182 protein-coding genes, 1 tRNA gene, 1 pseudogene and 2 riboswitches (1 of these 186 only partly in view) are annotated in these 230,686 nt (G+C 67.4%); of the genes and pseudogenes, 79 read left to right on the forward strand and 105 right to left on the reverse strand.

Going from position 1 to position 230,686, the window contains the following annotated elements; genetic code table 11:
* The coding region (locus tag C1922_RS16365; protein ID WP_234413353.1) for a transposase at nt 1-459 on the forward strand (459 nt) is incomplete at its 5' end.
* A 283-nt stretch (nt 460-742) separates the two neighbouring features.
* A complete protein-coding gene (locus C1922_RS16370) occupies nt 743-2,704 on the forward strand; it encodes a M2 family metallopeptidase (protein WP_108750727.1) in 1,962 nt (653 codons plus the stop codon).
* A 120-nt stretch (nt 2,705-2,824) separates the two neighbouring features.
* On the opposite strand, the gene C1922_RS16375 is transcribed toward C1922_RS16370, so the two are convergent.
* Both C1922_RS16375 and C1922_RS16380 read right to left on the reverse strand, forming a co-directional pair.
* On the reverse strand, nt 2,825-3,214 hold the full coding sequence (locus tag C1922_RS16375; RefSeq protein WP_108750728.1) for a hypothetical protein: 390 nt from the start codon (nt 3,212-3,214) through the stop codon (nt 2,825-2,827).
* A gap of 60 nt (nt 3,215-3,274) precedes the next feature.
* On the reverse strand, nt 3,275-4,513 hold the full coding sequence (locus tag C1922_RS16380; RefSeq protein ID WP_108750729.1) for a multidrug effflux MFS transporter: 1,239 nt from the start codon (nt 4,511-4,513) through the stop codon (nt 3,275-3,277).
* 299 nt (nt 4,514-4,812) lie between these two features.
* A riboswitch (glycine riboswitch) is annotated at nt 4,813-4,915 on the forward strand.
* Nucleotides 4,916-4,977: 62 nt separating this feature from the next.
* Between C1922_RS16380 and gcvP the strand changes: the two genes are divergently transcribed.
* Nucleotides 4,978-7,845, forward strand: coding sequence for an aminomethyl-transferring glycine dehydrogenase (gene gcvP, locus C1922_RS16385; RefSeq protein WP_108750730.1), 2,868 nt, complete (start codon nt 4,978-4,980; stop codon nt 7,843-7,845).
* 95 nt (nt 7,846-7,940) lie between these two features.
* Here the strand turns inward: gcvP and C1922_RS16390 are convergent, their stop codons facing one another.
* The 3 genes from C1922_RS16390 to C1922_RS16400 form a co-directional block, all read right to left on the reverse strand.
* The gene (locus C1922_RS16390; RefSeq protein WP_108750731.1) at nt 7,941-8,351 is read right to left on the reverse strand and encodes a VOC family protein; all 411 of its coding nucleotides are present in this window, start codon (nt 8,349-8,351) and stop codon (nt 7,941-7,943) included.
* A 120-nt stretch (nt 8,352-8,471) separates the two neighbouring features.
* Complete coding sequence (locus C1922_RS16395; protein WP_108750732.1) at nt 8,472-9,842, reverse strand: amino acid permease; 1,371 nt, start codon at nt 9,840-9,842, stop codon at nt 8,472-8,474.
* A gap of 81 nt (nt 9,843-9,923) precedes the next feature.
* On the reverse strand, nt 9,924-10,634 hold the full coding sequence (locus tag C1922_RS16400) for an AraC family transcriptional regulator (RefSeq protein ID WP_108750733.1): 711 nt from the start codon (nt 10,632-10,634) through the stop codon (nt 9,924-9,926).
* A gap of 115 nt (nt 10,635-10,749) precedes the next feature.
* Between C1922_RS16400 and C1922_RS16405 the strand changes: the two genes are divergently transcribed.
* Both C1922_RS16405 and C1922_RS16410 read left to right on the forward strand, forming a co-directional pair.
* Nucleotides 10,750-12,849, forward strand: coding sequence for a catalase (locus C1922_RS16405; RefSeq protein ID WP_108750734.1), 2,100 nt, complete (start codon nt 10,750-10,752; stop codon nt 12,847-12,849).
* 23 nt (nt 12,850-12,872) lie between these two features.
* Nucleotides 12,873-13,055 (forward strand): hypothetical protein, encoded by a 183-nt coding sequence (locus C1922_RS16410; RefSeq protein ID WP_108750735.1) that lies wholly within the window; start codon nt 12,873-12,875, stop codon nt 13,053-13,055.
* Nucleotides 13,056-13,066: 11 nt separating this feature from the next.
* On the opposite strand, the gene C1922_RS16415 is transcribed toward C1922_RS16410, so the two are convergent.
* The 4 genes from C1922_RS16415 to C1922_RS16430 all read right to left on the reverse strand — a co-directional run bounded on the left by C1922_RS16415 (nt 13,067) and on the right by C1922_RS16430 (nt 17,272).
* Entirely contained in the window at nt 13,067-13,756 is a 690-nt protein-coding gene (locus C1922_RS16415) for an alpha/beta hydrolase (RefSeq protein WP_108751634.1), read from the reverse strand.
* A gap of 26 nt (nt 13,757-13,782) precedes the next feature.
* Complete coding sequence (locus C1922_RS16420; protein WP_108750736.1) at nt 13,783-14,586, reverse strand: hypothetical protein; 804 nt, start codon at nt 14,584-14,586, stop codon at nt 13,783-13,785.
* Between the two features lie 86 nt (nt 14,587-14,672).
* Nucleotides 14,673-16,799: a methyl-accepting chemotaxis protein gene (locus C1922_RS16425; protein ID WP_108750737.1), complete on the reverse strand. Its 2,127-nt coding sequence runs from the start codon at nt 16,797-16,799 to the stop codon at nt 14,673-14,675.
* Nucleotides 16,800-16,912: 113 nt separating this feature from the next.
* Nucleotides 16,913-17,272, reverse strand: a complete 360-nt coding sequence (locus C1922_RS16430) for a MerR family transcriptional regulator (protein WP_108750738.1) — start codon at nt 17,270-17,272, stop codon at nt 16,913-16,915.
* A 76-nt stretch (nt 17,273-17,348) separates the two neighbouring features.
* Between C1922_RS16430 and C1922_RS16435 the strand changes: the two genes are divergently transcribed.
* From C1922_RS16435 to C1922_RS16445, 3 genes are all read left to right on the forward strand, one after another.
* Nucleotides 17,349-17,768, forward strand: a complete 420-nt coding sequence (locus C1922_RS16435; RefSeq protein WP_108750739.1) for a hypothetical protein — start codon at nt 17,349-17,351, stop codon at nt 17,766-17,768.
* Between the two features lie 91 nt (nt 17,769-17,859).
* Nucleotides 17,860-18,816 carry a L,D-transpeptidase gene (locus C1922_RS16440; protein WP_108750740.1) on the forward strand — a complete coding sequence of 319 codons (957 nt, stop codon included), beginning with the start codon at nt 17,860-17,862 and terminating at the stop codon, nt 18,814-18,816.
* 4 nt (nt 18,817-18,820) lie between these two features.
* Nucleotides 18,821-19,453 carry a M23 family metallopeptidase gene (locus tag C1922_RS16445; protein ID WP_108750741.1) on the forward strand — a complete coding sequence of 211 codons (633 nt, stop codon included), beginning with the start codon at nt 18,821-18,823 and terminating at the stop codon, nt 19,451-19,453.
* Between the two features lie 26 nt (nt 19,454-19,479).
* Here C1922_RS16445 and C1922_RS16450 read toward each other — a convergent pair whose 3' ends face one another.
* The 7 genes from C1922_RS16450 to hflK all read right to left on the reverse strand — a co-directional run bounded on the left by C1922_RS16450 (nt 19,480) and on the right by hflK (nt 25,149).
* Nucleotides 19,480-19,887, reverse strand: coding sequence for a hypothetical protein (locus tag C1922_RS16450; RefSeq protein ID WP_108750742.1), 408 nt, complete (start codon nt 19,885-19,887; stop codon nt 19,480-19,482).
* Nucleotides 19,850-20,494, reverse strand: a complete 645-nt coding sequence (locus C1922_RS16455; protein ID WP_234413357.1) for a transcriptional regulator — start codon at nt 20,492-20,494, stop codon at nt 19,850-19,852. The genes C1922_RS16450 and C1922_RS16455 overlap by 38 nt, the downstream gene beginning before the upstream one ends.
* 58 nt (nt 20,495-20,552) lie before the next feature.
* Complete coding sequence (locus tag C1922_RS16460) at nt 20,553-21,197, reverse strand: hypothetical protein (protein WP_108750744.1); 645 nt, start codon at nt 21,195-21,197, stop codon at nt 20,553-20,555.
* A 124-nt stretch (nt 21,198-21,321) separates the two neighbouring features.
* On the reverse strand, nt 21,322-22,614 hold the full coding sequence (locus tag C1922_RS16465) for an adenylosuccinate synthase (RefSeq protein ID WP_108750745.1): 1,293 nt from the start codon (nt 22,612-22,614) through the stop codon (nt 21,322-21,324).
* A 284-nt stretch (nt 22,615-22,898) separates the two neighbouring features.
* Nucleotides 22,899-23,084, reverse strand: coding sequence for a DUF2065 family protein (locus tag C1922_RS16470; RefSeq protein ID WP_108750746.1), 186 nt, complete (start codon nt 23,082-23,084; stop codon nt 22,899-22,901).
* A gap of 68 nt (nt 23,085-23,152) precedes the next feature.
* Nucleotides 23,153-24,016, reverse strand: a complete 864-nt coding sequence (locus tag C1922_RS16475) for a protease modulator HflC (RefSeq protein ID WP_108750747.1) — start codon at nt 24,014-24,016, stop codon at nt 23,153-23,155.
* Nucleotides 24,013-25,149: an FtsH protease activity modulator HflK gene (hflK, locus tag C1922_RS16480; RefSeq protein WP_108750748.1), complete on the reverse strand. Its 1,137-nt coding sequence runs from the start codon at nt 25,147-25,149 to the stop codon at nt 24,013-24,015. The genes C1922_RS16475 and hflK overlap by 4 nt, the downstream gene beginning before the upstream one ends.
* Before the next feature lie 152 nt (nt 25,150-25,301).
* Here hflK and C1922_RS16485 point away from each other — a divergent pair, with 152 nt between their 5' ends.
* The gene (locus C1922_RS16485; RefSeq protein WP_108750749.1) at nt 25,302-26,297 is read left to right on the forward strand and encodes a YhdH/YhfP family quinone oxidoreductase; all 996 of its coding nucleotides are present in this window, start codon (nt 25,302-25,304) and stop codon (nt 26,295-26,297) included.
* An 89-nt stretch (nt 26,298-26,386) separates the two neighbouring features.
* Nucleotides 26,387-26,758, forward strand: a complete 372-nt coding sequence (pilH, locus tag C1922_RS16490; RefSeq protein WP_005410644.1) for a twitching motility response regulator PilH — start codon at nt 26,387-26,389, stop codon at nt 26,756-26,758.
* A 71-nt stretch (nt 26,759-26,829) separates the two neighbouring features.
* Here pilH and C1922_RS16495 read toward each other — a convergent pair whose 3' ends face one another.
* Complete coding sequence (locus C1922_RS16495) at nt 26,830-27,723, reverse strand: DnaJ C-terminal domain-containing protein (RefSeq protein WP_108750750.1); 894 nt, start codon at nt 27,721-27,723, stop codon at nt 26,830-26,832.
* A 260-nt stretch (nt 27,724-27,983) separates the two neighbouring features.
* Between C1922_RS16495 and C1922_RS16500 the strand changes: the two genes are divergently transcribed.
* Complete coding sequence (locus C1922_RS16500; RefSeq protein ID WP_108750751.1) at nt 27,984-28,466, forward strand: peroxiredoxin; 483 nt, start codon at nt 27,984-27,986, stop codon at nt 28,464-28,466.
* 26 nt (nt 28,467-28,492) lie between these two features.
* Nucleotides 28,493-29,068: a ferritin-like domain-containing protein gene (locus C1922_RS16505; protein WP_108750752.1), complete on the forward strand. Its 576-nt coding sequence runs from the start codon at nt 28,493-28,495 to the stop codon at nt 29,066-29,068.
* A 95-nt stretch (nt 29,069-29,163) separates the two neighbouring features.
* On the opposite strand, the gene pbpC is transcribed toward C1922_RS16505, so the two are convergent.
* The 8 genes from pbpC to prpB all read right to left on the reverse strand — a co-directional run bounded on the left by pbpC (nt 29,164) and on the right by prpB (nt 43,368).
* Complete coding sequence (pbpC, locus tag C1922_RS16510; protein WP_108750753.1) at nt 29,164-31,545, reverse strand: penicillin-binding protein 1C; 2,382 nt, start codon at nt 31,543-31,545, stop codon at nt 29,164-29,166.
* A 49-nt stretch (nt 31,546-31,594) separates the two neighbouring features.
* Complete coding sequence (locus tag C1922_RS16515) at nt 31,595-36,502, reverse strand: alpha-2-macroglobulin (protein WP_108750754.1); 4,908 nt, start codon at nt 36,500-36,502, stop codon at nt 31,595-31,597.
* A gap of 189 nt (nt 36,503-36,691) precedes the next feature.
* Entirely contained in the window at nt 36,692-37,870 is a 1,179-nt protein-coding gene (prpF, locus tag C1922_RS16520) for a 2-methylaconitate cis-trans isomerase PrpF (protein ID WP_108750755.1), read from the reverse strand.
* A 23-nt stretch (nt 37,871-37,893) separates the two neighbouring features.
* Complete coding sequence (locus tag C1922_RS16525) at nt 37,894-38,220, reverse strand: type II toxin-antitoxin system RelE/ParE family toxin (protein WP_108750756.1); 327 nt, start codon at nt 38,218-38,220, stop codon at nt 37,894-37,896.
* Nucleotides 38,207-38,464, reverse strand: coding sequence for a type II toxin-antitoxin system ParD family antitoxin (locus C1922_RS16530; protein WP_108750757.1), 258 nt, complete (start codon nt 38,462-38,464; stop codon nt 38,207-38,209). Before C1922_RS16530 ends, C1922_RS16525 begins: the two co-directional genes overlap by 14 nt.
* 100 nt (nt 38,465-38,564) lie before the next feature.
* The gene (gene acnD / locus C1922_RS16535; protein ID WP_108750758.1) at nt 38,565-41,183 is read right to left on the reverse strand and encodes a Fe/S-dependent 2-methylisocitrate dehydratase AcnD; all 2,619 of its coding nucleotides are present in this window, start codon (nt 41,181-41,183) and stop codon (nt 38,565-38,567) included.
* Between the two features lie 97 nt (nt 41,184-41,280).
* The gene (gene prpC, locus C1922_RS16540) at nt 41,281-42,438 is read right to left on the reverse strand and encodes a 2-methylcitrate synthase (protein WP_108750759.1); all 1,158 of its coding nucleotides are present in this window, start codon (nt 42,436-42,438) and stop codon (nt 41,281-41,283) included.
* A gap of 36 nt (nt 42,439-42,474) precedes the next feature.
* On the reverse strand, nt 42,475-43,368 hold the full coding sequence (gene prpB, locus C1922_RS16545; RefSeq protein WP_108750760.1) for a methylisocitrate lyase: 894 nt from the start codon (nt 43,366-43,368) through the stop codon (nt 42,475-42,477).
* Nucleotides 43,369-43,521: 153 nt separating this feature from the next.
* Between prpB and prpR the strand changes: the two genes are divergently transcribed.
* Complete coding sequence (prpR, locus tag C1922_RS16550; RefSeq protein WP_108750761.1) at nt 43,522-45,099, forward strand: propionate catabolism operon regulatory protein PrpR; 1,578 nt, start codon at nt 43,522-43,524, stop codon at nt 45,097-45,099.
* 119 nt (nt 45,100-45,218) lie between these two features.
* Complete coding sequence (locus C1922_RS16555) at nt 45,219-48,008, forward strand: HD domain-containing phosphohydrolase (RefSeq protein ID WP_108750762.1); 2,790 nt, start codon at nt 45,219-45,221, stop codon at nt 48,006-48,008.
* Between the two features lie 860 nt (nt 48,009-48,868).
* Here C1922_RS16555 and pdxH read toward each other — a convergent pair.
* Complete coding sequence (pdxH, locus tag C1922_RS16560) at nt 48,869-49,468, reverse strand: pyridoxamine 5'-phosphate oxidase (protein WP_108750763.1); 600 nt, start codon at nt 49,466-49,468, stop codon at nt 48,869-48,871.
* Between the two features lie 40 nt (nt 49,469-49,508).
* Between pdxH and C1922_RS16565 the strand changes: the two genes are divergently transcribed.
* From C1922_RS16565 to mdtD, 6 genes are all read left to right on the forward strand, one after another.
* Entirely contained in the window at nt 49,509-50,336 is an 828-nt protein-coding gene (locus C1922_RS16565) for a kinase (RefSeq protein ID WP_108750764.1), read from the forward strand.
* A gap of 74 nt (nt 50,337-50,410) precedes the next feature.
* Nucleotides 50,411-50,953, forward strand: coding sequence for a shikimate kinase (locus C1922_RS16570; RefSeq protein WP_108750765.1), 543 nt, complete (start codon nt 50,411-50,413; stop codon nt 50,951-50,953).
* Nucleotides 50,950-52,062, forward strand: a complete 1,113-nt coding sequence (gene aroB, locus C1922_RS16575; RefSeq protein WP_108750766.1) for a 3-dehydroquinate synthase — start codon at nt 50,950-50,952, stop codon at nt 52,060-52,062. Before C1922_RS16570 ends, aroB begins: the two co-directional genes overlap by 4 nt.
* Nucleotides 52,063-52,147: 85 nt before the next feature.
* Entirely contained in the window at nt 52,148-52,387 is a 240-nt protein-coding gene (locus C1922_RS16580) for a WGR domain-containing protein (RefSeq protein WP_108750767.1), read from the forward strand.
* A gap of 25 nt (nt 52,388-52,412) precedes the next feature.
* A complete protein-coding gene (hemE, locus tag C1922_RS16585; RefSeq protein WP_108750768.1) occupies nt 52,413-53,495 on the forward strand; it encodes a uroporphyrinogen decarboxylase in 1,083 nt (360 codons plus the stop codon).
* A 90-nt stretch (nt 53,496-53,585) separates the two neighbouring features.
* Nucleotides 53,586-55,010: a multidrug transporter subunit MdtD gene (gene mdtD, locus C1922_RS16590; protein ID WP_108750769.1), complete on the forward strand. Its 1,425-nt coding sequence runs from the start codon at nt 53,586-53,588 to the stop codon at nt 55,008-55,010.
* 278 nt (nt 55,011-55,288) lie between these two features.
* On the opposite strand, the gene C1922_RS16595 is transcribed toward mdtD, so the two are convergent.
* Both C1922_RS16595 and C1922_RS16600 read right to left on the reverse strand, forming a co-directional pair.
* Nucleotides 55,289-58,810, reverse strand: coding sequence for a hybrid sensor histidine kinase/response regulator (locus tag C1922_RS16595; RefSeq protein WP_108750770.1), 3,522 nt, complete (start codon nt 58,808-58,810; stop codon nt 55,289-55,291).
* 96 nt (nt 58,811-58,906) lie between these two features.
* Nucleotides 58,907-62,455: an ATP-binding protein gene (locus tag C1922_RS16600; protein ID WP_108750771.1), complete on the reverse strand. Its 3,549-nt coding sequence runs from the start codon at nt 62,453-62,455 to the stop codon at nt 58,907-58,909.
* 165 nt (nt 62,456-62,620) lie between these two features.
* On the opposite strand from C1922_RS16600, the gene C1922_RS16605 reads away from it, so the two are divergent.
* From C1922_RS16605 to C1922_RS16615, 3 genes are read left to right on the forward strand one after another with little or no spacing between them, the layout of a single operon-like run.
* Nucleotides 62,621-63,265 (forward strand): YceI family protein, encoded by a 645-nt coding sequence (locus C1922_RS16605; protein ID WP_108750772.1) that lies wholly within the window; start codon nt 62,621-62,623, stop codon nt 63,263-63,265.
* Nucleotides 63,262-63,834: a cytochrome b gene (locus C1922_RS16610; protein WP_108750773.1), complete on the forward strand. Its 573-nt coding sequence runs from the start codon at nt 63,262-63,264 to the stop codon at nt 63,832-63,834. Before C1922_RS16605 ends, C1922_RS16610 begins: the two co-directional genes overlap by 4 nt.
* A 3-nt stretch (nt 63,835-63,837) precedes the next feature.
* Nucleotides 63,838-64,410, forward strand: a complete 573-nt coding sequence (locus C1922_RS16615; RefSeq protein ID WP_108750774.1) for a YceI family protein — start codon at nt 63,838-63,840, stop codon at nt 64,408-64,410.
* A gap of 33 nt (nt 64,411-64,443) precedes the next feature.
* On the opposite strand, the gene C1922_RS16620 is transcribed toward C1922_RS16615, so the two are convergent.
* Nucleotides 64,444-64,671, reverse strand: coding sequence for a glutaredoxin family protein (locus C1922_RS16620; RefSeq protein WP_108750775.1), 228 nt, complete (start codon nt 64,669-64,671; stop codon nt 64,444-64,446).
* A 100-nt stretch (nt 64,672-64,771) separates the two neighbouring features.
* Between C1922_RS16620 and C1922_RS16625 the strand changes: the two genes are divergently transcribed.
* Together C1922_RS16625 and C1922_RS16630 are read left to right on the forward strand one after the other, a co-directional pair.
* The gene (locus C1922_RS16625; protein WP_108750776.1) at nt 64,772-66,154 is read left to right on the forward strand and encodes an L-serine ammonia-lyase; all 1,383 of its coding nucleotides are present in this window, start codon (nt 64,772-64,774) and stop codon (nt 66,152-66,154) included.
* 158 nt (nt 66,155-66,312) lie between these two features.
* The gene (locus C1922_RS16630; protein WP_108750777.1) at nt 66,313-67,314 is read left to right on the forward strand and encodes an alpha/beta hydrolase; all 1,002 of its coding nucleotides are present in this window, start codon (nt 66,313-66,315) and stop codon (nt 67,312-67,314) included.
* 75 nt (nt 67,315-67,389) lie between these two features.
* Here C1922_RS16630 and C1922_RS16635 read toward each other — a convergent pair whose 3' ends face one another.
* The 3 genes from C1922_RS16635 to C1922_RS16645 are packed head-to-tail and all read right to left on the reverse strand — an operon-like array spanning nt 67,390 to nt 70,717.
* Nucleotides 67,390-68,457, reverse strand: a complete 1,068-nt coding sequence (locus C1922_RS16635; protein WP_108750778.1) for a homoserine dehydrogenase — start codon at nt 68,455-68,457, stop codon at nt 67,390-67,392.
* Complete coding sequence (locus C1922_RS16640; protein WP_108750779.1) at nt 68,454-69,689, reverse strand: O-succinylhomoserine (thiol)-lyase; 1,236 nt, start codon at nt 69,687-69,689, stop codon at nt 68,454-68,456. The genes C1922_RS16635 and C1922_RS16640 overlap by 4 nt, the downstream gene beginning before the upstream one ends.
* On the reverse strand, nt 69,686-70,717 hold the full coding sequence (locus tag C1922_RS16645) for a homoserine O-succinyltransferase (protein WP_108751635.1): 1,032 nt from the start codon (nt 70,715-70,717) through the stop codon (nt 69,686-69,688). The genes C1922_RS16640 and C1922_RS16645 overlap by 4 nt, the downstream gene beginning before the upstream one ends.
* Nucleotides 70,718-70,792: 75 nt before the next feature.
* Nucleotides 70,793-70,911, reverse strand: a riboswitch (SAM riboswitch).
* A gap of 147 nt (nt 70,912-71,058) precedes the next feature.
* On the opposite strand from C1922_RS16645, the gene C1922_RS16650 reads away from it, so the two are divergent.
* The 4 genes from C1922_RS16650 (at nt 71,059) to C1922_RS16665 (ending at nt 76,489) form a co-directional block, all read left to right on the forward strand.
* Entirely contained in the window at nt 71,059-71,958 is a 900-nt protein-coding gene (locus tag C1922_RS16650; protein WP_108750780.1) for a M23 family metallopeptidase, read from the forward strand.
* Nucleotides 71,959-72,024: 66 nt separating this feature from the next.
* On the forward strand, nt 72,025-73,629 hold the full coding sequence (locus C1922_RS16655) for a peptide chain release factor 3 (RefSeq protein WP_108750781.1): 1,605 nt from the start codon (nt 72,025-72,027) through the stop codon (nt 73,627-73,629).
* Nucleotides 73,630-73,795: 166 nt separating this feature from the next.
* Nucleotides 73,796-74,434 (forward strand): hemolysin III family protein, encoded by a 639-nt coding sequence (locus C1922_RS16660; protein ID WP_108750782.1) that lies wholly within the window; start codon nt 73,796-73,798, stop codon nt 74,432-74,434.
* Nucleotides 74,435-74,515: 81 nt separating this feature from the next.
* Nucleotides 74,516-76,489 carry an AsmA family protein gene (locus C1922_RS16665; RefSeq protein WP_108750783.1) on the forward strand — a complete coding sequence of 658 codons (1,974 nt, stop codon included), beginning with the start codon at nt 74,516-74,518 and terminating at the stop codon, nt 76,487-76,489.
* 531 nt (nt 76,490-77,020) lie between these two features.
* Here the strand turns inward: C1922_RS16665 and C1922_RS16670 are convergent.
* The 3 genes from C1922_RS16670 to mtgA are packed head-to-tail and all read right to left on the reverse strand — an operon-like array spanning nt 77,021 to nt 79,219.
* Complete coding sequence (locus C1922_RS16670) at nt 77,021-77,452, reverse strand: CBS domain-containing protein (RefSeq protein WP_108750784.1); 432 nt, start codon at nt 77,450-77,452, stop codon at nt 77,021-77,023.
* Complete coding sequence (locus C1922_RS16675; RefSeq protein ID WP_108750785.1) at nt 77,412-78,431, reverse strand: glycosyltransferase family 2 protein; 1,020 nt, start codon at nt 78,429-78,431, stop codon at nt 77,412-77,414. The genes C1922_RS16670 and C1922_RS16675 overlap by 41 nt, the downstream gene beginning before the upstream one ends.
* A 44-nt stretch (nt 78,432-78,475) precedes the next feature.
* Complete coding sequence (mtgA, locus tag C1922_RS16680; RefSeq protein ID WP_108750786.1) at nt 78,476-79,219, reverse strand: monofunctional biosynthetic peptidoglycan transglycosylase; 744 nt, start codon at nt 79,217-79,219, stop codon at nt 78,476-78,478.
* A gap of 77 nt (nt 79,220-79,296) precedes the next feature.
* Between mtgA and C1922_RS16685 the strand changes: the two genes are divergently transcribed.
* From C1922_RS16685 to C1922_RS16695, 3 genes are all read left to right on the forward strand, one after another.
* A complete protein-coding gene (locus C1922_RS16685; RefSeq protein ID WP_108750787.1) occupies nt 79,297-80,190 on the forward strand; it encodes an Hsp33 family molecular chaperone HslO in 894 nt (297 codons plus the stop codon).
* Nucleotides 80,191-80,310: 120 nt separating this feature from the next.
* Nucleotides 80,311-81,168: a hypothetical protein gene (locus C1922_RS16690; RefSeq protein WP_108750788.1), complete on the forward strand. Its 858-nt coding sequence runs from the start codon at nt 80,311-80,313 to the stop codon at nt 81,166-81,168.
* Between the two features lie 377 nt (nt 81,169-81,545).
* Nucleotides 81,546-84,530, forward strand: coding sequence for a TonB-dependent receptor (locus tag C1922_RS16695; protein WP_108750789.1), 2,985 nt, complete (start codon nt 81,546-81,548; stop codon nt 84,528-84,530).
* Nucleotides 84,531-84,692: 162 nt separating this feature from the next.
* Here C1922_RS16695 and C1922_RS16700 read toward each other — a convergent pair whose 3' ends face one another.
* Nucleotides 84,693-85,295 carry a TetR/AcrR family transcriptional regulator gene (locus tag C1922_RS16700; protein WP_108750790.1) on the reverse strand — a complete coding sequence of 201 codons (603 nt, stop codon included), beginning with the start codon at nt 85,293-85,295 and terminating at the stop codon, nt 84,693-84,695.
* A 140-nt stretch (nt 85,296-85,435) separates the two neighbouring features.
* Between C1922_RS16700 and C1922_RS16705 the strand changes: the two genes are divergently transcribed.
* Nucleotides 85,436-86,353, forward strand: coding sequence for an alpha/beta hydrolase (locus C1922_RS16705; RefSeq protein ID WP_108750791.1), 918 nt, complete (start codon nt 85,436-85,438; stop codon nt 86,351-86,353).
* Nucleotides 86,350-88,827 (forward strand): acyl-CoA dehydrogenase, encoded by a 2,478-nt coding sequence (locus tag C1922_RS16710; RefSeq protein ID WP_108750792.1) that lies wholly within the window; start codon nt 86,350-86,352, stop codon nt 88,825-88,827. The genes C1922_RS16705 and C1922_RS16710 overlap by 4 nt, the downstream gene beginning before the upstream one ends.
* Nucleotides 88,828-88,964: 137 nt before the next feature.
* Here C1922_RS16710 and C1922_RS16715 read toward each other — a convergent pair whose 3' ends face one another.
* Together C1922_RS16715 and C1922_RS16720 are read right to left on the reverse strand one after the other, a co-directional pair.
* Nucleotides 88,965-89,321 carry a DUF1304 domain-containing protein gene (locus C1922_RS16715; protein ID WP_108750793.1) on the reverse strand — a complete coding sequence of 119 codons (357 nt, stop codon included), beginning with the start codon at nt 89,319-89,321 and terminating at the stop codon, nt 88,965-88,967.
* Between the two features lie 74 nt (nt 89,322-89,395).
* Entirely contained in the window at nt 89,396-90,724 is a 1,329-nt protein-coding gene (locus C1922_RS16720) for an MFS transporter (protein WP_108750794.1), read from the reverse strand.
* 284 nt (nt 90,725-91,008) lie between these two features.
* On the opposite strand from C1922_RS16720, the gene C1922_RS16725 reads away from it, so the two are divergent.
* On the forward strand, nt 91,009-92,397 hold the full coding sequence (locus C1922_RS16725; protein WP_108750795.1) for a serine hydrolase domain-containing protein: 1,389 nt from the start codon (nt 91,009-91,011) through the stop codon (nt 92,395-92,397).
* Nucleotides 92,398-92,605: 208 nt separating this feature from the next.
* Here the strand turns inward: C1922_RS16725 and C1922_RS16730 are convergent, their stop codons facing one another.
* The 5 genes from C1922_RS16730 to C1922_RS16750 all read right to left on the reverse strand — a co-directional run bounded on the left by C1922_RS16730 (nt 92,606) and on the right by C1922_RS16750 (nt 99,776).
* The gene (locus C1922_RS16730) at nt 92,606-93,388 is read right to left on the reverse strand and encodes a histone (protein ID WP_234413359.1); all 783 of its coding nucleotides are present in this window, start codon (nt 93,386-93,388) and stop codon (nt 92,606-92,608) included.
* Between the two features lie 505 nt (nt 93,389-93,893).
* Nucleotides 93,894-94,289: a glycine cleavage system protein GcvH gene (gene gcvH, locus C1922_RS16735; protein WP_108750797.1), complete on the reverse strand. Its 396-nt coding sequence runs from the start codon at nt 94,287-94,289 to the stop codon at nt 93,894-93,896.
* Nucleotides 94,290-94,382: 93 nt separating this feature from the next.
* On the reverse strand, nt 94,383-95,495 hold the full coding sequence (gene gcvT / locus C1922_RS16740) for a glycine cleavage system aminomethyltransferase GcvT (RefSeq protein WP_108750798.1): 1,113 nt from the start codon (nt 95,493-95,495) through the stop codon (nt 94,383-94,385).
* 549 nt (nt 95,496-96,044) lie between these two features.
* Nucleotides 96,045-96,788: a FadR/GntR family transcriptional regulator gene (locus C1922_RS16745; protein WP_108750799.1), complete on the reverse strand. Its 744-nt coding sequence runs from the start codon at nt 96,786-96,788 to the stop codon at nt 96,045-96,047.
* A 102-nt stretch (nt 96,789-96,890) separates the two neighbouring features.
* Complete coding sequence (locus C1922_RS16750; RefSeq protein WP_108750800.1) at nt 96,891-99,776, reverse strand: TonB-dependent receptor; 2,886 nt, start codon at nt 99,774-99,776, stop codon at nt 96,891-96,893.
* A 313-nt stretch (nt 99,777-100,089) separates the two neighbouring features.
* Between C1922_RS16750 and C1922_RS16755 the strand changes: the two genes are divergently transcribed.
* The 5 genes from C1922_RS16755 to C1922_RS16775 are packed head-to-tail and all read left to right on the forward strand — an operon-like array spanning nt 100,090 to nt 106,988.
* On the forward strand, nt 100,090-101,457 hold the full coding sequence (locus C1922_RS16755; protein WP_234413361.1) for a polysaccharide lyase 6 family protein: 1,368 nt from the start codon (nt 100,090-100,092) through the stop codon (nt 101,455-101,457).
* Nucleotides 101,454-103,682, forward strand: a complete 2,229-nt coding sequence (locus C1922_RS16760; RefSeq protein ID WP_108750802.1) for an oligoalginate lyase — start codon at nt 101,454-101,456, stop codon at nt 103,680-103,682. Before C1922_RS16755 ends, C1922_RS16760 begins: the two co-directional genes overlap by 4 nt.
* Nucleotides 103,679-104,983, forward strand: a complete 1,305-nt coding sequence (locus C1922_RS16765) for an MFS transporter (protein WP_108750803.1) — start codon at nt 103,679-103,681, stop codon at nt 104,981-104,983. The genes C1922_RS16760 and C1922_RS16765 overlap by 4 nt, the downstream gene beginning before the upstream one ends.
* 46 nt (nt 104,984-105,029) lie before the next feature.
* Nucleotides 105,030-105,782: a glucose 1-dehydrogenase gene (locus tag C1922_RS16770; RefSeq protein WP_108750804.1), complete on the forward strand. Its 753-nt coding sequence runs from the start codon at nt 105,030-105,032 to the stop codon at nt 105,780-105,782.
* Between the two features lie 18 nt (nt 105,783-105,800).
* Complete coding sequence (locus C1922_RS16775; protein ID WP_108750805.1) at nt 105,801-106,988, forward strand: GDSL-type esterase/lipase family protein; 1,188 nt, start codon at nt 105,801-105,803, stop codon at nt 106,986-106,988.
* A gap of 106 nt (nt 106,989-107,094) precedes the next feature.
* Here the strand turns inward: C1922_RS16775 and C1922_RS16780 are convergent, their stop codons facing one another.
* The 4 genes from C1922_RS16780 to nudE are packed head-to-tail and all read right to left on the reverse strand — an operon-like array spanning nt 107,095 to nt 109,631.
* A complete protein-coding gene (locus tag C1922_RS16780) occupies nt 107,095-107,424 on the reverse strand; it encodes a YnfA family protein (RefSeq protein ID WP_108750806.1) in 330 nt (109 codons plus the stop codon).
* The gene (gene mazG, locus C1922_RS16785) at nt 107,421-108,254 is read right to left on the reverse strand and encodes a nucleoside triphosphate pyrophosphohydrolase (RefSeq protein ID WP_108750807.1); all 834 of its coding nucleotides are present in this window, start codon (nt 108,252-108,254) and stop codon (nt 107,421-107,423) included. Before mazG ends, C1922_RS16780 begins: the two co-directional genes overlap by 4 nt.
* Before the next feature lie 13 nt (nt 108,255-108,267).
* On the reverse strand, nt 108,268-109,071 hold the full coding sequence (gene cysQ / locus C1922_RS16790; RefSeq protein WP_108750808.1) for a 3'(2'),5'-bisphosphate nucleotidase CysQ: 804 nt from the start codon (nt 109,069-109,071) through the stop codon (nt 108,268-108,270).
* Nucleotides 109,068-109,631: an ADP compounds hydrolase NudE gene (nudE, locus tag C1922_RS16795; RefSeq protein WP_108750809.1), complete on the reverse strand. Its 564-nt coding sequence runs from the start codon at nt 109,629-109,631 to the stop codon at nt 109,068-109,070. Before nudE ends, cysQ begins: the two co-directional genes overlap by 4 nt.
* Nucleotides 109,632-109,708: 77 nt before the next feature.
* On the opposite strand from nudE, the gene bioA reads away from it, so the two are divergent.
* Both bioA and C1922_RS16805 read left to right on the forward strand, forming a co-directional pair.
* Nucleotides 109,709-111,100 (forward strand): adenosylmethionine--8-amino-7-oxononanoate transaminase, encoded by a 1,392-nt coding sequence (gene bioA / locus C1922_RS16800; RefSeq protein ID WP_234413362.1) that lies wholly within the window; start codon nt 109,709-109,711, stop codon nt 111,098-111,100.
* Nucleotides 111,091-111,828 carry a 16S rRNA (uracil(1498)-N(3))-methyltransferase gene (locus C1922_RS16805; RefSeq protein WP_108750811.1) on the forward strand — a complete coding sequence of 246 codons (738 nt, stop codon included), beginning with the start codon at nt 111,091-111,093 and terminating at the stop codon, nt 111,826-111,828. Before bioA ends, C1922_RS16805 begins: the two co-directional genes overlap by 10 nt.
* A 106-nt stretch (nt 111,829-111,934) precedes the next feature.
* Here C1922_RS16805 and C1922_RS16810 read toward each other — a convergent pair whose 3' ends face one another.
* From C1922_RS16810 to pilG, 7 genes are all read right to left on the reverse strand, one after another.
* Nucleotides 111,935-112,399 (reverse strand): chemotaxis protein CheW, encoded by a 465-nt coding sequence (locus C1922_RS16810; RefSeq protein ID WP_108750812.1) that lies wholly within the window; start codon nt 112,397-112,399, stop codon nt 111,935-111,937.
* Entirely contained in the window at nt 112,396-113,739 is a 1,344-nt protein-coding gene (locus C1922_RS16815) for a chemotaxis protein CheB (RefSeq protein ID WP_108751636.1), read from the reverse strand. The genes C1922_RS16810 and C1922_RS16815 overlap by 4 nt, the downstream gene beginning before the upstream one ends.
* Nucleotides 113,726-120,358 carry an Hpt domain-containing protein gene (locus C1922_RS16820; protein ID WP_108750813.1) on the reverse strand — a complete coding sequence of 2,211 codons (6,633 nt, stop codon included), beginning with the start codon at nt 120,356-120,358 and terminating at the stop codon, nt 113,726-113,728. Before C1922_RS16820 ends, C1922_RS16815 begins: the two co-directional genes overlap by 14 nt.
* 100 nt (nt 120,359-120,458) lie before the next feature.
* Nucleotides 120,459-122,495: a methyl-accepting chemotaxis protein gene (locus tag C1922_RS16825; RefSeq protein ID WP_108750814.1), complete on the reverse strand. Its 2,037-nt coding sequence runs from the start codon at nt 122,493-122,495 to the stop codon at nt 120,459-120,461.
* A 41-nt stretch (nt 122,496-122,536) separates the two neighbouring features.
* Nucleotides 122,537-123,067: a chemotaxis protein CheW gene (locus C1922_RS16830; RefSeq protein WP_108750815.1), complete on the reverse strand. Its 531-nt coding sequence runs from the start codon at nt 123,065-123,067 to the stop codon at nt 122,537-122,539.
* Nucleotides 123,067-123,429, reverse strand: coding sequence for a response regulator (locus C1922_RS16835; RefSeq protein ID WP_108750816.1), 363 nt, complete (start codon nt 123,427-123,429; stop codon nt 123,067-123,069). The genes C1922_RS16830 and C1922_RS16835 overlap by 1 nt, the downstream gene beginning before the upstream one ends.
* An 18-nt stretch (nt 123,430-123,447) precedes the next feature.
* Complete coding sequence (gene pilG, locus C1922_RS16840) at nt 123,448-123,849, reverse strand: twitching motility response regulator PilG (RefSeq protein ID WP_042614342.1); 402 nt, start codon at nt 123,847-123,849, stop codon at nt 123,448-123,450.
* Between the two features lie 254 nt (nt 123,850-124,103).
* On the opposite strand from pilG, the gene gshB reads away from it, so the two are divergent.
* Together gshB and C1922_RS16850 are read left to right on the forward strand one after the other, a co-directional pair.
* On the forward strand, nt 124,104-125,051 hold the full coding sequence (gene gshB / locus C1922_RS16845) for a glutathione synthase (protein WP_108750817.1): 948 nt from the start codon (nt 124,104-124,106) through the stop codon (nt 125,049-125,051).
* Nucleotides 125,051-125,935, forward strand: a complete 885-nt coding sequence (locus C1922_RS16850; protein ID WP_108750818.1) for an energy transducer TonB — start codon at nt 125,051-125,053, stop codon at nt 125,933-125,935. Before gshB ends, C1922_RS16850 begins: the two co-directional genes overlap by 1 nt.
* 496 nt (nt 125,936-126,431) lie before the next feature.
* On the opposite strand, the gene tsaB is transcribed toward C1922_RS16850, so the two are convergent.
* The 4 genes from tsaB to mrcB form a co-directional block, all read right to left on the reverse strand.
* Nucleotides 126,432-127,145: a tRNA (adenosine(37)-N6)-threonylcarbamoyltransferase complex dimerization subunit type 1 TsaB gene (tsaB, locus tag C1922_RS16855; protein WP_108750819.1), complete on the reverse strand. Its 714-nt coding sequence runs from the start codon at nt 127,143-127,145 to the stop codon at nt 126,432-126,434.
* Between the two features lie 9 nt (nt 127,146-127,154).
* Nucleotides 127,155-129,221 (reverse strand): ATP-dependent DNA helicase, encoded by a 2,067-nt coding sequence (locus tag C1922_RS16860; RefSeq protein WP_108750820.1) that lies wholly within the window; start codon nt 129,219-129,221, stop codon nt 127,155-127,157.
* A 503-nt stretch (nt 129,222-129,724) separates the two neighbouring features.
* Entirely contained in the window at nt 129,725-130,258 is a 534-nt protein-coding gene (locus tag C1922_RS16865) for a hypothetical protein (RefSeq protein ID WP_108750821.1), read from the reverse strand.
* The gene (gene mrcB, locus C1922_RS16870; RefSeq protein WP_108750822.1) at nt 130,258-132,696 is read right to left on the reverse strand and encodes a penicillin-binding protein 1B; all 2,439 of its coding nucleotides are present in this window, start codon (nt 132,694-132,696) and stop codon (nt 130,258-130,260) included. The genes C1922_RS16865 and mrcB overlap by 1 nt, the downstream gene beginning before the upstream one ends.
* 95 nt (nt 132,697-132,791) lie before the next feature.
* On the opposite strand from mrcB, the gene C1922_RS16875 reads away from it, so the two are divergent.
* Nucleotides 132,792-134,891 carry a glycosyltransferase gene (locus tag C1922_RS16875; protein WP_108750823.1) on the forward strand — a complete coding sequence of 700 codons (2,100 nt, stop codon included), beginning with the start codon at nt 132,792-132,794 and terminating at the stop codon, nt 134,889-134,891.
* Here the strand turns inward: C1922_RS16875 and C1922_RS16880 are convergent.
* Both C1922_RS16880 and C1922_RS16885 read right to left on the reverse strand, forming a co-directional pair.
* Nucleotides 134,888-136,453 (reverse strand): hypothetical protein, encoded by a 1,566-nt coding sequence (locus tag C1922_RS16880; protein WP_108750824.1) that lies wholly within the window; start codon nt 136,451-136,453, stop codon nt 134,888-134,890. The two genes, C1922_RS16875 and C1922_RS16880, sit on opposite strands and share 4 nt — an antisense overlap.
* Nucleotides 136,454-136,483: 30 nt before the next feature.
* A complete protein-coding gene (locus C1922_RS16885; RefSeq protein WP_108750825.1) occupies nt 136,484-138,640 on the reverse strand; it encodes a bifunctional (p)ppGpp synthetase/guanosine-3',5'-bis(diphosphate) 3'-pyrophosphohydrolase in 2,157 nt (718 codons plus the stop codon).
* Nucleotides 138,641-138,772: 132 nt separating this feature from the next.
* Between C1922_RS16885 and C1922_RS16890 the strand changes: the two genes are divergently transcribed.
* On the forward strand, nt 138,773-139,312 hold the full coding sequence (locus C1922_RS16890; RefSeq protein ID WP_108750826.1) for a hypothetical protein: 540 nt from the start codon (nt 138,773-138,775) through the stop codon (nt 139,310-139,312).
* A gap of 31 nt (nt 139,313-139,343) precedes the next feature.
* On the opposite strand, the gene hrpA is transcribed toward C1922_RS16890, so the two are convergent.
* Nucleotides 139,344-143,426, reverse strand: a complete 4,083-nt coding sequence (hrpA, locus tag C1922_RS16895) for an ATP-dependent RNA helicase HrpA (RefSeq protein ID WP_108750827.1) — start codon at nt 143,424-143,426, stop codon at nt 139,344-139,346.
* A gap of 86 nt (nt 143,427-143,512) precedes the next feature.
* Here hrpA and C1922_RS16900 point away from each other — a divergent pair, with 86 nt between their 5' ends.
* The 6 genes from C1922_RS16900 to C1922_RS16925 all read left to right on the forward strand — a co-directional run bounded on the left by C1922_RS16900 (nt 143,513) and on the right by C1922_RS16925 (nt 150,262).
* Nucleotides 143,513-144,061 carry a Dps family protein gene (locus C1922_RS16900; protein WP_108750828.1) on the forward strand — a complete coding sequence of 183 codons (549 nt, stop codon included), beginning with the start codon at nt 143,513-143,515 and terminating at the stop codon, nt 144,059-144,061.
* A gap of 521 nt (nt 144,062-144,582) precedes the next feature.
* Entirely contained in the window at nt 144,583-146,388 is a 1,806-nt protein-coding gene (gene recQ / locus C1922_RS16905; protein WP_108750829.1) for a DNA helicase RecQ, read from the forward strand.
* Nucleotides 146,389-146,515: 127 nt separating this feature from the next.
* Nucleotides 146,516-146,896 carry a CopL family metal-binding regulatory protein gene (locus tag C1922_RS16910; RefSeq protein ID WP_108750830.1) on the forward strand — a complete coding sequence of 127 codons (381 nt, stop codon included), beginning with the start codon at nt 146,516-146,518 and terminating at the stop codon, nt 146,894-146,896.
* Nucleotides 146,897-146,970: 74 nt separating this feature from the next.
* Nucleotides 146,971-148,764 carry a copper resistance system multicopper oxidase gene (locus tag C1922_RS16915; protein ID WP_108750831.1) on the forward strand — a complete coding sequence of 598 codons (1,794 nt, stop codon included), beginning with the start codon at nt 146,971-146,973 and terminating at the stop codon, nt 148,762-148,764.
* Nucleotides 148,761-149,681 carry a copper resistance protein B gene (locus tag C1922_RS16920; RefSeq protein ID WP_108750832.1) on the forward strand — a complete coding sequence of 307 codons (921 nt, stop codon included), beginning with the start codon at nt 148,761-148,763 and terminating at the stop codon, nt 149,679-149,681. The genes C1922_RS16915 and C1922_RS16920 overlap by 4 nt, the downstream gene beginning before the upstream one ends.
* Before the next feature lie 68 nt (nt 149,682-149,749).
* The gene (locus C1922_RS16925) at nt 149,750-150,262 is read left to right on the forward strand and encodes a GNAT family N-acetyltransferase (RefSeq protein WP_108750833.1); all 513 of its coding nucleotides are present in this window, start codon (nt 149,750-149,752) and stop codon (nt 150,260-150,262) included.
* A gap of 113 nt (nt 150,263-150,375) precedes the next feature.
* Here C1922_RS16925 and C1922_RS16930 read toward each other — a convergent pair whose 3' ends face one another.
* A complete protein-coding gene (locus C1922_RS16930) occupies nt 150,376-150,684 on the reverse strand; it encodes a zf-TFIIB domain-containing protein (RefSeq protein ID WP_108750834.1) in 309 nt (102 codons plus the stop codon).
* Nucleotides 150,685-150,831: 147 nt separating this feature from the next.
* Between C1922_RS16930 and C1922_RS16935 the strand changes: the two genes are divergently transcribed.
* Together C1922_RS16935 and C1922_RS16940 are read left to right on the forward strand one after the other, a co-directional pair.
* The gene (locus C1922_RS16935) at nt 150,832-151,602 is read left to right on the forward strand and encodes a CPBP family glutamic-type intramembrane protease (protein WP_108750835.1); all 771 of its coding nucleotides are present in this window, start codon (nt 150,832-150,834) and stop codon (nt 151,600-151,602) included.
* A gap of 81 nt (nt 151,603-151,683) precedes the next feature.
* Nucleotides 151,684-152,106, forward strand: a complete 423-nt coding sequence (locus C1922_RS16940; protein WP_108750836.1) for a response regulator — start codon at nt 151,684-151,686, stop codon at nt 152,104-152,106.
* Between the two features lie 125 nt (nt 152,107-152,231).
* Here the strand turns inward: C1922_RS16940 and C1922_RS16945 are convergent, their stop codons facing one another.
* The 4 genes and pseudogenes from C1922_RS16945 to C1922_RS20725 all read right to left on the reverse strand — a co-directional run.
* Nucleotides 152,232-152,585, reverse strand: coding sequence for a DUF2750 domain-containing protein (locus C1922_RS16945; protein ID WP_199912193.1), 354 nt, complete (start codon nt 152,583-152,585; stop codon nt 152,232-152,234).
* Nucleotides 152,582-153,010, reverse strand: coding sequence for an SMI1/KNR4 family protein (locus C1922_RS16950; protein WP_108750837.1), 429 nt, complete (start codon nt 153,008-153,010; stop codon nt 152,582-152,584). Before C1922_RS16950 ends, C1922_RS16945 begins: the two co-directional genes overlap by 4 nt.
* A 23-nt stretch (nt 153,011-153,033) precedes the next feature.
* Nucleotides 153,034-153,900 (reverse strand): alpha/beta hydrolase-fold protein, encoded by an 867-nt coding sequence (locus C1922_RS16955; protein WP_234413524.1) that lies wholly within the window; start codon nt 153,898-153,900, stop codon nt 153,034-153,036.
* Nucleotides 153,901-154,728 (reverse strand): annotated as a pseudogene (locus C1922_RS20725) (alpha/beta hydrolase-fold protein); the annotation flags it as partial.
* 93 nt (nt 154,729-154,821) lie between these two features.
* On the opposite strand from C1922_RS20725, the gene yghX reads away from it, so the two are divergent.
* The 3 genes from yghX (at nt 154,822) to C1922_RS16970 (ending at nt 157,005) form a co-directional block, all read left to right on the forward strand.
* A complete protein-coding gene (gene yghX / locus C1922_RS16960; RefSeq protein ID WP_108750838.1) occupies nt 154,822-155,709 on the forward strand; it encodes a YghX family hydrolase in 888 nt (295 codons plus the stop codon).
* A 530-nt stretch (nt 155,710-156,239) separates the two neighbouring features.
* Nucleotides 156,240-156,599 carry a hypothetical protein gene (locus C1922_RS16965; protein ID WP_234413363.1) on the forward strand — a complete coding sequence of 120 codons (360 nt, stop codon included), beginning with the start codon at nt 156,240-156,242 and terminating at the stop codon, nt 156,597-156,599.
* Between the two features lie 76 nt (nt 156,600-156,675).
* On the forward strand, nt 156,676-157,005 hold the full coding sequence (locus C1922_RS16970; protein ID WP_108750840.1) for a hypothetical protein: 330 nt from the start codon (nt 156,676-156,678) through the stop codon (nt 157,003-157,005).
* Nucleotides 157,006-157,143: 138 nt separating this feature from the next.
* On the opposite strand, the gene C1922_RS16975 is transcribed toward C1922_RS16970, so the two are convergent.
* The 19 genes from C1922_RS16975 to aspS all read right to left on the reverse strand — a co-directional run bounded on the left by C1922_RS16975 (nt 157,144) and on the right by aspS (nt 173,573).
* Nucleotides 157,144-157,219 (reverse strand) — tRNA-Lys (locus C1922_RS16975).
* Nucleotides 157,220-157,572: 353 nt separating this feature from the next.
* The gene (gene queC / locus C1922_RS16980) at nt 157,573-158,238 is read right to left on the reverse strand and encodes a 7-cyano-7-deazaguanine synthase QueC (protein ID WP_108750841.1); all 666 of its coding nucleotides are present in this window, start codon (nt 158,236-158,238) and stop codon (nt 157,573-157,575) included.
* A gap of 78 nt (nt 158,239-158,316) precedes the next feature.
* The gene (queE, locus tag C1922_RS16985; RefSeq protein WP_108750842.1) at nt 158,317-159,018 is read right to left on the reverse strand and encodes a 7-carboxy-7-deazaguanine synthase QueE; all 702 of its coding nucleotides are present in this window, start codon (nt 159,016-159,018) and stop codon (nt 158,317-158,319) included.
* A gap of 156 nt (nt 159,019-159,174) precedes the next feature.
* Complete coding sequence (gene ybgF, locus C1922_RS16990; protein WP_108750843.1) at nt 159,175-160,002, reverse strand: tol-pal system protein YbgF; 828 nt, start codon at nt 160,000-160,002, stop codon at nt 159,175-159,177.
* 3 nt (nt 160,003-160,005) lie between these two features.
* A complete protein-coding gene (gene pal, locus C1922_RS16995) occupies nt 160,006-160,521 on the reverse strand; it encodes a peptidoglycan-associated lipoprotein Pal (RefSeq protein WP_108750844.1) in 516 nt (171 codons plus the stop codon).
* A 64-nt stretch (nt 160,522-160,585) separates the two neighbouring features.
* Nucleotides 160,586-161,905 (reverse strand): Tol-Pal system beta propeller repeat protein TolB, encoded by a 1,320-nt coding sequence (tolB, locus tag C1922_RS17000; protein WP_108750845.1) that lies wholly within the window; start codon nt 161,903-161,905, stop codon nt 160,586-160,588.
* A 178-nt stretch (nt 161,906-162,083) separates the two neighbouring features.
* On the reverse strand, nt 162,084-163,136 hold the full coding sequence (gene tolA / locus C1922_RS17005) for a cell envelope integrity protein TolA (protein ID WP_108750846.1): 1,053 nt from the start codon (nt 163,134-163,136) through the stop codon (nt 162,084-162,086).
* A complete protein-coding gene (gene tolR, locus C1922_RS17010) occupies nt 163,126-163,554 on the reverse strand; it encodes a protein TolR (RefSeq protein WP_108750847.1) in 429 nt (142 codons plus the stop codon). Before tolR ends, tolA begins: the two co-directional genes overlap by 11 nt.
* A 24-nt stretch (nt 163,555-163,578) precedes the next feature.
* Nucleotides 163,579-164,358, reverse strand: a complete 780-nt coding sequence (tolQ, locus tag C1922_RS17015) for a protein TolQ (RefSeq protein ID WP_108750848.1) — start codon at nt 164,356-164,358, stop codon at nt 163,579-163,581.
* A gap of 10 nt (nt 164,359-164,368) precedes the next feature.
* Entirely contained in the window at nt 164,369-164,800 is a 432-nt protein-coding gene (gene ybgC / locus C1922_RS17020) for a tol-pal system-associated acyl-CoA thioesterase (RefSeq protein ID WP_108750849.1), read from the reverse strand.
* Nucleotides 164,790-165,830 carry a Holliday junction branch migration DNA helicase RuvB gene (ruvB, locus tag C1922_RS17025; RefSeq protein WP_108750850.1) on the reverse strand — a complete coding sequence of 347 codons (1,041 nt, stop codon included), beginning with the start codon at nt 165,828-165,830 and terminating at the stop codon, nt 164,790-164,792. The genes ybgC and ruvB overlap by 11 nt, the downstream gene beginning before the upstream one ends.
* Before the next feature lie 281 nt (nt 165,831-166,111).
* The gene (locus C1922_RS17030; RefSeq protein ID WP_108750851.1) at nt 166,112-168,031 is read right to left on the reverse strand and encodes a potassium transporter Kup; all 1,920 of its coding nucleotides are present in this window, start codon (nt 168,029-168,031) and stop codon (nt 166,112-166,114) included.
* A 49-nt stretch (nt 168,032-168,080) separates the two neighbouring features.
* Nucleotides 168,081-168,674, reverse strand: coding sequence for a Holliday junction branch migration protein RuvA (gene ruvA, locus C1922_RS17035; RefSeq protein ID WP_108750852.1), 594 nt, complete (start codon nt 168,672-168,674; stop codon nt 168,081-168,083).
* Nucleotides 168,675-168,687: 13 nt separating this feature from the next.
* Nucleotides 168,688-169,209, reverse strand: a complete 522-nt coding sequence (gene ruvC / locus C1922_RS17040) for a crossover junction endodeoxyribonuclease RuvC (RefSeq protein ID WP_108750853.1) — start codon at nt 169,207-169,209, stop codon at nt 168,688-168,690.
* Nucleotides 169,210-169,314: 105 nt separating this feature from the next.
* Entirely contained in the window at nt 169,315-170,046 is a 732-nt protein-coding gene (locus C1922_RS17045; RefSeq protein WP_108750854.1) for a YebC/PmpR family DNA-binding transcriptional regulator, read from the reverse strand.
* A 170-nt stretch (nt 170,047-170,216) separates the two neighbouring features.
* Nucleotides 170,217-170,849, reverse strand: a complete 633-nt coding sequence (locus C1922_RS17050) for a cobalamin adenosyltransferase (RefSeq protein WP_108750855.1) — start codon at nt 170,847-170,849, stop codon at nt 170,217-170,219.
* A gap of 78 nt (nt 170,850-170,927) precedes the next feature.
* A complete protein-coding gene (locus tag C1922_RS17055) occupies nt 170,928-171,449 on the reverse strand; it encodes a GNAT family N-acetyltransferase (protein ID WP_108750856.1) in 522 nt (173 codons plus the stop codon).
* A 32-nt stretch (nt 171,450-171,481) separates the two neighbouring features.
* Nucleotides 171,482-171,805 (reverse strand): DNA primase, encoded by a 324-nt coding sequence (locus tag C1922_RS17060; protein ID WP_108750857.1) that lies wholly within the window; start codon nt 171,803-171,805, stop codon nt 171,482-171,484.
* Nucleotides 171,806-171,821: 16 nt separating this feature from the next.
* Nucleotides 171,822-173,573: an aspartate--tRNA ligase gene (gene aspS / locus C1922_RS17065; protein ID WP_108750858.1), complete on the reverse strand. Its 1,752-nt coding sequence runs from the start codon at nt 173,571-173,573 to the stop codon at nt 171,822-171,824.
* A gap of 159 nt (nt 173,574-173,732) precedes the next feature.
* On the opposite strand from aspS, the gene C1922_RS17070 reads away from it, so the two are divergent.
* Nucleotides 173,733-174,449: a DUF3011 domain-containing protein gene (locus C1922_RS17070; protein ID WP_108750859.1), complete on the forward strand. Its 717-nt coding sequence runs from the start codon at nt 173,733-173,735 to the stop codon at nt 174,447-174,449.
* Nucleotides 174,450-174,500: 51 nt separating this feature from the next.
* Here C1922_RS17070 and C1922_RS17075 read toward each other — a convergent pair whose 3' ends face one another.
* The 3 genes from C1922_RS17075 to C1922_RS17085 all read right to left on the reverse strand — a co-directional run bounded on the left by C1922_RS17075 (nt 174,501) and on the right by C1922_RS17085 (nt 178,079).
* Nucleotides 174,501-175,145 carry a hypothetical protein gene (locus C1922_RS17075; protein WP_108750860.1) on the reverse strand — a complete coding sequence of 215 codons (645 nt, stop codon included), beginning with the start codon at nt 175,143-175,145 and terminating at the stop codon, nt 174,501-174,503.
* 58 nt (nt 175,146-175,203) lie between these two features.
* Entirely contained in the window at nt 175,204-176,763 is a 1,560-nt protein-coding gene (locus tag C1922_RS17080; RefSeq protein ID WP_108750861.1) for a glycosyltransferase family 39 protein, read from the reverse strand.
* A 104-nt stretch (nt 176,764-176,867) separates the two neighbouring features.
* Nucleotides 176,868-178,079: a cation:proton antiporter gene (locus tag C1922_RS17085; protein WP_108750862.1), complete on the reverse strand. Its 1,212-nt coding sequence runs from the start codon at nt 178,077-178,079 to the stop codon at nt 176,868-176,870.
* Nucleotides 178,080-178,213: 134 nt separating this feature from the next.
* On the opposite strand from C1922_RS17085, the gene C1922_RS17090 reads away from it, so the two are divergent.
* Nucleotides 178,214-179,455 (forward strand): MFS transporter, encoded by a 1,242-nt coding sequence (locus tag C1922_RS17090; protein WP_108750863.1) that lies wholly within the window; start codon nt 178,214-178,216, stop codon nt 179,453-179,455.
* A gap of 65 nt (nt 179,456-179,520) precedes the next feature.
* A complete protein-coding gene (gene ggpS, locus C1922_RS17095) occupies nt 179,521-181,770 on the forward strand; it encodes a glucosylglycerol-phosphate synthase (protein ID WP_108751639.1) in 2,250 nt (749 codons plus the stop codon).
* A gap of 63 nt (nt 181,771-181,833) precedes the next feature.
* On the opposite strand, the gene blaL2 is transcribed toward ggpS, so the two are convergent.
* Nucleotides 181,834-182,748: a L2 family extended-spectrum class A beta-lactamase gene (gene blaL2 / locus C1922_RS17100; RefSeq protein WP_108750864.1), complete on the reverse strand. Its 915-nt coding sequence runs from the start codon at nt 182,746-182,748 to the stop codon at nt 181,834-181,836.
* 176 nt (nt 182,749-182,924) lie between these two features.
* Between blaL2 and ampR the strand changes: the two genes are divergently transcribed.
* Nucleotides 182,925-183,788, forward strand: coding sequence for a LysR family transcriptional regulator AmpR (gene ampR, locus C1922_RS17105; RefSeq protein ID WP_108750865.1), 864 nt, complete (start codon nt 182,925-182,927; stop codon nt 183,786-183,788).
* 90 nt (nt 183,789-183,878) lie between these two features.
* On the opposite strand, the gene C1922_RS17110 is transcribed toward ampR, so the two are convergent.
* Nucleotides 183,879-185,744 (reverse strand): ABC-F family ATP-binding cassette domain-containing protein, encoded by a 1,866-nt coding sequence (locus tag C1922_RS17110; RefSeq protein ID WP_108750866.1) that lies wholly within the window; start codon nt 185,742-185,744, stop codon nt 183,879-183,881.
* A 336-nt stretch (nt 185,745-186,080) separates the two neighbouring features.
* Here C1922_RS17110 and C1922_RS17115 point away from each other — a divergent pair, with 336 nt between their 5' ends.
* Both C1922_RS17115 and ybaL read left to right on the forward strand, forming a co-directional pair.
* Nucleotides 186,081-188,468 (forward strand): TonB-dependent receptor, encoded by a 2,388-nt coding sequence (locus C1922_RS17115; RefSeq protein WP_108750867.1) that lies wholly within the window; start codon nt 186,081-186,083, stop codon nt 188,466-188,468.
* Nucleotides 188,469-188,625: 157 nt separating this feature from the next.
* A complete protein-coding gene (ybaL, locus tag C1922_RS17120; RefSeq protein ID WP_108750868.1) occupies nt 188,626-190,323 on the forward strand; it encodes a YbaL family putative K(+) efflux transporter in 1,698 nt (565 codons plus the stop codon).
* A 194-nt stretch (nt 190,324-190,517) separates the two neighbouring features.
* Here the strand turns inward: ybaL and C1922_RS17125 are convergent, their stop codons facing one another.
* Together C1922_RS17125 and C1922_RS17130 are read right to left on the reverse strand one after the other, a co-directional pair.
* Nucleotides 190,518-191,804, reverse strand: a complete 1,287-nt coding sequence (locus C1922_RS17125) for an aminotransferase class V-fold PLP-dependent enzyme (RefSeq protein WP_108750869.1) — start codon at nt 191,802-191,804, stop codon at nt 190,518-190,520.
* Nucleotides 191,805-191,895: 91 nt separating this feature from the next.
* Nucleotides 191,896-192,492 (reverse strand): hypothetical protein, encoded by a 597-nt coding sequence (locus C1922_RS17130; RefSeq protein WP_234413365.1) that lies wholly within the window; start codon nt 192,490-192,492, stop codon nt 191,896-191,898.
* Between the two features lie 234 nt (nt 192,493-192,726).
* Here C1922_RS17130 and C1922_RS17135 point away from each other — a divergent pair, with 234 nt between their 5' ends.
* The 4 genes from C1922_RS17135 to C1922_RS17150 all read left to right on the forward strand — a co-directional run bounded on the left by C1922_RS17135 (nt 192,727) and on the right by C1922_RS17150 (nt 196,049).
* Nucleotides 192,727-193,371 (forward strand): hypothetical protein, encoded by a 645-nt coding sequence (locus C1922_RS17135; protein ID WP_159092007.1) that lies wholly within the window; start codon nt 192,727-192,729, stop codon nt 193,369-193,371.
* A 180-nt stretch (nt 193,372-193,551) separates the two neighbouring features.
* Nucleotides 193,552-194,211 (forward strand): hypothetical protein, encoded by a 660-nt coding sequence (locus C1922_RS17140; protein WP_159092009.1) that lies wholly within the window; start codon nt 193,552-193,554, stop codon nt 194,209-194,211.
* Entirely contained in the window at nt 194,208-195,455 is a 1,248-nt protein-coding gene (locus C1922_RS17145; RefSeq protein WP_108750872.1) for a hemolysin, read from the forward strand. The genes C1922_RS17140 and C1922_RS17145 overlap by 4 nt, the downstream gene beginning before the upstream one ends.
* Before the next feature lie 18 nt (nt 195,456-195,473).
* Nucleotides 195,474-196,049 carry a relaxation protein gene (locus tag C1922_RS17150; RefSeq protein WP_108750873.1) on the forward strand — a complete coding sequence of 192 codons (576 nt, stop codon included), beginning with the start codon at nt 195,474-195,476 and terminating at the stop codon, nt 196,047-196,049.
* A 21-nt stretch (nt 196,050-196,070) separates the two neighbouring features.
* On the opposite strand, the gene clpB is transcribed toward C1922_RS17150, so the two are convergent.
* Entirely contained in the window at nt 196,071-198,656 is a 2,586-nt protein-coding gene (clpB, locus tag C1922_RS17155; RefSeq protein ID WP_108750874.1) for an ATP-dependent chaperone ClpB, read from the reverse strand.
* A gap of 250 nt (nt 198,657-198,906) precedes the next feature.
* Here clpB and C1922_RS17160 point away from each other — a divergent pair, with 250 nt between their 5' ends.
* Genes C1922_RS17160 through C1922_RS17175 form a run of 4 tightly spaced genes read left to right on the forward strand, consistent with a single transcriptional unit; the run spans nt 198,907 to nt 204,351 of the window.
* Nucleotides 198,907-199,401: a sigma-70 family RNA polymerase sigma factor gene (locus C1922_RS17160; RefSeq protein WP_108750875.1), complete on the forward strand. Its 495-nt coding sequence runs from the start codon at nt 198,907-198,909 to the stop codon at nt 199,399-199,401.
* Nucleotides 199,391-200,362, forward strand: coding sequence for a FecR domain-containing protein (locus tag C1922_RS17165; RefSeq protein ID WP_108750876.1), 972 nt, complete (start codon nt 199,391-199,393; stop codon nt 200,360-200,362). The genes C1922_RS17160 and C1922_RS17165 overlap by 11 nt, the downstream gene beginning before the upstream one ends.
* Before the next feature lie 58 nt (nt 200,363-200,420).
* A complete protein-coding gene (locus C1922_RS17170) occupies nt 200,421-203,186 on the forward strand; it encodes a TonB-dependent receptor (RefSeq protein ID WP_108750877.1) in 2,766 nt (921 codons plus the stop codon).
* 37 nt (nt 203,187-203,223) lie between these two features.
* Nucleotides 203,224-204,351: a cytochrome c peroxidase gene (locus C1922_RS17175; RefSeq protein ID WP_108750878.1), complete on the forward strand. Its 1,128-nt coding sequence runs from the start codon at nt 203,224-203,226 to the stop codon at nt 204,349-204,351.
* Nucleotides 204,352-204,362: 11 nt separating this feature from the next.
* Here C1922_RS17175 and C1922_RS17180 read toward each other — a convergent pair whose 3' ends face one another.
* On the reverse strand, nt 204,363-205,682 hold the full coding sequence (locus tag C1922_RS17180) for a retroviral-like aspartic protease family protein (RefSeq protein WP_108750879.1): 1,320 nt from the start codon (nt 205,680-205,682) through the stop codon (nt 204,363-204,365).
* A 66-nt stretch (nt 205,683-205,748) separates the two neighbouring features.
* Nucleotides 205,749-206,576, reverse strand: coding sequence for a DUF3014 domain-containing protein (locus C1922_RS17185; RefSeq protein WP_108750880.1), 828 nt, complete (start codon nt 206,574-206,576; stop codon nt 205,749-205,751).
* 165 nt (nt 206,577-206,741) lie between these two features.
* On the opposite strand from C1922_RS17185, the gene C1922_RS17190 reads away from it, so the two are divergent.
* Nucleotides 206,742-207,452, forward strand: a complete 711-nt coding sequence (locus tag C1922_RS17190; protein ID WP_108750881.1) for a glutathione S-transferase — start codon at nt 206,742-206,744, stop codon at nt 207,450-207,452.
* 26 nt (nt 207,453-207,478) lie between these two features.
* On the opposite strand, the gene C1922_RS17195 is transcribed toward C1922_RS17190, so the two are convergent.
* The 4 genes from C1922_RS17195 to C1922_RS17210 form a co-directional block, all read right to left on the reverse strand.
* Nucleotides 207,479-209,086, reverse strand: a complete 1,608-nt coding sequence (locus C1922_RS17195; protein WP_108750882.1) for a hypothetical protein — start codon at nt 209,084-209,086, stop codon at nt 207,479-207,481.
* A gap of 671 nt (nt 209,087-209,757) precedes the next feature.
* Nucleotides 209,758-211,476 (reverse strand): thiamine pyrophosphate-dependent enzyme, encoded by a 1,719-nt coding sequence (locus C1922_RS17200; protein ID WP_108750883.1) that lies wholly within the window; start codon nt 211,474-211,476, stop codon nt 209,758-209,760.
* A 110-nt stretch (nt 211,477-211,586) separates the two neighbouring features.
* Entirely contained in the window at nt 211,587-212,444 is an 858-nt protein-coding gene (locus tag C1922_RS17205; RefSeq protein ID WP_108751641.1) for an SH3 domain-containing protein, read from the reverse strand.
* Between the two features lie 36 nt (nt 212,445-212,480).
* The gene (locus C1922_RS17210) at nt 212,481-212,957 is read right to left on the reverse strand and encodes a DUF3574 domain-containing protein (protein WP_199911969.1); all 477 of its coding nucleotides are present in this window, start codon (nt 212,955-212,957) and stop codon (nt 212,481-212,483) included.
* 240 nt (nt 212,958-213,197) lie between these two features.
* Between C1922_RS17210 and C1922_RS17215 the strand changes: the two genes are divergently transcribed.
* From C1922_RS17215 to otsA, 4 genes are all read left to right on the forward strand, one after another.
* Nucleotides 213,198-215,630, forward strand: coding sequence for a TonB-dependent receptor (locus C1922_RS17215; RefSeq protein ID WP_108750884.1), 2,433 nt, complete (start codon nt 213,198-213,200; stop codon nt 215,628-215,630).
* Between the two features lie 285 nt (nt 215,631-215,915).
* Entirely contained in the window at nt 215,916-216,674 is a 759-nt protein-coding gene (gene otsB / locus C1922_RS17220) for a trehalose-phosphatase (RefSeq protein ID WP_108750885.1), read from the forward strand.
* 39 nt (nt 216,675-216,713) lie between these two features.
* Complete coding sequence (locus C1922_RS17225; RefSeq protein ID WP_108750886.1) at nt 216,714-218,495, forward strand: glycoside hydrolase family 15 protein; 1,782 nt, start codon at nt 216,714-216,716, stop codon at nt 218,493-218,495.
* Complete coding sequence (otsA, locus tag C1922_RS17230; RefSeq protein ID WP_108750887.1) at nt 218,492-219,856, forward strand: alpha,alpha-trehalose-phosphate synthase (UDP-forming); 1,365 nt, start codon at nt 218,492-218,494, stop codon at nt 219,854-219,856. Before C1922_RS17225 ends, otsA begins: the two co-directional genes overlap by 4 nt.
* A gap of 90 nt (nt 219,857-219,946) precedes the next feature.
* On the opposite strand, the gene C1922_RS17235 is transcribed toward otsA, so the two are convergent.
* Genes C1922_RS17235 through rluD form a run of 3 tightly spaced genes read right to left on the reverse strand, consistent with a single transcriptional unit; the run spans nt 219,947 to nt 222,161 of the window.
* On the reverse strand, nt 219,947-220,408 hold the full coding sequence (locus tag C1922_RS17235; RefSeq protein ID WP_108750888.1) for a thiol-disulfide oxidoreductase DCC family protein: 462 nt from the start codon (nt 220,406-220,408) through the stop codon (nt 219,947-219,949).
* Nucleotides 220,405-221,172, reverse strand: a complete 768-nt coding sequence (gene pgeF / locus C1922_RS17240; protein WP_108750889.1) for a peptidoglycan editing factor PgeF — start codon at nt 221,170-221,172, stop codon at nt 220,405-220,407. Before pgeF ends, C1922_RS17235 begins: the two co-directional genes overlap by 4 nt.
* A complete protein-coding gene (rluD, locus tag C1922_RS17245) occupies nt 221,172-222,161 on the reverse strand; it encodes a 23S rRNA pseudouridine(1911/1915/1917) synthase RluD (RefSeq protein WP_108750890.1) in 990 nt (329 codons plus the stop codon). Before rluD ends, pgeF begins: the two co-directional genes overlap by 1 nt.
* Before the next feature lie 112 nt (nt 222,162-222,273).
* Here rluD and C1922_RS17250 point away from each other — a divergent pair, with 112 nt between their 5' ends.
* Both C1922_RS17250 and C1922_RS17255 read left to right on the forward strand, forming a co-directional pair.
* The gene (locus C1922_RS17250; protein ID WP_108750891.1) at nt 222,274-223,161 is read left to right on the forward strand and encodes an outer membrane protein assembly factor BamD; all 888 of its coding nucleotides are present in this window, start codon (nt 222,274-222,276) and stop codon (nt 223,159-223,161) included.
* A gap of 236 nt (nt 223,162-223,397) precedes the next feature.
* Complete coding sequence (locus C1922_RS17255) at nt 223,398-224,591, forward strand: lipase family protein (protein WP_108750892.1); 1,194 nt, start codon at nt 223,398-223,400, stop codon at nt 224,589-224,591.
* A gap of 93 nt (nt 224,592-224,684) precedes the next feature.
* Here the strand turns inward: C1922_RS17255 and C1922_RS17260 are convergent, their stop codons facing one another.
* From C1922_RS17260 to sucC, 3 genes are all read right to left on the reverse strand, one after another.
* Nucleotides 224,685-226,319 (reverse strand): NAD+ synthase, encoded by a 1,635-nt coding sequence (locus C1922_RS17260; RefSeq protein ID WP_108750893.1) that lies wholly within the window; start codon nt 226,317-226,319, stop codon nt 224,685-224,687.
* Nucleotides 226,320-226,531: 212 nt separating this feature from the next.
* The gene (gene sucD / locus C1922_RS17265; RefSeq protein WP_005410793.1) at nt 226,532-227,407 is read right to left on the reverse strand and encodes a succinate--CoA ligase subunit alpha; all 876 of its coding nucleotides are present in this window, start codon (nt 227,405-227,407) and stop codon (nt 226,532-226,534) included.
* Nucleotides 227,408-227,428: 21 nt separating this feature from the next.
* On the reverse strand, nt 227,429-228,598 hold the full coding sequence (sucC, locus tag C1922_RS17270) for an ADP-forming succinate--CoA ligase subunit beta (protein ID WP_108750894.1): 1,170 nt from the start codon (nt 228,596-228,598) through the stop codon (nt 227,429-227,431).
* 494 nt (nt 228,599-229,092) lie between these two features.
* Between sucC and C1922_RS17275 the strand changes: the two genes are divergently transcribed.
* Nucleotides 229,093-230,686, forward strand: partial view of an ATP-binding protein gene (locus tag C1922_RS17275; RefSeq protein ID WP_108750895.1) — the 5' portion only. The gene runs 20 nt beyond the window's last position; only the first 1,594 of its 1,614 coding nucleotides appear in the window; it begins with the start codon at nt 229,093-229,095; the stop codon falls past the right edge of the window.

Here is a 230,686-nt window from a genome sequence, read left to right on the forward strand (position 1 = left end):
CTGATGCAAGGCAACATCATCCGCCTGCAATCAATGGTCGAGCGGCTGGGCAAACAGATCGCCGAACAGGTCGCGCAGCAGCCTCAACTGGCAGTGCTGAAGTCGATGAAAGGGGTTGGCCCGGCACTGCAGGCGGTGCTGGCCAGCTACCTGCCTGAGTTGGGGCAGATCAGCGGAAAGGCCATTGCCAGCCTGGTCGGCGTAGCGCCGATCTCCCACGACAGCGGAACCATGCGAGGGAGACGAAGCATCCACGGCGGCAGGGCCGAGATCCGCCAGGTGCTTTACATGGCGGCCATGTCTGCCATGCGACATGAGCCGCGGTTGCGGGACTTTTACCGGTCGCTGCGGGCCCGCGGCAAGGAAGGGAAAGTGGCCATCGTGGCCGTGATGCGGAAGATGCTGGTCATTCTCAACGCCCGCGTGCGCGACGCCTCAAGCGGACCGATCCCCGCTTGAGGCACGCTCAGGGCGCACGGCAGCGGCTGCCGGCCGGCAGCCGGCTTTGCCGTGCCTGTCTGCCAGACGGCCAAAATCCCATCCCACAACACAGTTGCTACACGGACGTACTTGCGGCGTCCCCGCAATCCGACACCGCCCCGCCAACCCGCGGAATGCCCGCTCTTGACGTTGCCGTTGCATTGAGCGGGTGCAGGGCGCAGCCCTGCCGGACCTATGCCACTTGCGGTGGCTGCGGCCGCCCACTAGCCTTCGGCCGTCGTTCACCACCCAAGGACTACCCGTGAAACACCGCCATCTGCTGCTGGCCTCGGCAATCGCCGCCGCCACGCTGGCCCTGGTTGCCTGCAAGAAGGAAGCTACCCCCGGTTCTGAAGCCGCCGCCCCCAGCGCGCCGGCCGGGGAAACCGCCGACCAGTTCGTCGCCCGCATCAACGCTGAATACAAGGCCGCCTACCCCGAGATGACCTCGGCACAGTGGCTGTCGTCCACCTACATCAACAGCGATTCCGAACGCATCGCCGCCAAGGCCAACGAACGCTCGCTGACCCAGCTCAACAGCTGGATCGAACAGGCCGCCAAGTTCGAAGGCCAGCCGATGAGCGAGGACAGCAAGCGCGCCATCCACCTGCTGAAGCTGATGTCGTCGATGCCGGCGCCGCGCGATGCCGCCAAGCTGGCCCAGCTCACCCAGATCGCCACCCGCATGGAAGGCAGCTACGGCGCGGGCAAGTACTGCACCGATGCCAACGATCCGGCCTCCTGCCGCCAGCTGGGCGACCTGGAACAGGTGCTGTCGCGCAGCCGCGACTATGACAAGCAGCTGGACGCCTGGCAGGGCTGGCACAGCACCACCAAGGGCATGCGCGGCGACTACCAGCAGTTCGTCAGCCTGGTGAACGAAGGCGCCAAGGGCATGGGCTTCAGCGATGCCGGGCAGATGTGGCGCAGCGGCTACGACATGCCGCCGGAGCAGATCGGGCCGGAAACCGACCGTCTGTGGGAGCAGGTCAAGCCGATGTACGAGCAGCTGCACTGCTACACCCGCGGCAAGCTGGACAAGACCTATGGCAAGGACAAGGCCGAAGTGGGCAACGGCCTGATCGCCGCCCACCTGCTGGGCAACATGTGGCAGCAGGACTGGTCCAACCTGTGGGACCAGTTGGAGCCCTACCCCGGTGCCGGCAGCCTGGACATCACCGCCGCGCTGGAAAAGCAGTACCAGACCAACCTGAGCGCGGCGCTGGACAAGGCCGGCAAGGACGCCGATGTCACGGCGCGCTACAAGGCACAGCGTGAGGCCGAGCTGCGCACCGCACGGCAGATGACCGAACGCGCCCAGGACTTCTACGTCTCGCTGGGCATGCCTTCGCTGCCGCAGTCGTACTGGGACAAGACCCAGTTCATCAAGCCCGACGACCGCGACGTGGTCTGCCACGCCAGCGCCTGGGACATGAACATGGAAGGCGACGTGCGCACCAAGATGTGCATCAAGCCCAACGAAGAAAACTTCACCACCATCTACCACGAGCTGGGCCACATCTATTACGACCTGGCCTACAACCCGCTGCCGCCGCTGTTCCAGGGCGGTGCCAACGATGGCTTCCACGAAGCGATCGGCGACACCATCGTGCTGGCGATGACGCCCAAGTACCTCAGCTCGATCGGCCTGGTCGATGCCCCGACCGAAAGCCGCGAAGCGGTGATCAACAACCAGATGCGCATGGCGCTGTCGGGCGTTTCGTTCCTGCCGTTCGGCCTGATGATCGACCGCTGGCGCTGGGGTGTGTTCGACGGTTCCATCACCCCGGACAACTACAACAAGGCCTGGTGGGACCTGAAGGCCAAGTACCAGGGCGTGGCCCCGGCCAGCACGCGCGGCGAAGAGTTCTTCGACCCGGGTGCGAAGTACCACGTGCCGGGCAACACCCCGTACACCCGCTACTTCCTGGCCCGCATCCTGCAGTTCCAGTTCTACAAGGGCCTGTGCGATGCGGCTGGCTACAAGGGTCCGCTGCATGAGTGCACCTTCTACGGCAACAAGGAAGCCGGGCAGAAGTACTGGGCGATGCTGAGCAAGGGCGCCAGCCAGCCGTGGCAGGCCACGCTGAAGGAGCTGACCGGCAGCGACAAGCTCGACGCCGGCCCGATGATCGAGTACTTCACCCCGGTCAACGAGTGGCTGAAGCAGCAGAACGAAGGCCAGATGTGCGGCTGGCAGGCCAGCGCGGCACCGGCGAAGTAACCGGCCTGGCAGAACGGAAAGGGGCGGATCCGCGAGGATCCGCCCCTTTCATGAATTGTAGAGCCGAGCCATGCTCGGCTGGAACGCAATGCAGTCGAGCATGGCTCGACTCTACAGGCCTCAGCCCTTCTTCGCCGCCATTACCGCAGCCAGCTCGGCCTTGAACTCGTCGAAGGTCTGCCCCTTCTCCTGCACTTCGGCCTGCGCCGCATCGCGCAGCGCATCGGAATAGATCAGGCGCACCGGCGTGCCATTGCGCTCGTGCAGCTCACCGGCCTGCATGATCATGGCCAGCACGTGCGCAGCGCTGTGGGTCTGGCCGGCAATGCGGCCATCCATGCCCAGCACCCATTCGCCATCGCGGCGGACCACGCCGGCCAGCAACGCACGCTGCGGATCGCGCAGTTCGGCATGCGGTTCGACCGGCGAAGCGGTGGCCGCCGCCTTGTTGGCAGCCTGCTTTTCCTGGCGGCGACGCTGGTCGCGGCGGATCTTGGACGTGGTGGACATGGGGGTCGTATTGCACAGCAAGGGGGCGCAAGAATAACCCAGCCCGGCCGCCGCGCCGCTTCACGCCAGCGGCGGCAGCTCCTGGGCAGGCGCCTGCAGGGCGCGCTGGCGCAGGTGTTCCCAGTACCAGAACACAAAGCCGGCGGCGAAGAAGCCGGCCTGGCCCAGCGCCAGGTGCAGGGGGCTGGCACTGAGCAGCGGCGAGACTACGCCTGCCACCACGGTGCTGATCATCAGCTGCACGAAGGCCTGCAGCGACGAGGCCAGGCCACGCTGGTGCGGGTACATGTCCAGCACCGCCAGGGCCAGGATCGGGAAGATCAGCGCCATGCCGGTGCCGCCCAGGAAGATCGGCAGCACCGCCCAGGGCAGCGCCAGCTGCGGCGCCAGCGCCACGTAACCGATGTTCAGCAGCGCCGACAGCGCACACAGGGTGAAACCAATGCTGATCTGGCGGGTCGGCAGGGTGCGCCCGGCCATGCGCCCGGACAGGAACGAGCCCAGGGTCATGCCGCCGATGGTGGGAATGAACAGCCAGGCAAAGCCACCTTCGCCCAGGTGCAGGTGCTGCATCACGAACACCGGCGCCGAGGCGATGTACAGGAAGATGCCACCGAAGTTGATGCTGCCGGCCAGCGCAAGGCGCAGGAAGCGCGGGTTGAAACCGATGCGCACGTAGTCGCGCAGCAGGCCGCGTGGGGACAGCGGTACGCGGGCTTCCACGGGGTGGGTTTCGGGCAGGAAACGCGCCGTGGCCACCAGCAGCAGCAGCGAGAACACCACCAGGAACCAGAAGATCAGCGGCCAGCCGGCGCCGCTGAGCAGGATCCAGCCGCCGATGATCGGTGCGATGGCCGGGGCGATGCCGAACAGCATGGACACCTGGCTCATCAGCCGCTGCGCGTCGTGGCCGTGGTACAGATCGCGGATGACCGCGCGGCCGACGATCATGCCCACGCCGGCGGACAGGCCCTGCACGGCGCGGAACACCAGCAGCGTGCTCAGATCCGTGGACAGCGCGCAGCCCACCGAGGCACCGACGAACACCACCAGCCCGCTCAGGATCACCCGCTTGCGCCCCCAGGCGTCGGACAGCGGGCCGTGCGCCAGGCTCATCAGGCCGTAGAACAGCAGGTACACGCTGATGGTCTGCTGCACCGCCACTTCATCCACGGCCAGGCGCTGGGCCAGCTGCGGGAAGGCCGGGAAGATGGTGTCGATGGAGAACGGCCCGAACATGGCCAGGCCGGCCAGCAGCAGGGCCATGCGACGGGTGGAGGGTGCAACGGCGGCGGTCATCGGCGGGCGTCCGGCAGGGCCGTGCGCAGCATGCACGGCAGGCGCCGCTTCCCCGTGGCAGGGACGGCGCCAGATGAATACGAGAGTCCGCCCATGATAGGCGCCCCAGCCTGCGGGCGCCATGGAGAAACGCGGCCATGCAGGGTCCGGGCCATCCTCCATTCAGCCCCGTCAATGCGGCCGCGACCCGCTGCGCCGGCCCGGCAACCGGCTATAATCGGCGGGCAACACGGTGGGAGAAGCGGAACACCGCTGCCGAAGGCGCAACGCCCGTAATCGCTCAGGCCCGATACCACCCGTAACACAACTCTGGAGAGACCGGTTCGATCCGGCGCCGAAGGGGCACGAAGCTGCGGTTTTCCGCGCTTTTAAACTCTCAGGCAAAAGGACAGAGGGGCGCCCCGCAGACCGCCGACCGGCGGCTTGTGCCCGTGCGTGTGCCCTTCCCTGACGGATCCTTCGCCATGTCCCAGAACACCCCCTCCCTGCGTGAGCTCGAGCACCACAGCGCGTTCGTTGAACGCCACATCGGCCCCAACGACGCCGAGATCGCGCAGATGCTCGACGTGGTCGGCCACGCCACGCTGGATGCGATGACCGATGCCATCGTGCCGGCGAAGATCAAGTCGCCCGCGCCGCTGGCACTGCCCGAATCGATCACCGAAGTGCAGGCACTGGCCAAGATCCGTGCGATCGCCGACAAGAACACCGTGCTGCGCAGCTTCATCGGCCAGGGCTACTACGGCACCCACACGCCGAACGTGATCCTGCGCAACATCCTGGAAAACCCGGCCTGGTACACCGCCTACACCCCGTACCAGGCGGAAATCTCGCAGGGCCGCATGGAAGCGCTGATCAACTTCCAGACCCTGTGCGCCGACCTGACCGGCATGGAGATCGCCAACGCCTCGCTGCTGGACGAAGCCACCGCCGCCGCCGAAGCGATGACCCTGGCCAAGCGTTCGGTCAAGTCGAAGTCGGACACCTTCTTCGTGCACGACGCCGTGCACCCGCAGACCCTGGAACTGCTGCGCACGCGCGCCGAGCCGATGGGCATCGTGCTGCGCGTGGGCACGCCGGCCGAAGCGCTGGAAGCCGAAGCGTTCGGCCTGCTGCTGCAGTACCCGGATACTTTCGGCCAGGTGGGCGACTACAAGGCGCTGGTCGATGCCGTGCACGCGCGTGGCGGCCTGGTGGCCGTGGCCACCGACCTGCTGGCGCTGACCCTGCTGGCCGCCCCGGGCGAATGGGGCGCGGACATCGTGGTCGGCAACAGCCAGCGCTTCGGCGTGCCGTTCGGCTTCGGTGGCCCGCATGCGGCCTTCATGGCCTGCCGCGATGCCTACAAGCGCTCGATGCCGGGCCGCCTGATCGGCGTGTCGATCGACGCGCAGGGCAACCCGGCCTACCGCCTGACCCTGCAGACCCGCGAGCAGCACATCCGCCGCGAGAAGGCGACCTCCAACATCTGCACCGCGCAGGTGCTGCTGGCGGTGATGGCCTCGATGTATGCCGTCTACCACGGCCCGGAAGGCCTGACCCGCATCGCCCGCCGCACCCACCGCCTGGCCTCGATCCTGGCTGCAGCGCTGCGCACTGCCGGTGTGCAGGTCGGTGGCGACTTCTTCGACACCCTTCACATCACCGGCGTGCATGCCGATGAAATCCACGCCAAGGCGCGCGCCGCCGGTTACAACCTGCGTGCGATCGACAGCGACTCGGTCGGCATCAGCCTGGACGAGACCGCGACCCGCGCCGACATCGTCGCCCTGGCCGCCGTGTTCGGTGCGCAGGCCGATGTGGATGCGCTGGATGCCAGCACCGCCGACGAACTGCCGGCTGCCCTGCTGCGCCAGTCCGCGTTCCTGACCCACCCGGTGTTCAACACCCACCACAGCGAGCACGAGCTGCTGCGCTACCTGCGTTCGCTGGCCGACAAGGACCTGGCGATGGACCGCACGATGATCCCGCTGGGCTCGTGCACCATGAAGCTCAACGCTACCGCCGAGATGATCCCGGTCACCTGGCCGGAGTTCTCGCAGATCCATCCGCTGGTGCCGGCCGACCAGGCGCTGGGCTACAAGGAACTGATCGAATCGCTGGAAGCCATGCTGGTGGAATGCACCGGCTACGATGCGGTCAGCCTGCAGCCGAACTCCGGCGCGCAGGGTGAGTACGCCGGCCTGCTGGCGATCCGCGCCTACCACCGCTCGCGCGGCGAAGGCCACCGCGACATCTGCCTGATTCCGGATTCGGCGCACGGCACCAACCCGGCTTCGGCGCAGATGTGCGGCATGAAGGTCGTGGTGACCAAGACCGATGCCAACGGCAACGTCGATGTCGAAGACATCCGCGTCAACGCTGAGAAGTACAGCGACCGCTTGGCCGCGATCATGATCACCTACCCGTCCACGCATGGCGTGTTCGAGGAAGAAGTGGTCGAGATCTGCGAGATCATCCACCAGCACGGCGGACAGGTGTACACCGACGGCGCCAACATGAACGCCCTGGTGGGCGTGGCCAAGCCGGGCAAGTGGGGTTCGGACGTGTCCCACCTGAACCTGCACAAGACCTTCTGCATTCCGCACGGCGGCGGTGGCCCGGGCGTGGGCCCCTGTGCGGTGAAGGAACACCTGGCCCCGTTCCTGCCGGGCAAGCTGGGCGACAACGGCCCGGTCGGCATGGTCAGCGCGGCCAGCTTCGGCAGCGCCTCGATCCTGCCGATCAGCTGGATGTACATCGCCATGATGGGCACCGAAGGCCTGCGCAAGGCCACCCAGGTGGCCCAGCTCAACGCCAACTACATCGCCAAGCGCCTGGCCCCGCACTTCAAGACCCTGTACACCGGCCGCAACGGCCTGGTGGCACACGAGTGCATCCTGGACGTGCGCCCGCTGGAGAAGACCAGCGGCGTGGGTGCCGAGGACGTGGCCAAGCGCCTGATCGACTTCGGCTTCCATGCCCCCACCCTGAGCTTCCCGGTGGCCGGCACGCTGATGGTCGAACCGACCGAAAGCGAATCGCTGCATGAGCTGGACCGCTTCATCGACGCGATGATCCAGATCCGCGAGGAAATCCGCGCGATCGAGGACGGCCGCCTGGACCGCGAGGACAACCCGCTGAAAAACGCCCCGCACACCGCCACAGCGGTGACGGCCAGCGAGTGGACCCACGCCTACCCGCGCGAGCTGGCCGCCTTCCCGCTGCCCAGCCTGAAGCTGCAGAAGTACTGGCCGCCGGTGGCACGCGTGGACAACGTCTACGGCGACAAGAACGTGATGTGCGCCTGCATCCCGGTCGATGCCTACAAGGACGACGAAGTCGAAGCATGATCGACAAACGGCCCGCGCAAGCGGGCCGTTTTTTTCAAGGAGTGTGGACCAAGGCCCACACCCACATTGAAAGGTCCACACCCACAACAATCCGATCACGGATCCGGCATCTGCCCCAGGCTCAACTGCCACGACACGCCGAAGCGGTCCTGCACCCAGCCATAGCGGTTGCTGAAATCGTAGTCGCCCACCGGCATCAGCCAGTGCCCGCCCTCGCCCAGCACCCGCGCCGCGCGATCGAACTGCTCGGCGCCGGAACATTCCACGAACAGCGAAATCGACGGGCTGAAGGTGAAATCGTGCACGTCCAGGCTGTCGAAGCACAGATAGTGGGTGCCGCCCAGCAGGAAGATCGCCTGCCGCACCTGCCCCGGCACGCCTGCGCCAGCGCCTTCCGGGTGGCGCTGCAGGGCCAGCAGGCGGAAATCGGCGAAGGCTTCGGCGTACAGCGCCAGGGCGGCCTCGGCCTGGCCGGTGAACATCAGGAAGGGACGGCTGCGCAGCATGCGGTGCTCCTGTTCGACGGGTCGTTCAGGACCCAGGCCATCAGGATCGCACCGCAGATGTAGGCAGCATGTATCGATCGCGCCGGGCCACGCCCGCCGGCTTCGACCCGAACGCGCCGATCAGGCCTCGCGCAGGCGCCGCGCGATCGCGCTGCCGGCCGCGATGGTCGCCGTCAGCGCCACCATGGACAGGAACTGCAGTCGGGTCTGCGCTTCGCTGAGCAGCAGGCCGAAGATCAGCGCCAGGATGGCCAGCGCGCACACCGTCAGCCACGGGAAGCCGGCCATGCGGAACGGCAGGCGCGTGCCCAGGCGGTCGGCGCGGCGGCGCAGCACCAGCTGCGAGACCAGCGACAGCGTCCACACCAGCAGGCAGGTGGAGCCGACGATGTTCAACAGCACCGGCAGCACCTTGTCAGGGAACAGCAGTTCCATGATGGTGGCGGCAAACCCGAACAGCACGCTGGCCAGCACGGCGATCACCGGCACCTGGCGCGGGTCGGTCCAGCCCAGCACCGCCGGCGCTTCGCGGCGCTGGGCCAGCGAGAAGATCATGCGCGAGGCGCCGTACAGGTTGGCATTGAGCGCCGACAGCAGGGCGATCACCGCGATCAGGGTAATGGCCGTGGCCGCACCCGGAATGTTGGCGACCTGCAGCACGGCGGCAAACGGCGATTTCAGCGACTCGCTGTTCCACGGCACCACCGCGATGATGACGCTGAGCGAACCGATGTAGAACACCAGGATGCGCCAGGCCACGGTGCGGATGGCGCGGGCAATGCTGCGCTCGGGGTCTTCGGTTTCCGCGGCGGCCACCGCCACGATCTCGGTGCCGCCAAAGGCGAACACCACCACCAGCAAAGCCGCACCGATGCCGGCCAGGCCCTTGGGCGCGAAGCCCCCGTGCTGGGTGAAGTTGCTCAGCCCCGGCGAGGCGACCTGCGGCAGCCAGCCCATCAGCAGGGCGATGCCGATGGCGATGAAGGCCAGGATTGCGGCGACCTTCAGGATGGCGAACCAGAACTCGAACTCGCCGAAGTTCTTCACCCCCAGCAGGTTGATGGCGGTGAAAAACAGCATGAAGGCCAGCGCAGCCATCGGTACCGGTACCGCAGGCCAGACGGTGGCCAGCAGCCCGGCCGCACCCACCGCCTCGGCAGCGATCACGATCACCAGCTGCACCCACCACAGCCAGCCCACGGTGGCACCGGCAGTAGCACCCATGGCATCGGCGGCATACACCGAGAACGCGCCGCTGGTCGGCTTGGCCGCCGCCATCTCGCCCAGAGCGTTCATCACGATGATCACCAGCGCGCCGGCCACCAGGTAGGACACCAGTACCGCCGGCCCGGCCGCCTGCACGCCGACACCCGAGCCCAGGAACAGCCCGGCGCCGATCGCGCTGCCCAGGCCCATCATGATCAGCTGGCGCGGCTTGAGCGAATGGCCCAGGCGCGAGGTCGAAGCGGTCGAAGAAGGAGTGGCGGGCATCGGCAGGGCTGGCGGCGGCTACAGGGGCGACACCTTACATTGTCCCCCACCCGGCGGGATAGGCACAGTGCAGCAGGGCGCTCAGGCCGGCAGTGGTTCGCCGATGCGGGCCCGGTAGGCACGCGGCGAAAAGCCGGTTTCCGCCTTGAATTTGCGGGTGAAGGCGCTCTGGTCGCTGAACCCACAGGCCTGGCCGATGCAGGCGATGCTGTCCTGGCCGTGCAGCAGGTGCATGGCCATCTGGATGCGCAGGCGGGTCAGCACCTGCTGCGGGGTCATCTGGAACACCTTGCGGAAGCTGCGCTCGAGCTTGGACAGCGAGAAGCCGGTGATGTCCAGCAGGGTCTGCATGCGCACGTTTTCGGCGTAGTGCGCGTTCAGATGGGCCAGCGCCAGCCGCAGCTGTTCGTACTGCGCGCCCAGGCTGTCCTTCTGCCCCAGGTCGCGGGAGATGCCGATCAGCCCCTGGATCTGCCCATCCACCAGCAACGGTCGCTTGCAGGTCAGGCACCAGCCCGGCTCGCGGTTGGCGAACAGGTGCAGCTCCATCAGGTTCTCGATCACTTCACCGCCCAGCACGCGCGCGTCCTGGTCCACGTAGTCGGCGCTCAGGCCGGTGGGATAGATCTCGGCGGCCGTGCGCCCGATCACGTCCTTGCGCGCACGCAGGCCCAGCCGCCGCAGCATGGTCTGGTTGACGTGGGTGTAGCGCCCCTGCCGGTCCTTCATGAAGAACAGCACGTCCGGAATGGCGTCGAACAGGGCTTCGATGTCGGTGGGCTCGACTCGCATGCGGGAAGCATACCCGAGCCGGGTTTTGCCCGTACGTTCACCTGCGGCGGACCGTGGGTTAACGGACAGGGCGCGACTGTCATGCCCTGCCCCCTCGTACCCCGGAGACACCCTGATGGCCGCCAGCAAGCCCACCGGCAAGCGCGCACCCGCCCCGTCCGAATCCCCCCAGGCCCAACGGCGCGGCCGGGGTGACGAACTGCACCTGCAGGCCGGTGGCGCGCACCCTGCCCTGACCACTGCCCAGGGTATCCCGGTGGCCGACAACCAGAATTCGCTGCGCCAGGGACCGCGCGGCCCCACCCTGCTGGAGGATTTCATCCTCCGCGAGAAGATCACCCACTTCGACCACGAGCGCATTCCCGAACGCATCGTGCATGCACGCGGCAGCGCCGCCCATGGCTATTTCGAACTGACCACCTCACTGGCGAAGTACACCCGCGCCCGCGTGCTCACCGAGGTCGGAAAGAAGACGCCGGTGTTCACCCGCTTTTCCACCGTTGCCGGCGGTGCCGGCTCGGTCGATACCCCGCGCGATGTGCGCGGCTTCGCGGTGAAGTTCTACACGCCGGAAGGCAACTGGGACCTGGTTGGCAACAACATCCCGGTGTTCTTCATCCAGGACGCGATGAAATTCCCCGACCTTGTACACGCGGTGAAGATGGAACCGGACCGCGCCTTCCCCCAGGCGGCCAGCGCGCACGACACGTTCTGGGATTTCATTTCGCTGATGCCCGAATCGATGCACATGATCATGTGGGCGATGAGCGATCGCGCCATTCCGCGATCGCTGCGCATGATCGAAGGCTTCGGCGTGCACAGTTTCCGCCTGTTGAACGAGGCCGGTGATTCCACCTTCGTCAAGTTCCACTGGCGGCCGAAGCTGGGCATCCAGTCCACTGTATGGGACGAAGCGGTGAAGCTGCAGGCCGCCGACAATGATTTCCACCGCCGCGACCTGTTCGAGGCCATCCAGCGCGGCGACTTTCCCGAATGGGAACTGGCCGTGCAGCTGTTCAGCGAGGAAGACGCCGAAGCGTTCCCGTTCGACCACCTGGACCCCACCAAGATCATTCCCGAATCGCTGGTGCCGCTGCAGGTGATCGGCAGGATGGTGCTGGACCGCTGGCCGGACAATTTCTTCGCCGAAACCGAGCAGGTGGCGTTCTGCCCGGCCAACGTGCCGCCGGGCATCGACTTCAGCAACGACCCGCTGCTGCAGGGGCGGTTGTTCTCGTACCTGGATACGCAGCTGATCCGACTGGGCGGCCCGAACTTCCACCAGATTCCGGTCAACGCTCCCAAGTGCCCCTTCGCCAACCACCAACGCGACGGGCACATGCAGATGCAGGTGCCGAAGGGACGCGTGGCGTATGACCCGAGCTCGCTGGAGGACGATAGCCCGCGCGAAACGCAGGCCGGTTTCCGCAGCCATGCCACGGCTGATGACGGCCGCAAGGGGCGCACCCGCGCCGAAAGCTTTGCCGACCACTACAGCCAGGCGCGTGCGTTCTTCCGCAGCCTCGAAAAGCCCGAGCAGGCACACCTCGCTTCGGCTCTGGTATTTGAATTGTCGAAGGTGGAAACGCTGAAGGTGCGCGTGCGCACCGTCAGCCATCTGCGCAACATCGATGAGTCGTTGGCCAAGCGCGTGGCCGATGGACTGGCGCTGGCAGACCTGCCCGAACCCGCGCCGACCACAACGCCGGCACGCGACATGCCCGCAGTGCCCGAAGTGCGCATCATCGGCCGTACCAAGGACACGCTGCAGGGGCGCTGCATCGGCATCCTGTTCGACGAAGGCTCGGATGCGGGGTTGATCGCCAGCCTGCGCAAGGCCGCGCAGAAGGCCGGCGCCGAGGTGAAGCTGGTTGCGCCGAAGGTGGGCGGCGCGCGCCTGAGCGACGGCGTGGTGCAGGCCGCCGACGGCCAGTTGGCCGGCACGCCCTCGGTCGTGTTCGATGCGGTGGCGGTGGTGCTCAGTGCAGACGCCGCCAAGGCGCTGGTCAAGGAAGCGGCCGCAGTGGAGTTCGTCAGCCATGCCTGGGCCCATCTGAAGGCGATCGCCAGCGATACGGGTGGCCAGGCGCTGTTGAAGGCCGCGCGCGTGGGCAACGACGCCGGCATCGTCGAGGCCGAGGACGCCAAGGGCTTCCTGGCTGTCGCGGCCACCCGCCAATGGGCGCGCGAACCCAAGCTGCGCCTGCTGGCCTGAATATTCCTCACCGGAGAAACGACATGTCCCAAGGTGACAAATCCGCGTACACCGACAAGCAGAAGCGCCAGGCCGCGCACATCGAAGAAAGCGAACGCGAGCGTGGCGCCAGCAAGACCACGGCCGAGCGTATTGCCTGGGCCACCGTGAACAAGCAGGACGGCGGTGGCAAGCGCAGTGGCAGTGGCCGCAAGGACCACCGCTAGCGAACGGCGCGTCAGCCCGGCAGCGCCTTCACCCAGTTGGACACCACAGTGGTGGCTGCGTCGGTGCGCGCCTGCAACAGCAGGTGTGGCCCTTCCAGGGTGACATGCCGGGCGTCCGGCAGCAGCGCCTGCAGCTCAGCCACGCTGGGCGGCCAGAGCAGGCGATCCTGGCGGGCCTGCAGGCACAACGTGGGCACCGCGATGCGTGGCAGCGCCTGCCGCGCGTCCACGCGCAGGGTGGCGGCGGCGCGCTGGCGCAGCGTGGTTGCTGGCACCTGGGCAAGCGCCAGGCGCAGCTCACGCACGGTCTGCCGGCTGCGCCAGCGCCCCAGCAGCAGCCTCGACAGCAGCAGCAACGGTGGCATCGGCCACACCGGCAGTGGCCAGGCCGGCGCCAGCAGTGCGGCGCTGGCGGCCGGGACTGGCAATGGACGGCGCGCGAAGGTATTGCACAGCACCAGTCCGCGCAGGGCCGGCGGTGCCTCGGCGGCCAGCTGCATGGCCAATGGCCCGGCGAAGGATTCGCCCAGCAGCACGAACGGCTGAGTGGGCAGCTGCGGGCGCAGCAGATGCAGCAGGCTGGCGTAGTCCTGCGGCCCGGTGGCGGGCAGAGCCAGCGCGCGGGTGGGCACACCGCCAGCCCGCATGGCGGCCAGGAACGCGACCGACAGGTGGCCGGTGCCATCGAGCCCCGGCAACATCACCAGGCAGGGCGGCACCGGGCCGGTCAACGAGGCGCCCCCGGCGCGGGTGGGGTAGGTGCGGGCGTGCGCACCGCCACCGGCAGCGCCTGCAGCTTGCGCACGGCGGCGATCGGAATCGCTTCGGCGCGCCGCTGCTGCGGCCACCAGACGAACAGGAACGCACCGCTGGAACCGAGCAGACGCGCAGTACCCGGCAGCGGTGCCGCATCGCCATTGAGCTGCAGCTGCACGACTTCGCCGCGCCCGTGGTTGCGGATCTGTTCGCCGCGCACCATCACGTAGTTCGCTGCGCCGATGGCCATGAACGCCGCCACGGCCAGGGTCATCGCAGTGAGCGCACGCAGTCCCAATCCCTCCCAGCTGGTCAGCTTCGAGCGCGACAGCACCACCCGCCACAGCACGCTGCGCTGGCGCAGCGTCTGCAGCTTGGCCGCGTTGCGCGCGCGCAGGGTGTCGGGCCAGCTGACCAGCAGCACCAGCAGCACGCCCAGCAACAACAACAGCACGTAGACGGGGTCGCGCATGCCGGCCACCAGGAAGTCGCTGGGCTGCATGTAATCCAGGATGGAGAGTTCAAAGCCCTGGTAAAACCAGAAACTGCACCACAGGCCCAGCAGTGACACCAGCAGATAGGCCACGGTGAACAGCAGCGCCGGTTCGCGCCGCATGCGCCGCAGGGCCCGCATCACCAGGGAATCATCGTCGCCACGGGTCAGCGGCAGCATCGACCAGTCGGTCGGCGGCTCCCGCGCGGCAACGGCTACGACCTCGATATCCTGCAGCCGTGGCACATCGCCATAGGCCGGTTCTGGTTCCCTGCTGTCCATGCCCGATCCCCCTTTGCCCCGAGCATCGCCGAAAACGGCGCCCGGCGGTAGAGTCGAGCAAGCTCGACGCTACCTGTGGCGGCCGGTCAGGCCGCGCGCGCCACCGCGGCGCGGGCAGCAGTGCCCTGCTCCAGCTGGAATACCGCCACCGACGTGGCCAGCGCCTCGGCCTGCTCTTCCAGCGCGCGGCTGGCTGCGGTGGCTTCTTCCACCAGTGCCGCGTTCTGCTGGGTCACCTGGTCCATCTGCACCACCACTTGGTTGACCTGCTCGATACCGGCCGCCTGCTCCTTGCTGGCCGCGGCAATATCGCTCATCAGCTGGTTGGTGCGTGCGCTGGCCTGGGCCAGGCGGGCAATGGCAGCCTGCGACTCCACCGTCACGTCCAGGCCGCTGCGCACCTTGGCCGCCGAATCGTCGATCAGCTCCTTGATCTCCTTGGCGGCCACGCCGGCACGCTGGGCCAGGGTGCGCACTTCACTGGCCACCACGGCAAAGCCACGCCCCTGCTCGCCGGCACGCGCCGCTTCCACGGCGGCATTGAGCGCCAGGATGTTGGTCTGGAACGCGATGCCGTCGATGGTGGCGGAGATTTCCGAAATGCGTGCCGAGGACTGGTCGATCTCACCCATCACCGTTGCCATCTGCGCCATGGCCTGTTCGGTGGCACGCACCGCGGCACCGGCCGCATGGGCTTCGCTGTCGGCCTGGCGGGCCAGCTCGGCGTTCTGGCGCACGGTCGAGGTGAGTTCTTCCATCGAAGCTGCTGCTTCCTCCAGATTCGCTGCCTGCTGTTCGGTACGGCGCGACAGGTCACTGTTGCCGGCGGCCAGTTCCTGGGCCGCGTTGTTGATGCTGCCGGCGGCATCCTGGATGCCGCGCACGATGCCGGTCAGCTGCGCGGTAGTGGTGTTGGCATCATCGCGCATGCGCGCGAACACGCCCTGGTACTGGCCTTCCATGCGCGCGGTCAGGTCGCCCTGGGCAATGGCCTGCAGCACGTCGGACACATCGGAAATGCTGGACTGCGAGCTGGCCATCATCGCGTTCAGATGCTCGACCATGGCCTGGTACTGGAACTGGAACGCAGCGGCATCGCCACGCACGCTGAAATCGCCGGCGCCCGCTGCACGGGCCAGGCCGTCGATCTGCGCACTGACGGCCATCAGGCTCTGCTTCACCGCGGCCAGGGTGCGGGTGAATTCGCCCTTTTCGCCCGGGTATTGCGGCAGATCGCGGCTGAGATCGCCGATCGCGTAGCGCTGCATGACCTCGGCCATCAGCAGTTCCACCTGCACGTGCGATTCCACCAGCGTGTTGGTGGCCTGTACCATGCGGCCAAAATCCCCGGGGAAGGCGCTGGCGTCCATGCGGTAGCGGATCGCGCCGGCCTCGTGCTGCTCGGCCATCTGCAGCTGCGCGCCGATGGCCGCCTGCACGCTCTGCCGCACGCTGGCCATGGCCTCGCCCAGCTGGGTCAGCTCATCGCGGCCGCCCAGGCGGAATTCCTGGTCCAGTTCGCCCTTGGACAGGCGCTGGGCCAACTGCACGGCACGCGCCAGCGGCGCGGTCATGCTGCGGCCGATCATCACCGAGGCCGCAATGCCGACCAGCAGCGCAATGCCGCCCAGCACCAACAGCTGCAGCAGGCTGCGCTCGCCCAGGCGGATGGCTTCGGCGGCCGCTTCGCGGCTTTCCTGCTCCTCGTAGGCCACGCCATCGGCCAGGGCCTTGTTCCAGCCATTGGCTGCTTCCTGCACCGGGCCCAGGGTCAGGGCCACCGCGCCGGGGAAATCGCCCTGCGACATCAGCTCGCTGGTCTGCTTGTTGAGAGGCCGTGCGACGGCGCGCTTGGCCGCGATGGCCTCGCCAATCGCCTTGCCGTCGGCATCGCCGGGCAGCGCCTGGTAGGCGGTCCAGCTGGTTTCGTAGCGTTTGACCAGCTCGGCAATGCGCTGCTCGTCGGCCTCGCGCGCATCGCCCTGGCGGATCAGCATCTCGCGGCGCACGACCATCATCTGGTTGTTGGCATCCAGCATTTCCGACAGCAGCCGAACCTTGGCCACGCTCACCTCCACCACCTGCTGCATGGCGTGCTTCTGCACGGCAGTGGCGGTGGCACCGGTAGCGACCACGGCCGCGACCAGCAGCAACAGCAGGCCAAAGCCCAGGCCAAGACGCCAGGCGACCCTGACATTCCTCAAGTAGTTCATCGTTGCATCCAAAGACGTGGGGGGGTCCGACCTTATCGGCCTGCCCTCACGCCGCCTTGACGCGCACAGTATGAACGCTTCCGGTGCCGTTCACTTTGTGCGGCCGGTTCACTTCAGCCGGCACAGGGCTGAAGCGGGCAGGCACTGGCCAAGCGGTTGGCCAGGTCATGGCGCAGCGCGCTCAGCGCGTGGATGCGCGCATCGATGTCGGCCAGCTTCTGCTGCAGGGCGATGGCCAGCAGTGCGCCGGCGTCCTCCTGCTGCCACAGGGCGGGCAGGCGCTGGCCGATCTCGGCCAGGGTGAAGCCCAGTTGCTGCGCGGTGCGGATGTAGTGCACCAGCATCGCCGTTTCCGGCGGGTAGTCGCGGTAGCCGTTGCCCAGCCGGCGGGCGCCGATCAAGCCCTGCTTCTCGTAGAAGCGCAGTGCTTCGCGGGACAGCCCGCAGGCCTGTGCCAGTTCGCCAATACGCATGAAAGCTCCAAGCCTGCTTGACCTTGAAGTTCACTTCAGGCCTGACAGTGGCGCTCTTTCAGCGAACGAGTGCCCCATGCAGCTCCCCTCCTATCTGCGTATCGTCCGTGCCAGCGCCGCCTACGACCTGCTGGTCACCCTGCCCTTCGCCCTGCCCTGGGGCTTTTCCGCCGTGCACGCGGCCATGGCCGCACTGGCCGCCGCCTGGTCGCTGCCCGGCACGGTGCCGGCGCTGGACCCGCTGCACATGCTGCTGGCCAACCTGCTGGGATCGGTCGTGGTGGTGTGGTCACTGGCGCGCTGGTGGGCGCCCAGCGTGCTGATGGGACGCCTGGATGCCGTTGCCCGCGGCTTGTTTGCTGTCTGGCAGGTCTACGCCGTGGTGCACGGAGCCAGCAGCATCGTGCTGCTGTTCACCGCGGCCGAAGTGGTGTTCGGCGTGCTGCAGCTGCAACGGGTTGCGGGGCCTGCGGTCAAGAAGGCAGACACGCCCTGACCGTCCCGCTTCACAGACCCACGGCGGGGCGTTCACGCAGGCTGGCCGCGGGGCACAGGCATGGTGGCTGCGTACCCCGCAGGAGTTTTCCATGCTTTCACCCCGTGTAGCCGTCCTTGCGCTCTCGCTGTTGGCCAGCCCTGTGTTCGCACAGGCCCCGCCTGCCGGATTGCCTGCCCCCATTGCCGAGCAGGCCGGCCCGGACACCGCATTGCGCTCGCCGTTGCATGCACAGGTGCTGCTGGACCGCGCCAATTTTTCGCCCGGCCAGATCGATGGCGAAGTGGGCAGCAACCAGCGCCGCGCGGTGTCGGGTTTCCAGGCCGCGCACGGGCTGACGGTGACCGGTGAACTGGACGATGCCACCTGGAAGGCGCTGCAGGCCGATGCCACAGTGCCGCTGGCCAGCTATACGCTGACCGCCGAAGACGTGGCCGGGCCGTTCCAGCCGGTACCTAAGACACCGGCCGCGCAGGCCAAGCTGAAGGCTTTGGGCTATGCCAGTGTGGAAGAAGCGCTGGGTGAGCGCTTCCATGCATCGCCGGAACTGCTGAAAGCGTTGAACCCCGGCGTGGACCTGGGCAAGGCCGGCAGTCGCATCCAGGTACCCAACATCGCCCCGGCGCCGCTGGCGAAGGCGGCCAAGGTGCTGATCGACAAATCCGATTCCACCCTGCAACTGCTGGATGCGCAGGGCAAGGTGATCGCGCAGGTGCCGGTGTCGTCGGGCAGCGAGCACGATCCGCTGCCGATCGGCGAATGGAAGATCCTCGGCGTGTTCCGCGACCCGCCGTTCCACTACAACCCGAAGCTGTTCTGGGATGCCCGCAAGGGTGACAAGAAGGCGACGCTGCCGCCGGGCCCGAACAACCCGGTCGGCCGGGTCTGGATCGATCTGTCCAAACCCCACTATGGGCTGCATGGCACCCCCGAACCCGGGCACGTGGGCAAGACCGAATCGCATGGCTGCGTGCGCATGACCAACTGGGATGTGCTGCGCGTGGCCGATGCGGTGGACGAATCGGTGCCCGTGGTGATGCAGGAGTAGTGCCATGCGGCTTTCGCAGCTGATCGTGCTGGGGGTGGTGCTCGGTCTGGGCCTGGGCTGGTGGCTGCGGCGTGAGGCTGAGCCCCCGCGTGCGTCTGCGCCAGCGCAGGCCATGCTGCAGACTGCGCCAGCGGCCGTGGCCGCGCCCGCATCAGCAACTCCGACGGCGCCCGCGCCTGCTGTGATGCCAACCGCTGCAGCGGCCGCTGCGCAACCGATCGGCCTGCTGCTGCCGGTGCAGGGCGTGCAGCGCGCGCAGTTGCGCGACACCTTCACCGATGCGCGCAGCGAAGGCCGCGTGCACGATGCCATCGACATAATGGCGCCGGCCGGCACGCCGGTACTGGCAGTGGCCGACGGTACCGTGGAGAAACTGTTCGACAGCGAACGCGGTGGCCTGACCGTCTACCAGTTCGAACCCAGCGGGCAATGGTGCTACTACTACGCGCACCTGCAGCGCTACGCCGACGGCCTGGCGGAAAAGCAGTCGATCAAGCGCGGCGATGTGATCGGTTATGTGGGCAGCACCGGCAATGCCAGCGCCGAGGCCCCGCACCTGCATTTCGAGGTGCATGTATTGGGGCCGGAGAAGCAGTGGTGGAAGGGTGAATCGATCAATCCGTATCCGCTGTTCTAGAGCCCGCTGCTCTAGCGCCCACTGTTCTAGAGGCCCGAAGCAACCCGCACCGCCTCGCACGCGGCAATCAGGTCTTCGACCAGACGACCGCTGACATCCAGCTCGCCCTCGTACTCGGCCAGGTTGCGCTGCTGGTGGCACTTGTCCAGTACGCGCCAGACCTCCGGGCCCACGCCCAAGGTGTGCTTCAGTGACTGGAACACGATGTAGCGGTTGCTGGGCCGGTAGCCCTGCCCGCGCAGTGCCGCCAGGCTCAGCGCGTGGGCCGCGTTGTAGGCCAGGTCGAAGCGGCTTTCCAGCGAAAGCGTGGCATTGCGTGCATCGCGCAACCGCGCCAGGCCGGAACGCTGCAGTCCCTCGATCTCGCGCGCATCCGGCGGTTCCAGCGAAAGCGGCTTACCCGGCCCCACCAGGTTCTGCAAAGGCGAGGTCATCCTTTCCTCCAATCACCCACAGCTTGGGTTGTTCCAGCACCCGCTGCAGGAAGGCATTGCCCTTGCGCAGGCGCTCGCTCAGTTCGTCGTGCGTGTACAGCGTCGGGTTCACGGGCCGCCCCAGGCGTTCCTCCAGCGGGTCCAGCGCGGCCATCAGGTCAGCATAGCCCAAGGTGTTGGACACCAGCAGCAGATCGATGTCGCTGTGCGCGGTGTCGCTGCGCTTGGCCACTGATCCGTAGACGAATGCACAGGTGATCTGGTCCTGCAGTGGCTGCAACGCGTCACGCAGCGGACCGGCCAGGCCAACGGTCTTGTGCACCAGCGACACCAGTTCGGTGTGGATGGGCGACTGTGCGTTGGCCCGGTAGCGCTTCTGGTTGCCCACCTTGCGCTGGTTCACCAGGCCGCTGGCGACCAGCTTGGCCACTTCGCGCTGCACGGCGCCCGAGCCGGCGCCACTGCCGCTGATCAGTTCGGAAATACTGAAATCGCTGCGGTCCTGCCCGAACAGCAGGGCCAGCACCCGTTGCTGGGTCTGGGTGAACAGCGCGTCGGCCAGCCCGATGGGGCCGGATGAAGATGCATTGGCGGCGGAGATACCCATATTGGGCATTATTCTGCCCATATTGGGCATTTGGCAAGTGTCCAGACATGGCCCGGCCTTACCGGGCGGGTCCACGACGCTGCCAGCGGCGCAGGGCGATGCTGGCGATCATCAGCCCGGCGCCGGCGACCAGCAGGCCCAAGGCCAGCGCCTGCCAGAAGAAGAACGGCCACAACCAGACGTAATCCAGATCGGTCAGCTTCAGCACGTCCATTGGCGGCAACAGTTGCACCGTGGCCGGGCGCCCGGCCAATGCCGGCTCGACATCCAGCACGGTCACCCGCAGCCAGGAACGGCCGCGCGGCAGCGCATCGCCGCGGCCGTAACCGAAGTACGCGTCAAACAGTCCCCCGCCTTCGATGGTTTCCAGCCGGCGCACGATCTCCGTGGTTGCAGGGCCGGCACGCACGCTGGTGCGGAACTGCGCCTGCTGTGTGGGGGTTTCCACGCTGAACCGCACCGTGGGGTCCAGCGCCGGATCCGCTGCCTCGGGCAGATAGCGCAGGCGCAGTCGCAGGCGATCATCAATGAAGCGGTAGACCGTCACCTGTGCGGACGCACCCGGCTGCAACCGCAGCGGCAGCGTCTGCGTGCGCGACGCGAGATGGTTGGCGACCGCGCCCAGCAGCAGTACAACGCAGGCCAGCCCCCACAGGCTCCACAGCACCCACAGGGTGACCCGCGCGACCGTCTCGCCCTTCACCGTTGTCCTCGTCATTGCACTACGTCCCCGCAGGCATGGCTCACACAGTAACGAAAAAGCCCCGCATGCGCGGGGCTTCTCCTTGCAGCGACGCCGGGCATGCCCGGCGCTACCGGTCAATCGCTCAGGCGAACGGGTCCTGCAGCACCATGGTGTGGTCGCGGTCCGGGCCGGTGGAGACGATGCTGATCGGGCAGCCGGCCAGCTCTTCCAGCGAACGCAGGTAGGCGCGGGCGGCCGGCGGCAGGTCGTCCCAGTTGGTGATGCCGTGGGTGTTCTCGCTCCAGCCCGGGAACTCCAGGTACACCGGGGTGCAGTCTTCCCAGCCCTGCGCGTCCAGCGGCGCGTACTCGGTGCGCTTGCCGTTGTATTCGTAGGCAATGCAGACCTTCAGCTTTTCCATGCCGTCCAGCACGTCCAGCTTGGTGATGCACAGGCCGCTGATGCCATTGATGGCCACGGCGCGCTTCAGCGCGACGATGTCCATCCAGCCGCAGCGACGCGGGCGACCGGTGGAGGCACCGTATTCGGCGCCGCGGTCACGGATGCCCTGGCCGATTTCATCGTCCAGCTCGGTCGGGAACGGACCGCCGCCGACGCGGGTGGCGTAGGCCTTGGCGATGCCCAGCACGTAGTCGATCGAATCGGCGCCCACGCCGGTACCGGCCAGTGCGCCACCGACGGTGGTGTTGGAGCTGGTGACGTACGGGTAGGTGCCGTGGTCGATGTCCAGCAGGGCGCCCTGCGCGCCTTCGAACAGCACGCGCTTACCCTGCTTGCGCAGGTCGTGCAGGATGCCGGCCACGTCGGACTTCATCGGCTGCACGTATTCGCCGAAGGCCAGCGCTTCGTCGTAGGTCTTCTGGAAATCGACCGCTTCGGTGCCCAGGTACTTGGTCAGCACGAAGTTGTGGTAATCCAGCGCGGTGCGCAGCAGTTCTTCCAGCTGCTTGGGGTAGTGCAGGTCGGCGATGCGGATGCCGCGACGCGCCACCTTGTCTTCGTAGGCCGGGCCGATGCCGCGACCGGTGGTGCCGATCGCCTTGCCACCGGCAGCGCGCTCGCGCGCCTGGTCCAGGGCGATGTGGTACGGCATGATCAGCGGCGCAGCCGGGGAGATCTTCAGGCGCGAACGCACTTCCACGCCGGAGGCTTCCAGCTCGGCGATTTCCTTCTGCAGCGCGGCCGGCGAGATGACCACGCCGTTGCCGATCAGGCACAGCGCATCGTCACGCAGGATGCCCGACGGGATCAGGTGCAGGACGGTCTTCTTGCCATTGATGACCAGGGTGTGGCCGGCATTGTGGCCGCCCTGGAAGCGCACGACGGCGCCGATTTCCTCGGTGAGCAGATCGACGATCTTGCCCTTGCCTTCATCGCCCCACTGGGCACCCAACACTACGACAGACTGACCCATGACGGGCTCCTCGATTTTGTTGCGGCCATCGGGGCCGCGGACGGGTAAACCGTGGCGGGGCTGGCCAGCGCGTGGGTGGCGGCTCCAAACGGGGAGCAGCCGGCGATGGATGGCCCAGACACGGAAAAAGCCGAACGGGGAGGCCCGTCCGGCTTTTGTGCATTATCCGGGTTTCCGGGGTCCGCTGCCACCCTTCCGACGGACGGCTTCACCGGCCGGTCAGCCGCCTGGAAGGGGTCGGATCCCTTTCCGCAGGAAAGGGCTCTGACCCCGCCCCGCCGCCACTAGTGCCGTGCCCACCACAGCAGGCTCAGGCCGGCCAGCAGCACCAGCCCGCCGAAGCTGCGCAGGGCCGGGCTGGGCAGGTCCAGCAGGCGCTCGGCCATGCGCTTCCATGCCAGCGGTGCGGCAAACAGCAGCAGCCCTTCCAGCACGGCCACCAGGCAGAGGGCGGCGAACAGGTCTTTCATGGGGGGGGAACTCCGGAAAAAGCACGGGGCCCGGCAGTTGGCCGGGCCCCGTGGGTGATGCGTGAAACTCAGCGGTCGTTCTTCAGGTACTGTAGGAACGGATCGTTCTTGTCCAGCACGATCACGCCGTTACCGTCGGTCATGGAGCCACGATAGGCCTCCAGGCTGCGGTAGAACGCGTAGAACGACGGGTCGGCAGCGCCGGCCTGGCCGTAGATGCGTGCGGCATCGGCATCGCCTTCACCGCGCAGGCGCTGGGCATCACGCTCGGCCTCGGCGATCAGCACGGTGCTGTCGCGGTCCGCCTGGGCGCGGATGGTCAGCGACTGCTCTTCGCCTTCGGCGCGCAGCTTGGCCGCTTCCTGCTTGCGCTGGGCGCGCATGCGCTCGTACACGTCATTGATCACCTGGCTGTCGGTCGGCAGGTCCACCTGCTTGATGCGCAGGTCGATCATCTGCATGCCCAGCCCGGCCACCGCTTCGTTGATGCCCTTGAGCTGTTCGGCGATCAGTTCGCTGCGATCACCGGAGACCAGCTGCTGCAGGGTGCGCGAGTTGATCTGGTTGCGCAGCGAGTCGGTGATGATCGGCGCCAGGCGGGCATTGGCCACGCGCGGGTCGCCACCGGTGGCACGGAAGTAGTCGCCCACGTTGGAGATGTAACCGATGGCGAAGAAGTCGACGCTGACGTCCTTCTGTTCGGCGGTGAAGTAACGTGCCGGCGCGGTGTCCAGCACCTGGAAGCGGCGATCGAACACGCGCACCGTTTCCACCACCGGCAGCTTGAAGTGCAGGCCCGGCTTGATGTCCGAACGGACCACCTTGCCCAGGTTCAGCACCATCGCCGTCTGGTCTTCACGCACCACATAGACCGAGCCCAGCAGGCCCAGCAGGGCCGCCACGGCGACCGCAATCCACATCGAACTTCTCATCGGCTGCCCTCCTCACGGCCACTGGGTCGCCCGGTCGGGCGGCCGACCGGCCGGCCCGGGTCACGGGAAGCTTCCACCGCCGTGGCGCCCGGCAGCGACGGCATCACCACCTCCGGGTTCACCACCGGCGCCGGCGCCGCGGCGCTGGGGCGGGTATCGCCGGTCATCGGCACGTAGATCAGCTGGCGGCCATCGCCACCGATCACCTTGCGGTTCTCGCTCAGCACCTGCTGCACGGTTTCCAGCCACAGGCGCTTGCGGGTGACTTCCGGGGCGTTCTTGTACTGGGCCTGCAGCAGGCTGAAGCGCTGCGCGTCACCCTCGGCCTTGGACACCACGGCCTGCTTGTAGCCTTCGGCGGTGGTACGGGCACGCGAAGCCTGGCCGCGCGCTTCGGGCACCACCTTGGCGGCGTAGGCCTGCGCTTCGTTGATCAGGCGTTCCTTGACCTGCTGGGCGCCATTGACCTCGTCGAAGGCCGGCTTGACCTCTTCCGGCGGACGGGCGTCCTGCAGGGTCAGGCCGGTCACGGTCAGACCGGTCTTGAACGCCTTCAGCAGCGCCTGCAGGCGTTCTTCGGCGGCCACGGCCAGCGGACCGCGGTTGTTCAGCACGGCATTGAGGTCGGCACGGCCGACTTCCTCACGCACCGCGCTCTGCGCCGACTGCTCCAGCACCTGGTTGGCATCGACCGTGCCGAACAGGTACTGCTGCGGGTCGTCGATGCGGTACTGCACGTTCAACGAGACATTGACGATGTTCTCGTCGCGGGTCAGCACCGGTACCTGGATCGAGAAGGTCTTGATCTCGGTGGCGTTGACCTTGGTGACCGACTCGATCGGCCACGGCAGCTTGAAGTTCGGGCCAGGGGTCAGGATGCGCGAGAACTGGCCGAAGCGCAGCACCACGCCGCGCTGCTGTTCGCCGATCAGCTGGAAGCTGGAGAACAGCACCAGCAGCACCACGGCCGCCGCCACCCAACGCAGGATGCCCCCGTCGAACAGATCCTTCAGCGGCCCGGGCAGACCGCCCCAGCCACCGCCATTGCCACCGCCGCGCGACCGGAACGGCCCACGTCGATTGTCCTCGGGGCCTTGTCCGCCCTTGTTGCCGCCGGGTGTATTCCAGGCCATGCACGCTCCATCAAGATATGGGCTGCGACGCGGGCCCTTCCCGCAACGCCAGCCGTGAACCATCTCCGATCATACAAGATGGGGCGGACCGGCAGGATTGAAAGGGCGGTGACGCGGTAAGGTTGTGTTTTCCTCGAAGTCAGGCAGCGCCGATGGCCCCCACCCCTCCGTTCACCGCCTTCCGGATCGAAAACGACAGTGCCGGCTACCGCAGCGGCCTGACCCGGCTGGGCGTGGACGACCTCACCCCCGGCCAGGTGCTGATCCGCGCCCACTGGTCATCGGTGAACTACAAGGACGCCCTGGCCGGTACCGGCAAGGGCCGGATCCTGCGGCGCTTCCCGCTGGTGGGGGGCATCGACGTGGCCGGCACCGTTGTGGCTTCCAGCGACCCGGCTTGGCGCGAGGGCGATGCGGTGCTGGCCACCGGCTGCGGCCTGAGCGAGACCCGCGACGGCGGCTACAGCCAGTACGTGCGCCTGGAATCGAGCGCGGTGATCGCCCAGCCCAGCGGCCTGACCCCGCGCGAGGCCATGGTGCTGGGCACCGCCGGCTTCACCGCCGCGTTGGCCCTGCTGCGCTTGCAGGACAACCGGTTGACCCCGGGGCACGGCCCGCTGGCGGTTACCGGCGCCAGTGGCGGGGTGGGCGCGCTGGCCGTGGATATTTTCAGCCGCGCCGGCTACAGCGTGCACGCCATCAGCGGCAAGCCCGAACAGGCCGGATTCCTGCGCGAGATCGGCGCGGCCGAGGTACTGCCGCGCGAGGCTTTGGCCGATACCGCCCCGCTGCAGTCGGCCCGCTTCGGTGGCGGCCTGGACAACGCCGGTGGCCCGATGCTGGCCAGCCTGCTGGCGCAGACCGTGCCCTACGGCAGCGTGGTCAGCGCCGGCCTGGCGGCCAGCCCGGCGCTGGACATGACGGTCATGCCGTACATCCTGCGCGGCGTGTCGCTGCTGGGGGTGTCCTCGGCCAATGCCCCGCGCGATCTGCGCGAAGCGGTGTGGGCCAAGCTGGGCGATGCGTGGAAGCCGCAGCACCTGGACCGCATCTGCACCGCTGAAGTGGGCCTGGACGAACTGCCCGGCGTATTCGAACGGATGCTGGCCGGCGGGTCGCTGGGGCGCACAGTGGTGCGGATCGACTGAGCGTTGCAGGCAGGCGACGGACGGCAGGGCGCGGCCCTCCCGCCATCACGTTGCCCGCACTACACTGCGGGCAACACATGGGGAACAACATGGCACGCATTCTGATCGTCGACGATTCACCGTCGCAGCTGTTGGGGATACAGCGCATCGTCGAGAAGCTCGGGCACCAGATCCTGACCGCCACTGATGGCGCGGCCGGCGTGGAAACCGCCAAGGCCGAGCTGCCCGACCTGGTGCTGATGGACGTGGTGATGCCCAACCTCAATGGTTTCCAGGCCACCCGCACGCTGGCCCGCGACGAGGCCACCCGGCATATTCCGGTGATCCTGGTCACCACCAAGGACCAGGACACCGACCGCATGTGGGGCATGCGCCAGGGCGCCAAGGCCTATATCACCAAGCCGTTCTCGGAAGACGAACTGTCCGAAGTGCTGGAGCGTGTTTTCGCCGGCCAGGGCTGAACCATTGCGGTAGGTGCCAACCTTGGTTGGCACGCTGTGCGGACCAAGGTCCGCACCTACCACAACCGATCTCAGATCGCTTCGCCGAACGCCTTGGCCAGGTTGCGGTACGCCTTCTTCTGCGCATCGTCGGTCGCGGCCGGGGCCACGATCTCCAGCTCCACGATCTGGTCGCCGTCGGGGTTGCCCGGCAACCCACGGCCGCGCAGGCGCAGCTTGCGGCCGGCATCGGAATCGGCCGGGATCTTCAGCTCCACGCTACCGCCCAGCGTAGGCACGCTGATGCTGGTGCCCAGCGCCGCCTGCCAGGGCGTCACCTGCAGGGTGTAGAGGATGTTGCGCCCGTCGACCTCGAACTGCGGGTGCGCGGCATATTCCACTTCCAGCAACAGGTTGCCGCCGTGGTTGCCCTGCCCGGCCAGCCGGATCACCTGCCCCGGCCGGATGCCCTTGGGCACGCGCACGTCCAGCTGCCTGCCGTTGACCGTGATGCGCAGGCTGTCGCCCTTGTAGGCCGCTTCCAGCGGTACCGACAGCTTGGCCCGGGTATCGCGGTTGGGCGCGTGGCCCTGGCTGCTGAATCCCGGACCGGCGCCCGGCCCCTGGCCGCCGCGCTGGCGTGCGAACAGGCTTTCGAAGAAATCGCTGAAGCCGCCGCCGGCACCACCGCCGCCGCCGAACACTTCCTCGAAGTTGAAACCGCCGCCGCCGTAGTTGGGCGGAACGTTGAACTCCTCGCCCGGGCGGTAGCCCTGCGCGCGCAGCTGGTCATAGGCCGCGCGCTTCTCCGGGTCGCGCAGCGCCTCGTAGGCCTCGTTCACCGCCTTGAACTTGTCTTCCGCCCCGGCCTCCTTGCTGACGTCGGGGTGGTACTTGCGTGCCAAGCGGCGATAGGCGGTCTTGATTTCCGCATCGCCAGCGCTCGGCTCCACCCCCAGGGTGGCGTAGTAATCCTTGAATTCCATCCAGCTACCTCGATCTGCTTCGGCCACGCCGGTGGCGCCGCCCCGGGTTCATTCTACGCGCCGGCGATGCTACGCCGCGCACCGTGCGGCCCTGGTGAGGCCGACTGATCCTGCGCAATGCAGCCGCCATGCCGGTACGGCAGGCTGGGGCTGGCGGCCCCCGCCGCAGCGCTCCAAGATGGGGCGTGCACGTCGGTTTTCCAATGTCTTGACGCGATCATCCCACCCACCCTTCTAGCCTGCCCCCGCAAGGAGTTCCCATGACCATCCACGTCGGCGACCGCATTCCGGAAGTCACCCTCAAGCGCATCCGCGAAGGCGTCGAAACCCTCGATACCCACGCCCTGTTCGACGGCCGCAAGGTCGTGCTGTTCGCCGTGCCCGGTGCCTTCACTCCCACCTGTTCGGCGCGTCACCTGCCCGGCTACGTGGAGGCGTTCGATGCATTCCGCCAGCGCGGCATCGAGGTCTACTGCATGGCGGTGAACGATCCGTTCGTGATGAAGGCCTGGGCAGCCGACCAGCGCGTGCCCGACGGCCTGCTGATGCTGCCCGACGGCAATGCGGATCTGACCCGTGCGCTGGGCCTGGAGCTGGATGCCAGCGCCTCGGGCATGGGCATCCGCGCGCGCCGCTTCGCTCTGTACGCCGACGACGGCGTTGTGCAGGCGCTGTGGATCGAGGAACCCGGTCAATTTGAAGTGTCTTCGGCGCAGTACGTGCTGGAGCACCTGCCCACCTAGTCCCAAACCAGAGGAAACGGCCAGCCATGTCCACCAAGCCAGCCAAGACCAGCAAGCCCAGTGCCACCGTCACCGCCATCAGCGACCGCGAGGCGCTGCGTGAACGGGCACGCCGCAACATCGAAGACGGTGCCATCACAGACAGCTACAGCGCCGACCGCAAGGCGGTCATCAAGCTGCTCAACGATGCATTGGCCACCGAATATGTGTGCGTGCTGCGCTACTACCGCCACTACTTCATGGCCAAGGGCATGCTGGCCGATGCGGTGAAGGCCGAATTCCTGGAACACGCCCAGCAGGAACAGGCCCATGCCGGCAAGCTGGCCGAGCGCATCGTGCAGCTGGGCGGTGAACCCGACCTCAACCCGGACACGTTCTCGGCGCGCTCGCATGCCGAGTACAAGGAAGGCAGCGATCTGCGCGACATGGTGCGGGAAAACCTGGTGGCCGAGCGCATCGCGATCGACAGTTACCGCGAGATGATCAACTTCGTCGGCGACCGCGACACCACCACCAAGCGCATCCTGGAAGAGATCCTGGCGCAGGAAGAAGAACACGCCGATGAGTTCGCCGATCTGCTGGATGGCTGGATCGGGAAATAGCGGCCAGGCGCACGCCTTGGTAGCTGCCCACCTTGGTGGCAGTTGTTCCGACGTGTGCCAACCAAGGTTGGCACCTACCAAAGCAGGGTGCGGCGTCAACGGATGACGGTGAACCGCACCTGGGTCCAGGCGCCGTCGGACGCCAGGGCGGTCAAGGCATGCGCGCCGGGCTCGGCAAATTCGCGCTGCATCAACTGCGCTCCCTGCGTCTGCGCGATCCAGCGGCCATCCAGCAGCCAGTCCACGCGCTGTTCGCTGCCCAGCGCGCGCAGCTGCAGGCGCACGCCATGTTCGGCATTGGGCGCACGCGCCAGTGCGGCGCCGTCGTTCAGTCCATCAATGTGCAGGGCAACGCTGGCCTCGCGGCCATCGTCGCGACAATCCGGGGAGAGCGCGGGCAACTGCGAGGCATCGCGCGTGGCCTTGGCCAGCCACGGTGACAGCAACGCCGGCCAGCGCGCGATCTCGCTTGCCACTTCCACATGCGGCGCGCTGCAATCGGCGGACAGGCGCAAGCCGCTGCGCGCGTCGGCCACGTAGCGCTGCCGCCCCGGTTGCCAGCGCCGCGCGTCGCGTTCGGGGAACGTCAGCGGCGCCGCACCATCCAGCAGGAAGGCCGGCATGCGCCGCTGGCACAGCGCCGCTGGCAGCCCCTCGGCGCGCTCACCGGTGGGCCAGCAAACGTCCGCTTCGCTGACACTGGCCGGCATCGGCGCAGCCGCCGCATCACCGCGCTGGCGCGGCAGGCTGTCCACCACTTCGAACATCAGCGGCAAGGCGGTCACTGCACCGTACTGGCCGGGCAGCGGCGTGCCGTCGGGCCGCCCCACCCACACACCCACGGTGTAGTGGCGGGTGCTGCCGATCGCCCAGGCATCGCGGAAGCCGTAGCTGGTGCCGGTCTTCCACGCCACGCGTGGGCGCCCACCGACATCGAAGGTGCCCACGCCGTAGCCTGGGCGTGGATTGGACTCGAGCATCTCGCGCACGATCCACGCCGCGCCCGGCGACACCAGTCGGCGCTCCACCATCGGCTCGTCGGCGGTATAGCGCACACGACCAGCAATGCCATTGCGATTCAATGCGGCGAACGCGCCCACCAGATCTTCAAGGCGCGCGCCGGTGCCGCCGAGAATCAACGACAGATTGGGCTGCGCGCCCGGCGGGAAGCGCAGCTGGATGCCGGCGTGGGACAGGCGGGCGGCGAAGCGCGCGGCCCCCACCCGCTGCAGCAGGTCCACCGAAGGCACGTTCAACGAAAGGCGCAGCGCGGTGGCCGCACCTACCGGGCCATTGAAGGCCATGTCGAAATTGCCGGGGCGGTAGCTGCCAAAGCTCTGCGGTGCATCCACCAGCAGGCTTTCCGAATGGATCAGCCCGTCGTCCAGCGCCATGCCGTACAGGAAGGGCTTGAGGGTGGAACCGGGGGAGCGCCAGGCCTGCACCATGTCCACGTGCCCCAGCCGCTGCCGATCACCGAAGGACAGCGTGCCCACGTAGGCGCGCGCCTGCAGGGTCTGGTTGTCCACCACCAGCAGCGCGGCCGAGGTGCGCTCGGGCAGGCCGGAAAAATAGCTGGCCACGCGCTCTTCCAGGGTGCGCTGCAGGCCGATGTCGATGCCACTTTCAATGCGCGCCTGGCCGGGATAGGCCGCGTGCAGCCGCTGCGCCAGCAGGGCCGCATGCATCGGCGGCCGCAGCGAGCGCGCCACCACGTTTTCGATGCGCGCATCAGAAACCTCGTCGGCCGACCACACGCGCTGCTGGGCCATGCGCGCCAGCACCTTGTCACGTGCTTTCTGCGCCGCTTCCGGGTGCCGGTCCGGGCGCAGCCGGCTCGGTGCCTGCGGCAGCACCGCCAGCAGGGCCGCCTCGGCATGCGAAAGCTGCGCCGCCGACTTGCCCAGGTACGCCCAGCTGGCCGCCTCCACGCCTTCGATGGTGCCGCCGTAGGGCGCCCGTTCCAGGTACAAGGCCAGGATCTGCGCCTTGGACAGGTGTACTTCCAGCTGCACCGCGCGCAGCATCTGTTTCAGCTTGCCCCATGGCGTACGCGAGTGCGGGTCGAGGATGCGTGCCACCTGCATGGTCAGGGTGGAGCCCCCGGAGACGATGTGGCCGCCGCGCAGCAGCTGGCCACCGGCGCGCAGGATCGCCAGCGGATTGATGCCGGGGTGCTTCCAGAACCAGCGGTCTTCGTAGGTCAGCAGGGCCTGCAGGTACAGCGGCGACACGCTGTCCACCGTGGCCGGGTAGCGCCACACGCCTTCGGCATCGGCGAAGGCCCGCAGCGGACTGCCATCGGCGGCCACCACCAGCGTACTGGTGTCGCGCTGCTTCGGCAGCGGCGGCGGGAACGCCCAATCCAGTACCAGCAGCAGGGCCAGCAGCGCGGCGGTGCCCCAGCGCAGCCACGGCCACAGGGGCCGCAGCCGGCGGCGCAGGGCCGCCAGCCGCATTCTGATCGATCGCTTCATGGTGTGCGGTCAGCAGGACGGGCCGCGCCACCGCGGCCCGTCCGCGCAATCACGGCTGCACCACCGTGATCGTGGTCGGGTTGCTGCGACCAACGCCACGCAGCTGCGGGCGGTACATGTCTTCCACCAGCGGCGGCGGCACCGTATAGGTACCCGGAGTGACCGCGCGCACCAGATAGAAGACGTTCGCCTTGCTGCCACGGGACAGCTTCAGCGCCGCCACGTAGCGGTCGTCGCGGAACTCCTCATGCTTGGTATCGGCCGCTTCGCCACGGTCACTGATGGTGATGCCATCGACCACCACGTCGGCCCACTGCTTGGCATCGCCCAGGTTGAAGTTCTCGATCTCCAGACCGGCCGGCAACAGGTCGGTCAGCAGTGCATCGGGCATGGTGGTATCGGCGGTGACGGTGACGCGCACGATCAGTGCCTCGCCTTCCTTCAGCGGGCGCGGCGTCCACGGCTTGCCGTCGGTGCCGTAGTAGCTGCGCTCCACGCCCAGCACGCTGTTGTCCGGTGCCGGTGCCGTGCGCGGAATGCCGGCCACGTCGATGCTGGCGAACATCGGCGGCTGCCCCTGCGGGCTGAAGCGCACGCCGCTGGCCAGTTCGCCAGTGCTGAAGTTGCGGCCGAACAGCTTGCGCTCGCCAATCGCTTCGGTGTTGCCACCGATCACCAGCTCACCGGCGACCAGCGCCTTCTGGTTGGCCGACAGCGCCTTGCCCAGGCGCGCGATGGCGACCTGTTCCTGGGTGCTCAGCCACATCCAGCCGGCATTGCGGCGCGCATCCAGGCCGCGGCCCAGATCAACCGCGCGGGCATCCCAGGCCGGCTTGGCCAGCTTGTTTTCATGGGTCAGCGCGATCATCAGCGCGTCGTCACGGATCGCACTGCCGTAGTCGCCGAAGTACGACGGCCGTTCGCTGCTGGACTTGGCGAACGCCGCCGCCAGTGCCGCCTGGCCACGCTTGGCATCGCCCTGCAGCGACAGCGCCACGCCCAGGTGGACCAGCGACAGGCCACCGACCGCCTTGCTGCGTTCGTTGTCGTACAGCGTACGCAGGGTGCCCAGCGGGGCGCGGTTGACCCGCGCCAGCACGTAGCCCGAATAGGCCTGGTTGGCGAACTTCAGCTTTTCGCGTTCGTCCTGGCCATAGAACTGATTGCCGCCGGACAGCAGGTCCTCGCTCAACCGGTTCAGCGCCTTCTGCAGCACGTTGTCCGGCACGGCGAAGCCGGCGTCCTTGGCATCGAGCAGGAACTCGGTGACGTACGGGGTCAGCCACGGGTTCACGTAGCCATCGTCACCCCACATGGAGAAGTTGCCGTTGGCCACCTGCATCGACGCCAGTCGGCCGAACGCCCCTTCCATGCGCTCGCGACGGGTCTTGGCATCCAGGCCATCGGCCCCCAGCATCGACGAGGTGGCCTGGTCCAGGATCAACGCGGCGTAGCCCTTGCTGGTGGTCTGCTCGGCACAGCCATACGGGTAGTTCAACGCGCCCTGCAGCGCGCTGGCGAACGGAATGGGCGGCAGCGGGCTGACCAGCAGGCGCGCGTTCACCGATTCGGCCATCAGGCCCTCGGTCAGGCTGCCATCCAGGCTGACCGCGGCCAGCGGATCGAGCGTACGCACCTGCGAGCGCACGACCTGCGGCCACGCCGCGCGCACCGGCAGTTCATAGCGGCGGTCGGCCTTGAAGCCGTTGCCGTCCACCCGCACCCGCACCTTGGCCACGCTGTGCCCTTCGCGCGCCGACAGCGGGAAGCTGAGCGTGCTCTTGGCATCGGTATTCAACTGCACGCTGCGCGTGCCTTCGGCCAGCGACAGCGGACCTTCGGTTTCCACCCGCACGTTGAACGCGCCCGGCTTGCCGGTGAAGTTCTGCACATCCAGGGTGACCGTACTGCGGTCGCCCGGGGCGAGCACGCGCGGCATGCTGGCTTCGGCCAGGATCGGTGCGCGCACCACGGTTTCCACGTCGCGCTTGCCGTACTGGTCGTCGCTGTAGACCACCGCCGACACGCGCAGAGTGCCGTTGAAATCGGGCACCTTCAGGCGGATGCGGGCGATGCCCTTGGCATCCAGCTGCACCGGGCCGGAGAACAGATCCACGGTCTGCACGCGCGCGGTCGGCCGCTTGGCCTGCGGCAGCGCCTGCAGACCCATGTCGCCGCCGAACTTCAGCTTGCCACTGCCGCCATCGAAGCTTTCGATCACCCGGCTGTAGATGTCGTAGGCATCGATGCCCAGGCGGCGCTGGGCGAAGAAATGCGCGCCGGCATCAGGCACCGGGAAACGGGTGATGTTGAGGATGCCCACGTCGACAGCCGAGACCGTAACGTGCGCGGTCTTGCCGGCCAGCTGCGGTGCGCTGACCGTCACCGGCAGGTCCTGTTCCGGCCGCATCTGCTTGGGCGCGACCAGGCCCACGGCCACGGTGCGGCCCTTGCGGTCCATTGGCACGTGCACCACGCCCACCGCGCGCGCCGGGGTGATCTTGCTGGGCGCGGTACCGCCACGGAACACCAGCGCGGTGATGTAGACGTCGTGGCGCTCCCAGTCGGCCGTGACCGGAATCTTGAAGGTGGCGCCAGGCTTGGCGTCAATCTCCTGCACGTAGAGCATGCGATCGGATTCGACCATCAGCAGGCCCTTGCCGGCGTGCGGCGGGGTGACCGTCACCTGCAGGGTATCGCCGGCCTTGTAGCCGGTCTTGTCCAGGCCCAGCTTGACCTTGTCCGGGCGGGCGTCCAGGCCGCGGTTGTCATCGCCCCAGCTCCAGCCGGCGCGGAACGGATAGCGACTGGTCAGGCCGGTGGACGGATCGAACACGTCCACGCGGTACTCGCCCCACTCCACCGGGAAGTCGAAGGCGACCGCGCTGCTGCCGGCATCGACGGTGCGGGTTTCCTTGTTCTCGAAGCGGCGGGTGAAATCGTAGTCCCAGCGGTTGTCGTTGAAGGTCCAGTGGTAGTCGCGCAACTCGCGCACCAGGGTCACTTTCAGGCCCTTGGCCGGCTTCGGCGTGCCCGCTGCATCCACGCGCAGCAGCTCGAAGCGCGCATTGCCGTTGGAATCGGCACCATCATCGGGGTTGAACAGCGGGCGCACGCCGACCAGCGCGTCGGCCGGCCACATCACCCGCTTCAGGGTGCGGGTGACCGTGCGGCCACCGGTCTCGTACAGGCTGCCCGACAGCACCACGGCAATCGGCGCCTTGGCCTTGGCCGCCTCTTCGGGCAGTGCAACGTCCTGGCGCAGCTGGCCGTTGGCCGGCAGCGTGGTATCGATCACATCCTTGGCATCACGCGGCAGCTGCAGGGTCGGGTCACCGAAGAAGTAGCCCGGCAGGCCCTCCACGGGCTTCTGCTCGGCGGCCACGGCCATGCGCGCGGTGAAGCGGTTGCCATCGGCCGGCGCACCATACAGATAGGCGCCGTTGGCCTGCAGGCGCAGTTCCTCCCCCGGCTTCAGCGTCTTCTGCGCGCTGTCCAGGTCCAGCTTCATGCGCTCGGGCAGGAACTCCTCGATGCGCAGGGTCATGCCCTGGATCGCTTCCTTGCTGGCCGGATCGGTGCGGAACTCGACCTGCCAGCGCCCGGTCGGCGCCTCGGCGGGAATGACCTGTTCGAAGTCGATGTAGCCCTGCTCGCCCGGCTGCAGGCGGGTTTCGCGGAAGGTCTTGCCGTCGGGCTGCTTCAGGCGCAGGAACACCGGCTGCGGCTTGACCGGCTTGCCGTCGTTGTCGCGCAGCAGCGCCGACAGGCGCACGGTTTCGCCCGGGCGGTACAGATCGCGCCCGGACCAGGCGTAGACATCGAACCAGGCGTTGTCACGGCCGGCTACGGCGAATTCGCTCAGGTCCAGCGCGGGCTGGTTGAACGGCAGGAAGCTGGTGTCCTTGCCACTGCTGGCCACCAGCACATGGGCCGCGTCCAGGGTGTAGTTCAGCAGGGCGTTGCCGTTGCCATCCGTGCTGCCCTTCAGCACCACCTCGCCCTTGGCGTCCAGCACGCGCAGGTCCACGCTTTTCAGCGCGGCGCCATCCTTCAACGAGGCGGTGTGGACGAACAGCTTGTCCTTGTAGGCGCGGGTATGCAGGCCGATATCGCTGACCGAGAAGAACGCGGTGTCGAATTCGCCTTCGTAATCACCGGTGCGCTTGAGCAGGGCGAAGTACAGGCCCGGTTCCTGCAGTTCCTTGATGTCCTGGGTTGGCAGATACGTCAGAACGCGCTCGTTCTGCTTGCCGCCCAGGATGAAGCGGTTGACGTAGACCGGCTCGGCCAGTTTGTTGATCGGGCTGCGCTCGTAGTCGCTGCTCAGTTCCCAGCTGCCGCGACGGCCGCCACGCTGGTACTGGCTGAAGAAGGTCGGCAGGTCCTTCTCGCGCACGCGCAGGAATTCGACGTCCACTTCCGGCACGTTCACCGACACCACCGGCAAGCCACGGCTTTCCTTTGCCGGCAGCACGCTGCCCTGCGACGCGAACCCGGCCACCGGCTTCAGTTCGCCACTGAACACCTTCTGCTTCAGCTCCTTGCCCAGGCGATTACCATCGGCCGCCAGCAGGTCCGGCGACACGACCAGGCTGTATTCCTTGCCGGCCTCCACGAACGGGTAGCGCAGGGTCAGGCCGTCATCGGACAGGGTCCAGCTGCTGTCTTCGGTGCCGACCTTCTCTTCGAAGCGCACCAGCTTGTCGAAATCCTGGGTGCCGACCAGCGGGCGCGAGAACTCCAGCGCCAGCGACAGGCCCTCACTCTTCTGGTCCGGGTAGGCGCGCAGCAGGGTGAACTCCTTCACCTGCTCGGCCTTGGTGGCGATGGCTTCGCCGCTGGCCTTGGGCAGCTGCCCGCTGTCATTGCGACAGCCGGCCAAGCCCAGCAACAGGCCTCCTGCCAGCACAGCCGCCGCCCAACCCCACCGCTTCCGCCGTGCCGGACCGCTCATGTCGTCACTCCTTGATCGAGGCGGCCATTATAGGGCCGCCGCGTCAAGGTGTTGACGGCGGGTGGCCGGTAGTCGCCAACCTTGGTTGGCGCAGGACCTCACGCACGCGCTGGCGCGCGCCTGCCCACCAAGGTGGGCAGCTACCGGGGCTTCATGCAGCTACCGGGGCCCCGTGCAGCTGCCGGGGCCTTACTCGGCCGGCACCCGCACCCTGCCTTCCATCAGGACCCGGGCGCTGCGGCTCATGATCGCCTTGGTCACCGTCCACTGGCCGTCCACCTGCCCGGCCTGGGCGCCGACCCGCAGCGTGCCCGAGGGATGGCCGAAGGTGACTGCCTCACGCTCGCCGCCACCGGCTGCGCGGTTGACCAGGGTGCCCGGAATCGCCGCCGCGGTACCGATGGCCACAGCTGCCGTACCCATCATGGCGTGGTGCAGCTTGCCCATCGACAGCGCGCGCGCGTGCAGGTCGATGGCCGAGGCCGGGATGGCCTTGCCGCTGGACGATACGTAATCCTGCGCTGGCGCCACGAACGCCACCTTCGGCGTGTGCTGGCGGGTCGCCGCGTCTTCCAGCTTCGAAATCAGGCCCATGCGCAATGCGCCGTGGGCGCGGATGGTTTCGAACTTCTGCAGTGCCGCCCTGTCCTCGTTGATCGCCGGCTGCAGCTCGGTGCCGGTGTAGCCCAGGTCAGCAGCGTTGAGGAAGATGGTCGGAATGCCGGCGGTGATCATCGTCACCTCGAAGCTGCCCACACCCGGCACGTCCAGGGTGTCCACCAGGTTGCCGGTGGGGAACATCGCACCGGCATCGCCGTCGTCGGACGGATCGATGAATTCCAGCTGGATCTCGGCGGCCGGGAAGGTCACGCCGTCCAGCTCGAAATCACCGGTCTCCTGTACTTCGCCATCGCGCATCGGCACGTGGGCGATGATGGTCTTGCCAATGTTGGCCTGCCAGATGCGCACGGTGCACAGGCCATCGCGCGGCACCCGGGCCGGATCGACCAGGCCGTTGGCGATGGCGAACGGGCCAACGGCGGTGCTGAGGTTGCCGCAGTTGCCGCTCCAGTCGACGAAGGCGGTATCGATGGAGACCTGTCCATACAGGTAATCCACATCGTGATCCGGCACCGAGGCAGCGGAAATGATCACGCACTTGCTGGTGCTCGACGTTGCCCCGCCCATGCCATCGGTGTGCTTGCCATAGGGATCGGGCGAACCGATCACCCGCATCAGCAGCGCGTCACGCGCGGGGCCCGGCACCTGCGCCGCTTCGGGAAGGTCCTGCAGGCGGAAGAACACGCCTTTGCTGGTGCCACCGCGCATGTAGGTGGCGGGAATACGGAGTTGGGGGAGGAAGGTCATCGTCGGATCCAAGCGTTTGAATGTCAGGAGACGTCTTGCATCAGCCCATCAAGGCCAAGGTCAACACACCACACGCGCATGACGTGCACGCGCGCAGGCTGGTCAATGTAGTAAACGAGATAGCGTTCAAAGGAGGAAACCGGCATGAAACGCAACGTGCCAGGCAACTGCGCAGCGAGTTCGGCGTGTCTGCTGGAGCCCAAAGCTGGAAACAAGGCAATGCGCTGCAGGGTGGCCTGCAACTCGGCCAGGAAACGCGTGCCCAGTGCGACTCCTCCCTGTCGCGCGAACCACAGCGCGGCATCGGCCGCGTCGGTCTCTGCCCTCGGCCTCCAGTCAATCGCCTTCACGCTCCATCCTTTCGGTCAGTTCGCGACGCATCCGCTCGAACGTGTCAGCCGTCACCGGCGTGGCAGGTCCTGAGGCCACGCCCTCGGCGATCAACTGTCGAAGCAATGCTTCCGCCTTGCTGCGCTGGCGCTGGCGGATCAGGTCGCGGACGTAGTCGGAGGTGCTGGAGTAACCGCCTTCGCGTACTTCCTCGTCCACGAACTGCTTGAGCGGATCGGTCAGCGAAATGTTCATGGTGGCCATCAGACTCTCCTTTGGCAGTTTTTGCCAAGTCAGTGTGCGCCCCGCTCTGGGGTCGGACAAGCCCGCCCCCGACTGGCGGGGGCAGGCATTCAGCCCGGCCTCACGCCACCTTGGCGCCTTCCAGGAAGTCCTGTGCGAAACGCTGCAGCACCCCGCCCGCCTCGTAGATCGCCACTTCCTCGTCGCTGTCCAGGCGGCAGGTGACCGGCACCACCACGTCCTGGCCGTCGCGGCGGTGGATGACCAGGGTCAGGTCGGCGCGCGGGGTGCGCTCGCCCACCACATCGAAGGTCTCGGTACCGTCGATGCCCAGGGTCAGGCGGGTGGTGCCCGGCTTGAACTCCAGCGGCAGCACGCCCATGCCGATCAGGTTGGTACGGTGAATCCGCTCGAAGCCTTCGGCCACGATCGCTTCCACGCCGGCCAGGCGCACGCCCTTGGCGGCCCAGTCACGCGAGCTGCCCTGGCCGTAGTCGGCACCGGCAATGATGATCAGCGGCTGCTTGCGGTCCATGTAAGTCTCGATCGCTTCCCACATGCGCATGACCTTGCCTTCCGGCTCCACGCGCGCCAGCGAGCCCTGCTTCACGCTGCCATCGTCGTTGCGGACCATCTCGTTGAACAGCTTCGGGTTGGCGAACGTGGCGCGCTGTGCGGTCAGGTGGTCGCCACGATGGGTGGCGTAGGAATTGAAGTCTTCTTCCGGCAGGCCCATCTTCGCCAGGTATTCGCCGGCGGCGCTGGACGCCAGGATCGCATTGGACGGTGACAGGTGGTCGGTGGTGATGTTGTCCGGCAGCACCGCCAGCGCGCGCATGCCCGCCAACGTGCGTTCACCGGCCAGCGCGCCCTCCCAGTACGGCGGGCGGCGGATGTAGGTGCTCTGCGGGCGCCAATCGTACAGCGGGCTGACCGGCGTACCGTGCTCCACGCGCACGTTGAACATCGGGTTGTAGACCTTGCGGAACTGCTCCGGCTTCACCGAAGCCTTCACCACGGCATCGATCTCGGCATCGCTCGGCCAGATGTCCTTCAGGCGCACGTCGTTGCCTTCGGCATCCACGCCCAGCACGTCCTTCTCGATGTCGAAGCGCACGGTGCCGGCGATGGCATAGGCGATCACCAGCGGCGGCGAGGCGAGGAAGGCCTGCTTGGCGTAAGGATGGATGCGGCCATCGAAGTTGCGGTTGCCCGACAGCACGGCCGTGGCGTACAGGTCACGGTCGATGATTTCCTGCTGGATCTTCGGGTCCAGCGCGCCACTCATGCCGTTGCAGGTGGTGCAGGCGAAGGCGACGATGCCGAAGCCGAGCTGTTCCAGGTCCGGCAGCAGGCCGGATTCTTCCAGATACAGCTGCACGGCCTTCGAGCCGGGCGCCAGCGACGACTTCACCCACGGCTTGCGCTGCAGGCCGCGCGCATTGGCGTTGCGCGCCAACAGCGCCGCGGCAATCACGTTGCGCGGGTTGGAGGTGTTGGTGCAGCTGGTGATGGCCGCGATGATCACCGCACCATCGGGCATCAGGCCCTGCGCCTGCTCGGCCTTGCCAGCTTCCAGCTTGGCTTCGTCGGCGATGCCGCGCTCGGCCAGTTCGGCGGTGGCCACACGCTTGTGCGGGTTGGACGGGCCGGCCATGTTGCGTACCACGCTGGACAGGTCGAAACGCAGCACGCGCTCGTACTGTGCAGTCACCAGGTCGTCGGCCCACAGGCCGGTGGTGCGCGCGTAATTTTCCACCAGCGCCACCTGCGATTCCTCGCGACCGGTCAGGCGCAGGTAGTCGGTGGTCTGCGCATCGATGTAGAACATCGCCGCGGTGGCACCATACTCGGGGCACATGTTGGAAATGGTGGCGCGGTCACCGATGGTCAGTGCCGCAGCGCCTTCGCCGTAGAACTCAAGCCAGGCGCCGACCACGCGTTCCTTGCGCAGGAACTCGGTCAGTGCCAGCACCACGTCGGTAGCGGTGATGCCCGGCTGCGGCTTGCCGGTCAGTTCCACGCCGATGATGTCCGGCAGGCGCATCCACGAGGCGCGGCCCAGCATCACGTTCTCCGCTTCCAGGCCGCCCACGCCAATGGCGATCACGCCCAGCGCGTCCACGTGCGGGGTGTGGCTGTCGGTGCCCACGCAGGTATCGGGGAAGGCCACGCCGTCCTGCACATACACCACCGGCGACATCTTCTCCAGGTTGATCTGGTGCATGATGCCGTTTCCAGGCGGAATCACGTCCACGTTCTGGAACGCCAGCTTGGTCCAGTCGATGAAGTGGAAACGGTCTTCGTTGCGGCGGTCTTCAATGGCGCGGTTCTTCTCGAACGCCTGCGGATCGAACCCACCGCACTCCACCGCCAGCGAGTGATCGACGATCAGCTGCACCGGCACTACCGGGTTCACCTTGGCCGGATCGCCGCCCTTGTCGGCGATCGCATCGCGCAGGCCGGCCAGATCGACCAGGGCGGTCTGCCCCAGGATGTCATGGCAGACCACGCGCGCCGGGAACCACGGGAAATCCAGATCGCGGCGGCGTTCGATCAGTTGCTTCAGCGAGTCGACCAGCGTGGCCGGCTCGCAGCGGCGCACCAGGTTTTCAGCCAGCACACGCGAGGTGTACGGCAGCGTGGCGTAGGCGCCGGGCTGGATGGCATCGACGGCGGCGCGCGCGTCGAAATAGTCCAGCGTGCTGCCGGGAAGGTTCTTGCGGTAGTCGGTATTCATGGGCTGGCGGAATGCTTGGGGCGGGCCGGGTGCCGGCGATGCGGCGGCGAAATCACCCGGCCGGCAACGGGCCGGCCGGGTGCAGACAGCAGGTGGATCAGGCGCGCTTGTCGATGGCGACGAACTCGCGGTCTTCCGGACCGATGTAGTTGGCACTCGGGCGGATGATCTTGCCGTCGATGCGCTGTTCGACGATGTGCGCGCTCCAACCGGCGGTGCGGGCGATCACGAACAGGGGGGTGAACATGGCCGTCGGCACACCCATCATGTGGTAGCTGACGGCGCTGAACCAGTCCAGGTTCGGGAACATCTTCTTGATGTCCCACATCACCGTTTCCAGGCGCTCGGCGATGTCGTACATCTTCATGCTGGACTGTTCTTCGGACAGCTCGCGGGCCACGTCCTTGATCACCTTGTTCCGCGGGTCGGACACGGTGTAGACCGGGTGGCCGAAACCGATCACCACTTCCTTGCGCTCGACGCGGGCCTTGATGTCTTCCTCGGCCTCGTCCGGGCTGTCGTAGCGCTTCTGCACTTCGAAGGCCACTTCATTGGCGCCGCCATGCTTGGGGCCGCGCAGCGCGCCGATGCCACCGCAGATCGCGCTGTACATGTCGCTGCCGGTGCCGGCGATGACACGGCAGGTGAAGGTGGAGGCGTTGAACTCGTGCTCGGCGTACAGGATCAGCGAGGTGTGCATCGCACGCACCCACGAATCCTGCGGCTTCTCGCCGTGCAGCAGGTGCAGGAAGTGGCCACCGATGGAGTCGTCGTCGGTTTCCACGTCGATGGCGCGGCCGTTGTGGCTCCAGTGGTACCAGTACAGCAGCATCGAGCCCAGGCAGGCCATCAGCTTGTCGGCGATGTCACGCGCGCCCGGATGGTTGTGGTCATCCTTTTCCGGCGCCACGCAGCCAAGCACCGAGACGCCGGTGCGCATCACGTCCATCGGGTGGGCCGACGGCGGCAGTTCTTCCAGCGCGGCCTTCACCGCGGCCGGAATGCCGCGCAGCGACTTCAGCTTGGCCTTGTACGAAACCAGTTCGGCGCGGGTCGGCAGCTTGCCGTGCACCAGCAGGTAAGCAATTTCCTCGAACTCGCTGGTGTTGGCCAGGTCCAGGATGTCGTAGCCACGGTAGTGCAGGTCATTGCCACTGCGGCCCACGCTGCACAGCGCGGTGTTGCCGGCGGCGGTGCCGGACAGGGCGACGGACTTCTTCGGCTTGAAGGTCGGGGTTGCGGTCGTATCGTTCATGTTTTCCCTCCGAAAACTGATGGTGCAGGGTACTGCTTATTTCTTGGCGGCGAACAGGGCGTCGAGCTGCTGTTCGAAGGCGTGGTAACCGATGCGGTCATACAGCTCTTCACGAGTCTGCATGGCGTCGACCACGTTGCGCTGGTGGCCGTCGCGGCGTACCGACTCATAGACGTTCTCGGCAGCCTTGTTGGCGGCACGGAAGGCCGACAGCGGGAACAGCTGGATGGCCACGCCGGCCGAGGCCAGTTCGTCGCGGCTGAACAGCGGGGTGGCACCGAATTCAGTGATGTTGGCCAGCACCGGCACCTTCACCGCATCGACGAAGCGGCGGTAGGTGTCCAGGTCATAGGCGGCCTCGGCGAAGATGCCGTCGGCGCCGGCCTCGACGCAGGCGATGGCGCGTTCGATGGCCTTGTCCACGCCGTCCACCTGGATGGCGTCGGTACGCGCGATCAGGAAGAAGTCCGGATCGGTCTTGGCATCGGCGGCGGCCTTCACGCGGTCGACCATTTCACCCTGCGAGACGATTTCCTTGCCCGGGCGGTGACCGCAGCGCTTGGCACCCACCTGGTCTTCGATATGGCAGGCGGCCGCGCCGGCCTTGATCAGCGACTTCACCGTGCGCGCGATATTGAAGGCGCTCGGGCCGAAGCCGGTGTCGATGTCCACCATCAGCGGCAGGTCGCAGACATCGGTGATACGGCGCACGTCGATCAGCACGTCTTCCAGGGTATTGATTCCCAGGTCCGGCAGGCCCAGCGAGCCTGCGGCCACGCCGCCGCCGGACAGGTAGATGGCGCGGAAGCCGGCGCGCTTGGCCAGCAGCGCATGGTTGGCGTTGATCGCGCCGATCACCTGCAGCGGCGATTCGGCAGCCAGGGCCTGGCGGAAGCGGGTACCGGCGGAAGAGGGTGTGGAAGCAGTCATGCGGCAGTCCAGTAGATATGTCGGGGGTACAGGCGCAAACACCGTGCCAAGGTGCAAGCCATTGATTTCAAAAGGGTGACCGTGGCCGCAACATGGAACATATGAAACATTGAAACAGGCGTATCATGAAACATCCACCATAACGGCCGCGCCATGTACCTGCCCCGCTCGCCCTTGCCTTCTGTCGATACCGACCGCCCGGTGATCTGGACCGTCAGCGTTTCGCGCCTGACCGGCCTGCTCGGCGATGTCATTCCCGAGTTCGACCGCCGCGCGCGCATCGAACAGATCAACCTCGGCTTCGAGGAGGCGGTGGAGGTGATCGGCCAGCGCCTGCGCCGCGAGCATTGCGACGTGGTCATTGCCGGTGGCTCGAATGCGGCCTGGCTGCGCGGCCGACTGGACTTGCCGCTCGTGCCGATCCAGGCCAATGGCTTCGACCTGATGGAGGCGTTGGCGCGGGCGCGGCGCATCGCCAGTCGCATTGGTCTGGTCACCCACGCCAGCGACGTGCCGGTGTTCAGCAACTTCCAGCACAGCTTCGGGCTGGACATCGAGCACCGCCGCTTCGTCACCCGCGAGGACGCGCGCGACTGCATCGCCGATCTGCGCGCCAACGGCATCGAGGTGATCGTGGGCACCGGCATGGCCATCGACCACGCCGAACAGATGGGCCTGCCCGGCGTACTGCTGTACTCGGCCGATTCGGTGCGGCAGGCCTTCGAGCATGCGCTGGAACTGACCCAGGCGCTGGCCCGTTCCGGTGGCGCCCGCCCCGCGCCGCGCCGGCGTGCAACGGCGCGCAGCGAGGCGCACGAACTGCTGGGTGACAGCGATGCAATGGCACAGGTGCGTGCACAGATAGCGCTGTATGCGCCGCACGACAGCACCGTACTGGTGACCGGCGAGACCGGCACCGGCAAGGAACTGGTGGCACGCCAGCTGCACGCCGCCAGCGGCCGCCGCGGTCGTTTCGTGGCACTGAATTGCGGAGCGATCAGCGAATCACTGCTGGAGTCGGAACTGTTCGGTTACAGCGATGGTGCGTTCACCGGCGCGCGCCGGGGCGGCCGCGTGGGCCTGGTGGAATCGGCCGATGGTGGCACCTTGTTCCTGGATGAAATCGGAGAACTGCCGCTGCCCTTGCAGACGCGGCTGCTGCGGGTGCTGGAAGAACGCGAAGTGCTGCGCGTGGGCGCCACCGAGCCCACATCGGTTGACCTGCGCGTGGTGGCCGCCACCCTGCAGTCGCTGGAACAGCGCGCGACTGCAGGCAGCTTCCGTCGGGATCTCTATTACCGCCTGGCCGCACTGCGCATTGCCCTGCCCGCGCTGCGCGCGCGCCGCAGCGATGTGCCGCTGCTGGTCCAGCATTTCTTCCGCCAGCTGCGCGGCATCGATGCACCGTTGGCCGAGGACGCAATGACCGTGCTGACCGCCGCCGGGTGGCCGGGCAACGTGCGCGAGCTTCGCAATCTGGTTGATCGCCTGCGCATCCACTGGCAGCCGGGCGAAGGACTGATCGACGCCGCGCGCCTGCTGCAGCTGGCGCCGGAGCTGGTGCACGAAGGCACACCCGCGCTGCCACTGGAAAACAACGGCAAGCGCCCGCCCCGCGCCCAACTGGAAAGCCTGCTGCAGGAACACCGCAACGACCGCGAAGGCATGGCCCAGGCCCTGGGTGTATCGCGCACCACGCTGTGGCGCTGGCTGCGCGCCGTCGGGTTGTAAAGTCGAGCTTGCTCGACTGGCCCAGGCAGTCGAGCAAGCTCGACTCTACAAAGGCGTCCCAGTCCTGTCCGGTTGCCCACGCAACCTGCGTAGGGCTATCGGCATAGGGGGGAAGCCTGATGAGCCACGCCGTACCGGGTCCGCGCCAGTTTCGCATCCGCGTCCACATCACCGCGCTGACCATGACCTGCATGGCCCTGGTCGCCGCACTGCTGATCGGCTGGGGCGTGATCGCCACCTACCAGCGCTTGAGCGCGGATGCCCGGCAGCGCGCCCTGCGCGATACCACCCTGCTGGCCGAACAGCTGCGCCTGCAGTTTGCCCCGGCACAGGTGGCGCTGGGCCAGATCGGCGCCGGCCAGCTGCCCGCCCTGGCCGACGAACGCAGCCGCCTGGACCACGCCGCGCCGCTGCTGGCCGCACTGCGCGCGGCGCCAGTGGCAGCGTCGGTATACGTGGCCTACCCCAATGGCGATCTGCTGCTGGCCCGATCACTGGCGGTGCCGGCCGTGCGCAAAAGCGTGGCGGCGCCCAGCACTGCAGACATGCTGCTGCAGACGATCAGCCAGCAGGCCGACAGCACGCGCGTGGCACGCTTCCACTTCCTGGATGCGCAAGGCCAGCCGCTGCCGACACGCCCGTGGCCCAGCCACGACTTCGATCCGCGCCAGCGCAGCTGGTACCAGCAGGCGTGGCAGCGCCCGGGCAACGTGCATGTCTCGGCGCCGTATCGTTTTGCCACCACTGGCCGCATGGGCGTCACGCTCAGTGAACGTGCCAGCACCGGCGATGCCGTGGTCGGCGTTGATGTGGCGCTGGACGATCTGGCCCAGGTGCTGGCCACGCTGCGGGCCACGCCCGGCACCGAGCTGGCCCTGCTGCATGGCAACGGCGAGATCGTTGCCAGCACGCTGGCCACGCAAGCAGGCCACACCCCGCTGGCGCAGGCCCAGGCACGCGCCACGCACAGCGGCCTGCCCGTGCAGTTCAACACCGCAGGTCGCACCTGGATCGGGTTGCGCTCGCGGCTGCAGACCGGGCACGGGCAGACCTTCGATCTGCTGGAAGCGCTGCCGATGGACGAGCTGGCGGCCGACGCGCGCCGCCGTGCCGCGCAGACGCTGGGCCTGGCGCTGTTGCTGACCCTGCTGCTGTTGCCACTGGGCTGGCTGGCCGGGCGCGCCCTGGGCCGCAGCCTGGTCGGCCTGCGCGAACGCAGCCTGCGTATTGCCCGCTTCGACTTCACCGGCGCACCGCTGCCTGCCAGCCGCGTGCGCGAGGTGAGCGAGCTGTCGCAGGCCATCCAGCATATGGGCGGCACGATTGCCGCGTTCCTGGACCTGACCGAATGCTTGGCCACCGAGCCGCAGATGGAGCGCATGCTGCAGCGGGTGCTGGAGCAGATGGTCAAGGCCACCCAGTCGCGCGCGGCGGCGGTCTATCTTCCAGATGCACCCACCGGTGCCCTGCACCGCGCGGCGCTGGTGGGCACGCTGCACACACCCTTGCCTGCGCACATCGCGTGGCCGACCGACGCGGTGCACGAGCAGCCACCGGCCGGACAACTGCGACTGCCCCTGCGCGGCCGGCAGGGCAACCTGCAGGGACTGCTGGTCCTGGAGCACCCCACCGATGCCGCGCACGACGATGCGGCCTTCCTGCAGTTCACCCAGCGCCTGTCGGGCATGCTGGCGGTGGCCATCGAGACCCGCCAGTTGTCCGAGGCGCAACGGCAGCTGTTCGAGGCACTCATCCGCCTGCTGGCCGATGCGATCGACGCCAAGAGCCCCTACACCGGCGCCCACTGCGAGCGCGTGCCACAGATAGCCATCGAGCTGGCCGAGCACCTGCACCAGGCCAATGACGGGCGCTACGCCGCGTTCCGAATGAGCGAGGGCGAGCGTGAGGCGTTTCGGCTTGGCGCGTGGCTGCACGACTGCGGCAAGGTCATCAGTCCTGAGCACATCGTCGACAAGGCCACCAAGCTGGAAGTCATCCGCAACCGCATCCACGAGGTGCGCCTGCGCTTCGAGATCCTGTGGCGCGATGCGGAACTGTCCGCCGCACGTGGCGAAACCACTGCAGCCCAGCTCGCCAGCCGACAGCAGCAGCTGCAGGATGATTTCGCGTTCGTGGCCGGCTGTAATCTGGGCGGAGAGTTCATGGCCGATGAAGCCATCGCGCGGCTGCAGGCCATCGGCCAGCAACACTGGCAGCGCCACTTCGACGACCGCCTGGGCCTGTCTGCCGCCGAGCTTCGCCATCTGCAAGCACAGCGCCCGCAGGCTCCGTCCCTGCCGGCCGCAGCCACCCTGCTGCAGGACCTGCCCGAACACCGCGTGCCGTGGGGCAGCGACCGCCCGGCCGTGGAAGCAGGCGACCCGCGCAACACGCTGGGTTTCAACATGGAACTGCCGCCGTGCCAGCAGAACATCGGCGAGCTGTACAACCTGGGCATCCGCCGCGGCACGCTTACCGACGAAGACCGTTTCCGCATCAACAACCACATCGTGCAGACCTACGTGATGCTGAAGGCCCTGCCCTGGCCGCCGGGCCTGGAAATGGTGCCGGAGCTGGCCGCCACCCATCACGAGCGGCTGGACGGCAAGGGTTATCCGCGGCGCCTGCCCGGTGACCAGCTGGGGTTGCTGGACCGGGTGATGGCGCTGTGCGATGTGTTCGAAGCACTCACCGCCGCTGACCGGCCTTACAAGCCGGCCAAGCCGCTCAGCGAAACGCTGCGCATCATGGCGATGATGTGCAACGAGCAGCATCTGGATGCGGAACTGTTCCGCTTCTTCCTGCGCAGCCGGCTGTGGGATGCATTTGCCGAGCGATTCATGACGGCAGCACAGCGCGACCACGTAGACGTGGAGGCGCTGGAAGGACTGCTGACAGCCCCCCGGTAGGTGTCGACCTTGGTCGACACGGCGAATGGCCAACCAAGGTTGGCACTACCAGAGCGATGGTGCCGCGCACCCCGGCAGGTGTCGACCTTGGTCGACACGGCGAAGGGCCAACCAAGGTTGGCCACTACCAGAGCGATGGTGCCGCGCCCCCCGGTAGGTGTCGACCTTGGTCGACACGGCAAATCGCCAACCAAGGTTGGCCACTACCAGAGCGATGGTGCCGCGCTCCCCGGTAGGTGTCGACCTTGGTCGACACAGCGAAGGACCAACCAAGGTTGGCCACTACCAGAGCGTGGTGCCGTGCCCCCCGGTAGGTGTCGACCTTGGTCGACACGGCGAAGGACCAACCAAGGTTGGCCGCTACCAGAGCGTGGTGCCGTGCACCCCGCTAGGTGTCGACCTTGGTCGACACGGCGAAGGACCAACCAAGGTTGGCCACTACCAGAGCGATGGTGCCGCGCACTCCGGTAGGTGTCGACCTTGGTCGACACGGCGAAGGGCCAACCAAGGTTGGCCACTACCAGAGCGATGGTGCCGCGCACTCCGGCAGGTGTCGACCTTGGTCGACACGGCGAAGGACCAACCAAGGTTGGCCACTACCAGAGCAATGGTGCCGCGCCCCCCGGTAGGTGTCGACCTTGGTCGACACGGCGAAGGACCAACCAAGGTTGGCCACTACCAGAGCGTGGTGCCGTGCACCCCGGTAGGTGTCGACCTTGGTCGACACGGCGAAGGACCAACCAAGGTTGGCCACTACCAGAGCAGTGGCGCCGTGCAGCCGGTAGGTGTCGACCTTGGTCGACACGGCGAAGGACCAACCAAGGTTGGCCACTACCAGAACAGCGTGGTCCCGGCATCGATCACGGGTACAGCAGCCGCTTGCTCCAGCGCCCTTCGGCGCCCACTTCGTAGCACCAACGCTCGTGCAGGCGGAACTGCGCGCCGTACCAGAACTCGATGCGGTCGGGTACCACGCGCAGGCCGCTCCAGCCATCCGGGCGCGGCACGTCCTGGCCTTCGAAGCGTGCTTCCACCTCGGCCACGCGCGCATCGAATTCCTCGCGGCTGGCCAGCGTCTTCGACTGCAGTGACGCCCAGGCGCCGATCTGGCTCATGCGCGGGCGGCTGGCGAAATAGACATCGGCCTCGGCATCGGCCACCCGCTCCACCCGCCCTTCGATGCGCACCTGGATGCCGGCCTCGCGCAGGCTGCGCCACAGGAACAGCAGGGCGGCCTGCGGATTGGCCTGCAGTTCCCGGCCCTTGTGGCTGTCCAGGTGGGTGTAGAACACGAAACCGCGCTCGTCGAAGGCCTTCAGCAGCACGGTACGCGCCGACGGGCGGCCCTGCGTATCGGCGGTGGCCACGGTCATCGCGTTGGGCTCGACCTCGCGGCTCTGCTTGGCCTCCTCGAACAAAGCGGCAAAGGTGGACAGGGCTTCGGCGTAAAGGTCGCTCATGGTTCGCTTCTTCTCACTCGGATTGGGCTATTGTGGCGGCATGGTTGCTGCTGCGTACATGCCCGTGGTGAAAGGATTCCCCGAAGCGCTCGCCGAGCAGGCGCTGGATGACGCGCTGGCCAGTACTGCCACGGTGCCAGTATTGGCCATCAGTGGCGTGCAGGGGAGCGGCAAATCGACGCTGGCCGCGCAGGTCGTGGCGCGTGCCCGGTCACGCGGCCTGAACGCGGCGGCCCTGTCCATCGACGATGTCTACCTGACCCGCGCGCAGCGGCAACGCCTGGCCCGCCAGGTGCATCCGCTGCTGATCACCCGCGGCCCGCCCGGCACCCACGACCTGCCGCTGGCCCACGCAGTGCTCGACGCGGTGGCCGCGCGGCAGCCGCTGGCGCTGCCGCGCTTCGACAAGCTGGCCGATGAGCGCCTGCCCGAAGCGCAGTGGTCGGCGCTGGACGCACCACTGGACCTGCTGGTGTTCGAAGGCTGGTTCCTGGGCACGCCGGCGCAGGCCGATGCCGAACTGGACCGCCCCTTGAACGCGCTGGAGCAGGAGGCCGACCCGGACGGGCGCTGGCGGCGCTGGTGCAACCAGGCCCTGGCCGATCACTACCCGGCGCTATGGCAGCGCTGTGACCGCCTGTGGTTCCTGCAGCCGCCGGATTTTTCGGTGGTTCCGCGCTGGCGCTGGCAGCAGGAGCAGAACCTGCAGGCGGCGCAGCCCGGTCGCCACGGCATGACCCGCCCACAGCTCGAGCGCTTCGTGCAGTACTACGAGCGGGTCAGCCGACAGGCGCTGCGTGCCCTGCCCGCGCTGGCCGACCACGTGGTGCAGCTGGATGGGCAACGGCAGGTGCAGGCAGTGCGCTGACAGCGCCGCGCGGATGCTTCCAATCGCAACCATCGTGCCGGGCCCGGGGCGTGAAGGTGTTAGCATCACAGGGCATGAATCCTGCTCCGAACCTGATCCTGATCGGCCCGATGGGCGCCGGCAAAACCTGCATCGGCCGCCGCCTGGCCGAACGTTTCACGCTGGACTTCGTGGACGTGGACCAGGCTATCGTCGACGCCGCCGGCGCCAGCATTCCGACCATTTTCGAGCACTCCGGCGAAGCCGGCTTCCGCGCCCATGAGCGCCAGGCCCTGGCCCAGGTGCTGGCTGGCCAGGGCCAGCTGGTATCCACCGGCGGCGGCGCCGTACTGGACCCGGACAACCGCGCCCTGATCGCCCAGCGCGGCTTCGTGGTGCACCTGCATGTGAGCGTGGCGGCACAGCTGGAACGGCTGGCCCGCGACAAGGGGCGCCCGCTGCTGCAGCGCCCGGACCGTGAGCAGGTACTGCACGACCTGGCCGCCGTGCGCGACCCGCTGTACCACGCGCTGGCCGACATCACGCTTGACACCGACCCGTACACCGCCGCCGATGCGACCGCCCAGCTTGTCGTCAAGCTGGCCGCGCAATGGCAGCGCCAGGACCTGAACGCATGACCACCCCTTCCCTGCTGCAGGTCGCCGTTGCCGGCGACCGTCCCTACACCATCACCATCGGCGCCGGTGCCCAGGCCGATGGCGCTGCGCTGGCCTCGCATGTGCGCGGCCGCCACGTGCTGCTGCTCAGCGACAGCGAAGTGGCGCCGCTGTACCTGACCGCCCTGCGCGAGGCCCTGCTGGCCGCGCGCCCGGACCTGATCGTGGGCGAACACGTGCTGGCCGCCGGCGAAGCATCCAAGACCCTGGCCGAATTCGGCCGCGCCATCGAAGCACTGGCCGCGCTGGGCGCCACCCGCGATGCCTGCGTGTTCGCCCTGGGCGGCGGCGTCGTCGGCGACCTGGCCGGCTTCGCAGCGGCCTGCTGGATGCGGGGCGTGGACTGCGTGCAGCTGCCCACCACCCTGCTGGCGATGGTGGATTCGTCGGTGGGCGGCAAGACCGCAGTGGATATTCCGGCCGGCAAGAACCTGGTCGGCGCCTTCCACCCGCCGCGCGCGGTGATTGCCGATACGCGCGTGCTGGCTACGCTGCCGCCGCGCGAACTACGCGCAGGCCTTGCCGAAGTGGTCAAGTACGGTGCGCTGGGCGATGCGGTGTTCTTTGAATGGCTGCAGCAGAACGCCGACGCGCTGGTGGCCGGTGAGCAGGCCGTGCTGGCCGAAGCCATCGCACGCAGCTGCCGGCACAAGGCCGCCATCGTCGAACGCGATCCCTTCGAGAAGGGCGAGCGTGCGCTGTTGAACCTGGGCCACACCTTCGGCCACGCCATCGAGACCGAGCAGGGCTACTCGGCGCCCGGCCGCGATGCCCTGAACCACGGCGAGGCCGTGGCAGTGGGCATGGTGCTGGCCGCGCGGCTTTCCACCAACCTGGGCCTGGCCGACGATGCCGACCGCGTGCGCCTGCAGGCGCTGCTGGAACGACTGGGGCTGCCGGTGGCGATCCCCGCCGGTCTGGACCCGCAGGCCCTGCTGGGCCGCATGCGGCTGGACAAGAAGAACGTGGCCGGCCGCCTGCGCCTGGTGCTGTGGCGGGGCATGGGCCGCGCCGAAGTGGTGCCGGACGTGGATGAAGCGGCGGTGCTGAAGGTTCTGGGCGCGGGCTGAGCGGGTCCGTGTTCGCCGGGCATGGCCCGGCGCTGCCTACCGGGCGTTGCGGCAGGGCTCACCCCTGCCCCGCTACAATCAGTCCATGCATGTCTACCTGCAACATCCCGACGCCGGTGCGCAGGCGCCGCGCTTCCTGCGCCTGACCCTGCTGCCGGACCTGTTCGGCGGCTGGGAACTGTTGCGCGAGAGCGGCCGCGTCGGTGCGCGCTCGCAGCTGCGGCGCGAGCTGTACCTGCAGGCCGATGAAGCCCGCCAAGCCTTCGACAAGGCCCGCGATGCCGAACTGCATCGCGGCTTCCAGATTCTTTCGCACGGCGATTGAGCCGCTGCCCCTCTTCGCCCAAGGAATGCCCATAGTGACCAGCCCCCTCCGCAATGATCGCCTGCTGCGCGCCCTGCGCCGTGAACCGGTGGACTGCACCCCCGTCTGGCTGATGCGCCAGGCCGGACGCTACCTGCCGGAATACCGCGCGACCCGGGCCAAGGCCGGCAGCTTCCTGGGCATGGCCAAGAATCCGGAGATCGCCTGCGAAGTGACCCTGCAGCCGCTGCGCCGCTTCCCGCTGGATGCGGCCATCCTGTTCTCGGACATCCTGACCATTCCCGATGCGATGGGCCTGGAGCTGTACTTCGTCGAAGGCGAAGGCCCCAAATTCCGCCATCCGGTGCGTGACGAGGCCGCCATTGCCAAGCTGGCCGTGCCGGACATGGAACAGGACCTGGGCTATGTGATGGACGCGGTGCGCCTGATCCGCCGCGAACTGGACGGCCAGGTACCGCTGATCGGTTTTTCCGGCAGCCCGTGGACGCTGGCCTGCTACATGGTGGAAGGCGGCGGCAGCAAGGATTTTGCGCGCATCAAGGCGATGGCGCTGAACCACCCGCAGGCGCTGCACCGCCTGCTGGAGGTGACCACCGAGGCGGTGATCGCCTATCTGGGCGCGCAGCGCGCCGCTGGTGCGCAGGCCCTGCAGGTGTTCGACACGTGGGGCGGCGTGCTGTCGCCGGCCATGTACCGCGAGTTCTCGCTGCGCTACCTGCAGCGCATTGCTGAAGGCCTGGAGCGTGGCGAAGGCAGCGAACGCACGCCGCTGATCCTGTTCGGCAAGGGCACCGGCCTGCACCTGGAAGCGCTGTCGCAGACCGGTGCCGATGCACTGGGCCTGGACTGGACGCTGGACCTGGACGAGGCCCTGCGCCGCACCGGTGGCCGGGTTGCCCTGCAGGGCAACCTGGACCCGACCACGCTGTATGCCTCACCCGACGCGATCGCCGCCGCGGCCGCGCGCGTGCTCGATACCTACGCCGCCGGCAACGGCGGTTCGCGCGAGGGCCACGTGTTCAACCTGGGCCATGGCATGTCGCCGGACATGGATCCGGCGCACGTGCAGGTGCTGGTGGACGCGGTGCACAGCCACAGTCGTCGCTGATCGAGTCAGATATGTCACGGCGCGACGTTTATCGCGCCGTGACTTCACATGGGCGATCATGGCCGCCCCGCTCCACCGGCTCCCCACGCCATGTCCGACCCGTCCGTGCCGGCTTCGCCGCCCGACTACGCCCGCTTCCGTCCCCTGCTGTGGCTGGTTTCACTGGCCATCTTCATGCAGATGCTGGACTCGACCATCGTCAACACCGCGCTGCCGGCCATGGCCGCCAGCCTGGGCGAAAGCCCGCTGCAGATGCAGTCGGTGGTGTTCAGCTACGCGCTGGCGGTGGCCACCTTCATTCCGGCCTCCGGCTGGATCGCCGACCGTTACGGCACGCGCCGCACCTTCCTGGTGGCGATCATCCTGTTCACCCTGGGCTCGCTGGCCTGTGCGCTGGCCCAGCACCTGCATCAACTGGTCGGTGCCCGCGTACTGCAGGGCATCGGCGGCGCCATGCTGCTGCCAGTCGGTCGATTGGCGGTGATGCGCTCGGTGCCACGCGAGGATTTCCTGCGCGCGATGAGCTTCATCGCCATTCCCGCGCTGATCGGCCCGCTGATCGGCCCCACCCTGGGCGGCTGGCTGGTGGAGATCGCCTCGTGGCACTGGGTGTTCCTGATCAATCTTCCCATCGGCGTGATCGGTTTCATCGCCGCCATGAAGATCATGCCCGACCACTACGCCAGCCACCGCGTGCGCTTCGACCTGCGCGGCTACATCATGCTGGCCTTCGCCATGGTGGTGCTGTCGCTGGCACTGGATGGCATTTCCGGGCTGGGCACGCCGCACGCACTGGTGATGCTGATGACCGTGGCCGGCCTGGCAGCGCTGGTGGGCTACTGGCTGCACGCGGCCAATTCCACTGCGCCACTGTTCTCACTGGCACTGTTCCGCGTGCCCAGCTACCGCATCGGCATCCTCGGCAATCTGTTTTCGCGCATCGGCAGCAGCGCCATGCCGATGCTGATTCCGCTGCTGCTGCAGGTGGGCCTGGGCCTGGGCCCGATGCACGCCGGCCTGATGATGGTGCCGGTGGCGGCAGCGGGCATGGTGTCCAAGAAGCTGGCGGTGAAGCTGGTGGAGCAGTTCGGCTACCGTCGCGTGCTGATGGTGAACACCGTGCTGGTGGGTCTGGCCATGGCCAGCTTCATCCTGATGACGCCGGGCCAGCACCTGGGCTGGCGCCTGGTGCAGCTGGCGTTCTTCGGCGCGGTCAATTCGCTGCAGTTCACCGTGATGAACACGGTGACCCTGCGCGACCTGGACCGCGAGTTCGCCAGTTCCGGCAACAGCCTGCTGTCGATGGTGATGATGCTGGCGGCCGGTTTCGGTGCGGCGGCGGCGGGCAGCCTGCTGGCAGCGTTCGGCACGCACCTGGAAGGCCATGGCGCCACCGCGGCGCTGCATGCCACCTTCATCTGCGTGGGTGCGATCACCCTCACCTCGACGATGATCTTCTGGCAGCTGCCCGACACCAAGCCCGAACCCCGCCAGGTCGAATCGGTCGCGGAGTAGTTTTTTGGCAGGGCTTGCAGCCCTGCACCTGCTGTAGAGTCGAGCCATGCTCGACTGAAGAAGCAACGTCAAAAACGTGCATTCCGTAGGATGGCGGGGTGGCGTGGGCTTGCAGTACACGCCGTAAATCCATCCATGGATGGCGCCTACGAGCCTCCACGGACGTACTTGCGGCGTGTCCTTCCCACCCACACCGCCCCGCCATCCCACGCAATGCACGGTCTTGCCGTTGCTGTTGCTTGCAGCAGGTGCAGGGCTGCAAGCCCTGCCAGCACACCCTACCGCGCCAGCACTCGGGCGATGGCTTCGACCAGCAGCTCACCGGTCACGGGCTTGCGCAGGAAGCCTTCGATGCCGGCCGCTTCCACCTGCTGCTGCAGATCCGGGTCGGTGCGCGCGGTCACCGCCAGCAGCGGCAGGGTGTAGCCCTGGTTGCGAAGGTGCTGGGCCAGTTCGAAACCACTCAGGCCGGGCAGGTCCAGGTCCAGCAGGCCCACATCGAATTCGCCCGCGCTGATCTCGCGCAGCGCCGCCAGCGCATGCTCGGCATGCACCACCTCGTGCCCGCGCGCGGTCAGCAGGCCCGTCACCACGTCCGCTACGGTGCCATCGTCTTCCACCAGCAGCACACGCAGCGCCGGCAGGCGGCTTGCCGTGCCATCACCCTGCACAGCGGCAGCGGAGTCGCTGCCCTCCTCCAAAGCAAGCGGTAACGGCAGCCAGACCGCGAACGCGGTGCCCGTGCCCAGCTGGCTCTCCACCCGGATGCGCCCCTGCATGGCCAACGCCAGTTCGCGACAGATCGCCAGGCCCAGCCCGCTGCCGCCGTACTGGGCAGCGGTGCGTGCGCCATCGGCCTGTTCGAAACGCCGGAACAGACGCTGCTGCTGTTCCTGGCTGATGCCCGGACCGGTATCGCGCACGTCGAAGTACAGGCCATCATCGTCGCAGCGTGCATGCAGGGTGATGCCGCCGCGCGAGGTGAACTTCACCGCATTGGACAACAGGTTCAAGAGAATCTGACGCACGCGCATGGCATCGCCGGTGGCCTGCAGACCTGGCGGCAGGGCGTTGTCCAGGCTGAAGCGCAGGCCCTTCTGTGCGGCCAGCGGTCCCATCAGCGCCGCCAGGTCCTGCAACAGGGCATTCAATGCGAATGGACGCGACTGCAGTTCCAATCGTCCCGATTCGATCCGCGCCAGGTCCAGCGCGTCGTTCACCAGGTGCAGCAGGTGCTCGCCGGCGTGCCGGATGGATTGGGTATAGCCGCGCTGCTGCGGGTCCAGCGGCGATGACAGCAGCAGTTCGCTCATGCCCAGCACACCGGTCATCGGCGTGCGGATCTCATGGCCCAGGTTGGCCAGGAAGCGGGTCTTGGCCGCCGATGCCTGCTCAGCCAGTTCCTGTTTGTGCAGCGCCAGCTGGTAGGCGTGGCGGCGCTGCAGGCGCCGCCGGTACAGCCAGGCGAACCAGCTGGTCAGCAGCAGCGCGATCGAGGCCAGCACCAGCAGCCCGGACAGGCTGCGCCACCACGGCGGCTGCACATGGAATTCCAGGCTCTGCACCCGCGACCAGACATGGTCGGCCGAGCGGGCCTGCACTTCCAGGCGATAGCTGCCCGGCGGCAGGCGCGAGAACAGGCGCTCGCCGGCCGGCCCCACTTCCACCCAATCCGGATCGTAGCCGGCCAAGCGGTAGCGGTAGGTATTGGAGGCCGAATCGGCGAAGGACAGCAGGCGCGCCACGATGCGCAGGTCGCGGTCACCGTCGGCAATCTGCAGTGGCGTGTCGTGGGTCAGGTCCAGCACCTGTTCGTTGCGGCGCACTTCCACCCGCTCGATCACCAGCGGCGCGCGACGCGTGGACGGGCGTACCTGCTCGGGGTCGAACACCACCACGCCTGCAGGCGTACCGGCCACCATGCGCCCGGACGCGGTGCTGATCAGCGTATGTTCGCGGAACTCCTGGCTGGGCAGGCCGTCGTGTACGCCATACAGACGCACGCTCTGTCCGTCGGCGCCCACGCGCACCAGGCCGCGGGCGCTGCTGGCCCAGACCACGCCCTGCGCGTCGACCACCACACCGGTGGCGGAAATGGCCGGGTAGCCCTGCTCGGCACCGATCACCGCCTGGCGCTCCAGCCGCCCCTGGCGCCATTGGTAGCGTGCCAGTCGACCATCTTCGGACAGCCAGACCTGGCCATCGTGGCCCACATGCATGGCGTAGACCGCCGACGCGGGCGCGCCAGGCACGGGCTGGAAGCGGCCGGTCTCCGGCAGCCATTGCAGCAGACCGCGGCTGCTGGCCAGCCAGATATGGTCCAGCGGGCCGCACTCCACATCCAGGTTCAACTGCCCCAGCTGCAGGCCGTCGCGACCACTTTCCAGTTCGCGCCGCACATGGCCATCCAGATCGCGCTGCTGCAATCCCGACGGCAGCATCAGCCACAGGCTGTCGCCATCGCAGGTCATCATTGCCTCGACCGTGCCCTCCATCGGCGCGTCGGTGGCCGCATCACGTCCCCAGCGGCGCAGCTCGCGGGTGCGCGGGTCATAGCGCATCACCGCATCGCTGGACCCGATCCAGACCTGGCCGCGTCGATCCTCGCGCACCGAGGTCAGCCAGTGCATGCCGTTGACGAAGGTGCGGTGCTGCTCGATCTGCCCGCTCAACGGGTCGAAACGGTCCAGCGCGCCATGGCTGCCCACCGTCCACACTCCGCCATTGCTGGACGGGCTGGTGCCCAGCACGAAGGCATTGCGCAGCGACGCGGGCTCGTCTTCCAGCCGCGAAAACACCGAGAACTGCCACCAGCGTGGCAGCAGGTGCCACAGGCCGGCATTGGTGCTGGCCAGCCAGATGCCGCCTTCGCGGTCTTCATACGCGCCGGTCCAGTTCGGGCGCACGCGGCCGCGGGCAATGGCGCTGTACAGCGGTACGTTCTGGAACTTGCCATCCACGCCCCGGCCCAGGCCACTGCGGGTATCCAGCCAGTGCCCGCCCTGTTCGTCGCGCAGCATCATGCCCAGCACCTGGTCACCGGCCGGCAACGCCCATGGCGGCCCCTCGAAGCGACCGTCGGGCCGCCGCACGATGGCGCCGGCCAGCGTACTGATCCACAGACTGCCATCGGGTTCGGTGCTGAGCCCGTTGATCATCGGGCTGGGAATCACATCGCTGCCGATGCGCTCGAAGTCGGTACCGGTCCAGCGCGCCACGCCATGCTTGGTGCCCACCCACAGGCTGCCGTCGGCCAGCGTGGCCAGGTAGGGCACGGAAACGGCCGGCACACTGCGCGGGTTGTTCGCTTCGGGCAGGAAGCGCTGCAGTCGTTCATTGCGATCCAGCCGGTACAGGCCGCCCTCATGTGTGCCGAACCAGATTGCGCCATCGGGCGTGGTCGCCAGGCTCCACACGGTGTTGCTGCCCATCAGCGGCTGGCTGCTGCGGTCGTAGAAGCGCAGTTGCCGGCGGTCGGCCGACATGCGCACCAGTCCGGCGTTCTCGGTGCCGATCCACAGCTCATTGTGGGCGTCGACCAGCACGCTCCAGATACGGTTGTCGCGCAGGCCATCTTCGGAGCGCCAGATCCGGTAGTTGCGGCCGTCGTAGCGTGCCAGGCCATCGTTGGTGGCGATCCACAGATAACCGTAGCGATCTTCGGCCATGCGATTGACCGTGTTCGATGGCAGGCCATCGAACACCGTCACCTGGCGGGGCGTGGGCGCCACCGGCTGGGCCAGCGCGGGCACCAGGGCGAACAGGATCAGCAGCAGCGTCGCCGCCCGCAGATACGCCACCGATTGCCTCCTCACGCGTCCATGGATGGTGCCCGCAGGGCGGGCGTCGGCATGGTAAACCGAAAGGCGCGCACTTCACGCCATTAAGCTGCGCAACTACGCCGTGATCTGACGCTTGTTGCGTGCATGGGCGATGGCCGACACCAGCAGATCGCCGGTAACCGGCTTGCGCAGGAAGCCGTCGAAACCGGCGGCCAGCACCTGTGTTTCGGCATAGGCATCCGAGCGCGCCGTGACTGCCACCAGCGGCAACTCGTAGCCCATCGCCCGCAGCTGGCGCGCAATGGCGGTGCCATCCAGGGCCGGCAGGTCCAGATCCAGCAGCCCCACATCGAAGCCGCCGGTGGCGATTTCGGCAAGCGCGCCCAGGCCATGCAGCACATGTACGACCTGGTGACCCCGTGCGCGCAGCAGGCCGGCAATCACCTCGGCCACGGTGGTGTCGTCTTCCACAAGCAGGATGCGCAACGCCGGCAGCACCGGAACGACGGCCACCGATTCGCCGGCCGGTGGCGACGCCTGCGGCGCCCACGGCAACGGCAGGCGGACGCGGAAGCGCGCACCGCGCCCCAGCTGGCTGTCCACGTCGATGCGCCCGCCCATCGCCACCGCCAGCTCCTGGCAGATGGCCAGGCCCAGCCCACTGCCGCCGTAGCGCGACGCCGTGCGCGGCCCATCGGCCTGTTCGAAGCGGTGGAACAGACGCTGCTGCTGCTCGGTGCTGATGCCGGGCCCGGTGTCGCTCACTTCGAACACCAGCACGCCGCCATCGTCCTGCAACTGCACGCCGAGTGCGACGTGGCCGCGCTCGGTGAACTTGATCGCATTGCCCAGCAGGTTCAGCAGGATCTGCCGCACCCGCATTTCATCGCCGCTCACGCTGACCGGCCCGGGCAAGCGGTCTTCGCGCAGGAAGCCGAGCTGGCGCTGGTGGGCCATCGGCTGCATCAGGGCCTGTACCTGGTCCAGCAGCCCGGTCAGATCGAACGGGCGGATATCCAGCTCAAGGCGGCCGGCTTCGATGCGGGCCAGGTCCAGCGCATCGTTCACCAGCCGCAGCAGATGGCTGCCGGCCTGCTGGATGGACCCGGCATAACTGCGCTGCACCGGGTCCAGTTCGGTGGCCAGCAGCAGTTCGCTCATGCCCAGCACACCGGTCATCGGCGTGCGCACTTCATGGCCCAGGGTGGCCAGGAAGCGGCTCTTGGCCTGCGACGCCTGCTCGGCCAGTTGCTGCTTGTGCACGGTCAGCTGCCATTGCTGCCGCCGCCGCAGCCGGCGCCGGATCGACCACACCAGGGCCAACAGCAACAGCGAGCCCAGCATCACATAGCCGAAGATGGCCATGCCGCTTCGCCACCACGGCGGCAGCACCTTCACCTGCAGCTGCTGCGAGGGGCTCCAGGGGCCACTGCTGCTGGCCGCCTGTACTTCGATCAGGTAGGGCCCGGGTGGCAGCCGCGACAGCGTGCGCTGGCCGTCGCTGCCCTGCTCCACCCAGTTCTGGTCGTAGCCACCGACGCGGAAGCGGTAGCGGTTGCCCTGCGGGTTCGCGTAGGACAGCAGTCGCGCATCGATCTGCAGGTCGCGGTCATCCGGGCCCAGCAGCAGCTCGCCGCCGGTCGGCAGCGGTTGCCACCCGCGCGCGTCGTCGCGGCGCACGCGCACCTGCGCGATCACCAGCTGCGATGCGGGCAATGCGACGTCGGCCGCGTTCGGGTCGAAACCCACCATGCCGGTCTGGGTGACGGCCAGCACACGACCGTCGGCCCCCACCGCCGGCGGCCGCCCGGTGAATTCGGCATCGGGCAGGCCGTCGCGTTCGTTGATCTGCTGCAGGCGCCGCTGCCTGGGGTCCCAGCGCAGCAGGCCGCGTGGCGTGGTGGCCCACACGCGACCATCCTCGGCCAGGGCCAGGCCGCCCATGCTGACCGGCGGCATGCCGTGGCTGGCGTCGATGCGCTGGATCAGGCGCAGGCTCAGGCCGTCCCACTGGTAGCGCTCGAACGCGCCCTGCCGGGCCAGCCACAGCTGCTGCGGATCGACCCACACCAGATCGTAGATGGCGCCACTGGATACCCCCGGCACGGCTTCGAAACGGTCGGCCTGCTCGCGCCACAGCCCCATTTCACCCATCGCCCAGACGCGACCGCGCGCATCGAAGCGGATCTGCTCGATCGGCACATCCGAGGCGCCGTGCAGGGCTGACAGCGGAACGGTGCGCAGCAGGCGGCCGTCAGCGGCGCGCTGCTGCATCCCCAGGTTCATCACCGAAATCCACACCGATCCGTCCGGCGCCTGCCGCATCAGATCGATGCGCTGGCGCAGGTCCGCGCCGCCGCCGATCGGCAGGTTGCGCAGTGCACCGCTGGCCGGGTCGTACACGCTCAGGCGCCCGGCGCGCCCCAGCCACAGGCGTCCCTGTGGGCGCGGCAGCACCGACCAGACCGCGCCGCTGCCCAGCTCCTTGTCGCTGGCCAGCAGACTCAAGGTCCCCTGCGCATCGATGCGGTAGACGCCATGAGCCGAACCCACGTAGTAATTCCGGCCATCACTGGCGGCACTCAGCAGGTACTGGCTGTCCAACGGCTTGCCGTCCAGCTGGTACCAGGTGGAAAAACGCCGCCAGTCGGGGGGCAGATAGGCCAGGCCCTGGGTCAGCAGGCCCACCCACAGCCCGCCTTCGTGGTCCTGCAGCATGTCCAGCACGCCGCTGTGACCGGTCAGGAAGCCACTGCCGCGGTCGCCCTGCAGGCGCCACAGTGCATCGGCATCGCCGCGCAGCAGACCATCCGCAGTACCGGCCCAGTAGCCGCCCTGGCGATCCGGGATGACCAGGGCCGCCCGCAGGGCCGGACTGTCAGGCCACGCCGGGCGGCTGACCGCATCGTTGGCGTCCACACGATAGAGCCCGTCGTTCTGGGTACCGATCCAGACCGCGCCATCGGTGTCGCGGCTCAGCCGCAGCACGCTCACATGGCTCAACGCGCCCGCCGCGATGGCCTTGAAGCGGGTGCCATCCCAGCGTGCCACGCCCGCTTCGGTGCCGATCCACAGCCGCCCCTGCGCATCCACCAGGCTGCTGTAGATGGTGTCGCTGGGCAGGCCGGAAGGATCGGACGCATCGTGGCGGAACACCTGCAGCTGGCCATCTTCGGCCAGCCGGCACACACCGTGGGTGCTGGTGCCGATCCACAACGCGTCGCCGGCATAGGCCAGGGTCCAGAACTGCCCTTGGCACTGCGCAGCAATGCCATCGAAGGTACGGAAGCGATCGCGGTCGGCATCCAGGCGGGCCAGGCCCTTGCCGTTGATGCCAAGCCAGACACGGTCACGCGGATCGATCAGCAGGGTTTCGATTTCGTTGCCCGGCAATGATCCGGCCTGCTCGGGATCATGCTGCCAGACCCGCAGGGCACTGCCGTCGTAACGGGCCAGGCCGCCGTCGGTCGCCGCCCAGATGTGTCCCTGGCGGTCTTCGGCCAGAGCCAACACCATGCGCGAGGGCAAGCCTTCGGCCGCACCGAAGCGGCGCAGTCGCGGCGTTTCCCCTGCCATCTCCTGTGGTGTGGCCGCCGCCGAGAGCGACGCCACCAGTGCCAGTGCGGCCAAGCCACGGCACCACCTGTGCCAACCGGTCTTCATCCTGAACCCCCTGTCCCGGCCCCGATTGTCACACAGCACCGGCGGCACTGCTGCAACAGCCTGTTTCCAGCCGCATTGCCACCACGAACTGTTGCAGCCGTGCACACGTCCAGGCCGCGGTGCTGTGCGTATGATCGGGGCTCCTTCCAACCGAGTACGTGCCCGATGCGTTTACGCCTGGCCCTGCTGCCCCTGCTGCTTGCGGTTGCACCGGCATGGGCCGCCCCCGACGCCTGGCGCATCGACCCGGTGCACACGCGCGTGCTGTTCGCCATCGACCACGCTGGCTACTCGCAGGCACTGGGCACCATCTCCGGCAGCCAGGGCATCGTGCAGTTCGATGGCGACAGCTGGCGCGAGGCCACGCTGGAGGTCGAGATTCCCGTGGCACGACTGGACCTGGGCGATGCCAAATGGAACCAGGCCACCCTGGCCAGCAGCCTGCTGGACGGCGAACGCTTCCCCAGTGCGCGCTTTGTATCGACCCGGGTGGAACCGATCGATCCCACCCATGCGCGCGTGGTTGGCACGCTGACCCTGCGCGGGGTCAGCCAGAAAGTGGTGCTGGATGTCACCCTCAACGCGGTCAAGCGCTACCCGCTGCCGCCGTTCCGCCGCACTGCCGGCTTCTCGGCCACTACCACGCTCAGCCGCCGCGCCTTCGGCATCACCGCCTGGCCGGGCGTGATCGGCGACAGCGTACAGATCAGAATCGAAGCCGAAGCAGCGCTGGACCGCAGCGCGCGCCCGGGAACTCCTGCCCCCGACAGCCACTCCGACAGCCCGACGGCCCCGAAGGACATGCCATGACCGCCAAGAACACGCCCGCCGCCTGGGGCAGCGTCAGCCAGACCCTGCACTGGTTGATCGCTCTGCTGATCCTCGCCTTGGGCATCGTCGGCCTGACCATGGGCGAACTGCCGAAAACACCGAAGTATTTCTGGGTCTATACCGCGCACAAATCCATCGGCATCACCGTGCTGGCCCTGGTGCTGCTGCGCCTGGTCTGGCGCCTGTACGCCGGCGCGCCCAAGCCGGTGCCAGGCACGCCCAGCTGGCAGGAACGCATCGCCAGCGCCACCCACGTGCTGCTGTATGTGCTGATGTTCGCCATTCCCCTGTCGGGCTGGCTGTACGACTCGGCCAGCGGCCTGCGCCCGTTCCGCTGGTTCGGCCTGGTGGATGTGCCGAAGCTGAGCGGGCCCGATCCGCAGGTGGTGGCCATCTCCCATGCCCTGCACGAATATGGCTTCTGGCTGTTGATCGCGGTGGTGCTGGCCCATGCCGGCGCTGCCTTCTACCACCACCTGTTCCAGCGTGATGCCACCTTGTCGCGGATGCTGCCGCGAGGCTGGCTCGCCTCCCCACAGAAGGACTGACCGATGACCCTGAAACTGACCACCCCGGCCGCCGTGGCCGCTGCCCTGGCCGGCCTGCTGGCCACTGCCCCGGTGCTGGCCGCCGATTACACCCAGGCCGCCGGCGCCGGTTCCATCCTGGTGTTTGCCAGCAAGTACGACGGCGAAGTGTTCACCGGCACCTTCCCGGGGTTCAGCACCAAGCTCAGCTTCGACCCGGCCAATCCGGCCGCAGGTTCGCTGGACGTTACCATTCCGCTGGCCGGCGCCAAGAGCGGCAACAGCGACCGTGATTCCACCCTGCAGGGCGCCGACTTCTTCGACGTCGGCAAGTTCGCCACCGCCCACTTCACCGCCAAGGGTTTCCGCGCGGTGGGCAACGACCAGTTCGCCGCCGACGGCACGCTGGAGCTGCGCGGCGTGAGCAAGCCGGTCACCTTCACTTTCAGCTGGAAGCCGGGCACCCAGCCGGTGCTGACGGGCAAGGCCACCGTGAAGCGCCTGGACTTCGGCGTGGGTGGCGGCGACTGGGCCGATACCAAGACCATCCCGGACGAAACCGCGATCAGCACCATCGTCAAGTTCGACGCGAAATAATGTGGGACCGCCGCCGGGCATGGCCCGGCGGCTTCACTCTACGGCCAGCCAGGCCTGCACGGTCGCGGCATCGAACGGCCAGTCCAGTTCACGGCCGCTGGCCTCATGCCGCAGTACCGGAACCCGCGTGCCGTAGCGGCTTTCCAGCGCCGGCCGGTCATCCAGGAACACCGAATGGAAGTCCGGCGCCCGCGCCTTGGCCAGTTCGGCCAGGGCCAGGTCACACAGATGGCAATCGTCTCGCTGGAACAGGGTCAGCACGGTTCAGGCTCCGCCGGCGGAAATGCTGCGCCGCAGGCATGGCCCTGCAGCACGAACGGCTAGAATAGCGGCCTCTTCCGGTACCCGCAGTACGGCAACCATGGCTGTCAGCACGTTCGACGTTTTCAAGATCGGCATTGGCCCGAGCTCCTCCCACACCGTCGGGCCGATGAAGGCCGCCGAACGCTTCATCCACCGCTGGCTGCTGGACCCGGGCCGCCTGCACGAGGTAGCGCGCATCCGCGCCGACGTCTACGGCTCGCTGGCCCTGACCGGGCGCGGCCACGGCACCGACAAGGCCATCCTGCTCGGCCTGGAAGGCCAGCGCCCGAACCTGATCGACCCGGACATCATTCCGGCCACGCTGGAACGCATCCGCAGCAGCAAGCGCATCCTGCTGATGGGCCAGCACGAGATCGCCTTCGACGAGAAGCGCGACCTGGGCATGAACAAGCGGCAGAAGCTGCCCTACCACACCAACGGCATGCGCTTCACCGCCTACAACGCCGACGATGAAGTCATCGCCACCCGCGACTATTACTCAGTGGGCGGCGGCTTCGTGGTCAACCAGGACGATGCCGCCGACGACCGCATCGTTCCCGACGAGACCCCGCTGCCCTACCCGTTCAAGAGCGGCGACGAGCTGCTGGCACAGACCGCGCGCAGCGGCCTCAGCATTGCCCAGCTGATGTTCGAGAACGAGAAGTGCTGGCGCAGCGAAGAGGAGATCCGCGAGAAGCTGCGCGAGATCTGGAGCGCGATGCAGTCGTGCGTGGCACGCGGCATCCGCGAGGAAGGCGTGCTGCCCGGTGGCTTGAAGGTGGGCCGCCGCGCACCGGCGCTGTACCGCGAGCTGTCCTCCAAGCCCGAGGCCGCCATGCGCGACCCGTTGACTACGCTGGACTGGGTGAACCTGTACGCGCTGGCGGTGAACGAGGAGAACGCTGCCGGTGGCCGCGTGGTGACCGCGCCGACCAACGGCGCCGCCGGCGTCCTGCCTGCCGTGCTGCATTATTTCGACCGCTTCTGCCCGGGCGCCAACGAACAGCGCGTGTTCGATTTTCTGCTCACGTCCGCAGCGATCGGCATCCTGTACAAGGAAAACGCCTCGATTTCCGGCGCCGAAGTGGGCTGCCAGGGCGAAGTGGGCGTTGCGTGTTCGATGGCCGCCGGCGGCCTGGTCGCCGCACTGGGCGGCAACCCCAGCCAGATCGAGAACGCCGCTGAAATCGGCATGGAACACAACCTGGGCCTGACCTGCGACCCGATTGGTGGGCTGGTGCAGATTCCCTGCATCGAACGCAACGCCATGGGGGCGGTGAAGGCGATCAACGCCTCGCGCATGGCCATGCGTGGCGACGGCAAACACAAGGTGTCGCTGGACAAGGTGATCAAGACCATGCGCGATACCGGCCGCGACATGCAGGACAAGTACAAGGAAACCAGCCGCGGTGGTTTGGCGGTGAACGTGATCGAGTGTTGATCGTGCGTGTGGGGGGAGCGTCGACTGTCAGTCGACTGCTCTACAGGCAGGCTGCGGGAACCCGCGCTGCGCGCGATAGTCGACTGACAGTCGACTCTACCGGCGGCGGCGGCAACGTTTTGCGGTTACGCTCGGGGTTCCCTGCCACGGAGAACACCATGCGCCTGGTCGCCGCCGCCCTGCTTTCCTGCCTGCCCCTGTCCGCGCTGGCCGCGCCGCCCCCGACCTACGGTGCGCGGCTGGAGGGCTTCGACTACGGCTATCCGGTGAAGACCTTCAGCCTGGAATCGCAGCAGCAACCGCTGGAGATGGCCTACCTGGACATCGCGCCGAAGAAGACTCCCAGCGGCGTGGTCGTGCTGCTGCATGGCAAAAACTTCTGCGCCGCCACCTGGAAGGAAACGATCAAACCGCTGGTGGCCGCCGGCTACCGGGTCATCGCCCCGGACCAGGTGGGCTTCTGCAAATCCAGCAAGCCCGAGCGCTACCAGTATTCGTTCGGGCAGCTGGCAGCCAACACCCACGCCCTGCTGCAGCACCTGCAACTGGGCGACCTGCCGGTACACCTGGTCGGCCATTCGATGGGCGGCATGCTGGGCGTGCGCTATGCGCTTACCTACCCGCAGGACCTGCGCAGCCTGTCGCTGGTCAACCCGATCGGGCTGGAAGACTGGAAGGCGCTGGGCGTGCCGTGGCGCAGCGTGGATGCGTGGTACGCCGGTGAAATGAACGTCAGCTACGACAGCATCCGCCGCTACCAGCTGGACGTCTACTACGACGGCAAGTGGAAACCGGCCTATGAAACCTGGGCGCGCATGCAGTCGGGCATGTACGCCGGCCCTGGCAAGCAGGCAGTGGCCTGGAGCCAGGCGCTGACCTCGGACATGGTGTTCAACCAGCCGGTGGTCTACGAACTGAAGAACCTGCAGGTGCCCACCACGCTGTTCATCGGGCAGAAGGACCGCACCGCCATCGGCCGCGACCAGGCACCGGCGGAACTGAAGGCGACCCTGGGCAATTACCCCGCACTGGGCAAGGCCGCGGCGGCGGCGATCCCCAAGGCAACGCTGGTGGAATTCGCCGCGCTGGGGCATTCCCCGCAGGTGCAGGATCCGAAGCAGTTCAATGCCGCGCTGCTGAAGGCACTGAAGGCGCGTTGATGGCGTTCGGCCGGGCATGGCCCGGCGCTACCGGTGCGAGATTGGGGTAGCGCCGGGCCATGCCCGGCGATGCGTTCAGCCCACGATGCGCAGCACATCATCCAGCAGGGCAGCCGCCGTCACTTCGGCACCGGCCCCGGGCCCCTGGATCAGCAGCGGCTGCTGACGGTAACGATCACTGTGGATGGCCACGCGGTTGTCGGTGCCAGCGCCCTGTGCCAGCGGATGATCGGCGGCCAGCTCGCGCAGGCCCACCTGTGCGCCCTGCGCATCCACGCGACCGACGAAGCGCAGCACGCGGCCCTGCGCGTGCGCCTGCTGCCAGCGCGCCTGCAGCGGCGCATCCAACTGTTCCAGCGCAGCCAGTGCCTGTTCCAGCGGCAACGCGGCCAGCGCTTCAGGCACCAGCGATTCCACCTGCACCTGTCCGGCGTCCAGCGCCAGACCGCTGCTGCGCGCCAGGATCAGCAGCTTGCGCCGCACATCCTCACCGGACAGATCCACCCGCGGGTCCGGCTCGGTGTAGCCGGCCGCCAGCGCTTCGCGTACCGCGGCCGAGAACGGCGATTGACCGTCGTAGCGATGGAACAGCCAGGCAAGCGACCCGGACAGCACGCCCTCGATGGCATGGATGTGGTCGCCGCCGGCCACCAGCGCGCGCAGGCTGCTGAGCAGCGGCAGGCCGGCACCGACCGTGGCACTGTCGCCGTAGCGCGCACCGCTGTCGGCGCAGCTGTGGGCGATGGCCTGTGCACGCGCCAGCTGTGCACCACGGCCCAGCTTGTTGGCGGTGACCACGTGCACGCCACGCGCCAGCCACTGCACGTGGCGTGCGGCCACCTCTTCGCTGGCCGTTGCATCCACCACCACGTCGCCGCGTTCCAGGCCTTCGGTACCGGCCCAGCGTGGTGCGCCCTGGCCGTCGCGCGGGGCACGCCGCGCCAGTTCCAGCGGCACCGCCAGATCGCGATCGATGGCCAGCGCGGTGCGCGAATTGGCCAGCCACTGCACGCCCGGCAGTGTCAGCCCGCGCGCCTGCAGGGCCTGGTAACGCTGCACGAAGGCAGTGCCCACCGTGCCGGTACCCAGCAGTGCCAACCGCCCGGTGGCAACGGCGGGAAGTTCAGCGGCCACTGCGCTCATGCATCCACCACCTGTTTGCGGCGTACGGCATGGTCGATTGCCGCTTCGGCGCGCTGCAGCGCCGCGTCCAGGTCGGCCAGCAGGTCCCGTTCGGCCTCGATGCCGACCGACAGACGCAGCAGGCCCTCGCTGATCCCGGCCGCGGCACGGGCTTCGGCGGTCATCGCTGCATGGGTCATGGTGGCCGGGTGCGCGACCAGGCTTTCGACACCGCCCAGCGATTCGGCCAGGGTGAAACAGCGCAGGCCATCAACGAAGGCACGCACCGCCGCATGCGGATCGTCGCCTTCGCAGTCGGCCAGTTCGAAGGACAGCATCGCGCCGAAGCCACTCTGCTGGCGCGCGGCGATGGCATGGCCGGGATGATCGGCCAGGCCCGGGTAGTAGACCCGCGCCACGGCGGGGTGTGCATCCAGCAGCGCGACGATGGACGCGGTGTTTTCCTGGTGCACGCGCAGGCGCGCATCCAGCGTGCGCAGGCCGCGCAGGGTCAGGAAGGCGTCGAACGGCGAACCAGTCAGGCCGAGCGCATTGCCCCACCACACCAGCTGTTCATGCACGGCCGGATCACGCGCGATCACCGCGCCGCCCACCACGTCGCTGTGGCCATTGATGTACTTGGTGGTGGAATGCAGCACCAGATCGGCACCGAAGGCCAGCGGCTGCTGCAGCGCCGGCGACAGGAAGGTGTTGTCCACCACCACCAGCGCGCCGGCCTTGTGCGCGGCTTCGATCACGAAGCGCAGGTCGGTGATGCGCAGCAGCGGGTTGGACGGGGTTTCCACCAGCACCAGCTTCGGCTGGGTGGCCAGGGCCTGGGCCAGCGCGCGCGGATCGGTCAGGTCAGCGGTGACCAGTTCGAAGTGGCCCTTCTTCGCCAGCGCGTTGAACAGGCGCCAGCTGCCGCCGTAGGCATCGTGCGGCACCACCAGCGTATCGCCGGGCTGCAGCAGCGCGTTCAACACCAGGTTGATGGCACCCATGCCCGTGGCGGTGACCACGCCACCCACGCCGCCTTCCAGTTCGGCCAGGGCTTCGCCCAGCAGATCGCGGGTGGGGTTGCCGCTGCGGGTGTAGTCATACTGGCGCTTGTTGCCGAAGCCTTCGAAGCTGAAGTTCGAAGACAGCACGATCGGCGGGGTGACCGCACCGTGGGCGGTGTCGCGGTCGATGCCGGCACGGACCGCGGCGGTGGTGCGGCTACAGGACGGCTCGGTGGCGTGCAGGCTCATGCGGTCTCTCCAGAAGTGCGGAAGGCGGTAGCGAGGATCGCGTCGATGCGATCGGTTTCTTTCAGGAAGGCATCGTGGCCGTAGGGCGAGCGCAGCACGCGCAGGCTGCCGCGCGGGCCCAGCCCTTCGACCAGTCCGACCAGGTCGGCCAGCGGCACCAGGCGGTCGCCTTCCACGGCCACCACCACGGTGGGCGGCAGGATGGCGGCAGGATCCACCCGATGCAGGTCGATCGATTCGGACAGGCGCAGGTAAGCGGTCACTGGCGTGCGCGCCACGTACTGCGCACCGGCCGCGTCCAGATAGTCTTCGGCCGCCACCCGCACGCGCCCATTGACTACTTCTGGCGCGGCGTCGAAACGCTCGCCGAATTCTTCCGGGGTGCGGTAGCTGAGCATCGCGAACTGCCGGGCCAGGGCCAGGCCGTGGTCTTCGCCGCACTGCAGCTGGCCCAACGCAACGGCACGGCGCTGCAGCGCGCGCCAGGCCGCGGCATAGGGGTGCGGGCGGTGCGCACCACTGGCCAGCACCAGCTGGCGCACCCGCGCACGGTGGCGCACGGCGAACTGCTGGCCTACCAGGGCGCCATAGGAATAGCCGACAAAGGCCTTCAGCGTGCGCACACCCAGGTGGTCGAGCAGCAGAGCCAGCGCGTCGGCCTGGTCGGCCGTGTCGATCGGCACATCCAGCGCGCCATCGGCGCCGATGAAATCGAACGCCAGCACGCGCAGCTGCTGCGGGTCCAGCGCGCGCCCGGCGCCGACCAGGCCCTCGGCCCAGCCCTTTTCGCTGAACTGCGGGTTGCTGGCCACGTGGCGGTGGGCGGAAATGCCACCGGCCAGCACCACCACCGGCGCATTGGCCGGGCCGACCCACTCGTAGCGCAGGCGCACCGGGCACGGGCCGGCGTGGCGCATCGACAGCACCGCGGCGAATTCGCCGCGCTCGGCGTGCACGCGGTCATCGACCGGCACGCTGACGGGGGCAAAGGATTCGGGGCGAAGCACGGTGCTGGGGGCGAAGCTCATGGCGGGATCCAGTTGGGAATCGGCCATCGAGCCTTCGCGGGGCTCGCGTTCAAGATGCACCGGCGGTGCACGCTCGAACCATCTTTCGGTGGACGCCACGGTCCCCGCAGGATTTGGCACCTACGCCGGCATTTGCATGCCTGCGGGCTGCCCCGGCTTCAAAGGGCCTGTCCCTCTGCCGGTCTCGATGGTGGAACCACGATGCCAGCGGATTCCGGGCGTGTCAATCCCTTCATGCGGATAAAGCGATGAATGAATGCAGGACAGTGAAACGGGAAGCAGTACCGCCAGTACCGTTCAGGATCGGCTACAGTCCGGCGCCCGCCCCGCCGGAACCGCTGATGCCCCGCCTGCCCCTGTGCTGCCTGCCCCTGTGCTGCCTGTTGTCTGCGCTGCTGGCCGCAGCCCCTGCCCACGCCAGCGACTGGCGGCAGGGCTGGGGCCTGGTGCCGACGGGCCCGACTCCGGCAGGACGCGCCACCGCGCCACACGCTGCGCCGCTGGCACAGCTGCGGCTGCAGCCGGTTGGCGAGCAATGGCAGGCCCGGATCGACAACCCCTTGGCCGGTCCGCTGCAGATCGAACTGCGCGCCGCGCCCGGCCAGGCCATCGAAGGGCTGCCCGTGCAGTCGCTGGTGCAGGGTGGCGGCACCCTGGTGGTCGGTCACCTGGCCGCCCCAACCGATGGGCGCACCCTGGAAGTCCGCATGAACGCCGTGCCCGGCACGCCAGCGGCGCAGGCCGAGGACGTGGCCTATCGCCTGCCCTTCGAAGCCACGCAGCTGCGCGTGGACCAGGCGCCCAATGGCCGCTTCAGCCACCAGGACGAAGAAAACCGCGATGCGGTGGATTTCGCCTTGGCTGAAGGCACCGTGGTCATGGCCGCCCGCGAGGGCACGGTGATGCAGGTGCAGGACGGCTTCCAGACCAATGGCCAGGACCGCCAGCGCGATGGCGGCCGTGCCAACTTCATCCGCGTGCTGCACAGCGACGGCAGCATGGGGCTGTATGCGCACCTGCAGGCCGGCGGCATGCGGGTGCGGCCCGGCCAGGCCGTGCAGCCCGGGCAGCCGATCGGCTTGTCGGGCAACAGCGGCTTCAGCACCGCCCCGCACCTGCACTTCGTGGTCCAGGTGAACCGCGGCATGGGCCTGCGCTCGGTGCCAGTGCGCATTTTCACCGCACAGGGGCAGCTGCAGTTCGCCCGCGACAGCAGCGCCGAAGGCAGTGCCGGGCGCTGACCGGCCCCGGCCGGTATAATCGGGCGCTTATCTCTTTGAAAAGCGCCCCGGGCGGGCGCCACTGCCATGTCCGAAGTCGCCACCGAAGCGTCGCGCCGCCGCACCTTCGCCATCATTTCCCACCCTGACGCCGGCAAGACCACGCTGACCGAAAAGCTGCTGCTGTTCGGGGGCGCGATCCAGATGGCCGGCTCGGTGAAGGGCCGCAAGGCCGCCCGCCATGCCACCTCCGACTGGATGGCGCTGGAAAAGGAACGCGGCATCTCCGTTACTTCGTCGGTGATGCAGTTCCCCTACGAGGGCAAGATCGTCAACCTGCTCGACACCCCCGGCCACGCCGACTTCGGCGAGGACACCTACCGCGTGCTGACCGCGGTGGACTCGGCGCTGATGGTGATCGACGTGGCCAAGGGCGTGGAAGAGCGCACCATCAAGCTGATGGAAGTGTGCCGCCTGCGCGACACCCCCATCATGACCTTCATCAACAAGCTCGACCGCGAGGGCAAGGACCCGATCGAGCTGCTGGATGAAGTGGAAACCGTGCTGGGCATCCAGTGCGCCCCGGTCACCTGGCCGATCGGCATGGGCCAGCGCCTGAAGGGCGTGGTGCACCTGCTGACCGGCGAAGTGCATCTGTACGAACCGGGCCGCAACTTCACCCGCCAGGATTCGACCATCTTCCCGTCCATCGATGCGCCGGGCCTGGCCGAAAAGATCGGCGCACAGATGCTGGCCGAGCTGCGCGACGAACTGGAACTGGTGCAGGGCGCCAGCCACCCGTTCGACCTGGACGCCTACCGCGCCGGCAAGCAGACCCCGGTGTTCTTCGGTTCGGGCGTGAACAACTTCGGCGTGCAGCCGCTGCTGGATTTCTTCGTCGAACACGCCCCCGCCCCGCAGGCACGCGCCACCACCGGCCGCGAGATCGCCCCGCAGGAAAACAAGCTGACCGGCTTCGTGTTCAAGATCCAGGCCAACATGGACCCGCAGCACCGCGACCGCGTGGCCTTCATGCGCATCTGCTCGGGCCGTTTCAACGCCGGCATGAAGACCTTCCACGTGCGCACCGGCAAGGAGATGAAGCTGGCCAACGCGCTGACCTTCATGGCCAGCGACCGTGAAATCGCCGCCGAAGCCTGGCCGGGCGATGTGATCGGCATCCACAACCACGGCACCATTTCCATCGGCGATACGTTCACCGAGGGCGAAGCGGTCACCTTCACCGGCATTCCGAACTTTGCCCCGGAACTGTTCCGCCGCGCGCGCCTGCGCGATCCGCTCAAGCTGAAGCAGTTGCAGAAGGGCCTGGCCCAGCTGTCCGAAGAAGGCGCGACCCAGTTCTTCCGCCCGCTGACCAGCAACGACCTGATCCTGGGCGCGGTGGGTGTGCTGCAGTTCGACGTGGCCGCCTACCGCCTGAAGGACGAGTACGGCGTGGAAGCCACCTTCGAGCCGGTCAGTGTGACCACCGCACGCTGGGTCACCTGCAGCAACGAAAAGAAGCTGGAAGAGTTCCGCGAGAAGAACGCGCTGAACCTGGCCCTGGATGCGGCCGGCCAGCTGGTCTACCTGGCCCCGACCCGGGTGAACCTGCAGCTGGCGCAGGAACGCGCGCCGGACGTGCGCTTCTCGGCCACCCGCGAAGCCGCCCACACCGTCTCGGTGGCCTGAACGGCCCGGGCCCGGATCCGCACCCGGATCTGCGCCCGGTAGGTCCACGCCATGCGTGGGTGGCCGTCGATTCACCCACCGTACGGTGGCGGGGGTGCAAGCGACCGCCATCGCGGCGATGATAGGGGGGCTGCGGGTCCCCCTCCCCGCGAACCACGCCATCGCCATGTCCACCACGACTGTTGCTTCCATCCGCGAAGAAATCGCCAGCGCCCTGACCCACGGGCTCGGCGCCGTATTCGCGTTGGCCGCCAGCGCCGTACTGATCACCCTGGCCGCCATCTACGGCGACGGCTGGCAGCTGGCCAGCGCCATCGTGTTCGGTATCGCCCTGCTGCTGCTGTACACCGCCTCCACGCTGTACCACGCCATCCAGCACCCCACGGCCAAGGGCCGCCTGAAGGTGTTCGACCACTGCGCGATCTACGTGTTGATCGCCGGCACTTACACCCCGTTCACCCTGATCGGCCTGCGCGGCCCCTGGGGCTGGGGCTTGTTCACGGCCATCTGGGCGCTGGCGCTCGGCGGTGTGGTGTTCAAGCTGTTCTATACCGGCCGCTTCAAGGCGCTGTCCACCGGCATCTACATCGCCATGGGCTGGCTGGTGATCGTGGCGATCAAGCCGATGTTGGCCTCCATCGACGGTGGCACCCTCGCCTGGCTGTTCGCCGGCGGCCTGTCCTACACCCTGGGCACCTATTTCTACCACCGCGAATCGATTCCCTATTCGCATGCGATCTGGCACCTGTTCGTGATCGGTGGCAGCGTCTGCCACTTCGTGGCTGTCACCATGCAGGTGCTGTAGCCTGCTGTCCGGCGCTCCTGTGCACACCATGCACATGAGCGCTTCGCGCCCCGTCCACTCCGGTAGGGCAACGATGGCAGCGTGAATGCTGCCCCTTCCCCTGCAGCGCCGCGCGCTTCGCGCTGGCGCCTCCGCCGCCCGGGCCGCCGGGGCCAGCGCTGGCTGGCTGCCCTGGTATTCGTGCTGGCCGCGATCCTGGTCCTCATCGCCCTGTGGGACTGGAACTGGTTCAAGGGCCCGGTGGAGCGTGCGGTGCAGGCTCGCACGGGGCGGGCGCTGCACATCGGCAATCTGGACGTGGACCTGGGCCGCACCACCACCGTGCGCGCCGATGCCATCACCTTCGCCAATGCGGCCTGGGCCCGGCAGCCGAACATGGCCAGCGCCGACCGGGTGGAGATCGACGTGCGGGTCTGGCCGCTGCTGCGCGGCAGTGTGCAGCTGCCCGAGGTACGCCTGACCCGCCCCGACGTGCTGCTGCAGACCGCGCCGCGTGATGGCGAGGCCGGCAACTGGGATTTCCTCGGCGACAGCAGCGGCGGCAGCGCGCCACAACTGAAACGCCTGTTCATCGACGACGGGCGCCTGCAGTTTTCCGATGTGCGCGGCCGCACCGATATCCGCCTGAACGTACGCAGTGGCCAGCCGCGCCAGGGCGACGCCGCGCCGCCCCTGCTGGTGGCCGGCAAGGGCCGCTGGCAGGGCAATGCGTTCACCCTCAGCGGCGGCACCGAATCGCCCCTGCAGCTGACCGACAGCGCCCATCCCTTCCGCATCCACCTGGACGGCCGTGCCGGCGGCACCCATGCCGTGGCCAGCGGCACGCTGACCAATCCGTTCGCACTGCAGCTGTTCGACCTGCAGTTTGCCCTCAGTGGCCAGGACCTGGCCGACCTCTACCCGCTGCTGGGCATCGCCATTCCCCCATCGCCGCCGTATGCCCTGAACGGCCGCCTGAAGCGTGACCACAACGTGTGGCGCTACGAGCGTTTCACCGGCAAGGTCGGGGACAGCGACCTGGGCGGCAACCTGCAGTTCGAAGTGGGCCGCGACCGACCGCGCCTGACGGCCACGCTGGAATCGCGCCGACTGGATTTCGATGATCTGGCCGGCTTCGTCGGCGCTCCGCCCAGGACCGGCAGCGGCGAGACCGCCAATGCCGAGCAGAAAGCCGAAGCAGCGCAGGTGGCGGCCAGCAGCCGCGTGCTGCCGGACACGCCGTACAACCTGGGCAAGCTGCGCGCGATGGACGCCGACGTGCGCTGGAAAGCGCACCGCATCAATGCCCCCTCGCTGCCGCTGGACGACATGGACGCGCACCTGCTGCTGGACGACGGCGTGCTGCGGCTGGATCCCCTGAATTTCGGCGTGGCCGGCGGCGATATCCGCAGCACGATCCGCATGGATGCGCGGCAGCCGCAGATTGCCACTACGCTGAAGGCCAGCGTCCGCGGCGTACAGCTGGGGCAGCTGTTCCCCGATGCAAAGCTGGCCGAGCAGGCCAAGGGCGGCATCAGCGGACAGATCGACCTGGGTGGTCGCGGCAATTCGATCGCCGCGATGCTGGGTGGCAGCAGCGGCGACGTGGGCGTGGCGATGGGCCGCGGCCACGTGGGCAACCTGGTGATGGAGCTGGCCGGCCTGGACATCACCGAATCGGTGAAGTTCCTGTTCACCGGTGACCGGCAGATTCCCCTGCGCTGTGCCTTCGCCGATTTCGGCGTGCGCGATGGCTTGATGACCAGTCGCGCACTGGCGGTGGACACCACCGATACCATCGTGATTGGCGAGGGAACGGTGAACCTGCGCGACGAATCGCTGGACCTGCTGCTGCGGCCACGGCCGAAGGACAAGAGCATCCTGGTACTGCGCTCGCCACTGCGCATCGGCGGCACCTTCAAGGACCCGTCGTTCCGTCCGGACTTCAAGGCGCTGGGCCTGCGCGGTGCGGTGGCCCTGGCGCTGGGCAGCATCGCCCCGCCGGCCGCGCTGCTGGCAACGATCGAGACCGGCCCGGGCAAGGACGCCAACTGCGGCGGGCAGTACGCGAAGTAAGAGCGGTTGTTCGCGGCGCGTGCTCTTTCATGGGGTGAGGCGGAGGGCTACCGCAGTCAGGACACGCGGTGAATACATCCATGTAGCTCGTAGGCGCCGTCCCTGGCGCCTACGGTCCTGCCTGCGGTAGCCCTCCGCCTCCAGACAGTTTCCTGCGCGCGCGGAACGAGAGCGGAAATTCAAAATCAAAATCAAGATCAAAAGCGGTGCCAACCAAGGTTGGCACCTACCAGAAGCGGTTGGTCGACAGATGCGGGTGGTCGACAGAAGCGCGGAGCGGCGCTGAAACGCACCGCGCTCGCAGGGACGTGTCCAGAGGCGGAGGGCATGGCCGTGCAGGACCGTAGGCGCCATGGACGGCGCCTACGAGCTACATGGACGTATTTACCGCGTGTCCTGCACGGCCATGCCCTCCGCCTCCCCACGCATCAGGAAGGCGCTGCTCTTGCGCTCTGGCTCTGGCTCTGGCTCTGGCCTTGGCTCTGGCTTCACAAAGCGGGCCGGCGGGCTGCAAGCCCGCCAGCGAAAAAATCACCCGGCCACGATGTACTGCTGCAGCTGATCCAACTCCCGCCGTTGCGCGTCGATCACCGACTTCACCAGATCGCCGATGGAAATCACCCCCAGCACCTGCCCGCCTTCGACGACCGGCAGATGGCGGATGCGGTAATCAGTCACCAGCTGCAGGCAATGCTCCACCTGCTCACCCGGCGCCACGGTCACCACCTGCGCGGTCATGATCTCCGCAACGGCGGTGTCGCGCGAGGAGCGGTCACGCAGCACGATCTTGCGTGCGTAGTCACGTTCGGAAAGGATGCCAACCAGGCGCGGGCCGTCCATCACCAGCACCGCACCGATGCCCTTTTCGGCCATCAGCCGGATCGCATCGATCACCGCGGCGCCAGGGGCGACCGCGTGCACTTCAGGGGACTTGCCGTCCAACAGTTGCCGTACCGACGTCATCTGCCTGCCCTCCCAGGGTGGGTTGCAGGGCCGATTCTGCCACGCCCGGTGCCAACCACGCGTCAACCAGGTACAACGGCCGCTGCTTGGACTCTTCGTACAGCCGGCCCAGGTACTCGCCGATCAGCCCCAGGGCGATCAACTGCACCCCGCCCAGGAACAGGATCACCGCCATCATCGTCGGCCAGCCAGCCACACGGTCGCCGTAGAGGGCCGCCTTCACGATCACCCACAGGCCGAACACGAAGGCCACCGCCGCCGTCGCCAGCCCCAGATAGGTGGCCGCGCGCAGCGGCACCGTGGAAAAGCCGGTGATGCCCTCCAGCGCGAAATTCCACAGGCGCCAGAGGCTGAACTTGCTGCTGCCGGCCAGGCGCGCATGCCGGTGGTAAGGCACCGCCACGCGGCGGAACCCGACCCAGCTGAAAAGCCCTTTCATGAAACGGTGGCGCTCCCGCAGCTCACGCAGCGCCGAAAGCGCGCGTGCCGACAACAGGCGGAAATCACCGGTGTCGGCCGGAATGGGCGTGGGCGACAGGCGCCCGATCACCCGGTAGAACAGCGCCGCCGTGGTGCGCTTGCTCCAGCTTTCACCGTCACGCACCAGACGGGTGCCATAGACGTTGTCGAAGCCTTCGCGCCAGCGCGCGACGAACTGCGGCACCAGTTCCGGCGGGTCCTGGCCATCGGCGTCCAGGATCATGGCGGCGCCTTCGCGCACCTGGTCCAGGCCGGCAGTCAGGGCCGCTTCCTTGCCGAAGTTGCGCGACAGGCGCAGGGCTGAAACGCGAGGATCCACCGCGGCCAAACCGCTGATCACCGCCCAGGTTTCATCGCTGCTGCCGTCGTCCACGTACAGCACGTGGCCGTCGATGTCAGCCAGACCATCGAGCACCGCGCACAGGCGCGGATGCAGCTGTGGCAGCGCCAGTGCTTCGTTGTGGGCGGCAATGACGAACGTCAGGCGGTCACGATTCATGCCCGGATTGTACGTTGCAGGCGCGCCTGCGGCCCGCCGCCGCCCTACTCCTGCAGATACCCCGACCCGCCCAGCTGCCGGGCCTGGCGCTGGATCCATGCGGCACGCCGCTGCACGTAAGGGCCTGGCTTGGCTGCGCTGTAACGGCGCGGTGCCGGCAGCACTGCCGCCAGGCGCGCACTCTCGGCCGGGCTCAGGCGCGCGGCATCCTTGCGCCAGAAGGTCTGCGCCGCCGCCTGTGCGCCATAGACGCCGTCGCCGAACTCGGCAATGTTGGCGTACATCTCCAGGATGCGCTGCTTGGGCCAGAACGCTTCGATCAGCACCGTGTACCAGACCTCCAGGCCCTTGCGCACCCAGCTGCGGCCCTGCCACAGGAACAGGTTCTTGGCCACCTGCTGGCTGATCGTGCTGGCACCGCGCAGGCGCCCACCGCGGGCGTTGTGGTCACGCGCCTTCTCGATGGCCTGCAGATCGAAGCCATTGTGGTCGGGGAAGCGCTGGTCTTCGGCGGCCACCAGCGAAATGGGCAGGCTGGGGGCCATTTCGTCCATATCACGCCACTGGTAATGCAGGCGATACGACCAGTCGGCCTGCCCCAGGGCTTCGCCATAGCGCCACAGCATCACCGTGGACAGTGGCGGATCGATGAAGCGCAGCACCAGCACCTGCAGGCAGCTGAACGCCACGAACAGCACCGGCAGCCACAGCAGCTGCCGCCAGCGCCAGCGCCGGCGCTGCGCGACCGGGGCGGCCGCCACCTTGTCCTGCTCTCCCCCTGCCCCCATTACTGGTGCATCCTTCTTCTGTCTGGTTGTCGGCGCATTATCCGGCAACCGCCCCTGTTTCCGCGCGATGTGAGCCGATGACCGCCCAATCCGATTCCCTGATCCGTTTCCTGCTGCCCGACGCCGGCGTCCGCGGCGTCCACGTGCGCCTGCACGCCACCTGGCAGCAGATCCTGTCCCACGCGGTCTATCCGGACAACGCCGCTGAACTGCTGGGCCAGGCGGCCGTGGCCTCGGCCCTGTTCACCGGGCACACCAAGGTCGATGGCCGTCTGTCGATCCAGCTGCGCAGCAACACCGCCCTGCGCGCCCTGTTCGCCGAATGCACCGCCGCTGGCACCCTGCGCGGCATTGCCCAGCTGGCCGACGGCGGCGACGCGCCGCGTGACCTGTCCAGCCTGGGCGAGGGCGCGCTGCTGGCCATCACCATCGAGAACCCGGGCCTGGACCCGCGCGAGCCGCAGCGTTACCAGAGCCTGGTCGGCCTGAGCGCAGCCGAGCTGGACGAAGCCTTCGAGGACTACTTCCAGCAGTCCGAGCAGCTGCCGACCCGCCTGCTGCTGGCCGCCGACCGCAATGGCGCCAGTGGCCTGCTGCTGCAGAAGCTCCCGGGCGACGAGGGCGACGATGATGGCTGGGTGCGCACCAGCGCGCTGTTCGACACGCTGGGCAAGGCCGAGCTGCTGGCTACCCCGGCCGAAGACCTGCTGCACCGTCTGTTCCACGAGGAAAAGCCGGTGCTGGTGGGCGACAAGCCGCTGTCCTTCGCCTGCTCCTGCTCGCGCGAGCGGGTCGCGGCCATGCTCGAATCGCTGGGCGAAGAGGAAGCCCGCGCGGCCGCCGAGGACACCGGCGCGGTGGAAGTGCGATGCGAATTCTGCGGACAGGAGTATCACTTTCCGTTGACGGAGTTCGGCATACTGTTCCACGGTGCCGAGGGGAATGCACCGGCGCCTGAACGACTTCAGTAAAACAGACAGGTCTTGTGTTCTGGGGAGGATCAAGGCTTGTTAAGAATTCATAAACACCCTAGGATCGAGTTCCCGCCCCAGCGGGAACTTTCGTCGTCCGCCCCTGTCTGAACTGGTCCGATGCGTACCTTCCTGCGTCTACCGCTGGCCCTGCTGATCGCTCTTGGCGCGATCACGGGCGCGCATGCGCAGAGCAAGGACACCCGCACCGTCATTCCGGTGTGGAACAAGGGCAGTGGTAAGGTCGAAGCCCTGCTGTACCTGGAGCCCACTGGCGAACAGGCCGCTGGCGCACGCTGGCACTTCGGCCGCAACTCGCTCGATGCGGCCTTCGGTCTGTCCTCGGGCGACTCGCTGGGCCTGCTGTGCAACAGCAGCAGCGGCACCAGCATCAGCGGTCTGGCCAGCCATTGCATGCTGGCCAGCCTTGGCGATGAAGATGACGCGATCGGTGCCAGCAACCGCCGCTTCACCGGTACCGCCGCACTCAACCGGGGCAGCAACCGCCTGGGCATCACTGCCGGTACCGGTCGTGAAACCCTGCCGGCGTGGCTGGCCTCGCCGAACAAGACCCCTGCCCTGCGCGCCGAGCAGAACGATCTGACCGTGTTCGCCCAGCGCAACATCGGTCGCGAGGGCTTCGTCTCCATTGCCGGCACCTACGCCAAGGCGCGCCTGGTGCCGCTGGCCGATGCCGCACCGGCCATCGTCGACCGCTGGGACAGCAAGAGCCTGAGCCTGGGTGCCGGCTACGGCAATTTCAGCGGCAGCATCATCGGCCGCGTGGTCGATGTACCCGGCAAGCCGGGCAAGTGGGAAGGCCTGGGCATTGGCCTGACCTGGCGCACCCCGTGGTCGGGCCAGCTGACCGTCGGCGCGGAAAACGTCATCAGCCGCGGCAAGAATCCGTTCTCCCCGCGCAACGAAAGCAACGACGACGGCACCGTGCCGTACGTACGCTACGAACAGGATCTCTGATTCCACTCCTGGCCGGTAATCCGGCCATGTCACGACAAGGGCGCCTCGGGGCGCCCTTTTCTGTTTCCGCTCGCATCAGGTCGCGCTTCCGCCGGGCGCAGCGGTTACACAACGACACGTCGCGACATGCATCAATTGAAACTTTTTACGCCCCCGCCGCCTGTCATAAACCGCCAGCGGTTGCGCAGTTAAACTTCAACCCATTGAAATACAAAGACTTTCATTGAATTCCGAGGAAAGTGAGACATGAATTAACACACCTTTAATTTTCCAGCGAGGCTCGTTACTATCGGTTCAGCCTTGCGTTTTTGGGGCCCCTATTGGGTCCCGTCGCCAGGCACTACCCCAGCCAAGATTTCCTTGGAGAGAGAGAGCCAATGAATTTCAAGTCCAACAAGCTGCGCGATGCCGTTGTCATCGCGCTGGTCGCCGGTGCCTCCACCGCGACCGCCCATGCGCAGGAAGCCACCAGCGGCGCCACCAACCTGGATCGCATCCAGGTCACCGGTTCGCGCATCCGTTCGGTCGACGTCGAAACCGCCCAGCCGATCTTCACCGTGTCCTCCGAGGACATCAAGAAGTCGGGCCTGGTCAGCGTCGGCGACATCCTGCAGAACCTGTCGGTTGCCGGTACGCAGAACTTCAGCAAGGCCGCCGTGCTGACGTCCAACCCGGAACAGGGTGGCCAGTACGTCAACCTGTACAACCTCAACGAAAACCGCACCCTGGTGCTGGTCAACGGCAAGCGCTGGACCACCAGCCTGGCCGGTTACACCGACCTGTCGACCATCCCGAGCGCGCTGATCGAGCGCATCGAAGTGCTGAAGGACGGCGCTTCGGCCATCTACGGCTCCGACGCCGTGGCCGGTGTGGTCAACATCATCATGCGTTCGAACTTCGAAGGCGCTGAGTTCTCCGGCCTGATCGGCCAGAACGGCCGCGGCGATGGCCAGAAGCAGTCGTACTCATTCACCGCCGGCACCACCGGTGAGAACAGCTCGATCATCTTCGGCGCCAGCTACACCAAGGAAGATCCGGTGTGGGCCAAGGACCGCGAGCTGACCCGCTACACCTACGGTCCGCGCCACATCGGTGCCGGCCTGAGCGCCACCGGTCCGTGGGGCCGCTTCACCGATCCGCGCGCCGCCGGTACCCCGGGTGCGGGCAACTACCTGGACGAAGACGGCAACATCGTCTCCGCTGCCGACGGCGACTGGTCGCCGAACATGTACGTGCTGAACCACACCGGCACCTACGACGGCGTGGGCGTTGGCGCGGCTTCCAACAGCCTGGACAACTACCACGTTGGCGTCACCGCCAATGACCGCTTCAATTCCAGCCAGCAGATGATGCTGCAGCAGGAATCGGAAACGAAGTCGATCTTCACCTCGGTGTCCTACGACTTCAATCCGAACATCAGCTTCAAGTCGACCGTGATGTACTCCGAGCGTGACTCGGTGCGCCAGGTTGCCGGCTACCCGCTGAGCGCCGCTGCACAGCCGACCTACCCGGTGTCGATCAGCGCCGACAGCTACTACAACCCGTTCGGCAACCAGGCCAATCCGGGTGCCGGCCTGGCCCTGGACAACTGGTTCCGCCGCACGATTGAAATCCCGCGTATTTCGCAGAACAACGTGAAGTCGTACCACTTCGACGGCGCGCTGGAAGGTGCCTTCGACGTCGGCGACCACGGCTGGAACTGGGACGTGGGCATGAACTACAACAAGTTCGATGTCACCCAGATCGGCACCGGCAACGTCAACCTGCTGGCACTGGAAAAGGCCCTGGGCCCGTCGTTCCTGAACTCGCAGGGCGTCGTGCAGTGCGGTACCGCTGCCAACCCGATCGCGCTGGGCACCAGCCTGGCCGCTGGCCAGTGCACCCCGTTCAACATCCTGGGCGGCCCGTCGGCCTCCACCGCTGATGCCCTGCAGTACATCAACACCATCAGCCAGGCCACCCAGCAGAGCGTCAGCAAGCAGTACTTCGCCAACATCACCGGCGGCCTGTTCAACATGCCGGGCGACGCGGGCGAGTTCGCTTTCGCGGCCGGTATCGAACACCGCACCGTTGATGGCTACGACTATCCGGACCAGCTGTCCGCTGCCGGCTACACCACCGATCTGGCTGCCGGCGCAACCCGCGGCAAGTACAAGACCGACGAAGTGTACCTGGAGCTGATGATTCCGGTGCTGAAGGACGTGCCGGGTGCGAAGGAGCTGTCGTTCGACATCGCCAGCCGCTACTCCGATTACGACCGCTTCGGCGACACCACCAACAGCAAGTTCAGCCTGACCTGGAAGCCGGTTGAAGACCTGCTGGTCCGCGCGACCTACGGCAAGGGCTTCCGCGCCCCGACCCTGGACGACACCTTCGGTGGCGGCTCGCAGACCTTCGACTACTTCACCGATCCGTGCGATGCCCTGCTGGGTATCCGTACCGGCAACGCCACGGCCGCGGCACGCTGCAACGCCGAAGGCCTGGGCGCCAACTTCCGCCAGCAGGACAGCGCCGGCGCACCGGTCGGTGCCCGCGAAAGCCAGAGCATCGCGCCGTTCCAGGCCGGTGTGGGTAACGCCGAGCTGGAACCGGAATACAGCAAGACCCGTACCGTGGGCTTCGTGTTCAGCCCGCGCTGGGTGCAGGGCCTGGACTTCTCGCTGGACTGGTACAAGATCACCATCAACAACGTGATCACCGCCGTGTCGGCCACCTACGTCCTGCAGCAGTGCTACAACGGTGTGGACTCGTTCTGTAACTACACCCGCGACGCTGCATCGGGCCAGGTCGTGGCATTGAGCCGCGGTAACGCCAACCTGGGTGTGCTGGAAACCGAAGGCTACAACTTCGGTGCCAACTACCGCCTGCCGGAAATGAGCATCGGCCAGTTCTCGGTGCACCTGGACGCCAACTACCTGTCGGCCTACCGTTCCAAGAGCGATTCCACTGCCGATTGGGACAACTACGCCGGCTACTGGAACTTCCCGCGCGTGCGCGGCACCCTGGGCGTGAACTGGGCCAAGGGTGACCTGTCGGCGCAGTGGAACCTGCGCTACTACGGCGGCTACCGTGACTTCTGCTTCGACGGTTCGGCCGAAGAGTGCAACGACCCGACCTACCTGACCCCGAACGGCGGCTGGGGCGGCGGTGAAGGCGCCAACAAGAAGGGCTCGATCTCGTACCAGGACGTGTCGGTCAGCTGGGCGGCGCCGTGGAACGGCACCGTCACCGTCGGCGCACGCAACATCTGGAACAAGACCCCGCCGCAGAGCTACTCGCAGACCAACAACAGCTCCGGTTCGATCGACCCGATGCTGGACTTCGACCGCTACGTGTTCATGCAGTACACCCAGCGCTTCTGATCGAGGCCTGTTCGTAGCGTAAAACACCAGGACGGGGCCCTTCGGGGCCCCGTTTCTGTTTCTGCGCATCTTCGCTTCCGTATTGCGCACGAACGCCCGCGCAATGAAAAAGGCCGCAGCAGTGCTGCGGCCTTTCGTCGTTGCGTTCGTCGCCGGTGCTGATCAACCGTTGGGAATCAACGTCTCGATCAGGTGTTCGACATAGGCTTCGAAATCTTCGCGCGCCTGCTTGGGCTGCTGCAGCTGCAACGACAACTGCAGGAAACCGACATAGGCCGCATACGCCAGCCGCGCACGGTGGCGGGCATCGGTGGAGCTCAGCCCGGCCTGGCGGAACGAAGCGACCAGGTAATCCAGGCGACGCTGCGAAACGCGGTCGATCACCGGTCGCACCATCGGGTGGTCCAGTGCCTTCAGCAGCTCGCTGTAGATGATGTGCGGCTGCACTTCATGGGCCACCATCTGGAACAGCTGGCGCAGGCGCGCGCGCGGATCGGGCACGTCTTCCAGGCTGCCGAACACCTGTTCCTGCTCGAACAGTTCCCAGCGTTCCAGCGCCGCCTGCAGCAGCGCATCGCGCGAGGGAAAGTGCCAGTAGAAACTGCCCTTGGTGACACCCAGGCGACGGGCCAGCGGTTCGACCGCGACGGCGCCCACCCCTTGTTCAGCAATCAGGTCGAGGGCCGCCTGGGCCCAGTCTTCGGCACTCAGGCGGCTGTTGCGGCCGGCGCGCGGTTCGCCGGCGGAAGTGTCAGGTTGATTCATGGGCTGATTTAACCATACGCCGGGGTTCGTTGCAGTATGCCGTTGCGCTGGAAACCGTCATGACCCTTGCGGCGTGGCTTCTGCAGCGCACCATACCGGACAGTATTGACTTCCTCGACGGCCCATCCATACTATCAAGTATGGTTACCCCCGCTGCTGCCGCTGTGTTCACCGATCTGCGCCTGGAAGCGGCCCATGGCGCGCACCTGGCCGCCACGGCCAACCAGGCTGGGCGACGCGGACACGTGCTGTTCGCGCACGGCTTCGGCCAGACCCGGCACGCCTGGAATGCGACCGCCCGCGCACTGTCCGCTGCCGGCCTGCAGACCCTGGCCTACGATGCGCGCGGCCATGGCGATTCGGACTGGAATGCGGCCGACCTGCCCTACCACGGCGAGCAGTTTGCCGATGACCTGATCGTGCTGGCCGGCGAACAGCCGCGGCCGCCGGTGCTGGTGGCCGCCTCCATGGGCGGGTTGTTCGGCCTGCTGGCCGAAGCGCGCTGGCCAGGCCTGTTTTCGGCGATGGTGCTGGTGGACATCACCCCGCGCTGGGACACCGCCGGCGTCGAACGCATCCTGGCCTTCATGACCGCCCACCCCGAGGGCTTCACCTCGCTGGCGCACGCAGCCGATGTGATTTCCGCCTACCTGCCGCACCGCCCGCGCAAATCCGAAGCGTCCCTGCAGGCGCTGCTGCGCGAGGATGGCCAAGGCCGCTGGCGCTGGCACTGGGACCCGCGCCTGGTGGCCGAACTGGCCCGCGACAGCGAACAGCACCAGGGCGCACTGGCCGAGGCCGCACGCCAGGTGAAGTGCCCGCTGCTGCTGGTCAGTGGCGGCCGCAGCGATCTGGTCACGCCGCAGACCGTGGCCGAATTCCTGGCATTGGCGCCGCACGCGCGCCACGTACAGTTGCCGCAGGCCACGCACATGGTCGCCGGTGATGACAACGACGCCTTTACCGCTACTGTGTTGGACTATCTGGACGTGTTGCCCGCAGCGGATGCTGCGGCTTCGTCCGCCACAAACGAGCACGTCACCGGAGCACGCTCATGAGCATCGTTCTTCCCTTCCTCGCCCTGCTGCTGGCAGGCGCGTTCGTCGCCTACCACCGCATGCGGCTGGTTATCTGGACGCTGATCAGCGTGGCCCTGCTGGCCGTCTGCTGGTTCGTGCCCTACGTGAACCAGACCGCCACGATCGTGGCCGCCGCCGTGCTGGCCGTGATTGCCGTGCCGCTGCTGCTGCCGTTCATCCGCAAGCCGCTGCTGACCGGCCCGATGATGAAGGTGTTCCGCAAGGTGCTGCCGCCGCTGTCGCAGACCGAGCGCATCGCGCTGGAAACCGGTTCGGTCGGTTTCGAGGGCGAGCTGTTCACCGGTGATCCGGACTGGAACATCCTGCTGAACTATCCCAAGCCGCAGCTGACCGCCGAAGAACAGGCCTTCCTCGATGGCCCGGTGGAAGAGCTGTGCACGATGGTCAACGATTGGGAAATCACCCACGTCCACGCCGACCTGCCGCCGGAACTGTGGGCCTTCATCAAGAAGAACAAGTTCTTCGGCATGATCATCCCGAAGGAATATGGCGGCCTGGGCTTCTCCGCGCTGGCCCATCACAAGGTGATCCAGAAGCTGGCGTCGGTGTCTTCGGTGGTCAGCTCCACCGTGGGTGTGCCGAACTCGCTGGGCCCGGGTGAACTGCTGGTGCATTACGGCACCCAGGAACAGAAGGACCAGTACCTGCCGCGCCTGGCCGATGGCCGCGAAGTGCCCTGCTTCGGCCTGACCGGTCCGTTCGCCGGCTCCGACGCCACCTCGATTCCCGATTACGGCATCGTCTGCAAGGGCGAGTGGAACGGCGAGCAGGTGCTCGGCGTCAAGCTGACCTTCGACAAGCGCTACATCACCCTGGCCCCGGTCGCGTCGCTGATCGGCCTGGCGTTCCGCATGTACGACCCGGACGGCCTGATCGGCGATACCCGCGACATCGGCATCACCCTGGGTCTGCTGCCGCGCGACACCGCCGGCGTTGAAATCGGCCGTCGCCACTTCCCGCTGAACTCGACCTTCCAGAACGGTCCGATCAAGGGCAAGGATGTGTTCATCCCGCTGACCCAGCTGATCGGTGGCGCTGCGATGGCCGGCAAGGGCTGGAACATGCTCAACGAGTGCCTGGCCGTGGGCCGCTCGATCACCCTGCCCTCCACCGCTAGCGGCGGTGCCAAGGCAGGCGCGGCCGTCACCGGCGCGTACGCCCGCATCCGCAAGCAGTTCGGCCTGTCGGTCGGCCGCTTCGAAGGCGTGGAAGAAGCGCTGGCCCGCATCGGCGGCAAAGCCTACAAGATCAGTGCGCTGTCGCAGGCTACTGCCGCGGCGGTGGACCGCGGCGACGTGCCGTCGGTGCCGTCTGCCATCGCCAAGTACCACTGCACCAGCATGAGCCGTGAAGTGATCTCGGACATGATGGACGTGATCGGCGGCAAGGGCATCATCCTGGGGCCGCGCAACTTCGCCGGCCGCAGCTGGCAGGCCGCGCCGATCGCGATCACCGTGGAAGGCGCCAACATCATGACCCGCAGCCTGCTGATCTTCGGCCAGGGTGCGATCCTCTGCCACCCGTGGGTGCTGAAGGAAATGAAGGCCGCGCAGGATCCGGACACCCGCGCCGGTCTGCAGGACTTCGACCGCAGCCTGTTCGGCCACATCCGCTATGGCATTTCCAATGCGGTACGTTCGTTCTGGTTCGGCCTGACCGGCGCGCGCTTCGGTGCTGCCCCGGGCGACGCCTACACCCGCCGCTACTTCCGCAAGCTGGACCGCTACTCGGCCAACCTGGCGCTGATGGCCGACATCTCGATGATGACCCTCGGCGGCAAGCTGAAGTTCAAGGAATCGCTGTCCGGCCGCCTGGGCGACGTGCTGAGCCATGTCTACATGACCAGCGCCATGCTCAAGCGTTACCACGACGAGGGCGCACCGCAGGCCGACCAGCCGCTGCTGGCCTGGGCCTTCCATGACAGCGTGCACAAGATCGAAGAGTCGCTGTCGGCGGCCCTGCGCAACTTCCCGATCCGTCCGATCGGCTGGCTGATGTGGGCGCTGATCTTCCCGCTGGGCCGTCGTGCCGAAGCCCCGGGCGATCGCCTGAGCCGCCGCGTGGCCGCCCTGCTGATGGCCCCCAACGAAGCCCGCGACCGCTTGGCCAGCGGCGTGTTCCTGACCCCGTGCGAGAACAACCCGGGTGGCCGCATCAACAGCTACCTGAGCAAGGCGATCATGGCCGAGCCGGTGGAGCGCAAGTTCCTGAAGGCGCTGAAGAGCAAGGGCATCGAAGCGCTGGACTTCAAGGCGCAGCTGGACGAGGCCGTGGCCGAAGGCGTGATCACCCAGGACGAGCGCAGCCTGCTGGAAGAACTGCGTACGCTGACCCTGGACACCATCACCGTGGACGACTTCGACACCCACGAACTGCGTGCGGCCAGCTATTACGACCGCCAGCACAAGGATCCGCATTCGCAGGCAGCCTGATCGCCTGCGTCAAGCGCACACGGAAACGGCGGGCCTCGGCCCGCCGTTTTTTTGTGGAGGGTGCGGAGCCACGCATGACGTGGCGCTACCGCAGTAGATCCACCCCATGGGTGGATACGCGCACCGACATCACGCGATCACGCCGGCACGAACCACCATGCCACGGCAGCCAGCACCGCCGGCAGCGCCTGGATGAAGAAGATCCGCTTGTTCACGCTCCAGGCGCCGTAGCAGCCGGCCACGATCACGCAGCCCAGCGAGAAGTTCACCAGCATCGGCAGGTGATCGAACAGGCCCCAGAACAGCCCCGCAGCCAGGAAGCCGTTGTACAGCCCCTGGTTGGCCGCCAGCACGCGGGTGATCTCGGCCTTTTCCGGCGTGTTGCGGAACGTCTTCAGGCCCAGCGGGCGGGTCCACAGGAACATCTCCAGCACCAGGAAGTAGACGTGCAGCAGTGCGACCAGCAGGGTCAGGGCGAGTGCGATCCAGTACATGGGCGGTTCCTTGGATGGATGGGGTGATGTGGTCAGAGCCCTCTCCGTAGGAGAGGAATCCGACCCCGCGCGGCTCAGCGGTCGCGCGGCAGTTTCTTCTCTTCGCGCAGCACGCCGAATGCGGCAGCGGTCATGCACGCCGCTGCCAGGATGCCGCCCACGAATACCACGTGCGAACCGAACAGCGACAGCGCCTTGTGCACCCAGGTGAAGCTGAGGTCGGCGCCGCGGTACACCACGGTGTCGATGGCCGCGCCGGCCTTGTAGCGCCACTGGCGGTCCACGCGGGTGTAGATCGTCTCGCGCGCGGGCTTGAACAGCGAGAATTCGCTGGCGCGGGTCATCACCTGCACCACCGCCACCATCATCGGCAGTGGCGAGGCGGCCAGCACCGAGAACCCGATCAGGATGGCGAATGCGGGAATCAGCAGCGCCGGCGCAATGCCGTGGCGCGACAGCAGCCAGCGGGTCAGGCTGAGCTGCAGCAGCAGGGTCAGCGCGTTGACGGCCAGGTCGATGCGCGAGAAGAACGCGGTGCTGGCCGCCGGATCGGTGAAGGCGGCGCGCACGATGCTGGCCTGCTGGTTGTACAGCAGGGTGCCCACGCCCACGCCGAACACCACCAGCACCGCCAGCCAGCGCAGCAGCGGTTCGCGCACGATCAGCTTCAGGCCATCCAGCACGCTGCCGCCCATCGGCTGTTCACCCGACACCAGCTGCTGTTCGCGCTCACGCAGCACCGCCCAGTGGCGCAGCCGCCAGATGCAGAACAGGCAGACCACCAGGAACCCGGCCGACACCAGCATCAGGTTGGCGATGCCCACCCGCTGGGCCAGCGCACTGGTGATGATCGGGCCAAGGAACGCGCCCACGGTGCCGGCCGCGCCGATGTAGCCGTACCAGGCGCGCGCCTGGGCGTTGCTGAACACATCGGCCATGAAGCTCCAGAACACTGCCACCGCGAACAGGTTGAACACCATCACCCACAGGAAGAAGGCCATGCCCCGCCCCGGCACGCCGCTGTCGAACAGCGCGTAGAAACCCAGCAGGGTGACGATGAAGAAGCCGTACACCACCGGCAGGAACACCCGGCGCGGGAAACGACTGACCAGCCAGCCGTAGACCGGCTGCAGCACCAGCATGATCAGGAACACGCAGGTGAACAGGAACTGCAGGACGAAGTCCTTCAGGGCGATGCCATGGCTGGCGAACCAGCTGATCAGCAGCGGCGGGAACACCGTTTCCAGATCGGCCGAGGCGGCCATCGCCTCGCGCACCGGGCGCAGCACGTAATAGCCGCTGAGCAGGCAGAAGAAGTACAGGAACGACCACCACAGCGCCGGCGATTCGCGCAGGGCGGCGACCAGCCCGCGCAATGCACCGTTGTTGCGTGTCGCGCTCACGCGGTTCCCCTCGCCTGCGAACGGCGGTTGGACAGCAGCATGGCAGGCTCCGGGGGCGATGAAGCGCGTACGTTAGCCAATGCACTGCAACATCGCCAGCCGGGGGCTGCAGGGCCGGCAGAACCGAGCGTTGCAGCCGCCCTGCCAAGGCACCTCGCAGCGCGCGGAACAAGCGTCAAAAGTCCAACTTTTTCAACGAGATGCGCATTCATCTTCGCTTTGTTTGTGCACAGGCGAAAAGCGGCGCTAGAATCGACTCCAGCAGTCGCGCACGGGTCACCTCGATGAAAAAGAACAGCCTGCGTCGTCCGATCCGATCGGCGACCACTGGTTTGCTGGGCATGCTCATGCCCGTTGCCTTGTCCACCACCGCGCAGACGCCGCCGCCGCTGCCGCCGCTGCCGGCCAACATCGAATCCCACAGCGTGGCCCACACCCAGCCGGCCGCCTACCGTACCGGGCTGGTGCCGCAGGTGCAGTTGCCGGCGGCCGGGTTCAACGTGGCCAACATCGAATCGATGGCGCAGCAGCTGACCTACGGCGAGCGCGTGCCGGGCATGGCCGTGGCCATCGTGCAGGGCGGCCGGGTGATCAGCGCGCGCGGCTATGGCGTGACCGATGTCAACAACCCGCTGCCAGTCGATGCCCACACCGTGTTCCGTCTGGCGTCGCTGTCCAAGGCCTTCGCCGGCACCATGGCCGGCCTGCTGGTGAACGATGGCACGCTGCGCTGGGACAGCAAGGTGACCGACTACGTGCCCGGCTTCCGCCTCAATTCGCCCGAAGCCACCGACCGCCTGACCGTGGCCGACGTACTGAGCCATCGCGTAGGCCTGCCCTACAACGCCTACGACCGCGACATCGAAGGCAACGCCGAGTACTACACGCTGACCCAGAAGCTGGCCAACACCAGCCTGAAGTGCCTGCCAGGTGACTGCTACGCCTACCAGAACGTGGCCTTCAGCCTGATCGGTGATGTGGTCTATGCCGCCTCCGGCAGCTTCTATGAACAGTCCGTGGAACGGCGCATCTTCAAGCCGCTGGGCATGAACGATGCCAGCATGGGCCTGGCCGGCATCCAGGCCAGCTCGCGCTGGGCGCGTCCGCACGTGCGCAGCCGCAACGGCTGGGTGTCGCTGACGCCTAAGCCGACCTACTACCGCGTCGCGCCGGCAGCAGGCGTGAACGCCAGCGCCAGCGACATGGCGCAGTGGCTGCTGGCCCACACCGGGCACCGCCCCGACGTACTGCCGGCCCCGCTGCTGGCCACCCTGCATTCGAGCCTGATCAACACCCCGGGCGAGATGCGTTCGGGCTGGCGCCGCGAGCGCCTGCATTCGGCCGGCTACGCGCTGGGCTGGCGCACCTTCGATTACGCCGGCCACGACGTGGTCTTCCATGCCGGCGCCGTGCAGGGCTACCGCGGCCTGGTGGCACTGGTGCCCGAACGAGACCTGGGCATTGCGATCATGTGGAACGGCGAAAGCAGCCTGCCCAGCGGCCTGCTGCCGACCGTGCTCGATTCGGCACTGGGCCTGCCCGCACAGCGCTGGCTGGACGTGGATACCGACTTCGGCAGCGACAGCCTGATGGCCGACGGTGCTGCTCCGTCGCAGGACAAGCGCAAGGGCAAGGGTGCTTCGAGCAACCGCGCGGTGGCCTCGCCGCGCTGATCCGGTACCCGCCCCGGTGGACCTGGAAAGGGCGGCCTGCGGGTCGCCCTTTCTGTTTGGGTGACGTCGAGCTTGCTCGACTGCCCAGCCGAGCAGTCGAGCATGGCTCGACTCTACAAGGGCGTCGCGAGGCGCGCGGGGATAAAAAAACCCCTTCCCTGCTGGGCAACAGGGAAGGGGTTTCAGGGTACGGCGATCGGGATGGAACTTAGATCAGCGGTGCCGGAGTGGCCGGCAGAGCGACCGGAGCGGCCTTCTTCTTGCGAGCGGCCGGCTTGCGCTTGGCAACCTTCTTCGCTGCCTTCTTCGGGGCAGCCTTCTTGGTGGCCTTCTTCGCGGTCTTCTTTACGGCTTTCTTGGCAGTCTTCTTGACGGCCTTCTTCACTGCCTTCTTGGCGACCTTCTTGGCCGGCTTGCGGGCGGTGGTCTTCTTGGCGGCCTTCTTGGCAGTCTTCTTCACTGCCTTCTTGGCGACCTTCTTGACGGCCTTCTTCGCGGTCTTCTTTGCCGGCTTCTTGGCTACCTTCTTCGCCGCCTTCTTCACTGCCTTCTTCGCAGTGGTCTTCTTGGCGACCTTCTTGGCGACCTTCTTCACCGCCTTCTTTGCCGTTGCCTTCTTCGCGACCTTCTTCACTGCCTTCTTGGCAGCGGCCTTCTTCGCGACCTTCTTCACCGCCTTCTTGGCGGCGGGCTTCTTTTTCGCAGCTTTCTTGGTTGCCATGGGATGGCTCCTCGTCAGTGATAGGGAGTTGAAACGCCCAGGTGGATCAAACCCGCCGATGCTGCGTGCGGGGACCGCCGGCGCGTCAGGCGCGCCGTTACGGATGCGGCAATGTCGGCCCCGGTCGGCGGGACGGACATCGGAAAGGAAGGTGCCGTGCGTTTCTCCGGAGGAAGCAGGGCCCTGTCCACCGTCTTGAGGATCGCGGTGGTCTTGGAGGGATTGCTTCGCATCGGACGATTGATTCGGCGCACTCGGTTGGGCAGGCAAGGTCTGCTGAGGCGAAACCTAATCACGGTTTTTTTTACTGTCAACAACCCCCGCGAAAAATTTTCACATCGCGGCGTCTTCCCGACGCGTCCAGTGCGGGCCCGACAGCACCCGCCGCGCGCCCGTTCGAGCGCTGCAACGCGGTGCGACGGCGCATGCGCCGACCAACACGTTGAATGAAAAACACTTGAAATAAGCACTCTGCGTTGATAGGCAGTGGCTGGCGCAGCATGCACGCGCGGTCGTCGTCGCTACCGCACGAAGGCGGCAGGCGCTCTCGAAACGGACCCGCAACGGGGGCAAAAACTTTTCACATCCGGGCGCAGTTTCGCGGGCGCCGAAACACGGATTTGCGCAAAACTGCGCAAGCCCGAACGCATCGTTCGCGCGCAGCGATGGCCGCCACGCGCACCCGGCACACGCACCTTCGGTCCTGGCCGACGCGGGTGCAGAAACGAAAACGGCCACCCGAAGGTGGCCGCTGGTGTTCGCCGGAAAGCAGGACTCAGTGGTCCTCGTCTTCCAGTGCTTCGGCGTAGGCGTCCGGATCCAGCAGCTCGTTGAGCTCTTCGGCGTTGGACAGCTCGACCACGAACATCCAGCCTTCGCCGTAGGCATCTTCGTTGATGGTTTCCGGCTTGTCGGCCAGCGCCGAGTTGACCTCGACCACCTTGCCGCTGATCGGGCTGTAGACGTCCGAGGCCGCCTTCACCGATTCGACCACGGCGATCTGCTCGCCGGCCTTGGCGTCGGCGCCGACTTCGGGCAGTTCGACATAGACCAGGTCACCCAGCAGGCCCTGGGCGTGGTCGGAAATACCAACGGTAACGCGGCCATTGCCTTCGACGCGGGCCCACTCGTGGGACTTGAGGAACTTGAGGTCGCCGGGGATCTCGCTCATGGAACTGCTCCAGGAATACAGGGGTGTGGAAAGAACGGGGCTAGTGTAACCAACCGGCCGCCACTGCTGTCAGTGACGACCGGCACGTTCGCATCACGCGTCGGCAAGCACGCCCGGTTGGGCCTGGCCTTCGCGCACGAACGGGAACTTGACCACGCGCACCGGTACCTGGCGGCCGCGGATGTCCACGGTCACCTGGCCCAGTTCGCCTGCCGGCACGCGGGCAAACGCGATGCCCTTGGCCAGGCTGGGCGAGAAGGTGCCGGACAGGATCTCGCCCTGCCCGCTTGCGGTGGTCACCGCCTGGCCGTGGCGCAGCACGCCCTTCTCGTCCATCACCAGGCCGATCATCTGGCGCGCGGTGCCGGCGGCCTTCTGCGCCTCCAGCACATCACGGCCGATGAAGTCGCGGCCTTCGTCCAGCGACACGGTCCAGGCCAGCGCGGCTTCATACGGGCTGATCTCCTCGTCCATGTCCTGGCCGTAGAGGTTCATGCCGGCTTCCAGACGCAGCGTGTCACGCGCGCCCAGGCCAGCCGGCTTCACGCCGGCGTCGATCAGGCGGTTCCAGAACGCGACCACCGCGTCCTGCGGCAGCAGGATCTCGAAGCCGTCTTCGCCGGTGTAGCCGGTGCGGGCAACGAACAGTTCAACGCCGTCGTCGGCCTTGACCTGCAGGGCGGCGAAACGGGTGAGCTTGGCCAGCGCCTCGCGGTCGGCGCCGCCGACCAGGCCAGCGACGCTGTCGCGGGCCTGCGGGCCCTGCACGGCCAGGATGGCCAGGTCAGGGCGCTGCTCCACGCTCACGCCGAACGGTGCGGCCTGTTCGCGCAGCCAGGCCAGATCCTTTTCGCGGGTGGAGGCGTTGACCACCATGCGGAAGAAGTCGTCGGCCAGGTAGTAGACGATCAGGTCGTCGATGACGCCGCCGCGGGCATTGAGCATGCACGAGTACAGGGCCTTGCCCGGCACCTTCAGCTTGTCGATGGAATTGGCCAGCAGGCGGCGCAGGAACGGCTTGGCCTGCTCGCCGCGCAGGTCGACCACGGTCATGTGGCTGACGTCGAACACGCCGGCTTCGCGGCGCACCAGGTGGTGTTCGTCCAGCTGCGAGCCGTAGTGGATGGGCATGTCCCAACCCCCGAAATCGACCATCTTGGCGCCGAGGGCGCGGTGGGTATCGTTGAGCAGCGTCTTCTGGGTCATGACCGGGTCCGGCAGCAGAGGAAACAAGAACGCGCATTATCCCAGATCGGTCGGCGGCAGGCGTGCCGCAGCGCAGCGGGGGTGGTGTGTGTGTTGGGCCGGCCTGCGGCCGGCGGCGCTTTCTACAGCCCGGAGCGCAGAGCGCAAAGCCACGGCCAGAGCACTTCGGCTCTGGGTTGTTCCGGCTTGGGCGGGGCGGTGTGGGGTGGCGGGACACGCCGTTAACCCGTCCATGGGGTCTCGTAGGCGCCATCCATGGCGCCTGCGGTCCCGCCACCCCACACCGCCCCACCCTTCCGGGTTCACCGGTGACGGACTGCAAAGGCAGGAGCAAGAGCGGAATGGGATGTCGATATATATATGGAGAGGGGTCGGAGCCCTTTCCTGCGGAAAGGGATCCGACCCCGGGCGAGCGCTTTTGCTTTTTGCTCTTTATTTCTTTTCCGTGGGCTGGACGCGCACGGAAACTGTCGGGGGTCGCCGCCCGACCCAATCCGCAGAAAACAAGCGACCCACCCACGAGGGGCTGCGCCGTTGGCTGGAAACCCCTCAGATGCGGGTGGTGGCCAGGAACCGTTCGCGGTCCTGCTGGGTGCGGCGGCGGATTTCTTCCAAGGCCTGGCTTTCGGTCGCTGCCAGCATCGCCTCGAACAGACGCTGGAAATGATGGCGCATGGCATTGCGCGCGGCCACCGGATCGCGGCTGCGCAGTGCTTCGAAAATGGCCATGTGCTCGTCGGCGCGGCTGGCGCCGTCGTCATGGCAGACCCGCGCGTAGACCTCGGTCACCCGCGGCAATTCGCTGCGCATGCGCCAGATCTGCTGCACGAAATACTCGACCACCGGATTGCCGGACAGCCGCGCGATGGTCAGGTGGAAACGGCGATCGAAGTCCCCCGCCTCGGCGTCGGTCAGGTCGCGCCGGCACAGCGCCTCGGCCAGGACCTGCAGTTCGGCGATGCCGGCGTCATCGATGTTGCCGGCCGCCAGCGCCGCCGCTTCGGCCTCGAACACGGCACGCGCAGCGGTAAGGTCGAAAGCACTGACATCGGGCAGGCCGCCGCTGGCCTGCGCCGGGCGCGGCTTCACGTAGACGCCCGAACCGATGCGGATCGCGATCCAGCCCTGCGCTTCCAGGGCGATCTCGGCTTCGCGGATGGTCACCCGGCTGACGCCGAAACGCTCGGCCAGCTCACGCTCGCCCGGCAGGCGCGAACCCGGCGGGAATTCACCGCCCTCGATCAACGAGCGGAGCTTGGCGGCGATGGTCTGGTAGAGACGGTTGGCGGACATGCGGCTGACCCTTGGCGGTTCCCTCCGGGCCCGTCCCGGGCCACCGTGCGCGGTGCGGGTCCGGTTGGAGCGACGGCGCGACCTGTGGCCGCGCCGCCCTGTTCAGAACTTGTATCGTACACCGAAATACGCGCGTCGCCCGTAGCTCACCACTTCACGGAAGTTGCCGTAAAGCGGCTGGTAGGCCACGCGCGGTTCGTTGGTCAGGTTCATCAGCTCCAACGACAGCGACAGCTGTTTGCTGACCCGGTAGCGCATGCGCAGGTCCACGCTGGTGTTGTCATCGTAGTAGCGGTTCTGCTGCGCGGTGTTGCCGGTGAAATCCTGGTAGTAGTGCGAGCGGAACTTGCCGATGGCCTGGATGTTGAAGCGGCCGACGTCCCAGTAGATCGAGCCGGACAGCACGTGGCGCGAGAAACCGCTCAGCCCGGCCGGCGGCACGATGGCGGGAATGATGCTGCCATCGGCAGCTACCTGCTCGCCCAACCGCGAATCCTGGGTCTGGTAGTCGGCATCGGCGTAGTTGTAGCTGACCTTGAACCCCAGCCCGTCGAACGGCTTGGGCAGATAGGACAGGCGGTGGGTGGCGGTCAGCTCGAACCCGGTCAGCGTGCTGTCCTCATCGGTGGTGACCTGCTGGCGCACCGGTACGGTCACCGTCTGCCCGTTGAGGGTGTAGGTTTCCGGCACCAGCGCGGTGGCTGTGCCACCGTTGAACTGCTTCCAGTACACCGCACCGGCCAGCATCGTGTCCGGGTTCGGGTACCACTCCAGCGACAGATCGCCGTTCCAGGACATCAACGGCTGCGCCGCCGGGTTGCCGCTGGCACTGATGTCATCCAGCGCATCGGCCAGGTCGCTGTAGGTGGCATCGCTGCTGACATTGATGGTGCGCCCTGCCCCCAGCGCGGCGATATCGGGACGCGACATCGCCCGGTAGGCGCCCACCCGCAGCAGTACGTCCGGACGCAGTTCGAACGCCGCGTTCAGGCTGGGCAGCAGCTTGTCATTGCCGGCCTTGAAGACCTGGGTGGTGTAATTGCCGGTGGGCTGCAGGCGGATGGTGCCATCGCCGTTGTCCAGCACAACAAGATCGGTGCGCACGCCTTCGGAACGCACATCGGTCTTCACCCAGCGCAGGCCGACGTTGCCGCTGACCGGCAGGCCCAGCAGGGTGGTGCTGAATTCGCCCATCAGGTACAGCGCGCGGGTCTTTTCAGTGACATCGACGTTGTTGGGATCCTGGAAATCCGGATCGAGGCCGCTGGCCAGGCTGCCACGGAACGACTGGTACAGGCAGTCCGGATCGAAGTACGCCCAGGACGAGATCGTGTTGCCGCTGGAGGCGTCCATGAAGTCGTCCTGCGGGAACGGCGCACGGCACGCCTTGTTGGCCGCGATGATCTTCGCCTTGTCGTCGGCCACGCGCTGGTCGTAGTCGGTCACCAGGGTGTTGTCGCGCAGCCGGTAGTCGGCCTGGCTGGCGCGCAGCCCGCCCTTGATGCGGGTGAAGAAGCCTGACTCGGGCGTAAAGCTGGTATCGAAGCGGCCGGCCTTGATCTTGTGATCATTCTCGGTGGCGCTGGAGGTCACCCGCGCCGCACCCGAATAGGCATCCCAGTTGTTGACATCGAAGTTCGGCGCCAACGCAATGCTGGGCACCTCGCCGTGCCAATCCCAGTCGTAGTCCACGTAGCCGGTGGCGCCGCTGCTGATGCCGGGCACCACGGCGTTGTTGACGTCGCGCTGGTTGGCGCGCAGGCGGGTCATGCGCTCGCTGTCCAGGCGGTTGGTGTGCGAGTAGGAAAGATCGGTGGTCAGTTCCCAGGCCGGGCTGGGGCGCAGGATCAGGTTCAGGCCGCCACCGGTGTACTCCTCGCCGCGCCAGTAGCGGTTGGACGTGGAATCGATGGAGGTGCTGCCGTGCAGGTGGCGCACGATGCCGTTCTCGTCCACCTCGCGCTGGGTGATGCCGCGGCGGGCGTTGGACAGGCTGAGGTCGCTGCGGTTTTCATACCAGTTGCGGTCGGTATGCTCGAAGTCCACGTTCAGCTCGACCCCATCGTTGGGCCGCCACTGGATCGCGGCGAACTCGCTCTGGCGGTCGTTGCGTTCCTGCTTCAAGCGGTAGATGCGGCTGCTGGGCACCAGGTAGTACGGCGCCCCGTTGGCGATGGCCTGCGCGCTCACTTCGTTGCAGTTGGCGTTGGCCACGTTCTGCGCGCCATTGCAGGCGTACCAGGTGGAGCCGCTGGTGATGCTTTCTTCCGGGTCGGTGCCGTCCAGCCGCTGGAAGCCCAGCGAGATGCCCAGCTTCTGCCCATCGCCGAACTCGAACTGGTCGATGTAGCTGGCGGTGCCGCGGTAGCCGATCCCATCGTCGTCGCGGTACTTCTTGTCATACTCGGCCCAGCTGCCGCGCAGGTCGATCTGCGCCGCACGCTTGCCATATTCCAGCGGACGTACGGTCTCCAGGCCGATGGTGCCGGCCACGCCGCCCTCGATGATGTCCGCACGCTGGGTCTTGTAGATGGCCACCGTGTTGACCAGCTCGGCCGGGAACATGTTGAAGTTCACCGAACGATCGCCACTGCCGTTGGTGATCTCACGGCCGTTGAAATTGGTGCTGCTGAGGAACGCGCCGAGGCCGCGGATGGAAATTTCAGAAGCACCGGTCTTGTCACGGGTGGACGCGGCGCCGGTCAGGGTTTCGATGGCATCGGCCAGCGACGGTGCCGGCAGATCGCCGATGTCATCGGCCGACAGCACATCGGCAATGACCGTGTCATCGCGCTTCTTGTTGATCGAACTCTGCATGGATTCGCGGATGCCGGTGACCTGCACCTGGTCCAGCGTGGTCGCTTCCTGGCCCTGCGCGGTCGACTGCGCCTGTACGGTGGGCACGGCCGCCAGCGCTGCCAGCAGTGCCACGATCAGTGGCGTAGGGCACAACGAGGTGTTGCGTACTGCTCCGGCGGTTCGCCGCATGGTCTCCTCCTCCCAAAGGATCGCCTGGATGGCAGGCGTGGGACGCAGCTTCGGCACGCCGACGGCAAGTTGTCAACCAATTGGACTGGGTTTTTCTTAATACCTTTGTTTCAGACCAATTCACGGTCAACTTATGTGCTGATGCAGCATGACTTTGCGCGAAAGCTGGCTTACAAAAGACCTCGAAGTGGTATACATACCCGCCCCGAAACGACACTCACACCGTCCCTGGAAGGTTCGCATGCGCCTGTTATCGCTACCGCACCGCCGTTCCAAACCATTTTCGGTTTGCTGCCTGACCACTGGACTGGCAATGTGCCTGTCCACTTTTTCGGCGCAGGCCGCCAGCTGGCTGGTGCACGACGCCGCCGAGTTCACCACCGCAGCCGCCGCCCTGCAGCCCGGTGACGAGATCGTGCTGGCCGATGGCACCTGGACCGATACCCGGTTGTTGCTGAAGGGACAGGGCACGGCGGCGGCGCCGATCGTGCTGCGCGCACAGACCCCGGGCAAGGTGATCCTGAGCGGTCGCTCCGACCTTCGCCTGGCGGGCAGCTACCTGCAGGTGTCCAACCTGGTGTTCCGCGATGGCTACGCCCCGGGGGATTCGGTGGTGGCCTTCCGCGAATCGAGCAAGGGCGTGGCCACCCACAGCCGGGTAACCGGGCTGGTGATCGACGATTACAGCAACCCCGATGCCAGCGACCAGGACTACTGGGTATCGCTGTACGGCAGCCACAACCGCCTGGATCACAGCCAGCTGCGCGGCAAGACCAATGCCGGCCCGACCGTGGTGGTGGTGCGCGATGCCACCCAGGGCCTGGACAACCAGCACCGCATCGACCACACCTGGTTCGGGCCGCGCCCGGCGCTGGGCGTGAACGGGGGCGAGACGATACGCGTGGGCACCAGCGATACCTCGCTGAGCGATTCCAACAGCACCATCGAGAACAACTGGTTCGAAGGCTGCGACGGCGAAACCGAGATCATCAGCAACAAGTCCGGTGGCAATACCTATCGCGGCAATGTGTTCTACCGTTCGGCCGGTGCGCTCACCCTGCGTCATGGCAACGGCAACCGCGTGCTGGACAACGTGTTTCTGGGCGACGACAAGGCCGGCACCGGCGGCGTGCGCGTGATCAACGCCGACCAGACCGTCAGCAACAACTATTTCGAGCGCCTGGCCGGTTCCAGCAACCGCGCCGCGCTGGCGGTGATGGACGCCCAGGCCAACCCGCCACTGTCCGGCTACGCGCCGGTAGTGAACGCCACGATCAGCCGCAACACCTTCGTGGATGTGGCCAGGATCAGCTTCGGTGTCGGCCACGATCCGGCCAAGGGCCTGGACGTGGCCGCCAGCAACAGCCGCTTCAGTGCCAACCTGATCGTCAACCGCAACAGCAGGAATCCGCCCACTGCCGCCAGTTCGCTGGCGGGCATCACCTTCGCCGGCAACCTGCAGTCACCGCAGGCCAGCACGGTGTTTCCCGGCGGGGTGGCCAGCGCCACCGTGAACCTGCAACAGGCCGCCAGCAGCCTGTGGGTGCCCAGCCCTGCCCTGCCGGCCGTGGGTGCCGAGGCGGCACTGACGATGACCGCGCGCGAAGCAACCGGGGTGGACTGGTACCCCAAGGTGGGCGAGGTTGCCCTGTCACGCACCAACACCGGAGTTGATCGATGAGGTTGCAGCCGCTGTTCGTTTCCCTGGCCCTGGCCCTGCCCGCCGCCGTGTTGCCGGCCCTGCCGCTGCACGCGGCACCGGCGGCCAGCGCACGCCAGGCCGACACCGCACCGGTGCTGGTGACCGCTGCGCAATGGCAGCAGATGGCCAGCGAGGGCAGCCGTTACCCCTGGTTCGCCAAGGAGCAGGCGCGTGCGGAAAAATCACTGAAGAAGATGATGAAGGCCGGCATCGACGTGCCGGTGCCGAAGGACAAGGGCGGCGGCCGCACCCATGAACAGCACAAGCGCAATTACCAGGCGCTTCTGGCGGCCGGCACGCTGTACCGGCTGACCGGTGACAAGGCCTACGTCGACTACGCGCGCGACATGCTGCTGCAGTACGCCACGCTCTACCCCACCCTGGGCCCGCACCCGGAAGGCCGCGGACAGATTCCCGGCCGCGTGTTCTGGCAGGTGTTGAACGATTCGGTGTGGCTGGTGAACGCCATCCAGGGCTACGACGCGATCCGCGATGCGCTGCCCGCCGCCGACCGCCAGACCATCGAATCACAGGTGTTCCGGCCGATGGCCGAATTCCTGGTGAGCGAGCCAAAGAACTACGACCAGATCCACAACCATGCGACCTGGGCGGTCGCGGCCACTGGCATGACCGGCTATGTGCTGCGTGACCAGGAACTGGTGGAAAAATCGCTGCGCGGCAGCCAGAAGAATGACCAGTTCGGCTTCCTGCGGCAGGTCGACCTGCTGTTCTCGCCCGATGGCTATTACGAAGAAGGCCCGTACTACCAGCGCTATGCATTGGCGCCGTTCCTGCTGTTCGCCAACGCGATCGAACGCAATGAACCCCAGCGCAGGATCTTCCAGCGCCGTGATGGCGTGCTGCTGAAGGCGGTGGATGTGCTGGTGCAGACCAGCTATGACGGCCTGTTCTTCCCGATCAACGATGCGATCCTGGACAAGGGCATCGACACTGAAGAACTGGTGGCCGGCATCGGCATTGCCTATGCGCGCAGCGGCGATGATCGCCTGTTGTCGGTAGCGCAGAAACAGAAACGGCTGCTGCTTTCGCCCGAGGGCCTGCAGGTGGCGCAGGCCTTGGCGGCCAACAAGGCCAAACCCTTCGACTTCCGCCCCATGCTGCTGCGCGATGGCCCGGCCGGCGACCGCGGTGGCCTGGCGATCCTGCGCATGAACGGTGAGCGCGGCCAGGCGCTGGTGCAGAAGGACACCATGCAGGGCATGGGCCACGGGCATTTCGACAAGCTCAACTGGCTGTTCCATGACAACGGCAACGCGGTGGTGACCGACTACGGCGCCGCCCGCTTCCTGAACGTGGAAGCCAAGCGCGGCGGCATCTACCTGGCCGAGAACCGCAGCTGGGCCAAGCAGACCGTGGCCCACAACACCCTGGTGGTGAACGAGACCAGCCACTTCAAGGGCGACTGGAAGCGCGGCGAAGAGCATGCACCGCAGGTGCGCTTCTTCCAGGCCGACGCCGATACGCAGGTGGCCTCGGCCACCATGCGCGATGCCTACCCCGGCGTGGTGTTCACCCGCACCCAGGCGCTGCTGCGCCATCCCGAACTGGGCCTGCCGGTGGTGCTGGACCTGCTGCAGGTGCACGGCGACAAGGCCGCGCGCTACGACCTGCCGCTGCACTTCAACGGCCACATCGTCACCACCGGCTTCGAGGCCGAGCATTTCCCGGCGCAGCGCCCGGTGCTGGGCAGCGACAACGGCTACCAGCACCTGTGGCTGGATGCGCGCAGCAAGCCCGGCAGTGAACCGCGCACGCTGGCCTGGCTGCTGGATGGGCGCTTCTACACCTACCGCTTCGGCAGCAGCGCGCCTGCACAGGCGCTGCTGGTGGAAAGTGGCGCCAACGACCCGGAGTTCAACCTGCGGCGCGAACCGGCCCTGCTGCAGCGCGTGGAAGGGCAGAAGGACGTGACCTTCTACAGCGTGCTGGAGCCGCATGGCGAGTACAACGGCACCGCCGAGTACGTGCACGGCGCCGACAGCCGCATCAAGGACATCGTGCGCAGCCGTGGCAGCGATGCCGAGGTGATCGAACTGCGCCTGGCCAGCGGTGCGCGCATCGCCCTGGGCGTGGCCGACGACAGCACCGCCAAGGGCGAGCACAGCGTGACCGTAGATGGCCACGTCTACCGCTGGAGCGGCAGCCACGCGCGCATGGACCGCAGCAAGGGTGACGCGCGATGAACGGCCCGGCGGTGGTGTCCAGCCTGCGCAAGGTGCCGGTACGTTCGGCGGTGCGCTGGTTGATCGTCGGCCTGATTGCCGTGGCCACGGTGATCAACTACATCGACCGCAACGCCTTGGCGGTGATGTGGCCGGAGATCGCCAAGGAAGTGGGCGCAACCAAGGATGACTACGCGCTGCTGGTGACCGTGTTCATGCTGTTCTACGCGGCCGGCCAGTTCCTGTTCGGCCGCCTGTTCGACATGATCGGCACGCGGCTGGGCTTCGCCCTGTCGATCAGCGTGTGGTCGATCTCCATCGCCCTGCATGCGGTCACCCATTCGATCCTGTCCTTCAGCCTGGTGCGCGCGATGCTGGGCATCAGCGAGGCCGGTGCATGGCCGGGCGCGGTGAAAGCCAATGCGGAATGGTTCCCGGCCCGCGAACGGGCGCTGGCGCAGGGCGTGTTCAATGCAGGTGCGTCGGTCGGCGCGATTGTCTCGGCGCCGGCCATCGCCGGCCTTTACCTGTGGCTGGGCTGGCGTGGCACCTTCGTGCTGGTCGGTGCCATCGGCTTCCTGTGGCTGCTGCCGTGGCTGTTCGTCTACCGCGCCGGCCCGGACAGGCACCCGTGGGTGAGCGACGCCGAACGTCGCCTGATCATGGAAGACCAGGCCGGGCAGCAGGCGGTGGTCGCGCCGAAGGTGAGCGTGCGTGCGCTGCTGGCCCATCGGCAGAGCTGGGGCATGCTGGCCTGCCGTTTCCTGCTGGACCCGATCTGGTGGCTGTTCGTTTCGTGGCTGCCGATCTACCTGGCCGAAACGTTCGGCTTTGACATCAAGCAGATCGGCCTGTTCGCCTGGGTGCCCTTCGTCGGCGCCATGCTGGGCAGCCTGAGCGGTGGCTGGCTGTCGGGCCGGCTGATCCGCGCCGGGCACAGCGTGGACCGCGCGCGCAAGCTGTCCATCTCGCTGGGCTGCGTGATCATGGCCCCGGCCCTGCTGGGCGCGGTGCTGGCCAACCAGCCGCTGCTGGCGGTGCTGGCCATTGCCGCGGTGCTGTTCGGCTTCCAGGTAGCGATCGGCAACATCCAGACCCTGCCGGGCGACCTGTTTGACGGTCGTTCGGTGGGCACCCTGGCCGGGCTGGGTGGGCTGGCCGCCGTGGCCGGCACCCTGATCACCACCTGGCTGGTGCCGGTGCTGACCCGCCATTCCTACGCCCCGATCTTCATCCTCGTCGCCGCGCTGGTGCCGCTGTCGCTGGCCGCGCTCTGGTGGTGGACCGGACCGATCCACAAGCTTGACCGCCGTGGCGGCTGAGCACGCGTTTCCCTTTCATTCCCCCGCAAACCAAGGAGTTTCCCGCATGTCGTTCCAGGACAAGGTGGCCATCGTCACCGGTGGTGGCCGTGATATCGGTCGCGCCGTCTCGATCAAGCTGGCTGCAGCCGGTGCCCGCGTGTGCATCAACTACGCCAACGACGAAGCCAGCGCGCAGGACACGCTGGCCGCCATCCAGGCCGCCGGTGGCCAGGCCATCGTGCACCGCGCCGATGTGACCGACGCTGCTGCCGTGGCCGGCCTGGTGGCCGCCGCCCAGGCCGCCTTCGGCGAGCGCATCGATCTGCTGGTGAACGTGGCCGGCGGCATGGTGCAGCGCCGCCCGCTGGCCGAGATCGACCCGGCGTTCTTCCACACGGTGATGGACCTCAACCTGACCTCGACCTACCTGACCACCCACGCGGTGGTGCCGCACATGGGCGAAGGCGCGGCCATCGTCAATTTCGCTTCGCAGGCCGGCCGCGATGGCGGTGGCCCGGGCGCGTCTATCTACGCCACTGCCAAGGCGGCGGTAATGACCTTCACCCGCGCCATGGCCAAGGAACTGGGTCCGAAGGGCATCCGCGTGAATGCGCTGTGCTGCGGCATGATCGCCACCCGCTTCCATGACGAATTCACCAAGCCGGAAGTGCGCACCGCCGTCGCCGGCAACACCCCGCTGCGCCGCCAGGGCGTGCCGGAAGAGGCGGCAGATGCGGCGGTGTTCCTGGCCTCGGACGCAGCGGCCTTCATCACCGGTGCGAACCTGGATGTAAACGGCGGCACCTACTTCTCCTGACCTGAGCGGACACGTCCCATGCAGCGCTGGATCACCCTGCTTTCGCTGGCTCTCGGCGCTGCCGTGGCCGCCCCCGTCGCCCAGGCCGCACCGGTCTGGGTGACCGCCTGGACCGCGTCACCGGCACCGGACCGCAAGGACGGCACCGCCGAGGCGCCGGTGCAGTTCGCCGCGCAGACGGTACGCCAGGACATGCGCGTAGGCAGCCGTGGCGATGCGCTGCGGCTGCGCATCAGCAATGAGCTGGGCACCACGCCGCTGCGCGTGGAAGATGTGCGCGTGCAGTTGAAGGGTGGAAAGGCCGCGCCGCTGGCGGTGACGGTGGATGGACGCAGCGCGATCGAGGTGCCGGTGGGCGCAGCGCTGCTGAGCGATCCGCTGCCGCTGCGGCTGGGCGCGCTGCAGGAAATCAGCGTGACCGCGTGGTTCCCGCAGCCGACACGGCCGGCCGTGCGCCGCACGGTGGTGCGGGTGGTGGATGGCCAGCAGGCCAGCGTGGCCGACGCGGTGAAGGTGAGTTACCAGCAGAACGTGTTTTCGGCGGTGCTGGTGCAACGCGCCGACCGACCGCAGGTGATCGTGGCCCTGGGCGATTCGATCACCGAAGGGGCCACGGCCCGGCGCGGTTCGTTCAACCAATGGCCCGAGCGGCTGGGCGAGCGCCTGCAACAGGCCTGCCCGGACCGTTTCGTGGTGCTCAACCAAGGCATCAGCGGCAACAAACTGCTGGACCACGGTCGCAGCCACAGCGCGCTGTCACGATTGGATCGCGACGTGATCGCGGTGGCTGATGCCGATCAGGTGATCCTGTTCGAAGGCATCAATGACATCCGCAACGGCGGGGGCGCCAAGCCGCTGCCGGGGCGCAACGCAGCAGACATGCTGCTGGGCTACCGGCAGGTGGCGGCGCGGCTGCAGGCGCACGGCATCCGCGCGTGGCTGGGTACGCTGACCCCGTTTGGCGGTTCCGAGCGTTACGAGCCGGTGTCGGCAGCGACCCGCACGGCCATCAACCAGTGGGCGCGTGGCAAGGACACCGGCTTCGATGGCGTGGTCGATTTCGACGCGGCGCTACGTGACCCGGCGGCGCCGGAAGCCTTGCCGGCCGACATCACCCGCGACCACCTGCACCCCAACGACGAGGGCTATCGGCGCATGGCCGAAGCGATCGACCTGCGCATGCTGGGCTGCCAGGCCTCGCCGTGAACCGCTGTTGTAGAGTCGAGCCATGCTCGACCGCCCCTGCGTCGTAGGGTCGAGCTTGCTCGACTGATTCCAGCAGAAGCAGTCGAGCATGGCTCGACTCTACCGTTCACGGGGCGGTGGCGCGCGGGCCGAACATGATCACGGCCATGCCGGCCAGGCACAGGGCGGCGCCCAGCAGATCCCAGCGGCTGGGGCGGATGCCGTCCACCAGCCACAGCCAGAACAGCGCGGTGCCGATGTACACGCCACCGTAGGCGGCGTACACGCGCCCGCTGGCGGTGGGGTGCAGGGTCAGCAGCCAGGCGAACAGGGCCAGGCTGGCCGCCGCCGGCAGCAGCAGCCACGCGCTGCCGCCCTTGCGCAGCCAAAGCCACGGTAGATAGCAGCCGACAATCTCGGCCAGCGCGGTCAGCAGGAACAGGCCCAGCGTTTTCACGCTTTTTCCGCGGCCTTGGCATGCTGCCAGAGGGCTTCCTGCGCATCCAGGTCCAACGCCGCCAGCGCTTCACCCTGCGCCTCGGCCTGCGCTTCCATGGCGCGGAAGCGGCGCTCGAACTTGTGGTTGGCCCCACGCAGGGCCGCGCCCAGGTCGATGTCGGCATGCCGGGCCAGGTTGGCGCAGACGAACAGCAGGTCGCCCAGTTCCTCCTGCAGCCGTGCCTTGTTGCCGGCAACATCACCGCGCTCGAATTCCTCGCGCAATTCCTGCAGTTCCTCGGCGGCCTTGTCCAGCACCGGTAACGGGCCCGGCCAATCGAAGCCGACCCGCGCGGCGCGTGCCTGCAGTTTCACCGCACGCTGCCATTCGGGCAGCCCACGCGAGATGCCGGCCAGCGCCGAGCCATCCTGGTCACCCTTGGCCGCGCGTTCGGCACGCTTGATCGCGTCCCAGTTGCGCATCACGCCATCGGCGTCGTCCACGTTCACATCGGCGAACACGTGCGGGTGGCGGCGCTGCATCTTGTCACTGATCGCGCGGGCGACATCGGCGAAGGCGAAGCTGCCCTGCTCTTCGGCCATGCGCGCATGGAACACTACCTGCAGCAGCAGGTCGCCCAGTTCATCGCACAAGTCGTCGAAGTCGCCGCGATCGATGGCATCGGCCACTTCGTAGGCCTCTTCGATGGTGTAAGGCGCAATGGTGCTGAAATCCTGCTGCAGATCCCACGGGCAGCCGCCCTGCGGATCGCGCAGGCGCGCCATGATGCCCAGCAGGCGCTCCAGTTCGGTGCTGGCGGCACTGCCGGCGGTGGGGGTATCGCTCATGCAGCCTCCAGGTTCAGTCGGTCAACCAGTCGCGCCACGGCAGGCTGGTGTCGCCCAGGGCGATGAAATCGCCATTGAGCAGCGTGCTGCGGCGGTTGTAGCGGAAGGGCTTGCCGGTACGCGCCGACAGCACGGCACCGCCGGCAGCGTGCAGCACGCACTGGCCGGCGGCGGTATCCCATTCGGAGGTGGGCCCCAGCCTCGGGTAGACGTCGAGCCCGCCTTCGGCAATGCGGCAGAATTTCAGCGACGAGCCCTGCACCACCGTTTCGATGTCGCCCATGCGCTGCAGCAGCGCAATGGTTTCCGGCGAGCGGTGCGAACGGCTGGCCGCCACCCGCAGCGGGGTCGCGGCAGGGCTGCGGGTGCGCAGCACGGTGTCGTGCAGGCCCTGTCGCCGGTACGCCAGTTCGCCGCGCATGGCGTGCCAGACGATGCCGGTGACCGGCGCCTGCACCACGCCGAACGCCGGTGCCCCCTGGTAGATCAGCGCGATGTTGACGCTGAACTCACCGTTGCGCTTGACGAAATCGCGGGTGCCATCCAGCGGATCGACCAGCCAGTAGGCGCCCCAGTGCTGGCGTTGTTCCCAGGGCACCAGCGCCGATTCTTCGGAAAGGATGGGCAGATCCGGGGTGAGCTGACGCAGGCCCTGCTGGATGACACGGTCGGCGGCCAGGTCGGCCGCGGTGACCGGGCTGTCGTCGGCCTTCAGGGTCACGTCGAAACCGCTGCTGTAGACCTGCATGATCGCCTGCCCGGCTTCCTGGGCGATGGCGATGGCGGTCTCGCGCAGCTCGGTGGTCAGCTTGATCATCGCGCCGCCTGCAGCCACTGCCGCGCGATGAACAACGCGGCCAGCGAACGGCCTTCGGAAAAGTCTTCGCGCAGCATCAGCTGGTCCAGCTCGGCCAGCTTCCACGGCACCACTTCCAGCTCTTCGGGCTCATCGCCGGCCAGCTTTTCCGGGTACAGGTCGCGGGCCACCACCAGCCACGACTGGTGGCTCATGTAGGTCGGGGCCAGGGTCATCGCGCGCAGCACGTCCACGCGCCGCGCACCGTAACCGGCCTCTTCCTTCAGTTCGCGGTCGGCGGCCTGTTCCGGGGTTTCGCCCGCGTCGATCCGGCCCTTCACCAGGCCCAGTTCGTAGCGGTGTACGCCGGCGGCGTATTCACGCACCAGCAGTACGGTCTGGTCATCCAGCATCGGCACCACCACCACCGCGCCGTGGCCGCGGCTGACCAGGCGCTCGAAGCGCCGGTGTTCGCCGTTGGAAAACTCCAGGTCCAGGTGCTGGCGCTGGAACGGGCCGTTTTCCTCGTCGGTGATCCGATGGATGATCGGCAGGCGACGGCTGGCGCGGTCATCGGTCATTCGGACTCTCCACGGCGGGCGGCGCGCGCGCCGGGGCCGATAGAATGGGCAGGCAGCAACATGTTCATGAGCCCGAAATGCTAGCAGACCCAACCCCTTCCCCGCTGGCCCGGCAGTGGCGGCAACGCGACCTGCAGGTGCTCTGGCACCCCTGCACGCAGATGCGCGAGCACCCCGACACCCTGCCGCTGGTGCCGATCGCGCGCGGCCAGGGCGCCTGGCTGATCGATCACGACGGCAACCGGTATCTGGATGCGGTCAGCAGCTGGTGGACAAACCTGTTCGGTCACGCTGAACCACGCATCGGCGGCGCCATTGCCGCCCAGGCCCGGCAGCTGGAGCAGGTGATGCTGGCCGGGTTCAGTCATGAACCGGCGATCACTCTGGCCGAGCGCCTGCTGACGCTGGCGCCGCGCCAGGCCGGTCGCGACCCGCTGGCCAAGGTGTTCTTCGCCGACAACGGCTCGGCCGGGGTGGAAGTGGCGCTGAAGATGGCCTTCCAGTATTTCCAGAACCGCGGCGAGCGCCGGCGCACGCGTTTCATCGCGCTGGAGAACGGTTACCACGGCGAAACCCTGGGCGCGCTGGCGCTGGGCGATATCCCGCTGTACCGCCGCGTGTATGCGCCGCTGCTGGCCGAGGGCCTGTTCGCGCCCTCGCCCGATGCCTACCTGGCCGAGCCCGGGCAGAGCGCCGCTGGGCGCGCGCTGCAGGCCGCCGACGGTCTGGCCACGCTGTTCGACCAGCACCCGGGCGAAATCTGCGCGGTGATCCTGGAGCCGCGGCTGCAGTGCGCCGGCGGCATGCGCATGCACGACCCGATCTATCTGAAACGGGTGCGCGAGCTGTGCGACGCGCACGGTGCATTCATGATCGCCGATGAGATCGCCACCGGCTTTGGCCGCACCGGCACCCTGTTCGCCTGCGAACAGGCCGGGGTGATGCCCGACCTGATGTGCCTGTCCAAGGGCCTGACCGGCGGCTTCCTGCCGCTGGCTGCGGTACTGGCCACGCAGGCGCTGTACGACGCCTTCCTGGACGATTCACGCGAGCGTGCGTTCCTGCACTCGCACAGCTATACCGGCAACCCGCTGGCCTGCGCGGCTGCCCTGGCCACGCTGGACATCTTCCGCGACGAGGACGTGATTGCACGCAACCGCGGCATCGCCTCGGTGATGGGCGCCCTGGCCGCGCCGCTGGCCGACCATGCGCACGTGGCCGATGTGCGCCAGGCCGGCATGGTGGTTGCGTTTGAACTGTCGCGCAACGGCGATCGCCGCACCCCGTTCGACCCGGCCCTGCGGCTGGGCCTGCATGCCTACAAGGCGGCGCTGAAGCGCGGCGTGGTGCTGCGCCCGCTGGGCGATGTGCTGTACTGGATGCCACCGTATTGTGTGGACGACGAACAACTGGAACTGCTGGCCCACACCACGCTGGCAGCCATCGACGAGGCAATTGCATGCGCGTGACCCGCTGTCCCATCGACCTGCCGCTGCACAGCGGCCAGACCCTGACGCTGCCCGAAGACACCGCCAACCACCTGGTACGGGTGATGCGCCTGCGCGAAGGCGATGCCTGCGTGCTGTTCAATGGCGATGGCCACGACTACAGCGCCGTGCTGACCTTGGCCGGCAAGCGCGAGGTGCAGGTACGCATCGATGCAGTGCAGGCGGTGGACAATGAATCGCCGCTGGCCATCACCCTGCTGCAGGGCATTGCCCGTGGCGAGAAGATGGACCTGATCCTGCAGAAGGCCACCGAGCTGGGCGTCAGCGCCATCGTGCCGGTCAATGCCGAGCGTACCGAGGTGAAGCTGGACGCGGCGCGTGCGGAAAAGCGCGTGGCGCACTGGAACAACGTGGTGACCTCGGCCTGCGGGCAGTCCGGCCGCGCGCGCATTCCGCAGGTGGGTTCGCCGCTGTCGCTGGCGCAGGCATCAGCCGCGCTGCCGGCCGACACCCTGCGCTTGACCCTGGACCCGTTGGGCAGCCACCGCCTGTCGACCCTGCAGGCCGCACCGGCGGGGGGCGTGGTGATCGCCATCGGGCCCGAAGGTGGCTGGTCGCCGCGTGACCGCGAGCAGCTGGCCCAGGCCGGCTTCCAGGGCCTGCAGCTGGGGCCACGCATCCTGCGCACGGAAACCGCCGGCCTGGCCGCGATTGCGGCGTTGCAGGCGCGGCTGGGGGATCTGGGGTAAGGGGCGCGTCCCGCGAGCGAAGTGCCGACCAAGATCGGCACCTACCAAGGGCGGCGAAGCAGTGCCGACCAAGGTCGGCACCTACCGAGCGCGTGCAGCCGCCGGGTCAGGCGGCCAGCGAATCCAGCGCGCTTTCCAGCGCATCCAGGTTCGGCAGCAGGGCGCTTTTTTCGCCCAGCAGCACCCGCATGTGCACGATATCGGGCAGCGTTTCTTCCGAGGCATCGGCCAGCAGACCGTCGCGCGGTACCGAGATCAGCTGCGGGAAGTTCTGCGTCAGCAGCGCGTAGTACGGGCGCTGGGCGTTGCCGCTCAGTGCCTTCAGCACCACCACCTTGTTATGCCCGCCCACCACTTCGTCGCCCAGGCCGGTCAGGCGCGCGAACGACAGCAGCGGCACCTGCCAGCCGTGCCAGGCAATCTGCCCCAGCAGCCAGCGCGGCGCGTCGGCAATCGGTTCGATCGCCACGCGCGACATCATTTCGGCCACGGTGGCGTTGGGCAGCAGCACGCGCTCGCCACCGGCCTGGATCAGGACACCGCGGATCTCGTCATTGCTGGCGTAACTCATGCTGCGTCTCCGTCATCGTCGTGCCGGCCCCAGCGCGCGGCGATCGCCTGCGCCAGTTCCTGCGGTTCACCGGCGACCATGCCGGCGGCCACCACGGCCGTGGCCGCAGCCGGGTCGTAACAGCCCTCGCCCACCTGTCCGGCCACCCAGGCGCCGGCAGCGGCCAGGTCCAGCGCTGGCCCCACATGGGCCAGGTCGGCACCGCTGAGCAGCACCACAGCGGTGTGCGCCGGCGACAGTACGTCGATCGCGATGCCCTGCGCACGGGTCTGGAAGTACAGCCCGTCCGTGGCCGCCTGCACGCCCAGATCATCGGCCAGCACGTGCACTTCACCGGGTACGGCGCGCTGGCCCGGTTCGGCCAGCTGCACCGGCAACGGTGAAACGCGCGCCATCTGCTTGACCAGGTTGCCGTAGCGGCCACCGTCCAGGCGCATGTGCACCAGCACCGGCACGCTCAGGTCGGCCGGCAGCGCGCCCAGCAGGCGACGCAGCGCATCGGGACCGCCGATACCGGCCAGCACCAGCAGCGCACCGGCGCGGGCGCCGGCGGGCAGCGCTGCATCCAGGTCCACCAGGCTCAGGTGGTCGGTATCGAAGGTGGACGGCGGTGCAGCGGCGGCCGCCGCGGTGGTCGGGGCCGGCGCACTGGCGGGTTCATCCACCAGCGACCAGGCGGTGTGGTCGCCCAGCGCAACCGACGGCACCGGCGGCGGTTCAACCACCGGCGGCGCGATGTCTTCGGCAGCCTCGGCCCGAAGCGGCGGCTCGGGCAGCATCGGCTGCAGCGCGGCCAGTGCCTGTTCCAGCGCGATGGGCTCATGCAGGTCCGCCGGAGGCGAGTACAGGCCGTCGGCCGGCACGTCATCGGCCCACGACAGCGCCTGGTCCAAGTGCGGCTGCAGCGCGGCATCCTGCGGCTGCGGCGGCGTGGACGGCAGGCCCGGTTCCAGTTGCAGGCTGGGCTCGTCTTCGGCGCCGGGCGGCAGTACCTGCTGGTGGCCGTGCAGCTTGGCCGCCAGGTGGCGGCCCCAGCGCTGGGCTTCCCAGCCGTCACGGCGCGCGGCCAGTTCGGCCTCGTCGAACACCAGGGTCAGCCCCGGCGCGGACAGAGCAGGCTCCAGGCGCTCCAGGGCGTCCTCGATGGCCGCCTCAAGGGCGATCACCACGAACTGCGGCTGCGCATCGGCCAGCGCCTGCGGTTCCAGGCCGCTGGGATCATCTTCCAGCACGATCTGCACATCGGCATGGGCCAGGGCCTCGCGCAGGCGTTCGCGCGCCGCGCCCGGGCGGGCCAGCAGGGCAACGGCCGGAACCGGATTCACATCACTCACGGACACGGGCGATCCCCAGCAGGTCATACACGTTGCGCATCAGGTCCAGCTCCTGGTACGGCTTGCCCAGGTAGCGCTGCACGCCGATTTCGAAGGCGCGCTGGCGATGCTTGTCACCGCTGCGCGAGGTGATCATCACGATCGGTACGTCCTTGTAGCGCGGGTCGGCACGCATCGCGGTGGCCAGTTCATAGCCATCCATGCGCGGCATTTCGATATCCAGCAGCATCAGGTCGGGCACGCGCTCTTCCAGCTGCTCCAGCGCTTCCACGCCATCGCGGGCAACGCTTACTTCGAAGTTGTGGCGTTCCAGGATGCGGCCGGTCACCTTGCGCATGGTCAGCGAGTCGTCAACCACCATCACCAGCGGCACCTGCCGTTCCTGGCGCGGTGCGTTGTCCTGCACCGGCACGATCGGGTTGGCCAGGTAACGGCGCACCAGCGGCGCCACGTCCAGGATGACCACCACGCGGCCATCGCCGGTGATGGTTGCGCCGTAGATGCCCGGTACCGAGGCGATCTGCAGGCCCACCGGCTTGACCACGATTTCGCGGTTGCCCAGCACCTGGTCGATGGCCACGGCCGCGCGCAGGTCGCCGGCGCGCACCAGCAGCAGCGGCACCTGGTCCTGGCCGTCGGCACGGGCCGGTGCCTGGCCGACCAGGCTGCCCAGGTCGTACAGCGGGAACTCTTCGCCGCTGTAGCGGTAGCTGCTGTCGGCCGCTTCGAAACGATCGCGCGACAGGCGGCCGATACCACTGACCGAAGCCACCGGCACGGCAAAAGTGGTTTCGCCGATCTGCACGAACACGGCCTGGGTAACGGCCAGCGTCTGCGGCAGGCGCAGGGTGAACCGCACGCCCTGGCCACGCACCGACTGGATGTCGACCGAGCCGCCGAGCTGGCGCACTTCGTTGCGCACCACGTCCATGCCCACGCCACGGCCGGCCAGCTGGCTGACCTGGTCAGCGGTGGAGAAGCCCGAAGCGAAGATCAGGTTGTCCAGTTCCTGCTCGTTGGGCTGCGCATCGGCGCCCAGCAGGCCACGGTCGATGGCGCGGCGGCGGATCGCTTCGCGGTCCAGGCCGGCACCGTCATCGGCCACTTCCAGCACGATTTCCGAACCTTCGCGGTGCAGGCGGATGGCAACCTCGCCTTCCTCCGGCTTGCCGGCGCTGCGGCGCTGCTCGGGCGCCTCCAGGCCGTGGGCCACCGAATTGCGCAGCATGTGTTCCAGCGGCGCGACCATGCGGTCGAGCACGTTGCGGTCCAGTTCGCCGTGGGTGCCTTCCAGGGTCAGGTGCACCTGCTTGCCGGTATCGATGCCGGCCTGGCGCACCACGCGGCGCAGGCGCGGCACCAGACCGTCGAACGGCACCATGCGCGCGCGCATCAGGCCATCCTGCAGTTCCGAGCTGACGCGCGACTGCTGCTGCAGCAGCGAATCGTACTGGCGCGACAGATCGTCCAGCACGCCCTGCAGGCCGCCAAGGTCAGCTGCCGATTCGTTCAGCGCGCGGCTGAGCTGCTGCAGGGTGGAGAAGCGGTCCAGTTCCAGCGGATCGAACTTCTGATCGGCCTGGTCCTGTTCACGCTGGTAACGCGCGACGATCTGCGCTTCGGTTTCCAGGTCCAGTCGGCGCAGCTGGTCGCGCAGTCGCGCATTGGTGCGCTCCAGTTCGCCCATCGCACCGCGGAACGCCCCGAGCTGCTGCTCCAGGCGCGAACGGTAGATCGCCACTTCACCGGCGTGGTTGACCAGGCGGTCCAGCAGATCGGCGCGTACGCGCACCTGCTCCTGCTGCGGGCGGGCCAGCGGATCTTCGTCCGGCGTGCCTTCCACCGGCAGCGGTGCCGACAGCGGTGCATCGGCCAGGGCCGGCGGCGCCATCGGCACGACGTTCGATTCCGCGTCGCTGCTGGCAGCAACAACGGCGCTGCCGGCATCCACGCGGGTGCGGGCTTCGAACGCGTCCAGCAGGTCCTGCGCCGACTCCACCGTACGGTGTTCGCCGGTACGGGTCAGCAGCTGGTGCAGGCGATCGAAGCCACGCTCCAGCAGGTGGACGTCGGGGCGTTCGATCTCGGTGCGGCCGGCGGCCACGGCTTCCAGCAGCGATTCGATGCTGTGGCCCAGGTCGCCGATGGCGTTGATGCCGGCCATGCGTGCGCCGCCCTTCAGCGTGTGCAGATCGCGCTGCAGGCCGGCCAGGGCCTCGCGGTCCTGCGGCGCTTCGCGCAGCTCGCTGATCAGGCCGTCGCAATGGTCGAGCAGGTCGTTGCCTTCTTCCACGAAAATATCGACCAGCTCGCGGTCGTACACGCTGAAGTCGAGCTGGTCGCTGGGGGCGTCTTCCTGCTCGCCGCCTGCGGCGGCAGGCACGGCAGTGGTGACATCTGCATCGGCCTCGACAAAGGCTTCAACGGCCGCAGCCGCGTGAGCGCCCTGGCCCGGTGCGTCCTCCAGCTCGAACAACGGTGCCGGCGCGACCGCAATCGCTTCGGAAACGTCTGCATCCACCGTCGCCGGGGACGGCAGGTCGGCGCTCTCTCCTTCACCGACCGCCGCCTCCCCGCCGACGTCCGCAGCCTCGGCGAAGGCATCTGCCTCACCGGGCGCGAGTTCGCTGGCCTGCAGGCCGAGCACGGGCCAGTCGGCCTGCTCGTCCTGCGCCGGCTCCGGCTCGATCACCTGCAGGCCGGCTTCAAGCGCCGCCTCCAGGGTGACCGGCTCGGCAAAGCCGGGCGCAGCCATATCATCGTGCAGGCTCGCCAGCGTGCTGTCGAGCGCCTGTTCATCTTCTTCGTCGTACAGCGCGGTGTCGTCGTGCACCTGCGCGGCTGCCGGCGCGTCGATTGCGTCAATCGACGCCGGTTCGGCCACGTCCTCAACATCGCTGTCGTCCACCGGCAACGCGCTCGCGTCCAGGTAGGGCGACAGATCGTCGGCACCGGTCAGATCGGCCTCCTCGGCGTCGGCCGGGGCATCGGGCAGCGTCGCGGTCACATCTGCAACGACCGCGGCTTCCGCCTCCGCCTCCGCTTCCGCTTCCGCGGGCAGCGCAGCGTCGGCATCGGCGCTGGTTTCGCGCTCGGGCTCGACCGGGTCGGTGCCTTCCCCGACCTGCGGCAGCGCGGGCCAGCCGGCATCGAAGAACGGCGAAAGATCCTCGCTACCGGTCAGTTCAACACGTTCCAGCTCAGTCTCGACCGGCGGTACCGGTTCGATGTCGACCAGCGCATCGGCCGACGCGTCGTCGACGTGCGCCAGTGCCGCATCGTCTGCATCGATGGCCAGGTCGTCGGCGTCGTCATCCTCCATTTCCAGCACCGGCCAGCGCGCTTCGGGCAGCGCGGCAGCCAGCGCCTGCAGGCGCTGTGCCAGGTCATGGTGCGGCACGATGCGCGGCTGCTCGGCCTGCAGCGCGGTCATGGTGCCGGCAATGGCCGAAGCGGTGTCCCGCAGCGCCGACACGCCCTCTTCCGCCGGCACGGCCTGCGCGGCCAGGGCGCGCTTGATGTACGACTCGGCAGCGCCGGTGACGGCGGTGATTTCCGGCACCTCGGTCATCGCGAACGCACCGTTCATGGTGTGCACCGCGCGCAGCAGCGCGTCGGTCACCGCGTGCGGTGCCTGCTGTGCGTCCTGCAGCCAGGCCTGCAACGTGGCCAGGTGCAGCTCCACTTCGGCTTCCAGGATTTCCTGCAGCACGCTGTCGATCTGCGCGGGGGTGCCCACCGGCTCGATCACCTCGGCAACCGGTTCAGCGGCCTGCTCGGCAACGTCGCTGATGTCTTCGCTGGCCACGTTCGCCACCGGTGCTTCGGCGACCGGTGCTTCGGCGACCGGGGCCGCTGCGCCCGGCAGCGGCACGTAGAAGGTTTCTTCACCGGCGCCGACGCGGTCGGCGATGGCCTGCATGGCCTGCAGATCGACGGTGATGCGCTGGCCGTGGCGCAGCGCGGCGTTCAACTGCGGCAGCGCGGCGTGCGCGTGGTCGACCATGGCCAGCACCGCCGGCGTGGCCGGGCGGGTGCCGTCCAATACACGGTTGAGCAGGCTTTCGATCTTCCAGGCGAATTCGCCCAGCGTACGTGCACCGACCAGGCGACCGCTGCCCTTGAGCGTGTGGAAGATGCGGCGGATCGGCCGCAGCCGGTCCATGTTGTCCGGCTGCATGCGCCAGGGCGGCAGCAGCGTGCCCAGGTTCTGCAGTTCATCGTCGAACTCTTCCAGGAACACCTCGCGGATGTCCTGGTCGATGTTCTCGGCATCGTCTTCGAAGCCGGCTTCGATGCCGACTTCGGCAGCGCCGGTGGCAACGGCCACCGGCTCAACGGCCGGGGCCGCTTCCGGGTGCGGGTTGAACTCTGCCGCCGCGGCGCTCAGTTCGGCCAGGAACTGCGCATCGGCCTCGCTGAAATCGATCGGCGCGATGGTGTCCACCTCGATGGTGGCCACGGCGACCGGTTCGGCGTCGGCGAGCACCGGTGCTTCGGCTTCGGCTTCGGCTTCGATCAGGGCTTCGACAATCGCCGGTTCCGCTTCCTCAGCCGGCACGGTGGCGTCGGCCAGCGGCGCGGCGTCGACGATGTCCAGCGTTGCGTCCAGGCGGGGCGCGTCGTCCAGCGACAGCGTCTCCATCGCATCCAGCGACAGCACGTGCTCGGCATTGTCCAGCTCGCTGGCGTCGAAGTGGAACACCACTTCGTCGCCAGCCACCGCCGGGCCGTCCTGTTCTGCGGCCACCGGGTCGAACGACGATGCCACCGAGGACGACACCGCCGGGGCGTCGTCCCACTCGGCCACCGCCACGCTGTCCCCGGCATCCCCGTGGACGTGCGCAGTGCCGTCGGCCACCTGCAGCGATGCGGCCGTCAGCGACCAGTGCGATGCGATGGAAGCATCGCCTGCATCCGCATCGGCTTCGTAGCTGACCGGATCGAAGCTGGCGAAGGTCGGCGCGCGCGCGTCCTCTTCGGCCATCTGCTCGGCGGGCACGGCGTCCGTCACGTGGTCCAGGCTGCCCAGCTCCCACTGCGGCACTGCCGGCGGCGGTGCGCTGGATGCGGCGAACAGCAGCGGGGCGCTGTCTGCAGGCGCAGCAGCAGTCACGTCAGCGGCATCGATTTCGGCCAGTTCCAGCGCGCCAAACACCAGCGACTGGGCGTCGGCTTCGGCAACCGGCTGCGCCGGCGGCGGATCGAAGGTGAAATCAGGCAGCGGCACCGGGACGTCGCCCGGCGTCGGCGCGGCAGGCTGCACCGCGATCTGCACCGGCTCGACCTGCAGAGCGGCCGCAGGCACCACGAGCGCCTCGCGCAGCACCGGGTCGGGCTGGGCGTCTGCGGCCTCGGCGGCGGCCGGCGCGGTGCGCTCGGGCAGCGGCCAGTAACGCAGGGCCTCCAGGCTGCTGCGGGTGATGTCCAGAATGTCTTCGCGGCCCGGACGGCGGTCGCGCAGCGCTTCCAGGTAGTACTCCAGGCTGGCCATGGCATCGGCCAGGGTGTCCAGCTGGCGCCCGCTGGGCACGCGCTGGCGGCCGATCAGTTCGGCTTCGATGTACTGCTGCACACCGCGCAGGTAGTCGGCAGCGGTGCCCAGGTCGAGCATGCGCAGCGCACCGGACACGTCGCCCAGCAGGCGCGGCACGTCCTGCAGTTCGCCGTGGTTCCAGCTGGTCTCGATGAAAGCAACGAAATGCTCGCGCGCGGCGGCGAAATTGGCGATGGCTTCGTGCGCCAGGATTTCCACCGTGCGGCGGTTTTCCACGGCGCTGGGATCGTCTTCGCCACTGCCACCGGCGCCCAGATGGGCGACCTGGTCGTCCAGCGATGCATCCACGTACAGCAGGGCACCGGCAATATCCAGCAGCAGGTCTTCATCGATCTGCTGGCGGCCTTCGACCACGCCCAGCAGCGCATCGCGCTGCTGTACGACCACGCCACGCGCGGCGCCCAGGCCCATCATGCCCAGGGTGTCTGCCACGGCACCCAGCTTGGTCACCTGTTCCTGCAACTGCTGCGGCGCGCCGCCGGTGCGCAGGTGCAGGTCCAGTGCATCCTTCACCTGCAGCAGCTCTTCCTTCACCGCGCTGCCCACGGTATCCAGCAGCTCGCGGTTGCGCCCGCTCAGACTGCCACGGGCGTGGTCCAGCTCGGCCTCGGTGGCGGTCACGCTGTCGGGCGCGAAGGCGAACAGCACGCTGTCATTGACGCCTTCTTCGCCACGTGCAGCGCGGATGTCGTTCAGCAGCGGCATCAGCACGATCGGAATATCGCGATGGCCGTTCTGCAGGCGCTCCAGGTAGTCGGGCAGCAGCACGCTGCCACGCATCAGGGTGGCGCAGGCTTCGTCGCGGTCGGCAACGCGGCCTTCGCCCACGGCCACGGCCAGCTGCTCCAGTTCCTCGGCCACCATCGCCGGTGCATACAGTTCGACCATGCGCAGGGTGCCCTGCACCTGGTGCAGGTAACCGGCGCAGATGCGCATGCGGCTGCCGTCGGCCGGGTCTTCCACGAAATACTCGACCTCGTTGCGCACCAGGCGCAGGGTCTCGTCCAGCTCGGGCTTGACCCAGCCCAGGGCTGCATGGCTCATGGCGTCGCGCAGACTGCTGCTCATCGGTGCGCTCCGGTCGCCGCCGCGCGCTTGCCGCGCGGACCTTGGCCTGGGGAATGGAAATGCTTCATCGACTGGTTCCTTGCTCGCCGCCCTGCCGCTGTCACGCCGGCAGCTTGAAGTCGGCCACCGAACGACGCAGATCGGCGGCCAGCTGTGCCAGGTGGCCGATCGATTCGGCGGTCTGGCCGGCGCCCTGCGAGGTCTGGCCGGTGATCTGCCGGATCACGCCCATGGTGCGGGTGATGTCCGAGGCCGCAGCGGACTGCTGCTGCGCGGCGATCGAGATGTTCTTGATGAGGGTGTTCAGGGCGTTGGACACGCGCTCGATTTCGGTCAGCGCGGTACCGGCGTCCTCGGCCAGGCGGGCACCGGACACCACTTCGGCGGTGGTCTGCTCCATCGAGGTGACCGCTTCGTTGGTATCGGCCTGAATGGCCTGCACCAGGTTTTCGATGCGTCGGGTCGCGCCCGAAGTGCGTTCTGCCAGGCGCTGCACTTCGTCGGCCACGACCGCGAAACCGCGGCCGGCTTCACCGGCCGACGCGGCCTGAACGGCGGCGTTCAACGCCAGGATGTTGGTCTGTTCGGAAATGTCGTTGATCAGTTCCACGATCGAGCCGATTTCCTGCGACGACTCGCCCAGGCGCTTGATGCGCTTGGAGGTTTCCTGGATCTGGTCGCGGATCTGGTCCATGCCCTGGATGGTCTCGCGCACCACGCCGGCACCTTCGGCGGCGATCACCACCGAGCGCTGTGCCACGTCGGCCGACTCGGCCGAGTTGCGCGACACCTGCTCGATGCTGGCGGCGATTTCGCCGATGCGGTCCGAAGCCGAGGTGATCTGGTTGGCCTGGTGGCCGGCCGCTTCGGCCAGCTGCATGGCCGTGGCCTGGGTTTCCTGGGTGGACACGGCCACCTTGGCCGAGGTGTCGTTGATGGTGGTCACCAGGTGGCGCAGTTCATCCACGGCGTAGTTGATTGCGTCTGCAATCGCGCCGGTCATGTCTTCGGTCACCGACGCCTTCACCGTCAGGTCGCCCTCACCGAGCGAACTGATTTCGTCCAGCAGCCGCATGATCGCCTGCTGGTTGCGGCTGTTGAACTCCACCTGGGTCTGGTAGCGCAGTTCCTGTTCACGCGAACGGCTGCGCACGTTGGTGGAGACGAAGCCGATGATCGCGATCAGCGACAGCGCACCAGATACCACGCCGATCCAGAAATTCGGGAACAGGCGGGTGTCGGACACCGAGCCGAACGAGGAGAACGCTTCGAACAGCTTGCGGCTGTCGTCGAGCATGCGCACCGAGCCCTGGCCCAGGGCCGTGGCGGCCGACTGCGCGGCGAACAGCTGGCGCGAGCTGGCCAGGATCGCGTCGGCGTCCTGCTTCATCGCCTCCCACTTCTGCTGCGACTGTTCCAGCGCGGCCACCGCGCCGGCGCCGCGCACGGCGGTGATGCCCAGTTCTTCGTTGCCGTTGCGCAGGCCGTCGAGCACCTGCGAGAACACGGTGATATCGCGGGCCAGCGCATCGCCGGCCGTGGCTGCGCCACTGCCACCGGCGCGCATTTCGGTCACGCGGCGGGCCATGGTGCCGGCCACCACCACCTGCTGCAGCGCGCTGTACACCTGCGAAGCCGGTGCACCCGAGGCGGACATCGCCCGCACCAGCTCATTCAGCTGCGCCTGCAGGCCCGGCACGGCGCCGGTGAAGTTGTTGGCGTTGCCGGCCAGGGCCAGCACTGCCGGTTCGCTGGCCACCAGCTGGCCGGCCTGCTTGCCCAGCGGCGCCCACGTCTCGGCCAGGGTGCCAATGGCCTTGGACACGCCCGGCTCGCTGCCGTAGCGACCCTGCAGGGTGGACACGTTCTGTTCGATCGCGTTGCGGGTGGCCTTGAAGGCGGTGAACGCCTGCGCGTTGCCGCCCACGGCATCACGGCCCTGGTTGGCCAGCTGCTGTGACAGCACCTGCAGGTCGGCGGCCTTGGAGCCGGCATCGGCCAGACGGCTGCCCTGCCAGGTGGCGACACCCGTGTTCAGGCCGAACAGGACCATGGACAGCAACAGCAGGGCCAGCCACAGGTTGCTGCCGCCCAGCCGCAGCTTGCCGGTCTTGGTGGCGTCCGAAGCAGTACTCATCGTTCAACCTCGAGGTTCAATACAGGGGGCGTTGCCAGGCCTCAGGCCGCGGCTTGCCGGAATTCAGGGGTGCGCGACAGCAACGAGAGCGAAAACACGCCCCATTCGTGGCCGTCGGCATGGAAGGCGCGATCAACGAAGTGGCCATAGCGACCCTCGGCCAGGCGACCTGCATCGATCTGCTGGGCCAGCTCGAAGCTGCGCTGGCCGAACAGTTCATCGATGGTCAGGGCCACGTCGCCGCCGGCCTGGCGCATGATCAGCACGCGCTGGCCTTCCTGCTGCACGGTGCGCGCACCTTCCAGGAAGTACTTCAGATCGACCACCGGGAACAGGTTGCCGCGCAGGTTGCCCACGCCCAGCAGCCACGGCTGCGCGCAGGGCACCGGGGTCACCGGCGGCATCGGCACGATTTCCACCACTTCGCGGAAATCGGACACCAGCCGGCGCTGGCCGACCCGGTAGCCCACGCCGCGCCAGAGGTCCTGGGCAAACTGGCGCTCGGGCAGCTGCACCGCATGGGCCAGGCTCCGGCGTTCGTAAGCTTCAAGAATGTCGAAAGGCGAACGCATCAGGCCACCAGTTCGTTGATCCGCGCGATCAGCTCTTCTTCGCGCGGCGGCTTGACGATGTAATCGGCTGCGCCCTGGCGCAGGCCCCAGGCCTTGTCGGTTTCCATCGCCTTGGTGCTGACGATGATCACCGGGATGTGCTTGGTTGCCGCATCACGGGCCATCGCCCGGGTTGCCTGAAAACCACTCATGCCCGGCAGCACCACGTCCATCAGCACCAGTTGCGGCACCTGGTCGCGGATCAGCTGCAGGCCATCTTCGGCGTTGTCCGCTTCCAGCACCTCGTGGCCGGCACGGCGCAGCCACTGGGTGAACACCGCGCGGTCGGTCGGTGAATCCTCGATCAGAACGATACGAGCCATTGTGCCTTTCCCCCCTGGTCAGGCGTTGACGTATGTGCGGATGGCACCCAGCAGTTCTTCACGCGTGAAAGGCTTGGTCAGGTACTGCTCCGAGCCGACGATGCGCCCGCGCGCCTTGTCGAACAGGCCGTCCTTGGAGGACAGCATGATGACCGGGGTGGACTTGAACAGCTGGTTGCCCTTGATCAGGGCACAGGTCTGGTAGCCGTCCAGCCGCGGCATCATGATGTCGACGAAGATGATCTGCGGCTGCTGGTCGGCGATCTTGGCCAGTGCTTCGAAGCCATCGGTCGCCGTCACCACCTCGCAGCCTTCGCGCTTGAGCAGTGTTTCCGCGGTCCGGCGGATGGTCTTCGAATCATCGATGACCATCACCCGGAGTCCTGCGAGTTCCCCGCCCGCAGTCATGTTTTCAGTCATTGCCTTTCCCCAAGCGCGCGGCCCTTCTAGGTTGGGTGCCGCTGCGAAAGCGTATCTATATCGCACTTTCCGCGCCCGCTTCAAGGCCGTCCCACGGGGCTTGGCGTGGCGCCCGGCTGAACGTGACCGGTTTGGCAGACACTGCGCAGAACCGGGCCCGGCCGCCGGTTCGGGGACGCAGCGTTGCAGGCCACGGGGCAGGCACGGGGCGGGCGTTGCCGCTACCATCAGCGCCTTGCCTTGAAGGTGCGCCCATGCCGTTGAATGTCATCGTGGTGATGGATCCCATCGCCCACATCAAGATCGCCAAGGACACGACGTTTGCCATGCTGCTGGAAGCCCAGCGCCGTGGCCACGCCCTGCACTACGTGCAGCCCGGCGGGCTGGCCCTGGAAGGCGGCGTGGCCGTGGCCCGTACCGCCCCGCTGCAGGTGCGCGACGATCCGGCCGGCTGGTACGAGCTGGGCGCGTTCAGCCGCACCGTGTTCGGCCCCGGGCAGGTGGTGCTGATGCGCAAGGACCCGCCTGTCGATGCCGAATTCATCTACGACACCCAGGTGCTGGACCTGGCCGCCGCCGCCGGCGCCTGCGTGGTGAACAACCCGCAGGGCCTGCGCGACTACAACGAAAAGCTGGCCGCCCTGCTGTTCCCGCAGTGCTGCCCGCCCACTCTGGTCAGCCGCGATGCCAAGGCGCTGAAGGCGTTTGCGCTGGAGCATGGCCAGGCGGTACTGAAGCCGCTGGACGGCATGGGCGGCCGCTCGATCTTCCGCAGCGGCCAGGGCGACCCCAACCTGAACGTGATTCTGGAAACCCTGACCGACGGCGGCCGCAAGCTGGCGCTGGCCCAGAAGTTCATTCCCGACATCACCGCCGGCGACAAGCGCATCCTGCTGGTGGACGGCGAGCCGGTGGATTACTGCCTGGCGCGCATTCCGCAGGGCGATGAGTTCCGCGGCAACCTGGCTGCCGGTGGTCGCGGCGAAGGCCGCCCGCTGAGCGAACGCGACCGCTGGATCGCTGCCCAGGTGGGCCCGGAAATGAAGCGCCGGGGCATGCGTTTCGTCGGCCTGGACGTGATTGGTGACTACCTGACCGAAGTGAACGTGACCAGCCCGACCTGCGTGCGCGAACTGGATGCGCAGTACGGGCTGAACATCGCCGGCACCCTGTTCAATGCGATCGAGGCCGGCCTGCGCTGATGGAAGCCGTGTCCGCCGTGCTGCCCCCGCCGCCGCGCGAAGCACAGCGGCTGGCCGCCACCCTGGCCCTGTCGGTGCTGCTGCACGTGCTGCTGGTGCTGGGGGTGGGCTTTGCGGTGAAGGGGGATGCGCCGCTGGTGCCTACCCTGGAAGTGATCTTCAGCCAGACCCGCACGGCACTGACGCCCAAGCAGGCCGATTTCCTGGCCGCCGCCAACCAGGAGGGTGGCGGCGAGCATGACCGCGCCCAGCGCCCGCGCGACAACCAGACCGGCGTGGTGCCGCAGGCGCAGGCGGGCGTAAGCCCGGTGCCGCAGCAGCAGCAATCGGCCGCGCCGGTGCCGCCGCCGCAGGCGCGGGTGGTGAGCAGCCGCAACGGCCAGGACCAGGTGGCGCAGGCGCAGGCCCGCCCCACCCCACTGCAGCCGACCCCGGACGCGCCGATGACCGCGCGCGAGCAGCGCGATGCGGAAATGGCCAGGCTGGCTGCCGAGGTCCATCTGCGCTCGGCGCAGTATGCGAAGCGACCGAACCGCAAGTTCGTTTCGGCCAGCACCCGCGAGTACGCCTACGCCAATTACCTGCGCGCGTGGGTGGACCGGGCCGAGCAGGTCGGCAACCTGAATTATCCCGACGAAGCGCGGCAACGCCGGCTGGGTGGCCAGGTGGTGATCAGCGTGGGCGTGCGTCGCGATGGCAGCGTGGAAAGCAGCCGCATCCTGAAATCCAGCGGCACGCCGTTGCTGGATGAGGCTGCATTGCGGGTGGTGAAGCTGGCACAGCCGTTCCCGGCGTTGCCCAAGACCGATGACGGCGTGGATATCCTGCAGGTAACCCGCACGTGGGTGTTCCTGCCCGGCGGCGAACTGCGCGACGATCGGTGAGGTTCTTTGCCCGGGCCTGCGGCCCGGGACCCGCTGCAGAGCCAGAGCAACGGCAACAGCTGCGGTGGGGATTCTGGGCTTGGCGGGGCGGTGTGGGCGTGCAGGACACGCCGTAAATCCATCCCCGGAGGCTCGTAGGCGCCATCCATGGCGCCTGGTCCTGCACGCCCACACCGCCCCACCTCTGACAGATCGCGGCGCTTCTTCGCTTTTGGTAGGTGTCGACCTTGGTCGACACGGTAGTTCCACGCCATGCGTGGATGCGAGCGAAGCGATCCGCTTTTGACTTTGATTTTGATTTTTCTTTTTTTGATTTTCCGTGGCGGACGCGCACGGAAACTGTCAAAGGCCGGGCGGGGTGGGTTCGCGGGGGTGTCCGCGGCATGGATGCCGCGGCCAAGCCTACAGGGACGTACTTGCGGCGTCCCCCGCGAACCCACCCCGCCCGGCCCAGCACGGCATTGGATTTACGCGCCCCGCCCCCGCCACGAGGGGCTCAGCCGTTGGCTTTCGCCTTCGCCTCGCGGGCGGCCTGCTGCTCGACCAGGGTCAGCGCTACGTTGTCGCGCAGGTACGCCGGTTCAACACGTTCGGCGGCAATCGCTTCGCCACGCGCGAAGGCGGGCACCGCCAGAGTCAGCACATCGGACGCGCGCGGCAATGCCGTTGCATCGAATCCGCGCAGGCCAGATCCCAGCTGCGCCACCATCGCCCCGTCGGCGGCAGCGAAGCCGCTGCCCACCCCGTAGACCTGCAGCCCATCCGGCAGCGTCACGGCCGCTGGCGCGCACACGCGCTCGGCGTCGCAGGCCACCGGCAGGCCGTCCACGCGCTCAAAGCGCGCGGCGTACACCTCGCCCATCCGCGCATCGATCACCGACAGGATCTGCGCTTCATCGGCCGGTGCGCGCAGTGCCAGCACCTGCAGGGTCGACACCGGCAGCAACGGGCGGTCCAGCGCCAGGGCAATGCCCTGCGCGATGGCGATGGCCAGGCGCACACCCGTGAAGGCGCCGGGACCACGACTGAGTGCGATGCCATCCAGCTGGCGGCGGCTGATGCCCGCCTCGGCCAGCAGTGCCTCTGCCCAGGGCAGGCTCAGCTCGGCATGCCGGCGCGGGGCGATCTCGAAGCGTTCCAGCACCTGCCCGTCCACATGCAGGGCAACGGAACAGGCTTCGGTGGCGGTTTCAAAGGCAAGCAGTTTCATCGGGTCAGGTCAGAACAAGGGGAACGTGGCACCGGGGGCCGGCAATGGGCCCGCAGCAGGCTCGGGCGCCGCTTCGGCGGGCGCCGACGGGGCAGCGTCCTCGGCCACGGGCGTCCATTGTGGCGCAAAGAAGGCTTGGACATCGGCCAGCGCGCGGGTCTGCCGGAACGGTGGCAAGGACGACAGGAACACCCGGCCGTAGCCCCGGTTCAGCAGCCGCGGGTCGCACAGCACCAGCACGCCGCGATCGGTCTCGCTGCGGATCAGCCGGCCCACGCCCTGCTTCAGCGCGATCACCGCCTGCGGCAACTGCTCGTCGCGGAACGGATTGCCTCCCTGGCTGCGGATCGCTTCCAGACGGGCCTCGTACACCGGGTCATCGGGGGCGGCGAAGGGAAGCTTGTCGATCACCACCACGCTCAGCGCCTCGCCCACCACGTCCACGCCTTCGCGGAAACTGGCCGAGCCCAGCAGCACGCCGTTGCCCGATTCGCGGAAGCGCTGCAGCAGGGTCGCACGCGGTGCCTCGCCCTGCACGAACAGGGGCCACGGCCCATCGCGCAGCGCTTCGGCGGCTTCGCGCAGCGCGCGGTGTGAAGCAAACAGCAGGAATGCCCTGCCCTGGGACGCGCGCAGCACCGGCTGCAGGGCCTGGATCAAGGCGGTACCGAAGCCCCGCGCGGCCGGATCGGGCAGGCCCTCGGGCAGGTAGCACAGCGCCTGCTCGGGCCAGTTGAACGGACTGGGCTGGACCAGCGTATGCGGATCATCCAGCCCCAGCCGCGTGGCGATATGGTCGAAGCCCCCGCCCACGGTCAGCGTGGCCGAGGTAAAGATCCACGCGGCGCGGCTGCGCTCGCGGTGCTCGCGCAACGGGCCGGACACATCCATCGGCGTGCGCTGGCAGCGGAAGCCGCGCGGAGTCAGCTCGTACCACAGCACATCGGCCGCCGCCGGTGCGTCGTTCGGGTCGGCGTCGAAATCGAGCACCGGCTCGTCCTCGCCCAGCCAGCGCGCAAGACGCGAAACCGCTTCACGTGCCCGTGCATGGCAGGCATCCAGGCCCGCGGCGGCATCGCGCAACGGCTGCAGCGTCTGCTCCAGGGCCACCAGGCAGCTCATCACGGTGTCGAAGCCGTCGCGCACCTGCGGCATCGCCAGCGCACGCCACTGCGTGCCCCGTTGCGGCAGCCCTTCCATGGCCAGGCGCAGGGCCAGCAGTGCCTGCTGCAACTGATCGACGCCGTCCTGCAGGCTGGCCTGCGCCCCGCCCACACCGCGCGCTTCGGCCAGGCAGTCGCGCCCCAGTTCCTGCCAGGGGCGCATGCCGAAGCCTTCGCCGAAGAACTGCGCAGCCAGTTCAGGCAACTGGTGGGCCTCATCGATGACGAAGGCCTGCGCCCCCGGCAGCAGCTCGCCGAAACCCTCCTGCTTCAGCGCCAGGTCGGCCAGCAGCAGATGATGATTGACCACTACCACGTCGGCGGCCTGCGCGCGTTGCCGTGCGCGCACCACGAAACAGTCATCCCAGAACGGGCAATCGGTGCCCAGGCAGTTGTCCACGGTGGAGGTGACCATGGGCAACAGCGGTGAATCGTCGGCCAGGCCATCCAGTTCGGCGATATCGCCAAATTCGGAGCGACCGGACCAGGCCAGGATGCGCTGGAACTGCGCGGCCTGTTCCGGGCTGGAAAAACGCGGTTCGCCGCGCGCCTGCTGCAGGCGGTAGCGGCACAGGTAGTTGGCGCGGCCCTTCAGCAGCGCACTGCGCAGGCCCACGCCCAGTGCCTGGCGCACGCGCGGCAGATCACGATGGTAGAGCTGGTCCTGCAGCGCACGGGTGCCGGTGGAAATGATGGTGCGCAGCCCGGACAGCAGCACCGGCACCAGGTAAGCAAAGGTCTTGCCGGTGCCGGTACCCGCCTCGGCCAGCAGCAGATCGCCCTGCTGCAGCGCGTCGGCGATGGCCTCGGTCAGGCGCAGCTGCGCAGGGCGCGGCACGAACGCATCCAGGTGCGAGGCGAGCGCGCCGCCGTCGCTGAGGGCTTCGCGGCTGGCGTGGACAAGGTCGGACATCAGAGGGAAAGGATACCGGGCCGGGCGCTGCCCGGCACCCGTTTCAAGCCAGGGCCAGAGCCAGAGCGTTGTTCATGGCTCAGGGTTCCACCGAGGGATGGCGGGGGGCTGTGGATTTGCGGGGACGCCGTAAACCCGTCCATGGGGGCTTGGTCGCCGCATCCATGCGGCTCACACCCCGCAAACCCACAGCCCCCCGCCCTCGACAACTTCCTGGTGACGGACGGACAGGCTTCGTAGAGTCGAGCTTGCTCGACTAGATCCAGAAGCGGTGTGAGTAACCGAAATGAAGGGGGCCGAGCCGTTTTGCTGCGGAAAACGGATCCGACCCCCTGGCGAGTGCGCAGGACAGCGCACGCGAGCAAGGCGCCGACGAGCTTACAGGGACGTACTTGCAGCGTCCCCTGCGCAACCCACCCGCCCGGCCAACCCTCAGTGTCAGTCGGCTAACAGTCGACTCTACCGCCAGCCAGCCACGAGGGGCTGCGCCGTTGGCTGGAAACTCAGTACCGCTTGATCCCCGGCACGGTGCACCCTTCAATCTGCGCATGCGCCGACACTGCGTTTTCCTTCTCGCCACGCGCCAGCCGTGCCTGTTCGATGGTCGCCCAGTGGCGTCGGCATAGCGGCCCGGTCTTCGACCCCAGGTCCACCGCCTTGCGCGCGAACGTCTCTGCCTCGGCCCATTGGCCCTGCAGCAACGCGATCTCGGCACGCTCCTGCAGCACCGACGGGTCGCCGGCCACGATCTGCAACGCCTGGTCCAGGCTGGCGGCCGCGCCGGCCAGATCATTGCCCTGGCGCTGTGCCAGCGCCGCCTGGCGCAGGTCTTCCACCTGCGAATCACGCAGCGGCTGTACCGACAGTTCCTTGTCGTCCGGGCCCGCGGCCGCATCCACGGCGGCCAGACGCTGTGCCGGGGTGGTGGTGTCTACCGGCTTGACCACCTGCGGCGCACTGCTCATGCAGGCCGCCAGGGCAAGGCTGAGGGTGGCCACGGCCACCGGCGCATACAGGGTTCGAAGGTTCATCGGCATCACCGGCTGGGGGAAGGGGTCGTGGTGGCCGGGGCAGCGGCCGGTTCGGCGGGCGGGTCGGGCTTGCGGTCCAGGCCGAACCAGCTGCGCCAGCCGCCACCTTCGCTTTCGCCGCCCTGCTCTTCGGGCACGCTGGCCGGCGCGCAGGGCGCGTAGGCCGGGGCATAGCCCACCACGAACGGGAAACGACGCGCGCCAGGGCAGCCCTCATCGGTGCTGTTGGTGCCGGTGGCGGCCACCGGCTGCCAGTCCAGACCCTTGTTGCTGACCTTCAGCGGGGCACTGGGCAGGCGCTGGAAGATGCCCGACCACACCCGCATGGCGCCGGTCGCACCGTACAGGCCGGCCTGCTCGTTCTTGTCGTTGCCCATCCAGATCACCGCCAGGTGGTCACCGGTGTAACCTGCATACCAGCTGTCGCGGCCATCGTTGGTGGTGCCAGTCTTGCCGGCCGGCTGCAGGCGGCCCAGGCCGTCGGCATTCAGGCGCTGCGCGGTGCCGCTGGCCACCACCTGCTGCAGGCCGATGCTGATCAGGTTGGCGGCAATCGAATCGCCTTCCTGCGCCGGCGCCGGGGTCTTGTCATAGCGCTTGAGCAGCTTGCCCTGTGGGTCCAGCACGCCACGCACAGCGTGCAGCGGCTGGATTTCGCCGCCGGAGGCCAGGAACTGGTACAGCTGGGCCATGGCGTAGGGGCTCTGGTCGGTCGAGCCCAGGATGACCGCCGGGTTGGCCTCGGCCTTCAGGCCGGCCAGCACGTGGATCAGCTGGGTCACCCGTTCCGGCCCCACCTGCATGCCCACGCGCACCGTGGCCTGGTTGTAGGAATGGGCCAGCGCATCAATCAGGCGCACCGTGCCATGGCTGCGGTTGTCAGCGTTGCCGGGGCTCCAGTTGCGGCCACGGCCCAGCTGCACGGTCACCGGTGAATCATCCACCCAGGTCGCCAGCGAATAGCGATCCGGCTGGGCCAGCGCCAGCAGATAGACGAACGGCTTCAGCAACGAACCCACCGGACGCTGTGCCTCGATGGCGCGATTGAAGCCGACCTCGGACACCTCGCGGCTGCCGATCACGGCCAGCACGTCGCCGTTGTGCACGTCGGTCAGCACCATGCCGGCCTGCAGTTCCGGGCGGCGCTTGCTTTCCAGCGATTTGATGGTGCGCGTCACTGCGCCCTCGGCATAGGCCTGGGCCGACGGTGACATGCCGGTCATCACGCTCAGCCCGGCGCCCTGCAGGGCGGCTTCGGGGTAATCGTGGCCCAGCTGGCGGCGCACCAGATCCACGTACGCCGGGAAGCGGTTGGCCGCCACCAGGCCGGGCGTCTTCGGCACGCCCAGCGGCGCCTTCAGCGCACGCTGGTACTCGGCGTCGTCGATCAGCGCCGCCTCGTGAAGTTTGCCCAGCACGAAGTTGCGGCGGTCCAGCGCGCGTTCCGGGTTGCGACGCGGGTCGTAGTACGACGGCCCCTTCACCAGACCGATCAGCAGCGCGACCTGTTCGGTTTCCAGCGATGACAGATCGCGGCCGAACCAGAACTCCGCACCCGAGGACATGCCATGGATCGCCTGGCTGCCGCGCTGGCCCAGGTAGACCTGGTTCAGGTAGGCCTCGAAGATGGTGCGCTTGTCATACCGCGCTTCCATGATGAGCGCGTACAACACTTCATTGAACTTGCGGGTGACGGTCTGTTCCTTGCCGATGCCCAGCAGGCCGCTGCGGGCCAGCTGCTGGGTGAGCGTGGAAGCACCCTGGCGGCTCTGCCCGCCGGAACGGATCGTGACCCAGACGGCGCGGGCAATGCCGGAAAGATCGATGCCGTGGTGGCGGTTGAAGTCCTTGTCCTCCACCGCCTGCAGGCCGGTCACCAGCAGGTCGGGCGCCTCGTCCATGCGCACCAGGCGCCGTTCTTCCTGCTTCTGCCCGTACAGGGTAGCGATACGCGCCGGATCCAGGCGCGCGGCCTTCAGTGCCTTGCGGCTGTCGGCGTCGCGCAGCGAGGCGATGCTGCCGCCGGACAGGGTCAACTCCACCCGGCGCGGTGCCACGCGACCATCCACATCGTTGTAGCCGCGGCTGGAAATGGTGAAGCGCCCGCCCTGCACTGCGTAGGTGGCCGGTTCCTTGCCCTGGCCGTCGTCGCGGTAGGCCGAGGCCGCCAGTTCGGTCTTCAGGGTGGCCGCGTCCATCGCCTTGCCGGGCACCACGACCAGCGGGCGTGCGTACACCCGCGTCGGAATCTGCCAGCGCAGTTCACCGAAACGCTGGGTCACCTGTTGGTTCAGGTACAGCGTGTACGGAATCAGGAAGCCCAGGCCCAGCGCGAAGGCGGCCATGCTCCAGGTGATCAGGCGGCTGCGCCAGGAGGGGCCGTCACCGGTGGGGGTGTCGTCGTCGAGATCGTCGATGTCGTCGGAATCGTAGCGTCGGGGCACGGGAATGCGACAATGTAGGGTCTGGCGAGTCTACCCCAGCCGCTGTGGCTGGCGAATTCCCGCCGATTCCCTGCTTAAGCTGGAGTTGTTACCGGATGGCGATGTCCCTGGCCGAATGGCGCTACCTGCTGAACCGCCTGACCGGCCTGGCGCAGCGCAGTCTGGCCAGTCTGCGTACCCGCGGCTGGCGGGCCACCTGGCAGCGCATCCGCGTGCACACCCAGCGTGCCGTGCCGGCGCCGCGCACGCCCCTGTACCTGCCCGCGGCGCAGGCCTTCGCGCCGTTCAGCGTTCCCAGCAGTGATGCTCCGCAGGTCAGCATCGTCATTCCCGTCTACAACCATGTGCAGCACACGCTGGCCTGCCTGCGCGCACTGGCAGCGCACCCACCGGCGGTGCCCTGCGAGATCCTGGTGGTCGATGACGGCAGCAGCGACCAGACCACGCAGTGGATGCCCCGCATCAGCGGCCTGCGCTACGAAGTGCGTGCGCAGAACGGCGGCTTCATTGAAGCCTGCAACGACGGCGTGTCCCGTGCGCGCGGCGACCATGTGGTGCTGCTGAACAACGACACCGTGCCGCAGCCCGGCTGGCTGGACGCACTGCTGGACACCTTCCACAGCGTGCCCGACGCAGGCCTGGTGGGCAGCCAGCTGCTCTACCCCGATGGCCGCCTGCAGGAATCGGGCGGGGTGATCTTCCGCGACGGCAGTGGCTGGAGCTACGGCCGTTTCGAAGCCGCAGACGATCCGCGCTACGCCAGCCTCCGCGATGTCGACTACTGCTCGGGTGCCGCGCTGATGCTGCCGCGCACCCTGTGGCAGCAGCTGGGCGGCTTCGATACCCGCTACAAGCCGGCCTACTACGAAGACACCGACCTGGCCTTCCGCGTGCGTGCGCAGGGCCTGCGCGTGCTGGTGCAACCGGCCAGCCGCGTGGTGCATGACGAAGGCACCAGCAACGGCACCGACACCGGCAGCGGGGTGAAGGCCTACCAGGTGCGCAACCAGGGCATTTTTGCCAGCAAGTGGGCCGCTGAACTGGCCACGCACCCGGCGGTGGGCGAGGTGCCCTCGCCGGCCCTGCTGCTGCGCGGTCGCCGCCAGGTGCTGATCCTGGATGAAGAAGTGCCCCGCCCCGAGCGCGATTCCGGCTCGCTGCGGCAGATGAACCTGATCCGCCTGCTGCTGCAGGGCGGCGCCCACGTGGTGTTCGTGCCGACCCGCCGCGAGCATGCCGGCGAGGCCACCGAAGCCCTGCAGCGGATGGGCGTGGAAGTCTGGTATGCGCCGTTCCTGGACGGCGTGGCCGGCTGGCTGCGTAGCCACGGCGCGCGTTTCGATGTGGTGATGCTGGTGCGCCACCACGTCGCCAACGCCTGCCTGCCGCTGGTCAAGCGCTACGCGCCGCAGGCACGCACCGTGTTCGACACAGTCGATCTGCACTACCTGCGCGAACGCCGCGGTGCCGAAGTGGCCGGCGATGCCGGCCTGCTGCGCAACGCCGAGCGCACCCGCGCCAGCGAACTGGCGGTGATGGACCAGTGTGACGTGACGGTGCTGGTCAGCGCCGCCGAGCGCGAGCAGCTGCAGGCCGATGCGCCGCAGGTGCAGGTGGAACTGATTTCCAACCTGCACGAAGTCGCGGGTGCCGGCGCGCCCTGGGCCCAGCGCCACGATCTGGTGTTCGTGGGCGGCTTCGGCCATCCGCCGAACCTGGATGCGATGGAATGGTTCATCGGTGACGTGTTTGCCGTTCTGCGCGCGCAGTTGCCGCAGGTGCAGCTGCATGTGATCGGTGCCGGCGCCCCGGACAGCCTGAAGGCGCTGGCGGCCACCCAACCGGGCGTGCAGATGCACGGCTTCGTGGAAGACATCACCCCGTACATGGACGGTGCGCGCATCGCCATCGCGCCGCTGCGCTTCGGCGCTGGGGTGAAGGGCAAGATCAACCTGAGCATGGCCCACGGCCAGCCCGTGGTCGGCACCACCTGCGCGGTGGAAGGCATGCACCTGCAGGCCGGGCGCGACGTACTGGTGGCCGACACCGCCGAAGCCTTTGCCGACGCCGTCGCGCGCCTGTACCAGGACCCGCAGCTGTGGCAGCAGTTGTCCAACGCGGGGCTGGACAATGTCGCCCGGCATTTCTCGCTGGATGCCGCGCGCGCCACCGTGCAGCGCGTGTTCTTCAGCTAGTCCGCCTGGCCACCGGCCTGGCGCAGCCGCTGTTCGAAGGCAGCCAGTTCGGGCAGGTCCGGTTGCAGCCGCCGCACCTGCTCGACTGCGTCGGCGGCGAACTGCACATCGCCGCGCCCCAGGCGCTCGCTGCCGATCGCCAGCCAGCGCTGGGCCAACCGCACCCGCGCGCCGGGCAACGCCGATGCGGTGGGCGCCAGGGTCTGCCACGCCTGCAGACAGGCGCCGGCAGCCTGCACGCGGTTCTGCCGCAGGTTGTCGTCGAAGCAGCGCTGGCTGGCCGGCAGCAGCCGTGCCGCCGCCGCTCTCACCCGTGGATCGCGCGGCGCCAGTGACTGCGCCTCGCGCAATGCATCGTAGGCACTATGCCCCGGCGGGCTGATCCACTGCTGCGCACGTTCAGCGCGTTCGATCCGGGTCAGATGCCCACGCAGCAGGCGCTCGCGCTGCGCACGCCCCTGCCCCGGCTGCTGCAGCGCCTGTTCGGCCTGGCGGGCGCGCTGCACGCGTTGCAGGTCCTGCTGCAGGGCCAGTGGCGAAGCCCCCAGCGCGGTGGCCAGGCCGCGATCATGTTCGGCGGCCTGGAACTGGAAATCTTCGGCATGGCGCTGGCTTCGCAGCAGCAGCGCCTGCAGGGTCTGCTCGCGTCCACGGATCGCCGCAGCATCATCAGCGGTCACCGCGAGCACTGCCAGGAAACCCTCGGCAGCGGCATCCAGCTGCTGCCGCTGCAGCGCACGCTGGGCCTGCCGCAGGCGTTGCTCGGTGGCTTGGGCCAGTGCCTCCTGGGTGGCTGGCAGGTCCGAATGCCCGGGATCGAAACGGCGCGCCCGCTGCACCATGTCCAACGCTGCAGCCAACGCGCCCTGCCCGGCCTGCACGCGCGCTTCCTGCAACAGATCGCTCAGCGCGTCTTCGCGCCCTTCCAGCGCTGACAGATTGTCCGGCTGCAAGGCCAGCACCCGCTGGAACAGCGGCAGGGCGCTGTTTTCGCCCTCGTCCAGGCGCCCCGCCGCGAAGGCATTGCGGGCCTGCGCCAGCAACGCGCCTACGCCGGCCCCGGCACGCCGCCGCGCCAGCAGCTGCTGCGCAACCGCATCGGTCTGTGCCTGCGGCACCTGCAGTTCGCGGGCCAACGCCAGCAGCTGCGTACACCCGTCCAGATCACCGGCCTGCAGCCGCTCACGGGCCTGCTGCAGCGCGGCCGCACCGGTCTGCGCCAGCCCCTGCCGCGCCAACGGGCGGTCGCCATCCAGCGCCAGCACGGCCTGGTAGCGCTCGCGTGCGCCGCTGCCGTCGGCCGCCGTGAGGCGCCCGGCAGCCAGCGCGCGGTCGCCCTCGGCCAGCAACTGCTCGATCTGCGAATCATCCCAGAACCAGTCGGCCAACGGCCTGCGCACCAACACCAGCAGCAGGAACACCGCCACGGCCGCCAGCAGCGCCCAGCGCCACACCCGGCGCGCATGCCGGGCCTGCAGCCACCACCAGCGCCCCTCGCGACGGACACGGTCCAGCGCCGGGTGCGCCGTGCCGTGTGCGGGGTGCGGGGGCTCGCGTTCCATGCGTGCAGGGTAGCCGGGGCAGCGTGAAGCTCAGCCCAGACGACGTGCCTCGCTCACACCCGGCAGCGCATCCAGCTTGCCCAGCAGGTTGGACAGCTGGCCATAGTCGGTCACCTTCAGGCGCAGCCGCAGATGCGCGCGGCCGCTGTTGCGCACGTTGTCGCTGTGGATATCCAGCACGTACGCATCTTCCTGCGCGATCAGGTTGGTGATGTCCTTCAGCAGCCAGCGGCGATCCACCGCATCGACCACCACGTCCACCTCGTAGCCACCGCCGGCCTGGCCCCATTCCACCGGCAGGATCCGCTGCGGACTGGTCGCGGCCAGTCGGGCCAGCGCCGCGCAGTCGGCGCGGTGCACGGTCACGCCACGGCTGCGGGTCAGGTAACCGACGATGGGTTCGCCGGCCACCGGCTGGCAGCAGCGCGCCAGCTGCACCAGCAGGTTGCCCACGCCCTGCACGGTGAACTTGGATTTACCCAGGTTTTCCCGGCGCGCGGTCGGCCGCGGCAAGGCCGGCGCCGACGCCGGCTGGCTGGCCGCACGTTCGGCTTCCAGCAATGCACGGCTGACCTGGTTGGGCCCGGTATCGCCCAGCGCCACCTGGATGTACAGATCATCCACGCTGTCGGCATGGAACTTCTTCGCCGCACCGGCCAGGTCGGCATGCTGCAGGCCCAGCCGCTTCAGTTCGCGCTCCAGCAGCTCGCGCCCGGCATGCACGTTGCGCGCCCGGTCCAGCTTGTGGAACCAGCTGCGCACCTTCTCGCGCGAACGGTTGCTGGCCAGGAAGCCCAGCGCGGGCATCAGCCAGTCGCGGCGCGGGTCGGCCTCCTTGCCGGTGAGGATCTCGACACGGTCGCCACTGCGCAGCCGGTAGGTGAGCGGCACGATGCGGCCGTTGACCTTCGCGCCACGGCAGCGGTGCCCGACCATGGTGTGCACCTGGTAGGCGAAATCCAGCGGCGTGGCGCCCTGCGGCAGGTCCAGCACTTCATCCTTCGGGCTGAGCGCATAGACCCGGTCTTCGGTCAGTTCGGCATCCAGCGCCCCGGCCAGTTCATTGCCCTGGCCGTCCTGCGCCTGCTCCAGCAGCTGGCGCATCCAGGTGATCTTGCGGTCGAAGGCCTTTTCCGCGCCCTTGCCGCCTTCCTTGTATTTCCAGTGCGCGGCCACGCCCAGTTCGGCCTGGGCGTGCATGTCGTGGGTGCGGATCTGCACTTCGATCGTGCGCCCTTCCGGACCGACCACGGCGGTATGCAGCGAACGGTAGTCGTTGGCCTTGGGCCGGGCGATGTAATCGTCGAACTCGCTGGGCACCGGTGCCCACAGCGCGTGCACCACGCCCAGCGCGGCGTAGCAGGCGGCCACGTCGTCCACCATCACCCGCACCGCGCGGATGTCGTACAACTGGTCGAAGGCCAGCCGCTTCTTCTGCATCTTCCGCCAGATGCTGTAGATGTGCTTCGGGCGGCCGCTAACTTCGGCCTGCAGACCCTGCGCCGCCAGTTCGCGCGACAGCACCTTCTTCACGTTTTCCACGTAACGCTCGCGGGCGATACGGGTCTCGTCCACCTCGCGCGCAATGCGGCGGTAGGTGTCCGCCTCCAGATGGCGGAATGCCAGGTCTTCCAGTTCCCACTTCAACTGCCAGATGCCCAGCCGGTTGGCCAGCGGCGCATGGATGTCGCGGGTCAGCTGGGCCAGCGCACGGCGCTGCGGTTCGTCCAGCTTGTCGGCCGCGCGCATGCGCGCCAACTGCCGGGCCAGCAGGATCGGCACCACCCGCAGGTCGCGGATGATGGCCAGCAGCAGACGGCGCAGGCCTTCGCTGTTGCGGCCCGCTTCGCGGCCGGCGTGAAGCGCCCAGACCGGATCGGCCGCGTCCTGGCCGTCCAGCAGCCCGGCCACGGCCGTGGCATGGTTGCCCAGCGGCAATGCGTCCAGATGCTCGCGCAGTGCCGGCAGATCGAACAACAGCGCGGCCAGCACCACGCTCTCATCCGAAGTGAGCATCGCCAGCGCATCCAGGGTGTCACCCAGCACCGACCAGTTGGCGCGCATGGACGGCTCTGCGTCCGTGCCCGGCCATCGCTCGCGCAGGGCCTGGCGCAGCGGGGCCGGCAGCACCGCTGCCGAAGGTCGGTTCAACAAGGCATCCAGGCCGGGGACGGAAGCGCGGTTCACAGCATCGAACGTTGGACAAAGAGGCCCCTACACTAGCGCCGGCGCCGTTCAGGAACAATCGTCATGCTTCGCACGACCGGGCATGAACACATGCCGTTACACTCGCGGTCATCCAAAACGAGAGTCCCGCCCATGGTTTCCCGCCCTCTTCCCCGTGCACGGCTGCGCCTGTGGGCCAGCGCCGCGTTGCTGCTGTCCCTGTCCCCCGCTGCGCTGGCCCAGCGCGTGGTGGAAGGCGACCTGCAGCAGCAGATGAGCCCAGCCGAGTTCCAGGCCGCCGGCCTGGACAAGCTGTCCGCCACCGAACTGGCGTCGCTGAACCGCTGGCTGCAGGGCAAGGTGGAAGCGGCCACCACCCAGGCCGTAGCCGCCGTGCGCGAAGAGGCCCGCGAGGAAGGCCGCCAGGAAGTGATCGTGAAGAACCGCGGGTTCTTCGATTTCGGCAGCAAGGAGCCGATCAATGCGACCCTGCAGGGCGAGTTCCGTGGCTTCGGCAAGGGCCGTGTCTACGCGCTGGACAACGGCCAGCAGTGGGAACAGATCGACGCCAGCAGCGTGAGCGGCGTACGCAAGCAGAACCCGAACGTCAGCATCAGCCCCGGCATGATGGGCGTCTGGTACATGAAGGTCGAAGGCGTGAACACCCAGCCCAAGGTGCGCCGTACCAAGTAATGGCAGCGCCGGGCCTGGCCCGGCGCGCGGATTACAGCTGGCGCAATGCGGTTACCCGCTGCGCCAGCTTCTTGGCTGAAATGCCGGTGCGTGCGCCCAGCTCCTGGGCGAACAGGGAAACACGCAGTTCTTCCAGATCCCAGCGCAGGGCCTGCCATTGCGGGCGCTCGCGCAGTCCCTGCTCCTCGCCGGTGCGCAACGCATCCAGGAACGGATGCAGTTCCAGCATGCGTGCCTGGTCGCGCGGCGGATCGCGCTTTGCGCGTTCGGTGCGCAGGATCATCGCCTTCAGGTAACGCGGGTACTGGGCCAACGCATCGGCCGGCGTATCGCGCAGGAAACCGGGGTGTATCAGGCCCACCAGCTGCGCTTCCATGTCATCCAGGTTGCCGCGCGCCCAGCCCATCAGCGGCGCTTCCAGCAGCGGCTTCAGTTCGCCCACCAGGCTCAGGATGGTCTCGGCCAGTTTCAGCCGCTGCATCGCTTCGCCGAACAGCGCCTTTGCCACCTGCTCGCGTCGCTGCTCGAACGCGCCGGCATCGCGGATGTCGCCCAGACCATCGGCCAGCACCGCGTTCATCGCCGCATCCACCAGATCGCCACGCAGGCGTTCCTGCGATTCAATGGCGGCGTACAGCAGGCCGGTCTTGGCGCCCACCGGCAACTGCTTGCGGGCCTGCTTCACCTTGTCCGACAGGGCGATTTCCAGCAATCGGCGCACGCCCAGCGGATGCGCTTCCTCGGCCTGCTGGCGGTCGGCGAAGATCCGCAGCGCCACGCTGTCCCCTTCATCCAGCAGCGCCGGGTAGGCCGGCACGCCGGCTTCACCGGGCACCTGCAACGGGATCGGTGTGGACGGGAAGCTGCGCAGGCCCTCGGCCGCCATCTCGCGCCCGGCGCGTGCAGCGAACGCATCGCCGGCACGGCCGCCGAATTTCGCCCGCAGCGCCTCCAGGTCGCGCGAACTGGCCAGTACCTTGCCCTGCTCATCGCGCAACCGCAGGTTCATGTGCAGGTGCGGCTCGATCGAGGCGGGCTCGAAATCGGTGGCCGCCACCTGCGCGCCGGTGGCACGCGACAGGAAGCGCGCCAGCTCACCGGTGATCGCATCGGCGCTGGGCTGCGGGAAGGCCTCGAAGAATGCCCGGGCGAAATCCGGTGCGGGCACGTAGTTGCGGCGCATCGCCTTGGGCAGGCTGCGGATCAGCGCGGCGGCCTTGTCGGCCACGAAGCCCGGCGCAAGCCAGCCCAGCTGCACCGGGTCCAGCGCGTTCAACAGATGCAGCGGCACATCCAGGGTCACGCCGTCATCGTCGGCACCCGGCTCGAAGCGGTAGTGCAGCGGCAGCCGCGCCTGGCCCAGCGCCAGATACTTGGGGTAGCGCTCCTGCTCGCTGCCTTCGCCGGGCAGCAGGTCGACCAGCGACCAGTGCAGGCCCTTGCGCTGTTCCGGCGGCAGGGTCTTCCACCACGCATCCAGGCCCGATGCCGAATGGATCTGCGGCGGTACGCGGTCCAGGTACCAGCGCGCCTGCCAGTCCTCGTCGGCCACGATACCGGCGCGGCGCAGCTTGGCCTCTTCCTCGCGCGCCTGCTCCAGCACCTTGTGGTTGTCGGCCACGAAACTGGCGCGGGTGTTGATTTCGCCGGTCACCAGCGCCTGGCGCACGAAGATGTCATGCGCCTCGCCCGGTTCGATGCGGCCGTAGTGCACCGGTTTCTTCGGGGCCAGCACCAGGCCGAACAGGCTGATCTGTTCCGAGGCCAGTACCTGGCCCTGCGCGCGCGACCAGTGCGGGTCGAAGTGCTTGCGCAGCAGCAGGTGCGGCAGTTCGGCAATCACCCAGTCCGGCTCGATGGCCGCCAGGGTCATGCCCCAGACCTTCTGCGTGTCCAGCAGGTTGGCCGCCAGCAGCCACGGCGGCGGGCGCTTGGACAGCGCCGAACCCGGGAACGGCAGGAAGCGGCGCTGGCGCGGCGCCTGGAAATCGCCCTTGTCAGTGCGGTGGCCCAACTGCGTGGGCAGGCCGGCGATCAACGCACGGTGCAGGGTCTGGTAGGCACTGGCGCGCACACGCTCGCTGAAGCCACCACCGGCAGGCACCTCGTCCTTCTGCGCACGCGCCGCCACCGCGGCCGGTGCGGCTTCGGTCTTGCCTTCGCGGGCCAGGCGCGCGGCGCGGTGCAGCTGGCCACGGGTGGCCTTCACTGCGGCCGCGTCGTCACGCGCGGGGGCCGGCGCACTGCTGCCGGCCAGCAGCGGTGCCATTGCGGCATCGCTGGCTTCTTCCTTCCAGCCCAGTTCTTCGCACAGCAAGCGCAGCTGGCGGTGCAGCTCGCGCCATTCGCGCATGCGCAGGAAGCCGAGGAAATGGCGGCCGCACCAGTCGCGCAGTTTCGATTGGGTCAGGTCTTCGTGGGCCGTGCGATAGCCATCCCACAGGCGCAGCACGCCCACGAATTCAGAGCGCCCATCGGCGAACTGCGCATGCGCGCTGTCAGCCGCACCGCGCGCTTCGGGCGGGCGTTCGCGCGGGTCCTGGATGCCCAGGAACGAGGCGATCACCAGCATCGGCCGCAGGCAACCTGCCGCCTGCGCGGCCACCAGCATGCGCGCCAGCTTCACGTCCACCGGCAGGCGTGCCATCTGCTTGCCGATGGTGGTCATGCGCCGCTCGGCATCGATCGCGCCCAGTTCGGTCAGCTGCTGCCAGCCATCGGCCACGGCGCGCTCGTCTGGCGCTTCCAGGAACGGGAAGTCCTCGATGCGGCCCAGGCCCAACTGCAGCATGCGCAGGATCACCCCGGCCAGGCTGGAGCGGCGGATTTCCGGATCGGTGAACTCCGGCCGCGCCTGGAAATCGGCTTCGGCGTACAAGCGGTAACAGATGCCTTCGGCAATACGTCCGCAGCGGCCCTTGCGCTGGTTGGCGCTGGCCTGCGAGATCGGCTCGATATGCAGGCGGTCCAGCTTGTTGCGCGGGCTGTAGCGCTTGACGCGGGCGAAGCCCGGATCGACCACGTAACGGATGCGCGGCACCGTCAGCGAGGTTTCCGCCACATTGGTGGCCAGCACGATGCGCCGGTTCGGGCCCGGGTTGAACACCCGGTCCTGGTCCTGGTTGGACAGCCGCGCGTACAGCGGCAGCACCTCGGTATTGCGGTACTTGCGCCGCTCCAGCGACTGGTGCGCATCGCGGATCTCGCGCTCGCCGGGCAGGAAGATCAGCACGTCGCCGCGCGCATCCAGGCGGGTGATCTCGTCGATGGCCGACACGATGGCGTCGTTCACCGTGCGCTCGCCTTCCTGTTCGCCCTCGCCTTCCAGCGCGCGGTAGCGCACTTCCACCGGGAAGGTGCGCCCTTCCACGCTGATCACCGGCGCATTGTCGAAATGCTGGGCGAAGCGCTCGGTGTCGATGGTGGCCGAGGTGACGATCAGCTTCAGGTCCGGGCGCTTGCGCAGCAGCTGCTTCAGGTAGCCCAGCAGGAAGTCGATGTTGAGGCTGCGTTCGTGCGCCTCGTCCACGATGATCGTGTCGTAGTTAGACAGCCAGCGGTCGCTGGCGATCTCCGCCAGCAGAATGCCGTCAGTCATGAACTTGATGCGGCTGTCGTCGCTGACCTTGTCGTTGAAGCGCACCTGGTAGCCGACCAGCTGGCCCAGTTCGCTGTGCAGTTCCTGCGCCACGCGGCTGGCCACCGCACGTGCGGCAATCCGGCGCGGCTGGGTGCAGCCGATCATGCCGGCCTGGCCACGGCCCGCAGCCAGGCACAGCTTCGGCAGCTGGGTGGTCTTGCCCGAACCGGTTTCGCCGGCGATCACCACCACCTGATGGTCGCGGATCAGGCCGATGATCGCCTCGGCTTCACGCGCAATCGGCAGCTGCGGGTCCAGAGTAATGGATGGCTGCTGCTGCGCCCGCTGCTGGCGGCGCTGCACCGATGCCTGCAGGACCTGCTCGAACGTGGCGGCCAGGGCCGCATCTTCGGGCTTGGCCTGGCAACGCGACAGCATGCCCAGCAGACGGCCCCGGTCGCGGCTCATGGCGCCATCGATGGCGGCGCGCTGTTGGCGCAGGCGGGGCGGCATATTTTTATTGATAGCGTTCATCAATCGGTTCGTTCAAAACTTTGAAAGCGACCAGTCATCACGACTGATTTACTGTGAAGGCCAACGATTCCACAAGGAGGAACCCCATGGCGAAGACCAAGAGCACGACCAAGCCCAGGACCGGCAAGCAGAAGCTTGCGGCGGCGGCGCCGTCGGCACCCAACATCGATATCGGGATCACCCAGGGCAACCGCAAGAAGATCGCCGACGGTCTGTCGCGGTTCCAGGCCGATGCGTTCACGCTCTACCTGAAGACCCACAACTTCCACTGGAACGTGACCGGGTCGATGTTCAATTCGCTGCACACCATGTTCGAGACCCAGTACACCGAGCAATGGGCGGCCCTGGACGATGTGGCCGAGCGCATCCGCGCCCTGGGGTTCAATGCCCCGGGCTCCTACCGGGAATTCGCTGCGCTGACCTCGATTGCCGAGGAGCCGGGCCTGACCGACAGCGCGGACTGGCGGGAAATGGTACGCCAGTTGGTGGTCGCCAACGAAGCGGTGTGCCGTACGGCGCGTGAAGTGCTGGACGTGGCCGACGATGCCGACGACGCCCCGACCGAGGATCTGATGACCCAGCGCCTGCAGACCCACGAGAAGTACGCCTGGATGCTGCGTTCCCTGCTCCAGTAAGGGTTTGGGGGTTTTTCGGCAGGGCTTGCAGCCCTGCACCTGCCGAATCAACGTCAAGGTCAACATCAAAGGCGGGGTTGCTGAGGCTTGGCGGGGTGGGTCCGGTTGAGGGGTACGCCGTAAACCCATCCATGGCGCGGATACCCCCTCAACCGGACCCACCCCGCCTTCGACAGTTTCCCGCGATCTGCCGGAACGGCACCCTGGTCCGGTAGGTGTCGACCTTGGTCGACACGGATGAGTTCATTCGATATCTGACAGATGTGTCGACCAAGGTCGACACCTACCCACAGCCGCGTGAACCTGTCGAAGGCGGGGCGGTGTCGGATTGCGGGGTGTCCGCGGCATGGATGCCGCGGCCAAGCCTACATGGACGTACTTGCGGCGTCCCCGCAATCCGACACCGCCCCGCCAACCCACGGATAGCCCGCTTTTGACGTTGACGTTGACGTTGCTCCAAGCAGGTGCAGGGCGCAGCCCTGCCGAACCTCTCCCCACCCCCGCCGGGGTAAACTAGGCGGATGGCTTCCCGTCCCGCGCACGATCTGCTCCAACGCGTCTTTGGTTACGACGATTTCCGTGGTCCCCAGCAGGACATCGTGGAGCACGTGGCTGCCGGACATGACGCACTCGTCCTGATGCCCACCGGCGGCGGCAAGTCGCTCTGCTACCAGGTGCCGGCCCTGCTGCGTGACGGTTGCGGCATCGTCATCTCCCCGCTCATCGCCCTCATGCAGGACCAGGTCGAAGCCCTGCGCCAGCTCGGCGTGCGCGCCGAATACCTGAATTCGACCCTGGATGGCGAAACCGCCTCCCGGGTGGAACGCGAACTGCTGGCCGGCGAACTGGACATGCTCTATGTCGCCCCCGAGCGCCTGCTGACCGGCCGCTTCCTGTCGCTGCTATCGCGCAGCCACATCGCCCTCTTCGCCATCGACGAAGCGCACTGCGTGTCGCAGTGGGGCCACGATTTCCGCCCCGAATACCGCCAGTTGACCGTGCTGCACGAGCGCTGGCCGGACATTCCGCGCATCGCCCTGACCGCCACCGCCGATCCACCCACCCAGCGCGAGATCGCCGAGCGCCTGGACCTGGCCCAGGCCCGCCACTTCGTCAGCTCCTTCGACCGCCCCAACATCCGCTACACCGTGGTGCAGAAGGACAATGCCCGCAAGCAGCTGACCGACTTCCTGCGCGGCCACCGCAGCGAGGCCGGCATCGTCTACTGCATGTCGCGGCGCAAGGTGGAAGAAACCGCCGAGTTCCTCTGCAGCCAGGGCTTCAATGCCCTGCCCTACCACGCCGGCCTGCCGCCGGAAGTGCGCGCCAACAACCAGCGCCGCTTCCTGCGCGAAGACGGCATCGTCATGTGCGCCACCATCGCCTTCGGCATGGGCATCGACAAGCCGGATGTGCGCTTCGTGGCGCATACCGACCTGCCCAAATCGATGGAAGGCTACTACCAGGAAACCGGCCGCGCCGGCCGCGATGGCGAGGCTGCCGAGGCCTGGCTGTGCTACGGCCTGGGCGATGTGGTGCTGCTGAAGCAGATGATCGAGCAGTCCGAAGCCAGCGAAGAACGCAAGCAGCTGGAACGGTCCAAGCTGGACCATCTGCTGGGCTACTGCGAATCCATGCAGTGCCGCCGCCAGGTGCTGCTGGCCGGTTTCGGCGAAACCTATCCGCAGCCCTGCGGCAACTGTGACAACTGCCTGACCCCGCCGGCCGCCTGGGACGCCACCATTGCCGCGCAGAAGGCCCTGAGCTGCGTGTACCGCAGCGGCCAGCGCTTCGGCGTGGGCCACCTGATCGATATCCTGCGCGGCAGCGAGAACGAGAAGATCAAGCAGCAGGGCCACGACAAACTGAGCACCTACGCCATCGGCCGCGACCTGGATGCGCGCACTTGGCGCAGCGTGTTCCGGCAACTGGTGGCGGCCAGCCTGCTGGAAGTAGACAGCGAGGGCCATGGCGGCCTGCGCCTGACCGACGCCAGCCGCGCCGTGCTGACCGGGCGCCGCCAGATCAGCATGCGCCGCGACGCCGCCAGCGCCACCGCAGGCCGCGAACGCAGCGCGCAGCGCACCGGCCTGTCGGTGCTGCCGCAGGACCTGGCCCTGTTCAACGCCCTGCGCGGCCTGCGTGCCGAACTGGCGCGCGAACAGAACGTGCCGGCGTTCGTGATCTTCCACGACAGCACCCTGCGCAACATTGCCGAACAGCGCCCGACCTCGCTGGATGAACTGGCCCGGGTGGGCGGCATCGGCGGCACCAAGCTCAGCCGCTATGGCCCGCGCCTGGTGGAGATCGTGCGCGAGGAAGGCTAGGCGTTCTGCGTTGGCGCGCATCGCGCTCGCCGGGCGTGGCCCGGCGCTACCCTCGCCCTACTCCAACCTTGAACACGCCATTCAGCAAGAAGTGCATCGCGCCCCGCTTGCCGCTAGATTGATGCCCATGTCCGTCGCCTCCACCCTGCTGCGTGTCGTGCTCATGCTCAGCCTGTTGCTCAACGGGGTGAACGCGGCCATGGCCAGTGGGCACGCGCAGATGGGCCCGAGGGCGCATGAAAACGCCAGCGCGGCGGCAGATGAACCGGACTGCCACCACCATGCGGGCATGCAGGCCGAACCGGCCCCGGAAGCCCAGGCCCCTGCCCACGACAGCCACTGCCAGATGAAGGACTGCGTGCGCAGCTGTGCCCAGCAGCCCCTGTTGGCCGTGCAGCCGCTGGCCCTGCCGGTCGGCCCGGCCTGGTCGCTGGCGCCGCCGCCGGTGCACGCCAGCGGGCGGCCCGCGCCGCCCCTGCCGCCCATCTCACGCCCTCCCATCGGCTGATTCCGCGCGCCTGCGGGCGCATCGCGCTTCGCTGCCGGCCCTGTGCCGGTCGTACCCGTGTTCCGGAGTCACCCATGAATACCCGTATTCCCCCCGGCCCGGGCGCCCTGCCCATGCCGTCGCGCCGCCTGTTCGTACAGGGCCTGGCCGCCGGCGGCGTGGTCGCCGGCGCCACCGCCATCGGCGTGCCGCAGCGCGCGCTCGCCGCGGCCAGCGCCGCCCCGCGCCTGGCCGGCGCACCGGCCGTGCTCACCGATACCCGCGTCGAGCTGGCCATCGGCGAGTCGCTGACCAACTTCACCGGCCGCACCCGCCCGGCGATCACCGTGAACGGCTCGCTGCCGGCGCCGATCCTGCGCTGGCGCGAAGGCGAGACTGTGGATCTGTTCGTGCGCAATACGCTGGACCGCCACCCCACCTCCATCCACTGGCACGGCATCCTGCTGCCGGCCAACATGGACGGCGTGCCCGGGCTCAGCTTCAACGGCATCGGCCCCGGCGAGACCTACCACTACCACTTCCAGCTGAAGCAGTCGGGCACCTACTGGTATCACAGCCATTCGATGTTCCAGGAACAGGCCGGCCTGTACGGCGCGCTGATCATCGACCCGGCCGAACCGGCGCCCTACCAGCACGACCGCGAGCACGTGATCCTGCTGTCGGACTGGACGGACATGGACCCGGGCGCGCTGTTCCGGCGCATGAAGAAGCTGGCCGAGCATGACAACTACTACAAGCGCACCCTGCCCGACTTCGTGCGCGACGTGCACCGCGACGGCTGGTCGGCGGCGCTGTCCGACCGCGGCATGTGGGGCCGCATGCGGATGACGCCCACCGACATCTCAGACGTCAACGCCCACACCTACACCTACCTGATGAACGGCACGGCCCCCGCGGGCAACTGGACCGGACTGTTCCGCAGTGGCGAAAAGGTGCTGCTGCGCTTCATCAACGGTGCGTCCATGACCTACTTCGACGTGCGCATTCCCGGCCTGAAGATGACCGTGGTGGCCGCCGACGGCCAGTACATCCACCCGGTCAGCATCGATGAATTCCGCATTGCCCCGGCCGAGACCTACGACGTGCTGGTGGAACCTACCGGCCAGGATGCCTTCACCATCTTCTGCCAGGACATGGGCCGCACCGGCTTCGCCGCCGGCACCCTGGCCGTGCGTCATGGCCTGCAGGCGCCGATTCCGCAGCGCGACCCGCGGCCACTGCTGACGATGAGCGACATGGGTCATGACATGTCGGGGCACGACATGGCAGCCATGAAAGGCATGGAGGGTGGCTGTGGCGCCCACATGGACCACAGCGCGCATGGCAATGCTGCCGCCAGCAAGGCGCCGAAGCATTCGCCCAGCGAACTGGCCAGCCCGCTGGTGGACATGCGCAGCGGCGCCACCGAACCCAAGCTGGATGACCCCGGCATCGGCCTGCGCGACAACGGCCGCCAGGTGCTGACCTACGCCGCCATGCACAGCCTGTTCGACGACCCGGATGGCCGCGAGCCCGGCCGCGAGATCGAGCTGCACCTGACCGGGCACATGGAGAAATTCGCCTGGTCGTTCGACGGCGTTCCCTTCGCCAGTGCCGAACCGCTGCGGCTGAACTACGGCGAGCGCATGCGCATCGTGCTGGTGAACGACACCATGATGCAGCACCCGATCCACCTGCACGGTGTGTGGAGCGATGTGGAAAACGCCGCCGGTGAGTTCCAGGTGCGCAAGCACACCGTGGACATGCCGCCGGGCACCCGCCGCAGCTACCGCGTCCGTGCCGATGCACTGGGCCGTTGGGCCTACCACTGCCATCTGCTGTACCACATGGAAGCGGGCATGATGCGCGAAGTGAGGATCGAAGAATGAGCCGCCTCGTCCCCCGCAGTCTGTTGGCCGTAGCCTTGGCCACTGCCCTGCCCGCCTTCGCGCAGTCGCATGCCGGCCATGACATGGCCATGCCCGCAATGGCAGCGGTCGATCATTCGAAGATGGACCATTCGAAAATGGACCATTCAACGATGGACCACTCGCAGATGGACCACGCCGCGATGGGCCACGCGATGCCCGCGCCGAGTGAACCGCGCGAACCGATCCCGGTACCCACCGACGCCGACCGCGCCGCCGCCTTCCCGCCCATCAATCACGATGCGATGGAACATGCGCCTCAGATCAACAGTCTGCTGCTGATCGACCGTCTGGAACACTGGGATGGCCAGGACGGCAAAGGCCAGGCGTGGGAAGCCAGTGGCTGGATCGGCGGCGACATCAATCGCCTGTGGCTGCGCAGCGATGGTGAACGCAGTGGCGGTCGCACCGAATCCTCGTCGCTGGAAGCGCTCTACGGCCGCAGCGTCTCGCCGTGGTGGGACGTGCTGGTCGGCGTCCGCCAGGATTTCCGCCCCGCCGATTCGCGCACCTGGGCAGCCATCGGCATCCAGGGCCTGGCACCGTACAAGTTCGAAAGCTCGGCCACGCTCTACCTGGGCTCCGGCGGGCAGGCGCTGGCCAAGGCCGAAGTGGAATACGAGGTGCTGCTGACCAACCGGCTGATCCTGCAGCCGGTGGTGGAAGCCACGCTGGCGGCCAAGGACGAACCGGAATACGGCATCGGCCGCGGCCTGAACAAGGTCGAGACCGGCCTGCGCCTGCGCTACGAGTTCAGCCGCCGCTTCGCGCCGTACATCGGCATCAGCCACGAGCGCAGTTTCGGCGATGCGGCCGACGCTGCCGGTGATCACGCGCGCGATACGCGCTGGGTGGCCGGTGTGCGCATGTGGTTCTGAAGCACGACAGGGCCCCGGCAATCGCCGGGGCCCGCTACACTGCGCCGCGTTCCATCCCATACACCGTCATGTCCCTGCAGATCCGCCGCGCCACCCTGGCCGATGCCGAAGCACTTTCGGCCATTGCCATTGCCACGTACACCGAAACCTGGGGCGACTCGTACCCGCCGCAGGAACTGGACGTCTTCCTGCAGGAGCACTACGGCATCGTGGCGCAGCGCGAGGAACTGTCCGACGAGCGCAGCGCGGTCTGGCTGCTGCTGGATGGCGTGGAAGTGGTTGGTTACCTGGCCGCCGGCGCCAACACCCTGCCGCACGCCGAAGCGCGCGACGGCGATATCGAACTCAAGCGCCTGTACATCCTGGCCGCGCACCACAACCACGGGCACGGCGCGCGGCTGATGGACGCGTTTATCGCCTGGCTGGACCAGCCAGAGCGCCGCACCCTGTGGGTGGGCGTGTGGGAGGAGAACTTCGCCGCGCAGCGCTTCTACGCGCGTTATGGCTGCGAAAAGGCCGGCGAGTACGATTTCATCGTGGGCAGCACACGCGACCGCGAGTTCATCCTGCGCCGGCCGTGAATTGCCCTTGTAGAGTCGAGCCATGCTCGACTGCTTCGCTCGTTTGTAGAGTCGAGCCATGCTCGACTGGCTCTTGCCGCCAATAGTCGAGCATGGCTCGACTCTACAAAACGTCAGAAGTCAAACAGCTCCGACAGGAAGCTTTCCTTCTTCTTTTTCTTGTAACCATGGCCATGCTGCCCGCGGCTGTCCTCATAGCGCTGGCCCAGATGCCGGGTATCACGGTGTACCACCTGCGCGGCCACCTGCGGCGGTGCCTGCACAGGTGCAGGCGGCGGCACGGCAGCGCCGGCCCGCTCGATGATCTTGTCCAGTTCACCGCGGTCCAGCCACACGCCGCGGCAGCTGGGGCAGTAGTCGATTTCAATGCCATGGCGCTCGGCCATCTGCAGGGTCTGGGTGGTACACACGGGGCACTGCATGGGCGTCGCTCCTTTCAGTCTGTCCCTGACTGTACCTGTCTATCGATGACTGTTCGGCAACATGACCGATGGCACAGGGACTAACGGGGCGCGCGCATGCGTTGCTGGCCACACACACTGCAGGTTCATCCCGCAAGGAGCGCGCGCATGAACCCCGCTTCCCGCCTGCCCGCAGCAGGCCACCTGCTGCTGGTGCTGCTGGGCGTCGGCCTCGGCCTGAACCTGCGCGACATCAGTGCGGCAGCGGGGCTGCCCATTCCCGCCTTGCCCATTCCGTATGGCAGCAGCCTGCTCGACATCGCCTTGGCGGTGCTGGTGGCGCTGCTGCTGGCGGCCCTGCTGCGCCCCCGCGGCATGGGGCTGGCGCGCAGCCTGGGCCTGCGCTGGAACGGGGGGCGCGGCCCGCTCTGGGTGCTGCTGGCCAGTCTCATGTGCTGGCTGGGTCTGGCCGCACTGGGCACACCCAACACCGCGCCAACCGCAGTGGACGCCACGATGCTGGCCGTGCTGTTTCCGTTGGCCGAGGAAGTGCTGTTCCGTGGCCTCGGCTTCGTGCTGCTGGTGAAGATCGTGCGCGGCCCTTGGGCGCTACTGGCGCTGCCGCAGGCGCTGCTGTTCGGGCTGGTGCACTGGCTGGGATTTGGCGGTTTCGGCGGCGGCACCACCGCCCTGTTCGTCGGGGTGGTCATCGCGTTCGGCGGGTTCATCTTCGCCTGGCTCGATCATCTGCACGGCAACACCCTGTGGTGCGGTCTGGCCCTGCACGTTTCGATGAACCTGGCCTGGAATGTGTTCAGCCTGGACGATGCGATGGCGCTGGGCTGGCAGGCCACCAGCCTGCGCATCGGCACCGCCCTGCTGGCCGTGGCCGTGCTGGCCCTGCACGCACGCCGCAGACGCGCTGTAACGTTGTCTTAGCCCGTCCTGCACACGGATATCACCCTACGGTCGAGCATACTTGCGCGCCTTTTCACCGCTGCTGTCCGGAGTTGTCGCGTCATGTTGCTGTCCAAGCGCCACGTTGAACCGCGCGTCCTGCTGATCGAGGATGCCGAAGAAACCCGCGAGCTGAGCCGCATGGCGCTGGAAAGCCAGGCCTGCCACGTGGTGGGCGTCAGCAGCGCCGAGGCCGCGCTGGGCCTGCTGGCCGCCGGTGAACGCTTCGATCTGCTGTTCACCGACGTCAACCTGGGCCGGGTAAGCGGCATCGAGGCCGCCAACCAGGTGCGCGGGCTCTACCCGCAGCTGCCGATCCTGGTCACCTCGGGCATGGACCAGCACAGCGTGCTGCCGCAGCTGCGCGCAGGCATCCATTTCCTGCCCAAGCCGTACAACATGAGCGAGCTGCTGGATGCGATCCGGCTGTGCTTCCGCCACGCCGATGCCGGCGTGCTGACCGGGCCGGACGCACAAGCCGCCTGAAGCCGTGCTCCACGCGCGACGTGGATCTACCGGGCAATGAAGTAGAACCACGCCATGCGTGGATGACCGTCGATCGGCCAGGACGCGCAGGCCGCCTGAAGCCTTGATCCACGAGTGGCGTGGATCTACCGCAGCGCTTCCAGCAGGACCTCGGGGCGAAGTTCGACGCCCGCCAGATCAGCATTGAAATTCACCCCGGCCACGGCACCATCGCGCTGCATGCCCGGCAGCCAGCGCTGCGTGAACGCCTCCAACGGAATGACGGTAGGCACATAATCGGCCCACTCCTCCACCGCATGCCGTGCGGCATACGCACGGTCGGACCAGAACACCAGCACGTCCTCGTCACCGTCATTGGAGGGGCAGTACGCCCAGCCGCACGCCTCGCTGCGCAGGCCCCACACCTCGCCATGCTCGCGCACGCGGCGGATGAAGCGCTCTTTCAGCAGTTCCATGTCGGCCAGCAGATGCAGGCTCATGGGAGCCCAGCTCCGATCATGTCGTGCAACGAAGGGTAAAGCAGTTCGATTTCGTTCTCCTCATGCAGGTGGAGAATGATCTCACCACGTGAATTGATCAGGATCGCATTGCCGCCCCCATCACCCGAAATCACCAACGCGTCGCGTAATTCTATTGGCACGGCCTCACCAAGGCTTCTCCGAAACCACTGTGTCAGTTCGGTAACGGTCTCGCGGCCAATCATTGGCCCGTTCTCGAAAGCGTGTATTTCAAAGCCAGCGAACGAGCCTCCAAACTGCTTGATGTATGCCACGTACTGAGCGTCGAACACCACGCTCAGTGTCCTCTGTGCCGCCTCGATCTGCAGATCGGTCGCTGGTCGTCCGAGCAGGTCAGGATGCTCGGCAAACCAGGCAGTGAGTCTTGCCAGCAGCTCTGGGGGCATTCGATGTTCTCCTTGCAAAATCATCAACCACCGGTGTACGGACCTTCCCCCGGCAGCACCTCCAGCAACGCACGGGTGATCACTCGCGGATAGACGGTCAGATGGTCCTCGCCGTCGATCACCACGTTGTCCACCTGCAGGTTGCGGCCACGGCGCTGCAGCTGGGTGGTGAAATCGGCAGCCTGCCGCAGCATGTCGTTGCCGGTGGAATACCGGGGGCCGGGCTTGATGGTTTCGTAGCCGCCGACCGACAGCAGCACGCGGGTCGGCTGCGCAGGGATGACAGCGGCCTCCTGCAGGCGTGGCAGCAGCCCCTGGTCGAACCACAGCGAAGGGCTGGACAGGATGTAGGTACTGAACAGGTCCGGCTGCGTGGTCAGCACATAGGCGCCGAACAGGGCGCCATAGGAATGCCCGGCGAACGTGCGTCGGGCCGCATCGGTGCGGTAGCGTGCATCCACCAGCGGCAGCACATGCGTGGCCAAAAAATCGCGGTAATGCGCGGCGCCGCCGTAGGTCACATCGTTGCTGTAGTAGTCGGCAGGTATACGCACCGGGTTGCTGGGCGTGTAGTCGCGCGACCGGCTCTGCTTGGACGTCAGGCCTTCCTGCGGCGGCAGCCCGACCAGGATGAAGTCCTCGATATTCTGCCCCTGCTGCCCCACCAGGTTGCGCACGCTGCGCACCAGCGGGAAGCTGTACAGCGCATCGGTCACGTACAGCACCGGGTAGCGCTTCTGCGGGTGCTCGGCATAGCCGGCCGGCAAGGCCACCCAGATGGGATAATCGCGGCCCGCCGGATCGTGCACGCGCAGCGTCTGGGTATCGGGCAGCGCCACATACGGCTGCGCCGGTGCGGCTTCCGCAACGGCCGGCGCTGCGGCGGGCACCGGGAACAGCGTGCGCAGTGCCTGCAGCGCGGCCGGGTGATAGATCGTGGCGTGGGTTTCATCCGGCAGCGGCTGGTACTTCACCAACGGCGACGGCGAGGCCTGCTGCAGCAGCGTGGCAAGTTTCGCGCTGGCGTCGGCCAGTTCCGGCTGGCCACTGCTGGCCAGGAACACGCGCGGGCCCGCCTTGGCCACGGCCGGCAAGCGCTTCGGCGCCGCCGCCAGCAACGCGCCCTTGTTCCACCACAGGCTGGGGTCCAGCGCGATATAGCTGTTGAACAAGCCCGGTTCCTGCAGCAGCGTTTCGACCACGAACAGGCCGGCCAGCGATTCGCCGATCAGCGCGCGTTCGTCAGTGGTGGCGTAGCGCTGGCGCACCTGCGGCATCAGTTCGTCGCGCAGGAAGCTGCGGTAGGCCGCCGAACCACCAATGCGCGGGGCAATCTTCTGGTCCTGCGGGTCGCTGCTGGGGCCGGTCATGTCGCGGCGGCGCTCGGTGTTTTCGATGCCCACCAGCAGGAACGGGCGCATGCTGCCGTTGCCGGTCAGCACCTGCACCAGCCCCGCCACGTGCAGGAAGTCTTCGCCGATGCCACCGTCGGGCATGTACAGCACCGGCAGCGGCGCCTTCGGGTCCAGCCCCCAGGGCTGCGGCCGGTAGACGTTGATGCGGCGGGTTTCGCCCAGCGCCTTCGATTCGATCGTGAAGGTTTCGCCGATGGCCAGCGGCGCGGCGGCGGCCGACTGCGCGGGCGGCGCCGGTTCGGCCGCGTGCAGCGGTGCGGCGCAGGCGGCCAGAAGCAGGAACGGAAGCACGAACACGCGCATGGTGGAATCCTTCACCGGAAATGCTTCGAGCATAACGGCCCGCGGCAGGACAGTGCTAGATTCGGCGTTCGCCCCTGCGCCTGGAGTGCCCGCATGACCCGACTGACCGCAAAGGACTTTCCCGCCGAACTGCTGGAGCTGTACGACGGTTACGTACATGGGCGCATGAGCCGCCGCGATTTCCTGGATCGTGCTGCGGCCTTCGCCGTTGCCGGTGTCACTGCTGGCACGCTGCTGGCCGCGCTCACGCCCGACTACGCGCTGGCACAGCAGGTGTCCTTCACCGATCCCGATATCCACGCCGAATACCTCACCTACCCCTCGCCCAACGGGCATGGCCAGGTACGCGGCTACTTCGTACGCCCGGCCAAGCTGGAAAAGCGCTTGCCAGCGGTGGTGGTGGTGCACGAGAACCGTGGTTTGAATCCCTATATCGAAGACGTGGCGCGCCGAGTGGCCAAAGCGGGGTACATCGCACTGGCGCCGGATGGCCTGAGTTCGGTGGGCGGTTATCCGGGCAATGATGATCGCGGCCGCGAACTGCAGAAGCAGGTCGATCCGCAGAAACTGATGAACGATTTCTTCGCGGCCATCGAGTATCTGCGCGCGCATGCACAGGCCAGCGGCAAGGTTGGCATTACCGGCTTCTGCTACGGCGGCGGCGTCAGCAATGCGGCAGCGGTGGCCTACCCGGAACTGGACGCGGCGGTGCCGTTCTACGGGCGCCAGGCCGACCCGAAGGACGTGCCACGCATCAAGGCGCCGCTGCTGCTGCACTTCGCCGAGAAGGATGACAACGTCAATGCCACCTGGCCGGCGTACGAGGCCGCGTTGAAACAGGCCGGCACGCATTACCAGGCGTATGTGTACCCGGGCACCAACCACGGCTTCCACAACGATTCGACACCGCGCTACGACAAGGCTGCGGCGGATCTTGCATGGGAGCGCACGCTGGCGTGGTTCCAGCGTTATCTGGCGTGAGTGGATGTAGGGCGCGCATGTCGCGTTTGGACCGACGCGCCGCGCTCGCCCCGCACCAGCGCCTTTGCTTGGATCATGGAAGGCGCTCACAGCAGTCGCGCATTACTTCGCGCTTTGCGACATGTTTGAGCGCATTCCACTAGCCGCTGGCGCAGAAGCGTCCTGTGCTGTCGCGTGCTGCGCTGGCTGCACCTGCAACAATGCAGGTGCGCCTTGGGGTTGGAACGCTGTTTCAGACAATTCTGATTGAAACCCGAGCGCAGGCGTAACCAACATGCAGCGCCACCGACAACGGGTGGCACCGGGCCTGCAAGCCCGTGATGTCCTGTGAGCATGTTGTTTACGCTCGCCCGTCGGCACCGTTTGTGGATGGTGCCGGCGGGTGATCCGTCGGCCTTCATGGTGGGCGGTGCGTGGGGGTTTTCGAACCCGCCGGTTAACTGCTCAAGGTCATCCCGGCTTGCAGCCACGCACCGCCCGCCACCCGCCCCGCGCGGTGGCACGCTTGCCCTTTTGCCGAGGACGCCGACATGACCCTACCTCCGCCGCATCCTATGTACGCCCACCACAACGGCGTGAATGACGATGACAACCCCGCCCCCGAACTCAGCACCGTATGGGGATGTTTGAAAGGCATTCGCCGTGGCGATTCCGCAGATGGACAGGCGTGGCCGGAAACCGGATTGCCGCCTGGTCGGCAGCAGACGCTGGCGCGGGCGGAACGTGCCGCCGTTGGGCTGCTGACTGTCGCGGAAGTACTGCATGCCGCTGAGCGTTGTCGGCTGACCGGTGCACCTGGGCAGCACATGGATGAGGGTGTGGTGGATGGCTTGTTCCTGGCCCTGCGTGGCTTGGCGGAGAAGGTGTGTGGGGAGGTCCGGCCGGCGTAGCCGCAGGCCCCGCAGAGCGGGCCATACTTGGGCCGGGCCGTAACTCGCTCTATCTGCAGCCTACAAGGAGGTACACATGTTGAATGCATTGATGATGGCCGCGCTGGCCGCTGCTTCGTCCCCTTCCGCGCCCTACGGCGACTGCCTGCTCGGCCACATCCAGCCGGGCCTGTCCGATCGCGCGGTGAATCTGGTGCAGCAGGCCTGCGCCGCCAAGCATCCGAAGATCTTCGCGGCTTCGCTGGAACTGGAGCGTCGCCACGCTGCGCAGCGCCAAGTGCAGTTCGATGCAGATCGCATGGCTGCCCAGCGTGCGGCGGATGCTGCGGCCAGGGCGGCCGATGTGGCTGCTCACGCGGCGGCGGAGCGCGAGGCCGCGCGGGCGAAGCGCGCTGAGGGGAAGTAGGCGAAAGACGCGCGGTGTGTGACCGGGCCTACCGGGCGCCGCGCCGGTACGCTTGGGCTTGGTGCTGGAAGTCGGTTGCAGGACGTTTCCATTGCCAATGAAAAAGGCGCCCATCGGGCGCCTGACTCATTGCTGCATTGGTGGGCCGTGATGGATTCGAACCATCGACCAAAAGATTAAAAGTCTTCTGCTCTACCGACTGAGCTAACGGCCCATGCATGCCCAACCTTTCGGCGGGGTCGGCATTTTACCCTACTTTGATGGCTTGGTGGGAAGGCAAAAGCGTGCGAACCAACGGTTCGCACCCTCCAGAGCAGTGCGAACCGAGGTTCGCACCTACCAATCGGGCGGTTCGCACCCATCGTTCGGGCGGTCGCCCCCACCAGAGCAGTGCGAACCAAGGTTCGCACCTACCAATCGGGCGGTTCGCACCCACCGTTCGGGCGGTCGCCCCCACCAGAGCAGTGCGAACCAAGGTTCGCACCTACCAATCGGGCGGTTCGCACCCATCATTCGGGTGGTCGCACCCGCCAGAGCAGTGCGAACCAAGGTTCGCACCTACCAGGATCAGGCGTAGAGGGTCGGGTCGGCTACGCCGGCGTCGGCGAAGCCTTGGGCGCGCAGGCGGCAGGCGTCGCAGTGGCCGCAGGCGGCGCCGTTGGCGTCGGCGTTGTAGCAGGACACGGTCAGGCCGAAATCCACGCCCAGGCGCACGCCTTCGCTCACGATCTGTGCCTTGCTCAGGAACTGCAGCGGTGCGTGCACGCGGATGCCCGCGCCTTCCACGCCGGCCTTGGTGGCCAGGTTGGCCAGCGCCTGGAAGGCGGCGATGAACTCGGGGCGGCAGTCCGGGTAGCCCGAATAGTCCACGGCGTTCACGCCGCAGAACAGGTCGTTGGCGCCCAGCACTTCGGCCCAGCCCAGGGCCAGCGACAGCATGATGGTGTTGCGTGCCGGCACGTAGGTGACCGGGATGCCCTCGCCGCCCGCTTCGGGCACGTCGATATCATCGGTCAGCGCCGAACCGCCGATGCTGCGCAGGTCCACGTCCACGGTCTTGTGCGCGACCACGCCCATGGCCTTGGCCACGCGTGCGGCGGCGTCCAGTTCAGAGGTGTGGCGCTGGCCGTAGCGCACGCTCAGGGCGTGTACGGCGAAGCCCTGTTCCTGGGCCATGGCGATGACGGCGGCTGAATCCATGCCGCCGGAGAGAAGCACGACTGCCTTCTTCATGGGGAAATCTTCCGGTTGGGAGGGGAAAGCCAGCACGCTGTCCCGCGCCGGAACTACATCAGGGCACCACGCCCGGGCTCATCGGCCCGGTTCGTCGTTCCACAGGATTTTATGCAACTGCATCTGGAAGCGCACCGGCAGGCGGTCTTCCACGATCCAGTCGGCCAGTTGGCGGGCGGTGATCTCGCCCTTGCTGGGCGAGAAGAACACGGTGCAGCGCTTCACCAGATCGTGTTCGGCCAGCAGGCCCTTGGCCCAGTCGTAATCTTCGCGGCTGCAGATGACGAACTTGATCTGGTCGCGGCGGGTCAGCAGCGGCAGGTTTTCCCAGCGGTTGCGCGCCACTTCGGCCGAACCGGGGGTCTTGATGTCGACTACGCGGGACACGCGCGGATCGACCGCGCTCACATCCAGCGCACCGGAGGTTTCCAGCGAGACGTCCAGGCCGGCGTCGCAGAGCTTTTCCAGCAGGATCAGGCAGCGCTTCTGCGCCAGCGGCTCGCCACCGGTCACGCAGACGTGGTGCACACCCTGGGCCAGCACCTCGGCCACGATGTCGTCGATATCCCACCAGGTGCCGCCGTGGAAGGCGTAGGCCGTGTCGCAGTACTGGCAGCGCAGCGGGCAGCCGGTCAGGCGCACGAACACGGTCGGCCAACCGGCGGTATCGGCTTCACCCTGCAGCGAGGTGAAGATCTCGGTGATCTTCAGCCGGGGCAAGGGTGACTGCACGATCTCGCTGGGCGTGGCGACGGCGGCGGACAGGGGAACGGCGGTCATGGCGGGCACTTCTTCATGGGGCGGGCAGCCCGATAAATGGCCGGGCGCCACAAGCAAAGGCAGCCGAGCATGGCTCGGCTCTACAGGAACGACAACGCAAGCAGCCGAGCATGGGCTCGGCTCTGCGGGTGACGCATTGTACGCCGGGGCAGCGGCTCAGCGGATCTGCTGGCCCAGGCGGATGGACTGCAGGCGGTCCTGGGCGGTGCGCGCGGCATCCGAACCCGGGTACTGCGCCACGACGGTTTCCAGGGTCTGCTGGGCCTGGTCAACCTTGCCCTCGCCATACTGCGAGAGGCCGACCTTCAGCAGGCCGCCAGACGCCTTGTCGTGGGTGGGATAGCGCGAGAGCAGTTCGCGGAACTGGGACTCGGCCATCGGGAAATTGCGGGTGGCGTAATAGCTTTCGCCCAGCCAATACAAGGCATTGGGGGCGTACACGCCATTGGGGTACAACTCGAGGAAGCTGAGGAACAGCTGCGCCGAATCGTCGTACTTGCCGGCCTTCAACGCGTCGAAAGCGACGTTGTAGGCGGTACGTTCGTCGCCGGTGGTGGCCAGGCTGCCCGGATCGCCATGCACCGATGGCGGCCGCTCGGAAGTGGCCGCTGCAGTGGGCTTGGCCGGGGCCGCGGGGGCCTTGGGCGCGGTGGAAGCACCGGCCGGAACGGGCGGCAGGGCCGGGGCGGCAGAGCCCCCTTCCAACCGGTTCAGGCGGCTGTCCAGATCCAGGTACTGGTCCTGGGCGGACTGCTTCAGCTGGGCATTGTCGTGCTGCAGTTGCTCGATGGAAGCCTGCAGGCTGGTGACCTGCTGGCGCAGCTGATTGATCTGGTTCAACAGGTCCTGGTTGGCACTGTTGTTGTACATCTGCTGCTCGAGCGCGCCGACACGATCGGCCAGGCTCTGTCGCTGTGCCTGCGCCGGTGCGGCAGCCACGAGGGCTGCCGCAACGACCAGCATCAGTTTGATGCCGATGCGCATGGATTACTGCGCGGTGTAGACGATTTCGACGCGACGGTTCTGCGACCAGCAGGACTCGTTCGACTCGGTGCAGACCGGACGCTCTTCACCGTAGGACACGACGGTCAGCTGCGAAGCCGAGCCACCGTTGGCCTGCAGGGCCGAGTTCACGCCGTTGCCACGACGCTCGCCCAGGGCCTGGTTGTACGCGCGCGAACCGCGCTCGTCGGTGTGGCCCTGCAGGGTGATGCGCGAGGACGGACGGTCACGCAGGTACTTGGCGTGGCAAGCCATGATGGCCTGGAATTCCGGCTTCACGTCTTCCTTGTCCAGGTCGAAGTAGACAACGCGCTGGCGCAGGCAAGCGTCGGTGTCCAGGTCGCCCGGGCCGTACAGGCCGGAGGTGGCCGGACCGGTCGGCTGGGTGGTCGAACCGGTGTCGACCGGGGCTGCCGGCTCTTCCTTCACCTTCTTCGAGCAACCGGCCAGGACGGCCACAGACAGCAGGGAAACAAGCAGAACGCGGGTGGTCTTGTTCATGGCAATACCTTTGTGGCTCCTAGGCCGATGAGGGGTTCAAAACAGCGGAAATATTAACACTCTTTTAGCGCTGGGTACGGTAGGGGGACCATGCCGGTTCGCGCACATCACCATCAGCCAGGACCAGGCGCTGGCGCACCCGTGCATCGGCCGAAACGGCGTACAGCACACCACGGCCACCCTCGCGGGCGGCGTACAACACCATGCTGGCGTTCGGGGCGAAGCTGGGCGATTCGTCCAGCGAGCCCGGGGACAGGGTGCTCCAGCGCGGCGAGCCCAGCGAGCTGTCCATCATTGCAATCTTGTAGCTGTTGCCCGAACCCTGCGCCACCACGATCTTCTTGCCGTCGTAGGACACCGAAGGCTTGGCGTTGTAGTTGCCCTGGAAGGTGACGCGCTCGGCGCTGCCGCCGCCGGCACCGACCTTGTAGACCTGCGGGCGACCGCCACGGTCGGAGGTGAAGTACACCGCGCTGCCATCGGCGGCCCAGGTCGGCTCGGTATCAATGGCGAAGTGGTTGGTCAGCTGGGTCAGCTGCTTGCTGCCCAGGTCCATCACGTAGATTTCCGGATTGCCCGAACGCGACAGGGTCAGGGCCAGCTTGCGACCGTCCGGCGAGAACGCCGGGGCGCTGTTGATGCCACGGAAGCTGGTGACCAGTTCACGCGCGCCGGTGGAAATGTTCTGGATGTAGATGGCCGAATTGCCACGCTCGAAGCTGACGTAGGCCAGCTTGGCGCCGTCCGGGCTCCACGAGGGCGACAGCAGCGGCTCGGCCGAGCGCACGATGGTCTGCGGGTTGTAGCCATCCGAATCGGCCACCATCAGCGCATAGCGCATGGCGTCGCCCTTGCCGCTGGCGGTGATGTAGGCGATGCGGGTCCAGAAGGCGCCGCGCACACCGGTGATCTTTTCGTAAATGGCATCGGCCATCTGGTGCGCCACGTCGCGCATGGCGTTGCCGCGGGCGGTCATGGCCAGGCCCAGCAGGCGCTCGCCCTTGGGCACGTCGAACAGTTCGTATTCCACGCGGTAGGCGCCTGCACCGGCGTCCATCACCCGGCCGACCACGATGTAGTTCTGCTTCAGCGCGCGCCAGGTGGCGAACTGGATGTCGCCGCCACGGGTGGGCTTTTCCACGATCTGCGCTTCGGGCAGCGTGCGGAACTGGCCCGAACGCTCCAGATCGGCGCGGACCACGCCGGCCACGTCGGTCTGCGGGGCGCCAGCCGAACCCTGGTAAGGCATGGGGACGATGGTGATCGGCAGCGCAGAGGCATTGCCGCCGATGATTTCAAGGTCAAGGCTCCTCTGCTGCGCGAAGGCAGCGAAGGGCAGCAACAGGGCCGCAAACACGGCAAGCCAGCGAGGCATCTTCTTCATGGAGCGCTCAATGAGGGGAAACCGGTACGAGGGATAGCAAACGGCGAGTGAACCGCTTCGCAATCATGAACCAAGGGTACGTGAATTCCGGGTCAGTGCCAGCCCACGCCATCACGCGGCGTTGACCTGTCGCCCCCGCCCGATGCTGCGGACGGGGACGCATCTGCACACCCGGGGCTTAGTCCTGCGGGGTGAAGGTCAGGTTGAGCGTGCGTGCGAACACCTGTTCGAAGCCGCGGTACGGCAGCGGCTGGGCGTTGAGCACGGCGGCCTCGATGGAGCGCTTGCCGGCCTCGTCATACGGGCAGTTGGCGCCCACCTTGGCCTGCAGCACCTGCCCACCCGGAATCTGGGTGATGGTGATCTGGCACTTCTGGCCCAGCGGCACGCTGTCGGGGCGGGTCCACGAACCGCGGATCTTGTTCACCAGCGCGGCAGCGTACTTGGCCGACAGATCATCGCTGGTGCCACCACCGCCACCGGCCGGCTGCGTCTGGCCACTGCTGCCGGCGTTGGCGCTGCCGGCGGCGTTGCGTGCGGCGGCCACCTGGCGCAGCTTCTGCTCGGCCAGCTTGGCTTCCTTCTCAGCCTGCTCACGCTTGGCGCGGATCTCGGCAATCTTCTTCTGCCGGTCCGCTTCGGCCTTGTCGGCCGCCACGCGCTGCTGCTCGGCAATTTTCTTCTTGGCGTCCTCTTCCTGCTGCTTGGCCAGGCGTGCCTTCTGCTCGGCCTCTTCCTGGCGCTTGCGCTCGGTCAGGTCGATCTGTTCCTGGCGGCGCTTGGCTTCCTGTTCCTGCTTGGCCTTTTCCTGCGAAATGGCCAGGGCATTGACCGCTTCCTGGTCCTGCGTATCGGGCTGGGCCACGCGCTCCTGCGCCTGTTGCTGCTGCGGCGTGGGCGCGTCCTGCGGGCGCGGTTCCTCGATCGGCTGCGGCGGCGGAATGGTGTCTTCGGGCACCGGAATGGGCTCGGCCACCGGCTCGGGCAGCTCTTCCAGCTTTTCCGACTGGCGCAGGGCCTGGCGGGCGGCGGCGGCTTCGGACGACGACACCGCCAGGCTGGCCTCGACCGACGGATCGCCGGCGGCCGCTTCGGTGTTGCGCTGGGGCGACCACAGCCATGCGCCGATGAAGACCAGCGCGACCAGCAGGTGCACCAGCACGGCCAAGGCCAGGGGCAGGCCCCAGCCCGGTTCCTGCTTGTGCGGCGGTGGCAGGGCGTCAGCGTGCATCGGTGGCCAGGCCTACCTTGTCCACTTTCGAGCGCTTGATCACGTCCATCGCGGCGATGACCTTTTCATACGCCACGGCGCGGTCGGCGGCTACGATCACGCGCACGTCCTTGTCCTGCGCGGCAATGCCGGACAGGCGGCCCTGCAGTTCCTCGGCGGTGACGGCGGTGGGTTCCTTGGCGTCGGGCAGCTTCAGGCTCAGCTGGCCGTCCTGGCGCACCGACACGATGACCGGATCCTGCTTGCTTTCCAGCGCCTTGGCGTTGGAGGTGGGCAGATCGACATCGAAACTGAGGGTGAGCAGCGGCGCGGTGACCATGAAGATGATCAGCAGCACCAGCATGACGTCGATATAGGGAACGACGTTGATTTCCGATTTCAGCTTGCGGCGCTTGCGGCGACCGATGGCAGCGGACATGGCTTGGACTCCCGGGTCAGGCGCTTACTCGTCGCCAGCGCTCTGGCGCTGCAGGATGGAGCTGAACTCCTCGGCGAAGGTCTCGAACCGCACCGACATGCGCTCAACGCGGGTGGTGAAGCGGTTGTAGGCCCACACCGCCGGAATGGCCACGAACAGACCGATGGCGGTGGCGAACAGCGCTTCGGAAATACCCGGGGCCACCGAGGCGATACCGGCCTGGGCGCCGCTGCTGATCATGTCGTGCATGGTCACCATGATGCCGAACACGGTGCCGACTAGGCCCACGTACGGGGCGGTGGAGCCGATGTTGGCCAGCAGTTCCAGGTTGCGTTCCAGCTGGTCCACTTCGCGGGTGTAGGTGGTGCGCATGGCGCGCTGGGCGCCTTCCAGCTGCGCGCGGCCATCCAGGCGGCGCTTGTCGCGCAGGCGGGTGTACTCGCGGAAACCGGCTTCGAAGATGGCTTCCAGGCCACCCACATTGCGGCTGCGGTCGGTGGCCGAGCTGTACAGCTTGCCCAGGTCGGCGCCGGACCAGAAGCGGTTCTCGAACTCGTCCGCCTCGCGGGTGGCCTGCTTGAACACGCGGGCCTTGCGGAAAATGATGACCCAGCTGACGAACGAACCGATCAGCAGCAGCAGCACGATGATCTTCACCGGCAGGCTGGCCTTGGCCATCAGTTCGAGGTAGTTGATGCCGCCGCCGGTGGTGGCCTGGGCAAGGGTCTGGGTCGCGGCGTTGCTGACGTCTGCCGGCAGTGCCTCGGTGACCGTGGCCTGCAGGGCCAGGAGCGTTGCGATCATCCGTTGTTCCTCAGTGTTCGGATTCAGGGTGGAGGTGGGGGTGCAGCGCGGCCAGGACGGCATCGTCCATGCCACGCGGGCGGAAACTGGCCGCGTCCAGTGCGGCAATGCGGACCTGCGCGGACAGCAGCAGCTGGCCCTCGCGCAGGACCTGCTGGTCGAAGACCATGCTGGCCTTCTTCAGCTGGACCAGGGTGGCGCTCACCTGCAGGGCATCATCCAGCCGGGCCGGCTTGAGGAAGTCCATCTGCATCGAACGCACCGCAAAGACCAGCCCGTGTTCGGCACGCATGCGCTCCTGGCCGTAGCCCAGTGCGCGCATCCATTCGGTCCGGGCCCGTTCCATGAAGGCCACGTAGCGGGCGTGGTAGACCACCCCGCCAGCGTCCGTATCTTCCCAGTAAATGCGTGTCGGCCAACTGAATCGCGGTTCAACCGACATCGGGAACCTCCGCGAACAGGTCCTGCGGCGGGTTTTTCGGCTTCAGCCCCATGTGCCGGTAGGCCTTGTGGGTGGCCATGCGGCCGCGCGCGGTGCGCACCAGGAAGCCCTGCTGGATCAGGTAGGGTTCAACCACGTCTTCCAGTGTGCCGCGCTCTTCGGACAGCGCCGCGGCCAGCGATTCGATGCCCACCGGGCCACCGTCGAAGTAGTCGACCATGGTTTTGAGCAGGCGCCGGTCCAGTTCGTCGAAGCCTTCCGGGTCGACCTTCAGCATCTGCATGGCGGCCTGGGCCACGGCTTCGTCGATATGGCCGCCGGCCTTGACTTGGGCGTAGTCGCGCACGCGGCGCAGCAGGCGGTTGGCGATACGCGGGGTGCCACGCGCGCGGCGGGCGATCTCCCCTGCCCCGTCGGCGGTGCAGTCGATGCCAAGGATGGCGGCCGAGCGGCGCACGATGCGGGTCAGTTCCTCAACGCTGTAGAACTCCAGGCGCTGCACGATGCCGAAGCGGTCGCGCAGCGGCGCGGTCAGCAGGCCGGCGCGGGTGGTGGCACCGATCAGGGTGAACGGCGGCAGGTCGATCTTGATCGAGCGGGCGGCGGGGCCCTCGCCAATCATGATGTCGATCTGGAAGTCTTCCATCGCCGGGTACAGCACTTCTTCCACCACGGGCGAAAGGCGGTGGATTTCGTCGATGAACAGCACGTCGTGCGGCTGCAGGTTGGTCAGCAGCGCGGCCAGGTCGCCGGCCTTCTCGATCACCGGGCCGGAAGTGACCCGCAGTGCCACGCCCAGTTCGTTGGCGATCACGTGGCTCAGGGTGGTCTTGCCCAGGCCCGGGGGCCCGAAGATCAGCACGTGGTCCAGCGCATCGCCACGGGCCTTGGCGGCCTGGATGTAGATTTCCATCTGCTCGCGCACCGGCGCCTGGCCGAGGTAATCGGCAAGGCGCTTGGGGCGGATGCTGGCGTCGGCGGCGTCATCCTCGCGGGTGGCGCCGGCGCCAATGATGCGGTCGTCGGTCATCTGCTGATTATGCGGCAAAAGTACGGGTTTCGGCCGGGCTGCGCCCGGCACCCGCAGAAGCAACGGCAACATCCAGAGCAACGGCCGAAGCGGGCTTCCTGGGGAATGGCGGGGTGGGTGCCGACCGTGGGTCGACAGGGGGTCGGATCTGGTAGGTGTCGACCTTGGTCGACACGGGGTCGGATCCGTTTTCCAACGGAAAACGGCTCTGACTCCACTGCCGGATGCGCGACGCATGGGGTCAGAGCCCTTTCCTGCGGAAAGGGATCCGACCCCTGCGGTCAGATTTCGACCTGGGCGCCCAGTTCTACCAGGCGGTTGCCGGGAATGCGGAAGAAGCCGGTGGCCGGGGCGGCGTTGCGATGCATCAGCGCGAACAGCTTGTCGCGCCAGATCGGCATGCCGCGGTTGGCGGTGGCCACGATGGTTTCGCGACTGGCGAAGAACGTGGTGTCCATCGGGTCGAAGTAGATGCCGCCGTGGTCGCACGAACGCATCAGCGCCAGCGGTACGTCCGGGGTTTCCATGAAACCGAAGCGTACGTAGACCCGGTAGAACTCGTCGCCCACCGATTCGATCTTCAGCCGCTGCCCTTCCACCGCATAGGGAATGGGCAGGGTTTCCACGTGCAGGAACACGTTGCGCTCGTGCAGCACCTTGTTGTGCTTCAGGTTGTGCATCAGCGCATGCGGGGCCACGGTCGGGTCGGCGGTCAGGAACACCGCGGTGCCCGGCACGCGGACCGGCGGCGCCAGCATCAGGCCCGGCAGGAAGGTGTCGATGCGGATGCCGTCCTTGCGGATCTCATCGCGCAGCAGCTCCCGGCCACGGCGCCAGGTGCGCATCATGGTGAACAGGAAGATGCCCAGCACCACCGGGAACCACGCGCCCTGCAGCAGCTTGGCGCCGTTGGCGATGACGAAGCCCAGGTCGATGATGAAGAACACCACGCACAGCGGCAGGATCCAGTTGCGCGCCTTGGGCCACAGCGAGCGGGCCACCAGGGCCAGCAGCAGGGTGTCGATCAGCATCGTGGCCGACACCGAGATGCCGTAGGCCACGGCCAGGTTGGACGAGCTGCGGAAGGCCAGCACCAGGCCGATGACCATTACCGCGATGCCCCAGTTGATGCCGGGAATATAGATCTGGCCGATGGTGTCGTGCGAGGTGTGCTTGATGCGCATGCGCGGGATGTAGCCCAGCTGCATGGCCTGGCGCGACACCGAGAACGCACCGGTGATGACCGACTGCGAGGCGATCACCGCGGCCATGGTGGCCAGGATGATCATCGGGTACAGCGCCCAGGACGGCACCGCTTCGAAGAACGGATTCTTCACCGCTTCGGGGTGGTTGAGCACCAGCGCGCCCTGCCCCAGGTAGTTCAGCACCAGGCACGGCAGCACGAAAAAGTACCAGGCGTGGCGGATGGGCTTGGCACCGAAGTGGCCCATGTCCGCGTACAGCGCTTCGCCGCCGGTAACCGCCAGCACCACTGCGCCCAGGATGAAGATGCCGTGCCAGCTGTGGTCCATGAAGAAGCGGATGGCCCACCAGGGGTTGAACGCCTTCAGCACTTCCGGCGAATCGACGATGTTGTAGATGCCGATCGCCGCCAGCGAGATGAACCAGATCGAGGTGATCGGCCCGAACAGCTTGCCGATCTTTTCGGTACCAAAGCGCTGCACCGCGAACACTGCCAGCAGCACCATCACGGTGATCGGCACGATGAACGCATGCAGGCCCGGCGCGGCCACTTCCAGGCCTTCCACCGCGCCGAGCACGGAAATGGCTGGCGTGATCACGCCATCGCCGAAGAACAGCGAGGCGCCGAAGATGCCGAGGATGCCCACCACGTAGGCCGAGCGCGACCCGTTGCGCAGGGTGCGCTGGGTCAGCGCCATCAGCGCCATGATGCCGCCTTCGCCATCGTTGTCGGCGCGCATGATGATGGTCACGTACTTCAGGGTGACCACGATGTTCAGTGCCCAGAACGCCAGCGACAGCACGCCCAGCACGGTGTCGTGATCGCTGGTGAGCCCATAGTGCGGCGAGAACGCCTCTTTCAGGGTGTACAGCGGGCTGGTGCCGATATCGCCGAACACCACGCCGATCGCACCGATGATCAGCGCCAGACCCCCAGCGGGGGGAGCGTGACCGTGGCCGCCGTGGGCGGCATCGTGCGGAGTTTGACTGCTGGACATGGGGCTCCTGGCGGGGCTCAGGCGTGGTGTAGGGAATGGAAGGCGCGGCTCAGCGCAGCGCCGATTGCAGGGCCTTGCGGATGACCGTGGCCACTTCATCGCCTTCATTGAAGGCATCGCGGGCCATGCGGGCCGCTTCGGTGGGCTTGTAGCCCAGCTGCTGCAGGGCCACGGTGGCATCGGCCAGCGGATCGGCCGGTGCCGGGCCGCTGCCGGTGGGCAGCGCACCGCCGGCACCGAACTGGGCGGCGCGGTCACGCAGCTCCAGCACCATGCGCTCGGCGGTCTTCTTGCCGATGCCCGGAATGCGGGTCAAGGCGGTGATGTCGCCGGCCTGGACCATGCGCGCGAACTCTTCCACGGTGACCCCGGACAGCACGGCCAGCGCGATCTTCGCGCCAATGCCGCTGACCTTCTGCACATCGCGGAACAGGCGGCGTTCGCCCTCGCGCAGGAAACCGTACAGCGAAACGCTGTCTTCCTTCTGCGAATAATGGGTGTACAGGATGACCTCGCGCCCGAGCTCGGGCAGGTCGTAGAAGGTGCTCATCGGCGCCTCCAGTTCGTAGCCCACCCCGTTCACATCCACCACCAGCCACGGCGGCGCCTTGTAGGCGACGATCCCGCGCAGTCGACCGATCATTGCATGCAGCTCCTCATTTGCGGCCCCACGCCTGGCGGGCACTGAGCCCCAGGCGGTTGGCCGTTGCCCTTACGTGGGCATGGGTGATGGCTACTGCCAACGCGTCGGCGGCGTCGGCCTGCAGCTTGGTTTTCAGGTTCAGCATGAGCCCGACCATGTGTTGGACCTGTTGTTTTTCCGCGCCGCCACGGCCGACCACAGCCAGCTTGATTTCGCTGGCCGCGTATTCGTGCACCGGCAGGTCGCGCAGCACCACCGCGGAAATGGCCGCGCCGCGGGCCTGGCCCAGCTTCAACGCCGAATCCGGGTTGCGCGCCATGAACACTTTTTCGATGGCCACTTCCTGCGGCTGGAACTCCCGGCACAGATCGGCCAGGCCCAGCACCAGCAGCTTCATGCGCTGGGGGAAATCGTCGGCGCCCAGCAGCACCAGCGGTTGGTGGTGCACGTGGCTGACCTTGCCGGCGGCGTCGACATCGATGATGCCGACCCCGGTCCGCTGGGAGCCGGGGTCGATGCCCAGGATGCGGGTCATGCGGCACTCCTGGCCGGGTGGAACGGGAAGCGCTGGCAGGCGTAAGGGCTCATGACTGTCCGCGGTGACCGTTCAACGGCCCGCGCCCAGACCGTCGAAGACGGCTCAGGCGTAGGCGTCGGCGCCGAGGTCGGCGTTGGAATACACGTCCTGCACGTCGTCCAGGTCTTCCAGCATGTCCAGCAGCTTCTTCACCTGCAGGGCCACGTCGCCTTCGACCTTGATGTCGTTGTCGGCGCGGAAAGTGATTTCCGCGTGCCCGGGCACGTGCCCGGCGGCCGCCATCGCGTCCTTGACCGCGTTGAACGCATCAGGGCTGGTGACCACGTCGATCGAACCGTCGTCCGGGTAGACCACGATGTCATCGGCGCCGGCCTCGATGGCCGCCTCGGTGATCGCCTCTTCGTCGGCGCCCGGAGCGAAGCTGAGCACGCCCAGGCGCTTGAACATGAAGGCGACCGAGCCTTCGGTGCCCATGTTGCCGCCGCACTTGCTGAACGCGTGGCGCACATCGGCCACGGTACGCACGCGGTTGTCGGTCAGGCAGTCGACGATCACGGCCACGCCACCGGGGGCGTAGCCCTCGTAGCGGATTTCCTCGTAATCGACGCCTTCCAGTTCACCAGTCGCCTTCTTGATGGCGCGTTCGATCACGTCCTTGGACATGTTCACGCCCAGGCCCTTGTCCATGGCCACGCGCAGGCGCGGGTTGTTGTTGGGGTCGCCTCCACCGCCGCGCGCGGCCACGCCGATCTCGCGGATGATCTTGGTGAAAATCTTGCCACGCTTCGCGTCGGACGCGTTCTTGCGGGCTTCGATGGAGGGGCCTCTACCCATGGGTGCTACCGTCTGGCTGCTTCAGGATCAAGCCGCGGATTCTACCTGATCGGGGGCGGCAACCGTGTCTAGGGCGAATGGAGGGTGCAGGGTATGGCCGGCGAGGCGTGCGAACCGAGGTTCGCACCCACCAGAGCAGGTCGGTTCGCACCCACCGGGGTAGGCCGAACCTACGCGGCGGCGGCGTCGCGACTGTGGTCGAACTGGCCGTGCTGCAGGAAATGCGCGGTCTGCCGCGCGGCATCGGGCGATACCACCAGGCCGCTGTGGCTGGTGCGCACCACGCAGTGGTCGGCAAGGCCCGGCAGGCGGGTCTCGTCCAGCGCCACCGTACCGTCGGAGGCTTCGCCCATGGCCCCCAGCAGGCTGCCCAGGCCATGCGGCACCGACCCGGCAATCAGCCCGACCTTCGCCCTGCCCTGCCAGTCCGGCAGACCATCGAGCAGCAGTTCGCTGCTGCGGCCCAGGGCCAGGCCCCAGCCGTGTTCCGACAACGAGCGCGCCGTGCCGCTGCCACGCAGCGGTGAGCCCAGGCAGACCACCCGCTGCACCGGCAACTGCGGCTGCCGGCGCAGGGCTTCCAGCGCCACCAGCCCGCCCAGGCTGTGGCCGACCAGCGACAACGGCCCGGTGCCGGCCAGGCGCTGCAGCAACTGCGGCACGGCCACGTCCGGCCCGCCGAAGATCGAGGCGTAACCGAAGGTGTGAACCTGGAACCCACGCGCGCGCAGGCGCCAGGCCAACGGCCCGACCCAGGCGCGGGCATTCCAGATGCCATGCAGCAGCAAAACGGGGGGATTCATGCGTGACAGCCTGGCGTTGGGCGGGGCGGGATCTGCAGTGATTGAACGAAATCGCGGGGCAAGCGGCAGTGAACGCGCTCAGGCCGGGCGTGGCTCGCGGCGCAGGATGAATTCCAGGTCGTTGGTTTCGCCGACCGGGAACAGGTACTCGCCGGCTTTCTCGAAGCCGTAGCGCGCATAGAAGCGCTGGGCGCCGAAGTTTTCCGACCACACCCCCAGCCACAGGGTGCGCGGGCCATCCTGTTCCAGCCAGGCCAGTGCGGTTTCCAGCAGGCGGCTGCCCCAGCCACAACTCTGCTGGCTCTTGATCAGGTACAGGCGCTTGAGCTCACCGTCACCGGGCTTCACGTCCGGGTGCGGCAGCCCGCAGGGGCCGGCGGCGGCATGGCCGACCGCCTCCCCGTCCAGCTCCAGCAGCCACACCGCGTAATCGGGGTGGCCCAGGATGGTGCGCTGCCGTTCCACCGTGTAGGACTCCTCGAGGAAGTCCTGCAGGTGCTGCGGCGGGTACAGATGGCCGAAGGTCTCGGTGAACGTGCGGGCAGCCAGCGCCGACAGGGTCGGCGCGTCGTCAACGGTGGCGCGGCGGATCGAATACATGGGTCGAGTGGACGCCAGGGCGACGGTCGGGGTCAAGCCCGTTCCGACGACTCGGTTTCGTCCTCTTCTTCCTCGTCCTCTTCCTCGTATTCCTCTTCGTCCTCGTCCTCGCCTTCTTCTTCCTCGTCCTCGTCGAACTCTTCCTCTTCGTCGTCTTCGTAATCCTCGACGCCGAAGTCTTCACCGTCCCAACGACCTTCGCCGTCGGCGACGAAGGTCAGTGCCATCGCCGCCGGGTTGGTACCGACGCGGACCAGCCAACCACCGAATACACGTGCACGCTCGGTGACCAGAGTGGCCTCGGAGCCTTCATTGCCCAGCTTTTCCCACTCCAGCGAAAACGCGAACTCGGTCATTGCGTGGATCTCCTGATCAGTTGGTCTTGGGGCGAACCTGGATATGCACTTCGGCCAGCTGCACGTCGACGATCGGCGACGGCGCATCGGTCATCAGATCCTGCGCACCGGTGGTCTTCGGGAACGGAATGACGTCGCGGATCGACTCGGTACCGGCCATCAGCGCGGCAATACGGTCGATGCCGAAGGCGATGCCGCCGTGCGGCGGCGCGCCGTAGTTCAGCGCGTCCAGCAGGAAGCCGAACTTGGCACGGGCCTCTTCGGCGCCGATGCCCAGCAGCTCGAACACCGCGCTCTGCATGTCCGGGCGGTGGATACGGATCGAACCGCCGCCGATTTCATTGCCGTTGAGCACCATGTCGTAGCCGCGCGAAACGGCGGTACGGGCGTTGGCGCGCAGGTCGGCGATATCGTCCACGGCCGGCGCGGTGAAGGGGTGATGCAGGGCGACGTAGCGCTGTTCTTCCTCGTCCCATTCGAACATCGGGAAGTCGGTGACCCACAGCGGCGCCCAGCCGTCGGCGACCAGGCCGAAGTCCTTGCCGGCCTTCAGGCGCAGCGCGCCCATGAAGTCGGACACCTTGTTGTAGCCGCCGGCGCCGAAGAACACGATGTCACCGTTGCCGGCGCCGACGTGGGCCACCAGTGCAGCGAAAGATGCTTCGCTGAAGAACTTCTGGATGGGCGAGCTGACTTCGCCGTTGTCGGCGATCTTGATGTAGGCCAGGCCCTTGGCGCCGTACTTGGCGGCATGCGCAGCGTATTCGTCGATCTGCTTGCGCGACAGGGTGGCACCGCCCGGAATGCGCAGCGCGGCCACGCGGCCGTCGGCATCGTTGGCCGGGCCGGTGAACACGGCGAACTCGCTGTCCTTGACCAGCTCGGCCACGTCCACCAGTTCCAGCGCGATGCGCAGGTCCGGCTTGTCCGAACCGTAGCGGCGCATGGCTTCGGCCCAGGTCATGCGCGGGAAGCTGGCGGCCAGCGGCACGTCCACCACTTCCTTGAAGATGGCGCGGATCATGTCTTCAACGAAATCCTGCACGTCGCGCTCGCGCACGAAGGCGAACTCCATGTCCAGCTGGGTGAATTCCAGCTGGCGGTCGGCACGCAGGGCTTCGTCGCGGAAGCAGCGCGCGATCTGGTAGTAGCGGTCGAAGCCGGCCACCATCAGGATCTGCTTGAACAGCTGCGGGCTCTGCGGCAGGGCGTAGAACTCGCCCGGGTGCATGCGTGCCGGCACCAGGAAGTCGCGCGCGCCTTCCGGGGTGGCCTTGGTCAGGATCGGGGTTTCGATGTCCTGGAAACCGCGCTCGTCCAGGTGGCGGCGCAGGGCCTGCACCAGCTTGATGCGGGTGCGCTGCATGCGCTGCATCTCCGGGCGGCGCAGGTCCAGGTAGCGGTACTTCAGGCGGGTGTCTTCGCCCGGGTTCTCGTGCGCGTGGAACGGCAGCGGCGCGGCCTTGTTCAGCACGGTGATGGCGGTGGCGATCACTTCCACCTTGCCGGTGGCGATCTTGTCGTTCACCGCATGGCGGGCGCGCACCACACCTTCCACCTGCAGCACGTCCTCGTAGCCCAGGCTGGCAGCCACGGCGAACACTTCGGCGTTGTCCACCTCCACGGTCACCTGCACGATGCCTTCATGATCGCGAAGATCGATGAAGCAGACGCCGCCCTGGTTACGGGCCACGTCGGTCCAGCCGGCGAGGGTGACAGTCTGGCCAATCAGGGTCTCGTTGACCAGGCCGCAGAAGTGGGTACGCATGGGGGGAAAGCTCCGCTGGAGAACGCCGGCACCCGACGGGGGCCGGAAAGCCTCGTATTCTGCGGCCGAGGGCCCGGCTGGGGCAAATGCGGACGGTCACGCGGGCTTTATCCACCCCGTCCTTATAGTCGCGCACCACACACCGTATGGGGATTTGCCATGAAAGCGCTGTCCCTGGCCAGTCTGGCCACCACCCTCACCCTGGGAGCCCTTGCCGGGCTGACCCTGTCCCCCGCCCCCGCCGCCGCGCAGACCGGCGTGGTCCGCTGCGAAAGCCAGAACAACCGTGAACGGGTCTGCAGCACCGGCTGGCGCGACGCCCAGCTGGTACGCCAGCTGTCCGGCTCGGCCTGCGTGGAGGGCCGTACCTGGGGCAGCCGCAATGGCAGCATCTGGGTCAACGGCGGCTGCCGCGCCGAATTCGTCGAAGGCCGCGGCGGCTGGGGCGGCAACAGCGGCAGCACCATCCGCTGCGAAAGCCAGGACAACCGCGAGCGCACCTGTCCGATGAACTGGCGCGGGGCCACCCTGGTGCGGCAGATCTCCGGCTCGGCCTGCGTGGAAGGGCAGACCTGGGGCGTGCGCCGCGGCGCCATCTGGGTCAACCGCGGCTGCCGCGGTGAATTCGCCGAAAGCCGCGGCGGCTGGGGCGGTGGCAATGGCGGCGGCTGGGGTGGCGGCAACAGCAACTACTCCATCACCTGCAGCAGCAACAACAACCGTACCCAGAACTGCGATTGGGATGAGCGCCAGGGCCGGCCGGTCCTGCAGCAGCAACTGTCCGGCAGTGCCTGTCAGGAAGGCCGCAGCTGGGGCTATTCGCGCGGCAGCGTGTGGGTCAGCAACGGCTGCCGGGCGCGCTTCGGTACCCGCTGAGGCATGGGGTCGGATCCCTGGCCAGCGGCCAGGGCTCTGACCCCAATCCGCTCAGGGCCGGGCCGGTGCCTGCTCGGAACCCCACGGCGCCGGCGGCAGCGCCACCGGCTTGCCCAGGTCGAATTCGACGCGGAAACGGCGTCCGCCGGGGCGGGTCAGTTCATAGACGAAGCGCTGGTCCGGCTCGATCTCCATCGCCCACACGTTGTGGGTGGAAGCGAGCATGTCGGCGCGGCGGAACATGGCCACCGAATCGGCATCGGCAGGGAACTGCTGACGCTGGGCGGTGCCCGGTGGTGTGCTGTCGCCGCCGTACAGGGTGATGACATCGGGGCTGCCATCGGCGTGCCGGTGGTCGTGCTTCAGTTTCAGCCCATGCTCGGTACGGGTCAGGATCCAGGTGCGCGAATGGTCATCGCCCACATGGAACGGGATGCGCAGCTCATGGCCGGGGTCTTCGCAACCGCGCACGTGCATCACCAGCGGTTTGCCGGCAAACGGATCGTCGCCCGCGGGGGCCGGGGTGTCTTCCACTACCCGGCCGGCGAACGCCTGGCCGCAGTGCGCGGCCACGGCAGCCATGAAGGCATCGGACGGCGCAGTAGCCACATCGTGGCTGATCGGGGGCTGCTGCTGCGAACAGGCCGCAAGGGCCAGCCACAACGCGGCGGACATGGAGGCGGAACGGACAGTCATGACCCCACCCTAACGGCCATGGCCAGCGCGCGCAAACCGCGGGCGCCGGGCGCCGCGGTCAGCGCGCCGGCTGCAACCACGCCTCGCACTGCCCCACCACCTGCTTCTGAGCACCGGCTGAATATCGCTGCAGCAGCTGTTCCTGCCAGTGCGCACGCTCGGCGGTGCTGGCCAGCTGGTTGGGGCAGACCACCAGCGCGGCCAGGGGCAGGCCACCCAACGCCGCGTCAGTTTCCACCAGCGACCGCAGCACGTCATCCGAGGCCCAGTCCGGCACCATCACCCCGCGCCGGCCGGCACGGTAAGGCAGCTCGGACGACCAGTCCTGGCCCAGCGCCAGCACCACGCCATCCTGCGGCGTGCCCGCCTGGATCAGTGCGGCGATCTGCGAAACGTCGCTGGGCTGGCGCGCTTCCTTCATGTTCTTCAGGTAATGGGCCAGGCCGAAGCCGGTGGACAGCAGGCACAGCAGCACGGCGAAGGCGATCGGGCAGCGATAGCGCCCACTGGCCTGCGCGCGCAGGACCAGCGCCCACAGCACCAGGCCCACGATCGAGGTGGCGAACACCACCTGCGCGGCCTGGTAGTACGGGTGCACCACCTGCAGGTTGGTGAAGACCAGGAACGGCACCAGATAGGCCAGCAGCAGCAACGCCACCGCCGCGCGCGTACGTCGCATGCCCAGGCCGGCAGCAACAATCAGCACGAACACCCAGTTGGAGCCGGTGGCGGCGCCGAAGCGCTTCTTGAACACCGCGCCCCAGGTGGCCGGGTCCAGCCGTTGCTGCAGGGTTCCGTAATTGAACGCGCTCAGGCCATCGGAGGTCACCTGCTGGCCCAGCGCCGACTGCGCCTTCAACGCATCGGCGTGCTGCAGCCACAGCAGCAGCGTGGCCAGAACGGCCAACGCGGCGGCCACGCCCCAGGCCAGCAGCTTCCAGTGCGCGGCCAGCCACTGCGGGCGCCAGCCGTGTTCGCGTACCGCCAGCCACAGGAAGGCCAGCGCGACAAAGGCCGCATAGGCAAAGAACGTGGTGATCTTCACCAGCGCCGACAGCACCGCCGCCAGCACCGCCACCCCGCCCAGCAGCGCCGTTGGCCTGCTGCGCAGGCCAGCCACGGCCCAGACGAACACCAGGCCGAAGAACACCGCCGTCGACTCGATCAGCACCGCCCGCCCCCAGAACTGGGCGAACGGTGAAACGGCGAAGGCCGCGGCCACGCACAGTGCCAGCAGGCGGTCCGGGCGGAACGCCAGCACCGTGCGGTAGACCATGAAGATGCTGCCCACGTGGAACAGCAGCGAGACCAGGCGGCCACTGTTGTCTGCGCTCAGCCCCGTGGCTGCCGACAACAGCGCAGCCAGCCACTGGTACAGCGGAAATTCGAAAGGAATGGACCAGGGGGCACCGATTACCGGGGTCAGGTAATCCAGCCAGGGCCCACCGCGCAGCAGCCAGTCGATCGACAGCGCGGTCTGGGTCTGGCGGAAGCCCGATGCATCCACCGGCGGCATCGACCAGCTGCTGGCGAACAGGATCAACAGTGCTGCCGCAGAGAACCCCAGCAGGATACGGGCGGGCAGCAAGCTGCGGCGATGGTTCACTTCCTCGATCACGCGTGGCGCTCCTGTGCAGGCCGGCGCGCCCCAGGGCGGTGCGGCCGGGCGCGCAGTGTCCGGTCTGCGCTGCCGCAACGCAAGCACAGCGCGCGCCTGCGCACTCAGTCGCGCACAGGCACTGGCGCGCTCACTTCGGTCGCTGCCACCGGCGCGCCCTCGCCTTCACCGGCAGGTTCCTGCTCCACCGGATCGACATCGAAGGGCGTGCGGAACACCAGCGACGGCAGCAGCGTGGTCAACGCGGCGTACAACAGCAGCGCACCGAACAACACCGCCGGAATCTGGAACCGCTCGCGCATGATTGCCGCCAACACCAGGGTGAAGATCAGGGTGGGCGCCAGCGCCAGCGATACCCGCAGGCTGCTGCGGAAGCTTTCGCCGAACATGATTCGGCGCTGCAGCCACACCACCGCGATGCGCAGCGGCAGCACCACCATGGTGATCACCACGCCCAGCCCCAGCGCCTCGAAGCTCAGCGCTTCGCTGGGCACCTTGGTGCCGGCGTTGAAGAAATAGAACGGCACGAAGAACGAGGCGAACAAGCGCAGCGCGTGCAGGTTCTCGTGCGAAGCCAGCAGCGGCATGCGCTGGTGCAGCAGGCGCGCGACCAGGCCGGCGATGAACGCGCCCACCAGGTAGTACACGCCCAGCAGGTAGGTGATGTAGGCCGCTACCATGCCCACCATCACCAGCAGCGAAAATTCCGAACCGGGCGCATGCGGCGCCACCCAGCGCCCCAACGCGATGAACAGCAGCGGCAGGCCGACCATCATCGCCAGCAATGCGCTGCTGGACAGGGCCATATGCCACGGATCGCCGGCCTGCAGCACCACGAACAGCGCCGCCAGCGCCAGCAGTTCGCCGGCAATGGCCTTGCTGGTCACCCAGAACCGTTCGTCCTCGCTCAGGCCCAGCCGTGACAGCGAATCCATGATGAAACCGGTGGACGGTGTGAGCAGGGCCAGCGCCAGCAGACCTGCGGCCTGCCACGGCAGGCCCGCATAGCGCCAGGCCAGCCAGCCCACACCGAACAGCGTGGCACTGCGGATGACCAGGTGCGCCAGCAGCGGCCACAGCCCACGCCGCAGCGCGGCCAGATCCACTTCCAACCCGGCGAACAGGAACAGTGAAGAAATCCCCAGCGTCGCCAGCAGGCCGATCACCGCATCGTGCGAACGCTCGCCCAGCCACAGCATCGCGATGATGCCGAACAGCAGGCAGGTCAGCGGTGCCGGCAGGCTGAAGCGCTGCAGCGCGCGCGGTATGACCAGCAGCGCGAAGATCAGCAGCAGGTAGATCAGTTCATGGCTCATCGTGACTTCCGTGTGGAACGAACGCGCGCAGCATGCGCGTGGCTGCGCCGCGCTGCAAATCGAACAGGGCTGAAATGCGGGTGTGTTAGGGTGGGACAGGTGTTTTCTCCACCTTCTCCATCGAGGCCGCACCCATGTGGCGGCTGACGGCCCTGCTTCTGGGCGTGGCGCTGCTGCTGACCGGCAGCGGGCTGCTGGGCACCCTGCTGGCCGTTCGCGGCGGGCAGGAAGGCTTCAGCGCCGGCACCCTGGGCTGGGTGATGTCGGCCTACTTCGCCGGCTATTTCATCGGCACCTTCACCGCCCCGCCGTTGATCCGCCGCATCGGCCACAGCCGGGCATTTGCCTTCCACGCCGCGCTGGCCACCATGGCCGTGCTGCTGCACCCGCTATGGATCAGCGCCGTCGGCTGGATCGTGCTGCGCGTGGTGACCGGCGTGGCACTGGTGGGCCTGTACACGGTGATTGAAAGCTGGCTCAACGCCGAACCCGACCCGCAGCGGCGCAGCCGGGTGTTTTCGGTCTACATGATGGTGAACCTGTCGGCGCTGGCGCTGGGCCAGGTGCTGTTGCTGGCCGGCGATACTGGTGCGGCCACCATGTTTTCGCTGACCGCGCTGCTGGTGTGCGCGGCCATGTTGCCGGTGACCGCCACCCGCCTGCAGCAGCCGGAGGTGCCCAGCGTGCCGCGGCTGACGCTGCAGCGCCTGTACGCGCTGGCGCCGGTGGCCACCGTCGCCGCCGCGCTGTCCGGCCTGGCGATGGGGCCGTTCTGGGGCCTGCTGCCCGTGTATGCCGAACAGATCGGCCTGCGTGATGCGCAGGTACCGTTGTTCATGCTGGCGGCGATCGCCGGCGGTGCGTTGCTGCAATGGCCGCTGGGGCGTATCAGCGATGGCCACGACCGTCGGCTGGGCCTGCTGTGCCTGAGCGTGCTGGCCGCCGCCGTGGCCGCACTGGCCGCATTTCCACCGCTGTCGCAGCAGGTGCACCTGATGTTCGTGCTGGTGTTCTGCTATGGGGGCCTGGCGTTCGCGCTCTATCCGTTCGCCGTGGCGCACATGCTGGACTACCTGCCCACGCCGGACCTGCTGTCCGGCTGCAGCAGCCTGCTGCTGGTGCACGGCATCGGCGCGGCCATCGGGCCGGCGCTGGCCGGTGCACTGATGCAGCGCTACGGCGCCCCAGCGCTGCCGCTGTACTTCACCGCCGTGCTGACCGCGCTGGCCGCCTTCACCGCCCTGCGCCTGCTGCGCCATGCGCGCCTGCGCACCCACCCGGCGCCGTTCCGGCCCATGCTGCGGACCACGCCTGCGGCCCTGGAGCTGATGCCGGAAACCGAATCTCCCACCCTACCCACGAAGGAAGTGCATTGACTGTCGAGTCCCCGACCCTGATTCCGAACCCCCTTCTTTCCAGCAGCACGGCCACCGGGCCACAGCTGATCCTGGCCACCGATCTGGATGGCACGTTCCTGGCCGGCAGCGCCGCCCAGCGCCACCGCCTGTACCGGCTGGTGGACCAGCACCCGGGCATCGCCCTGGTGTTCATTACCGGGCGCGGCCTGGAAGCGGTGATGCCGCTGTTGTCCGACCCGGCCATTCCCCGCCCCGATTACATCGTCTGCGACGTTGGCGCCACCGTGGTGCACGGCCACACCCTGCAGCCGTTGCAGCCGCTGCAGTCGATGATCGACGCGCACTGGCCCGGCGAACAGGTGGTGGCCGAAGCGATGCGGCCGTTCACCGCACTGCAGCGCCAGGATGTTCCGCAGGAACGCCGCTGCTCCTATTTCTGCGATCCGGCCACGCTGGCCCCGCTGCGCGCGCAGATCCAGCAGACCGCGGCGGAACTGGGCTGCGACGTGTTGTATTCGGCCGACCGCTACCTGGACATCCTGCCGCCGGACACCGACAAGGGCCGCACCCTGGCCGCGCTGGCGCGCCTGCTGGAACTGCCACGCGAGCGCATCCTGGTGGCCGGCGATACCTTGAACGATCTTTCCATGTACCAGGCCGGTTTCCGCGGTGTGTGCGTGGGCGAATCGGAGCCGGCGCTGACCACGGCCACCGCTGACCTGGCCAACACCTACCACGCCCGCGAACCCGGCTGCGGCGGCATCGTGGAAGCCATCGAACACTTCTGCCTGCTGGCCGCCGATGACCCCTACCTGCATGCGCCGACCGCCGCGCGCGCGCAGGGCGCCGAACTGGTGATGGTCTACCACCGCCTGCCCTTCGATGAAGCCATCGAGGACGGCAAGCTGGTGCAGCGGCCGCCGCGCTCGCCCAACGGCATCATCCCCTCGCTGCTGAGCTTCTTTGAAGGTGGCCAGCGTGGCAGCTGGGTGGCCTGGGGCATCGACGATCCCAAGCACCGCCCGTTCCAGCGCCATGTGCAGGTGGACGCGCAGCGCTACCCGACCCTGCGCGCCACGCGCGTGCCGCTCAGCCGCCAGGACGTGGACATCTTCTACAAGCGGTTTTCCAAGGAAGCGTTCTGGCCGATGCTGCACGTGTTCTGGGAACGCGCGCGGTTCCGCGAAGACGATTGGCAGGTATTCCTGAAGGTGAACCGCCGCTTCGCCGAGGCGGTGGCTGACGAAGCCGCGCACGGCGCCACGGTGTGGATCCACGACTACAACCTGTGGATGGTGCCGGCCGCGCTGCGCGAACTGCGTCCGGACCTGAAGATCGCCTTCTTCCACCACACCTACTTCCCTTCCGCCGATGTGTTCAACGTGGTGCCGTGGCGGCGCGAGATCATCGGCAGCCTGCTGTGCTGCGACTACATCGGCTTCCATATTCCGCGCCAGGTGGAAAACTTCGTGGACGTGGTGCGTGGCGCCATGCCGGCCGAGCGCCTGGCCTGGGAAAGCTGCGCACCGCGTTTCCTGACCTATGGCTGCGCGGTGGGCCTGGACACCATGACCACCCGCCTGCGCGTGGGCGACCGCGATGTGGCGCTGGGCGCGCACCCGGTGGGCACCGATGTGCGCCGCATCCGCAACCTGCTGGCGCGTTCCGAGGTGCGCAACGACCTGTTCAAGCTGCGCCGCGAAATCGGCGCACGCAAGCTGGTGTTGTCGGTGGAACGGCTGGACTACACCAAGGGCACCCTGGCCAAGCTGGAAGCCTTCGAACGCGTGCTGGAACAGCACCCCGAGCACTGCGGCAAGGTCACCCTGCTGATGGTCTGCGTACCGGCCGCGCGCGAGATGACCGTGTACCGCACCTTGCAGAACCAGATCGAACAGGCGGTGGGCCGCATCAATGGCCGCTTCTCGCGGCTGGACTGGACGCCGGTGCGCTTCTTCGCCCAGGCCCTGCCCTTTGAACAGGTGGTGGCGCACTACGCCGCCGCGCAGGTGATGTGGATCACCCCGCTGCGTGATGGCCTGAACCTGGTGGCCAAGGAATTCGTCGCCACCCAGGGCATTGAAGGCACGCCCGGCGTACTGGTGCTGAGCGAATTCGCCGGCGCGGCAGCCGAGTTGAAGGGCGCGGTGCTGACCAATCCGCACGATCCGGCCGATCTGGCCGCCGGCCTGCTGCAGGCGCTGTCCATGCCCGAAGAAGAGGCCAGCGCGCGTCTGCGCCAGTTGCAGGGCATCGTCGAGTACTACGACGTGGACCGCTGGGGCCGTGATTTCCTGGCCGCGGTAGAAGGCAGCGACACACCAGCCAGCTGACGCACAGGGGTCGGATCCGTTTCCACCGGAAGCGGCTCCGACCCCGCAACGCGCCCCTGCATTTCAGCCGATCAATGCATCGGCCAGTGCGCCGACACGTGCCAGCACCGCAGCGCGCTGCGCCTCGTCCACGCTGGCCCCCTGCAGATACGCGGTGATGACCCACGGCGTACCGCCCGCACGTGGCCACAGCACGGCGATGTCATTGCGCGTGTCCTCGCCGTTGCTGCCGGTCTTGTCACCCACCCGCCAGCGCGGGCCCAGACCGGCGCGCAGGCAGGCATCGCCGGTCTGGTTGTCGACCAGCCAATCGGCGAACTGCAGCCGCGAGGGCGGCAGAAGGCCATCGCCCACCGCGAACCGGGCGAGACTGGCTGCCATCGCAGCCGGGCTGGTGGTGTCGCGCGGGTCGCCCTTCGCGAACCGGTTCATGTCCGGCTCGTAGCGATCATTGCGGGTGACCGGGTCGCCCTGCGCACGCAGGAAGGCGGTCAGCGCCGCCGGTCCCCCGTTCACCCCCAGCAGCAGGTTGGCGGCGGTGTTGTCGCTGGTGGTCAGCGTGCCCCGGCACAGGTCGCGCACGCTCAGGTCCTTGCCGACGTGGCGGCGGGCCACCGGTGCGTAGGACAACAGATCCCGTTCGGTGATCGGCACGCGGGTATCCAGGGAAAGGCGACCGGCATCGGCCAAGCTCAGGATGTGGGCCACCAGAATCGATTTGAACGTACTGCACATCGGGAAGCGCTCATCCTGGCGGTGCCCGCCGAGGCGGCGGCCGCTGCCGGTGTCCAGCACGGTCACGCCCAGGCGGCCGCCGCTGGCTTTCTCCAGCGCGGCGAAATTCACGGCACCGGCAATGGCGGCGGACGTGGCCGGGCTGGCAGCGGCAGGCACGGCGGCCCGCGCCAGGACGGGCGCAAGCAGGGACGATGCGACGGCGGCACCACTGAGCTGCAGGAATCGACGGCGGGCGTGCATGGGCGGGCTCCGGGAAACGAAACCGGATTATTGAAAGCATGGCCCACACGCGACCAACGCAAATTTTCAGGGCCAGGCATGACTAGAACTAATGCCTTACGTATTCAACCCTTTCTTTGACGGCTGCAACGGCCAACACGCTAGGATGCACCCATCAGCCTGCCTCACACCTCACGATGCTGCACCCCACCTTGCCGCTAAACGCCCTGCGCGCCTTCGAGGCCGCGGCCCGCCACCAGAACTTCACCCGTGCGGCGCTGGAGCTGTGCGTCAGCCAGGCCGCGCTGAGCCACCAGATCCGCGGGCTGGAAGACCGGCTGGGCATCCGCCTGTTCCACCGCCTGCCGCGCGGCGTAGCACTCACCGACGAGGGCGCCGCGCTGTTCCCGGTGCTGCATGAATCGTTCGAGCGCATCTCGGCCAGCATCGCCCGCTACACCGGCGGGCCGGCGCGCGAAGTGCTGACGATCGGGGTGGTGGGCACGTTCGCGACGGGTTGGCTGCTGCCGCGCATGGCGGCTTTCGAAGCGGCGCACCCGGATATCGAGCTGCGCCTGCAGACCCACAACAACCGGATCGATCTGGCCGGAGAGGGGCTGGACCTGGCCATCCGCTTCGGTGAGGGCGACTGGCAGGGGCAACACTGCACGGCCATCCTGGAGGCGCCCTTCGCGCCGCTGTGCGCGCCCGCGCTTGCACGCAGATTGAAGCACCCCCGCGATCTGGCCGCAGTGACGCTGCTGCGCTCGTACCGCAGCGACGAATGGCCGCGCTGGCTGCAGGCGGCCGCCACCAGCGGCGTGGAGGCCAGAGGCCCGGTGTTCGACTCTTCGCTGACCCTGGCCGCCGCTGCGGCCGGTGGCGCCGGCGTGGCGCTGCTGCCACTGCGCATGTTCGAGGCCGAACTGGCCGAAGGCCGCCTGCTGCAGCCGTTTGCCACCACGCTGGAGCTGGGCCGCTATTGGTTGACCCGGCTGCGCTCGCGCAGCGAACGCGAACCGGCCCGCCGCTTCCGCGAGTGGCTGCAGGCGCAGGGGTAAAACGCGCGCCGTGGGTAGCGCCGGGCCATGCCCGGCGAGCGCAGCAGATGGGAAAAGCTCGCCGGGCATGGCCCGGCGCTACCGATGGAATCAGGACTCCAGCAGCTCCATCCACGCCGCTTCGGCTTTTTCCAGCTGCGCCGCGGTGGTCTCGCGCTCGCGCCCCAGCACGGCCATGCGGGTGGCATCGGCGTAGTTGGCCGGGTCGGCCAGCTGGCGGTCAAGCTCGGCCAGGCTGGCTTCCAGCTCGGCCACCTTGGCTTCGGCACTGGCCAGCTTGTGCGGGTTGGCCGGCTTCTTCTGCACCACCTGGGCCACCGGTGCGGTCTTGACCACCACCGGCTCTTCCACCTGCTCCATGCGCGCCTTGGTGCCCTGCGCCTGCGGGCGGGTGCGCAGCCAGGCGGCGTAGGCGTCCAGGTCGCCATCGAACGGCTCGACCACACCGTCGGCCACGCGCCAATAGGTATCGCAGACCAGGCCGATCAGATGGCGGTCATGCGACACCATCACGATCGCGCCCTCGAACGTGGCCAGCGCTTCGGCCAGGGCCTCGCGCATTTCCAGATCCAGGTGGTTGGTCGGTTCGTCCAGCAACAGTACGTTCGGCTGCTGCCAGGCGATCAGGGCCAGCGCCAGGCGCGCGCGCTCGCCGCCGGAGAAACCATCGACCGGCTCGAACGCGCGGTCACCGGGGAAGTTCCATTTGCCGAGGAAATCGCGGAAGGCCTGGTTCGGCGCATCCGGGGCGATCTCGCGGAAATGCTCGATCGGCGACTGCCCTTCGTGCAGCGATTCCACCGTGTGCTGGGCGAAGTAGCCGATGCGCAGGTCCGGGTGCGCCGAGCGCTCGCCGGCAATCGGCTTCAGCTCGCCCACCAGGGTCTTCACCAGGGTGGTCTTACCGGCACCGTTGGGGCCCAGCAGGCCGATGCGCTGGCCCGCTTCCAGGCCGAAGCCCACGTTGTTCAGGATCACCGCGTCGCTGCCATAACCGGCCTCGACATGGTTCAGGCGGATCAGCGAGAACGGCAGCTTGGCCGGCGGTGCGAATTCGATGCGGAATTCACGCTCGGCACGCACCGCTTCGGTACCGGCCAGCTTGGCCAGTCGCTTCATCCGGCTCTGCGCCTGCGCGGCCTTGCTGGCCTGCGCCTTGAAGCGGTCGATGAAGCTCTGCAGGTGGGCGCGCTCGGCCTGTTCCTTCTCGTGCGCGATCTGCTGCTGGCGCAGCTGTTCGGCCCGCTGGCGCTCGAAGTCGGTGTAGCCGCCGGGGTACAGCTTGGCCCCGCCACCGTGCAGGTGCAGGGTGTGGGTGGCCACGTTGTCCAGGAACTCGCGGTCATGCGAAATCAGCAGCAGGGTGCCCGGGTACTTCAGCAGCCACTGTTCCAGCCAGTACACCGCGTCCAGATCCAGGTGGTTGGTCGGTTCGTCCAGCAGCAGCAGGTCGCTGGGCATCATCAGCGCGCGTGCCAGGTTCAGGCGCACGCGCCAGCCGCCGGAGAACGAGGACACCGCGCGGTGGTGGGTCTCGGCCGGGAAGCCCAGGCCGTGCAGCAGCTTGCCGGCGCGCGCTTCGGCGTCGTAGGCGTTCAGCTCGGCCATGCGCGTATGCGCTTCGGCCACGGCTTCCCAGTCTTCGCGGGCGGTGGCATCGGCCTCGGCCGCCAGCACTGCGGCCACTTCGGTATCGCCACCCAGCACGAAGCTCAGCGCCGGGTCGGGCAGCGACGGGGTTTCCTGGGCCACGCTGGCGATGCGTACCTTGCCGGGCAGGTCCACATCGCCCTTGTCGGCTTCCAGTTCGCCCTTCACCGCAGCAAACAGGCTGGACTTGCCGGCCCCGTTACGGCCGACCACACCTACCCGGTAACCGGCGTGCAGGGTCAGGTCGACGTTGGACAACAGCAGCCGCTCGCCGCGGCGCAAGGCGAAATTACGAAGCGAAATCATGGGGGAAGGCGTCCATATAACCGAATGGAATGTGCTGGTGAGCACTGTTCCTGCGACGCAATTCTAGCGTTAACGAATACTTGACGCGCCCCGGGATGCGCGGTGGCAGGCCAACTCTCTCCCGCGTCGGCCCCGCGCAGCCCCCGGCCCCTCCCCCCGCTTCACGGCCTGTCACAGCTAAATGGTTGCCACGGCAACATTTTTTCCTGTTACCACCATTTGACAGGCACTGAATATCCCGTTAATTCCTGCATTGCGCACCGCAACAACCGTCGTCCGCCTCACCCTGTGATGTCGATTCCGGTGCCCGCCCCCGCCAACCGGAGCCCCCTCCCGATGACCCGCAAGACCAGCCTGATCGCCGCCGCCGTCGCTGTCGCCCTCGGTGGTTCCTCGTTCGCCGCCCTGGCCCAGCAGACCGGCACCGCCGCCAACACTCTGGATACGGTGATCGTCACCGGTACCCGCGTGGCCGACCGCACGGTGGCCGAATCGCAGTCACCCATCGACATCATCACCCCGGAAGTACTGCAGTCCACCGGCAGCAGTGAACTGGCCACGGCGCTGTCGCGCGCCCTGCCCTCGCTGAACTTCCCGCGCCCGGCCCTGACCGATGGCACCAGCGGCGTGCGCCCGGCGCAGCTGCGCGGCCTGTCGCCCGACCAGGTGCTGGTGCTGGTGAACGGCAAGCGCCGCCACACCTCGGCCATGATCAACGTCAACGGCACCATCGGCCGCGGTTCGTCGGCGGTGGACATCAACGCCATCCCGATCGCCGCCATCGAGCGCGTGGAAGTGCTGCGCGACGGCGCCTCGGCCCAATACGGTTCGGACGCCATCGCCGGCGTCATCAACATCGTGCTGAAGGGCAGCGGCAGTGGCGGCAGCCTGGCCGTCGATTACGGCCAGTACTCGGCCGGTGACGGCAACAAGTACCAGCTCTCCGGCGATACCGGTATGGAATTCGGCGGCGGCCGTGGCCGCGTGCACGTTGCCGGCCAGATCAGCCAGCAGGATGAAAGCAACCGCGCCGGCCCGTACCGCGGCACCACCCCGAACACCGGCAACTACCCGTCCATCGGCGAAACCACCTTCGTGGTGGGCGACCCGAAGGTGGACGCCACCGCCGTGTCGGCCAACGCCAGCTTCGACTTCAGCGACCACGTCACCGGCTACGCCAACGCGATCCTCAGCAACCGCGACATCACCTCGTTCGCGTTCTACCGCTCGCGCAACCACAACGGCCAGAGCGCGCTGCTGGCCCAGGTCTACCCGGACGGCTTCGTGCCGGAGATCAACCAGTATTCCAAGGACCGTTCGGTGGTGGCCGGCGTCAAGGGCAACACCGACAGCGGCTGGACCTGGGACCTGAGCCTGAACCACGGCGAGAACACCCTGGACTTCCACACCCGCAACAGCATCAACTACAGCCTCGGTGCCAGCAGCCCGCGCTCGTTCTACGACGGCACGCTGAAGTACCAGCAGGACGTGTTCAATGCCGATATCACCAAGTCGCTGGACTGGGGCCTGGCCTATCCGGTCACCCTGTCCTTTGGCGGTGAATACCGCAAGGAGAAGTGGGACCAGAACCCGGGCGAGCTGAACTCCTACACCGGCAGCGGCGCGCAGGGCTTCGGCGGCTTCACCCCCACCAATGAAGTGCATGCCGACCGCCACAACTACGCGGTGTACGCCGGCCTGGAAGCGGACCTGACCGACAAGTTCTCGGCCGGCATCACCGGTCGCTACGAGGATTACTCGGACTTCGGTGATCGCTTCTCGGGCAAGCTGTCGGGGCGCTACGCCTTCACCGACAAGGTTGCGCTGCGCGCCACCGCCTCCAGCGGCTTCCGCGCACCGTCGCTGGCCCAGCAGGGCTACCAGGCGGTCACCAGCCAGTTCACCAACGGCGTGTTCGTCGAACGTGGCACCTTCCCGACCACCAGCAGCGCCGCACAGGCACTGGGCGCTTCGCCGCTGAAGGCTGAAACCTCCACCAGCTACAGCGTGGGCCTGGTGCTGCAGCCGGTGGACCGCCTGTACGTGACCGTGGATGCGTACCAGATCGACATCGATGACCGCATCGCGCTGTCCTCCAGCATCACCACCAATACCGCCACCAGCAACCTGCTGGCTGGTCTGGGGCTGCCGCAGGTCACCGCGTTCTCGTACTTCACCAACGGCCTGGATACCCGCACCCGTGGCGTCGACTTCGTGTCCAGCTACACCATTCCGTTCAGCGCCAGCAGCCTGGAACTGACCGCCGCCTACAGCTACAACGACACCGAAGTGCGCCGCGTGGGCGGTACCCCGGCGGTGTTCAGCACGCTGGGCCTGACCCAGTCGCTGATCGGCCGTGATGAGATCGGCCGCATCGAAGACAGCTACCCGCGCGACAAGACCATTGTCAGCGGTACCTGGCGTTCGGACCACTGGGAACTGGGCCTGGCGGCGACCCGCTACGGCGAATTCACCGTGCGCAATTCCGCCACCGCCCTGCGTGACCAGACCTACGGTGACAAGTGGGTGCTGGATGCCTCGGTGAGCTACAAGCCGAGCAGTAACTGGACCCTGACCCTGGGCGCGGACAACCTGCTGGACGAATACCCGGACCGCACCGAAGACCTGCAGAACTCGACCTTCGGCATGCTGCCCTACAGCAACTACTCGCCGTTCGGCTTCAACGGCGCGTATGTGTACGGCCGCATCAAGTACAACTGGTAAGCGATAACGGTAGCGCCGGGCCACGCCCGGCGGTGCTCACCCGGGGTCAGATCCCTTTTCGCCAGAAAAGGGCGCTGACCCCGTTCGCATTTTCGGTTTGCCGTATGTGGCCGCATCGGTGAAAATCGGGGCATCCCCCGATTACCTGCGAGTGCCGATGCACCATGACACCGACCTGATCAACATCGTGGCCGTTGGCCTGGGGCTCGCCTTCATCTTCGGTGCCCTGGCCAACAAGCTGCGCTTGTCGCCTCTGGTCGGCTATCTGGTCGCTGGCATCTGCGTCGGCCCCTTCACCCCCGGCTTCGTGGCCGACCAGGCCCTGGCCAACCAGCTGGCCGAACTGGGCGTGATGCTGCTGATGTTCGGCGTGGGCCTGCACTTTTCCCTGAAGGACCTGATGGCGGTCAAGGCCATCGCCATTCCCGGCGCCATCGGCCAGATTGCCGTGGCCACCCTGCTCGGCTGGGGCGTGGCCTGGTTGATGGGCTGGCCGGCGCTGCACGGGGTCATCTTCGGTTTCTCGCTGGCCACCGCCAGTACCGTTGTGCTGCTGCGGGCCATGGAAGAGCGGCGTCTGCTGGAAACGATGCGCGGCAAGATCGCCGTCGGCTGGCTGATCGTGGAAGACCTGGCCTGTGTGCTGGCACTGGTGATGATGCCGGTGCTGGCCGGCGTGTTCGGCCCCGATGCCGCCAAGGAAACCCACACCCTCGGCAGCGTGCTGGCCGATATCGGCTGGACGTTCGTGCAGCTGGGCCTGTTCGTGGCGGTGATGCTGGTGGTTGGCCGCCGGGTCATTCCGTGGATCCTGGAACGCATTGCCGGCACCGGTTCGCGCGAACTGTTCACCCTGTCGGTGCTGGCCATCGCGCTGGGCGTGGCGTTCGGCTCGGCCATGCTGTTCGGCGTGTCCTTCGCCCTGGGCGCCTTCTTCGCCGGCATGCTGTTGAACGAATCGGAGCTCAGCCACAAGGCGGCGCACGATTCGCTGCCGCTGCGTGATGCGTTCGCGGTGCTGTTCTTCGTCTCGGTGGGCATGCTGTTCGACCCCAACATCATCGTGCAGCACCCCTGGCAGGTGCTGGCCACGGTGGCGATCATCATGTTCGGCAAGTCGGCCGCTGCGTTCTTCATCGTGCGCGCCTTCGGCCACCCCACCAGCACCGCGCTGACCATCTCGGCCAGCCTGGCGCAGATCGGCGAATTCGCCTTCATCATTGCCGGCCTGGGCGTGGCGCTGCAGATCCTGCCCAAGGAAGGCCAGTCGCTGGTGCTGGCCGGTGCGCTGGTGTCGATCATGCTGAACCCGCTGGTGTTCGGCCTGCTGGACCGCTGGCAGGCCAAGCAGGAGCAGCTGCCGCAGGCACCAGAACCGGAAGAGGCCATCGGCCCTTCGCGCGATCTGCATGACCACGCCATCGTGATCGGCTACGGCCGGGTGGGCAGCGAGCTGGCCCAGGTGCTGCGCGACCGCGGCGTGCCGGTGCTGGTGATCGATGACAACAAGGAACACGTCGAGCAGGCCCATGCCAAGGGCCTGGCGGCGATCCGCGGCAGTGCAGCCGCCGACCGCGTGCTGGCCGAGGCGCACCCCGAGCGCGCCAAGATCGCGGTGCTGGCCATTCCGCAGCCGCTGGAAGCCGGTGAAGCGCTGGCCAAGCTGCGCGCCATCAATCCCGACCTGACCCTGCTGGCACGCGCGCACAGCGATGCCGAAGTGAAGCATCTGCTGGAACACGGCGCCGACGGCACGGTGATGGCCGAACGCGAGCTGGCCTATTCGCTGGCGGAAATGATCATGTCCACCCCGCCGTACCGGAACCTGGGGCAGAACAGCATTCCGGTGGTGTAACGGGTGTGGGTAGGTGTCGACCTTGGTCGACACGGTGGATACGTGGATCGGCCCAGCAAAAATCCCCGGCGGGCCCGCACCCGCCGGGGATCTGCATTGCCATGTTTGCCACGCCTTGGAGAGGCAGCTCCACCGTAACGCATCGCGCGGCCGGTGGTGATCGCCTTCGGCGATGACGACCAAGCGTGCGGCTATCAGGCGCTGGCCAGCGCCTGCTGCAGGTCAGCCTGCAGGTCGTCGATATGCTCGATGCCGATCGACAGCCGTACGGTGTCTTCGCTCACGCCGGCCCGGGCCAGTTCTGCAGCATCCAGCTGACGGTGGGTGGTCGAAGCCGGGTGGGTGGCCAGCGACTTGGCATCGCCCAGGTTCACCAGCCGGGTGAACAGCTTCAACGCGTCCAGGAAGCGCGCCCCTGCCGCGCGACCGCCCGGCAGCCCGAAGGTCAGCACGCCGGAGCCGTGCCCGCCCAGGTAGCGCTGCGCGGCGGCGTGTTCGGAGTCGTCAGGCAGTCCGGCATAGCGCACCCAGGCCACCTTGGGGTGGGCCTTCAGGAACTCCGCCACGGCCCGCGCGTTGGCGTTGATCCGCTCCATGCGCAGTGCCAGTGTTTCAATGCCCTGCAGGATCAGGAAAGCATTGAACGGTGACAGCGCGGCGCCGGTGTTGCGCAACGGCACCACCCGCGCGCGTCCGATATAGGCGGCCGGCCCGAGCGCTTCGGTGTACACCACACCGTGGTAGCTGGGGTCGGGCTGGTTCAGCCGTGGAAAACGCTGCGCGTGTGCGGCCCAGTCGAAACGCCCCGAATCGATGATCGCCCCGCCCAGGCTGTTGCCGTGGCCGCCCAGGTACTTGGTGAGCGAATGCACCACGATGTCGGCACCGTGCTCGAACGGGCGCAGCAGGAAGGGTGTGGCCACGGTGTTGTCGACGATAAGCGGCACGCCAGAGGCGTGCGCCACCTCGGCAATGGCCGCGATGTCGGTGACATTGCCGCGCGGGTTGCCGATGGATTCGACGAACACCGCCTTGGTGCGCGCATCGATGAGTGCGGCGAACGCAGCCGGATCGGCCGGGTCGGCGAACCGTGCCTGGATGCCGTACTGCGGCAGGGTGTGGGCCAGCAGGTTCAGGCTGCCGCCATACAGCGCACTGGCCGCCACAATGTTGTCGCCCGCCTCGGCGATGGTCTGGATGGCATAGGTGATGGCAGCCTGGCCGGACGCCAGGGCCAGCGCCCCGATGCCGCCTTCCAGCGCGGCCAGACGCTGCTCCAGCACATCGGTGGTGGGGTTCATGATGCGCGTGTAGATGTTGCCTTGCACCTTCAGGTCGAACAGGTCCGCGCCGTGCTGGGTGTCATCGAAGGCATAGGCCACCGTCTGGTAGATCGGCACCGCCACCGCACGGGTGGTCGGGTCGGGACGGTAGCCGCCGTGCACGGCCAGGGTTTCCAGTTGCCACTGCGGATCGCTCATTGCACCTGACTCCATCCGGGAAACGGCCACCATAGGGCAGCCGTGTCGCGCGGGTCAGAGCCACTGGCAATCAGCCCCTTACTGCGGGTTATCAGCGGCCGTCGCCCGGGCACGCAGGCCCCTCGCCGCCACCGCACAACATCACGCCACTGAGCCACTTCACCCAGGTCACCACGTCGGCTTCCTTCACCTCGGTGCGGAACGACTTCTGCACTGTGTAGAAGCCCTCCTGGCCCTGGATGCCCTTGATCCAGGAGGTTTCAGGCTTGCCAGTGGCGGGGTTGACCGGGCAACTGAGCATCAGCACCGCCATCGGACGGCCGTGTTCCTGACCTTCACGCAGCCAGTTCGCCTGCGTGTCCGGGCAGGCACCGCGCCAGCCGGCTTCCATGATGCCCAGGAATTCGCGCGGCGAAACCGATGCGGAATTGGGCGCAATATTGACCGTGATCATGTCGGTCCAGGCTTCCACGGTCTGCCCCTTGGGCACAAACTCGGTGATGTCGCCGGTCTTCGGATCGGATGCCTCAAAGGCTTTGACGTAGCCCTCGAACCTTGGCATCAGCACCTGTTCGCTGCTGGCCGCCATCGCGGTGGCGGAGATCAGGCTCAAGGCCAAGGCAAGACACAACGGGACAGCCCGAAAACTTTTCATGGAACTCCTTCTCCTGGTAGGTGAGAACTGCATGGCACGCGCACAGCATGAATCATGTTTGGAATGCTCGCCGAGCCATATGCGACAACGCGTGAGGGCCTGTAATGGAGCTGGTGACGTATTTGCACTGCAGGCATCGTGCCCGTACCCAGAAACAGCGTTGAAAGTGAGGTATTCGTCACTTATTTAGCCATGAGCGTCTGTTGGTTTGGAATTCGCCCATCCGCGGCCGTATCGTTGAGACATTCAAGGATGCTGGGTCGGTTGATGATGGAACTCGAAAGGCACCAGATCAGTGCACACGTCGTGTTCCGCGCACTCTGTCCCTGCCTGCTGGCATTGCTGTTGACCGCATGTGGGAGCGAGGAGCGCACGCCGCCGCCCTATGAGGCTAACCCTTCGCCTGAAGAAGCCTATGAAGTTGTCGTCACGACGCATGATGCGCCGGAGAACATCTACGCAACGGGCGCGTACGTGACCTACAAGGTCACAAATGATTGCCTGCCTCCCATCGACAACTTCGAAGGTGTTCGCTATGGGATCGACCAGCACTCGCTCGATATTCCGCTACGCAAAGTCAATCCAACCACATACAAGGGGACGTACTTCAGCGACGGAATCCTCAATCTCGACTACTACGGGAGAGGCCCCTGCAAATGGGAAATAGTTCTGGTCGGCGCGGCCCTGAAAGCGGATACCCCCAATTCTCCCACCTACTTTACGATCTCCACCAGCGTCAACGCCGGAAGTGAGACACGATATTCAAGCAAGAATATCCAGCCGTTGCTCGCCGGAGGCAGTGCATCTCCGGCGGACAGCATGCCGACGTCCAGGTTCATTGAGACCATACCGGATGCCCAGCGCGGAGACTACTTCTCGTACAAGATCGCAGTAAGTCCAAGGAAGGAATAAACGCGTGGGGGCCTGTAATGGAGCTGGTGACGTATTTGTACTGCAGGGATCGTGCCCGTACCCAGAAACAGCGCTGAAAGTGAGGTATTCGTCACTTATTTAGCCATGAGAGTCTGTTGGTTTGGAATTCGCCCATCCGCGGCCGTATCGTTGAGACATTCAAGGATGCTGGGTCGGTTGATGATGGAACTCGAAAGGCACCAGATCAGTGCACACGTGGTTTCCCGCCCATTCTGTCCCCTGCTGCTGGCATTGCTTCCGCTGCTGGGCGCATGCGGGGACAAGCCCCCTACTCCGCCGCCCTACGAGGCAAACCCTGCACCGAAGGAGGCGTATGAGGTGGTCGTGACCGTGCACGACGGCCCAGAGGACATTTATGTGAATGGAGCAGGGGTGGCGTACAGGATCGCCAATAGCAACTGCCTTCCTCCCATCGACAACTTCGAAGGCGTCAGCTACGGCATCGAGAAACATTCCCTCGACATTCCGTTGAAGAAGACCGATGCGCACACTTTTTCCGGAATCTATTTCCGCGATGGGCTGGCGGACAAAAACTATTTTGGCCGCGGTGTCTGTCGATGGGTGGTCGAGTATGTGAGCGCCAGCATTGAGACGGAAAGCACCAAATCGTACACGTACTTTGCGATATCCACGGATCCAGAGGAACGCACAGCCACGCGATTTTCGAGGAGAGACATCTCGCCGCGCCTGGATGATGGCGAGCGCTATCCAGCCAGCGACTTTTCGGAAGAGAGATTCAATAGCGAGGTCCCGATCAAGGATCAGGGTGACTTCTTCTCATACAGCATCACTATCACCCCGATGGCAGGTGTGCAATGAACTCCCAGGTGCATGCTCGATTGTCCGATGAAGCCTACGATCCCCCGAAGTTCCACAGGAATGGGCGGCCGGAGTACATCAAGATCGGTAGCGAGACATTTGTAGTCGTCGAGCACATGGACAAGGCCAACGGCTATCAGGGATCGATCTTCCAGAATATAAAAAGCGGAGCCTACGTCGTAGCCCACCGCGGAACCGAATTCGACCGACAGCTGCTCAAGGATGGTCTGGTTGACCTCGGCATGGTGACCGGCAAGCTCAATGCCCAGCTGCCGGATGCCCTTGAACTCACCCGGCTGGCCAAGGAGATGGCGGATCGGGACCACAAGCCGCTGACCGTCACCGGCCACTCCCTTGGCGGCGCGTTGGCGCAGATCACCGCCCACCACTACAACCTGCCCGGCGAAGCCTTCAATCCCTACGGCGCTGCCGGCCTGGGCTACCGGATCCAGGAGGGCCAGCCGGCGCACGCCGCACGGTTCACCAACCACGTCATGGCCGGCGATTTCGTCAGCGCCGCCAGCGAGCACTACGGCAACGTGCAGATTTATGCCCTGCCCAGTGAACTGAGCCGGCTGCGCTCCGCCGACAACCTCGCTGCGCTGAGTGGCCCCGCCAAGTCTGCAACCCTGTTTGGGCTTACGCCTGGGCTCGCGCTGCAGATGGCTGATTCACACCGGCTGAAGCACTTCGTGGATGACCCGGCTGCGGATCCCCCTCGCGTGTCGGTACTTGAACAGGATTCGGCAAAAATCACTCATGCGGACGACCAGGCGCGTGTGGATGCATTCCGGCAGAACATGGGGCTGCAGCGCGACGCCATCACCCGTCTCTCCCGGGGCATACCCGGTCTGGCCTTGGAGGGCATCGACAAACTGCGGGGCCATGACCAACCGGGAGCCTATGGCGAACGCCAGGCGCGCGCTGCCGAACTGGCTGCACACCCTTTCAGTCCTGCCGAGCACCGTAATGCACCCGGCTCAGATGGCGGCCCACGCCGCGAGAATCCAGCCTTTCACAGCAGATCTCCGCTGGAAGATCGCTTGAACGAAATGCTCAACGCCGACCCGGACCGCTTCAAGGTCCTCAACCAGCAGATGGCCACGCGCGAGGCCGGCCAGGCGCTGGACCAGCAGGCGCAGTCCCAGGTGAGTGCCGAGGACCGGGCGCGCGCGCACAGCCAGGAACAGGCCGCCCAGCAGACCGCACAACAGGAACAGGCAGCCTCGGCCATGCGCCGTTGACCCAGCGGAGACACCCTCATGGATGAACGCGACCTGGAAGATCTGATCAGCAAGACGGCCCTGCTGATGGAGCGCTACCAGCGGATGTGCGCGGACATGGGCCAGCAGCAGGCGCAGCTGTCGGCCGCGTTGAACGGCGTTGCACAATCACTGCCCGCGCAGTTCAGAGCCAGCACCGATGCTGCCGTGGCTGGGCTGAGCCGGAACAGCACAACGGCCGTCAAACAGGCATTGCTTGCGCCGGTAGCCGCCTATGAGCAGCAACTGGCGGCATCGGCCAAGAGTGTGGGCCGCAGCACCGAAGCACTGGCTGCGGAAGTAAAGCGCCTGCAACTGGCCTCGCGCGGCGTCCTCTGGAAGAGCGTGGCCACGGCTGTAGCTGCGGTGGCGATCCTGCTTGGCGGCGCCGCGTGGCTGGGCGGTCAGTACCGCGCGGAGATCGAACGCAACCAGGTCGAGGCGCAACTGCTGCGCGCCTACAATCGCGCTGACGTGGTGCTGTGCGGAAAAGAACAGCTTTGCGCCAACGTCGACACCCGCAGCAAAGGGATCGGCGAGGACGGGCGCTACCGACAGGTTCGTCCCCGCCCGTAGACGGGGACGAACGCAACCGCATCACGCCTTGGCAAACACCAGCTGGCCGCCGTCGTTGCCGACCTCGATGGTATCGCCGTTGACGAAGGCCCCCGAGAGGATCTTCTGTGCCAGCGGGTTTTCCAGCTGTGCCTGGATCGCACGCTTCAGCGGCCGCGCGCCATACACCGGATCGAAACCGACGTTGCCGAGCAGGTCGAACGCTGCATCGGACACCACCAGCTTCAAGCCACGCTCGGCCAGGCGCCGCTCCAGGCCACGCATCTGGATGCGTGCGATCTGCTTGATCTGCTGCTTGTCCAGCGGGTGGAACACCACGATGTCGTCCAGGCGGTTGATGAACTCCGGGCGGAAGTGCGCCTGCACCACGCCCATCACCGCCGCCTTCATCTGCGTGTAGGCCTCCGGGCTGTCGTCGCCGCTCATGTCCTGGATCTGGTGCGAGCCCAGGTTCGAGGTCATCACGATGACGGTGTTGCGGAAGTCCACGGTGCGGCCCTGGCCGTCGGTCAGGCGGCCATCGTCCAGCACCTGCAGCAGGATGTTGAATACATCGGTGTGTGCCTTCTCCACCTCGTCCAGCAGGATCAGCGAGTACGGGCGACGGCGCACTGCCTCGGTCAGATAGCCGCCTTCCTCGTAGCCCACGTAGCCCGGGGGCGCACCGATCAAGCGCGCCACACTGTGCTTTTCCATGAACTCACTCATGTCGATGCGGATCATCGCGTCGGCACTGTCGAACAGGAACTCGGCCAGCGACTTGCACAGCTCGGTCTTGCCCACGCCGGTCGGGCCCAGGAACAGGAACGAGCCTGCCGGCCGGTTCGGGTCGGACAGCCCGGCACGCGAGCGGCGCACGGCATCGGAAACGACCTTGATCGCTTCTTCCTGGCCGACCACGCGGTTATGCAGCACCTCTTCCATGCGCAGCAGCTTGTCGCGCTCGCCTTCCAGCATCTTGTTCACCGGAATGCCGGTCCAGCGCGAAACCACCTCGGCGATTTCCTCGTCGGTCACCCGGTCCTGCACCAGCTTGAAGTCGTTGCTCTCCGCTTCCTGGGCAGCGGCCAGCTGCTTTTCCAGCTGCGGCAGCAGGCCGTACTGGATCTCGCTCATGCGTGCGAAATCCTGCCGTCGCTGTGCCGATTCAAGCTCGATCTTGGCCTGCTCAACCTGCTCCTTGATCTTGGTCGCGCCCTGCAGCGCAGCCTTTTCCGACTTCCAGATTTCGTTCAGATCGGAGAACTCGCGCTCCAGGCCATCAATGTCATTTTCCAGATCGGCCAGGCGCTGCCGCGACGCATCGTCCTTTTCCTTCTTCAGCATCTCGCGCTGGATCTTCAGCTGGATCAAGCGACGCTCCAGGCGATCCAGCTCTTCCGGCTTGGAATCGATCTCCATGCGCAGGCGCGAGGCAGCCTCGTCCATCAGGTCGATGGCCTTGTCGGGCAACTGGCGGTCAGTGATGTAGCGGTTGGACAGGGTGGCCGCGGCCACGATGGCCGGGTCGGTGATCTCCACCCCATGATGCACGGCGTACTTTTCCTTCAGGCCACGCAGGATCGCGATGGTGTCCTCCACCGTCGGCTCGCCCACGAATACCTTCTGGAAGCGGCGTTCCAGCGCGGCATCCTTTTCAATGTACTTGCGGTACTCGTCCAGCGTGGTGGCACCCACGCAATGCAGTTCGCCACGCGCCAGCGCCGGCTTCAGCATGTTGCCGGCATCCATCGCACCGTCGGCCTTGCCGGCGCCGACCATGGTATGCAGTTCGTCGATGAACAGGATGATCTGCCCTTCGCTCTTGGCCAGGTCGTTCAGCACGCCCTTCAGTCGCTCTTCGAACTCACCGCGGAACTTGGCGCCGGCAATCAGCGCGCCCATGTCCAGCGACAGCACGCGCTTGCCGCGCAGGCCTTCGGGCACTTCGTCGTTGACGATGCGCTGGGCCAGGCCTTCGACGATCGCGGTCTTGCCCACGCCGGGTTCGCCGATCAGCACCGGGTTGTTCTTGGTGCGGCGCTGCAGCACCTGGATGGTGCGGCGGATCTCTTCATCGCGGCCGATCACCGGGTCCAGCTTGCCACTCTCGGCACGCGCGGTCAGGTCGATGGTGTACTTCTCCAGCGCCTGCCGCTGTTCTTCGGCGTTTTCCGACTGCACGTTCTCGCCGCCACGCAGCTTGTCGATGGCCGCCTGCAGGCGGGTCTTGTCGGCGCCGGCGGCGCGCAGCGCCATGCCCAGTGTGCCGCCGTCTTCCAGCGCGGCCAGCACGAACCATTCGCTGGCAATGAAGGCATCGCCATTCTGCTGGGCCAGCTTGTCGGTGTGGTTCAGCAGGCGCCCCAGGTCATTGCCCAGCGACACGTTGCCGGCCTGGCCGGATACCTTCGGCAGTGCATCCAGCGCCTCGGCCAGGCGCTCGCGCAGCACCGGCACGTTCACCCCGGCCTGGGCCAGCAACGGCTGGGTGCTGCCGCCCTGCTGGTCCAGCAGCGCGCTGAACAGGTGAACCGGTTCGATGATGCTGTTGTCGCGGCCCACGGCCAGCGACTGTGCGTCTGCCAGCGCCTGCTGGAAACGCGAGGTGAGCTTGTCCATCCGCATTGCGAATCCTCATCGGTTACAGAGCCGGCCCGCGCCGGCGATGCAGGGAAGATGCGGTTGCGCCACCGCGTTTCAAGGGCGGCTGCGACTGCACCCGGGGGTCGGTCAGGCTGTGGCAAGCATGCGCCGGCGCCCGTGGGCGGCGCGTTGATCCGGCGCAATTGGCGGGCAAGGACTGGCACGGCCAGCCTGCCGATGCCATACCTGCGAATCATTCTCATTTCGATCCATGCGCATCGGCGCCCTACGCATGCACGTTTCACACCCGCACCTGGCCACGTTGTACCGCGACCACCACCGGTGGCTGCGCGGCTGGCTGAGCGGGCGCGTGGGCAACCGCGATGTGGCCGATGATCTGGCCCAGGACACGTTCGCACGCCTGCTGCTGGATCGCGATCTGGCCGCACTGCGCGAGCCGCGCGCCTTCCTCACCACCGTGGCGCGCGGGCTGGCCGCCAACTGGTTCCGGCGGCAGGCGCTGGAACGCGCCTATCTGGAGTACCTGGCACAGTTCCCTGAACCCGCCCTGCCCTCGCTGGAGGAACAGGCGGTGGTGCGCGAAGCGCTGCAGCAGATCGACGCCATGCTGGATGGCCTGCCGGTGATGGCACGCCGCGTATTCCTGCTGGCCCAGTTCGATGGCCTGCGCTACGAGGCCATCAGCGAACAACTGGGGCTGTCGCTGTCCACGGTGAAGCGGCACATGAAGCGCGCCCTGATGGGCTGCCTGGCGCATGCGCCCTGAGCCGGGCGACGGCGCGGCGCTGTCGCCACGGGTGCTGGAACAGGCTGCCGACTGGCTGATGCGCCTGCACGACGACGGCAGCGCGGCACAGCGCGCGCAATGGCAACGCTGGCACGATGCCGCCCCCGAGCATGCACGCGCCTGGCAACGCGCCGAACGCCTGCTGGCGCTCAGCGCGCAGGTACCAACCACGCTGGCCCACGAGGCCCTGCAGCGCCCGGTGTCCGCTGGCCGTCGCGCGGTGCTGCGCAGCGTGGCCGCGCTGCTGGTGGCGCCGCTGGGCGGCTGGTTGGCCTGGCGGCTGTATGACGAAGCCGCCTGGGACGCCAGCGTGCGCACCGCCGTGGGCGAATGCCTGCGCCGCGTGCTGGACGACGGCAGCGTGCTGCACCTGGCCACGGCCAGCGCCGTCGATATCGCCTTCGACGGCCAGCAGCGCCTGCTGCGGCTGCGGCGCGGCGAGATCCATGTCGACACCGCGCCCGATCCACACCGCCCCGCGCGGCCGTTCCGGGTCGCCACCGCGCAGGGAATGCTGCAGGCGCTGGGCACCCGCTTCAACGTGCGCCTGTTCGACGACGCCACCCTGCTGGTGGTGCAGGAAGGCGCAGTGCAAGTGACCACCGCCGCCGGTGCCGCCCAGCGGGTTGCCGCCGGCCAGCAGCTGCGCTGGGGGGATGCCGGCCCGGCTGCACCGCAGCCCGCTGCGCCCGGCAGCGACGCGTGGCTGCACGGCATGCTGGTGGCCGACAGCCTGCCGCTGCAGGCGCTGCTGCAGGAGCTGGGCCGCTACCACCGGCGCCGGCTGCGGGTGGATGACGATGTGGCGGGCCTGCCGGTGTCCGGCGCGTTCCCGCTGGACGACCTGCCGCGCAGCCTGTCGATGCTGGCCGCCACCTATCCGCTGCGCATCGATCAGGGACTGACGGTGCGCGTGCGCGCGGCCGCCACGCCGCGGTGACACTTTTATCGATCCTGCGTGGCAGAGGAAGTGAATCCTTCTTCTGCCGGCTCCCTCCATGCCTGTGATCCCGACCCGATTCCGCTACAGCCTGCTGGCCATCGCCCTGGCTGCCACGCCTGCCTTCGCCCAGACCGCGCCCGCCGGGCAGCCTGCCAACGCACCGGCCACGTCTCCGCTGGGCAGTGCGCTGAGCGCCTTTGCCGCCCAGCATGGCGTCGCCCTGTCCTTCGATCCGGCCCTGACCCAGGGCCGCACCGCGCCGCCGGTCGATCCGGCCGCAGGCGTGGACGCAGGCTTCAGCATCCTGCTGCAGGGCACCGGCCTGCGTGCGGTTCGCCGCGCCGATGGCAGCTACACCCTGCAGGGCGCGCAGACCACCCGGCAGACGCAGCCGCTGCGCGTAGGGGCGTCCGATGGCAAAGTCGCGCTGCCGCAGGCGCTGCCCTTTGGCCAGGGCGTCACCCTGGATGCCGATGCACTGGATGCGCAGGTGAAGGGCAACGGGGACATCGCCACGGCCCTGCGCAGCAACCCGGCGGTGCAGTTCAGCGATACCAACCGCAGCAGCCGCAACATGGGCGAGATCCGCCCCGATGACTTCAGCATCAATGGCGCGCCGTACTACCAGAACCTGTTCCTGCTCGATGGCGCCACGATCAACAACGATCTCGATCCGGCCGATACGCCCGACAACGGCAACCCCGCCCACAACTTCGATGTGCCCGGCGGCGCGCAGGGCATCGCCGTGGATGTAGACCTGCTGGAATCGCTGACCGTCTACGACGCCAACGTGCCGGCCTCGTTCGGCCACTTCCTGGGCGGCGTCGTGGACGCACGCAGCCGCTCTGCTACCGACGGCCTGCACGGCAAGGTCTGGTTCCGCATGGCCCGCTCGGCCTGGGACAGCATCATCGCCAACGACGCGCAGCAGGAGGAGTTCGAGGAATCGGACACCTACAAATACCAGCCGCAGTACGACAAGTACCGCGTCGGCGCGCGGCTGGAAGGACGCACCCGCGGCGGCCTGGGCATCATCGGCACCTTCACCCGCACGCGCTCGGAGATTCCGCTGCGTGCCTACGCCGGCGGCCGCGAAACCACCGGCGCGGACGTCAACACCCGCACCCAGACGCGCGAGAACACCAGCGCCACGGTGGCCCTGGACTGGAGCAATGGCGAAGGCCTGCAGCTTGGCGCCAACCTGTCCTATGCCCCCACTGACGATGTCTATTTCATCTCCAACTCGCGCGATTCGTACTTCAGCATCAAGTCCGGCGGCCCCACCGCCAGCCTGCGCGCGAACTGGACCGGCGCTGCCTGGACCCTGCGCAACACGCTCAACTACAGCAATGTGGAAACCAGCCGCCGCGGCGACCTGGACTACATGCGCAACTGGCTGATCTCCGACGACTTCGACTGGGGCGTGTCGGGCATCAGTACCGAGGGCAGCTGGGGCAACATCGACCAGCACGACCGCCGCATCGGCTACCGCTTCGTGGCCGACCGCGAACCGCTGCAGCTGGGCAGCAGTGAACACACCCTGCAGTTCGGTGCCGGCGTGCAGCGCCGCGATGGCGACTACCAGCGCCTGAACGACCACCGCGTACTGCTGAGCACCGCCACCACCCGCAGCTGCACGCTGTCCGACGGCAGCGTGGATGATTTCAGCTGCTCACTGTCGCCTACCCGGAGCGGCGGCACCGGCCAGTACTTCAAGCGCATGTTCCTGTTCCATGCCGGCCAGTTCGAGGTCAGCGGCGAAGAATACGAGGCCTGGCTGCAGGACGACATCCGCATCGGCAACTGGAACATCCGCCCCGGCCTGCGCCTGGACCGCAACAACCTGTGGAAGCAGACCAACGTGTCACCGCGCCTGGCCGCGTCGTGGGACGTGCGGGGTGACCAGCGAACCGTCATCAACGCCGGCGTGAACCGCTACTACGGGCGCAGCTTCTACAGCTACCTGCTGCGCGATGGCCGCGAGCGCCTGCGCGAGACGCTGGACCGCACCAGCGCAAGCACCCGCTGGGAAGATGCGAAGAGCGCCAGGAACGTGGCCACCAACCGCCTGAGCGATGTCGATTCGCCCTACACCGACGAATGGACCCTGGGCGTGGACCAGCAGGCGTTCGGCCTGCAGTTCCACCTGAAATACGTGGACCGCGGCAGCCGCAAGGACATCCTGCGCCGCAAGGTCGACAGTCCGGATCGTGACCTCTACAACCTCAACACCTACGAATACACCAATGAAGGCCGCAGTGACTCGCAGACCTGGACACTGTCGGTCAGCCCGCAGCGCCCGTGGGAGTTTGCCGGCACCCGCAACAGCTTCCAGCTCTCGGCCGACCACACCGATGTGAACCGCAACTACAACAGCTACGAAGACAGCCCGGACCTGTTCGAACGCGTGCGCCTGGATGGCAAACTGATGTACCGCTATGAACTGCCCGCCACCCAGTACCTGCGGCCGTGGAGCGCACGCCTGAGCACCCGCACCGAGATGCCGGCCTGGGGCCTGAGCTGGAACAACTTCTTCCGCTACCGCGCCGGTTTCGAAGGTACCACCCAGGGCGCGCTGGAAATCATCGACGGCGAAAGCGTACGCAACCTCACCACGCGCCGCTTCTCCGGCAGCTGGACCTGGGATGCCAACCTGGAATACCGCCTGGCCCTGCCCCGCGAGCAGGAAGCCTATGTGCGGGTGGAAGTGCAGAACGTGCTCAACCGCAGCAACCTGACCACGGCCAGCGGTGCGGCCGCCGGCACCATGTACTTCGAACCCGGCCGCAGCTTCTGGCTGGAACTGGGCTATTCGTTCTGAACGCACGGCCCGGCGGCACGCTGCCGGGCCACTGTCGATGAAACGACCGCATCCACTACGCCTTGCCCTGCCCGTCGCCGCCCTGTTGCTGGGCGGCGCGGGCATGCCTGCGCCCGCGCAGGACACGCCCTGCCCCGACCCGCTGCCCCCACGCCCGGAAGCGGCCTGCCTGCGCGCGGTCTACAGCAGCCCGGCAGCGAAATGGCCAGCGCCGGATGTTGAACCGGGCGCCACCTGGCAGGAGCTGGCGCCGCTGCCGGTGCCGGTGGACCCGGCAGACAACCCTTCCACGCCGGCCAAAGTGGAACTGGGCCGGCGCCTGTTCTTCGATCCGATCCTGTCACGTTCCCGGCAGTTGGCCTGCGCCAGTTGCCACGACCCCGACCTGGGCTGGGCCGATGGACGCCGCGTCTCGTTCGGCCATGACCGCCAGAGCGGCCGACGCAACGCCCCCAGCGTGCTGGCCAGCGCGCACGTGGCGCCGTTGTTCTGGGACGGGCGCGCCGCCACGCTGGAAGCGCAGGCCCTGGGCCCGATTGCCGATCCGGTGGAAATGGGCTTCAGCGTGAATGGCGCCGTGCGCCGCCTGCGCCGCGATGCCCGTTATCGCAGCGAGTTCGCCGCGGTGTTCGAACAGCCGCGCATCGACGCGCAGCAGCTGGGCCAGGCCATCGCCGCCTTCCAGCGCAGTCTGTCACCGCGCAACAGCCGCTTTGATCGCTTCCTGCGCGGCAACGCGCGCGCACTGGACGATGCGCAGCTGCGCGGCCTGCACCTGTTCCGCACCCAAGGCGGCTGCATGAACTGCCACGGCGGACCGGCGCTGACCGACAACGGCTTCCACAATCTGGGGCTGCACTTCCACGGTCGCCCGCGGCAGGATCTCGGGCGCTACGAGGTCACCGGTGACCCGGCCGACAGCGGCCGCTTCCGCACGCCATCGCTGCGAGGCGTGGCAAACACCGCGCCGTACATGCACAACGGGCTGATCCCGCGTCTGTCCGGCGTACTGGCGTTCTACAACGTGGGCGGTGGCCGGCCACGCGCGCCGGCCGATCTGGCCGATGATGCGCCACCGCTCCCGCAGCCGGACCCGCTGCTGCGCCCGCGTGGGCTGAGCCGGCAGGACCTGCAGGACCTGGAAGCGTTCCTGCAGATCCTGTAACGCGAACGCGCTCAGGAAGCGCGCGGCGGCAGCAGCGGCGCCGCCTGCGGCACCGGTACCGGGCAGCCAAAGGTACCGGCCACGTCCAGATACAGGCTGTAGCGCTGGGTGGTCGCAAAGCCTGCCTGCCAGTCCGGATTGAACAGGCGCCCCGGCTCCAGGGCCAGGTCCACTGGCAGGTTCAGCACTTCATCGCCAATCATCACCGGCGTTGTGGCACCGGCGTACTTCAGATCGCGCGCGCCATGGGTGGTGATGATGTTCCTGCGCTGCACAGCTGCCGGCGGCGGCGCCGTGGGCGGAATGCCGCTGGCCATGAACGCACCGTTGAAGCCGGTATCCAGCTGCACCAGGATGCTGTCCTTACCGGCGCGGATCGGATAGCGCAGCTGGTAATCATCGCCGGTGAGCGATGACACAGTGGCCATGCGCCGCGTGCAGGGCACCTTGCTGGACGCGGCCTGCACCATCAGCGCATCCTTGTCGATGCGCACCCGGCCCAGCGCGCGCAGTACGTCCAGGCCGATGCGCGGCAGATCGTCCTGGCCCAGCACCGCGAAGGACACCTGGCGCACCGCGAGTCCGCCAATGTCCAGATCCATCGGCGCGGCCAACGCAAACAGGGCATCACCGGAGGCGTCGGCCACGGTAAAGCCCTCGGTCAAGGCCAGACCCAGTTCCGCGGCCAATGTGCGGCCGATGCGCGAGCGGGCCGCGCCGGTATCCACATGCACGCGCAGGTCGCGTTCGCCGGCAGCGGTCTTCACTTTCAGGGTGATCGTCGGCAGCTCGTTCTGCAGCTGGATCGGCACGCTCACATCGGCTGCAGGCGCGGCAATCGGTTCGGCGCTGCGCGGCCACTGCAGGAAGCGGTCGAACATCGGTTCGCTCACACTGGCTACGCGCACTGTGTGCGGCGCATCTTTCATCATGGGCAGGATATCGCTGTCCAGGCGGGTACGAACGTCCTGCATCTGCCGGGCCCAACCGGCAATATCGCCCTGCAGCAGGGCGTTGCCGGCCAGCGTGGCCGAACACAGATAGGCCACGCCCTTCACCGAATCGGCAGGTTCGCTGGCCACGCCCTCCAGGCATTGACGCGCAGCGCGGCTGGAATTGTCCAGCTCACCACGTACACGGTAGTAACCTGCGGCGCCCAAGCGCCCCTTGGCACCCGTTGCCTGGCCCATGGCCTGCAGGGCCGCCAGGCGCGCATGCTGCACGTTGGCCGTGTAGCCATAGGGATCGTTCACATCGCCATTGGGCACGTCGGCAGCCGCTGCCGTGAACGATGCGAGCATGGCGCCGAGCGCCAGCGCGGTGGTGCGCATCAAGGTTACTCCTGTCTACCCAGTGCATGACCCTAGCACGTTGGCCGTTGCACGCGACTGCGTGTGCTACACACCGCGGGTGATCGCCGCGCGCATCTGCCGCAACGTCTGCTTCACCGCCTGTGCCTGTTCGGCACTCATGCGCAGCAGCAGCTTCTGCCCCACCGAGCGCGACTGCAGCGCGGGATCGACGAAGCGATACCGGCTACGCTCGTCGCGCTGCACGGCCAGCGGTCGCGGGGGTTCCGGCGTCTGCAGCAGGTGGTCGATCGCCACCACCAGGCGGTCATTGAAATAACCCTGCGGATGGCCCGATTCAACATAAGCCTGCTGGATGAGCGGATAAAAGCGCACGTAGGCCTTCGCCGCCGCGGCAGGATCTACGGCAGTAAAGGCCTGCACGTAGGGGGCGTAGCGGGCGGCATTGGCGGCCGCGATGTGCTCGCCGCCCTCGCCCGCTTCCACCTGCAGGGTGCCGGCCAGCGGGCGCGTGGCCAATGCCGATGGCGGCGCACTGGCCTTGTCCAGATTATCGACATGGGTCACCAGCCGCTGGATCACGTGATCACGCAACAGCAGCGCCAGCGTGTCTTCGCCCTGTAACAGCCCGCGCAGCGCGGACCATGCCGCCGTATCGCTGTCGTCCATCTTCGGCAGTGCCGGATCTGCAGCAGCATCGGTATCCAGCGGGTGCTGGATCGCCGGCGTGGAAGGCGCGGTTTCCGTGGCCGCCATCGGCGGCGGCGCCGCGCTTGCAGCGGGCGTTGGCTGCACAGGCACGTGCACCTGGTCTGCCAGCCCCTGCCACTGGTCGCGGAACAACCACGCGCCCGCGCCACCCACCACAACTACGCCCAGTACCCAGGGCCACACGGCTTTCCCACTTCTCTGCATGATGCAGCACCTCGCTTTTCACGTGCACGACGCGAGTATGACCGCGCTGCACTGCACGCGGTTCCCACGCTGTTTGGCCTGTGTTGTGCTTGGCATGAACGCCATGCTCACGCCTGCTTTGCGTGCAACGCGCGAGTCTGCTGACAATTCTTCGCGGAGATGGACATGCACTACGCGTTGTATTACTGGACCGGCATCCAGGGCCGGGGCGAGTTCGTGCGGCTGGCATTGGAAGATGCCGGTGCCGCGTATGAGGACATGGCACGCACCCATGGCGATGCGGTGATGGAACCGTTCCTGCACGGCCAAGCCGAGGGCGGCCAGCCATTCGCCCCACCGTTCCTGAAGGCGGGCCGGCAAGTGATCGCGCAGGTCGCGGCGATTCTGGACTTTCTCGGCCCCACGTTGGATCTGGTACCGCAGGCCGCTTCGCGACGGATGCAGGCCCTGCAGCTGCAGTTGACGATTGCCGACCTCGTCGCCGAAGTACACGACACCCATCATCCAATTGCTGCATCAAAGTATTACGAAGACCAGAAGGCGGAAGCCAAGGCGCGCGCGAAGGCAATGCGAAGCGAGCGCCTGCCGAAATTCCTTGGCTACTTCGAACAGGTGATCGAAGCCAACGGAGGCCGCCACCCGCTGCGCGAGCACTCGTATGTGGATCTATCGCTGTTCCAGTTGCTCAGCGGGCTGGACTACATGTTCCCAAAGCGCATGCAGGCCCTGGCGCCCACCCTGCCCCTGCTGCGGGCGCTGCAGGAGCGAGTGGCCAAGCGACCGAACATCGCCGCCTACCTGGGCTCGGAGCGACGGCTGGCGTTCAACACCAACGGCATCTTCCGCCATTACCCCGAGCTGGACGGGGAGACCTGACGCCGGGCCATGCCTGGCGCCAGCAGTCAGTGGGCCGCGTCGGTAAGCGGCTTCACCGGCTGCTTCTGCAGCGACAACAGCCCCAGCAGCACGGCCAGCGCCACGTAGGCCCCGGCGAACTGCCAGCTGATCACGCGGGCCAGGCCCTCCAGGTTCCACGGCAGGTAAATGCCACCGCGCGGATCCACCGAATGGATCAGACCGAACAAAGTGAGCGCTGCCGCCACCAGCAGGAAGCCACAGGCACGGCGCAGGCGCCCGTCGACCATCGCCGCGACGGTGGCGATCCACAGCATGGAGGTGATGATGAAGCCATTGCCCAGGGTGAAGATCACTGCCAGTTCCGGCAGGCCATGGCCATCGACAGTGGTGAGCATGGCGCCCAGCGTTTCGGCCGGAATCCAACCCGGTGCCTTGATCGCCAGCAGATAGGCCGCCGACGGCAGGAAGCCGAGCACCATTGCGCCGGCGTGCTGGCGCGGGGTGGCCTGGAAGGCCTGGGTGGTGATGTCGATCGATACGTACACGATGATCGGCGCCAGCACGGCCAGCGGCAGCCACTGCACCAGGCCGGAGATGATGCCCAGCATGCCGCCGATGCCCACGAACAGGCCGGTCAGCAGAGTGTAGCCGCTGCGCGCGCCCATATGCTTGTAGGCCGGCTGGCCGATGTACGGCGTGGTCTGCGCCACGCCGCCGCAGAGACCAGCCACCAGTGTGGCAAAGGCTTCCACCAGCAGGATGTCGCGGGTGCGGTAGTCATCGCCGGCCGCGCGCGCGCTCTCAGACACGTTGATGCCGCCCACCACCATCAGCAGGCCGAACGGCAGCAGCAACGGCAGGTAGGTCATGGCCGTCGGCAGGCCGTCGATGAAGCCCAGCGTAGGCAGCGGCAGCACCACCTGCGGCGGCACCCAGGCCGGAATGGCGAAGCCCGGCACACCCAGCCCGGCCAGGCCCAGCCCGTAATACAGCACGGTGCCGAACACGAACGCCAGCAGCACGCCCGGGCCACGCACCGGCAGCTTGCCCTTGGCGATCAGCACGTACAGCAGCAGGCCCAGCGTGGTGAAGCCCACCAGCGGCGAACGCAGGGTTTCCAGCAGCGGCAGCAGGCCCATCAGCACCAGCGCGATGCCGGCGATGGACCCCAGCAGCGCTGCTCGCGGCAGCGCGCGAGTCACCGCTTCACCGAAGAAGGACAGGATCAGCTTCAGCACGCCCATGATGACCAGCGAGGCCATGCCCAACTGCCAGGTGGCGATGGCGGCGGCGTGCGGATCCATTCCCTGCTGCTTGAAGGCCAGGAACGCCGGGCCCAGCACCAGCAGGGCCATGCCGATGCTGGTGGGCGCGTCCAGGCCCAGCGGCATGGCGGTGACGTCGTCGCGGCCGGTGCGCGCGGCCAGGCGGCGCGCCATCAGGGTGTACAGCAGGTTGCCGACCAGCACGCCGAAGGCGGTGCCGGGGAACATACGGCCGAACACCACGTCGGCGGGGAACTGGAACATACCGACCAGGGCCATGGCGATGAAGCCGAGGATGGACAGGTTGTCGACGACCAGGCCGAAGAAGCCATTGAAGTCGCCGGCGACGAACCAGCGGCGTGGTGCGGCGGATGCGGGAGCGGACATGGAAGGGGCGGTGGGGGTGGGGACCGCCGATGGTAGGCCCAGCGGGGCCCGGGCGCCAATTCCCGGGTGGAATGATGGGTTCCAGCCAACGGCGGAGCCCCTCGTGGCTGGGTTGGTCGTCGGAGCGGGATCCGCGGCTGGGCCGGGCGGGTAGGCCGCGCAGGGGACGCTGCAAGTACGTCCCTGTAAGCTCGGTCGCCGCATCCATGCGGCTCACGCCCCTGCGCAACCTACCCGCCCGGCCTCTCGTGGTTTCCTGCGCGCGGCAGCCACGGAAGAGAATCAAAAGATCAAAAGCAGGCTCCCGTTGTAGAGCCGAGCCCATGCTCGGCTGCCGTACGCGCGAGTCCTCAGCCGAGCATGGCTCGGCTCTACAGAAGATCTTTCCGATCATTCTTTTGACATCCACGCCATCCGTGGATCCAACGTGTCGACCAAGGTCGACACCTACCAGAGCAGAATGCCGTTCCAACAGCTCGCGGCCAACTGTCGAAGGCGGGGTGGGTCCGGTTGCGGGGGCGTGAGCCGTATGGGTGCGGCGACCGAGCTTACATGGACGTACTTGCGGCGCCCCCCCGCAACCGGACCCACCCCGCCATCGCTCAGGGAACCAGCTTCTGCTCTGGCTCTGGCCTCTGCGGGTGCAGGGCGCAGCCCTGCCTCGCCTACCCTCACTTCTTCAGGAAGTTGTCCACCAGCAGATGCTTCACATCGTCGAAGCGGCCGTTCAACACGGCCTTGGCCGCGTAAAGTGCGGTGCCGGCCACCTGCTTGGCTTCGATCTGCGGCGGCATCACCAGTTCGGCGCGGCTGGTGTGCACGTCCAGCAGCGCCGGACCGCGCTGTGCCAGGAAATCCAGCACCGCCTCCTCCAGATCCTCGCTGCGGGTCACCGTGCGCCCGTGGAAGCCGATCACCTCGGCCAAGCGGCCGAAATCAGGGTTCTTCAGGTCGGTGTAGTTGTCCAGCAGGCCTTCCACCTTCTGTTCAAGCTCGACGAAGTTCAGTGAGCCATTGTTGAACACCACCACCTTGATCGGCAGATTTTCCTGCACCGCGGTCAACAGGTCGCCCAGCAGCATGGCCAGGCCGCCATCGCCGGACAGCGAGACGACCTGCCGCCCCGGGAAGGCCTTCTGCAGGCCCAGCGCCTGCGGCATGGCATTGGCCATCGTGCCGTGCAGCAGGCTGGTCAGCGTGCGGCGACGGCCGTTGACGCGGATATGGCGCAGCACCCACACCATCGGCGAGCCGCCGTCGGCGGTGAACAGTGCATCTTCGGTGGCGTGCTTCGAGAGCAGCGCGGTCAGGTGCTGCGGATGGATCAATTCGCCTTCGCCCGACTGCTCCTCCTGTTCGCGCTTCTTCAGCGCCTTGTCGCGATGCTCGATGCACTCGTCCAGGAAGCTGCTGTCCTGGCGCGGTGGCAACAGCGGCAGCAGCGCGTCCAGCGTCGGGGCAATGTCACCCACCACGCCCAGGTCCACCGGGTGGCGGCGGCCCAGGTGGCTGCCATCACGGTCCACCTGGATGATCGTGGCCTTGTCCGGGTAGAACTGGCCCCAGGCGAAATCGGCGCCGAGCAGCAGCAGCGTGTCGCACTCCATCAGCGTATGGAAACCCGATTCAATGCCGAAGATACCGGTCATGCCCATGTTGTACGGGTTGTCCGGTTCGACGAAATCCTTCGCACGCGAGGTGTGGGCCATCGGCGCCTGCAGCCGCCGCGCCAATTCAATCAACTGCGCGTGCGCGCCCTGGCAGCCGGCGCCGGCATAGATGCCGATGCGCCTGCCCTGCCCCAACAGTTCGGCAATACGCTGCAGCTCGGCGTCGGCCGGGCGCAGCAGCGGTTGGGTGTAGTGCACCGAGAACGGCACATCGTGCTTCACTTCCGCCTCGCTGATGTCGGCCGGCAGGATCACCACCGCCACACCGCGGCGGCTGATCGCCGCCTGGCAGGCCAGCGCCACCACGCGGCGCGCCTGTTCCGGGTTGTGCACCTGCTCGCAGAACACGGTGCAGCTGGCGTAGACCGATTTGAAATCCACCTCCTGCGGGAATTCCATGCCCAGCTCGCTGGTCACGATCTGGCTAGCGATCAGCACCAACGGTGCGCGGTTGCGGTTGCTTTCGAAGATGCCGTTGATGAAGTGCAGGCCACCGGGACCGCAGGAACCGGCGCAGGCGGTCAGTTGCCCGCTTACCAGCGAATCGGCACCGGCGGCAAACGCGGCGACTTCCTCGTGCCGCACATGCACCCAGTCGATCTCGCTGCGGTGCATGGCATCGGTCACGTGGTTCAAGGTATCGCCCACGATCCCGTAGCAGCGGCGCACGCCCGCCTGCTGCAGGGTTTCAACAACGATTTCGGCAACACGCTTGCTCATGGGAACAGCCTTGCTTGGGGGAGGACCCCGAGGCTAGACCCCGCGCGGTGACGCTTCCGTGGGCATCGGCACGCTGCGCCCCATACATCGGTATAGGGCGCGCACCATGTTCAGTTCACGTTGATCCAGCCCAGCACCGCGCCACGCTTTGCATTGTGGTAGCGCACCTGCACCCAGCCGTCGGCTTCGTCGCGCAGCTCCACCCGGTCGCCCTGCACCAGGTAGCGCTGGGTGCTCGTTGCACCGGGTCGTTCGAACAGGAACAGGCGCGTCGGCCGCACCGTGGCCTGGATGCCCGGCACCGGAGAGGGGCCGGTAGGCGCGACCAACCCATCGCCGATGGCGCTGTCCAGCACGCGCCCCTGCGCATCGAAGGTGCGCCACACCGCCAGCGGCCCTTGTTCGCCGGTGTGATCGACCTCCAGCGCGGCATCGAAGGCATCGCCCAGCTGCAGCACGTCCTCGGCGCGGTACAGGTACAGCGTCGTACCGGCGAACCGGTACAGATCGGTGTACCACATGGGGCCGCTGCGGCAGCTGCTGCTCAGCGTGCGCGTAGCCGCGTCGACAGTCAGGCCCATCAGGCTGCCGCAGCTGTCACGGCCATGGGTGTCGGCCTCCAGCGCGCGGAATCCACCGCTGGCCGCATCGAACCGGTAAACCGCCACGGCTTCATTGACCATGCCCACCGCCGCGCGCGCGACCAGTTCCGGGCGCCCATCGAAATCCACGTCTTCGGCTGACAGCCGCGAATTGCCGTCGGCATCTGCCGCGCCGGGCAGTTGCAGGCACTTGCCCGACGGCGAGACACGCACGGCGATGCTGCCGCCCTCCATCACCTCGGCCTGCACCTGTACCCCCGGTGCCGGCGCGAAGCGCAGCGGACTGTCGCCCTGTTCGGCCGCCTGCGCGGCCGGCACCAGCAGGCCTGCCAGCAGCAGGCCCAACACCGCATCCCTGAGTTTCATCATTGCCGCCCGTGGCGCCGCCTTGGCGCCTTCAGGTCAGAACGATACGTCAACCGCTTGCCGCGACCACAGTACCGACTGGTGCTGGGTCTGCTGCTTCCACGCCAGGCGGATCGCCTCGATGTCGGCGCGGCGCTGCGGGCTGTCTTCGTGCAGCACCACCAGCACCTTGGTGCGCAGGCGGTTGGGCGCCGCATCGCCACGGAACAGCCACTGCCCGTAGGCATCGAACACGGTCAGGCCATCGGGGAAGCGCGGGGTCACCTCCTTGTCCAGGAACGCGCGCCACTGCGCTTCGCTGATGGTGTCGGCCTGCGGGCGGTTGCCACTGCCCTGCTCTTCGCCCACGCCGAAGTACAGCTCGCTGCGCACCCAGCCGTGGCCGCTGGCCGGGCGGGCCGCATCGCCTTCCAGCGCGGCGGTGGTGGTGTAGGCGCTGGGCGCCTGCGAAGACAGGCTGGCGCAGCCGCTGGTGGCCAGCAGCACGGCGAAGATCAGGCCAAGGCGTTTCATCGGGAACAACACTCCGGGGAAGGGGAACAAACGCGGTGAAAGGGCACGGAGGGTACACCCGCGCCGTGGTTGCAACTGCAACCAATCACTCATGCCCTGCAGGCATGAACTGATGCAAAGACAACCGGGGCTTGCATCACACCGGCCGCTCACGCGAAGATAATATATCGCTTCATCCGGATGGATGTAAGTGAAACCATCACCTCCCCCCTTCCCCACGTTGTCGTTGCTGGAGTCTGCATGTCCCCCCGCCTGCCCGCGTCGCCGCTTGGCCTCGCCATCGCGCTTGCGCTGTCCCCCGCCCTTGCCCTGGCCCAGGATGCCGCCACCAACCTGGACACCGTGATCGTGACCGGCACCCGCGCCGCCGACCGCACCGTGCTTGAATCCACCGCGCCGGTGGACGTGCTGACCGCCGAGGACATCCGCAAGGCCGGCGTGGTGAACGGCGAACTGGGCAGTGCGCTGCAGGCCCTGCTGCCATCGTTCAATTTCCCGCGCCAGTCCAATTCCGGCGGCGCCGACCACGTGCGCGCCGCACAGCTGCGCGGCCTGTCGCCGGACCAGGTGCTGGTGCTGGTGAACGGCAAGCGCCGCCACCACACCGCGCTGGTGAACACCGACAGCAAGATCGGCAAGGGCACCACCCCGGTCGATTTCAACTCGATTCCGGTCAGCGCCATCAAGCGCATCGAAGTGCTGCGCGACGGCGCCGGTGCGCTGTACGGCTCCGACGCGGTGGCCGGCGTGATCAACGTGATCCTGGACAACGGCGGCGACGGCGGCGAGATCGAAGCCAGCTACGGCGCCAACCATACCGACCTGAAGCCGATCGGCCGCACCCTCACCGATGGCCAGGCCGGCAACATCAGCGCCAAGGTCGGCACCTCGCTGGGCGAAGACGGCGGCTTCCTGCGCGTGGGCCTGGAATACAAGAAGCGCAACGGCACCAACCGCGCCGGCTACGACCTGATTCCGCCGTGGGACCAGACCGACGCCAACCTGGCGCTGCAGGGCAAGCGCAACTACGTGCTCGGCGATGGCGCCAGCAAGGACATCAACCTGTGGCTGAACACCGAGATCCCGGTGGGCAAGACCGCTACGTTCTATGCGTTCGGCACCTTCAACCAGCGTGATACCGAAGGCGCGAACTACTTCCGCTATCCCGACAGCGACGCCAACTGGAAGGAGGTCTACCCGAACGGTTACCGCCCGATTTCCGAAGGCGAGAACCGCGACGTGCAGACCGTGGCCGGCGTGCGCGGGCAGTGGGGCGAATGGAGCTATGACGGCAGCGTGGATTACGGCCAGAACGACTTCACCTACCGCCTGCGTGATTCGATCAACGCCTCGCTTGGCCCGACCAGCCCGACCCGCTTCAAGACCGCCGATTACCAGTACGCGCAGACCGTGGGCAACCTGGATCTGAGCCGCGTGTTCACCCAGAGCGACAGCATCACCCACACCCTGGGGCTGGGTGCGGAAGTGCGCCACGAGCGCTATGAAACGCGCCCGGGTGATCCGTCCAGCTACGCTGCAGGCCCGTATACCGACCGCCCGACCGGTTCGCAGGCCGGCGGCGGCCTGACCCCGCAGGATGCGGCCTCGCTGGCCCGCGATGTGGCCAGCGCCTATGCCAGCCTGTCCAGCCAGTTCGGCGATCACTTCTCCACCGACCTGGCCGCGCGCTACGAGCACAACGATGACTTCGGCGGCGAACTGACCGGCAAGCTCGGCCTGCGCTACGAATTCACCCCGGCCTTCGCCCTGCGCGGCGCCATTTCCAACAACTTCCGTGCGCCGTCGCTGGCACAGATCGGCTACGAATCCACCTCCACCGGCTACAACGCCGCCGGCCAGCTGGTGCAGGGCCGCCTGCTGTCGGTGAACAATCCGATCGCCCGCGGCCTGGGCGCGCAGGACCTGAAGCCGGAAAAGTCGCTGAACACCTCGCTGGGCTTCACCAGCCGCATCGGCGAACACTTCGACCTGTCGCTGGACTTCTTCCAGATTGATATCGACGACCGCATCGCGCTGTCCGAAAGCATTACCGGCGATGCGCTGACCGACTACGTGGCCGCCAACTACGGCGTCACCGGCCTGCAGAGTGCCAGTTTCTTCGTCAACGCCGCCGATACCCGCACCCGTGGTGCCGAACTGGTGACCAACTGGCGCCAGGCGCTGGGCGATGGCCAGCTGCTGCTGACCGGCACCTACGCCTACACCAAGACCACGCTGAAGAACGTACTGGCCACCCCGGCCCAGCTGCAGGCGCTGGATGCGGACTACGTGCTGTTCGGCATCGAAGAAACCAACACCCTGACCGATGCCACCCCGCGCAGCCGCGCCGGCTTCTCGGCCGCCTGGAGCAACGACCACTGGTCGCTGAGCAGCCGGGTGAACCGCTATGGCAGCGCCACCCGCGTGTTCAACTTCGGCGACGGCTACATTCCGCGCCAGACCTACCAGGCCGAATGGCAGCTGGATGCGGAAGTGGAATACCGCTTCAACAAGCAGTGGAGCGTGGCCATCGGCGGGCAGAACCTGACCGACAACTATCCGGACAAGTCCAACGACGATATCTATTACTACGGCAACCTGCCGTATGACGTGCTGTCGCCGATCGGCAGCAACGGCGCGTACTACTACGGTCGCGTGCGTTACACGTTCTGATGCCGCGCAGGGCGGCCCATCAATGTGATGGGTCGCCCCGGTGGAATCGATTGGATTCAATCGAATAGTTGAATCGGTTGGGCAGGAACGACCGGGTAGAGTCGACTGTGAGTCGACTGCTCTTGGCGCCCAGCGAAAATCCCGCGCTAGGCGCGACAGTCGACTGACAGTCGACTCTACCCCCATCGCCCCCCGTCCCCCGCTACAACCATCGGCACCCACAATGGCAGACCCGTAGCCGGCCCTCGACCTGGCCTACACGCTGCCACTGGCACCCTGCGGGGCATGGCTGAACCGCTCCCCCTGCGTCCGCCACCGCCGTTGCTGGACGACGCCTGCGCGTTGTTCCTCGACGTGGATGGCACGCTTATCGAATTCGCCGCACGGCCCGATGCCGTGCACCTGCTGCCCGACGTGCGTGAGGCCATCGGCCGCATCAGCGACCGCCTGGAAGGCGCCGTGGCCCTGGTCAGCGGGCGCCCACTGGAACAATTGGATCAGCTGTTCGCACCGCTGCAGCTGCCCGCCGCCGGCCTGCATGGCCATGAGATGCGCGGCGCCGATGGCCGCGTGCTGCGCGATGACCACGACGACGACACCGGCGAATGGCTGCATGCCCTGCACCAGCAGGCCATGCGCTTCGCCCACGGCTACCCCGGCGTGCTGGTGGAAGAAAAGGGCGTGGGCCTGGCCCTGCACTGGCGTGGTGCCCCGCATGCCGGCGACGACGTGCGCGCGTTCGCCGAACGCCATGTGCGCGGCCGGCCCAGCTACCGCCTGCAACCCGGCGACCACGTGGTCGAGTTCGTACCGGTGGGCACCGACAAGGGCCGCGCCCTGCGCCGCATGATGCAGTACCTGCCCTTCCGCGGCCGCCTGCCGGTGTTCCTGGGCGATGACCTGACCGACGAATACGGCTTCGACGCCGCCAACGGCCAACACGGCTGGAGCGTGCTGATTGGCGAACGCGAGCCCAGTGCCGCGGTGTTCGCCCTGCCCGACATACGCAGCGTGCACGCCTGGCTGCGTGAGAATGCCTATTGACCCCCGGCCCCCACGGCCATAACCGGATATTTCTGCGTGATGACCCAACCCGATCTTGATCTGGGCGTGGTCGGCAACGGCAGCTTCGGCGCCCTGGTCGACAAGCATGCCCGCGTGGTGTGGAGCTGCCTGCCCACCTTCGATGGCGACCCCACGTTCTGTGCGCTGCTCTCGCCCAACCAACAGGAAGGCGGCGATTTCGCCATCGAACTGGAGGATTTCGCCAGCAGCGAGCAGAGCTACCTGACCAACACGGCCATCCTGCGCACGGTGCTGCACGACCACCATGGCGGCGCGTTGGAAATCCTCGATTTCGCGCCGCGCTGGCGCCAGAACGACCGCTTCTACCGACCGGTCAGCCTGATCCGCCAGGTGCGTCCGCTGGCCGGCAGCCCGCGCATCGTGGTGCGTGCACGACCGCTGGCCGACTGGGGCGCGCGCGTGCCCGAATCGACCTGGGGCAGCAACCACGTGCGCTGGATCCTGCCCGACCATGTGCTGCGCCTGACCACCGACGTGCCGGTGCGCTTCGTGCGCGACGGCCTCCCCTTCGTGCTCACCCACCCCATCCACCTGGTGCTGGGCGTGGATGAATCACTGAACCGCTCGATCAGCGGTTACGTGCAGGAAGCCTTCCAGCGCACGCGCGACTACTGGCGCGAATGGGTGCGCTACCTGTCCATTCCGCTGGAATGGCAGGACGCGGTGATCCGCAGTGCGATCACCCTGAAGCTGTGCCAGTACGAAGACAGCGGCGCGATCATCGCGGCCATGACCACCTCCATTCCCGAAGCGCCCGGCAGCGTGCGCAACTGGGATTACCGCTACTGCTGGCTGCGCGATGCCGCCTTCGTGGTGCGCGCGTTGAACCGGCTGGGCGCCACCCGCACCATGGAACAGTTCCTGGGCTACATCTTCAACCTGGCCACCACCGATGGCACGCTGCAGCCGCTGTACGGCATCGGCTTCGAGGCCAAGCTGGACGAAGACGAAGTGCCTACGCTGTCCGGCTACCGCGGCATGGGCCCGGTGCGTCGCGGCAACCTGGCCTGGGTGCAGCGCCAGCACGATGTCTATGGCAGCGTGGTACTGGCCTCCACCCAGCTGTTCTTCGACCGCCGCCTGCAGGACCCGGGCGATGCGCACACCTTCGCGCGGCTGGAGCCACTTGGCGAACAGGCCTTCGCCCTGCACGACGTGCCCGATGCCGGCCTGTGGGAGTTCCGCGGCCGCACCGAAGTACACACCTACACCAGCGCCATGTGCTGGGCCGCGTGCGACCGCCTGTGCAAGATCGCCGTGCGCCTGAAGCGCGATGACCGCGCGCAGTACTGGCGCGAGCGCGCTGACACCATCCATGCGCGCATCATGGCCGAAGCCTGGAGCGATGCACACGGCCATTTCACCGATACGTTCGGCGGCCATCGCCTGGATGCCTCGCTGCTGCTGCTGGCCGACATCGGCTTCATCGATGCCCACGACGCGCGCTTCATCGCCACGGTGGAAGCCATCGGCCGCGACCTGAAGCACGGCAATTCGCTGTACCGCTACGTGGCGCCGGATGACTTCGGCGAACCGGAAACCAGCTTCACCATCTGCACATTCTGGTACATCGACGCGCTGGCGGCGATCGGCCGCATGGACGAGGCGCGTGAGATGTTCGAACTGCTGCTGAAGCAGCGCAACCACCTGGGCCTGCTGTCCGAAGACCTGGCCTTCGATGGCGGCGAAGCCTGGGGCAACTTCCCGCAGACGTACTCGCACGTGGGGCTGATCACCGCCGCCATGCGCCTGTCGCGCTCCTGGCAGGAGGCCTCGTGAGTCGTCTGGTTGTTGTTTCGAACCGGGTCGCCGTGCCCGGTGAAAGCCGCGCCGGCGGCCTCGCCGTCGGCCTGTTGGCCGCGCTGAAGGAGCGTGGCGGCATGTGGTTCGGCTGGAGCGGCAAGAACGCCAAGGATGCCAGCGGCACGCTGCACCAGCAGAAGGAAGGTGACATCGAGTACGTCACCATGGATCTGGCCAAGCGTGATGTGGATGGCTACTACAACGGATTTTCCAACCGCACGTTGTGGCCGCTGCTGCACTTCCGCCTGGATCTGGTGGACTACGACCGTGGCACCCGCGAGACCTACCACAAGGTCAATGCGCTGTTCGCCGACAAGCTCGCGCCGCTGCTGCGCGAGGATGACATCGTCTGGATCCACGATTACCACCTGATTCCACTGGGCGCGATGCTGCGCGAGCGTGGCATCGGCTGCAGGATCGGCTTCTTCCTGCACATCCCGATGCCATCGGCCGACCTGCTGCAGGCCATGCCCGACCACCTGCGCCTGTTCTCGGCGCTGTACGCCTATGATCTGGTCGGTTTCCAGACCCAGCGCGATGCCGACCGCTTCCAGACCTACCTGCGCCTGTTCGGCGGTGGCCGCGTATTGGACGATGGACGGCTTGAAGCCCCCGGCGGCCGACGTTTCCGCGCGGCAGCCTTCCCCATCGGCATCGACACCGCGCTGATTGCCCGACAGGCCGCCAGCGCCGCCAGCAAGGCCGCGGTGAAGGACCTGCGCAGCAGCCTGCGCGATCGCCAGCTTGCCATCGGTGTGGACCGTCTGGATTATTCCAAGGGCCTGCCCGAGCGCTTCCGCGGTTTCGAACGCTACCTGGAACGCCACCCCGACCAGCGCGGCTCGCTGACCTACCTGCAGATCGCCCCGGTATCGCGCGGCGATGTGACCGAATACCGCCAGCTGCGCAGCACGCTGGAACAGATTGCCGGCCATATCAACGGCGGCCACGCCGCGCCGGACTGGACCCCGCTGCGCTACGTCAACCAGAACTTCACCCATGCCACCCTGACCGGCTTCTATCGCGCCGCGGCGGTCGGCCTGGTCACGCCGCTGCGCGATGGCATGAACCTGGTGGCCAAGGAATACGTAGCCTCGCAGGACCCCGACGATCCAGGCGTGCTGGTGCTGTCCCTGCTGGCCGGCGCCGCCGACGAAATGAAGCAGGCGCTGCTGGTGAACCCCTACGACCTGGACGGCATGGCCGACGCCATCGCCACCGCTGCCACCATGTCGCTGCGCCGCCGCAAGGAACGCTGGCACGCCATGATGGAGCACCTGCGCACCTACGACATCAACCACTGGCGCCGCAGCTACCTCGAAGCCCTGGAAGCCTGATCGCCCCTTCTTTGTAGAGTCGAGCCATGCTCGACTGATGGTGCAGCAGTCGAGCATGGCTCGACTCTACAAAAGAGCAGACGGCGGCGGTCAATCCAGGAAGCGCGCGGCCTGTTCCGCGCTGGGCAGGAAGCAGGCATCGTGGCGCCCGAACCAGCGGTAGCGGTTGCGCGCCAGCACGCGGTACGCGCGGTCGCGCCACGCCTGCGGCAGCACGCGCAGCGCCCCGGCAAACCGCCACGGCCCGCCCAGGCCGGCCAGCACCCGCAGGATCGCGTTGGTGTCGGTCCAGGCGCCCTGTGCGTCCACCAGCAGGAAGGACAGCGGGTCGTTCGGGTCCAGCCCGTGCGCGCGCAGCAGGCCACTGCCGTGCGCGCCCTGCATGGCGGCGAAGCGGTAGCGGCCCCGGCGGTCGAAGCGCAGCAGGAAGCGCACCCAGCGGCTGCACAGCGCGCAGACGCCATCGAACACGATCACGGCGACGTGGGAGGGGTCGGATCCCTTCCCGCCAGGGAAGGGCTCTGACCCCGTAGCGGGCTCACCCCGGCTCATGCCATCCACACCAGCGTGGCCATGCGCCCGGTACGGCGATCGCGGCGGTGCGAGTACAGATCCGGGTCGGCCATGGTGGACACGGTGCCGCCATGGATGTTGGCCGGCTCCATGCCCGCGATCTGCAGGCGCTGGCGCGCCAACGCGAACAGATCCACCTTCCAGTGCCCCTGGCGGGTGGCCACGAATGCCGCCGCGGCCGCCGGGTCGTGGCCGACGAAGGCGTGGTACACCTCTTCGCCGATCTCGTAGTCCTGCGGCCCGGCCGCTGGGCCCAGCCAGGCGCGCAGCTGCGCCGGGGCGGTGGTCATCGCAGCCACCGTGTGTTCCAGCATGCCGTCGGCCAGCCCGCGCCACCCGGCATGCGCAGCGCCCACTTCGCTGCCATCGGCGGCGGCAAACACCACCGGCAGGCAATCGGCGGTCAGGATGGCCAGCACCACGCCCCGTTCAGAGGTGACCGACGCATCGGCCACGGGTTCGCTGGCCCCTGCCTGCGGCGGCGCGTTGAAGCGCAGCACCGTGCTGCTGTGTACCTGGCGCAGCCAGTGCGGCGCCGACGGCAGGGCCAGGCCCTGCTGCAGCAATTGGCGGTTGTGCTCCACGTTGGCCGGGGTATCGCCATCGGCAGCATGCCGGTTGCCCAGGTTGAACTGGTCGAACGGCGCCGGTGAAATACCCGCGCCGTGGCGACGGGTGGTCAGCGCCCGCACTCCCGGCGGTGCCGGCCAGTCAGCCTGCAGCAGCGGCAGTGCGGCGGCCATTACCAGCGGTCCCGTTCGCGCGCAGCAAATGCTTCGCTGTCTTCGCGCAGCACCTTCATCAGGTGCAGCATGTCGGCCGGCACCGGCGCACTGTTTCGCACCGGTTGGCCGGTGATCGGGTGCACGAACTCCAGGGTTTCAGCGTGCAGCGCCTGGCGCTTGAAGCCGCGCAGCGCGGCCACCAGTTCGTTGCTGGCGCCCTTGGGCAGCTTCAGCGCGCCGCCGTACAGCGGGTCACCCACGATCGGGTGGCGCAGGTGCGCCATGTGCACGCGGATCTGGTGGGTGCGGCCGGTTTCCAGGCGGCATTCCAGCGCGGTATGGGCGCGGAAGCGCTCGCGCAGGCGGTAATGGGTCACCGCTTCCTTGCCATCTTCGCGCACGCCCATCTTCAGGCGGTCGCGCGGGTGGCGGTCGATCGGGGCATCGGCGGTGCCGCCGGCCACCAGCGCGCCCATCACCACGGCCAGGTACTGGCGGTGCACATCGCGCGCGGCCAGCTGTTCCACCAGCGCGGTCTGCGCTTCCAGGGTACGGGCCACCACCATCACGCCGCTGGTGTCCTTGTCCAGGCGGTGCACGATGCCGGCGCGCGGCAGCACGGCCACCGACGGGTCGCGGTACAGCAGGGCGTTCACCAGGGTGCCGCTGTGGTTGCCGGCGCCGGGGTGCACCACCAGGCCCACCGGCTTGTTGATCACCAGCAGGTGCTCATCCTCGAACAGCACGTCCAGCGGGATGTCTTCGGGCTGGGCGTCGGTCTGGGTGTCCAGCACCACAGTCAGGCTCACCACCTCGCCGCCGCGCAGCGGGTCGCGCGGTCGGGCCTGGGCGCCGTCCAGCAGCACATCGCCGGATTTGATCCACTCGGTCAGGCGCGAGCGGGAATATTCGGGGAACAGCTCGGCCACAACGGCGTCGAAACGCCGGCCGGCGGCGGTATCGGGAACGATGGCCTGGCGGGCCGATTCGGAAGTTTGTTCAGACATGGCAAGGGGGATCTTTGAAATTTTGGGGTCCGGGCGGCCGGTTTCAGTCGCAGGACAGGACACTAGGCTATCATCGACCCTTCGTATTCCAGACGCGTCCCGCCTTGACCCCATGATCCGACGCTCCGCCATGCTCTCCGCGCCCGTCCGCCTCACCGCCCTGCTGCTGGTGCTGGTCATCGCCGCCACCGGTTGCCACCGCGGTGCCAAGAAGGGGGATCGCCCCGATGAAGGCACGCCTGTCGAACAGCTGTACGACAAGAGCCACGCGCTCATGAAGGGCGGCAACTGGAGCGGCGCCGAAGCCAGCTTCCGCCGTCTGGTGGCCCAGTACCCGTACGGCCCGTACACCGAACAGGCGATGATCGAGACCGCCTACGCCCAGTACAAGGCCGGCAAGCACGATGACGCGGTGTCCAGCATCGACCGCTTCATCCGCACCTACCCGACCCACCGCAACATCGCTTATCTGTACTACCTGCGCGGCCTGGCCAACTCCAATCGCAATACGGTTTTCCTGCGCCGCGTATGGTCGCTGGATCCGAGCCGCCGCGATCTGTCCACCCCGCACCAGGCCTATGCCGACTTCAACATCGTGGTGGACCGTTACCCGAACAGCCGCTACGCCGCCGATGCGCGCCAGCGCATGATCGTGCTGCGTGACGTGTTCGCCCAGCACGAGCTGGACAACGCCCTGTACTACCTGCGCCGCGAAGCCTATGTTTCCGCCGCCGGCCGCGCCAACTTCCTGCTGGAAACCTACCCGCAGAGCGCGTACCAGTACGACGCCGTGGCGGTGCTGGGCGAAGCCTACACCCACCTGGGCAACAAGACGCTGGCCGACGATGCCCGCCGCGTGCTGACCCTGAACCAGCCCACCCACCCGTGGCTGGAAGGCAAGTGGCCCAAGTACCCGTGGATGATCCGCAAGCTGAACCCGTTCGCCGGCGAGAAGTCCGCCAGCACCGGCCAGCGCAACGCACGGTTGGAAAAGAAGTAAAAGAATGGGCCCCGCAAGGGGCCCTTTCTTTTTGTAGCGTCGAGCCATGCTCGACGGCGCTTGGCAATTGGACGCTGGGAATACCCCCATCCACGCATGGCGTGGATCCACTGACCTCTGGATGCCGGGATTAGGAATTCTTCGAATCCGCGGCTGTTGCGATCCCGGTCCCAGACCCTGCCCGCACCGCCTTCCACACTCCCGTGCACGGCCATTCCCGCCTGCCTGGAGTCCGCATGACCTCAATCGTTTCCCGCATCCGCCCGCTTCTGGCCGCCCTCGCTGCCCCCCTGCTGGGCCTGCCCGTGGCTGCCCAGGCGGCCGAGCCCGGCGATCTGCTCTCCGCCGCCCCCTACCGCGCCGACTGGGTGCCCTCGAAGGCGGCCCAGGCTTACCTGCTGCGCTATCACACCCCCGATCACAGCGGCCGCCTGGCCCAGGGCACCGGGCTGCTCTACCTGCCTGCTGGCACCGCGCCGGCGGGCGGCTGGCCGGTGGTGTCCTGGGCGCATGGCACCCAGGGCATTGCCAACCACTGCGCGCCGTCGGTGTCCGGCCCCACCCATCCCGAGCGCGACGGGCGCTTCCTGGACCACTTCCTCGGCCAGGGCTATGCGGTGGTCGCCGCCGATTACCAGGGCCTCGGCAGCCCGGGCCAGCATACCTACCTGCACGTGCGCACCGCCGCGCGCAACAGCATCGACATGGTCAAGGCCAGCCACCAGTTCCTGGACGGCGGGCGTCTGTCGCCCCGCTGGGTCTCGGTGGGCTATTCGCAGGGGGCGTCGGCCGCGCTGAGCGCCGGCCACCTGGCGACTGACTACGCTGGCCCCGCCCTGCAGTTCAAGGGCAGCTTCACTGCTGGCACGCCCACGGCCGTGGAAATCACCGCGCTGGTGATGCGGCCCGACAACCGCACCGCCAACCCGGGGGCACTGAACGCCTATCACGCCTATCTGCTCGATGGCCTGCTGCAGGTGGCGCCGCAGATCGACCGGGTGCTGAGCCCGCAGGGACGGGCCCGCATCGCGCTGGCCCGCCAGCACTGCCTGACCGATCTGGCCGCGCAGCTGGAGGGTGCCAGCGCAGGCGAGATGTTCAGCGCCCCGTTGACCACAGTGCCGGGCATCTGGACGCTGCTGCACGACTATCTGGGCGTGCCACGGCGCGGGTTCACCCAGCCGTTGATGCTGGCCCACGGCACCGGCGACCAGGATGTGCCCTACCTGACCACGCTGCTGTACGCCGCCGGCCTGGCCCTGCGTGGCGAGCCGGTGGCCTTCCGGCAGTACCCAGTCGACCACCGCGGCACGCTGGATGCGGCCGCGGCCGATGGGTTGGCATTCGTGCGTGCACGGCTGGAGGATGCCCGCTTCGACCCCGCAGCCGAATTGGCAGCGCTGGAACAACAGCTGGACGCCGCACGATGATGGGTTTGTGGGTCCACGCCATGCGTGGATGATGGTCGAACACCGTGCGGACCAAGGTCCGCACCTACCGGGGAGGGGTGGCCCGGGCCGCCCTTACCCCTTGAACCCGTTGCTGATCGGGTACCGGCGCTCGCGGCCGAATGCCCGGCGCGACACCTTCGGGCCCGGCGCGGCCTGGTGGCGTTTCCACTCACTGATGCGCACCAGGCGCAGCACCCGGTCCACCACGGCCGCGTCGTAACCGGCCGCCACGATCTCCGCGCGCGACTGCTCCTGGTCCACGTAGCGGTACAGAATGCCGTCCAGCACGTCGTAGGCCGGCAGCGAATCCTGGTCCAGCTGGTTCTCGCGCAGCTCGGCCGACGGCGGGCGGCTGATCACCGCCGGCGGAATGACCGGCGCGCCACCCACGGTATTGCGCCACTTCGACAGCCCGAACACCTCGGTCTTGTACAGGTCCTTCAGCGGCGCATAGCCACCGCACATGTCGCCATAGATCGTGGCGTAACCCACCGCGTATTCGCTCTTGTTGCCGGTGGTCAGCAGCAGGCCGCCGAACTTGTTGGCCAGCGCCATCAGGATCACGCCGCGGCTGCGCGACTGCAGGTTCTCTTCGGTCACATCCGGCGTGGTGCCTTCGAACATCGGTGCCAGCGATTCCATCAGGCCCTTGAAGGCCGGCTCGATCGATACCGCCTCCAGCTTCACGCCCAGCGTCTGGCACTGCTCTGCCGCCAGATCGTTGGACATGCCGGCGGTGTAGCGCGAGGGCAGGCGCACGGCGGTCACGTTGTCCGCGCCCAGCGCATCCACGGCCAGGGCCAGCACCAGCGCCGAATCGATGCCGCCGGACAGGCCCAGCCACACCTTTTTGAAGCCGTTCTTGCGGCAGTAATCCTGGATACCGCGGGTCACCGCACGCCAGGCCAGCGCATCCATGCTCTCGTCGCCGTCGTCCATCCACACATGCGGCATGAAGCGGCGGCTGGCGCCGTCGTAGTCCACCACCAGCCACTGGTCCATGAAGGCCGCAGCGGCCGGGTGCACCGTGCCATCGCCATCGGCCACCACCGACGCACCGTCGAACACCAGGGCGTCCTGGCCGCCCACCACATTCAGGTAGGCAATGGCCGCCCCGCTCTCGCGGGTGCGCGCGGCCAGCACGGCGTCGCGCTGGGCATGCTTGCCGCGCTCGTAGGGCGACGCGTTGGGAACCACCACCAGCTGCGCGCCGGCCTGCACGGTGTCGGCCATCGGCTCGGCAAACCACAGGTCTTCGCAGATCAGCAGGCCCACCGCAATGCCGTTCACCTCGAACACGCAGCTGCCGCCATCGGGGTCGACATCGAAGTAGCGGCGCTCGTCGAACACGGCATAGTTGGGCAGTTCGCGCTTGCGGTAAGTCTGTTCCACCAAGCCATCGCGCAGCACGCTGGCGGCGTTGTAGACCACCGCGCCGGCGGCCTGCGGCCAGCCCACCACGGCGGTGATGCCACGGCAGGCGGCGGCGATGCGCGCCATGGCCTGCTCGCATTCGTACAGGAAGCCCGGGCGCAGCAGCAGGTCTTCCGGCGGATAGCCGCTGACGGCCAGCTCGGGGAACATCACCAGCTCGGCGCCGTACTCATCGCGCGCCTGGCCGATCATCTCGATGATGCGTTCGGAATTGCCGGCAACATCGCCGACCGGGAAATCGAACTGCGCCATCGCGATACGGATCGAAGCCATGAGGGTCCAGCCTGTGGTTGCAATGCGCCCATTGTAGCGCCGCGCCATGCGCTCGCCCGGCATGGCCACGCCCGGTAGATCCACGCCATGCGTGGATGGGGCCGACCGGCACACCGCCAGACGCAGAAAAGCCGCCCGAAGGCGGCTTTTCTGTTTGGTGCCAGTCGAGCATGGCTCGACTCTACAAGAGCGTCTGCCGGAGGCAGTCGATCTTATTTCACCAGCTTGGCGATGGCAGCGCCCAGGTCGCCCGGCGAGCGGACGGTGACGACACCGGCAGCTTCCATGGCGGCAAACTTGCCTTCGGCCGTGCCCTTGCCACCCGAGGCGATCGCACCGGCGTGGCCCATGCGCTTGCCGGCCGGAGCCGACGCACCGGCGATGAAACCGACAACCGGCTTCTTCACGTGGTTCTTGATGTACTCGGCGCCGGCTTCTTCAGCGTCACCGCCGATTTCGCCCACCATGATGATGCCTTCGGTCTGCGGGTCTTCGTTGAACAGCTTCAGGCAGTCGACGAAGTTCAGGCCGTTGATCGGGTCACCACCGATACCGATGCAGGTGGACTGGCCCAGGCCGACTTCGGTGGTCTGCTTGACCGCTTCATAGGTCAGGGTGCCCGAACGCGACACGATGCCGATCTTGCCCGGCTGGTGGATGTGGCCCGGCATGATGCCGATCTTGCACTCACCCGGGGTGATGACGCCCGGGCAGTTCGGCCCGATCAGCACGGTGTCCGGATGCGAACGGGTCAGCACGTTCTTCACGCGCAGCATGTCCAGCACCGGAATGCCTTCGGTGATGCAGACGATGACCTTGATGCCGGCAGCAGCGGCTTCCAGGATCGCGTCAGCGGCGTACGGCGGCGGCACGTAGATGACCGACGCGTTGGCGCCGGTGCTCTGCACGGCGTCGGCAACGGTGTTGAAGACCGGCAGGTCGATATGGGTGGTGCCACCCTTGCCCGGGGTCACGCCGCCAACAACCTGGGTGCCGTACTCGATCATCTGAGTGGCGTGGAAGGTGCCCTGCTGGCCGGTGAAGCCCTGCACGATCACCTTGGTGTTCTTGTTGATCAAAACAGACATGGTAATTCCTTGGTGTCGGTATCAGGCGGCGTTCTTGACAGCTTCAACGATCTTCTTGGCGCCATCGTTGATGTTGTCAGCCGGGATGATGGCCATGCCGCTGTCACGCAGCAGCTGCTTGCCTTCTTCCACGTTGGTGCCTTCCAGGCGCACCACGACCGGAACCTTGACGCCCACTTCCTTCACGGCGGCGATGATGCCTTCGGCAATCATGTCGCAGCGGACGATGCCGCCGAAGATGTTGACGAAGATGCCTTCGACCTTGTCCGAGGACAGGATCAGCTTGAAGGCTTCAATGACGCGCTGCTTGTTGGCACCGCCGCCCACGTCCAGGAAGTTCGCCGGCTCGCCGCCGTTGAGCTTGATGACGTCCATGGTGGCCATGGCCAGACCGGCGCCGTTCACCATGCAGCCGATGTTGCCGTCCATGGTGACGTAGTTGATGTCCAGTTCCGAAGCGATCACTTCGGTCGGATCTTCCTGGGTCTTGTCGCGCATGGCGACCAGGGCCTTCTGGCGGAACGCGGCGTTGTCGTCGCTGTCGAACTTGCCGTCCAGCGCGTACAGGTTGCCGTCGTCCAGGATGGCCAGCGGGTTGATTTCAACCAGGGCCAGGTCCTTTTCGTTGAACAGGCGGTACAGGTTCACCATGATGCTGGCGAACTGGCCGGCCTGCTTGGCGGTCAGGCCCAGCTTGAAGCCGAAATCGCGGCCGTGGTAACCCTGCACGCCTTCGACGAAGTCGACGTTCAGCGAGTGGATCAGTTCCGGGGTTTCAGCGGCAACCTGCTCGATCTCCACGCCGCCTTCCGAAGAAGCGATGTAGGTGATGGTCTTGGTGCCACGGTCAACCAGCACCGACAGGTACAGTTCCTTGACGATCTCGCCGGCGGTGGTCACCAGCACCAGGTTGACCGGCAGTTCAACGCCTGCGGTCTGGTAGGTGGCCATCTTGGTGCCGAGCATCTTGGCCGCAGCGGCCTTCACATCGTCGGTGGTCTTGCAGAACTTGACGCCGCCAGCCTTACCGCGGCCGCCAGCGTGGATCTGCGCCTTGACCATCCAGGGGCCCTGGCCCAGAGCGTTGGCAGCGGCAACCGCCTCGTCCGGGGTCGCAGCGACCTTGCCGGCCGGGACCGGAATGCCGTATTCGGCAAGCAGTTGTTTTGACTGGTATTCGTGGAAATTCATGCGTCACCGTGGGAATAGGAACGACCGCACGCAATTCCTCAGGGGCCCCGGCGGGGCGCCGGCATGGACCGCGGCGGGCCCACTATTGTGGCCGAGCCGGCGCCGGGGCGCAAAGAAGTATGGACAAATGGCCAGACCCGGGCAGATTTCCGCCGTCATTCAGGCAGTTGCGGGCGCCGGGCGGGCCCAGCCACGCGGCCGCCCGGGCCCGATTGCGCAGGAAATCGCTTCCACAGGCCTATACTGGGCCCGGTAGCGTCAAGCTTGCTCGACGGGTGATCTGTAGCGTCGAGCCATGCTCGACGGGTGATCTGTAGCGTCGAGCCATGCTCGACGGGCGATCTGTAGAGTCGAGCCATGCTCGACTGCTTTGCCGAAGCAGTCGAGCATGGCTCGACTCTACAAAGCGGTTCCGATGATCGGGGGAACATCGGCTACGCTGCAGGCCACCGCCGTCAAACCCAGTTCCAGGCAGCCAGAAGGGGAGTTCCGGCGTGTCACCCAGTGCTTCATTGATCGACCGCATCGAATCGATACCGCGGCGTGAGCTGTACTTCTTCGCCCTGTACCGGGTGCTGATCGCGTCGGTCATCGCCGCCCTGCTCTACAGCCCGTTGTCGGCCATGGTCGGCGAAGCCCACCACCCGCGCCTGGCCTATGCCGTGGGCGGCGCCTACCTGGGCCTGTCGCTGCTGTGGCTGCTGATCGGCCGCAGCGAACGCTGGCTGCGCCCCACCGTGGTCGGTGGCGTGCTACTGGATATCGTCGCCGCCAGCCTGCTTGCGCACGCCCTGCCCGGCGCCAGCGCCGGCATTTCGATGTCGCTGCTGTTCAACATCGCCGCAGCCGCCACCCTGCTGCCGCTCAGCTGGGGCCTGTGCCTGGCGCTGGCCGCCAGCGTGGCCACCGCCGCCGAATACCTGTGGAAGGTGCTGGAAGGCGGCGACCCCACCCGCACCCTGGCCGAACTGGCCATGTTCGCCACCAGCTACCTGGCCCTGGCCTTCATCAGCTACCAGGTGGGCAACCGCGCCCGTCGCAACCAGCAGCTGGCCAACCAGCGCGGCGACGAAGTGGCCAACCTGTTCCAGATCAACGAACTGATCATCCGCCGCATGCGCACCGGCGTGCTGGTGGTCGATGGTGAAAACCGCATCACCCTGGCCAACGAAGCGGCATCGCTGCTGCTGGGCGACAACGATGGCGTGGGCGAAACCGGCCGCCTGGACCTGGCCAGCATCGCCCCGGAACTGGCGCGCCGCCTCAACCGCTGGCGCAACGGCTGGACCCAGGACGAACTGCCGCTGCAGCTCAACCCCGACCAGCCGGAAGTACAGCCGCGCTTTGCCCGCCTGCTGGCCGGCAGCGATCTGGCCCTGGTGTTCCTGGACGATTCCAGCGTGGTCTCGCGCCGCGCCGAATCGCTCACCCTGTCGGCCATGGGCCGCTTCTCGGCCAGCCTGGCCCATGAGATCCGCAACCCGCTGGCCGCCATCAACTATGCGGTGCAGCTGCTGGAAGAAGGCACCGGTTTCAACGAAAGCGACCGCCGCCTGCTGCAGATCATCCACCAGCAGTGCCAGCGCACCAACAGCATCGTGGAAAGCGTGCTGGGCCTGGCCCGGCGCGAACGCGCCACCCCGGAAAACGTCGATCTGGCCGCCTTCGTGCGCCGCTTCGTGCTGGAGTACAAGCAGGGCCAGACACTGGAAACGGACAGCATCGAACCGATCATCACCGACACCTCGGTGCCGGCGCAGGTGGACACCCGCCATCTTTACCAGGTGCTGACCGTGCTGGTGCACAACGCGCTGAAGTATGGCCGCGTGGGCCAGCAGCCGGCGCGCGTGCGCCTGCGCGTGGCCCTGCACGAGCGCAACGCAGTGATCGACGTTATGGACCGCGGCCCCGGCATTCCCGAAGCGGTGGCCGCGCAGTTGTTCCGCCCGTTCTTCACCACGTCCGAGCACGGCACCGGCCTGGGCCTGTATATCGCCCGTGAGCTGTGCCGCGCCAACCAGGCACGCCTGGATTACATCCCGGTGCCGGCCGGCGGCTCGTGCTTCCGCCTGGTCCTGCCGGGCCCGC

The organism is Stenotrophomonas sp. ZAC14D2_NAIMI4_7, from assembly GCF_003086675.1.
Lineage (GTDB): Bacteria > Pseudomonadota > Gammaproteobacteria > Xanthomonadales > Xanthomonadaceae > Stenotrophomonas.

Excerpts from the sequence above, each read along its gene's own strand:
- C1922_RS16375 (WP_108750728.1), bottom strand. The coding sequence starts at position 3,214 with ATGTCCACCACGTCCAAGATCCGCCGCGACCAGCGTCGCCGCCAGGAA.
- C1922_RS16380 (WP_108750729.1), bottom strand. The coding sequence starts at position 4,513 with ATGACCGCCGCCGTTGCACCCTCCACCCGTCGCATGGCCCTGCTGCTG.
- gcvP (WP_108750730.1), top strand. The coding sequence starts at position 4,978 with ATGTCCCAGAACACCCCCTCCCTGCGTGAGCTCGAGCACCACAGCGCG.
- C1922_RS16390 (WP_108750731.1), bottom strand. The coding sequence starts at position 8,351 with ATGCTGCGCAGCCGTCCCTTCCTGATGTTCACCGGCCAGGCCGAGGCC.
- C1922_RS16395 (WP_108750732.1), bottom strand. The coding sequence starts at position 9,842 with ATGCCCGCCACTCCTTCTTCGACCGCTTCGACCTCGCGCCTGGGCCAT.
- C1922_RS16400 (WP_108750733.1), bottom strand. The coding sequence starts at position 10,634 with ATGCGAGTCGAGCCCACCGACATCGAAGCCCTGTTCGACGCCATTCCG.
- C1922_RS16405 (WP_108750734.1), top strand. The coding sequence starts at position 10,750 with ATGGCCGCCAGCAAGCCCACCGGCAAGCGCGCACCCGCCCCGTCCGAA.
- C1922_RS16410 (WP_108750735.1), top strand. The coding sequence starts at position 12,873 with ATGTCCCAAGGTGACAAATCCGCGTACACCGACAAGCAGAAGCGCCAG.
- C1922_RS16415 (WP_108751634.1), bottom strand. The coding sequence starts at position 13,756 with ATGTTGCCGGGGCTCGATGGCACCGGCCACCTGTCGGTCGCGTTCCTG.
- C1922_RS16420 (WP_108750736.1), bottom strand. The coding sequence starts at position 14,586 with ATGGACAGCAGGGAACCAGAACCGGCCTATGGCGATGTGCCACGGCTG.
- C1922_RS16425 (WP_108750737.1), bottom strand. The coding sequence starts at position 16,799 with ATGAACTACTTGAGGAATGTCAGGGTCGCCTGGCGTCTTGGCCTGGGC.
- C1922_RS16430 (WP_108750738.1), bottom strand. The coding sequence starts at position 17,272 with ATGCGTATTGGCGAACTGGCACAGGCCTGCGGGCTGTCCCGCGAAGCA.
- C1922_RS16435 (WP_108750739.1), top strand. The coding sequence starts at position 17,349 with ATGCAGCTCCCCTCCTATCTGCGTATCGTCCGTGCCAGCGCCGCCTAC.
- C1922_RS16440 (WP_108750740.1), top strand. The coding sequence starts at position 17,860 with ATGCTTTCACCCCGTGTAGCCGTCCTTGCGCTCTCGCTGTTGGCCAGC.
- C1922_RS16445 (WP_108750741.1), top strand. The coding sequence starts at position 18,821 with ATGCGGCTTTCGCAGCTGATCGTGCTGGGGGTGGTGCTCGGTCTGGGC.
- C1922_RS16450 (WP_108750742.1), bottom strand. The coding sequence starts at position 19,887 with ATGACCTCGCCTTTGCAGAACCTGGTGGGGCCGGGTAAGCCGCTTTCG.
- C1922_RS16455 (WP_234413357.1), bottom strand. The coding sequence starts at position 20,494 with ATGGGTATCTCCGCCGCCAATGCATCTTCATCCGGCCCCATCGGGCTG.
- C1922_RS16465 (WP_108750745.1), bottom strand. The coding sequence starts at position 22,614 with ATGGGTCAGTCTGTCGTAGTGTTGGGTGCCCAGTGGGGCGATGAAGGC.
- C1922_RS16470 (WP_108750746.1), bottom strand. The coding sequence starts at position 23,084 with ATGAAAGACCTGTTCGCCGCCCTCTGCCTGGTGGCCGTGCTGGAAGGG.
- C1922_RS16475 (WP_108750747.1), bottom strand. The coding sequence starts at position 24,016 with ATGAGAAGTTCGATGTGGATTGCGGTCGCCGTGGCGGCCCTGCTGGGC.
- hflK (WP_108750748.1), bottom strand. The coding sequence starts at position 25,149 with ATGGCCTGGAATACACCCGGCGGCAACAAGGGCGGACAAGGCCCCGAG.
- C1922_RS16485 (WP_108750749.1), top strand. The coding sequence starts at position 25,302 with ATGGCCCCCACCCCTCCGTTCACCGCCTTCCGGATCGAAAACGACAGT.
- pilH (WP_005410644.1), top strand. The coding sequence starts at position 26,387 with ATGGCACGCATTCTGATCGTCGACGATTCACCGTCGCAGCTGTTGGGG.
- C1922_RS16495 (WP_108750750.1), bottom strand. The coding sequence starts at position 27,723 with ATGGAATTCAAGGATTACTACGCCACCCTGGGGGTGGAGCCGAGCGCT.
- C1922_RS16500 (WP_108750751.1), top strand. The coding sequence starts at position 27,984 with ATGACCATCCACGTCGGCGACCGCATTCCGGAAGTCACCCTCAAGCGC.
- C1922_RS16505 (WP_108750752.1), top strand. The coding sequence starts at position 28,493 with ATGTCCACCAAGCCAGCCAAGACCAGCAAGCCCAGTGCCACCGTCACC.
- pbpC (WP_108750753.1), bottom strand. The coding sequence starts at position 31,545 with ATGAAGCGATCGATCAGAATGCGGCTGGCGGCCCTGCGCCGCCGGCTG.
- C1922_RS16515 (WP_108750754.1), bottom strand. The coding sequence starts at position 36,502 with ATGAGCGGTCCGGCACGGCGGAAGCGGTGGGGTTGGGCGGCGGCTGTG.
- prpF (WP_108750755.1), bottom strand. The coding sequence starts at position 37,870 with ATGACCTTCCTCCCCCAACTCCGTATTCCCGCCACCTACATGCGCGGT.
- C1922_RS16530 (WP_108750757.1), bottom strand. The coding sequence starts at position 38,464 with ATGGCCACCATGAACATTTCGCTGACCGATCCGCTCAAGCAGTTCGTG.
- acnD (WP_108750758.1), bottom strand. The coding sequence starts at position 41,183 with ATGAATACCGACTACCGCAAGAACCTTCCCGGCAGCACGCTGGACTAT.
- prpC (WP_108750759.1), bottom strand. The coding sequence starts at position 42,438 with ATGAACGATACGACCGCAACCCCGACCTTCAAGCCGAAGAAGTCCGTC.
- prpB (WP_108750760.1), bottom strand. The coding sequence starts at position 43,368 with ATGACTGCTTCCACACCCTCTTCCGCCGGTACCCGCTTCCGCCAGGCC.
- prpR (WP_108750761.1), top strand. The coding sequence starts at position 43,522 with ATGTACCTGCCCCGCTCGCCCTTGCCTTCTGTCGATACCGACCGCCCG.
- C1922_RS16555 (WP_108750762.1), top strand. The coding sequence starts at position 45,219 with ATGAGCCACGCCGTACCGGGTCCGCGCCAGTTTCGCATCCGCGTCCAC.
- pdxH (WP_108750763.1), bottom strand. The coding sequence starts at position 49,468 with ATGAGCGACCTTTACGCCGAAGCCCTGTCCACCTTTGCCGCTTTGTTC.
- C1922_RS16565 (WP_108750764.1), top strand. The coding sequence starts at position 49,509 with ATGGTTGCTGCTGCGTACATGCCCGTGGTGAAAGGATTCCCCGAAGCG.
- C1922_RS16570 (WP_108750765.1), top strand. The coding sequence starts at position 50,411 with ATGAATCCTGCTCCGAACCTGATCCTGATCGGCCCGATGGGCGCCGGC.
- aroB (WP_108750766.1), top strand. The coding sequence starts at position 50,950 with ATGACCACCCCTTCCCTGCTGCAGGTCGCCGTTGCCGGCGACCGTCCC.
- C1922_RS16580 (WP_108750767.1), top strand. The coding sequence starts at position 52,148 with ATGCATGTCTACCTGCAACATCCCGACGCCGGTGCGCAGGCGCCGCGC.
- hemE (WP_108750768.1), top strand. The coding sequence starts at position 52,413 with ATGCCCATAGTGACCAGCCCCCTCCGCAATGATCGCCTGCTGCGCGCC.
- mdtD (WP_108750769.1), top strand. The coding sequence starts at position 53,586 with ATGTCCGACCCGTCCGTGCCGGCTTCGCCGCCCGACTACGCCCGCTTC.
- C1922_RS16600 (WP_108750771.1), bottom strand. The coding sequence starts at position 62,455 with ATGAAGACCGGTTGGCACAGGTGGTGCCGTGGCTTGGCCGCACTGGCA.
- C1922_RS16605 (WP_108750772.1), top strand. The coding sequence starts at position 62,621 with ATGCGTTTACGCCTGGCCCTGCTGCCCCTGCTGCTTGCGGTTGCACCG.
- C1922_RS16610 (WP_108750773.1), top strand. The coding sequence starts at position 63,262 with ATGACCGCCAAGAACACGCCCGCCGCCTGGGGCAGCGTCAGCCAGACC.
- C1922_RS16615 (WP_108750774.1), top strand. The coding sequence starts at position 63,838 with ATGACCCTGAAACTGACCACCCCGGCCGCCGTGGCCGCTGCCCTGGCC.
- C1922_RS16625 (WP_108750776.1), top strand. The coding sequence starts at position 64,772 with ATGGCTGTCAGCACGTTCGACGTTTTCAAGATCGGCATTGGCCCGAGC.
- C1922_RS16630 (WP_108750777.1), top strand. The coding sequence starts at position 66,313 with ATGCGCCTGGTCGCCGCCGCCCTGCTTTCCTGCCTGCCCCTGTCCGCG.
- C1922_RS16635 (WP_108750778.1), bottom strand. The coding sequence starts at position 68,457 with ATGAGCGCAGTGGCCGCTGAACTTCCCGCCGTTGCCACCGGGCGGTTG.
- C1922_RS16640 (WP_108750779.1), bottom strand. The coding sequence starts at position 69,689 with ATGAGCCTGCACGCCACCGAGCCGTCCTGTAGCCGCACCACCGCCGCG.
- C1922_RS16645 (WP_108751635.1), bottom strand. The coding sequence starts at position 70,717 with ATGAGCTTCGCCCCCAGCACCGTGCTTCGCCCCGAATCCTTTGCCCCC.
- C1922_RS16650 (WP_108750780.1), top strand. The coding sequence starts at position 71,059 with ATGCCCCGCCTGCCCCTGTGCTGCCTGCCCCTGTGCTGCCTGTTGTCT.
- C1922_RS16655 (WP_108750781.1), top strand. The coding sequence starts at position 72,025 with ATGTCCGAAGTCGCCACCGAAGCGTCGCGCCGCCGCACCTTCGCCATC.
- C1922_RS16660 (WP_108750782.1), top strand. The coding sequence starts at position 73,796 with ATGTCCACCACGACTGTTGCTTCCATCCGCGAAGAAATCGCCAGCGCC.
- C1922_RS16670 (WP_108750784.1), bottom strand. The coding sequence starts at position 77,452 with ATGACGTCGGTACGGCAACTGTTGGACGGCAAGTCCCCTGAAGTGCAC.
- C1922_RS16675 (WP_108750785.1), bottom strand. The coding sequence starts at position 78,431 with ATGAATCGTGACCGCCTGACGTTCGTCATTGCCGCCCACAACGAAGCA.
- mtgA (WP_108750786.1), bottom strand. The coding sequence starts at position 79,219 with ATGGGGGCAGGGGGAGAGCAGGACAAGGTGGCGGCCGCCCCGGTCGCG.
- C1922_RS16685 (WP_108750787.1), top strand. The coding sequence starts at position 79,297 with ATGACCGCCCAATCCGATTCCCTGATCCGTTTCCTGCTGCCCGACGCC.
- C1922_RS16690 (WP_108750788.1), top strand. The coding sequence starts at position 80,311 with ATGCGTACCTTCCTGCGTCTACCGCTGGCCCTGCTGATCGCTCTTGGC.
- C1922_RS16695 (WP_108750789.1), top strand. The coding sequence starts at position 81,546 with ATGAATTTCAAGTCCAACAAGCTGCGCGATGCCGTTGTCATCGCGCTG.
- C1922_RS16700 (WP_108750790.1), bottom strand. The coding sequence starts at position 85,295 with ATGAATCAACCTGACACTTCCGCCGGCGAACCGCGCGCCGGCCGCAAC.
- C1922_RS16705 (WP_108750791.1), top strand. The coding sequence starts at position 85,436 with ATGGTTACCCCCGCTGCTGCCGCTGTGTTCACCGATCTGCGCCTGGAA.
- C1922_RS16710 (WP_108750792.1), top strand. The coding sequence starts at position 86,350 with ATGAGCATCGTTCTTCCCTTCCTCGCCCTGCTGCTGGCAGGCGCGTTC.
- C1922_RS16715 (WP_108750793.1), bottom strand. The coding sequence starts at position 89,321 with ATGTACTGGATCGCACTCGCCCTGACCCTGCTGGTCGCACTGCTGCAC.
- C1922_RS16725 (WP_108750795.1), top strand. The coding sequence starts at position 91,009 with ATGAAAAAGAACAGCCTGCGTCGTCCGATCCGATCGGCGACCACTGGT.
- gcvH (WP_108750797.1), bottom strand. The coding sequence starts at position 94,289 with ATGAGCGAGATCCCCGGCGACCTCAAGTTCCTCAAGTCCCACGAGTGG.
- gcvT (WP_108750798.1), bottom strand. The coding sequence starts at position 95,495 with ATGACCCAGAAGACGCTGCTCAACGATACCCACCGCGCCCTCGGCGCC.
- C1922_RS16745 (WP_108750799.1), bottom strand. The coding sequence starts at position 96,788 with ATGTCCGCCAACCGTCTCTACCAGACCATCGCCGCCAAGCTCCGCTCG.
- C1922_RS16750 (WP_108750800.1), bottom strand. The coding sequence starts at position 99,776 with ATGCGGCGAACCGCCGGAGCAGTACGCAACACCTCGTTGTGCCCTACG.
- C1922_RS16755 (WP_234413361.1), top strand. The coding sequence starts at position 100,090 with ATGTGCCTGTCCACTTTTTCGGCGCAGGCCGCCAGCTGGCTGGTGCAC.
- C1922_RS16760 (WP_108750802.1), top strand. The coding sequence starts at position 101,454 with ATGAGGTTGCAGCCGCTGTTCGTTTCCCTGGCCCTGGCCCTGCCCGCC.
- C1922_RS16765 (WP_108750803.1), top strand. The coding sequence starts at position 103,679 with ATGAACGGCCCGGCGGTGGTGTCCAGCCTGCGCAAGGTGCCGGTACGT.
- C1922_RS16770 (WP_108750804.1), top strand. The coding sequence starts at position 105,030 with ATGTCGTTCCAGGACAAGGTGGCCATCGTCACCGGTGGTGGCCGTGAT.
- C1922_RS16775 (WP_108750805.1), top strand. The coding sequence starts at position 105,801 with ATGCAGCGCTGGATCACCCTGCTTTCGCTGGCTCTCGGCGCTGCCGTG.
- mazG (WP_108750807.1), bottom strand. The coding sequence starts at position 108,254 with ATGAGCGATACCCCCACCGCCGGCAGTGCCGCCAGCACCGAACTGGAG.
- cysQ (WP_108750808.1), bottom strand. The coding sequence starts at position 109,071 with ATGATCAAGCTGACCACCGAGCTGCGCGAGACCGCCATCGCCATCGCC.
- nudE (WP_108750809.1), bottom strand. The coding sequence starts at position 109,631 with ATGACCGATGACCGCGCCAGCCGTCGCCTGCCGATCATCCATCGGATC.
- bioA (WP_234413362.1), top strand. The coding sequence starts at position 109,709 with ATGCTAGCAGACCCAACCCCTTCCCCGCTGGCCCGGCAGTGGCGGCAA.
- C1922_RS16805 (WP_108750811.1), top strand. The coding sequence starts at position 111,091 with ATGCGCGTGACCCGCTGTCCCATCGACCTGCCGCTGCACAGCGGCCAG.
- C1922_RS16810 (WP_108750812.1), bottom strand. The coding sequence starts at position 112,399 with ATGAGTTACGCCAGCAATGACGAGATCCGCGGTGTCCTGATCCAGGCC.
- C1922_RS16820 (WP_108750813.1), bottom strand. The coding sequence starts at position 120,358 with ATGAGCAGCAGTCTGCGCGACGCCATGAGCCATGCAGCCCTGGGCTGG.
- C1922_RS16825 (WP_108750814.1), bottom strand. The coding sequence starts at position 122,495 with ATGAGTACTGCTTCGGACGCCACCAAGACCGGCAAGCTGCGGCTGGGC.
- C1922_RS16830 (WP_108750815.1), bottom strand. The coding sequence starts at position 123,067 with ATGCGTTCGCCTTTCGACATTCTTGAAGCTTACGAACGCCGGAGCCTG.
- C1922_RS16835 (WP_108750816.1), bottom strand. The coding sequence starts at position 123,429 with ATGGCTCGTATCGTTCTGATCGAGGATTCACCGACCGACCGCGCGGTG.
- pilG (WP_042614342.1), bottom strand. The coding sequence starts at position 123,849 with ATGACTGAAAACATGACTGCGGGCGGGGAACTCGCAGGACTCCGGGTG.
- gshB (WP_108750817.1), top strand. The coding sequence starts at position 124,104 with ATGCCGTTGAATGTCATCGTGGTGATGGATCCCATCGCCCACATCAAG.
- C1922_RS16850 (WP_108750818.1), top strand. The coding sequence starts at position 125,051 with ATGGAAGCCGTGTCCGCCGTGCTGCCCCCGCCGCCGCGCGAAGCACAG.
- tsaB (WP_108750819.1), bottom strand. The coding sequence starts at position 127,145 with ATGAAACTGCTTGCCTTTGAAACCGCCACCGAAGCCTGTTCCGTTGCC.
- C1922_RS16860 (WP_108750820.1), bottom strand. The coding sequence starts at position 129,221 with ATGTCCGACCTTGTCCACGCCAGCCGCGAAGCCCTCAGCGACGGCGGC.
- C1922_RS16865 (WP_108750821.1), bottom strand. The coding sequence starts at position 130,258 with ATGCCGATGAACCTTCGAACCCTGTATGCGCCGGTGGCCGTGGCCACC.
- C1922_RS16875 (WP_108750823.1), top strand. The coding sequence starts at position 132,792 with ATGGCGATGTCCCTGGCCGAATGGCGCTACCTGCTGAACCGCCTGACC.
- C1922_RS16880 (WP_108750824.1), bottom strand. The coding sequence starts at position 136,453 with ATGGAACGCGAGCCCCCGCACCCCGCACACGGCACGGCGCACCCGGCG.
- C1922_RS16890 (WP_108750826.1), top strand. The coding sequence starts at position 138,773 with ATGGTTTCCCGCCCTCTTCCCCGTGCACGGCTGCGCCTGTGGGCCAGC.
- hrpA (WP_108750827.1), bottom strand. The coding sequence starts at position 143,426 with ATGAACGCTATCAATAAAAATATGCCGCCCCGCCTGCGCCAACAGCGC.
- C1922_RS16900 (WP_108750828.1), top strand. The coding sequence starts at position 143,513 with ATGGCGAAGACCAAGAGCACGACCAAGCCCAGGACCGGCAAGCAGAAG.
- recQ (WP_108750829.1), top strand. The coding sequence starts at position 144,583 with ATGGCTTCCCGTCCCGCGCACGATCTGCTCCAACGCGTCTTTGGTTAC.
- C1922_RS16910 (WP_108750830.1), top strand. The coding sequence starts at position 146,516 with ATGTCCGTCGCCTCCACCCTGCTGCGTGTCGTGCTCATGCTCAGCCTG.
- C1922_RS16915 (WP_108750831.1), top strand. The coding sequence starts at position 146,971 with ATGAATACCCGTATTCCCCCCGGCCCGGGCGCCCTGCCCATGCCGTCG.
- C1922_RS16920 (WP_108750832.1), top strand. The coding sequence starts at position 148,761 with ATGAGCCGCCTCGTCCCCCGCAGTCTGTTGGCCGTAGCCTTGGCCACT.
- C1922_RS16925 (WP_108750833.1), top strand. The coding sequence starts at position 149,750 with ATGTCCCTGCAGATCCGCCGCGCCACCCTGGCCGATGCCGAAGCACTT.
- C1922_RS16930 (WP_108750834.1), bottom strand. The coding sequence starts at position 150,684 with ATGCAGTGCCCCGTGTGTACCACCCAGACCCTGCAGATGGCCGAGCGC.
- C1922_RS16935 (WP_108750835.1), top strand. The coding sequence starts at position 150,832 with ATGAACCCCGCTTCCCGCCTGCCCGCAGCAGGCCACCTGCTGCTGGTG.
- C1922_RS16940 (WP_108750836.1), top strand. The coding sequence starts at position 151,684 with ATGTTGCTGTCCAAGCGCCACGTTGAACCGCGCGTCCTGCTGATCGAG.
- C1922_RS16945 (WP_199912193.1), bottom strand. The coding sequence starts at position 152,585 with ATGAGCCTGCATCTGCTGGCCGACATGGAACTGCTGAAAGAGCGCTTC.
- C1922_RS16950 (WP_108750837.1), bottom strand. The coding sequence starts at position 153,010 with ATGCCCCCAGAGCTGCTGGCAAGACTCACTGCCTGGTTTGCCGAGCAT.
- yghX (WP_108750838.1), top strand. The coding sequence starts at position 154,822 with ATGACCCGACTGACCGCAAAGGACTTTCCCGCCGAACTGCTGGAGCTG.
- C1922_RS16965 (WP_234413363.1), top strand. The coding sequence starts at position 156,240 with ATGACCCTACCTCCGCCGCATCCTATGTACGCCCACCACAACGGCGTG.
- C1922_RS16970 (WP_108750840.1), top strand. The coding sequence starts at position 156,676 with ATGTTGAATGCATTGATGATGGCCGCGCTGGCCGCTGCTTCGTCCCCT.
- queC (WP_108750841.1), bottom strand. The coding sequence starts at position 158,238 with ATGAAGAAGGCAGTCGTGCTTCTCTCCGGCGGCATGGATTCAGCCGCC.
- queE (WP_108750842.1), bottom strand. The coding sequence starts at position 159,018 with ATGACCGCCGTTCCCCTGTCCGCCGCCGTCGCCACGCCCAGCGAGATC.
- ybgF (WP_108750843.1), bottom strand. The coding sequence starts at position 160,002 with ATGCGCATCGGCATCAAACTGATGCTGGTCGTTGCGGCAGCCCTCGTG.
- pal (WP_108750844.1), bottom strand. The coding sequence starts at position 160,521 with ATGAACAAGACCACCCGCGTTCTGCTTGTTTCCCTGCTGTCTGTGGCC.
- tolB (WP_108750845.1), bottom strand. The coding sequence starts at position 161,905 with ATGAAGAAGATGCCTCGCTGGCTTGCCGTGTTTGCGGCCCTGTTGCTG.
- tolA (WP_108750846.1), bottom strand. The coding sequence starts at position 163,136 with ATGCACGCTGACGCCCTGCCACCGCCGCACAAGCAGGAACCGGGCTGG.
- tolR (WP_108750847.1), bottom strand. The coding sequence starts at position 163,554 with ATGTCCGCTGCCATCGGTCGCCGCAAGCGCCGCAAGCTGAAATCGGAA.
- tolQ (WP_108750848.1), bottom strand. The coding sequence starts at position 164,358 with ATGATCGCAACGCTCCTGGCCCTGCAGGCCACGGTCACCGAGGCACTG.
- ybgC (WP_108750849.1), bottom strand. The coding sequence starts at position 164,800 with ATGTCGGTTGAACCGCGATTCAGTTGGCCGACACGCATTTACTGGGAA.
- ruvB (WP_108750850.1), bottom strand. The coding sequence starts at position 165,830 with ATGACCGACGACCGCATCATTGGCGCCGGCGCCACCCGCGAGGATGAC.
- C1922_RS17030 (WP_108750851.1), bottom strand. The coding sequence starts at position 168,031 with ATGTCCAGCAGTCAAACTCCGCACGATGCCGCCCACGGCGGCCACGGT.
- ruvA (WP_108750852.1), bottom strand. The coding sequence starts at position 168,674 with ATGATCGGTCGACTGCGCGGGATCGTCGCCTACAAGGCGCCGCCGTGG.
- ruvC (WP_108750853.1), bottom strand. The coding sequence starts at position 169,209 with ATGACCCGCATCCTGGGCATCGACCCCGGCTCCCAGCGGACCGGGGTC.
- C1922_RS17045 (WP_108750854.1), bottom strand. The coding sequence starts at position 170,046 with ATGGGTAGAGGCCCCTCCATCGAAGCCCGCAAGAACGCGTCCGACGCG.
- C1922_RS17050 (WP_108750855.1), bottom strand. The coding sequence starts at position 170,849 with ATGAATCCCCCCGTTTTGCTGCTGCATGGCATCTGGAATGCCCGCGCC.
- C1922_RS17055 (WP_108750856.1), bottom strand. The coding sequence starts at position 171,449 with ATGTATTCGATCCGCCGCGCCACCGTTGACGACGCGCCGACCCTGTCG.
- C1922_RS17060 (WP_108750857.1), bottom strand. The coding sequence starts at position 171,805 with ATGACCGAGTTCGCGTTTTCGCTGGAGTGGGAAAAGCTGGGCAATGAA.
- aspS (WP_108750858.1), bottom strand. The coding sequence starts at position 173,573 with ATGCGTACCCACTTCTGCGGCCTGGTCAACGAGACCCTGATTGGCCAG.
- C1922_RS17070 (WP_108750859.1), top strand. The coding sequence starts at position 173,733 with ATGAAAGCGCTGTCCCTGGCCAGTCTGGCCACCACCCTCACCCTGGGA.
- C1922_RS17075 (WP_108750860.1), bottom strand. The coding sequence starts at position 175,145 with ATGACTGTCCGTTCCGCCTCCATGTCCGCCGCGTTGTGGCTGGCCCTT.
- C1922_RS17085 (WP_108750862.1), bottom strand. The coding sequence starts at position 178,079 with ATGAGCCATGAACTGATCTACCTGCTGCTGATCTTCGCGCTGCTGGTC.
- C1922_RS17090 (WP_108750863.1), top strand. The coding sequence starts at position 178,214 with ATGTGGCGGCTGACGGCCCTGCTTCTGGGCGTGGCGCTGCTGCTGACC.
- blaL2 (WP_108750864.1), bottom strand. The coding sequence starts at position 182,748 with ATGCACGCCCGCCGTCGATTCCTGCAGCTCAGTGGTGCCGCCGTCGCA.
- ampR (WP_108750865.1), top strand. The coding sequence starts at position 182,925 with ATGCTGCACCCCACCTTGCCGCTAAACGCCCTGCGCGCCTTCGAGGCC.
- C1922_RS17110 (WP_108750866.1), bottom strand. The coding sequence starts at position 185,744 with ATGATTTCGCTTCGTAATTTCGCCTTGCGCCGCGGCGAGCGGCTGCTG.
- C1922_RS17115 (WP_108750867.1), top strand. The coding sequence starts at position 186,081 with ATGACCCGCAAGACCAGCCTGATCGCCGCCGCCGTCGCTGTCGCCCTC.
- ybaL (WP_108750868.1), top strand. The coding sequence starts at position 188,626 with ATGCACCATGACACCGACCTGATCAACATCGTGGCCGTTGGCCTGGGG.
- C1922_RS17125 (WP_108750869.1), bottom strand. The coding sequence starts at position 191,804 with ATGAGCGATCCGCAGTGGCAACTGGAAACCCTGGCCGTGCACGGCGGC.
- C1922_RS17130 (WP_234413365.1), bottom strand. The coding sequence starts at position 192,492 with ATGCAGTTCTCACCTACCAGGAGAAGGAGTTCCATGAAAAGTTTTCGG.
- C1922_RS17135 (WP_159092007.1), top strand. The coding sequence starts at position 192,727 with ATGATGGAACTCGAAAGGCACCAGATCAGTGCACACGTCGTGTTCCGC.
- C1922_RS17140 (WP_159092009.1), top strand. The coding sequence starts at position 193,552 with ATGATGGAACTCGAAAGGCACCAGATCAGTGCACACGTGGTTTCCCGC.
- C1922_RS17145 (WP_108750872.1), top strand. The coding sequence starts at position 194,208 with ATGAACTCCCAGGTGCATGCTCGATTGTCCGATGAAGCCTACGATCCC.
- C1922_RS17150 (WP_108750873.1), top strand. The coding sequence starts at position 195,474 with ATGGATGAACGCGACCTGGAAGATCTGATCAGCAAGACGGCCCTGCTG.
- clpB (WP_108750874.1), bottom strand. The coding sequence starts at position 198,656 with ATGCGGATGGACAAGCTCACCTCGCGTTTCCAGCAGGCGCTGGCAGAC.
- C1922_RS17160 (WP_108750875.1), top strand. The coding sequence starts at position 198,907 with ATGCACGTTTCACACCCGCACCTGGCCACGTTGTACCGCGACCACCAC.
- C1922_RS17165 (WP_108750876.1), top strand. The coding sequence starts at position 199,391 with ATGCGCCCTGAGCCGGGCGACGGCGCGGCGCTGTCGCCACGGGTGCTG.
- C1922_RS17170 (WP_108750877.1), top strand. The coding sequence starts at position 200,421 with ATGCCTGTGATCCCGACCCGATTCCGCTACAGCCTGCTGGCCATCGCC.
- C1922_RS17175 (WP_108750878.1), top strand. The coding sequence starts at position 203,224 with ATGAAACGACCGCATCCACTACGCCTTGCCCTGCCCGTCGCCGCCCTG.
- C1922_RS17180 (WP_108750879.1), bottom strand. The coding sequence starts at position 205,682 with ATGCGCACCACCGCGCTGGCGCTCGGCGCCATGCTCGCATCGTTCACG.
- C1922_RS17185 (WP_108750880.1), bottom strand. The coding sequence starts at position 206,576 with ATGCAGAGAAGTGGGAAAGCCGTGTGGCCCTGGGTACTGGGCGTAGTT.
- C1922_RS17190 (WP_108750881.1), top strand. The coding sequence starts at position 206,742 with ATGCACTACGCGTTGTATTACTGGACCGGCATCCAGGGCCGGGGCGAG.
- C1922_RS17195 (WP_108750882.1), bottom strand. The coding sequence starts at position 209,086 with ATGTCCGCTCCCGCATCCGCCGCACCACGCCGCTGGTTCGTCGCCGGC.
- C1922_RS17200 (WP_108750883.1), bottom strand. The coding sequence starts at position 211,476 with ATGAGCAAGCGTGTTGCCGAAATCGTTGTTGAAACCCTGCAGCAGGCG.
- C1922_RS17205 (WP_108751641.1), bottom strand. The coding sequence starts at position 212,444 with ATGAAACTCAGGGATGCGGTGTTGGGCCTGCTGCTGGCAGGCCTGCTG.
- C1922_RS17210 (WP_199911969.1), bottom strand. The coding sequence starts at position 212,957 with ATGAAACGCCTTGGCCTGATCTTCGCCGTGCTGCTGGCCACCAGCGGC.
- C1922_RS17215 (WP_108750884.1), top strand. The coding sequence starts at position 213,198 with ATGTCCCCCCGCCTGCCCGCGTCGCCGCTTGGCCTCGCCATCGCGCTT.
- otsB (WP_108750885.1), top strand. The coding sequence starts at position 215,916 with ATGGCTGAACCGCTCCCCCTGCGTCCGCCACCGCCGTTGCTGGACGAC.
- C1922_RS17225 (WP_108750886.1), top strand. The coding sequence starts at position 216,714 with ATGACCCAACCCGATCTTGATCTGGGCGTGGTCGGCAACGGCAGCTTC.
- C1922_RS17235 (WP_108750888.1), bottom strand. The coding sequence starts at position 220,408 with ATGAGCCGGGGTGAGCCCGCTACGGGGTCAGAGCCCTTCCCTGGCGGG.
- pgeF (WP_108750889.1), bottom strand. The coding sequence starts at position 221,172 with ATGGCCGCCGCACTGCCGCTGCTGCAGGCTGACTGGCCGGCACCGCCG.
- rluD (WP_108750890.1), bottom strand. The coding sequence starts at position 222,161 with ATGTCTGAACAAACTTCCGAATCGGCCCGCCAGGCCATCGTTCCCGAT.
- C1922_RS17250 (WP_108750891.1), top strand. The coding sequence starts at position 222,274 with ATGATCCGACGCTCCGCCATGCTCTCCGCGCCCGTCCGCCTCACCGCC.
- C1922_RS17255 (WP_108750892.1), top strand. The coding sequence starts at position 223,398 with ATGACCTCAATCGTTTCCCGCATCCGCCCGCTTCTGGCCGCCCTCGCT.
- C1922_RS17260 (WP_108750893.1), bottom strand. The coding sequence starts at position 226,319 with ATGGCTTCGATCCGTATCGCGATGGCGCAGTTCGATTTCCCGGTCGGC.
- sucD (WP_005410793.1), bottom strand. The coding sequence starts at position 227,407 with ATGTCTGTTTTGATCAACAAGAACACCAAGGTGATCGTGCAGGGCTTC.
- sucC (WP_108750894.1), bottom strand. The coding sequence starts at position 228,598 with ATGAATTTCCACGAATACCAGTCAAAACAACTGCTTGCCGAATACGGC.